Origin of the sequence: Saccharothrix sp. S26, from assembly GCF_021390395.1 — a bacterium.
Lineage (GTDB): Bacteria > Actinomycetota > Actinomycetes > Mycobacteriales > Pseudonocardiaceae > Actinosynnema.
The window spans coordinates 1-230,686 of the sequence record NZ_JAJUWT010000016.1; the positions used below are offsets into that span (position 1 = coordinate 1).

The 230,686-nt window shown below is 73.2% G+C and carries 131 protein-coding genes and 2 pseudogenes (1 of these 133 cut by a window edge); 65 read left to right on the forward strand and 68 right to left on the reverse strand.

Annotation, left to right across the window (positions count from 1 at the left end):
- From LZG04_RS25315 to LZG04_RS25330, 4 genes are all read right to left on the reverse strand, one after another.
- The coding region (locus LZG04_RS25315; protein WP_233820945.1) for a PAS domain S-box protein at positions 1–365 on the reverse strand (365 nt) is incomplete at its 3' end.
- Between the two features lie 45 nt (positions 366–410).
- Positions 411–791 carry an ATP-binding protein gene (locus tag LZG04_RS25320; protein WP_233820947.1) on the reverse strand — a complete coding sequence of 127 codons (381 nt, stop codon included), beginning with the start codon at positions 789–791 and terminating at the stop codon, positions 411–413.
- Positions 792–874: 83 nt separating this feature from the next.
- On the reverse strand, positions 875–1,525 hold the full coding sequence (locus LZG04_RS25325) for a response regulator transcription factor (protein ID WP_233820949.1): 651 nt from the start codon (positions 1,523–1,525) through the stop codon (positions 875–877).
- 86 nt (positions 1,526–1,611) lie between these two features.
- Positions 1,612–2,505, reverse strand: a complete 894-nt coding sequence (locus LZG04_RS25330; RefSeq protein WP_233820951.1) for a sigma-70 family RNA polymerase sigma factor — start codon at positions 2,503–2,505, stop codon at positions 1,612–1,614.
- A 90-nt stretch (positions 2,506–2,595) separates the two neighbouring features.
- Here LZG04_RS25330 and LZG04_RS25335 point away from each other — a divergent pair, with 90 nt between their 5' ends.
- The 3 genes from LZG04_RS25335 to LZG04_RS25345 all read left to right on the forward strand — a co-directional run bounded on the left by LZG04_RS25335 (position 2,596) and on the right by LZG04_RS25345 (position 4,023).
- Complete coding sequence (locus LZG04_RS25335) at positions 2,596–2,835, forward strand: carboxymuconolactone decarboxylase family protein (RefSeq protein WP_233820960.1); 240 nt, start codon at positions 2,596–2,598, stop codon at positions 2,833–2,835.
- Entirely contained in the window at positions 2,832–3,002 is a 171-nt protein-coding gene (locus LZG04_RS25340) for a hypothetical protein (protein ID WP_233820962.1), read from the forward strand. Before LZG04_RS25335 ends, LZG04_RS25340 begins: the two co-directional genes overlap by 4 nt.
- A 103-nt stretch (positions 3,003–3,105) precedes the next feature.
- Positions 3,106–4,023 (forward strand): hypothetical protein, encoded by a 918-nt coding sequence (locus LZG04_RS25345; protein ID WP_233820964.1) that lies wholly within the window; start codon positions 3,106–3,108, stop codon positions 4,021–4,023.
- Here LZG04_RS25345 and LZG04_RS25350 read toward each other — a convergent pair.
- From LZG04_RS25350 to LZG04_RS25360, 3 genes are all read right to left on the reverse strand, one after another.
- Positions 4,020–4,916 carry a GDSL-type esterase/lipase family protein gene (locus LZG04_RS25350; RefSeq protein ID WP_233820966.1) on the reverse strand — a complete coding sequence of 299 codons (897 nt, stop codon included), beginning with the start codon at positions 4,914–4,916 and terminating at the stop codon, positions 4,020–4,022. The two genes, LZG04_RS25345 and LZG04_RS25350, sit on opposite strands and share 4 nt — an antisense overlap.
- A 103-nt stretch (positions 4,917–5,019) precedes the next feature.
- Entirely contained in the window at positions 5,020–6,843 is a 1,824-nt protein-coding gene (locus tag LZG04_RS25355) for a S9 family peptidase (RefSeq protein ID WP_233820968.1), read from the reverse strand.
- On the reverse strand, positions 6,840–7,424 hold the full coding sequence (locus tag LZG04_RS25360) for a helix-turn-helix transcriptional regulator (RefSeq protein WP_233820970.1): 585 nt from the start codon (positions 7,422–7,424) through the stop codon (positions 6,840–6,842). The genes LZG04_RS25355 and LZG04_RS25360 overlap by 4 nt, the downstream gene beginning before the upstream one ends.
- A 138-nt stretch (positions 7,425–7,562) precedes the next feature.
- Between LZG04_RS25360 and LZG04_RS25365 the strand changes: the two genes are divergently transcribed.
- The 4 genes from LZG04_RS25365 to LZG04_RS25380 all read left to right on the forward strand — a co-directional run bounded on the left by LZG04_RS25365 (position 7,563) and on the right by LZG04_RS25380 (position 13,903).
- Positions 7,563–10,787: a GH92 family glycosyl hydrolase gene (locus tag LZG04_RS25365; RefSeq protein ID WP_233820972.1), complete on the forward strand. Its 3,225-nt coding sequence runs from the start codon at positions 7,563–7,565 to the stop codon at positions 10,785–10,787.
- Between the two features lie 107 nt (positions 10,788–10,894).
- Positions 10,895–11,269, forward strand: a complete 375-nt coding sequence (locus tag LZG04_RS25370; protein WP_233820974.1) for an STAS domain-containing protein — start codon at positions 10,895–10,897, stop codon at positions 11,267–11,269.
- 83 nt (positions 11,270–11,352) lie between these two features.
- Positions 11,353–12,216, forward strand: a complete 864-nt coding sequence (locus tag LZG04_RS25375) for a TIGR03619 family F420-dependent LLM class oxidoreductase (protein ID WP_233820976.1) — start codon at positions 11,353–11,355, stop codon at positions 12,214–12,216.
- Between the two features lie 139 nt (positions 12,217–12,355).
- A complete protein-coding gene (locus LZG04_RS25380; protein ID WP_233820978.1) occupies positions 12,356–13,903 on the forward strand; it encodes a S8 family peptidase in 1,548 nt (515 codons plus the stop codon).
- A gap of 62 nt (positions 13,904–13,965) precedes the next feature.
- Here LZG04_RS25380 and LZG04_RS25385 read toward each other — a convergent pair whose 3' ends face one another.
- The gene (locus LZG04_RS25385; RefSeq protein ID WP_233821417.1) at positions 13,966–15,783 is read right to left on the reverse strand and encodes an ABC transporter ATP-binding protein; all 1,818 of its coding nucleotides are present in this window, start codon (positions 15,781–15,783) and stop codon (positions 13,966–13,968) included.
- Between the two features lie 38 nt (positions 15,784–15,821).
- On the reverse strand, positions 15,822–17,555 hold the full coding sequence (locus tag LZG04_RS25390; protein ID WP_233820980.1) for an ABC transporter ATP-binding protein: 1,734 nt from the start codon (positions 17,553–17,555) through the stop codon (positions 15,822–15,824).
- 117 nt (positions 17,556–17,672) lie between these two features.
- Between LZG04_RS25390 and LZG04_RS25395 the strand changes: the two genes are divergently transcribed.
- Positions 17,673–18,374, forward strand: a complete 702-nt coding sequence (locus LZG04_RS25395) for a TetR/AcrR family transcriptional regulator (protein ID WP_233820982.1) — start codon at positions 17,673–17,675, stop codon at positions 18,372–18,374.
- Here LZG04_RS25395 and LZG04_RS25400 read toward each other — a convergent pair whose 3' ends face one another.
- The 11 genes from LZG04_RS25400 to LZG04_RS25450 all read right to left on the reverse strand — a co-directional run bounded on the left by LZG04_RS25400 (position 18,375) and on the right by LZG04_RS25450 (position 33,433).
- Entirely contained in the window at positions 18,375–19,310 is a 936-nt protein-coding gene (locus LZG04_RS25400) for a virginiamycin B lyase (protein WP_233820985.1), read from the reverse strand.
- Positions 19,311–19,505: 195 nt separating this feature from the next.
- Entirely contained in the window at positions 19,506–20,945 is a 1,440-nt protein-coding gene (locus tag LZG04_RS25405; protein WP_233820997.1) for a protein kinase, read from the reverse strand.
- Positions 20,946–21,404: 459 nt separating this feature from the next.
- Positions 21,405–22,409, reverse strand: a complete 1,005-nt coding sequence (locus LZG04_RS25410; protein WP_233820999.1) for a hypothetical protein — start codon at positions 22,407–22,409, stop codon at positions 21,405–21,407.
- Positions 22,410–22,485: 76 nt separating this feature from the next.
- Positions 22,486–23,823 (reverse strand): NAD(P)/FAD-dependent oxidoreductase, encoded by a 1,338-nt coding sequence (locus tag LZG04_RS25415; protein ID WP_267937831.1) that lies wholly within the window; start codon positions 23,821–23,823, stop codon positions 22,486–22,488.
- A complete protein-coding gene (locus LZG04_RS25420) occupies positions 23,820–25,151 on the reverse strand; it encodes a radical SAM/SPASM domain-containing protein (RefSeq protein WP_233821000.1) in 1,332 nt (443 codons plus the stop codon). Before LZG04_RS25420 ends, LZG04_RS25415 begins: the two co-directional genes overlap by 4 nt.
- A complete protein-coding gene (locus LZG04_RS25425; protein WP_233821002.1) occupies positions 25,148–26,014 on the reverse strand; it encodes a hypothetical protein in 867 nt (288 codons plus the stop codon). The genes LZG04_RS25420 and LZG04_RS25425 overlap by 4 nt, the downstream gene beginning before the upstream one ends.
- Positions 26,011–27,402, reverse strand: coding sequence for a hypothetical protein (locus LZG04_RS25430; RefSeq protein ID WP_233821004.1), 1,392 nt, complete (start codon positions 27,400–27,402; stop codon positions 26,011–26,013). The genes LZG04_RS25425 and LZG04_RS25430 overlap by 4 nt, the downstream gene beginning before the upstream one ends.
- Complete coding sequence (locus tag LZG04_RS25435) at positions 27,399–28,850, reverse strand: ferritin-like protein (RefSeq protein ID WP_233821005.1); 1,452 nt, start codon at positions 28,848–28,850, stop codon at positions 27,399–27,401. The genes LZG04_RS25430 and LZG04_RS25435 overlap by 4 nt, the downstream gene beginning before the upstream one ends.
- Positions 28,851–29,144: 294 nt before the next feature.
- Positions 29,145–29,990, reverse strand: coding sequence for an AAA family ATPase (locus LZG04_RS25440; RefSeq protein ID WP_233821007.1), 846 nt, complete (start codon positions 29,988–29,990; stop codon positions 29,145–29,147).
- A 339-nt stretch (positions 29,991–30,329) separates the two neighbouring features.
- Complete coding sequence (locus LZG04_RS25445; RefSeq protein WP_233821009.1) at positions 30,330–32,426, reverse strand: BTAD domain-containing putative transcriptional regulator; 2,097 nt, start codon at positions 32,424–32,426, stop codon at positions 30,330–30,332.
- Between the two features lie 131 nt (positions 32,427–32,557).
- Positions 32,558–33,433, reverse strand: coding sequence for an NAD(P)-dependent oxidoreductase (locus LZG04_RS25450; protein WP_267937833.1), 876 nt, complete (start codon positions 33,431–33,433; stop codon positions 32,558–32,560).
- A 134-nt stretch (positions 33,434–33,567) separates the two neighbouring features.
- Here LZG04_RS25450 and LZG04_RS25455 point away from each other — a divergent pair, with 134 nt between their 5' ends.
- The 7 genes from LZG04_RS25455 (at position 33,568) to LZG04_RS25485 (ending at position 43,538) form a co-directional block, all read left to right on the forward strand.
- Entirely contained in the window at positions 33,568–36,750 is a 3,183-nt protein-coding gene (locus LZG04_RS25455) for a BTAD domain-containing putative transcriptional regulator (protein ID WP_233821013.1), read from the forward strand.
- A 337-nt stretch (positions 36,751–37,087) separates the two neighbouring features.
- Positions 37,088–38,260 carry an acyl-CoA dehydrogenase family protein gene (locus LZG04_RS25460; RefSeq protein ID WP_233821015.1) on the forward strand — a complete coding sequence of 391 codons (1,173 nt, stop codon included), beginning with the start codon at positions 37,088–37,090 and terminating at the stop codon, positions 38,258–38,260.
- 140 nt (positions 38,261–38,400) lie between these two features.
- A complete protein-coding gene (locus tag LZG04_RS25465; RefSeq protein ID WP_233821017.1) occupies positions 38,401–39,825 on the forward strand; it encodes an NAD(P)/FAD-dependent oxidoreductase in 1,425 nt (474 codons plus the stop codon).
- Positions 39,826–39,949: 124 nt separating this feature from the next.
- Complete coding sequence (locus LZG04_RS25470) at positions 39,950–40,699, forward strand: SDR family oxidoreductase (protein ID WP_308199298.1); 750 nt, start codon at positions 39,950–39,952, stop codon at positions 40,697–40,699.
- Between the two features lie 257 nt (positions 40,700–40,956).
- Positions 40,957–41,373, forward strand: a complete 417-nt coding sequence (locus LZG04_RS25475; RefSeq protein ID WP_233821021.1) for a DUF4440 domain-containing protein — start codon at positions 40,957–40,959, stop codon at positions 41,371–41,373.
- Between the two features lie 63 nt (positions 41,374–41,436).
- Entirely contained in the window at positions 41,437–41,961 is a 525-nt protein-coding gene (locus LZG04_RS25480) for a flavin reductase family protein (RefSeq protein ID WP_233821023.1), read from the forward strand.
- Positions 41,958–43,538, forward strand: coding sequence for an acyl-CoA carboxylase subunit beta (locus tag LZG04_RS25485; RefSeq protein ID WP_374202878.1), 1,581 nt, complete (start codon positions 41,958–41,960; stop codon positions 43,536–43,538). Before LZG04_RS25480 ends, LZG04_RS25485 begins: the two co-directional genes overlap by 4 nt.
- A gap of 299 nt (positions 43,539–43,837) precedes the next feature.
- On the opposite strand, the gene LZG04_RS25490 is transcribed toward LZG04_RS25485, so the two are convergent.
- Positions 43,838–44,122 (reverse strand): hypothetical protein, encoded by a 285-nt coding sequence (locus LZG04_RS25490; protein ID WP_233821025.1) that lies wholly within the window; start codon positions 44,120–44,122, stop codon positions 43,838–43,840.
- A gap of 98 nt (positions 44,123–44,220) precedes the next feature.
- Here LZG04_RS25490 and LZG04_RS25495 point away from each other — a divergent pair, with 98 nt between their 5' ends.
- Together LZG04_RS25495 and LZG04_RS25500 are read left to right on the forward strand one after the other, a co-directional pair.
- A complete protein-coding gene (locus tag LZG04_RS25495) occupies positions 44,221–45,066 on the forward strand; it encodes a helix-turn-helix transcriptional regulator (RefSeq protein WP_233821027.1) in 846 nt (281 codons plus the stop codon).
- An 8-nt stretch (positions 45,067–45,074) separates the two neighbouring features.
- Entirely contained in the window at positions 45,075–45,236 is a 162-nt protein-coding gene (locus LZG04_RS25500; RefSeq protein ID WP_233821029.1) for a DUF397 domain-containing protein, read from the forward strand.
- Between the two features lie 78 nt (positions 45,237–45,314).
- Here LZG04_RS25500 and LZG04_RS25505 read toward each other — a convergent pair whose 3' ends face one another.
- Positions 45,315–45,932, reverse strand: coding sequence for an RICIN domain-containing protein (locus tag LZG04_RS25505; RefSeq protein ID WP_233821031.1), 618 nt, complete (start codon positions 45,930–45,932; stop codon positions 45,315–45,317).
- A gap of 474 nt (positions 45,933–46,406) precedes the next feature.
- Here LZG04_RS25505 and LZG04_RS25510 point away from each other — a divergent pair, with 474 nt between their 5' ends.
- A complete protein-coding gene (locus LZG04_RS25510) occupies positions 46,407–50,168 on the forward strand; it encodes a hypothetical protein (protein WP_233821033.1) in 3,762 nt (1,253 codons plus the stop codon).
- Between the two features lie 82 nt (positions 50,169–50,250).
- Here the strand turns inward: LZG04_RS25510 and LZG04_RS25515 are convergent, their stop codons facing one another.
- Both LZG04_RS25515 and LZG04_RS25520 read right to left on the reverse strand, forming a co-directional pair.
- On the reverse strand, positions 50,251–51,699 hold the full coding sequence (locus LZG04_RS25515) for an aspartate aminotransferase family protein (RefSeq protein ID WP_233821035.1): 1,449 nt from the start codon (positions 51,697–51,699) through the stop codon (positions 50,251–50,253).
- Between the two features lies 1 nt (position 51,700).
- Positions 51,701–52,075 carry a nuclear transport factor 2 family protein gene (locus LZG04_RS25520; RefSeq protein ID WP_233821037.1) on the reverse strand — a complete coding sequence of 125 codons (375 nt, stop codon included), beginning with the start codon at positions 52,073–52,075 and terminating at the stop codon, positions 51,701–51,703.
- Positions 52,076–52,255: 180 nt separating this feature from the next.
- Here LZG04_RS25520 and LZG04_RS25525 point away from each other — a divergent pair, with 180 nt between their 5' ends.
- The 3 genes and pseudogenes from LZG04_RS25525 to LZG04_RS25535 all read left to right on the forward strand — a co-directional run.
- Positions 52,256–64,900, forward strand: a complete 12,645-nt coding sequence (locus LZG04_RS25525) for a type I polyketide synthase (protein ID WP_233821039.1) — start codon at positions 52,256–52,258, stop codon at positions 64,898–64,900.
- A gap of 8 nt (positions 64,901–64,908) precedes the next feature.
- Positions 64,909–74,109 carry a type I polyketide synthase gene (locus tag LZG04_RS25530; RefSeq protein ID WP_233821041.1) on the forward strand — a complete coding sequence of 3,067 codons (9,201 nt, stop codon included), beginning with the start codon at positions 64,909–64,911 and terminating at the stop codon, positions 74,107–74,109.
- 68 nt (positions 74,110–74,177) lie between these two features.
- Positions 74,178–80,066, forward strand: a pseudogene (locus LZG04_RS25535) (thioester reductase domain-containing protein); the annotation flags it as partial.
- 22 nt (positions 80,067–80,088) lie between these two features.
- Here the strand turns inward: LZG04_RS25535 and LZG04_RS25540 are convergent.
- The 10 genes from LZG04_RS25540 to LZG04_RS25585 all read right to left on the reverse strand — a co-directional run bounded on the left by LZG04_RS25540 (position 80,089) and on the right by LZG04_RS25585 (position 89,586).
- Positions 80,089–80,613 carry an MOSC domain-containing protein gene (locus LZG04_RS25540; RefSeq protein ID WP_233821045.1) on the reverse strand — a complete coding sequence of 175 codons (525 nt, stop codon included), beginning with the start codon at positions 80,611–80,613 and terminating at the stop codon, positions 80,089–80,091.
- Positions 80,592–81,095 carry a peptide-methionine (S)-S-oxide reductase MsrA gene (msrA, locus tag LZG04_RS25545; protein ID WP_233821047.1) on the reverse strand — a complete coding sequence of 168 codons (504 nt, stop codon included), beginning with the start codon at positions 81,093–81,095 and terminating at the stop codon, positions 80,592–80,594. Before msrA ends, LZG04_RS25540 begins: the two co-directional genes overlap by 22 nt.
- A gap of 147 nt (positions 81,096–81,242) precedes the next feature.
- Positions 81,243–82,895: a cellulose binding domain-containing protein gene (locus tag LZG04_RS25550; protein ID WP_308199301.1), complete on the reverse strand. Its 1,653-nt coding sequence runs from the start codon at positions 82,893–82,895 to the stop codon at positions 81,243–81,245.
- A gap of 148 nt (positions 82,896–83,043) precedes the next feature.
- A complete protein-coding gene (locus tag LZG04_RS25555; protein WP_233821049.1) occupies positions 83,044–85,200 on the reverse strand; it encodes a hypothetical protein in 2,157 nt (718 codons plus the stop codon).
- Positions 85,163–85,948: a protein phosphatase 2C domain-containing protein gene (locus LZG04_RS25560; RefSeq protein ID WP_233821051.1), complete on the reverse strand. Its 786-nt coding sequence runs from the start codon at positions 85,946–85,948 to the stop codon at positions 85,163–85,165. The genes LZG04_RS25555 and LZG04_RS25560 overlap by 38 nt, the downstream gene beginning before the upstream one ends.
- Before the next feature lie 8 nt (positions 85,949–85,956).
- Positions 85,957–86,790 (reverse strand): vWA domain-containing protein, encoded by an 834-nt coding sequence (locus tag LZG04_RS25565; protein WP_233821053.1) that lies wholly within the window; start codon positions 86,788–86,790, stop codon positions 85,957–85,959.
- 88 nt (positions 86,791–86,878) lie between these two features.
- Entirely contained in the window at positions 86,879–87,316 is a 438-nt protein-coding gene (locus tag LZG04_RS25570) for a PPOX class F420-dependent oxidoreductase (protein WP_233821055.1), read from the reverse strand.
- Between the two features lie 12 nt (positions 87,317–87,328).
- Positions 87,329–87,790, reverse strand: coding sequence for an SRPBCC family protein (locus LZG04_RS25575; protein WP_233821057.1), 462 nt, complete (start codon positions 87,788–87,790; stop codon positions 87,329–87,331).
- Positions 87,791–87,851: 61 nt separating this feature from the next.
- Positions 87,852–88,643 (reverse strand): hypothetical protein, encoded by a 792-nt coding sequence (locus tag LZG04_RS25580; RefSeq protein WP_233821059.1) that lies wholly within the window; start codon positions 88,641–88,643, stop codon positions 87,852–87,854.
- Positions 88,644–88,647: 4 nt separating this feature from the next.
- Positions 88,648–89,586 carry a LysR substrate-binding domain-containing protein gene (locus tag LZG04_RS25585; RefSeq protein WP_233821061.1) on the reverse strand — a complete coding sequence of 313 codons (939 nt, stop codon included), beginning with the start codon at positions 89,584–89,586 and terminating at the stop codon, positions 88,648–88,650.
- Positions 89,587–89,692: 106 nt separating this feature from the next.
- On the opposite strand from LZG04_RS25585, the gene LZG04_RS25590 reads away from it, so the two are divergent.
- The gene (locus LZG04_RS25590) at positions 89,693–90,100 is read left to right on the forward strand and encodes a hypothetical protein (protein WP_233821071.1); all 408 of its coding nucleotides are present in this window, start codon (positions 89,693–89,695) and stop codon (positions 90,098–90,100) included.
- The gene (locus LZG04_RS25595; RefSeq protein WP_233821082.1) at positions 90,093–91,673 is read left to right on the forward strand and encodes a multicopper oxidase family protein; all 1,581 of its coding nucleotides are present in this window, start codon (positions 90,093–90,095) and stop codon (positions 91,671–91,673) included. Before LZG04_RS25590 ends, LZG04_RS25595 begins: the two co-directional genes overlap by 8 nt.
- A gap of 74 nt (positions 91,674–91,747) precedes the next feature.
- Here LZG04_RS25595 and LZG04_RS25600 read toward each other — a convergent pair whose 3' ends face one another.
- Positions 91,748–92,089, reverse strand: a complete 342-nt coding sequence (locus LZG04_RS25600) for a helix-turn-helix domain-containing protein (protein ID WP_233821159.1) — start codon at positions 92,087–92,089, stop codon at positions 91,748–91,750.
- 569 nt (positions 92,090–92,658) lie between these two features.
- Here LZG04_RS25600 and LZG04_RS25605 point away from each other — a divergent pair.
- From LZG04_RS25605 to LZG04_RS25640, 8 genes are all read left to right on the forward strand, one after another.
- Positions 92,659–95,046, forward strand: a complete 2,388-nt coding sequence (locus tag LZG04_RS25605; RefSeq protein WP_233821161.1) for a BTAD domain-containing putative transcriptional regulator — start codon at positions 92,659–92,661, stop codon at positions 95,044–95,046.
- A 258-nt stretch (positions 95,047–95,304) separates the two neighbouring features.
- On the forward strand, positions 95,305–96,150 hold the full coding sequence (locus LZG04_RS25610) for an NAD(P)H-binding protein (protein WP_233821178.1): 846 nt from the start codon (positions 95,305–95,307) through the stop codon (positions 96,148–96,150).
- Positions 96,151–96,299: 149 nt separating this feature from the next.
- Positions 96,300–96,743, forward strand: a complete 444-nt coding sequence (locus tag LZG04_RS25615) for a nitroreductase family deazaflavin-dependent oxidoreductase (protein ID WP_233821181.1) — start codon at positions 96,300–96,302, stop codon at positions 96,741–96,743.
- A gap of 252 nt (positions 96,744–96,995) precedes the next feature.
- Positions 96,996–97,757: an SDR family oxidoreductase gene (locus LZG04_RS25620; RefSeq protein WP_233821183.1), complete on the forward strand. Its 762-nt coding sequence runs from the start codon at positions 96,996–96,998 to the stop codon at positions 97,755–97,757.
- Between the two features lie 248 nt (positions 97,758–98,005).
- Complete coding sequence (locus LZG04_RS25625; protein WP_233821196.1) at positions 98,006–99,001, forward strand: gluconate 2-dehydrogenase subunit 3 family protein; 996 nt, start codon at positions 98,006–98,008, stop codon at positions 98,999–99,001.
- A gap of 4 nt (positions 99,002–99,005) precedes the next feature.
- Positions 99,006–100,799, forward strand: coding sequence for a GMC oxidoreductase (locus LZG04_RS25630; RefSeq protein WP_233821197.1), 1,794 nt, complete (start codon positions 99,006–99,008; stop codon positions 100,797–100,799).
- A 5-nt stretch (positions 100,800–100,804) separates the two neighbouring features.
- Positions 100,805–101,941 carry a hypothetical protein gene (locus LZG04_RS25635; protein ID WP_233821199.1) on the forward strand — a complete coding sequence of 379 codons (1,137 nt, stop codon included), beginning with the start codon at positions 100,805–100,807 and terminating at the stop codon, positions 101,939–101,941.
- Positions 101,942–101,979: 38 nt separating this feature from the next.
- Positions 101,980–103,188 carry a hypothetical protein gene (locus LZG04_RS25640; RefSeq protein ID WP_233821201.1) on the forward strand — a complete coding sequence of 403 codons (1,209 nt, stop codon included), beginning with the start codon at positions 101,980–101,982 and terminating at the stop codon, positions 103,186–103,188.
- Here the strand turns inward: LZG04_RS25640 and LZG04_RS25645 are convergent.
- The 3 genes from LZG04_RS25645 to LZG04_RS25655 all read right to left on the reverse strand — a co-directional run bounded on the left by LZG04_RS25645 (position 103,179) and on the right by LZG04_RS25655 (position 110,220).
- Positions 103,179–108,410 (reverse strand): NACHT domain-containing NTPase, encoded by a 5,232-nt coding sequence (locus LZG04_RS25645; RefSeq protein WP_233821203.1) that lies wholly within the window; start codon positions 108,408–108,410, stop codon positions 103,179–103,181. The genes LZG04_RS25640 and LZG04_RS25645 overlap by 10 nt on opposite strands.
- A gap of 78 nt (positions 108,411–108,488) precedes the next feature.
- Positions 108,489–109,550: a hypothetical protein gene (locus LZG04_RS25650; protein WP_233821205.1), complete on the reverse strand. Its 1,062-nt coding sequence runs from the start codon at positions 109,548–109,550 to the stop codon at positions 108,489–108,491.
- Positions 109,540–110,220 carry an HAD family hydrolase gene (locus LZG04_RS25655; RefSeq protein ID WP_233821207.1) on the reverse strand — a complete coding sequence of 227 codons (681 nt, stop codon included), beginning with the start codon at positions 110,218–110,220 and terminating at the stop codon, positions 109,540–109,542. Before LZG04_RS25655 ends, LZG04_RS25650 begins: the two co-directional genes overlap by 11 nt.
- A 149-nt stretch (positions 110,221–110,369) precedes the next feature.
- Here LZG04_RS25655 and LZG04_RS25660 point away from each other — a divergent pair, with 149 nt between their 5' ends.
- A complete protein-coding gene (locus tag LZG04_RS25660) occupies positions 110,370–111,080 on the forward strand; it encodes a bifunctional 2-polyprenyl-6-hydroxyphenol methylase/3-demethylubiquinol 3-O-methyltransferase UbiG (RefSeq protein WP_233821209.1) in 711 nt (236 codons plus the stop codon).
- On the opposite strand, the gene LZG04_RS42685 is transcribed toward LZG04_RS25660, so the two are convergent.
- Positions 111,077–116,821: a TIR domain-containing protein gene (locus tag LZG04_RS42685; protein WP_233821211.1), complete on the reverse strand. Its 5,745-nt coding sequence runs from the start codon at positions 116,819–116,821 to the stop codon at positions 111,077–111,079. The genes LZG04_RS25660 and LZG04_RS42685 overlap by 4 nt on opposite strands.
- A 91-nt stretch (positions 116,822–116,912) precedes the next feature.
- Positions 116,913–117,677 (reverse strand): hypothetical protein, encoded by a 765-nt coding sequence (locus LZG04_RS25670; RefSeq protein ID WP_233821213.1) that lies wholly within the window; start codon positions 117,675–117,677, stop codon positions 116,913–116,915.
- 208 nt (positions 117,678–117,885) lie between these two features.
- On the opposite strand from LZG04_RS25670, the gene LZG04_RS25675 reads away from it, so the two are divergent.
- Positions 117,886–119,160, forward strand: a complete 1,275-nt coding sequence (locus tag LZG04_RS25675) for an SLC13 family permease (RefSeq protein ID WP_233821215.1) — start codon at positions 117,886–117,888, stop codon at positions 119,158–119,160.
- Positions 119,161–119,164: 4 nt separating this feature from the next.
- Here the strand turns inward: LZG04_RS25675 and LZG04_RS25680 are convergent, their stop codons facing one another.
- Positions 119,165–119,848, reverse strand: a complete 684-nt coding sequence (locus LZG04_RS25680) for a hypothetical protein (RefSeq protein WP_233821217.1) — start codon at positions 119,846–119,848, stop codon at positions 119,165–119,167.
- A 385-nt stretch (positions 119,849–120,233) separates the two neighbouring features.
- Between LZG04_RS25680 and LZG04_RS25685 the strand changes: the two genes are divergently transcribed.
- From LZG04_RS25685 to LZG04_RS25700, 4 genes are read left to right on the forward strand one after another with little or no spacing between them, the layout of a single operon-like run.
- Positions 120,234–122,207 carry a CHAT domain-containing protein gene (locus LZG04_RS25685; protein ID WP_233821219.1) on the forward strand — a complete coding sequence of 658 codons (1,974 nt, stop codon included), beginning with the start codon at positions 120,234–120,236 and terminating at the stop codon, positions 122,205–122,207.
- Entirely contained in the window at positions 122,204–127,378 is a 5,175-nt protein-coding gene (locus LZG04_RS25690) for a peptidoglycan-binding domain-containing protein (RefSeq protein WP_233821221.1), read from the forward strand. Before LZG04_RS25685 ends, LZG04_RS25690 begins: the two co-directional genes overlap by 4 nt.
- Positions 127,365–128,672: a hypothetical protein gene (locus LZG04_RS25695; RefSeq protein WP_233821223.1), complete on the forward strand. Its 1,308-nt coding sequence runs from the start codon at positions 127,365–127,367 to the stop codon at positions 128,670–128,672. Before LZG04_RS25690 ends, LZG04_RS25695 begins: the two co-directional genes overlap by 14 nt.
- Positions 128,669–129,640, forward strand: coding sequence for a trypsin-like serine protease (locus LZG04_RS25700; protein WP_233821225.1), 972 nt, complete (start codon positions 128,669–128,671; stop codon positions 129,638–129,640). Before LZG04_RS25695 ends, LZG04_RS25700 begins: the two co-directional genes overlap by 4 nt.
- A gap of 167 nt (positions 129,641–129,807) precedes the next feature.
- On the opposite strand, the gene LZG04_RS25705 is transcribed toward LZG04_RS25700, so the two are convergent.
- The 3 genes from LZG04_RS25705 to LZG04_RS25715 form a co-directional block, all read right to left on the reverse strand.
- Positions 129,808–130,569: an SGNH/GDSL hydrolase family protein gene (locus tag LZG04_RS25705; RefSeq protein ID WP_233821227.1), complete on the reverse strand. Its 762-nt coding sequence runs from the start codon at positions 130,567–130,569 to the stop codon at positions 129,808–129,810.
- A gap of 84 nt (positions 130,570–130,653) precedes the next feature.
- Positions 130,654–131,859: a glycoside hydrolase family 3 N-terminal domain-containing protein gene (locus LZG04_RS25710; RefSeq protein ID WP_233821235.1), complete on the reverse strand. Its 1,206-nt coding sequence runs from the start codon at positions 131,857–131,859 to the stop codon at positions 130,654–130,656.
- Between the two features lie 202 nt (positions 131,860–132,061).
- Positions 132,062–133,132 (reverse strand): hypothetical protein, encoded by a 1,071-nt coding sequence (locus LZG04_RS25715; protein ID WP_233821245.1) that lies wholly within the window; start codon positions 133,130–133,132, stop codon positions 132,062–132,064.
- 122 nt (positions 133,133–133,254) lie between these two features.
- Here LZG04_RS25715 and LZG04_RS25720 point away from each other — a divergent pair, with 122 nt between their 5' ends.
- The 4 genes from LZG04_RS25720 to LZG04_RS25735 all read left to right on the forward strand — a co-directional run bounded on the left by LZG04_RS25720 (position 133,255) and on the right by LZG04_RS25735 (position 137,073).
- Positions 133,255–133,830 carry a TetR/AcrR family transcriptional regulator gene (locus LZG04_RS25720; RefSeq protein ID WP_233821247.1) on the forward strand — a complete coding sequence of 192 codons (576 nt, stop codon included), beginning with the start codon at positions 133,255–133,257 and terminating at the stop codon, positions 133,828–133,830.
- Between the two features lie 83 nt (positions 133,831–133,913).
- Positions 133,914–134,363 carry a hypothetical protein gene (locus LZG04_RS25725; protein WP_233821249.1) on the forward strand — a complete coding sequence of 150 codons (450 nt, stop codon included), beginning with the start codon at positions 133,914–133,916 and terminating at the stop codon, positions 134,361–134,363.
- Positions 134,364–134,386: 23 nt separating this feature from the next.
- A complete protein-coding gene (locus tag LZG04_RS25730) occupies positions 134,387–135,559 on the forward strand; it encodes an FAD-binding oxidoreductase (protein WP_233821275.1) in 1,173 nt (390 codons plus the stop codon).
- Between the two features lie 110 nt (positions 135,560–135,669).
- Positions 135,670–137,073, forward strand: a complete 1,404-nt coding sequence (locus tag LZG04_RS25735) for an amino acid permease (protein WP_233821303.1) — start codon at positions 135,670–135,672, stop codon at positions 137,071–137,073.
- Here the strand turns inward: LZG04_RS25735 and LZG04_RS25740 are convergent.
- From LZG04_RS25740 to LZG04_RS25750, 3 genes are all read right to left on the reverse strand, one after another.
- Positions 137,055–137,603 carry a carboxymuconolactone decarboxylase family protein gene (locus LZG04_RS25740; RefSeq protein WP_233821306.1) on the reverse strand — a complete coding sequence of 183 codons (549 nt, stop codon included), beginning with the start codon at positions 137,601–137,603 and terminating at the stop codon, positions 137,055–137,057. The two genes, LZG04_RS25735 and LZG04_RS25740, sit on opposite strands and share 19 nt — an antisense overlap.
- A 17-nt stretch (positions 137,604–137,620) precedes the next feature.
- Positions 137,621–137,902: a hypothetical protein gene (locus tag LZG04_RS25745; RefSeq protein ID WP_233821308.1), complete on the reverse strand. Its 282-nt coding sequence runs from the start codon at positions 137,900–137,902 to the stop codon at positions 137,621–137,623.
- A gap of 161 nt (positions 137,903–138,063) precedes the next feature.
- Positions 138,064–138,975 carry a hypothetical protein gene (locus tag LZG04_RS25750; RefSeq protein ID WP_233821310.1) on the reverse strand — a complete coding sequence of 304 codons (912 nt, stop codon included), beginning with the start codon at positions 138,973–138,975 and terminating at the stop codon, positions 138,064–138,066.
- A gap of 481 nt (positions 138,976–139,456) precedes the next feature.
- Between LZG04_RS25750 and LZG04_RS25755 the strand changes: the two genes are divergently transcribed.
- The 4 genes and pseudogenes from LZG04_RS25755 to LZG04_RS25775 all read left to right on the forward strand — a co-directional run bounded on the left by LZG04_RS25755 (position 139,457) and on the right by LZG04_RS25775 (position 182,141).
- Positions 139,457–161,638 (forward strand): type I polyketide synthase, encoded by a 22,182-nt coding sequence (locus tag LZG04_RS25755; protein WP_233821312.1) that lies wholly within the window; start codon positions 139,457–139,459, stop codon positions 161,636–161,638.
- Between the two features lie 5 nt (positions 161,639–161,643).
- A pseudogene (locus LZG04_RS25760) lies at positions 161,644–178,746 on the forward strand (type I polyketide synthase); the annotation flags it as partial.
- Positions 178,733–180,976, forward strand: a complete 2,244-nt coding sequence (locus tag LZG04_RS42690) for a cytochrome P450 (RefSeq protein WP_308199306.1) — start codon at positions 178,733–178,735, stop codon at positions 180,974–180,976. The pseudogene LZG04_RS25760 and the gene LZG04_RS42690, both read left to right, overlap by 14 nt.
- Position 180,977: 1 nt before the next feature.
- Complete coding sequence (locus LZG04_RS25775) at positions 180,978–182,141, forward strand: macrolide family glycosyltransferase (protein WP_233821320.1); 1,164 nt, start codon at positions 180,978–180,980, stop codon at positions 182,139–182,141.
- A 15-nt stretch (positions 182,142–182,156) separates the two neighbouring features.
- Here the strand turns inward: LZG04_RS25775 and LZG04_RS25780 are convergent, their stop codons facing one another.
- Positions 182,157–184,133, reverse strand: a complete 1,977-nt coding sequence (locus tag LZG04_RS25780) for a carbamoyltransferase C-terminal domain-containing protein (RefSeq protein WP_233821322.1) — start codon at positions 184,131–184,133, stop codon at positions 182,157–182,159.
- A gap of 201 nt (positions 184,134–184,334) precedes the next feature.
- Positions 184,335–185,351, reverse strand: coding sequence for an endo-1,4-beta-xylanase (locus tag LZG04_RS25785; protein ID WP_233821324.1), 1,017 nt, complete (start codon positions 185,349–185,351; stop codon positions 184,335–184,337).
- A 248-nt stretch (positions 185,352–185,599) separates the two neighbouring features.
- Here LZG04_RS25785 and LZG04_RS25790 point away from each other — a divergent pair, with 248 nt between their 5' ends.
- The 3 genes from LZG04_RS25790 to LZG04_RS25800 all read left to right on the forward strand — a co-directional run bounded on the left by LZG04_RS25790 (position 185,600) and on the right by LZG04_RS25800 (position 190,216).
- Positions 185,600–186,601 carry a glycosyltransferase gene (locus LZG04_RS25790; protein WP_233821326.1) on the forward strand — a complete coding sequence of 334 codons (1,002 nt, stop codon included), beginning with the start codon at positions 185,600–185,602 and terminating at the stop codon, positions 186,599–186,601.
- Between the two features lie 127 nt (positions 186,602–186,728).
- On the forward strand, positions 186,729–188,954 hold the full coding sequence (locus LZG04_RS25795) for a GH92 family glycosyl hydrolase (protein ID WP_308199315.1): 2,226 nt from the start codon (positions 186,729–186,731) through the stop codon (positions 188,952–188,954).
- Positions 188,951–190,216: a glycosyltransferase gene (locus LZG04_RS25800; RefSeq protein WP_233821328.1), complete on the forward strand. Its 1,266-nt coding sequence runs from the start codon at positions 188,951–188,953 to the stop codon at positions 190,214–190,216. The genes LZG04_RS25795 and LZG04_RS25800 overlap by 4 nt, the downstream gene beginning before the upstream one ends.
- A gap of 3 nt (positions 190,217–190,219) precedes the next feature.
- Here LZG04_RS25800 and LZG04_RS25805 read toward each other — a convergent pair whose 3' ends face one another.
- A complete protein-coding gene (locus LZG04_RS25805) occupies positions 190,220–191,077 on the reverse strand; it encodes a hypothetical protein (protein ID WP_233821330.1) in 858 nt (285 codons plus the stop codon).
- Between the two features lie 173 nt (positions 191,078–191,250).
- On the opposite strand from LZG04_RS25805, the gene LZG04_RS25810 reads away from it, so the two are divergent.
- Together LZG04_RS25810 and LZG04_RS25815 are read left to right on the forward strand one after the other, a co-directional pair.
- Positions 191,251–191,763: a DUF1360 domain-containing protein gene (locus LZG04_RS25810; protein WP_233821333.1), complete on the forward strand. Its 513-nt coding sequence runs from the start codon at positions 191,251–191,253 to the stop codon at positions 191,761–191,763.
- Positions 191,764–191,941: 178 nt separating this feature from the next.
- Positions 191,942–193,204: a helix-turn-helix transcriptional regulator gene (locus tag LZG04_RS25815; RefSeq protein WP_233821335.1), complete on the forward strand. Its 1,263-nt coding sequence runs from the start codon at positions 191,942–191,944 to the stop codon at positions 193,202–193,204.
- A 97-nt stretch (positions 193,205–193,301) separates the two neighbouring features.
- On the opposite strand, the gene LZG04_RS25820 is transcribed toward LZG04_RS25815, so the two are convergent.
- On the reverse strand, positions 193,302–193,508 hold the full coding sequence (locus tag LZG04_RS25820; protein ID WP_233821337.1) for a hypothetical protein: 207 nt from the start codon (positions 193,506–193,508) through the stop codon (positions 193,302–193,304).
- 312 nt (positions 193,509–193,820) lie between these two features.
- On the opposite strand from LZG04_RS25820, the gene LZG04_RS25825 reads away from it, so the two are divergent.
- A complete protein-coding gene (locus tag LZG04_RS25825; RefSeq protein ID WP_233821339.1) occupies positions 193,821–195,179 on the forward strand; it encodes an MFS transporter in 1,359 nt (452 codons plus the stop codon).
- 264 nt (positions 195,180–195,443) lie between these two features.
- Here the strand turns inward: LZG04_RS25825 and LZG04_RS25830 are convergent, their stop codons facing one another.
- The 3 genes from LZG04_RS25830 to LZG04_RS25840 are packed head-to-tail and all read right to left on the reverse strand — an operon-like array spanning position 195,444 to position 197,970.
- Positions 195,444–196,676, reverse strand: coding sequence for an MAB_1171c family putative transporter (locus LZG04_RS25830; RefSeq protein WP_233821341.1), 1,233 nt, complete (start codon positions 196,674–196,676; stop codon positions 195,444–195,446).
- Complete coding sequence (locus LZG04_RS25835) at positions 196,669–197,223, reverse strand: hypothetical protein (RefSeq protein ID WP_233821343.1); 555 nt, start codon at positions 197,221–197,223, stop codon at positions 196,669–196,671. The genes LZG04_RS25830 and LZG04_RS25835 overlap by 8 nt, the downstream gene beginning before the upstream one ends.
- Positions 197,224–197,244: 21 nt before the next feature.
- Positions 197,245–197,970, reverse strand: a complete 726-nt coding sequence (locus tag LZG04_RS25840) for a hypothetical protein (RefSeq protein WP_233821345.1) — start codon at positions 197,968–197,970, stop codon at positions 197,245–197,247.
- 430 nt (positions 197,971–198,400) lie between these two features.
- On the opposite strand from LZG04_RS25840, the gene LZG04_RS25845 reads away from it, so the two are divergent.
- The 3 genes from LZG04_RS25845 to LZG04_RS25855 all read left to right on the forward strand — a co-directional run bounded on the left by LZG04_RS25845 (position 198,401) and on the right by LZG04_RS25855 (position 203,698).
- Positions 198,401–199,351: a universal stress protein gene (locus LZG04_RS25845; RefSeq protein ID WP_233821347.1), complete on the forward strand. Its 951-nt coding sequence runs from the start codon at positions 198,401–198,403 to the stop codon at positions 199,349–199,351.
- Positions 199,352–199,395: 44 nt separating this feature from the next.
- Complete coding sequence (locus LZG04_RS25850; RefSeq protein ID WP_233821429.1) at positions 199,396–200,718, forward strand: M20/M25/M40 family metallo-hydrolase; 1,323 nt, start codon at positions 199,396–199,398, stop codon at positions 200,716–200,718.
- Between the two features lie 169 nt (positions 200,719–200,887).
- Entirely contained in the window at positions 200,888–203,698 is a 2,811-nt protein-coding gene (locus LZG04_RS25855; protein ID WP_233821349.1) for a hypothetical protein, read from the forward strand.
- Between the two features lie 6 nt (positions 203,699–203,704).
- Here LZG04_RS25855 and LZG04_RS25860 read toward each other — a convergent pair whose 3' ends face one another.
- Entirely contained in the window at positions 203,705–204,565 is an 861-nt protein-coding gene (locus tag LZG04_RS25860) for a LysR family transcriptional regulator (RefSeq protein ID WP_233821351.1), read from the reverse strand.
- Positions 204,566–204,640: 75 nt separating this feature from the next.
- Between LZG04_RS25860 and LZG04_RS25865 the strand changes: the two genes are divergently transcribed.
- Both LZG04_RS25865 and LZG04_RS25870 read left to right on the forward strand, forming a co-directional pair.
- A complete protein-coding gene (locus LZG04_RS25865; RefSeq protein ID WP_233821353.1) occupies positions 204,641–205,366 on the forward strand; it encodes an SDR family oxidoreductase in 726 nt (241 codons plus the stop codon).
- Positions 205,367–205,634: 268 nt separating this feature from the next.
- Positions 205,635–206,768 (forward strand): S1 family peptidase, encoded by a 1,134-nt coding sequence (locus LZG04_RS25870; RefSeq protein WP_233821431.1) that lies wholly within the window; start codon positions 205,635–205,637, stop codon positions 206,766–206,768.
- Positions 206,769–206,814: 46 nt separating this feature from the next.
- Here the strand turns inward: LZG04_RS25870 and LZG04_RS25875 are convergent, their stop codons facing one another.
- From LZG04_RS25875 to LZG04_RS25900, 6 genes are all read right to left on the reverse strand, one after another.
- Complete coding sequence (locus LZG04_RS25875) at positions 206,815–207,117, reverse strand: hypothetical protein (protein WP_233821355.1); 303 nt, start codon at positions 207,115–207,117, stop codon at positions 206,815–206,817.
- Positions 207,118–207,147: 30 nt separating this feature from the next.
- A complete protein-coding gene (locus LZG04_RS25880; protein ID WP_233821357.1) occupies positions 207,148–207,324 on the reverse strand; it encodes a hypothetical protein in 177 nt (58 codons plus the stop codon).
- Between the two features lie 43 nt (positions 207,325–207,367).
- Entirely contained in the window at positions 207,368–208,363 is a 996-nt protein-coding gene (locus LZG04_RS25885) for a TIGR03571 family LLM class oxidoreductase (RefSeq protein ID WP_233821359.1), read from the reverse strand.
- A gap of 175 nt (positions 208,364–208,538) precedes the next feature.
- Entirely contained in the window at positions 208,539–210,131 is a 1,593-nt protein-coding gene (locus LZG04_RS25890) for an FAD-dependent monooxygenase (protein ID WP_233821361.1), read from the reverse strand.
- Positions 210,132–210,146: 15 nt separating this feature from the next.
- Complete coding sequence (locus tag LZG04_RS25895; RefSeq protein ID WP_308199310.1) at positions 210,147–211,148, reverse strand: beta-ketoacyl-ACP synthase III; 1,002 nt, start codon at positions 211,146–211,148, stop codon at positions 210,147–210,149.
- 275 nt (positions 211,149–211,423) lie between these two features.
- Positions 211,424–212,827: an MFS transporter gene (locus tag LZG04_RS25900; RefSeq protein WP_233821363.1), complete on the reverse strand. Its 1,404-nt coding sequence runs from the start codon at positions 212,825–212,827 to the stop codon at positions 211,424–211,426.
- A gap of 362 nt (positions 212,828–213,189) precedes the next feature.
- On the opposite strand from LZG04_RS25900, the gene LZG04_RS25905 reads away from it, so the two are divergent.
- From LZG04_RS25905 to LZG04_RS25920, 4 genes are all read left to right on the forward strand, one after another.
- On the forward strand, positions 213,190–214,236 hold the full coding sequence (locus LZG04_RS25905) for an aldo/keto reductase (RefSeq protein WP_233821365.1): 1,047 nt from the start codon (positions 213,190–213,192) through the stop codon (positions 214,234–214,236).
- Positions 214,237–214,270: 34 nt separating this feature from the next.
- Positions 214,271–215,137: a UbiA family prenyltransferase gene (locus tag LZG04_RS25910; protein WP_233821368.1), complete on the forward strand. Its 867-nt coding sequence runs from the start codon at positions 214,271–214,273 to the stop codon at positions 215,135–215,137.
- Between the two features lie 857 nt (positions 215,138–215,994).
- Complete coding sequence (locus LZG04_RS25915; RefSeq protein WP_233821370.1) at positions 215,995–217,059, forward strand: sensor histidine kinase; 1,065 nt, start codon at positions 215,995–215,997, stop codon at positions 217,057–217,059.
- A complete protein-coding gene (locus LZG04_RS25920; protein ID WP_233821373.1) occupies positions 217,043–217,759 on the forward strand; it encodes a response regulator transcription factor in 717 nt (238 codons plus the stop codon). The genes LZG04_RS25915 and LZG04_RS25920 overlap by 17 nt, the downstream gene beginning before the upstream one ends.
- Here the strand turns inward: LZG04_RS25920 and LZG04_RS25925 are convergent.
- The 7 genes from LZG04_RS25925 to LZG04_RS25955 all read right to left on the reverse strand — a co-directional run bounded on the left by LZG04_RS25925 (position 217,704) and on the right by LZG04_RS25955 (position 223,060).
- Positions 217,704–218,396: a response regulator transcription factor gene (locus LZG04_RS25925; RefSeq protein ID WP_233821375.1), complete on the reverse strand. Its 693-nt coding sequence runs from the start codon at positions 218,394–218,396 to the stop codon at positions 217,704–217,706. The genes LZG04_RS25920 and LZG04_RS25925 overlap by 56 nt on opposite strands.
- Positions 218,393–219,418: a sensor histidine kinase gene (locus LZG04_RS25930; RefSeq protein WP_233821377.1), complete on the reverse strand. Its 1,026-nt coding sequence runs from the start codon at positions 219,416–219,418 to the stop codon at positions 218,393–218,395. Before LZG04_RS25930 ends, LZG04_RS25925 begins: the two co-directional genes overlap by 4 nt.
- Before the next feature lie 142 nt (positions 219,419–219,560).
- Positions 219,561–220,226: an HAD family phosphatase gene (locus tag LZG04_RS25935; protein ID WP_233821379.1), complete on the reverse strand. Its 666-nt coding sequence runs from the start codon at positions 220,224–220,226 to the stop codon at positions 219,561–219,563.
- Positions 220,223–220,462, reverse strand: a complete 240-nt coding sequence (locus LZG04_RS25940; RefSeq protein WP_233821381.1) for a phosphopantetheine-binding protein — start codon at positions 220,460–220,462, stop codon at positions 220,223–220,225. Before LZG04_RS25940 ends, LZG04_RS25935 begins: the two co-directional genes overlap by 4 nt.
- Positions 220,463–220,497: 35 nt before the next feature.
- Positions 220,498–221,202, reverse strand: coding sequence for an AAA family ATPase (locus LZG04_RS25945; RefSeq protein ID WP_233821384.1), 705 nt, complete (start codon positions 221,200–221,202; stop codon positions 220,498–220,500).
- Positions 221,203–221,265: 63 nt separating this feature from the next.
- Complete coding sequence (locus LZG04_RS25950) at positions 221,266–222,264, reverse strand: AvrD family protein (RefSeq protein ID WP_233821386.1); 999 nt, start codon at positions 222,262–222,264, stop codon at positions 221,266–221,268.
- 169 nt (positions 222,265–222,433) lie between these two features.
- Positions 222,434–223,060, reverse strand: coding sequence for an FMN-dependent NADH-azoreductase (locus LZG04_RS25955; protein ID WP_233821388.1), 627 nt, complete (start codon positions 223,058–223,060; stop codon positions 222,434–222,436).
- A gap of 449 nt (positions 223,061–223,509) precedes the next feature.
- On the opposite strand from LZG04_RS25955, the gene LZG04_RS25960 reads away from it, so the two are divergent.
- The 5 genes in view from LZG04_RS25960 to yicI are tightly spaced (each overlapping or abutting the next) and all read left to right on the forward strand, a layout consistent with a single transcriptional unit that may run on beyond the window.
- Entirely contained in the window at positions 223,510–226,425 is a 2,916-nt protein-coding gene (locus tag LZG04_RS25960) for a glycoside hydrolase family 3 protein (RefSeq protein WP_233821390.1), read from the forward strand.
- Positions 226,425–227,705, forward strand: a complete 1,281-nt coding sequence (locus LZG04_RS25965; RefSeq protein WP_233821392.1) for an ABC transporter substrate-binding protein — start codon at positions 226,425–226,427, stop codon at positions 227,703–227,705. Before LZG04_RS25960 ends, LZG04_RS25965 begins: the two co-directional genes overlap by 1 nt.
- A complete protein-coding gene (locus LZG04_RS25970) occupies positions 227,702–228,604 on the forward strand; it encodes a carbohydrate ABC transporter permease (protein WP_233821395.1) in 903 nt (300 codons plus the stop codon). Before LZG04_RS25965 ends, LZG04_RS25970 begins: the two co-directional genes overlap by 4 nt.
- Positions 228,604–229,416 (forward strand): carbohydrate ABC transporter permease, encoded by an 813-nt coding sequence (locus LZG04_RS25975; RefSeq protein WP_233821398.1) that lies wholly within the window; start codon positions 228,604–228,606, stop codon positions 229,414–229,416. Before LZG04_RS25970 ends, LZG04_RS25975 begins: the two co-directional genes overlap by 1 nt.
- On the forward strand, positions 229,413–230,686 hold the 5' portion of the coding sequence (gene yicI / locus LZG04_RS25980) for an alpha-xylosidase (RefSeq protein ID WP_233821400.1). The gene runs 1,024 nt beyond the window's last position; the window shows 1,274 of its 2,298 coding nt (coding positions 1–1,274); the start codon lies at positions 229,413–229,415; its stop codon lies beyond the right edge, outside the window. The genes LZG04_RS25975 and yicI overlap by 4 nt, the downstream gene beginning before the upstream one ends.

The following is a 230,686-nucleotide window of genomic DNA, read 5'->3' on the forward strand; positions in this document are numbered from 1 at the left end:
ACCTTGGCGAACCCGCGCAACTGCCCGGACTGGTCGAACAGGGCGGTGATGACGACGTTGGCCCAGAAGCGGGTGCCGTCCTTGCGCAGCCGCCAGCCCTCGTCCTCGAACCGACCCACCTCGGCGGCGACCTCCAGCTCGTACCACGGCTTGCGCGCTTCGAGGTCCTCGGGTGGGTAGAAGATCGAGAAGTGCTCGCCGATGATGTCGTCGGCGGAGTAGCCCTTGATCCGCTGCGCGCCGGCGTTCCAGCTCACGATCCGCCCGGTGGGGTCGAGCATGAAGATCGCGTAGTCCAGCACGCTGTCCACGAGCAGGCGGTACGCGTCCTCGGTGGGACGTTCGAACTCGGGTTCGGTGGGCATTGCGTCACTGTGCACCATGGTCCGGGGCGGTGCCACGAGCCGGTGTCAGGGCGTGCCGGGGACGGCCATCTCGCACCACACGACCTTGCCACCGGGTCCGGGCGTCGCGCCCCAGGCGGTGGTCAGCTGCTGCACGAGCTGCAGGCCCCACCCGCCGACGGTCGCCGACAGGCGCGGGCGCGGGAGCACCGGGCTGCTGTCCGCGACCTCGATCCGGAGCCGGCGCTCGTCGCCCGCCAGCCGGATGACCGGGATCGTGGCGGTGTGCCGCAGCGCGTTGGACACCAGTTCCGAGACGACCAGCACGACGTCGCTGTGATCGCCCGCGTAACGCAGGTCGGCGAGGGTCTTGCGGACGAAGTCGCGGGCCAGGCCCGCCGCGCCGCGGTCGATCGGCGCGCTGAACTCCGCTGCGGGTCCATACACCGAGAGTTCCACGGTTGCACTGTGCGGTGTCCGACCCATTCGTGCCCAGACGCAGGGACACCGACGTGCCTAGTGCACGTGCACTAGTCGAGCAGGCCGTCCCGCCGGGCGATCGCCACGGCCTCCAGCTTCGACCTCGCACCCAGCTTCTCCAGCACCCGTTGCACGTGGTTGCGCACGGTGTTGCGGGCCACGCCCATGCGCTCCCCGATCTCCTCCGTGCTCGCGCCGTCGGCCATGAGCAGCAGCGTCTGGCGCTCACGCACCGTCAGCGGCACGCCACCCGACTTGGCGCGCCCGGTGAGCTGGTCGAGCACGCCGCCCAGCAGGCCGCCGTCGAACACGACCTCGCCGGCCGCCACCCGCAGCACCGCCTCGGTCAGGTTCTCCAGCCGGGCCGACTTGAGCACCAGCCCCGCCGCGCCCGCCTCGGCGGCCCGTGCGGCGACGGACACCGACGCCTCACCGGTCAGCACCAGCACCCGCGCGCCCCACTCCTCGAATCCGGGGATCGCGTCCAGGCCGTCGCCGTCGGGCAGGCGGCGGTCGAGCAGGACGACGTCGGGGCGGTGGCGGCGGACCTCGACGAGGGCGGCGGCCACCGAGCCGACCGTGGACACGACCTCGACCTCGCCCGAGTCCGCCCACGCCAGCCGGATGGCCTCGGCCACCATGTGGTGGTCCTCGACCAGGACCGCGCGGACGGGTCGTGACGGGTGAGGTGAGTGAGCCATGCTGTGCAGATCCTCGTCGCTGGTCCGGGCACCCACCCTAGTCCTCTCGGACCGGCCGGTCCGATCAGCGGGCCGGCCGAGTGACGTCAGCCCCGACCGGGCAGGTCCAGCCCGGACAGGTCCAGCCGGGCCAGCCGCTCCGGGTCGGCCAGCACGTCGATCGCGACGATCCGGCCGCCGCTGACCGTGAAGCCCATCACCGACGCGGGCACGCCGCCGGGCGCGGTGAGGATGCCCGTCCCGCCGTTGACCAGCACGCGCCTGCTGACCGCCTCGGGCCGGCGGAACATCAGCGCCCGGCGGGCGACCTCCTCCGCCCCGCGCACCGTCGTCGTGAGGTCGGGGTTGAGGGCGCCGAAGTCGACGCGGAGCACCACGTCCGGGTCGAGCACCGCGAGCAGCCCCTCGAAGTCGCCGTCGCGGGCGGCCGCGGTGAACGCGTCCACCACCTCCCGCTGGCGGGGCAGGGCGTCGGGGACCGGCGTGCCGTCGCGCACCCGTCGCCGGGCGCGGCTGGCCAACTGGCGGGCGGCGGCCGGGGTGCGGCCGACGATCGGGGCGATGTCGTCGAACGGGAGGGCGAACAGGTCGTGCAGCACGAACGCCAGCCGTTCGGCGGGCGTGAGCGCCTCCAGCACCACCAGCAGCGCCAGGCCGACGGAGTCCGCCAGCACCGCCTCGTGCTCGGGGTTGCCGCCGTCGTCGGGGGCGAGCACCGGGTCGGGCACGCGCACGTCCAGCGGGTCCTCGCGCCTGGACGCGCGGGAGCGCAGCATGTCCAGGCACACCCGGCCGACGACGGTGGTCAACCAGCCGGTGAGGTTGCCGACGTCACGGGTGTCCGCGCGCTGCAACCGCAGCCACGCCTCCTGCACCGCGTCCTCGGCCTCGCTCATCGAGCCCAGCACCCGGTAGGCGACCGCCCTGAGGTGACCGCGGTCGGCCTCGAAGCGGGTGGCGAGAAGTTCCTCGTCGGTCACTGTCACATCCTCCGTGCTCGATCCGTCAGGGAGGTGACGGACCGGACGAGCACGATGTGACGGGGAGGGCGAACGAGCGTGCAGGCACGGATGAACCACCCCGCCACGGCCCTGCCCGGCACGATGCAGGCGCTGATCGCGCTGGGCCGGACCGCCACGCGGGCGGGGTTGTCGCGGACGCTGATGGAACTGGTGAACCTGCGGGCGTCGCAGATCAACGGGTGGGGCGGGTGCGTGGACATGCACGGCGAGGCGCTGCGCGAGGCGGGCGAGTCCGACGAGCGGATCTTCGCCGTGGGCGCGTGGCGCCGGCGCCGGCCGAGGCCGTGACCCGCCTGTCCGACCGACCCGACCCGGTGCCGGGCGACGTGTGGCAGGAGGCCGCGAAGCACTACGACGAGAAGCAGCTCTCGGGCCTGCCGGTCGCCGTCACCACGGTCAACGTGTGGAACCGCCTCGACGCGGCCACGAATCAGGTGGCGGGCGCCTGGGGCTGACGCGCCCCTGGCGTGGGGCTCGTGGAGCGGCGCGGTGGTTCGACGTGACGTGCGACTCGGCGCTCCGCCGGCACCGGGACGGGGTGGTGAGCGTCAAGAGGGCGTGAACGCAGAGGAGCCGCAGCCGCCGCGGTGGGCGGTGTGGGTTGCGCGGGCCGTCGCCGTGGTGGTCGTGGTGCCGGTGCGCGTGGTGTGGGAGTGGGTCAAGGTCGTCGGACGGGCCGTGCGGCGGTTCGTGCTGCGGCCGTTGGCGGCGGTGGGGAGGTGGGTCTGGGACGGGGTGCGCGCCGTCGGACGGTTCGCGTGGCGGTGGGTGTTCGCGCCGGTCGGGCGTGGGTTGCGGTGGTGCGGTCGCGCCTTGGTGCGGTACGTGCTCCGGCCGATCGGGGCCGTGTTGCGGCTGGTGGGGCGTGGGCTCGCGGCGGTCGGCGACGGGGTGCGGTGGGTGTTCGGTGCGGTGGGACGGTTCGTGCTGCGGCCCGTCGGTCATGGGCTGCGGCGGCTGTTCGCGCCGGTGTGGCCGTGGTTGCGGGCGGCGGACGTGGCCGTGGCGGACTTCGTGCGTTGGGTGGCGAAGGGGGTCGGGCGGGCGCTGCGGGTGGTGGTGTTCGTGCCGCTGGCGTGGTGCTGGCGGACGCTCGTCGTGCGGCCCCTGCGGTGGCTGTGGCGGGAAGTCGTCGTGCGGTGCGCGCGGGCGCTCTGGTGGGTGGTGCGGCTGTTCTTCGGCGCGCTGATCTGGGCGTTCCGGGTGGTGGGGCGTGGGCTGGCGTGGCTGGGCCGGGTCGTCGGGGAGGCGCTGCTGTGGGCCTGGCGGCTGCTGTCGCGGGTGGTCCGCGCGGTGGTCGTGCCCCCGGTGCGGTGGGTCCACCGGGTGGTGCTCGCGCCGGTCGGCCGGGCGATCCGGCAGGTGTGGCGTGCGGCCGTGGTGGCTCCGGCGCGGTGGGTGCGCGGGTCCGTGGTCGAGCCGGTGCGGTTGGCCGGGCGGCGGCTGCGCGAGGCGATCGGCGGGCGGCGCGACTAGCGGCCGGTGGCGGCGAGGATGGCGGACGCGATCGCCTCGTGGCCCGCGGGGGTCGGGTGGACGTCGGTGTGCGCGCAGAAGTACGTCAGGGCGCACACCTTCGCCACCGGGGTCGGGATCGGGCCGTAGGCGGGGTCCTGGGTGGTCTCGGTCAACGGGCCGTAACCGCCGGTGGCGGCCGTGACGTCGACGAACGTCGCGCCGACCTTCTCGTACTCGGACTTGAGCGCGGCGTTGAAGAAGTCGCGGAACAGCGACACCGACAGGCGGGCGAGGTCCCGGCCGTTCGGGAACGCGGGTGAGACCCACGCGCCGAGGAACACGTCCGGGTAGGTCAGGCCGACGATCGGCGCGTCGCCGGCGGCCTCGCGCAGCGCGGGCAGGGTGGCGGCCAGGTTGGCGCGGGTCGCGGCCACGGCCTGGGACGCGCAGCTCACCGGGTCGCCCGCCCGGGCGCACGGCGCGAGGTCGTTGCCGCCGATCACCACGGTCACCAGCCCGACCCGCCCTTGGTGCTCGCGCAGCGCCTGCACGGCCGCGTCGAGCTGGGTGCGGCCGGCGAGGTCGGGCGCGTCGGGACCGCGGTTGGCCGGCGGGCAGCCCGGCTCGGTCCGCAACTGGACCGACGTCGCCCCGCTGCACGCGAGGTTGACCAGCCGCAGGTCCGAGCGTTCGGCGACGAGGTAGGCGAACCCGTCCCGGCCGGCGTCCGCGGATCCGCCCGCGTCCGCCGGCCGGTAGCCCGTCGCGTAGGAGTCGCCCAACGACACGTACACGCGGTCGGCGGGCGGCTCGCTCGTCGTGGACGACGGCGTCGGGTCGGGCGTCGAGGTGCACGCCCCCAGCACCACCGCCAGCGCACCGATCAGCGCGGCTCGCCGAACTCCCGGCACGTCGACCCCTTCCCGTGACAGCCCGCATCGATTCCCCAGGCTACCCGGCGGTGCGGCGGCCAACCCTCGTCCACTGTGGACCGACCACCGCGGCGCACGGGTGCTATTCCGACCGGTCGGCGGTCGAGGTCAGGTGGGTCAGCAGGAAGTCGGCCACGTCGCCGATCGCGCGCACCTCGTTGGCGCGGTTGGTGAAGCCGTGGCCCTCGTCGTCGTAGACGTCGTAGCGCACGTCGACACCGCGATCCCTCAGCGACGCCACGATCTGGTCGCTCTCCGCCTTCACCACGCGCGGGTCGTTCGCGCCCTGGATGACGAACAGGGGCGCGGTGATCGCGTCGGCGTACGTGACCGGTGAGCGCTCCAGCAGGAAGTCGGCCTCGGTGTCCGGGTCGCCCACCCACTCGGCGATCTCCGGCCGCCACGTCTCGGGCACCGAACGCGCCATCGTCAGCAGGTTCGAGGGGCCGACCACCGACACACCCGCCGCCCACAGCGACGGCAACCGCGACAGGCACGACAGCGAGGCGAAGCCGCCGTACGACCCGCCCCACACGCCGATCCGGGCCGGGTCGACCCAGTCCAGGCCGTGCAGGTACTTGACGGCGTGCTCGAAGTCGCCCAGCTCGTCGCCGCCGAAGTCGCGCAGGATCAGCCGCTGGTAGGTCTTGCCGTACCCGGTCGAGCCGCGCACGTTCGGCGCGAGCACCGCGATCCCGCGGGACACCAGGTACTGGTAGAGACCGGCGTAGTTGTACTGCGGCCGTTCCTGCGCCTCCGGTCCACCGTGGATCGACAGCACCACGCCCCGCGGGCCGTCGCCGCGCGGCCGGTACAGCCAGGCGGGCACCTCACGGCCGTCGTGCGTCGGGTAGCGGATCAGCTCCGGCTCGACGAACGCGACCTCGACCGACGGCGCGCTGGAGGTCAGGTACCGCAGCTCGTTCGCGGCCAGGTCGAGCACGGCGACCTCGGTCGGCCGCGTGGCGGTGGCGAGGCGGAACGCCAGCACCTCGCCCGCCACGCACAGCGACTCGATCACGCCCGCCGGCAGCTCGGGCAACGTCACCAGCTCGCCGTCCCGCAGCACGAACAGCCGCGAGAGGCCGTCCTCGTTGACCGTCCACGCCCGCACCGCGCCGGACGTCGCCACCTGCTCGACGTCCCACGCCGGCGTCACGAGGTCCGTGATCGCCCCCGTGGCCAATGAGTACGAACCGAGCGACCGGAACTCGCCGCCCCGGTCGTGCAGCAGGAGGAACCCGGAGGAGTCCGCCGCCCACGGCCCGCCGACGTGCAACTGCTTGCCCTCGTGCCCCGTGACGACCCACAGCGGCGCGTCCGGCTCGTGCAGGTCGACCAGGCCGACGTCGCTGTCGGAGTTGCTGTGCATGCCGGTGGTCAGCAGCCAGCGACCGTCCGGCGACACCGGACCGGCTTGCAGCAACGTGCCGGGCACCGACTCGACCCGGCGGACCGCGCCCGTCTCCAGATCCTGGATCAGCACGTCCTGCACACCCGCGTCGCGGTCGTTGCCCGCGTACACGACGGCGCGGCCGTCCGGGGTGAACGGCGAGGGGCAGTCGAAGGTGAAGATGGACGAGCCGAGCACGTGCTGGGCCGCCGCGTCGGTGAGCCGGCGCGGCGTGCCGCCCTCGGCGTCGACCAGGTGCAGCTGGAACTGCTCGTTGCCCTGGAAGTCGGCGGTGTACAGCAGTGCCCGGCCGTCCGGCGACCACGCGACCTGGCGCACGGCGTGGTCGGTGTAGTCGGTGATCTTGCGGGCCGGGCCGCCGGCGACCGGCGCCACGTACAGGTTCTGCTGCCCGTCGGTGTTGGCCGCGTACGCCACCCGCGTGCCGTCGGGTGACAGGGCGACGTTGGAGCGGAAGCGTTGCCGCGGGGCGAAGTCGCGGTACTCGGTCATGGTTGTCCCCCTGGGAGTGGTGGTCGCAGCGGCGTCATCGACACCGCGATGTCGACGGGCGCCGTGCCGGGACGGCGCTTGGACGGCGCGCCCCGGTCGACGTAGGAGTTGACGACGGCTTGCACCGCGTCACGCAGCTCGACGAGCTCGTCGGCGGTCAGGTGCAGCACGGCGAACGACTCCGACGCCGCGCCGCGCCAGTGCTCCGGGTAGGTGTCCCTGGTGCGCCACCACTCGGACTGCCGGTGCTGGCGGCGCACCCAGCGCAGTTCGTCCAGCGCGCGCAGCGCGGACAGTCCCTCGGCGTCGAGGTCCCGCGTCGAGATGCGGGTCTCCTGCTCGACGAGCTGCCACGGCCGCTGCCTGCCGACGCCGCCTTCGGCCTCTTCGACGAAGCCGTGCCGTGCCAGCAGCCGCAGGTGGAACGAGCAGTTGGCGGGCGTGGTGCCCAGCTCGGTCGCCGCTTCGGTCGCGGTCAGCGGTCCTTCTTGGGCGAGCAGCTCCATGATCCGCACCCGCAGCGGGTGGCTCAGCGCCCGCAGGTCGTGCGCGTCGGTGAGCTGCCGCCGTTCGAAAGACATGTTTCGAAAGTACTGTTGCGACCGCGATCCGTCCAGTGGTGGGGCTGGACGAGCGGGGGAGTCGTGCGCGAGAGTCGGGGCGGTGATCGGGCACGCGGATCACTTGACAACGTTGTCACCCAGAGAGGGCCCCTGCCGATGCCGCTCAGACGAGGCAACACGCTCCTGCTGGCCGCCGCGCTCCTCCTGGTGGGGCCGCCGGCCGTCGCCGCGCCCGCCGCACCCGACGCCGCGGACCCGACCAGCCTGGTGAACCCGTTCGTCGGCACGCAGAACTTCGGCAACACGTTCCCCGGTGCGAGCCTGCCGTTCGGCATGGTGCAGCTCAGCCCGGACACCGGCGGCCAGGGCGGCTACGACTACCAGCAGCAGGAGATCCACGGCTTCAGCCAGACGCACCTGTCCGGCGTCGGCTGCGGCGTGGCGGGCGAGCTGCCGGTCATGCCGACCACCGGGCCGGTGGACAACGTTGACACCTCCGGGTACCGGTCGAAGTACTCGCACGCCGACGAGGAGGCGCGGCCGGGTTACTACCGCGTCGGGCTGTCCCGCTACGGGGTGAACGCCGAGCTGACCGCCACCGAGCGCACCGGCTGGCAACGCCACACGTTCCCGGCGGGCGCGCAGGCCAACGTGCTGTTCAACACCGGCAAGGCCAACCAGCAGGTGCTCGACTCCGAGGTCCACGTCGTCGGCGACCGCACGATCGAGGGCCGGGTCAAGGCCGGGCGGTTCTGCGCCGGCCGCGACGAGCACACGGTGTACTTCACGGCCACGTTCGACCGGCCGTTCTCCGGCTTCGGCACGTGGCGCGGCACGACCCGCGCACCCGGCGTGCGCGACGCGGCCGGCCAGGGCGGCAACGGCGCGTGGGTGAGCTTCGACGCGACCGCCGACCGGGACGTCGTGCTCAAGGTCGGCCTGTCCTACACGGGCGTGGAGGGCGCGCGGAAGAACCTGGCCGCCGAGACCGGCGACTCCTTCGACTTCGAGGCGACCCGGGCCGCCGCGCACCGGGCGTGGGCGCGGCGGCTGGACTCGATCCGCATCGACGGCGGCACCCCCGAGCGGCGCACCGCGTTCTACACCGCCCTCTACCACTCGTTGCTGCACCCGAACCTGGCCGGTGACGTGGACGGCCGCTACACCGGGTTCGACGGCGAGCCGCACGTGGCGGACGGCTTCACGCCCTACCAGAACCTGTCGCTGTGGGACACCTACCGGCCGCAGAACCAACTCTTGGAGCTGCTGGAACCGCAGGTCGCCCGGGACGTGGCGCTGTCGGTGGTGGCCAGCGGCCGCGACGGCGGGTGGCTGCCGCGCTGGGCGCTGGCCAACAGCGAGACCAACATCATGACCGGCGACCCGGTGACCCCGTTCCTGGTCGAGGCGTGGTCGAAAGGCCTGCTCGCCGGGCACGAGGAAGAGGCGTACGAGCTGCTCAAGCGCAACGCCACCACCGTGCCGCCGGCCGACTCGCCCTACAACGGGCGGGCCGGGGTGGAGTACTACCGCGACCGCGGGTACATCCCGTCCGGGCTGGAGCTCGGCGTCGACTGCGCGCACAAGGGCGGCGACAACGACTGCAAGCACCCGGCGTCGGCCACGCTGGAGTACGCGGCGGCGGACGCGTCGCTGGCCGTGATGGCCCGCGGCCTGGGCGAGGACGAGGACGCGCGGCTGTTCGCCGAGCGCGGGCAGTGGTACCGCAACCTGTGGGACGCCTCGACCGGCCACTTCCGCCCCCGCACGGTCGAGGGCACGTGGGTGACGCCGTACAACCCGGTCGACGCCGGTCACCAGTTCCACGAGGGCGGCGCGTTCCAGTACCAGTGGCTGGTGCCGCAGGATCCGAACGGCCTGGTCGAGCTGATGGGCGGGCGAAGGGCGACCGAGCAGCGGCTCGACGCGTTCTTCGCCTACGACAAGCTGCTCGCCGACCCGGCCCGCACCGTCCGCGAGGACTGGATCACGCAGCCCTACGACTACTACGGCAAGCCGACGTACAACCCGAACAACGAACCCGACCTGCTCGCCCCGTACTTCTACCTGTCCACCGGCACGCCCGCGAAGACGGCGACCGTGGTGCGCGCGGCGATGACGTTGTTCACCACCGGCCCGGACGGCATGACCGGCAACGACGACCTGGGCACGATGTCGGCGTGGTACGTGTTCTCGTCGCTGGGCCTGTACCCGACGATGAGCGGCGGCGACTTCCTGGCGCTGTCCAGCCCGCAGTTCCCCGGCGCGACCGTCCGGACCGGGGAGCGGACGCTGACGATCACCGCGCCGGGCGCGAGCGACGCCAACCGGTACGTGCAGCGGGTGTCGTTCAACGGCCGGGACGTGCGCCGGACGTGGCTGGACTGGGACACCGTCGCGGGCGGCGGCACGCTGGCGCACCAGCTCGGCACCACCCCGTCGGCCTGGGGCACCGAGCCGGGCGCGGAGCCGCCGTCGATCAACCGCGCGCGGCCCGACGGGCGGCGGCACGTCGACGCGTCGCTGCGGCCGGCCTCGGCGGTCGTGCCGGCGGCGGACGTGCCGCAGACGGTGTCGTTCACGGTGGACGTGCTCGCCCAAGGGCCGGGTGCGGTGCCGGTCGGCGTGACGGCGAGCGCGCCGGAGGGCTGGTCGGTGACGACGACCCGGCAACTGGTGATCAGGTCCGGCCGGCTGCCGACGCAGCAAAGCGTGCAGGTCGTGGTGGGGGTGCCGGCGGGCACGGCGCTCGGCCGCTACCCGGTGCGGGTCACCGCGGCGGGTCCGAACACCGTCGTGCGGGACGCCGTGGTGGAGGTGCGGCAGGCGGCGACGTGCGCGGTGGCGGGCGAGCAGTGCGCGGTCGACCTCACCGGGCAGCTCGACCACGACGGCACGGCCACGGTCACCGCGTCCGACCAGGGCGACTTCGACGGCCAGGGCTGGAGCTACGACGCCGCGCTGATGCCCGCCGCCGGCCCGGTGGTGCTGGGTGGCGTCACCTACCACGCGCCGGACGCGTCCGGGACGGCGGCGAACTTCGTGGAGGCACGGGGGCAGGCGGTGCTGCTGCCCGCCGGTGAGCACGGCGCGCTGCGGCTGGTGGCGGCCTCGCACAACGGCCCGGTGACCGTGGGTGTGACCGTCCGGTACGCCGACGGCAGCACCGCCGAGACGCCGGTCGTGGTCGGCGACTGGGCGGGCTCCGGTGGCGAGGTGGTGCTGGAGATGCCGCACCGCATCAAGGCCGGGCAGGGCGTGGACGGCCCGCCGGTGCGCCTGTTCGGCCTGTCCGTGCCGCTGGACCCGGCCAAGGCCGTGCACTCGGTGACGCTGCCGGACGACCCGCGGGTGGAGGTGTACGCGATCACGCTCACTTGATCCGTTCCCGGAGGTTTGCCCCTCGGCGAAGCAGGGAACCGGTACGGGACCGGCGACCGCCGGTGATCTTCTCTGCGGATGTGCTGCCGTGATGGGCGAGGGGCGGAATGAGTCTGCATATTGCCGGTGACGACGTGGTCGTGTCGCTCAAGCGGCTGGGGTCGGCCTCGGTGCTGGTCGTGCGGGGCTGTGTTGATGCCGGAACTGCTCAGGTGCTGCGGGAACGCGTGGACCTGGCGTCCCGGGGTCCGGGTGGTGTGGTGGTGGACCTGAGCGAGGTCTCGTTCTTCTCGTCGGCGGGCGCGGCGGCGCTGGCGTCGGCGAGCCGTCGGGTCCGGCTCCACGTGGTGGTGACCCCGGTGGTCCGGCGGGTCTTGGAGGCGGCTGGCGTGGCGGACGTCCTCGACCTGCACGACTTCCCGGCGGCGGCGGAGGAGGCGGCCACGGCTTCGCGCCCGTCCCCGCTGCTGTTGGTCGGCTGAGCGTCGCGCCCTGCCGTGCCTTCCCCCGGCACGGCAGGGCGCGCTTGCCTTGACGTCGGCGTCAACGCCTACGGTCTTCGATCATGAAGTTCGCCGTCAGCTACAGCACGCCCTACTTCGGCGTGGACCCCGACCGGGTGGTCGCCTACGCCCGGCACGCCGAGGAGTGCGGCTTCGAGGCGTTCTACCTGCCCGAGCACATCGCGGTGTACCCCGGTGCGACGGTCGGCACGCACCCGATCCCGCCCGCGCTGCCCTACGCCGACCCCGTGGACTGCCTGGCGTTCGTCGCCGCCGCGACCCGGCGCATCCTGCTCGGCACGGGTGTGTTGCTGCTGCCCTACCACCACCCGGTGGTCCTGGCGAAGCGCCTGGCGACGGTCGACGTGCTGTCGAAGGGGCGGATGCGGCTGCTGACCGTGGGCCTGGGCACGCTGCCGGGTGAGGCCAGGGCGGTCGGGGTCGACTTCGCCACGCGCGGCCGTCGTGCCGACGAGGCGATCGACGTCCTGCGGTTGTTGTGGGAGGGCGGCGAGGAGGGCGTGAGCTTCGCGGGCGAGTTCTTCGCGTTCGAGGATCTGTGCAGCTTCCCGAAGCCGCACGGGGTCACGCACCTGCCGATCCACGTCGGCGGGTCGAGCCGGGCGGCCGCACGACGAGCCGGACGCCGCGGCGACGGCTACTTCCCCGGCGGGATGCTCATGCCCGACGAACGGGCGCTCCAGTGGAACCTCGCCCGATCGACCGCGACCGAGGCCGGTCGTGACGCGGGGGCGCTGGAGTACACGCGGTGGGGCTCGATCGACATGACCCCGGACACGGTGGAGGCGTTCGCCGAGCAGGGGGTGACTCGCGTGGTGGTGAGCGCGACCAGCGCGGACCCGGACGAGCAGCGGGACCAGCTGTCGGCGTTCGCGCGACGGTTCGGGCTCGCCGACGGGCCGTGATCGGGGACCACGCACGTGGTGGCGGACCATTCGTGTCACGTGCCGCCGCCGCCCTTCGGCCTGCCGCACCGGTCTCCTCCGCACCCTCCGACCGCCATGTCACTGTCGGTGGTCGGATCTCAACCCTGCGGAGGTTTCGATGAAGCGCAAGGTCATCGCGGTGAACGGGGTGGTGGGCGTGCTGGCGCTCACCGCCGGTCTGCTGGTCGGAGCGCCACCGGCGGGCGCGGCGGAAGGCGACATCAGGCTCGCCGCCGCCGGCACGGCCGTGCCCGGGCACTACCTGGTGGTGCTGGAGGACGGCGTCGCCGCCCAGGCCGCCGACCTCACCGCCAAGCACGGCGGGACGGTGACGGCCACGTGGCGGCACGCGTTACGCGGCTTCGCGGTCAACGCGAGCGAACGGGAGGCGAGAAGACTCGCCGCGGATCCGGCGGTGCGGTCCGTCAGCCAGGACGGCCTGGTCCAGGCGGTCGACACGCAGCCGAACCCGCCGTCGTGGGGCCTCGACCGCATCGACCAGCGCGACCTGCCGCTGAACTCGTCGTACAGCTACGACACGGCCGCGGCCAACGTGCGGGCGTACATCCTCGACACCGGCATCCGGACCACGCACTCGACGTTCGGCGGCCGGGCGTCGTGGGGCTACGACGCCGTGGACGGCACCAACACCGACTGCAACGGTCACGGCACGCACGTGGCGGGCACGGTCGGCGGCAGCCAGTACGGCGTGGCCAAGGGGGTGCAACTGGTCGCGGTCCGGGTGCTCAACTGCGCGGGGTCGGGCACGTTCGCGCAGGTGATCAGCGGCGTCGACTGGGTGACCGCGAACGCCGTCAAGCCTGCGGTCGCGAACATGAGCCTGGGCGCCGCCGCCTCCGCGGCCACCGCGCCCTTGGAGACGGCCGTGCGCAACTCCATCGCCTCCGGCGTCACCTACGCCCTGGCGTCCGGCAACTCCAGCTCCGACGCGTGCGGCTTCAGCCCGGCGCTGGTGCGCGAGGCGATCACGGTCAACGCCTCGACGAACGCCGACGCGCGGGCGTCGTTCTCCAACTACGGCACGTGCACGGACGTCTTCGCGCCCGGCCAGAACATCACGTCGTCGTGGCACACCGGCGACACCGCCACCAACACCATCAGCGGTACCTCGATGGCGTCACCGCACGTCGCGGGCGCCGCGGCGCTGTACCTGGCCACGCACCCCGGTGACGCGCCGGCGACCGTGCAGGCCGCGCTGGTCAACGCCGCGACGCCGGACAAGATCACCGGTCCCGGCGCGGGCTCGCCGAACCGCCTGCTGTACACCGGCGCGACGACCGGTGGCCCGTCGACCGTCACGGCGGTCCGCTACTACGGCCGGGGCGACCACCTGACGTCGGTCACCGGCGCACCGTCGGGCTACGTGGCCGAGTCCTCCCTGGGCCGCCTGCTGACCAGCCAGGCTGCGGGCACCCACCCGCTGTACCGTTGCCTGATCGGCGCGGACAACTTCACCTCGTACGACGTGAACTGCGAGGGCCAGACGCGCGTCGGCCTGCTCGGCTACGCCCACGACGGCGCGGTCGCCGGCAGCCACCCGATCTACCGCTGCCTGGTGCGGGGCAGCGGCGACCACATGGAGTCCTACGACCCGAACTGCGAAGGCCAGATCACCGAGGGCAACATGGGTTACTTCCTCGACTGACGGGTCGAAGAAGAGCCTCGGCGGCGGTCCGGACGTCCGGACCACCGCCGAGGTCCACCAGGTCAGACGGCGGCGGCGAACTGGGCGGCGTAGAGGCGGTGGTACGCGCCCTCGGCGGCCATCAGGTCGTCGTGGCTGCCCTGCTCCACGATTTGGCCGTTCTCCATCACCAGGATCACGTCCGCGTCCCGGATGGTCGACAGCCGGTGCGCGATGACGAAGCTCGTCCGCGACGACCGCAGGGCCGCCATGGCGTGCTGCACCAACGACTCCGTGCGGGTGTCCACCGAGCTGGTCGCCTCGTCCAGGATCAGCAGCGACGGGTTGGCCAGGAACGCCCGCGCGATGGTCAGCAACTGCTTCTCACCGGCGCTGACGTTGGTCGCCTCCTCGTCGATGACGGTGTCGTAGCCGTCCGGCAGCGTGCGCACGAACCGGTCCACGTAGGTGGCGCGGGCCGCGGCGATGATCTCCTCCTCGGTGGCCGAGGAGTTGCCGTAGGCGATGTTGTCGCGGATCGTGCCGCCGAACAGCCAGGTGTCCTGGAGCACCATGCCGGTCTGCGAGCGCAGGTCCTCCCGCTTCAACGCGGTGATGTCCACCCCGTCCAGCGTGATGTGGCCCGCGTCCAGCTCGTAGAACCGCATGATCAGGTTCACCAGCGTGGTCTTGCCCGCGCCGGTCGGGCCGACGATCGCCACGGTCTGCCCCGGCTCGGCCACCAGCGACAGGTCCTCGATCAGCGGCTGCTCGGGCCGGTAGGAGAAGCTGACGTGCTCGAACTCGACCCGGCCCCGGCGTTGCGCGGGCAGCGTGGCCTGCGCCGGGTCCGGCTCCTGCTCCTCGGCGTCGAGCAGCTCGAACACCCGTTCGGCCGACGCCACACCGGACTGCATCAGGTTCGCCATCGACGCCACCTGCGTCAACGGCTGGGTGAACTGGCGCGAGTACTGGATGAACGCCTGCACCTCGCCCAGCGTCATCGCCCCGGACGTGATGCGCAGCCCGCCCACGACCGCCACGGCGACGTAGCTGACGTTCGACAGGAACATCATCATCGGCATGATCAGGCCGGACACGAACTGCGCGCCCATCGCCGAGCCGAGCAGCTCGTCGTTGCGGCGCTTGAACTCCGCCTCCGACTCACGCTGCCTGCCGAACACCTTGACGAGCTGGTGGCCGGTGAACGACTCCTCGATGTGGGCGTTCAACGCGCCGGTGTGCTTCCACTGCGCCACGAACAACGCCTGCGACCGCTTGCGGATCCGCCCGGTCGCCACGACCGAGATCGGGATCAGCAGCAACGCGATCAGCGTCAGCAGCGGCGAGATGGTCAGCATCATCACCAGCACGCCGACGACGGTCAGCAACGACGTCAGCAGTTGGCTCAGCGTCTGCTGCAACGTGGTCGACACGTTGTCGATGTCGTTGGTGACGCGGGACAGCAGCTCGCCGCGCGGCTGGCCGTCGAAGTAGCGCAGCGGCAGCCGGTGGATTTTGTCCTCGACGTCGGAGCGCAGCCGGAACACGAAGCGCTGCACCACGTTGTTGAGCACGCGGCCCTGCCACCAGCCGAACAACGACGCGATCACGTAGAGGGCCATCACCCACAGCAGGACGCGACCCAGGGCGGCGAAGTCGATGCCCGCGCCGGGTGTGCCGCGCAGCCGGCCCAGCACGCCCTCGAAGATGATGTCGGTGGCGTGGCCGAGGATCTTCGGTCCGGCCACGGAGAACGCCACGCTGATCACGCCCAGCGTGATGACGGCCAGCAGGGCGACCCGCTCGTCGCGCATGCGCCGGACCAGGCGACGGGCGGACGGGCCGAAGTTCTCCGCCTTGCCCATCGGCATGCCCATGCCGGGCATGCCGCCGCCCATGCGGGGCGGGGGAGCGGATCGGGACGGGGTGGTGGTGGTCATGCCGCCTGCTCCGAGGTCAGCTGCGACTCCACGATCTCCACGTAGGTGGGGCAGGAGTCCAGCAGTTCGTGGTGGGTGCCGATGCCGACGACCGTGCCGCCGTCGAGCACCACGATCCGGTCGGCGTCCAGGATCGTGGACACGCGCTGCGCGACGACGATCACGACCGCGTCCCGCGTGTGCGGGCGCAGCGCGGCGCGCAGCCGGGCGTCGGTGGACAGGTCGAGCGCCGAGAACGCGTCGTCGAACAGGTAGATGTCCGGTTTGCGGACCAACGCGCGGGCGATCGAGAGCCGCTGCCGCTGGCCGCCGGAGACGTTCGTGCCGCCCTGGGCGATCTCGGCGTCCAGCCCGCCGGGCATGGCCTCGACGAAGTCGCGCGCCTGAGCGATCTCCAACGCCTCCCACAGCTCGTCGTCGGTGGCCTCGGGCCTGCCGTAGCGGAGGTTGGACGCCACCGTGCCGGTGAAAAGGTACGGCCGCTGCGGCACCAGTCCGATACGCGCGCACAACGCGTCGGTGTCGATCTCGCGGACGTCCACGCCGTTGACGAACACGCCGCCGCCGGTCACGTCGATCAGCCGCGGCACGAGGTTGAGCAGGGTCGTCTTGCCGGTGCCGGTGCTGCCGATCACCGCGGTCCGGTGACCGGCCTCGGCGCGGAAGGCGATGTCGCGCAGCACGGGCTCGTCCGCGCCGGGGTAGCGGAACTCGACGCCGCGGAACTCCACCGAGGTCTGCCGCGGCAGCTCGAGCAGCGGTGCGGTCGGCGGGAGCACCGACGACTCGGTGTCGAGCACCTCGTTGATCCGCTCGGCGCTTACCGCGGCACGCGGGATCATCATCGAGATGAAGGTCGCGAACATCACCGCCATGAGGATCTGCATCAGGTAGCTCAGGAACGCCGTCAGCGCGCCGATCTGCATCTCGCCGCTGTCCACGCGGTACGCGCCGAACCACAGCACGGCCACGCTGGAGGCGTTGAGCAGCAGCATCACCACCGGGAAGATCATCGCCTGGAGCCGGCCGACGCGCAGGGCCGTGTCGGTGAGCGCGCCGTTGACCTCGGCGAAGCGCTGGGTCTCGGCGCGTTCCCGGACGAAGGCGCGGACGACGCGGATGCCGGCCAACTGCTCGCGCAGCACCCGGTTGACCGCGTCGATGCGCTCCTGCATCAGCCGGAACTGCGGGACCATGCGGATGACGATCAGACCGACGGCGATGGCCAGCGCGGGCACGCAGACCACGAGCAGCCACGACAGGCCGACGTCTTCGCGCAGCGCCATCACGATGCCGGCCACGCACATGATCGGCGCGTTGACGAGCATCGTGCAGCCCATCACGACGAGCAGTTGGACCTGCTGCACGTCGTTGGTCGTGCGGGTGATCAGGGACGACGGCCCCAGGGTGGCGACCTCGCGCGCGGAGAACTCGCCGACGCGGTGGAAGACCGCCGCGCGGACGTCGCGGCCGAAGCTCATCGCCACGCGGGCGCTGTAGTAGACCGCGCCCACGGAGGACAGGATCTGGATGACGGACACGCCGACCATCCAGCCGCCGGTGGACAGGATGTAGCCGGTGTCACCGGCGGCGATGCCGAAGTCGATGATGTCGGCGTTCAGGCTCGGCAGGTACAGCGAGGCGACGGTGCCGATCAGCTGTAGCACGAGCACGACCGCCAGTTCGCGTCTGTACGGCCGCAGGTGGGCACGCAGCAAGCGGCTGAGCAACGGTGTTCCCCCATAAGAAACGGATCGTGTCTAACATGTGCAAGGTAGACCCGTGCGATAAGAAACGCAAAGTATCTAAAGGGTCGGTAAAGGTGCACGGGTGGCGTAAGGGGCAGGGTGACGGGACCGAAGTCGCGCCGGCGGGGCGCGCCGCTGGAGCAGGCCATCCTGGACGCGGCCTGGGACGAGCTGCGCGAGGTCGGCTACGCCAGGCTCACCATAGAGGCAGTGGCCGCGCGGGCGGGAACGAGTAAACCGGTGATCTACCGGCGGTGGGGCGGACGGGCGGAGCTGGTGCTGGCGGCGTGGGCCCGCAAGCTGCCGGTGGAGCCGGAGACGCCCGACACCGGCACGTTGCGCGGCGACCTGCGCACGCTGTTCTCCCGCATCGCCCGTCGGGCCGACTCGATGATGAACGAGATGGTGGCGGGCGTGATGGGTGAGGCGTTCCGGCACCCCGAGGTGGCGGCGCTGCTGGGCGAGCGCCTGTCCAACCCGTCGCCGCTCACCGGCGCGGTGCGGTCGATCGTGGACCGGGCGGTGGCGCGGGCCGAGCTGCCGCCGGTCGAGCTGCCGCACCGGGTGCTGCGGCTGCCGCTGGACCTGGTGCGCAACGAGTCGATGACGTGCGGCGCGCCGGTGTCGGAGGAGACGGTGGGGTCGTTGGTGGATGACGTGTACGTGCCGTTGCTGCACGGGTTGGCGGCGGTGCAGGCGGCTGGTGGTGCGGCTGAGGGTCGTGGGGTGGCCGCGGGGAGTGGTGTGGGCGCGGGGAGTGGTCTGGGTGCGGGCGGCGGTGTCCGGGAGGACGTGGGGTGATCAGGGGCGGGTCACGCGGGCGAGGGCCCCGGTTTCCAGGGCGAGCCACAGCGCGCCGTCCGGGCCCGGGGTGAGGCCGTGCGGTTCGGCGTGGGGTGCGGGCAGCGGGTGTGAGTCGGTGGTGCCGTCGGTGGTGATCACGCCGACCCGGTTCGCGCCCCATTCGGTGAACCACAGGTCGCCGCGGTCGTCGGCGACGATGGCGTGAGGGCGGGCGGCGGGGTCGGCCAGCGGGAACTCGGTGATCTCGCCGCCGGTGGTGATGCGGCCGATGCGGCCCGCGGCGATCTCGGTGAACCAGAGCGACCCGTCGGGCCCTGCACAGATGCCGACCGGTCCGGCGGCGTCGGTGGGGAGCCGGTGGACGGTGACGTCGCCGGTCGCGGTGATGCGGCCGATCGCGTTGGCCTGGTTGAGCGTGAACCACAGGGCGTCGTCCGGTCCCGCGGTGATGGCGGACGGGTACGCGCCGGTCAGCGGTAGCTCGAACTCGGTGACGTGGCCGTCGGTGGTGATGCGGCCGATGCGGTCGGCGGTGATCTCGGTGAACCAGAGCGCGCCGTCGTGGCCGACCGCCAGGCCGTAGGGGCCGCAGTCGGGGGTCGGTGGCGTGAACTCGGTGACCTCGCCGGTCGTGGTGATGCGGCCGATGCGGTGGCCCTGGTACTCGGTGAACCAGAGGGCGCCGTCCGGGCCGGGGACGATCACGGTGGGGCCGCGGTCCGGGGCCAGGTCGTGAGTGGTCGGCTGGTCGCCGGGGACGAGTCGGCCGATCCCGCTGCGGTGGACCAGCGTGTACCAGAGCGCGCCGTCCGGGCCGGTGGTGATCGCGTACGGGCCGCTGTCGGGGGTGGTGACGAGGTGGATTTCGACGCTGAGGGCGGCGGCTGGGGTGGTCTGGGCGCTCGGGGTGGGCGGGGGTTCGGTGGGCGTCATGGGGAGAGGTTCGTCTCCTGGCGGATTGGGGTTGTCGCGGTGTGTGTACTTGGCGTCCGGTCGGGGTAGTTAGGGCTCGCCGTGTGCGCGCGTGGTCAACACGGTAGGCCGGCTTCGGCTGGCTGGGTCAGACTGGCGCGGAACGTTGAGACAAACAGCCTCCGCGCCGGTCTGACCTCCCTTCCCGGGTGCGAGTCAATTCGAGGTGCAGGTCAGGTCCGGGTCGGGGACGCCCTGTCCGTTGGCGGTGAAGCCGAACGTGGTGGAGCCGTCCGCCGGGAGCTTGCCGTTGTGCGCCGCGTTGGTGACGGTCATCGAGTCCTCGTGCACGGTCAGGGTGCCGTTCCACAGGTTGCTGATCGAGTGGCCCTCCGGGCGGGGCCAGGTGACGGTCCAGGTGGTGGTCGGCTGGTCGCTCGCGTTGCGCACGGTGACTTGGGCCTGGTAGCCGCCCGGCCACGAGTTGGTGATGGTGAAGCGGGCGCGGCAGGTGGATGCCTGGGCGGGGGTGCTGCTGCTGGTGGTTGTGGTTGAGGTGGGCGGGGTGGTTGTCGTTCGGGTGGTGGTGTCGGTGGTGACCGTGGTGTCGGTGGTGTCGGTGGTGGATGCGGCGGGTTGGGTGGTGGTCGCGGGGGAGTTGGTGGTCGTCGTCGTGGCGGGCGCGGGGTCGGCGGTGCTGGCCGAGTCCTTGCGGGCCAGCGAGTTGCCGATCACGATCCCGGTGGCGACCAGCACGACCGCGCCGGCGATCAGCGCGATCCGCCGCCACGGCACGCGGGGCTGCGCGGGCAGCGGGCGGGTGTCGCCGATCTGGGACGAGCCGGGCAGCGGGCGCCCTTCGACGACCGCGCCGAGCAGCGTGTGCAGCTCGGCCATCGTCGGACGTTCGGCCGGGTCGCGGCGCAGGACGCGTTCCAGCACGTCACCCAAGGGGCCGGTGAACGTCATCGGGGCCATTTCGCCGTCCGCCACGCGCCGGAGCAGCGCGTACGGGTTGTCGGTGGTGCCGAACGGCGGGTGGCCTTCGAGGGCGGCGTAGAGCGTCGCGCCCAGCGAGTAGACGTCGGAGGGGAACATGGCGTCCTGGCCGGCCGCCACTTCGGGGGCGAGGAACGCGGGCGTGCCGACGACCACCCTGGCATCGGTGACGGTGGTCTCGCCGATCGCGCGGGCGATGCCGAAGTCGGCGATCTTCGCGGTGCCGTCCTCGGTCAGCAGGATGTTGAACGTCGTGACGTCGCGGTGCACGATGCCGTTCGCGTGGGCGGCGGCGAGGGCGGAGGCGACCTGCCAGCCGACGCCCGCCACCAGCTCCTCCGGCAGCGGTCCGCCTTCGTCGACCAGTTCGGCCAGCGTCTTCGACGGCAGGTACTCCATCACCAGGCACGGCTGGCCGCCGTGTTCGACGACGTCGTGCACGGTGACGGCGTGCGGGTGCCGCAGGCGGGCGGCGACCCGCCCTTCCCGCACGATCCGCTCCACGGCGCGCGGTGAGTTGGCCGCGTTGAGGAGCTTGACCGCGACGGATCGCCCCAGGCGCTCGTCACGCGCCCGCCAGACCACCCCGGCCGCCCCGCGCCCGATCAACTCCACCAGCCGGTAACGCCCGGCGATGACCTCGTCCCGTTCCGACACAGCCAGAAGCTACTTGGCCGGATGGTTCGTCGGCCACCTCCAGTTGATCTCAGGGTGGGGTCAAGGCAGCGGTCTTGAGTCCGGCTCGATTTGACATGGGGCCCGTACGGGCACTCCAGGCAGGCCAAAGCCGGCAGGCCCGGCGGGGAAAAGCGTCCCGCCAGGCCTGCCGGCTTCGACCAGCCTAAAGCACCCGAACCCATGTCAAATCGGGCCTCGGTGGGCTGGTTCCGGGTCCGTTGTGGGTGGGTTCGGCGTGGTGGCGAGCGGAAGTAGCGGCCGTTGGCATGCCGATCGGCGACTTCCCCGGCAGCCTCGGCGCCAACTCCACCGAAACATGAGCGACACGCCGGCCGGTCCCTTTGAAGCCGTCGAGGTCTACGAGATCCAAGGCCAGAACCACTACCTCATTCGAGACGCCGTGGCGTGCGGACGAGTTCCCCTGTCATCGTGCCGTGGTCAGCTGCCGGCGATGCTCAGGCCGTTCCACGGTGCCGCGAGCGTGGTGGCCTGGTTGACGTCGCCGAACGGCAGCCAGCGGCCGTCGCTGGTGCGGATCGTGTGCAGCAGGCGGTTCTCGCTGGTGGTCAGCGCGACGTGCAGCGTGCCCAGCGAAGCGGTGATCGAGAACTGGGTGACGGTTCCGCCCGGTGCGCCGGTTTGCGACGCGACCTCGTGGAAGGAGGTCCAGCCGGTCGAGCGGAGCGCGGCGTGGTAGAGGGCGCCGTCGTTGCCGACCACGACGGCGTGCAGTTCCGTGCCGACCTGGGCGATGTCGACGGCAACGGCCGTCGTGCCGGACCGCGGGGTGAACGGCACGTCCGCGCGCTGTTCCCACGTGCCGTCGGCGTGCCGGACGAAGGACGACAACACGGTGTCCGCGGGCGGGTTCAGGGTCAGCAGCCGCAGGTCGCTGCCGGCACCGGCGATCGCGAAATCGCTGTCGAAGTCGACCTGGGCCGGGATGGCGGTCCACGGTGTCCACGTGCCGTCGGCGTGCCGGATGCGGTGAGTGAGGGCCGCGCCGTTGTCCCCGCCCCGCTGCACGCGGTGCAGTTCGCCGGCGACCGCAGTGAGGTCGACGTCGCTGGTCGGGCCGTCGGCGACGGGGTTCTCCTCGGTCCAGGAACCGTCGGCGTGCCGGATGACGTACCGGTATGCCTGGTAGTACGGCCCCACGCCGTAGTACCAGTTGTGCATCACGTGCTCTTCGTTGCCGACGATGGCCGAGGTCAGGTTGTTCGTGTAGTGCGCGCGGGGCGCGTTCGGGATGGTGTTGAACGGGTACCAGGACCCGTCGGCGCGGCGGATGGTGTGCGCGATTTCGCCGCCGCTGAGGGTCCTGACCAAGTGGACTTCCCCCGGGGCGTGCATCGTGGCCGGTTCGGCGTGGGCGGGCGCGGTCAGTGCTGCCATCGCCAGGGCCGCCACGGCCGGTATGCGCAGTGCGGTTCGCCTGTTCATCGTTGTTCCCCCTTGATGTGGCGTGAGTCACCTGCCTAGCACTGTCGGGGGGAAGTGGTGGGGTGAACGGCGGAATTCAGGCGGTGACCAGGAGACCTCGGGAGAGCAGCCACCGCGCGGTGGCCTCGGCCTGGTGCGCGGGCAGGTGGGCCGACCAGGCGTGGAGCAGGTCGGCGATCGGGCGAGGACGGTCGAGGTGGTCGAGCAGCGGGGCCAGTTCGGTGTCGGCGACGTGGGCGACGGGTGCAGGCAGCGACGGGTGGGTCAGGGCGCGGCGCAGGGTGACGAGGTCGCCGACCGGGCACGGGGTCGGCACCACGGCGGCCTCGTCGGCCAGGCGCACGGGGCGGTGCGGGTCGGCGGGGGTGAGCGGGCGGGGTGGGGCGGGTGGTGGTGCGGCCCGGCGGCGCCAGAACGGTTGGTCGCGGTAGCGCTGGTGGCGGTCGTAGTGGGCGGCGGTCCAGGTCGCGTGGCGGGACGCGGTGCGGTCGCGGCTGTCGCGGTAGAAGGCGAGGGCGGCGGCGCGGTCACCGTCGGAGAGGACGGTGTGGACCGTGACGGCGGCGGCCATGGCGCTGTGCAGCGCGCTGTCCACGCCCGACGAGGTGAGCGGGTCGAGCGTGAAGGCCGCTTCACCGACCTTGACGTGGTCCTCGGTGACGGGATCGTCGTCGCGGTAGGCGGTGGCGTCGCACACGGCCACGTCCAGGACGCGCGGGCGGTCGGCGAACAGGCCCGTGGTGTCGAGCAGGTGGTGGTAGAGCCGCGCCACGTCGAACGCGTGCCGGCGCAGGAGGTCCGGGTCGACGAACGCCATCGCGCGGAACGCGCCGTCGGGCAGGGGAGCGCCCCAGCACCACGCCTGCGGGCCCGTGCCGATCCGGGCCGGGCCGCCACCCGGCCAAGCGGTGTGCAGGGCGAGGGTCCGCGGGCCGGTGGCGGTGGCCGTGCCGCCGGAGATGCGGTGGCGCCCGCTCGCGTCCACCAGGAACCGGGCCCGCAGCACGTCGTGGCGCAGCGGCACCTCCCAGCCGGCCGGGCCGCGACGGGGCCGGCCGGCGCGGGCGGGTTGCCGGACGGAGACCCCGGCGGCGCGTGCGGCGGCGAGCAGGGCGTGGTCGAACCACCCCCGGTCGACGGTGACCGCACGGGGATCGGGCGGGACCAGGCGGGTGGCGGTGTCCTCCCACCGGACGAGGGTGCCCCGCGACGGCAGGGAGCCGCCCAGGGCGTGGGGCAGGCCGAGGACGTCGAGCAGTGGCCGGACGCCCGGTGACAACGCCTCGCCGACGTGCGGGCGGGGGAACGGGCGGCGTTCCAGCAGCACGACGCGGTGGCCGAGGCGGGCCAGGCGCAGCGCGCACGCGGAACCGGCCGGGCCGCCGCCGACCACGCAGACGTCCCAGGTCGTCATGCGGCGAAGTAGTCGGGCCTGGCCGCGAGCAGGCGGCTGTAGACCGACAGGCAGTGGTGCAGCCAGCCGCGGATGTAGGCGCAGGCGGGTCGGCCCCGGCGGATCACCTCGTGGTGGCAGCCGCCGCCGCACAGGTACCTGGCCCAGCACCCGGAGCACGGCTCCTGCCGGTGCACGTGGCGGTCGGTCAGCCAGCGGGCGCGCTTGGCGTCGTCCGGGTCGGTGGCCAGGTCGCCCATCGCGCCGTCGGCATCGCCGACGAACCGGTGGCACGCCGACAGCTCACCGTCGGCCGACACGCCCAGGTAGCCCGCGCCCGCCCCGCACGGGTAGGGCCGGTGCGTGCCGCGGTGGATCTCGCGCAGCGCGGTGACCAGGTTGGTGAACGGGTAGCGCCGACCGGCCAGGACCCGGCGGACGAACTCCTCGCCGCACGCGGTCATCTGCTCCAGCATCACCTCCAGGTCCGGCAACGCCATCTCGCCGTGCCCGGTGGGCGAGCTGAGCATGGGGGAGAAGCCGACGCCGTGGAACCCGGCGGCGGTGAACTCCTCCAGCGTGCGCGGCAGGTCGAGGTTGAGCGGGGTGACCGTGACGCGGGCCGAGACCTGCATCCGGCGCTGCATCGCCAGCAGCGGCGCGACCCGGTCCATGACGCGCTGGTAGCTGCCGCGGCCGTCGCGGTGGGGGCGCAGCAAATCGTGCCGCGCGCCGACGCCGTCGAGGCTGACCGTGACCGCGAAGCCGTGCGCCTCGAAGAACTCGCCGTCCTCGGGCGTGAGCAGGGTGCCGTTGGTGGTGATGGAGAACGTGACCGGGATCCCGGTCCGCCGCGAGACGGTGACGGCGTGGTCGGTCGCGGCGCGCACGACCGGCCGGTTGATCAGCGGCTCGCCGCCGAGGAACGCCAGGTTGACCCGTTCGCCGGGTGCGGCGTCGCGGAACAGCGCGTCCACGGCGGTGAACGCGGTCCGCTCCGGCATGTTCTTGGCCGGTCCGCCGAAGTCGCCCTGCTGGGCGTAGCAGTAGGTGCAGCCGAGGTTGCACTTCTGGGCCACGGCCAGCGACAGCGCCCGCACCGGCGGCGGGTCGGGCGCGAGGTCGTCGATCCGGCGCGGCGCGTCGAGGCCCAGGTCGGCGAGCACCGCGTCCAGCACCTCGGGGTCGGGGTCGCGGCGGGCGGCGTCGATCCGGTCGTAGAGGGCCCGGCCCACGCCGAACAGGCGGCTGCCGTCGGCCAGCAGCACGCGCGGCCCGGCGTCGGTGTCGAGCAGGTGGACGTCGGGGTGGACGGGTGCGGACGCCTCGAACAGGTCCCTCGCGGTCATCGGCCCTCCGGGTCGGCTTCGAGGTGTTCGGGCGCGTCGTCGCCGCCCACGATGAACCGCAGCTCGCCCTGCCAGTCCCGGAACAGGTCGTCGTAGCTGACCAGCCGGGAGTCGTCGCGGTTGTCCAGCACGTACTCGCGGGGCTCCCGGTCCTTGGCGAACCAGTGGTTACCGGTGGTGGTGCCCGCGCCGGTGTCCTCGACGTTGACGTAGTCCGGCCGGCTGGCGGCCCAGTAGTAGCAGGCGCACTCGCGGTAGTCGTTCTGCCAGGGCGAGCACAGGCCGCTGGTCAGCTCGCCCGGCCCGGCCACGTCCTCGGCGATCACGGCGAGCCGCTCGCCGGTCGCCGCGCTGCGCGCGAACAGCGGCCTGACCTCCAGTTCCACCACCTGGAACCGCGGGTCGGGCAGCTGCGCCGGTTTGCCGACCGGGTTCGGGGCCGCGTCCGCGGTGAACAGGCACGGCACGGTCCGCCCGACGTGGTCGGCCAGCACGTCGGCCAGGGAGTTCGACCACTCCAGCATCATCACGCCGTCGGGGTTGCCCGCCGAGGTCAACGGCGCCGAGCCGGCCCCCGGCCGGGTCGGGCCCACCACGGGGCCGATGACGTCGTGGTCGCCGACGCTGATCAGCCGGCGGCCGATGAGCCCTTGGTGCTCCGGCTGGGCGTCCACGACGTAGTTGTCGGCCTCGTGCAGCTCGATGCCGACCAGCAGCCTGCGCCAGATGGTGCGGATGTCGAACTCCAGGCCGGGGTAGGCGTTGGAGATCGCCGACTCCGGCAACGTGCTCGGCGGGTTGCCCGCGGCGGTGTGGTTCAGCTGGGCGGTGAGGTTCAGCGGGTCGATCCGGTCGTCGCTCATCGCGGTCCTCGCGTCTCGTCGCCTGCCTGCCGGAAGATCGCCTGCCGGGCGGCCAGGCGCACGAGGTCGACCTGACGCCGGGTCAGCGCCAGCGACCGGCCGTCCGCGCCGCGCATGAGCGCCGGCATCTTGCGCCTGCCCTTGGCGGTGAGGTCGCCGACCTCGTCGTGATCGCGCAGCACGTCGGCGAACCACGGCGCGGTGCCGCTGCGCAGGGCGGCGAGCACGTGCTGGTGCAGGGCCAGGACCGCGCCGGCGTCCACCAGGGACGGCGCCATGATCGGCTCGTAGAGCCTGCCCGTGTCGGCGGTGTCCTGCCGGACCATCGTGCTGGCCGCGTCGACCCGACCGTCCACCGTGTTGCCGTTCATCACCTCGGTGTTCATCAGCCGCACGGTCTCCGTGGCGCGGCGCAGCACCTCTTCGGCCACGGCGCGCGCGTGCTCCAGGCCGTCCCGGTCGGTGGCCCTCGGCCCGAACAGGGCCTGGTCGAGCTCGTCGGCGACGGTGCGGATGGGGACGGAGTCCGGCGCGTAGGCGGGCGGGCCCGCGCCGATGCGACCGAACGCGCTCAGCTCCCGGCCCAGGACTTCGAGCTTGACGTGCACCAGGCCGTCGCACTCGTCGTCCAAGTAGCCGCGGCTGACCCAGGATCCGTCCGGCCCGTCGTCGCCCGCGTAGATCTGGGCCGGGATGGTCAGCCGCGGATCACCCGGCTGGTCCGCGTGACCGCGCCACTTGCCCCTCGTGGCGTCGTAGAGGAAGTCCACGACGTTCGGGTCGGGGTCGGTGGGGCGGTCGGTGTAGGCGGAGCCGTAGACGTGGCCGCCGGCGGGCGTGAAGCGCAACCGGATGCCCGGGAACTCCGGCGTCGGCTTGACGTACCGCGCGTGGCCCAGCGGCAGGAACTTGTCGTCCAGGAAGTTGGCGCACAGGCCCATCAGCACGTGGGCGGTGTGGTCGCTGAACCACTCGGTGTCGGCGTCGATCCGGTCGTCGTCGTCGTACGTGCGGCGCTGGATCTTGTGGTTGCCGACCCGCACGCGCCACTGCACGTCGTCGGGTGTGAGGTCGTTGGCCTCCAACAGGTCCACGGTCAGCGGTCGCAGCACGTCGTCGTCGGTGAGCGCCCAGACCTCCAGGAACGGCGCGACGGGCCGGACCTTGCCGTGGCCGTCGGTGAAGCGCAGTCGTTCGGGGGTGTCCGCGCCGGTGATCGCGCCGGTGGCGGGGTCGACCCGCAACGTCGGGGCCGGGCGCAGCCGTCGTGGCGCGAGCGGCTGGTCCGGGTCGGTCTCGGCGGTGTAGTTGTCCATCGGCTCGGTGGCCGCGCCGAGCCGGCCGATCGCCAACGGTGGCAGGACGCGCAGTTCCCGGATGGTCGTCATCGCGTGCACCCCTTGCGGCCCAGGACGTGCTCGATCTGCTCCAGCGCCCGCTGGTCGGACTCGCGCAGCGCGATCAGGTAGGGGTCGCGGGCGGAGGCCGGGTCGGTGTCCACCAGCTGGTCGACCAGCAGTCGTGACGCCTGCACGAGGTCGCGTTGCAGCAGCCAGCAGTCGTGGTCGTGGTGGGGCAGTTCGAGGCTGTACGGCATCTCGAACGTCGGCCCCGCCCGCAGCCCGTCCGGCACGTCCCGCTCCAGCGGCAGCTCCACCAGCCGCCCGGCCACCGCGCGCAGGTTGTACATCTCGGCGAACGCCCGGTGCACGAGCGCACCGCGCCCGGTGAGCACACCGCCGTTGTCGAGCGGACCGGCCAGCCGGAACGCGTGGGCGATGTCGGTGAGCAGCATCCGGTAGCGGAGGTTGAACAGGTGGCCCCACAGCGCCGTGAACGGGTCGGTGATCGGGCTGGTCGTCACCTCGGCGGCGGCGCGGTCGGCAGCCTCCACCTCGTTGAGCCGGTGGGCCGTCACCGGGTTCTCCGCGACCCGGCGGGCCACCAGCGCCTGCTGCTCGGGCGGCAGCCCGGCCAGCGCCCGGTAGATGCCGAGGAACCGGTTGAAGTGCGAGGTCTCGTCCTGCTCGTCGACGTCCGGCGCTTCGCCCTGCTCGCCGATCTCGTGCAGCGCCTTGCGCGCGGAGTCCCGCGAGAACACGCCGAACACCAGCAGTTGGGGTGACGCCACGTCCGGCACGTTCCCGGCTTCCTGCCCCCGCTGACCGCGGGTGTAGCCGCGGCCCCACTCGTCCCAGGACGCCTGGTACGGCAGCGTTTCGGCGTGGAACAGCTCGTCGGGCAGGAAGTCCTTGTTCTTCAGGACGGAGTCGATGCGGCCGTAGAGCGCGCCGACCCGGTTGACGTACTGCCCGGCGGTGTCGGCGGCCACCTCCTTGATCGCCTCGGCTTCCGGGCCGGACCAGGTCTCGGGGCTCTCCGCGACCACGTACGTGGCCAGCGACCGCGCGCTCAACGGGCGCAGGCTGAACGCGAACGGGTAGAAGTCCGAGCCCCACGGGTAGTCCTCGCGGTCGAGGTTCATCGGCCCGCCCAACGCGGTCAGCAGGTTCTGCACCGTGACGAGGTGGCCCATCTCCTCCTTGGCGATGCCGAGGATGATCTCCTGCCAGCGGCGCACGTCGTCGCGCAGCTCCTCGGGCACCTGCGGGCCGCCCATGGAGTAGGCGGCGAACAGGTACTGCACCATCAACGAGTGTTCGATCTCGGCCGCGACGTGCAGCAGCATGACCGTGTAGTCGCGCCAGTTGAACTCCGGTGGCAGGACGGGTCGCTCGCCCTCCGCGTCCAGCGCCCCGGCCACCGACAGGGTCGCCATGGCGGGCGGCAGGTCCGCGAACAGCTCCGGCACCACCGACGCGAGATGCCTGTGCACCCTCGACCGCATGGCCTACCCCCGTTCCGGCGCGACTGCGTGGCGCACGGGCGAGCGTGCCGGCGTCCGCGGTGCCCGCGCCCCCGGTCACCGGCAACGCCAGTCGGTCCGGTGAACCGCGTCATCCGGCCGGGTCGACCGAGCTGACGGACAGTCGCCGTCCACCGCCACGGTCGGACGAGCCTTGCCCGGTCGTGGTCAGCCGGGATGGCGGCGTGGCGCGGGCGACATGGCCACGCCCGCGCCGCGCGATCCCGGCAACTGCTCCTCGTCCTCGCCCGCCACGGCCGCCGCTTACGCGGCGAGCCGGGTCGCGTCGTCCAGCACGTCCACCTCGGCGCGCAGCGCGGCGCGGATCGTGGGCGGCAGGAGGGCGGTGTCGGCGGCCGGGTGCGCGGTCTTGACCAACGACTCCAGGTACAACGGGTTGCCGCCGCCGGCCTCGTACACCGCCCGCCGCCACGACGGCCCGCGACCGGGCCCGATCAGGGCGACGGCGTCCGCGAAGCCCAACGGCGGCAGCTCCACCCGACGCCCGGTGCCCGCGCGGTGCGCGTCCGACAGCGACGCTTCGAGGTTGGCCGGCAGCGGCACGGCCCGGTGGGCCGGCACCAGGACGAGCTCGCCGCGCGGGGGTCGGCGGATCAGGTGCGACCAGCAGTCGAGGGAGCTGTCGTCGGCCCACTGCGCGTCGTCCAGCGTGACGACCATGGGGCGCGTGCGCGACGCCGCCTCCAACGCGTCACGCACGACCCGGTGCCTGCGGTAGCGCTCGACGGTACCGGTGTCGTCGGCGCAGTCCGCCGCGGTTCGCCCGGCGGCCTGGCGGCGCAGGTCGGACAACTCCTGCACCAGCTCGGTCAGCACGCCGTAGGGCACTTCGCGGTCGAACTCGGTGCCCCGGCTGCTCACCACGGTGAACCCGGCGGCCTGCGCGTCGGCGTGGAACACCTCCAGCAGCCGGGTCTTGCCGATGCCGGGTTCGCCGACGACGTGCAGGACCGTGGGTTGGCCGCGCCGCGCGGCGGCCAGCGCGTCCGCCATCACCTGCCGTTCGGCGTCACGTCCGGCGAACGTCGTTACAGCCCGTGATTCGACCAGGTGTGCGCGGGGGTGGTGGGTGGCGTGGACGCGGACCACTCGAAGGGGTTAACCAGCGGGCAGTGCGACGGTCCCTTTGGGTCACGGGCACGAGCCGGGCGAGCGCGACGACGGCCACGGCTGCCAGGGCTTCGCGGCACAGGACAGCGGTTCCCGCAGGTCGCGGTCCGCTCGGCACCGGTTTCGAGGGCCGCCGACGCCGGCGTGGAGGGGCGAGCGCGCCGGCATGGGACCACTGCGGCCGGTGCCGGAGCGCCGTGCGGCCGCTCCTGCGGGCGGGCGACCCGTGGACCTGCGGCCCCTCTTCCGGTGGCGGCCGGAGGGAGGGGACGGACGGATCGGTGCACGACGGCGGGCACGCGACCCCGTCCTCCGCGGTCAGGCGCTGTCCGCCCCCGCCGCCGTGCCTGCCAGTGCCATGGCGTACCTGGCACGTCCTTCGGAGCGCCGGAGCGGGACCGGCTCCCGCTCCGACCTCGGGGCCGGAGCACCGGACAGACCCTCACCCACCGCGGACAGCATGAGCCGGCGCAGCCGGTCCACCGTCCCGTCCCGCGGTGGGTCGAGGGTGATCGTGGCGGCGTGCGGCTTGCCGCCTCCCCAACTCGGCCTGCGCCCCAGCAGAGCCGGCCGTGCGAACACCACCACCAGCAGCGGCACGGGGTGATCGGAGTCCGCCAGGGACTCCACGGCGTCGAGCACCTCCTCCGCCGCCAGGTGCACCTCCCGCAGCAGCACGACCAGCGGCTGGTCGCGGGCCGCCAGTTCGAGGAAGCGCCGCCACGCGGTCAACGAGCCGGTGCTCGGCAGCGACCGGTCGAACAGCGGCAGCAGCCGGGTCGCCAGCACGTCGGCCTCGGAGCGGGTGGTGGGGCACAGGGCCGACGACAGCTTGGCCCGCACCGTGTCCACCGCGTCCTCCGCCCGCACACCGCAGTAGTCGGACAGCACGTCCGCCGCCACGCCGAGCACGTCGCCCTCGACGACCTGGCCGCCGAGCACCCTCGCGCCCTCCACCGAGCCCGCGAACCGGTCCAGGAACGCGTCCGGCTCGCCGAACACGGTCACGAGGTGGGGCGTGTCGCGGCGAACGGTGCGTTCCAGCAACCCGCGCACGACGGCCAGCTCGCTGTCGTGCTCGTCGGCCTCACCGCGGCTGCCGGTGACCTCCCACGCCTCGTCGGACACCCGCGTGCCGTGGAACGCCCCTCCGACCTGCTCCCAGGTCCGCGGACAGGTCCACACCGCGCCCTCGGGCACTGACGGGAGCAACTGCTGGCAGTGGTCGACCAGCGCGCCGATCACCGTCGGCGGCGCGTCCGGCTCGGTCAGCACCAGCGCCTCGCCGGTCGCCACCGCGACGTGCACGGCCAGGTCGTGGCGCATCCCGTCGGCGAAGCAGTCGCGCAGCGCCAACGCCGCCCGAACGGCCCGCTCGCCGTCGTCGCCCTTCGTGTACGGGCCGCCGAACACCGCCAGCGACGCGGACCCGATGGACGTGGCCACCGTGCCACCGAGCTCCTCGATGCCCGATCGCACCATCTTGGCCGCCGCCGCCAGCGCGTGGTCCACCACGGCCGGGTCGGCGGCGGGCACCCCGCCGCGCGGCCGGACCCGCACCAGCGCGACGGTCAGGTGCCGCCGCTGCGCCTCCGGCGACGACGTCCGCCCCGCCACGACCGGCCTCAGCTGCCGGACGACGGGCTGCTGCCGCTCGGGCGGCAGGGCGAGCGACGGGTCGTGGGTCAGGATGGCGTGCTGGAGCTTCTGCAGCGCCGGCCCCGGTTCCAGGCCGAGGTCGTCCACCAGCGACGCGCGCAGCCTGCTGTAGACGGCCAAGGCGTCCGCGTGCCTCCCGCACCGGTACAGCGCCAGCATGAGCTGCCCGCACGACCGCTCGCGCAGTCGTTCCGCCTCGACCATCGCCTCCAACTCGCCCAGCACCGACTGGTGCCTGCCGCACGCCAGCTCGGCGTCGAAGTAGTCCTCCATGGCGTCGAGCCGGGCGTTCTCCACGACGGTCAGCTCGGGCCAGCAGATGCCGGTCTCCACCAGGTCGGCCAAGGCCGTCCCGCGCCACGTGCCCAGTGCCTGCCGCAGCAGCTTCGCCCGGATCTCGGGCTGCCCCTCCGCCCGGCCCCGCTCGGCCAGCTCGTGGAACCGGAAGAGGTCGACCCGGGACGGGTCGACCTGCAGCACGTAGCCGGGCGCCTGGGTGGACAGCCGCGCCGCGTCGGGACCGTCGGTCGCCGACATGGCCGCCCGCAGGCTCCAGACCGCGTTCTGCAACATCTTCCGCGCGGATGCCGGTGGATCCTCTCCCGGCCACAGCGCGGACAGGAGCTGGCTGGTCGGCACCACCTGGTTCGCCCGCAGCAGCAGGAAACCGAGCGTGGCCCGTTGCTTTATGCCGCCGAGCGAGATCGGTCGCCCTTCGTGCAGCACTTCCAACGGGCCCAATAATCGGAACTCCACGTCGCCCCCAGTCTTGCTCGAACCGGAATGGGGTGACCACTCCGGCTACCACGAACTCCGAATCCGGCGGACCGGTGCGCAGCTACGAATGGATTCCGGTCACCACCGCTTCCCGTCCGGTGCGGAAGTGTTCAGTCGGCGGACGGCTTGCGCAGCACTTCGATCAGTCCCGCGAAGCCGTCACCCGCGTGACCGCGGCGGATCGCCTGCTCGACGCGCGCCAGCAGGAAGGCCGGCAGGGCGTCGTCGACCCCGGCCGCCCGGCTCGCGGCCACCAGTCGTTCCACCACCACGGCGTGGTGCACCAATGTCGTGCCGGGGTACTCGCCTTGCTCGACGCGGGCGGTCAGCCCCGGCACGGCCGGCCCGACCACCCGCTCCAGCCAGCGCGTGGCGTGCGGCAGGAAGTCGCCCGCGGCGACGTTCTCGGCCGAGACCAGCGCCAGCCCGTGCAGCAGGCCGATCCACGTGCTCCACATCACGCCGAGCAGCGCCACCTCGTACAGCGCGGGCAGGCCGACGTCGGCGCCCAGGTGCGTGCGGGTGCCGCCGATCGCGGCCAGCGTCGACTCGTGCTCCCGGTACAGCGCCTTCGGACCCCCGTAGAAGGCGAGCGCGCGGTCGGTACCCACTTCGTCGGGGGTGGCGAGGATCGAGCCGTCCAAGTAGCCGACGCCGCGGTCGGCGGCCCACGCGGCGGTGGCGCGCGCCTCCGATGCGGTGCCCGCGGTGAGGTTCACCACGACGCGGTCCGCGGGCGCCTCGCCGAGGGAGTTCACGATCTCCCTCATGGCGCGGTGGTCGAGCACGCACACGACCACCAGTCGGCTGGCCGACACCGCGTCGACCAGCGTCGCCGCGCCGACGACTCCGCCGGCGACCGGCTCACCGGGCAACCGGTGCCACACCGTCGTGGGGTGACCGGCTGCCACGAACGCACGGGTGATCGCGGCGCCCATCGGCCCGAGCCCGATGACAGTTACAGGCGAACGGGGGTCCGCCGTCATCTCCGACCTCCTTCTGGGACGACTCCACTGTCACCACACGCCCTCCCGATCGCCTCTCGAGTGCCTCTCGGTCCGAAATGTGAGCGCTTTCGCCGATGCCGCTGGATGCCGCGGAGTGCCGATATGGTGACTGTGTGCGTTTCGGGATCCTGGGTCCATTATCCGTTTGGACGGAGGACGACCACGTCGTCCACGTGCCGGGGGTGAAGGCGCGCACGCTCCTGGCGACGCTGCTGGCGCACGATGGGGAACCCGTTTCGGTCGACAAGCTGGCCGACGAGCTGTGGGGTGACTCGCCGCCGAGCAACGTCGCCGGCGCGCTGCACACGAAGGTGTGGCAGTTGCGCAAGGCGCTGGAGGACGCCGAGCCGGGTGCGGGTGAGCTGGTGGTGTCCCGCCCGCCGGGCTACCTGCTGGACGTGCCCGCCGACGCGGTGGACGCGCGCCGGTTCACCGCGCTGCTCGCGTCCGCGCACGAGACGACCGACCTGCGGGCGAAGGCGGCGCTGCTGGGTGACGCGTTGGCGCAGTGGCGCGGTGCGGTGCTCGCGGACTTCGCCGACGCCGACTTCGCCCGCCCGGTCGTGGCGCGGTTGGAGGAGCTGCGGCTCACCGCGCTGGAGGACCGGGCCGAGGTGATGCTCGGCCTGGGCGAGCACGGCTTGCTGGTGGGGGAGCTGGGCGACCTGCTCGCGCGCCACCCGTTGCGGGAACGGCTGCGCGCCGCGCACATGCGCGCGCTCTACGGCTCCGGCCGGCAGAGCGAGGCGCTGGCGAGCTTCGACGCGTTGCGGGTCACGCTGGCCGAGGAGCTGGGCCTGGAGCCGAGCGCCGAACTGGTGGCGTTGCGCCAAGCCATCCTCCAGCAGGACCTCGCGCCCACGCTCACCCCGATCACGACGGCGGCGCGCCCGCTGACCAACCTGCCGGCGCCGATGACGCCGCTGATCGGCCGCGACGCGGCGATGGCGCAGGTGCGCGCGCTGCTGGACGCGAGCAGGCTGGTCACGCTCAACGGCATCGGCGGTGTCGGCAAGACCAGGTTGGCGCTGGCCACCGCCGCCGGCGTCGCCGACGCCTACCCGGACGGCGTGTGGCTGGCGGAGCTCTCCACGCTGGAGTCCCAGGACGGCGTGCTGGAGCTGGTCGCGACCGTGCTGGGCGTGCGCGACGAGGTGATCGGCTCGGGACCGCTGATGGCGCTGGCCAACCGGCTGGCCGACGCGTTGCGCACCAAGCAGTTGCTGCTGGTGCTGGACAACTGCGAGCACGTGGTGGAACGGGTCGCCGACGTCGCCGAGATGCTGCTCATGGCGGCTCCGGGCGTGCGCATCCTCGCGACCAGCCAGGAGCCGCTCGGGATCGAGGGTGAGCGGCTGTGGACGGTGCCACCGCTGACCCTGCCGGATGCGGACGGCGTGTCCACCGCGGTGGACTTGTTCGTGGCGCGCGCGACCGCGGCGGCGCCCGACTTCGTGCTGGACGAGTCCACGGTCGACGCCGTGCACGCGATCTGCCGCCGGCTGGACGGCATCCCGTTCGCGCTCGAGCTGGCCGCGACGCGGGTGCGCGCCCTGGGCGTGCACGAGGTGGCGGCCCGGCTGCAGAACCGGTTCGCCCTGCTCACCGTGGGCAGACGGGGTGCGCCGGCGAGGCAGCAGACGCTGCGCGGCGCGATCGACTGGAGCTGGGACCTGCTGTCGGAGCGGGAGCGGGTGGTGCTGCGCAGGCTCTCGGTGTTCAGCGGCGGCAGCCCGCTCATCGCGGCTGAGGTGGTGTGCGCGGGCGACGGCATCGACCAGGACGAGGTGCTGGACCTGGTGGCGCGGCTGGTGGACCGGAGCCTGGTCAGCGCGGCCGACGTGGCCGGTGCCCGTCGATACCGGCTGCCGGAGTCGGTGGCGGCCTACTGCGCCGAGCGGCTGCGCGAGGCGGGGGAAGGCGACCGGGTGCGCGCCCGGCACGCCACCTACTACGCCGACTTCGCCGTCCGCGTGATGGCGCACCTGCACGGAACGGACCAGCGCCGGTGGCTCGACCTGGCCGACGCCGAGGCGGCGAACTTCCGCGTCGCCCTGGACACCTCCGCCCACCAGGACCGCCCGGACCTCGCGCTGCGCATGGTGAACGCGTTGGCCTGGTACTGGTTCCTGCGCGGCAGGCTCGGCGAGGCGACCCGGGCCTTCGGGGCGGCGCTGGCCGTGGACGGACCCGCCGACCCCTCGGAGCGCGCGCAGGCGTTGGCCTGGCAGGCGGGCTTCAGCCTGCGCGCCGGCGAGCCGACCTCCGAACTGGACCGCCACGACGACCTGATCGACCGGATCGCCGACCCGAGGGGGCGGGCGATGACCCGCTGGTTCCTCGGGTTCGCCCGGATCGGGTACGGCGACCACGACAGCAGCGAGAAGCGACTTGACCTGGCGCTGCGGGAGTTCCGCGCGCTGGACGACCGGTGGGGCACGGCGGCGGCGCTGGCCGCGCTCGCGACGCAGGCCCTGCTGCGCGGCGACCTGGGCGCGACCCGGCAGTACGGCGAGGAGAGCGCCGAGCTGTTCCGCGACCTCGGCGACGGCTGGGGCCAGCTCCAGGCCGGTGACGCGCTGGCGACGATGGCCGAGGTGCGCGGCGACTACCTCCAAGCGGTGCGGCTGCACCGGGAGGGCCTGCGCATCGCCGAGACGTTGGGGCTGTGGTCGGAGGTGTCGATCAAGCTGTCCGGCCTCGGTCGGATCGCCCTGCTCCAGAACGACTACACCCACGCGCGTGAGCTGCACGAACGCGCCATGCGGCTGGCCGCCGAGCAGAGCTTCACCTACGGCGAGTTCTTCGCCGAGTTGGGCCTGGGGCTGGGCGCGCGCCGGGAGGGGCGGCTGGACGCCGCCGAGGCGCACCTGCGGCGCTGGCTGGCGTGGTGCCGCGAGGTCGACGGCGACGTGGGCGAGGCGTTGATCCTGGCCGAGCTGGGGTTCGTGGCCGAGCAGCGCGGTGACGCGGTGGCCGCCCTGGCGACGCACCTGGAGGGCTACTCGATCGCGAAGGCCACCGGTGACCCCCGATCGGTGGCCCTGGCGCTGGAAGGGCTGGCGGGCGCGCTCGCGGTCGGTGGGCGGCACGCCGGCGGGGCCACCCTGCTCGGCGCCGCCGTGGCCGCGCGCGAGGCGGCCCACGCGCCGCTGCCCGCGTCGGAGCGGGGCGACGTGACGCGGATCGAACTGGCGCTGCGCGAAGCGCTCGGCGCGGACTTCGAAACGCACTTCGCGCGCGGTCGCGCGCTCGACCCCGTCGCGGCGCACGCCCTGGTCGACCCGGACTCGTAGCAGTCCACCCGCGGACGCGCGAACTGCGGGGAAGCCACCCGGGACATCGGTCCGCGCGGCCCGGAACACGGCGGCCACAGGCGCTGTCGACGAACACGCAGCGTCTGTCGCCGAACACTCTGAGTTCGATTTCCACTTTCCGGTAATCGAACGCTCATTGCCATTCCCGGCGACCCCGTGAACCGGGGATGACCACGGCGTCCTCGCTCCTGGGATATATCTGCAACCAGCGCACCGACTACCCGGGGCGCGTATTCGCGAAACCACAGCCGAGGACCTGGCGAGCCATTCTCGCGGGCTACGCGAAATAGCGGTGCTGGCCGACCAAGGAGGAGCAATGACCACGAGTGAGTTCACCGCCGTCCTCGATGCCGTGCGCGAGGTCGTGCCGACCTTGCGCGAGAACGGCCGGGCGTCGGAGGACAACCGCTGGATCGTGGACGAGAACATCCACCTGCTGGAGAAGACCGGCGTGCTCGGCATCGCGTCGCCGCGCCGCTACGGCGGGCTGGACCTGCCGATCGGCGAGGCCGCCAAGATCATCAGCGAGGTGGCGTCGGCCTGTGGCTCCACCGGGTGGATCACCATGGTGTGGGTGTCCAACGCGTGGCTCGCCACGCTCTACCCGGACAAGACGCAGGACGAAGTCTTCGCCGACGGCCCGTCCGTGCGGATCTCTGGCGGTTTCACCCCCTCCGGCACCCTCACCCCGACCGAGGGCGGCTACAAGCTCAGCGGCACCTGGCGGTTCAACTCCGGCTGCCGCGGCGCGCAGTGGAACATGGCCGCCGCCATCGTCCAGCGCCCGGACGGCACCGAGGACGAGGCGATCGCGATCGTCCCGATGCGGGAGTTCACCATCGCCGACGACTGGGACACCTTCGCTGCGGGCGGCACCGGCAGTGCCTCGACCTCGCTCAAGGACGTGTTCGTGCCCGAGCACCGCGTGGTGAGCTTCGAACACGCGCTGACCGACACCACTCCGGGTCGCGCGCACGTGGAACCCGGCCGCCGCTACGGCCTGTTCCCGGTGGTCTTCACCGAGTGCGCTGCGGCGTGCATCGGCATCGCGCGCGGCGCGATGGAGCTGTTCCTCCAGCGCGTCCCCGGCCGCCCCATCACCTACACGTCGTGGACCGACCAGCGGCAGCACCCGCTGACCCAGATCCAGGTCGCCACCGCGGCCAACAAGATCGCCGCCGCCGAGGGCCTGGCCGAGGGCTGGTGGAAGCTGCTGCAGGGCCGTGCCGACGAGGGTGGCGAGCTGACCACCGAGGAGCGGGCCCAGCTGCGCGGCCAGACCGCCTACGCCATCCAGCTGGCGAAGGAGGCCGTCGAGATCCTCTACTCCGCCAGCGGCGCGTCGGTGCTGCAGAAGTCCGTGCCGATGCAGCGGTTCTTCCGCGACATCGAGGGCTTCGCCCAGCACGGCCTGCTGCTCAACACCACCAACTACGAGGTGCAGGGCCGCACCCTCCTGGGCTTGGACCCCGACACCCCGTTCCTGTAACCCCCCGGTCGCCGCGACGCCCCCCACCGCGGTGACGACCACCTGCTGACCCATCCCGGGACGTGCACCCCCGACCACGTCCCCAGTCGAACGAACCCTTGCCGGAAGTCCGCCGCCGCGGACCGGACGAACGAGATGAGATGACCGACCAGAACCCTCCCCGACAGGGCATGATTGGACGCCGCACGCTGCTGAAGGCGCTGGGTGTCACCGGCGTGGCGGCGGCGACAGGAGCCGCCGCCCGCACCGGCACCGCCGCCGCGGCCCCCACCCTCCACGACGTGATCATCATCGGCGCCGGGTTCGCGGGCATCACCGCGGCCCGGACGCTGCGCGAGCAGGGCATCAGCTCGGTGGTGCTGGAGGCCCGCGGCCGCATCGGCGGCCGCATCTGGACCTCCACCCTGGCCGGCCAGCAGGTCGAGTTGGGCGGCCAGTGGATCGCCGAGAGCCAGGCGCTGGCCATGGCCGAGCTCAACCGCTACGGCATCCCGCTGGTCGGCGACCCCGACGCCTTCCCGACCATCTCGTACTACCCGACGACCGGTGGTCCCCAGACCTTCGACTTCCTCTCCGCCAACGAGCACTTCGGGACGCTGCTCAACAAGCTCTTCGAGGGCTCGACGAGCTACTTCCCGCGCCCCGAAGACCCGCTGTACGCGCGCGACCTCGTGGCCAGGGTGGACCAGCTCTCCCTGCGCTCGCGGATCGACCAGCTCGGCCTGTCCACTCAGGACCGGATGTGGCTGGAGGGCTACACCAACGCCTACGCCGGCGGCGACAGCAGCACCCGCGGCCTGACGTCCATGGCGCAGTGGTGGGCGCTCGGCGGCCACACCCACGCCGGCTGGGACGCGCAGACCGCGACCCGGCCGCAGGGCGGCATGACCGCGCTGCTGACCAGGATCCTCCGCGACGCCGCGCCCGACCTGCGGCTGAACAGCCCGGTGACGACGATCTCGGACACCGGCACCCAGGTCAACGTGACCCTGCGCAGCGGCAGCACGCTGTCGGCGCGCACGGTGATCGTGGCCGTTCCGGCGAACATCTGGCGCACGCTGCGGTTCACCGCGGGTCTGCCCGCCGTGCACTCCGCCGCCACCAACTACGGGCTCGGCGTGCCGAACGTGACCAAGTTCTGGTTCCGCACCAGCGGGTCGAGCGGTCGCGTCTTCGCCAGCGGGAAGCCCGGCGACCCGATCTCGCTGCTGCTGCCGCAGCGCGTGCTGTCGACCGGCGACGTGCTGTCGGTCGGCTTCAGCGAGAACGCGTCGCTGGACGTCACCAGCCGGTCCGCGGTGCAGTCGGCGCTCCAGCGCATCGCGCCGGGTGTCACCCTGCTGGAGCACGCGTACGCCCCCTGGGGTCGCGACCCGTACTCGCTGGGCGCGTGGGGCATGCGCGGGCCGAACCAGCTCCTCGCCCAGCTCCCCGCGATCCAGCAGCCGCACGGGCGGCTGGCGTTCGCGACCGGCGACATCGCGACCGGCTGGCACGGCGCGTACATCGACGGCGCGATCGAGAGCGGCATCCGGGCCGCCAGGCAGGCTCTCGCCCAGCTGTGACGGACCGGGTCGGGTGACCGGGAGCCTGCGGAGAGCCGATGGAGAGGCAGGTCCCCTAGCGTCGGTGACGATCCGACTCCGGTGCGGGTCTTGAGTGGTGCATGAGGAAGGAAGAGGGAGTCTCGTGAGCCGGTTTGCCGGTAAGAAAGCAGTCATCTCCGGGGGTACCCACGGCATGGGCTTCGCCGTGGCGAAGGCACTGGTCGAGGGTGGGGCCGAGGTCCTGATCACCGGGCGGGACGGCAAGAACCTGGAGGCGGCACGCCAGGAGCTCGGCGAGCGCGCGCACTTCGTGAGCTGCGACGTGGCGAACCTCGCCGACGTCCGCGCGGTCGGTGACGCGGTCCGGGAGAAGCTGGGCGAGGTCGACTTCGTCCACGTGAACGCGGGCTACGCCAAGCTGGAGCCGCTGGCCGTCGTCACCGAGGAGAGCTACGACCGGACGTTCGCGGTCAACACCAAGGGCGCGTACTTCACCACGCAGGTGCTCGCGCCGCTGGTGAAGGACGGCGGCTCGATCGTGTTCACCACGTCCATCGCCAACGCGAGCGGCACCGCCGGCATGAGCGTCTACTCGGGCGCGAAGGCCGCGGTCCGGTCCTTCGCGCAGGCGTTCGCGGCCGAGCTGATCGGCCGCAACATCCGGGTCAACGCGGTGAGCCCCGGGTTCATCGACACGCCGAGCATGGGTGTGGACGCCTCCGCGGAGGAACGGCAGCACTTCTCCGAGCTGGGCGACCAGCTCACGCCGATGAAGCGCCACGGTTCGGCGGAGGAGGTGGCGGCGGCGGTGCTGTTCCTGGCCTTCGACGCGACCTTCACCACCGGCCAGGAGTTGGTGGCGGACGGGGGCCTCACGGCCCTGACCGGCTGACGCCGGGATCGCCGCAGGCCCGGTCGTCCCCGTGGGGGGCGGCCGGGCCTTTCGCGTTGTCCGGGAGAGGGTCGCCCCCGGACCGATCGGGCTTTTCCCGGGCAGCGCCCAAGGTGCGTTCGGGCACTCACGGACCGCTCACCGGTTTCGACTGAATGCGCGATGAGCGATCGGTTATTCCACGATGAGTGGACGTGGCGGGCAGGCCGATAACGTCGGTGCCGGGCATTTGCCGCACTGCAGGAAAGGAATCGCCCATGACCGCGCAGATCGACTTGCAGAACCTGGACCTGACCGACGACCCCGACACCCAGAACGACGTCTTCCTGGCCGCGTTCAACTCGGGCCAGGGTGCCATCTTCGACAGCCTCTACCGGGACGACTCCATTTCCAACCTGTCCGGCGGGCCGCTGACCGGCCAGGCGCGCACGGAGGCCATCACCGCGCTGCTGGCCACCAAGCCGAAGCTCAAGTCGAAGGTCAAGTCCTACTACACGACCGGCGACACGTCGTTGATCATCGTCGACTACGACCTGGAGATCACCAAGGAGGACGGCGGCAAGCAGCGCATCCTGGGCAAGTGCACGGACGTGCTGGTGCGCGGCGAGGACGGCAAGTGGGTGATGGCGGTCGACCGGCCGGTCGCCGACCGCGTCGAGGACATCCAGGGCTGAGCCGCACGCGCGGGTCGTGCCGCCGGCGCGGCCCGCGCCCTGCTCGCGGGAAGGACGTGTGCGATGGAACTGGCACCCGAGCTGACCGGGGTGTCCCCGACCGAGATGCGCTCCACCCTGGCCCGCTTCGCCACCGGCGTCGTCGTGCTGACCGTCGGTGGTGAGCACATGCACGGGATGACCGCGAACGCGTTCAGCTCCGTGTCGTTGGACCCGCCGCTGGTGCTGTGCTGCGTGGCGCACACCGCGGTCATGCACGGCGCGATCACCGCGTCCCGGCACTTCGCCGCCTCGGTGCTGCACGCCGACCAGGAGGCCAGCGCCCGCTGGTTCGCCGCCCGCGACCGGCCGCTGGGACCGGCCCAGTTCGAGCAGGTCGACTGGCAGGCCGGACCGGCCACCGGCGCGCCGGTGATCGCCGGGTCGCTGGCGTGGCTGGAGTGCGAGCTGGTCGACGTGCACGAGGCGGGCGACCATTCCGTGTTCTTCGGCCGGGTGCTCGGCGCGGGCCGGGGCGACGGCCGGTCGGGGCTGGTGTTCTTCGACGGTGGCTTCTGGCAGGTCGACACGAGCGAAAGGCGACGATGAGCATCTCCGAGATCGAGTTCCGGCCCGCCGTGCGCCCGACGCAGCCGCCGCCGCGCACCATGCGGGCGCTGCGCGACCGGCGCGACGAGCTGGCCGGCCGCATCGCGCTGGGCGACCGGGTGGCCGTGGAGCGCCAGCACCGGCTGGGCAAGCGGACCGCGCGGGAACGGCTGGAGCTGCTGCTGGACGAGGGGTCGTTCGTCGAGGTCGACATGTACCGGCGGGGCACGACCGGCGCGCACACCGACGGCGTGGTCGCGGGCTCCGGCACGGTGGACGGGCGGCGGGTGTTCGTCTACGCGCAGGACTTCACCATCGCCGGCGGGTCGCTGGGCGCGGGGCACGCCGAGAAGATCCACAAGGTGATGGACCTGGCCCTGGCCACCGGGTCGCCGATCGTCGCGCTGAACGACAGCGGTGGCGCCCGCATCCAGGAAGGCGTGATGGCGCTCAACGGCTACGGCGGCATCTTCCGCCGCCAGGTCGAGGCGTCCGGGATCATCCCGCAGATCAGCGTGGTGCTGGGACCGTGCGCGGGCGGTGCGGCGTACTCGCCCGCGTTGGCCGACTTCACGTTCATGGTGCGCGAGACCGCGCAGATGTACCTGACCGGGCCGGACGTGGTGAAGGCGGTCAGCGGAGAGCAGGTGACGCACAATCAGCTCGGCGGCGCGGACGTGCACGGTTCGATGTCGGGCGTGGCGTCGTTCGTGCACGACGACGAGGAGAGCTGCCTGGCCGACGTGCGCTACCTGCTGTCGCTGCTGCCGTCGAACAACCTGGAGTCGCCGCCGTCGTGCGAGCCTCCCTCGGAGGACGACGACGTGCGGCCCGAGCTGGCCTCGCTTGTGCCCGTGTCGCCGAACCAGCCCTACGACATCCGGGCGGTGATCGGCGAGGTGGTGGACGACGGCGAGTTCCTGGAGGTGCACGAGGGCTGGGCGGCCAACGTGGTGTGCGCGTTCGCCCGGATCGGCGGCGAGGTCGTCGGCGTGGTCGGCAACCAGCCGCTGGTGCTGGCGGGCGTGCTGGACACGGCGGCGTCGCAGAAGGCGGCCCGGTTCGTGCGGTTCTGCGACGCGTTCAACGTGCCCCTGGTGACGTTGGTGGACGTGCCGGGGTTCCTGCCGGGCACCGACCAGGAGTACGGCGGCGCGATCCGGCACGGCGCGAAGCTGCTCTACGCCTACTGCGAGGCATCGGTGCCCCGGGTCCAGGTGATCCTGCGCAAGGCATACGGCGGCGCGTACATCGTGATGGACTCGCGGTCCATCGGCTGCGACCTGTCCCTGGCGTGGCCGACCAACGAGATCGCGGTGATGGGCGCGGAGGCGGCGGTGAACGTCATCCACCGCAAGGAACTGGCCGCCGCCGCGGACCCGGACGAGCTGCGGCAGGTGCTGGTGTCCCGTTACGCCGACGAGCTGGCGCACCCCTACTACGCGGCCGAGCGCGGCCTGGTGGACGACGTGATCGACCCGGCCCAGACGCGCGTGGCGGTGCGCCGCGGACTGGCCATGCTGCGCGACAAACGCCGCCGCAGCCCGGCGCGCAAGCACGGCAACGTGCCGCTCTAGCAGGCCGGGCGGCTGGGGTGGCCGGACCGCGCTTCCGGCTACCTCAACCGCCCGTCGTGCGGTTGGCTTTCGACCGTGCGAGCACTCTTCCCGGGTTCCTCCGACCCGATCACGCCGGGCCACGCGGACGTTTTGCGTCGCGCGGCGAGGTCGAGAGGGGATCGACGTCGTCGTCCGCGGGGTCCGCAACCTTCGCGACTACGAGCTGCCGACGGCCCGCATGAACGGTGAGCCGGCGGGGGTGGAGACCGCGTTCATCGCGGCGGACCCCGCCAAGGCCCACATCTCGTCGACCCTCGTCACGGCGACGGGTCGACACGGTGATCGACCCACACCAGCCGGGCCGCCACGGCCGGCGGGCGGCTGAGCAGGCGGGCGGCGCGTTCCGGCGACCTGAGCCGCATCCTCGTGCCGCCGCTGGTGGAGACGACTTCGGCGTGGTCGGGGAAGGCCAAACCCCAAGCGGCGATGTCGGCGTCGGTGTTGTCGTGCACCTGGACGACGGCGAACAGCCGGGGTGCGTCGTCGGCCACCATCTCGGCCACGAAGGTGTCCAGGTCCGGTACGAGCTCGGTCTCGGTCATGGCAGCGAAGCTAGTACTAGAAATTCTAGTGCGGAATGCTTGCCACTCGATCGTGTGAGTTGTTGGCGGCTGGCTCGCGGTCGCGGCAAGCTGATCGGGTGAGTTCGCCCCAATCCGATCCCGGTCCCGTCGTGCAACGCATCCTGCTCGGTGCTGATCTGCGGGAAGCCCGCGAGACCGCCGGTCTGTCCAGCGCCGAGGCGAGCAAGGCGCTCGGTTGGTACACCGGGAAGCTGTCCAAGGTCGAGCAAGGCGACATGAAGGTCACCGACAAGGATCTCGCCAAGATGGTCCGGCTCTACCGCATCCCGGAGGACAAGACCGCGGTGCTGGGGCGGCTGGCGACCGACTCCCGGCGCAAGCTCCAACCGGCGCGGGTGCCGGAGCACTCGGTGAAGTACGTGAACCTGGAGCGCGCGGCCACCGAGCTGAAGGTGTTCAGCGGCGACTTCTTCCCCGGCGTCATCCAGACCGCCGAGTACGCCAGGGCGATGCTCCAGCGGTCGGTCATCGCCTCGGCGGCGGATGTGGAGCGGATGGTCGAGGACCGGGCGCAACGCCTGGCCCGGATGAAGTCCCCGGACGCGCCCCGCCTGTGGCTCGTGGTCGGCGAGGAGGCGCTGCACCGCGAGATCGGTGGCGGCCCGGTCCTGCGCGCACAACTCCAAGAGGTCCGCGACCTGGCCAAGTCGCCGAACATCTGCGTGCAGGTCGTGCCGTTCGACGCCGGGGCGCACGCATCACACGGGGTGCTGTTCACCATCGTCACCCTGATCCCGGATCGGCCGGGTGTCGTCTACGTGGAAGGGCTGACCGCAGCGGACTACCTCGGGCGGGAGCACGTCCGGACCTACAACCTGGCTTTCGACAGCCTCCGGGCCAACGCCTTGAGCGAGCAGCGCACGGTTGAGAAGATCAACCGGCGTATTCGCGAGTTGGCCTAGGAGTCCTCATGTGGCGGAAGTCGTCTCGCAGTGGCGGCGCGCAGGGTTGTGTCGAGGTGGCGAGGTCCGCCGGACGGGCGGCCGTGCGGGATACCAAGAGTCGGGAGTCCGGGACGTTGGTGTTCCGGTCCGGGGCGTTCCAGGCGTTCCTCAACTCCCTCAAGCAGTGAGCTTGTCCAGCCCACCCGGTGAAGGGGCAGCCCTCGGAACGATCGTCCCGAGGGCTGCGCACTCATGACGCTGAACAACTAGTAGCGGTACTTGTCCCACCGCTGGCCGTTGCTGCCGGTGTTCTCCCACTGGATGGCATGTGCGCCGTTGGCCGTGCTGCTTTCGCCGATGGCGAGGTACTTGCCGCTGTTGACGTTGATGATGTGCCCGCCGTTGTCGCACCGCCAGCGCTGGCCGTTGCTGCCGGTGTAGTCCCACTGGATGGCGTGCGCGCCGTTGGCCGTGCTGCTTTCGCCGATGGCGAGGTACTTGCCGCTGTTGACGTTGATGAGGTGGTCGCCCCACAGATCCCAGAGCTGGCCGAAGCTGCCGGTGTAGTCCCACTGGATGGCGTGGGCACCGTTGGCTTCGCTGCTGCTGCCGATGGCGAGGTACTTGCCGCTGTTCCGGTTGACGATCCAGTAGTACCCGTCGTCACCGCACGTGGTGGACGAGGTCCGCACGGCGGAGCGCCGGGCGGCCAGTCTGTCGAACTTCTCGGGGTGCAGGCGTGCCAGCTCCCGCAAGGTCTCCTCCGGCACCTTCACCAGGCCGCCCGCTGGGGCGGACGGCGCGCTCGCGGCGCCGGCCGTCTGGGGTACGGCGATGAACGTCGCGATCGTCGCGACGATCAGAAAAGCTCTGATGACGGACATGCTTGGGCCCTTCGTCTTGGTTCGTCGTTCCAGCAGTTCTTCGTGCCTCAGGGGGAGTCCGGGCCTGGTCGGCGAATCCCCGTCGTGCGGCGATCGCCTGGATGGTCCGGCCGCCGATCGGTCAGGTCACGACGGCAGCGCTCCCGGCGACCGGGCCGGTCTCGTCGCCACCGCACTCGGTCATCAGCACGGTGCTATCCGCGCGACCCCGGGAGGTGTCCGGACGATCGGCGTGTCCGATACCCCAACGAGCGTCCGTGATGTGCGCTTCATGGTTTTCCTCCCCGAATAGACGACGCTTTCGCGACCGTGGGAACCGCTCCCGACCCACGAAGCCGCGGCTGCGCACGGACTCGACGCCACTCGGTGGGTGTGTAACGTTCGTACAGCTCAGGGGTTGATTGATGTCCTGGGGAGGACGTTGGACAACAACTTCTGACCAATGAGGGGAACGAGTCGTTTCGAGGGGGAATAGTGCCGCGACCGGAACGGCCATTGGGGCCGGAGGACTCTGTTCTGATCAGCTTCGCGCGAAGCCTGCGCAACCTCCGGGAGAAGGCCGGTTCACCCACTTACCGCGAGTTGGCCCGATCGGCGCACTACTCCGCGGCGTCGTTGTCGGAGGCCGCGGCCGGCCGGAAGTTGCCCAGCCTGGACGTCACCCTCGCCTTCGTGCGCGCGTGCGGAGGAGACGTCGACGAGTGGCGACAGCGCTGGAAGGAGGTCGCCGCGGAGTTGGCCGCCGATTCCCGCACCGAAGAGCCGAGCCCGGGTGGACGCACGCCCTACGCGGGGTTGGCGGCGTTCCAGCGCGACGACTCCGAGTGGTTCTTCGGCCGGGAGCGGCTGGTGCAGGACTTGTACGAGCGGGTGGCGCGAGGTCGGTTCCACGCGGTGTGCGGTCCGTCCGGCGTGGGGAAGTCCTCGGTGCTGCGCGCCGGTCTGCTGGCCAGGGTGGAAGCCGAGGGCCTGCCCGCCGGACCCGCGATCGCGGTGCTCGTCACGCCGGGGGCGCACCCGCTGGAGGAGTGCGCGGTCCAGCTCGCCGCCCGGACGGGCAAGACCTCGGGGCAGGTGCACGCCGACCTGGAGTCCGATCCGCGCAACCTGCACCGCGGCCTGCTCGAACTGTTGGCCGACCGGTCCCCCGGAACCGAGGTGCTGCTGATGGTGGACCAGTTCGAGGAGGTCTTCACGCTCTGCCGGGACCGCCGGGAGCGAGCCCTGTTCATCTCCGCCCTCGTCACCGCCGCGGAGGCGGACAACAGCCGGGTCCGCGTCGTGCTGGGCATGCGGTCCGACTTCTACACGCGGTGTTCGGACCACCCGGAGCTGGCCGCGGCGTTGACCGACTCCCAGGTCCTGGTCGGCGCGATGACGCCCGAGCAGCTGCGCCGGGCGGTGTGCGAACCGGCGGTGCGCGTCGGCTGCCGGGTGGAGGGCGCGCTGCTCGCCGAGGTCGTGGCCGCGGCCGCCGGGCAGCCCGGCGCGTTGCCCACGGTCTCGCACGCGTTGCTGGAGACCTGGAAGCGGCGCAAGGGCAACACCCTGAGCCTCGCCGGCTACCGGGCCGCCGGCGGGATCGACGGCGCGTTGGCGCACACGGCCGAGAACGTCTACGTCGGCTTCTCGGCCGCCGAACAACAACTGGCACGGGAGCTGTTCCTGCGACTGACCGCGTTGGGCGAGGGGACCGAGGACACCCGACGCCGGATCGACCGCGAGGAGCTGGACGACTCGCCGGGGCTCGAAGTCGTGCTCACCAGGCTGGCCGACGCACGGCTGATCACCCTTGAGGAGAGCACCGCGCAGCTCGCGCACGAGGCCCTGATCAGCGGCTGGCCGCGGCTGCGGCAGTGGCTGTCCGAGGACCGCGACGGGCTGCGGACCCACCGCGCGCTCACCGACGCCGCGCGGACCTGGACCGCGCTGGACGAGGACCCCGGGGCCCTCTACCGGGGAGCGAGGCTGGCCGCCGCGCGGGAATGGGCCGAGCGGGACGGCAACCAGGAGCGGCTCACCTCGACCGAGCGGGCGTTCCTGCGCGCCGGCGACCGGGCCGAGAACGCCGAGCAGCAGGCCAAGGCCCGCCGCCTGCGGCAACTGCGGCTGCTCACCGTCGGACTGGCCGTGCTGCTGGTGGCCACGACCACCCTCGGGGTCGTCGCGTTGCGCCAGGGGGAACTGGCCGTGCGCGCGGGTCGGGTCGCGGTCTCGCGGCAGTTGGCCGCGCAGGCCATGGTGCTGAGGGACTCGCGGCCGGCGACGGCGAAGCTGCTCAGCGCCGAGGCGTTCAGGACGTCGCCGACCGCCGAGGCCCGCGGCGCGCTGCTGAGCACCTCGGCCCGCGAGTCGTACCTGGCCGAGGTGACCGGCCACACCAACGCGGTCTCCGACGTCGTGTTCAGCGCCGACGGGGACACGTTCCTGACCGTCAGCAAGGACCAGGCGGTCATCGTGTGGGACACCCGGAGCCGGACGCGCCGCGCCACCCTCACCGGCCACGCCACCTGGTTGCGCGCCGTGGCCGTCAGCCCGGACGGGCGCACCGTGGCCACCGCCGGCGACGACCGCGAGGTGGTGTTGTGGGACGCCGCCGCCGGCCGGCCGGTGGCCCGGCTGACCGGTCACACCGACCCGGTCAAAGACCTGGACTTCAGCCCGGACGGGCGTGCGCTCGCCTCGACGAGCCTCGACCGGACGGTCATCATCTGGGACGTCGGGAGCCGCACCCCGATCGGCCGGCTGGCCGGTCACACCGGCGCCGTCCTCGCGGTGGCGTTCAGCCCCGACGGGCAGACCCTGGCCACCGGCAGCGCCGACCGGACGGTCGGGCTGTGGCGTCGTGACACCGCGACGAGGACGGCAACGCTCACCGGCCACACCGAGTCGGTGGACGCGGTCGCGTTCGCCCCCGACGGCCGCACCGTGGCCTCGGCGGGCCCCGACCGGACCGTCCGGCTCTGGGACACCACCGGGCAGCAGCCGCCGACGACGCTCACCGGCCACACCGGTCAGGCCCGCGCCGTGGCGTTCAGCCCCGACGGGCAGACGCTGGCCTCGGCGGGCCACGACCAGACCGTGATCCTCTGGGACGTGCCGAGCCGCACGCCGCGCGCCCGGCTGACCGGGCACCACCACAACATCTACACCCTGGCGTTCCACCCCGACCAGCCGCTGCTGGCGTCGGCGGGGGAAGACCGCAGGATCGTCCTGTGGGACACCACCCGCACCCCACTGGCGGGTCACGCCGACCTGGTCACCGCGGTGGCGTTCAGCCCGGACGGGGAGACAGTGGCCACCGGCGGCGCCGACCGCGCGGTGATCCTCTGGGACGCCCGGGAACGGGTCAGGCTGGCCACCATCCCCACCGGGGTCGGGCCGGTCAACGCGGTCGCCTTCAGCCCGGACGGCCGGACGCTGGCCGCGGGTGGCGGGGTGGCCCGCCACCTCAACGGGGACGCCGACCACGGCCTCGCCCTCTGGGACGTCACCGACCGCGCGAGGCCGACGCCGACCGCCCGGCTGGTGGGGCACACCGACCAGCTGCGCACCGTGGCGTTCAGCCCGGACGGGCGGACGCTGGCCACCGCGGGCACCGACCGGGAGCTGATCCTCTGGGACCTGGGCACGCGCGCCCCCGTGGCCCACCTCGAGCACCAGGGCACGGTCAACAGCGTCGCATTCCACCCGGACGGGCGGACCGTGGTCGGCAGCACCCAGGACGAGTCGGTGGTCTGGAACGTCGCGGACCACACCCGCGTGGCCACGTTGCCCCACGGCGGAGCGGGGCACGGCGCGGTGTTCAGCCCCGACGGCCGCACGCTCGCCACGGTGAGCGCGGAGGGCACGGTGATCGTCTGGGACACGCGTACGTGGGCACCCCTGCGCACGCTGACCCACCCCGACCCGCTCGTCGGCATCGCGTTCAGCCCGGACGGGCGGACGCTGGCGACCGGCAGCACCGACCGCACGGTGGTTCTGTGGGACGCGGCCACCGGCGCACCCCTGGCCGCCCTGACCGAGCACACCGCGCCCGTCAACGCGGTCGCGTTCAGCCCGGACGGGGAGTCGCTGGTCACGGGGAGCTCGGACAAGAGCGCGATCCTGTGGCACACCGATCCGGAGGACACGACCGAGCGGGTGTGCCGTGACCTCGCTCGTGACCTCACCGAGGAGGAGTGGCGGCAGTTCCTCCCCGAAACGCCTTACCGCAGGACGTGCGCGCCGGCCTGACCCGTCAGGGGGAAACGGCCCACCGACCGGAGGGGACGCGGTCGGTGGGCCGTAGGGGACGGCCGACCCCTGGGGGGTTGGATCAGCCGGGCAGCAGGGCGGACGGGTTGTCGCGCAGAGCCGTGCACGCGGCGCGCAGGCCCGTGGCCAGCTGGTCGATCTGCTCGTCGGTGATGAAGACCGACGGCTCGAACCGCAGGGTGTGCGTGGCGCTGGCGGTGGGGAAGACGCGCACGTGGTGGGCGTTGAGCAGGTAGCCGGCCAGCACGTAGCCGAGCAGGCCCTGGCCCGCCAGCTCGCCCACCGGGCCCTCGGCCCCGGTCTGGTCGTGGAACTCCAGCCCGAGCATCAGGCCCCGGCCGCGCACGTCGGCGACCACGGTCGGGAAATCGGCCTGCACGGCGCGCAACGCCGACTCCAGCGCCGCACCGCGTGACGCGGCGAGCCGGCACACGTCGAGCTGCTCGACCAGCTCCACCACCCGCGTGCCGAGGTGGCAGGAGAACGCGTCCTTGGCGAACGTGGAGCTGTGCACCAGCTCGAAGTCCGGCACGTACTTCGACTGCCGCATCAGCGTCACCGCCGACTTGGCGACACCACCGCCCAGCGCCTTGGCCAGCAGCACGTAGTCACCGAGCAGCCCGACGTGCGACGAGGCGAAGAACGCGCCGGTCCGGCCGACACCGGTCTGGATCTCGTCGACCACGACCGGGAAGCCGCCCGCGTCGGCCGCGGCCCGGATGTCGGCCGCCACCTCGGCGTCGAGCACGTGGATGCCGCCCTCGCCCTGGATCGGCTCCACGAAGAACGCCGCGATCACCGGCAGGTCCCGTTCGACCAGGTGGCCGTCCTGGACGTCGAGGAGCGTGACGCGGCACGCCTCGACCTCCTTGGCGACCTCGCCGCCGGACACGAACCGCGCCTGCACGGCCAGCGTCCGGAACGGCAGCCGGTAGCCCGCGTTGTGGGTGAGCTGCACGCTGCCCGCGAGCTTGCCGTGGAACGACCCCTCCAGCGTCAGGAACACCGGGGGCGCGTCGTACCGGCCCTCGTTGTGCTCGCGCACCCGTTCGGCCAGGTCGGCGGGCGCGTCGGCCAGGTGCGACTCGATCTCCTCGCGCAGCGCCGCCACCCGTGCGCCGCGGGCCATCTCCGCGTGCTTCAACGCGATCTCGACGGCCTCCGCGCCGGTGCTGGCGAAGATCGCCGAGTACGGCTCGTCGGTGCCGAACTCCCGCCAGAGCACCCGGTTGAGCGCGAGGGCCAGGTCGTTGGCGTAGGGGTGGGAGGAGAACTGCGCGTGCACGGGGACCTGCCGGGCCAGCAGGTCCCGCGCGTGCGCCACGATCGCCGGGTGGTTGTGGCCCAGCACCAGCGAGCCGTAGCCGCCGACGAAGTCCACCACCGGCACCTCGTCACCGGACGGCCGGCGCCACCACAGCGTGTCCGCTTCGCCGCGCACGTACTCGGCGTCCAGCCCCAGCTGGGACAACAGGCCGCCCAGGTGCGCCTCGGCCAGTCGCGGCTGCATCTCAGTTGTCGCCGAACGGGTTGTCGATGGCGTAGCGCCACTTGCCGTCCGGGCCCTTGCGCAGCACGTCCAGGCCGGTGCCCGACAGCGGCTCCTCGCCCTCGATGTCGAACGACCAGTCGACCACCAGCAGCGCCGTGTCGCCGGTCACGTACGACTCCTTGAGCTCGGCGCGCATCACCGGCCGCTTGGCCATGAACTCCTTCACGACCTGCGCGTGCTCCGCGCCGCTGGTGGGCTTCTCCGGGTCCCACACCGACACCGCGTCCTCGGTGTAGAGCGACAGGACGGCGTCGACGTCGCCCGAGTTCATCGCGCGGACGTACAGCGCGGTCATTTTGGTGGCGTCTTCGGGCAGCGGGAAGTTCGTGGTCATGGGGACCAGTCCTTTTCTGGGCGTTGGCCGGAATGACGGGACCGACGTTAACCAGGGCCCGGTCACGCGGTGGTAATTCGCCGACCGGAGAACGACCGACGACCGCTTCATGACTGGCTGGGTGGAATTCCTCGGTAGAACCGGAGATCGGAATCCATCCCGCTCGCGAAGGGCTTGTCGATGACGAACCTGGACGACACGGTCGCGGTGGTCGGTGTGGCCTGCCGGCTGCCCGGTGCGACCGACCCGGCCGCGTTCTGGCGGCTGCTGCGCGACGGCCGGGACGCGGTGACCGAGGTGCCGGCGGACCGCTGGGAGACCCTGTCGCCGGAGACGAAGGCGGTGCGCGGCACCCGGTACGGCGCGTTCCTGGACGCGGTCGGCGACTTCGACGCCGGGTTCTTCGGCATCTCACCGCGCGAGGCCGCCGCCACCGACCCGCAGCAGCGGCTGGTGCTGGAGCTGGCGTGGGAGGCGCTGGAGGACGCCGGGATCGTGCCGGGGTCGTTGGCGGGCACGGCGGCGTCGGTGTTCGTGGGCTCGTTGCGCGACGACTACGCCGGGCTGGCGCTCGGGCGCGGCGCGATCACGCAGCACACCAACACCGGCACGCACCGCGGCATCATCGCCAACCGCGTGTCCTACGCGCTGGACCTGCGCGGGCCGAGCGTCGTCGTGGACACCGCGCAGTCGTCGTCGCTGGTCGCGGTGCACCTCGCGGCGGAGAGCGTGCGCAGCGGCGAGTCGCCGCTGGCGTTGGCGGCCGGCGTGAACCTGAACATCCTCGCCGAGGGCGCGCTGGGTGCGGACAAGTTCGGCGGGCTGTCACCGGACGGCCGGTGCTTCACCTTCGACTCGCGCGCCAACGGGTACGTGCGCGGTGAGGGCGCGGCGGTGTTGGTGCTCAAGCCGTTGCGCGCGGCGCTGGCCGATGGCGACGACGTGTACGCGGTGATCCGGGGCAGTGCGGTCAACAACGACGGTGCGACGCCGGGCCTGACCGTGCCGAGGCCCGCGGCGCAGGCGGCGGTCGTGCGGGCGGCGCAGCGACGGGCCGGGGTGGACGCCGAGTCGGTGCAGTACGTGGAGCTGCACGGCACCGGCACGCCGGTCGGCGACCCGATCGAGGCGGCCGGGTTGGGCGAGGTGTTCGCGGGCCGGTCCGAGCCGCTGCCAGTGGGGTCGGTGAAGACGAACATCGGGCACCTGGAGGGCGCGGCGGGCATCGTCGGCCTGCTGAAGTCCGTGCTCGCCATCCGCCACCGCGAACTGCCCGCGAGCCTGAACTTCGACCGGCCCAACCCCGAGCTGCGGCTGGAGGAGCGCAACCTGACCGTCCACACCGGACACTCGGGTTGGCCGCACCCGGACCGGCCGCTGGTGGCCGGGGTGAGCTCGTTCGGCATGGGCGGCACGAACTGCCACGTCGTGGTCGCCGAGCCCCCCGCGCCGGCCGCTGCGGACGCGCCGGAGGTGACCAATGCCCGTGTGGTGGCCGGTGTTGGTTCGGCGATGGATGGCGGTGTGGCGGCCGGTGCCGGTTCGACGGTGAGCAGCGGTGTCGTGGTGGGTGCCCGGTCGGTCGGTGCCGAGCGCGGCTCCGCGGTGGATGGCCGGTCGAGTGACGGCGAGCACGGCTTCGCAGTGGTGCCGGTGTCCGGGCGCACGCCCGAGGCGTTGCGGGCGCACGCCGGCCTCCTTCGCGGCACCGAGGGCGAGCCGCGCGACCTCGCCTGGTCCCTCGCCACCACGCGCACGTCGTTCGAGCACCGGGCGGTGGTGGTCGCGGCCGACCGTGCCTCGCTCGACGCGGGGCTGGACGCCATCGCGCAGGGCGTGCCCGCGCCCCACGTCGTGAGCGGCACCGTCACCGACGGCACGTTCGGCGTCGTCTTCACGGGCCAGGGTGCGCAGCGCGCCGACATGGGAGCCCAGCTGTACCGGGCGTTCCCGGTGTTCGCGGAGGCGTTCGACGAGGTCTGCGCGCACCTCGACCCCGGGCTGCGGGACGTCATCACCTCCGGCGAGGGCCTGGACGACACCGCGTGGACCCAACCCGCCCTGTTCGCGGTCGAAGTGGCCGCCTACCGCTTGGCCGAGTCGTGGGGCCTGCGGCCCAAGGTCGTGCTGGGGCACTCCATCGGCGAGATCGCCGCCGCGCACGTCGCCGGCGTCCTGTCCCTGCCCGACGCCTGCGCCCTGGTGAGCGCGCGCGGCAGGTTGATGGGCGCGCTGCCGAGCGGTGGCGCGATGGTCGCGGTGGAGGCCGCCGAGGAGGAGTTGGACCTGCCGGACGGCGTCGCGCTCGCCGCCGTCAACGGTCCGCGCTCGGTCGTGCTGTCGGGACGTGAGGACGCCGTCCTGGCTTACGCGAAGACGCTGGGCCGGCGCACGAAGCAGCTCACCGTGAGCCACGCGTTCCACTCGCCGCTGATGGACCCGATGCTGGACGAGTTCCGCGACGTCGTGCGCGGCCTCACGTTCCACCCGCCGGTCATCCCGGTGGTCTCGACGGTGCGCCCGGACGCCGACGTCACCGACCCCGAGCACTGGGTCCGCCAGGTCCGCGAGCCGGTGCGGTTCCTCCAGGCCGTGCGGGCGGCGCAGGTCGCCACGCTGGTCGAGGCGGGGCCGGACGGCGTGTGCTCGGCGATGGCCGCCGAGGCGGGTGTGCGCGCGTTCCCGATGATGCGCAAGGGCCACGACGAGGTGACCACCGCGCTGACCGCGTTCGCCGCCGCCCACACGCGGGGCGTGGCGGTCGACTGGCCCGCCCTGCACGTCGGGCGGCGGATCAAGCTGCCCACCTACCCGTTCCAGCGCGAACGGCACTGGCTGGACGGTCAGGCCCAGCCCGTCGAGCGGGCCCAGCCCGTCGAGCAGGCCAAGCGCGTCGAACGGTCGCGGGACGTCGAACGGTCGCGGGACGTCGCCGGGCTCGTGCTCGACCACGTCGCCGCCGTGCTCGGCACGCAGCCGGGCAAGGTCAACGCCCGCCGCCCGTTCCGCGACCTGGGCTTCGACTCGCTGATGGGCGTGGAGCTGCGCGAGAACCTGGCCGCGGCGACCGGCCGGGACCTGCCCACCGGCCTGCTGTTCGAGCACCCCACCCCGCAGGCCCTGATCGCCCACCTCCAGCAGGACGACGTCACCGACGAGACCTTCGAGCGGTCGGCGCACGACGACGAGCCGATCGCGATCGTCGGCATGGCGTGCCGCTTCCCGGGCGGCGTCGAGTCGCCGGAGGACCTGTGGCGGCTGGTCGCCGAGGGCCGTGACGCGATCGGCCCGTTCCCGACCGACCGCGGCTGGTCGGGCGACCTCTACCACCCCGACCCGGACCGCTCCGGCACCACTTACGTGCGCGAGGGCGGGTTCCTGGCCGGCGCGGGCGAGTTCGACCCGGCGTTCTTCGGCATCTCGCCGCGCGAGGCCCTGGCCATGGACCCGCAGCAGCGGCTGCTGCTCCAGACCGCGTGGGAAGCCGTCGAACGGGCGGGCATCGACCCGGAGTCGTTGCGCGGCAGCCGGACCGGTGTGTTCGTCGGCGGCACGGCGGGCGACTACGGGCCCCGCATGCACGAGGCGTCCGACCAGGCCGAAGGGCACGTGCTGACCGGCGCGACGCCGAGCGTGATGTCCGGCCGCATCGCCTACCAGCTCGGGCTGATCGGGCCCGCGCTCACTGTGGACACGGCGTGCTCGTCGTCCCTGGTGGCCCTGCACCTGGCCGTGCGATCGCTGCGCAGCGGCGAGTCGAGCGCGGCCATCGCGGGCGGTGTCACGGTCATGGCCACACCCGGCATGTTCCTGGAGTTCTCGCGTCAGCACGGCCTGGCCGCCGACGCGCGCTGCAAGTCGTTCGCCGCGGGCGCGGACGGCACGGCGTGGGCCGAGGGCGTCGGCATGGTGCTGCTCGAACGCCTCTCCGACGCCCGCCGCCACGGCCACCGGGTGCTGGCCGTCATCCGGGGCAGCGCGATCAACTCCGACGGCGCGTCCAACGGCCTCACCGCGCCCAACGGCCGGTCGCAGCAGCGCGTCATCCGCCAGGCGCTGGCCGACGCGGGGCTGGAGGCCAAGGACGTCGACCTGGTGGAGGCGCACGGCACCGGCACGTCGTTGGGCGACCCGATCGAGGCCGAGGCCATCCTCGCCACCTACGGCCGCGACCGCGACGAGCCGCTGTGGCTGGGCTCGCTGAAGTCCAACATCGGCCACGCGCAGGCGGCAGCCGGCGTGGGCGGCGTGATCAAGCTGGTGGAGGCGATGCGGCACGGCGTCATGCCGCGCACCCTGCACGTCGGCGAGCCCACCCCCAAGGTCGACTGGACGGCGGGCAAGGTCGAGCTGCTCATCGACGCCCGCGAGTGGCCCGCCCCCCGGCGGGCGGGCATCTCGTCGTTCGGCATCAGCGGCACCAACGCGCACCTGGTGCTGGAACAAGGTGACGTGGCCGAGCCGACGCGCACCGAGGTGACCACGCCCGTGCCGTGGGTGGCCGGCGGTCGTGACGCCGAAGCCGCCGTCGCGATGCTGGACCGGGTGCGCGGTCGTGCCGACGTCGCCGAGGTGGCCCGCGCGCTGACCCGGCGCACCCGCTTCGACCACCGGGCCGTGCTCGTCGGCGTCACGCCCGAGGACTTCGCGAACGCCGAGCCGCTGACCGGCCACGCGGTCCCGGACGGCCGCACGGCGGTGCTGTTCACCGGCCAGGGCGCGCAACGCGCGGGCATGGGACGCGAGCTGTACGAGGCGTACCCGGTGTTCGCCCGCGCGCTGGACGAGGTCGTGGACGCGTTCGCGCCGCACCTGGACGTGCCGCTGAAGGAGCTGATGTTCGGCGACCGCCCCGAGCTGCACGAGACCCGCTACACCCAGCCCGCCCTGTTCGCGTTCGAGACCGCGCTGTACCGGCTGGCCGAGCACCACGGCCTCACCGCGGACCTGGTGGCCGGGCACTCCGTCGGCGAGCTGGTCGCCGCCCACGTGGCGGGCGTGCTCACGCTCGACGACGCGGCCGGGCTGGTCGCCGCGCGGGGCAGGCTCATGCAGTCGGCGCGGCGCGGCGGCGTGATGATCGCCGTGCAGGCCGCCGAAGCCGACCTCGGCGAGCTGCCCGACGGCGTGGCGCTCGCGGCCGTCAACAGCCCGACGTCGCTGGTCCTGGCGGGCGACGAGGACGCGGTCACGTCGTTCGCCGCCCGGTTCCCGCGGGCCCGCAAGCTCCAGGTCAGCCACGCGTTCCACTCGGCGCACATGGACGACGTGCTCGACGAGTTCCGCGCGGTCGCGGCCGCGGTCACCCACCACGAGGCGCGCATCCCGGTGATCTCCACCGCGACCGGTGAGCCGCTGGTCGCCGACGCCGACCACTGGACGCGCCAGATCCGTGGCACGGTCCGCTTCCTCGACGCCGTGCGCGGGCTGGAGCGGCACGGCGCGACGGTGTTCGTGGAGGTCGGCCCGGACGCGGTGCTCGCGCCGCTCGCGCAGGCCGCCGGCGTCACGGCGGTGTCGCTGGGGCGCGCGGGCCGGCCGGAGCCGGCGACGGCGGTGTGGGGCATGGCGCACGCGCACGCCCACGGCGCGCCGCTGGACGTCGTGTCGTTCGTGCCCGACGCCGACCCCGCGGACGACCTGCCGACCTACCCGTTCCGCCGCGACCACTACTGGCTCACCGCCCAGCCCCGCGCCACCGGCCTGGTCACCGCGGCGGTCGAGCTGGCCGAGCGCGACGAGGTCGTGCTCACCGGCGAGGTGTCGCTGACCGCCCAGCCGTGGCTGGCCGGGCACGTGGTCAACGGCTCGGTGCTGGTGCCCGGCACGGCGTTCCTGGAGCTGGCGCTGGCGGCGGGGGAGCGGGTCGGCCTGCCGCGCGTGGAGGACCTGACCCTGGAGGCGCCGCTGGTCGTGCCGGCGACCGGGTCGGTGCCGGTGCAGGTCACCGTGCGGGAGGGCCGGTTCACCGTGCACTCGCGCCAGGACACCTGGCAGCGGCACGCCTCGGGCACGCTCACCGAGCCCGCGAGCGTGGCCGAGCCGTTCCCGTGGCCACCGGAGGCCGCCGAAGAGCCCGTCGAGGACGCCTACGACCGGCTGGCAGCCCTCGGCTACGACTACGGCGAGCCGTTCCGGGGCCTGCGCGCGATGTGGCGTGACGGTGACACGGTCTACGCCGAGGTCGCGATCACCGCGCCCGCCAAGGGCTTCGCGATCCACCCGGCGCTGCTGGACGCCGTGCTGCACCCGCTGGTGCTCGAACCGGCCGGCGAAGGGCGGATCAGGTTGCCGTTCGCGTGGAGCGGCGTGGAGCTGGACGCGGCCGGCGCGACCGGGCTGCGGGTCCGCATCACGCCGAACGGCGGCGACACGTTCGCCGTCGACGTGGCCGACACGGCGGGCGTGCCGCTCGGGCGCATCGACGGCATCACGTTGCGCGCCGTCGCCAAGGACGCCCTCGCGGGCAGCTCCACGTTCGCCGTGACGTGGACCGAGGTCACCGGGCGGGAGCGGGTGGGCGACCTGGTGGTCGTGCCGCCGGCCGAGACCGACGACCCGCGCGTGGCCGTGCGCCGCGCCCTCGGGCTGGTCAAGGACTGGCTCGCCGAGGAGCACGACCCCGACGACCGGCTGGTGTTCCACACCCGGCGCGCGATCGCGGCCGAGCCCGGCGAGCCGGTGGACGACCTGGCCAACGCCGCCGTGTGGGGCCTGGTGCGGGTCGTGCAGTCCGAGCACCCGGACCGGGTGGTCGTGGTGGACGCCGAGGACGTCGACGCCGTGCACGCCGCCGCGGCGACCGGTGAGCCGCAGGTCGCGGTGCGGGACGGCCGGTTCCTCGTGCCGCGCCTGACCCGGACCGGGCTGGGCGAGGCCGTGCGGCTGCACGGCACCGTGCTCGTCACCGGCGGCACGGGCGGGCTCGGCGCGCTGGTCGCCCGGCACCTGCACGACCACCACGACGTGCGCGACCTGCTGCTGGTCAGCAGGCGCGGGCTGGACGCGCCCGGCGCGCGGGAACTGGCCGAGGAGCTGGGCGCGCGGGTGGCCGCGGTGGACGTGGCGGACCGCGACGCGTTGGCCGAGCTGCTGGCCGGCGAGCGGATCACCGCGGTCGTGCACGCGGCCGGCGTGCTGGACGACGCGACCACGACGGCGTTGACCGACGAGCAGGTGGACCGGGTCCTCGCGCCCAAGGCGCTCGCGGCGCGCCACCTGCACGAACTGGTGGGCGAGGTCGAGGCGTTCGTGCTGTTCTCCTCGATCTCCGGCGTGCTGGGCACGGCGGGCCAGGGCAACTACGCCGCCGCCAACACCTACCTGGACGCCCTGGCCGCCCACCGCCGCGCCCGGGGCCTGCCCGCCGTGTCGCTGGCGTGGGGCCTGTGGGACGCGGGCATGGGCGAGACGCTGGGGGAGGCCGACCTGGCGCGCTGGGCGCGCTCCGGCGTCGCGCCGCTCGACCCGGCGCGCGGCCTGGCCCTGTTCGACCGCGCGCTCGCCGGTGACGCGGGCCTGCTCGTCCCGGCCGCGTTGGAGCTGGCCCGGGTGGACGGCGACGTGCCCGCGCCGTTGCGCGGGTTGGTCAAGCGGCGCGTCGCCAAGGCCGTGTCGACCACGTTGACCGAGGCGAACGCGCTGGACCTGGTGCGCTCGCTGGCCGCGGCCGCGCTCGGCCACGCCGACGCCGCCGCGGTCGACCCGGAGAAGGCGTTCCGGGACCAGGGCTTCGACTCGCTGGCCGGCGTGGACCTGCGCAACCGGCTGATCGCCGCGACCGGCCGCAAGCTGCCCACGACGCTGGTCTTCGACCACCCCACGCCGACCGCGCTGGCCGCGTACCTGGTGGCGGGCAACCGCAAGGCCGGGACGACGAAGGTCGCGGCGCGGGCCGAGGAGCCGATCGCGATCGTCGGCATGGCGTGCCGCTTCCCGGGCGGGGTGCGCTCGCCGGAGGACCTGTGGCGGCTGGTCGCCGAGGGCCGGGACGCGATCTCGGAGTTCCCGACCAACCGCGGCTGGGACGTCGACGCGCTGTACGACCCGGACCCGGAGAAGCTCGGCCGCACCTACACCCGGCACGGCGGGTTCCTGCACGACGCCGACCTGTTCGACGCGGCCTTCTTCGGCATGTCGCCGCGCGAGGCCCTGGCGACCGACCCGCAGCAGCGGCTGCTGCTGGAGACGGCGTGGGAGGCGTTCGAGGACGCGGGCATCGACCCGGCGACCCTGCGCGGCAGCCGGTCGGGCGTGTTCACCGGCGTGATGTACGACGACTACGCCTCACGCCTGGCCGAGACGCCCGACGAGGTCGAGGGCTTCCTGCTCGCCGGCAACACCTCGAGCGTGATCTCCGGCCGCCTCGCCTACACCTACGGGCTGGAGGGCCCGGCCATCACGGTCGACACGGCGTGCTCCTCGTCGCTGGTCGCCCTGCACCTGGCGGCCCAGGCGCTGCGCAACGGCGAGTGCGACCTGGCGTTGGCGGGCGGCGTCACGGTGATGGCGGGCCCGAGCACGTTCATCGAGTTCTCCCGCCAGCGCGGCCTGTCGGCGGACGGGCGCTGCAAGTCGTTCTCCGCCGACGCCGACGGCACCGGCTGGTCGGAGGGCGTGGGCCTGCTGGTGGTCGAACGGCTCTCCGACGCGCGCAAGCGCGGCCACCGCGTGCTGGCCGTGGTGCGGGGCTCGGCGGTGAACTCCGACGGCGCGTCCAACGGCCTCACCGCCCCGAACGGCCCCGCGCAGGAACGGGTGATCCAGGCGGCGCTCTCGGCCGCCCGGCTGTCGCCGGCGGACGTCGACCTGGTCGAGGCGCACGGCACCGGCACGAAGCTCGGCGACCCGATCGAGGCGCAGGCGCTGCTGGCCACCTACGGCCAGGACCGCGAGGAGCCGCTGCGGCTGGGCTCGCTGAAGTCCAACATCGGCCACGCCCAGGCGGCGGCGGGCGTCGGCGGGATCATCAAGGTGGTGCAGGCGATGCGGCACGGCGTCATGCCGCGCACCCTGCACGTCGGCGAGCCGTCGCCGCACGTCGACTGGTCCGCGGGCGCGGTGGAGCTGCTGACCGAGCCCCGCGAGTGGCCGGCGGGCCGCCCGCGTCGCGCGGCGGTGTCGTCGTTCGGGATCAGCGGCACCAACGCCCACGTCGTGCTCGAACAAGGCCCGGAGCCCGCGCCGGTCGACCGCGTGACGCCGGACGTGGTGCCGTGGGTGCTGTCGGCGCGGGACGACGAGGCGTTGCGCGCCCAGGCCGCCGCCCTGCACGCCCACCTGGCCGAGCACCCCGAGCTGGACCCGGCCGACGTCGGACTCACCCTGTCCCGCCGGGCCCTGCTCGACCGCCGCGCGGTGGTCTTCGGCCGTGACGCCCTGCTGGGCGAGCTGGCCATCGGTGACGGCGAGGGCCGCGGCAAGACCGCGTTCCTGTTCACCGGGCAGGGCAGCCAGCGGGTCGGCATGGGACGGCAGCTGTACGAGTCGTCGCCGGTGTTCCGGCAGGCGTTGGACGACATCTGCGCCCACCTCGACCCGGTGCTGGACCGCCCGCTGCGGACGGTGCTGTTCGCCGAACCGGACTCCGCCGACTCCGCGCTGCTGGGGCAGACCGCGTTCACCCAGGCCGCGCTGTTCGCCGTCGAGGTCGCGCTGTACCGGTTCGTGGAGCACCACGGCGTGCGCCCGGACTACCTGTTCGGCCACTCCGTCGGCGAGGTGGCCGCCGCGCACGTGGCCGGCGTCCTCGACCTGGCCGACGCCTGCACGCTGGTCGCCGCACGGGGCCGGGCCATGCAGTCGGCGCGCGACGACGGCGCGATGGCCGCCATCGAGGCGACCGAGGAGGAGGTGCGGGCGTCGCTGCCCGACGGGTTGGCGGTGGCCGCGCTGAACGCGCCGCGCTCGACCGTGGTGTCCGGTGACGAGGACGCGGTGGCGCGGGCGATCGCGGAGTGGTCGGCCCAGGGCCGGCGTACCCGCAGGCTGCCGGTGAGCCACGCGTTCCACTCGCCGCACATGGACGAGGTGCTGGACGCGTTCCGCGCCGACCTGGCCGACGTGGTGTTCCGCGAGCCCTCGATCACCGTGGTCTCGGACGTCACCGGCGAGGTCGCGACCGCCGAGCAGCTGCGGTCGCCGGAGTACTGGGTGCGCCACATCCGGGAGGCGGTGCGCTTCCTGGACGGCGTGCGGACGCTGGAACGGCTCGGCGTCACGGAGTTCGTGGAGCTGGGCCCGGACGGTGTGCTCACCGCGTTGACCCGGCAGTGCCTGGAGCGGGAGCCGGGCTCGGCGGTGACCGTGCTGCGCGCCGGGCGGCCGGAGCTGGAGCACGCGCTGTCGGCGTTGGGCGTCCTGCACACGCGCGGGGTCGCGGTGACGTGGGACTTCGGTGACGCCCGGCCGGTGACGCTGCCGACGTACCGGTTCCAGGGCCGTCGGTTCTGGCTGGAGGCGCCGCGGGCCGCGCGGTCGGCCGGGGCGCTGGGGCTGTCCGACCCGCGGCACCCGCTGCTGGGCGCGGCGGTGGAGCTGAGCGGCGGCGACACGGTGGTGCTGACCGGGCGGGTGTCGGGCAGCGGCTGGCTCGCCGACCACCGGGTGGGCGACGACGTGCTGCTGCCGGGCACGGCGTTCGCGGAGCTGGCGCTCGCCGCCGGCGCGTACACCGGTCACCCGCACCTGGCCGAGCTGACGTTGTCGACGCCGCTGGTGCTGGGCAGCGCGCAGGTGCAGGTCGTGGTCGGCACGCCGGAGGCCGGCCGCCGTCCCGTCACGATCCACTCGCGCCCGGACGCCGAGTCGCCGTGGGAGCAGCACGCGACCGGTGTGCTGACCGGGGAGTCGCCCGCGGCCGGTGAGTTCACCTGGCCGTCCGACGGGTCGCCGGTCGACCTGGACGGCGTCTACGAGCGGTTGGCGGCGCACGGCTACCACTACGGGCCGGCGTTCCGCGGGCTCAAGGCGTTGTGGCGGGCCGGTGACGACCTGTTCGTCGAGCTGGCGCCGCAGGACGGCGGCGGGTTCCTGGTGCACCCGGCGGTCCTGGACGCCGCCCTGCACGCCCTGCTGCCCGGCGTGGCGGACGACGACGTGCCCGCCGTGCTGCCGTTCGCGTGGAGCGGGGTGGCGGTGCACTCCACCGCGCCCGCGGTCCGCGCGCGGCTGACCCGGACCGGGTCGTCGGTGTCGTTGGTGCTGGCCGACGCGGCGGGTCGGCCGGTGCTGACCGTGGACGAGCTGGCGTTGCGGCCGGTGGGCGGACGCGCGGTCCGGGCCGGGCTGCACGCGCTGACCTGGCGGAAGGTGAGCGTGCCCGGTGACCTGCCACCGCACGGCCTGGCCGTGCACCGGGTACCGGAGCTGGGCGCGCGTGAGGCGGTGCACCACACGCTCGACGTGCTGCGCCGGGCGAACGGTCCGCTCGCGATCGTGGTGCGCGACGGGCTGGAGCACGCGGCCGTGCGTGGTCTGGTGCGCAGCGCGCAGGCCGAGCAGCCGGGCCGGTTCGTGCTGGTCAGCGCGGACACCGACGACCTGGTGGACACCGCGTTGCGGCTGGGTGAGCCGGAGGTCGCGGTGCGTGGCGGCGAGGTGCTGGTGCCCCGTCTGGCCCGCACGCCGTCGGCCGACCGCGCGGTGAACTGGGGCGACGGGCCGGTGCTGATCACCGGTGCGACCGGCGCGCTGGGCACGATCCTGGCGCGGCACCTCGTCACCGCCCACGGCGTGGCGGAACTGGTGCTGTTGAGCCGGCGCGGACCGGACGCACCGGGCGCGGACCGCCTGGTCGCGGAGCTGGACGCGAAGGTGCACCTGGTGGCGTGCGACGCGGCGGACCGCGACGCGGTGGCCGAGGTGATGGCGCGCTTCCGGCCCACGGCCGTCGTGCACACCGCCGGCGTGGTGGACGACGGCACGCTCACCGGGCTCACCGCCGAGCAGGTGGACCGGGTGCTGCGGCCCAAGGTCGACGCGGCGTGGAACCTGCACGAGCTCGCCGGTGAGGTGTCGGCGTTCGTGCTGTACTCGTCGGTCGCGGGCCTGCTCGGCACGGCGGGCCAGGCCAACTACGCGGCGGGCAACAGCTACCTCGACGCGCTGGCCGAGCACCGGCACGCGGCGGGCCTGCCCGCGACCTCGCTGGCCTGGGGCCTGTGGGAGACCGAGAGCGAGCTGTCCGGCGGTCTGTCCGAAGTGGACCTGCGGCGGCTGGCGCGGTCCGGCCTGACGCCGTTGGCCGCCGACGAGGCGATGGAGCTGTTCGACGCGGCCCTGGCGCACGGCGCGCCGGTGCTCGCCGTGACGCGGTTCGACCAGGCGGCGCTGAAGGGGCGCGACGACCTGCCCGCCGTGCTGCGGGACGTGGTCCGCGTCCGCCGCAGCACCGCACCCGCACCGAAGGCCCCCGAGCCGACCGACCTGCCGGCGTTGGTGCGCTTGCAGGTGGCGGCCGTGCTGGGGCACGACGACCCGGACGCGATCGACCCCCGGCGGGCGTTCACCGAGCTGGGCTTCGACTCGCTGACCGCCGTCGAGCTGCGCAACCGGCTCGGTGCGGCGACCGGGCTGACGCTGCCCACGACGGTGGTGTTCGACCACCCGAGCCCGGACGCGCTCGCCGCGCACCTGCGGTCGTTGACGTCGGTCGACGAGGAATCGCTGGTGGACCGCCTGGAAGCGGCGGTGCGCGCGGGCGAGCTGGACGACACCGCGCTGGACCGGCTGCGCGCCCTGCTCGGCGCGGGCCCCGCACTGGACCCCGACCTCGACTCCGCTGACGACGACGCGTTGTTCGCGCTGGTCGACGAGCTGGACTAGGAGACGACGTGGCTGACGAGAACAAGCTCCGCGACTACCTCAAGCGGGCCATCGCCGACGCGCGGGACGCCCGCAGGCGGTTGAAGGAGGTCGAGGACCGCGAGCACGAGCCGATCGCGATCGTGGGCATGGCCTGCCGCTACCCCGGCGGCGTCCGCACGCCCGACGAGCTGTGGCGGCTGGTGGCCGAGGGGCGGGACGCGATCACGCCGTTCCCGGACAACCGCGGCTGGCCCGCCGACCTGCACGACCCCGACCCGGAGCGGGTGGGCCGGTCCACCACGGGCCACGGCGGGTTCCTGCACGACGCCGACCGGTTCGACGCCGAGTTCTTCGGCCTGTCACCGCGCGAAGCCCTCGCCGTCGACCCGCAGCAGCGGCTGCTGCTGGAGACCACCTGGGAGACGGTGGAGAGCGCGGGCATCGACCCGGAGTCGTTGCGCGGCAGCAAGACCGGCGTGTTCGTCGGCGTGATGTACAACGACTACGGCTCCCGCCCGAACCTGCCGCCCGACGACGTGGAGGGCTACCTGTTCAGCGGCAGCGCGGGCAGCATCGCGTCCGGCCGGTTGGCCTACACGTTCGGGCTGGAAGGCCCGACCGTGACCGTGGACACGGCGTGCTCGTCGTCGTTGGTCGCGGTGCACCTGGCGGCCGCGGCGCTGCGCCGGGGCGAGTGCTCGCTGGCGGTGGCCGGCGGCGCCACGGTGATGTCGACGCCGACCGCGTTCATCGAGTTCTCCCGGCTGCGCGGGCTCGCGGCCGACGGTCGCTGCAAGTCGTTCTCCGACCACGCCGACGGCACCGGCTGGGCCGAGGGCGTGGGCGTGCTGCTGCTCGAGCGGCTGTCCGACGCGCGCCGCAACGGCCACCAGGTGCTGGCCGTGATCCGGGGCAGCGCGGTGAACTCCGATGGCGCGTCCAACGGCCTGACCGCGCCGAACGGCCCGGCGCAGGAACGCGTGATCCGCGCGGCCCTGGCGGCGGCCGGCCTGTCGCCGTCGGACGTGGACCTGGTGGAGGCGCACGGCACCGGGACGACGTTGGGCGACCCGATCGAGGCCCGCGCGGTGCTCGCCACCTACGGGCGCGACCGCGAGCAGCCGGTGTGGCTCGGCTCGCTGAAGTCCAACATCGGGCACGCCCAGGCGGCGGCCGGTGTCGGCGGGATCATCAAGGTGGCGCAGGCGATGCGGCACGGCGTGATGCCCCGCACGCTGCACGCGGACGAGCCGTCGAGCCACGTCGACTGGACCGCGGGCAAGGTCGAACTGCTGACCGAGGAACGGGAGTGGCCGCGCGGCGACCGGCCGCGACGGGCGGGTGTGTCGTCGTTCGGGTTCGGCGGCACCAACGCGCACGTCGTGATCGAGGAAGCCACGCCGGTGGACGCCACGCCTGACGACGACGTGGTCACCGCGGAGCCCGAGGCCGCCGAGCACGACCCGGCGCTGCCGGTGCCGTTCGTGCTGTCCGGGCGCAGCCCGGAGGCGGTGGCCGAGCAGGCGAAACGGCTCGCCGAGGCCGGGGCGTCCGGGCGGGACGCGGCGTTCACGCTGGCCACCCGCACGCCCATGTCGTACCGCGCGGCCGGCACCGACCTGCGCGACTTCCCGACCGCGGTGGTCCCGCCGCGCGGCAAGGTGGCGTTCGCGTTCACCGGTCAGGGCGCTCAGCGGGTCCGCATGGGGCTGGAGCTGGCCGAGGCGTACCCGGTGTTCGCCCGCGCGTTCGCCGAGGTCTGCGCGCACCTGCCCGTGCGCGAGGTCATCGAGTCGGGCGTGGACCTCGACCTCACCGGCAACGCGCAGCCCGCCCTGTTCGCGGTCGAGGTGGCGTTGTTCCGGCTGTTGGAGTCCTGGCACGTGCGGCCGGACTTCCTGGTCGGCCACTCGATCGGCGAGCTCGCCGCCGCGCACGTGGCCGGTGTGCTGTCCCTCGCCGACGCCGCCAAGCTCGTCGCCGCGCGTGGCCGGCTCATGCAGGCGTTGCCGCCCGGCGGCGCGATGGTCGCGGTCCGGGCCGCCGAGCACGAGGTGGAGCTGTCCGACGGCGTGGCGATCGCCGCGGTCAACGGGCCGCGCTCGCTGGTGCTGTCCGGCGAGGAGGACGCCGTCCTCAGGGCCGCCGAAGGGCTGCGCGGCAAGCGGCTCGCGGTCAGCCACGCGTTCCACTCGCCGCTGATGGAACCGATGCTGGGCGAGTTCCGCGCCGTCGCCCGCACCCTGACCTACCACCCGCCGAAGCTCCCCGTGGTGTCGACGGTGGGCGAGGACGCCGACTGGACCGACCCGGAGTACTGGGTGCGCCAGGTCCGCGCCACCGTCCGCTTCCACGACGCCCTGACCACGCTGCACGACCGCGACGTGCGCACGGTGGTCGAACTGGGGCCGGACGCGGTCCTGTCCGGCCTCACCGCCGCCGCGTTCGACGACGTCAAGGCGGTGCCCCTGCTGCGCGCCAGCCACCCGGAACCGCAGACGGTCGCCGCCGCGCTGGCCGACCTGCACATGCGTGGCGTGGACCCGGACTGGGCCGCCGTGTTCCCCGGCGCGCGCAAGGTCGCGCTGCCGACCTACGCGTTCCAGCGCAAGCGGTACTGGCTCGCGCCGTCGACGAGCGGTGACGTGTCGGCGGCCGGCCTCACGTCCTCCGGGCACCCGTTGCTCGGCGCGACGGTCGAGCTGCCCGACGGCGTCACCGTGCAGACCGGCAAGCTGTCCCTGGCCACGCACCCGTGGCTGGGGGAGCACCGCGTGCACGGCACGGCCGTCGTGCCCGGCACGGCCCTGGTCGAGCTGGCGGGTGACGTCGCCGAGCTGACCGTCACCTCGCCGCTGGTCGTCCCGGACACCGGTGCGGTGACCGTCCAGGTGGTCCGCACCGCCACCACCGTCGAGATCCACTCGCGCCGCGACGACGAGCCGTGGACCCGGCACGCCACCGGCACGCTCGACCCGGCCGACGACCCGGTCGACCACCTGGCGCAGTGGCCGCCCGCCGCGCCCGAGGTGGCCGTGTCCTACGACGGCCTCGACCGGCACGGCTACGGCTACGGACCGGCGTTCCAGGGCCTGCGCAGGGTGTGGCGGGCCGACGGCGAGGTGTTCGCCGAGGTCGCTGCCGACGTCCCGAGCACCGGGTTCACCGTGCACCCGGCGTTGTTCGACGCGGCGCTGCACCCGTTGCTGCCCGGCGTGGTCGAGGACGGTCCGGCCCGGTTGCCGTTCTCCTGGTCCGGCGTCCGGTTCCACGGCACGGCGGGCACGGCGTTGCGCGTCCGGATCACCCCGACCGGCCCGGACTCGGTGGCGCTGCTGGTCGCCGACAGCACCGGCGCGCCGGTGCTGTCGGTCGCCGAACTCGTGCTGCGCCCGCTCACCGGCCCGATCACGGGCGCGGAACTGCTGTTCACGCCGACTCCGCGGACTTCCCGGACCGACGTGGACCGGGTGTTCGCCGTCGAGACCCCGCACGGCACGGTGCCCGAGCAGGTCCGCCAGGTCACGCACCGCGTGCTGGCGGAGCTGCGCGACTGGGCCGCGGGTTCCGGCGGCGTCCTGGGCGTGGCCGTCACCGACGACCTCGCGCACGCGGCGGTGGAGGGACTCGTGCGCAGCGCGGCGGCCGAACACCCCGGCCGGTTCGTGCTGCTGCGCGACGGGCAGGCCCTCGAACCCGTCCTCACGCCGGCCCCGCGTGCCGCGAACGCCGGCCCGAGCTGGGACGCGGTCCTGATCACCGGCGCGAGCGGCGCGCTCGGCGGCGCCATCGCCCGGCACCTGGTCACCCGGCACGGCGCGCGCAAGCTCGTGCTGCTCAGCCGCAGCGGTGCCGTGCCTGACCACTTGGGCGCGGACATCGAGGGCGTGGAGGTCGTGCCGGTGGCCTGCGACGCGGCCGACCGCGACGCGTTGGCCGCCGTGCTGGCCGAGCACCCGGTCACGGCGGTCGTGCACGCGGCGGGCGTGGTGGCGGACGGCACGCTCGACTCCCTGACCCCGGAGCAGGTCGACCGCGTGCTGCGGCCCAAGGTCGACGCCGCCTGGAACCTGCACGAGCTGGCCGGTGACGTCGAGGCGTTCGTGCTGTACTCGTCCATCGCGGGCGTGCTGGGCACGGCCGGGCAGGCGAACTACGCGGCGGGCAACACGTTCCTCGACGCGCTGGCCCGTCACCGCCACGCCCTCGGCCTGCCCGCGACCTCGCTGGCGTGGGGCCTGTGGGAGTCGGAGAGCGCGATGTCCGGCGGTCTGTCCGAAGTGGACCGCAAGCGGATCCGGCGGTTGGGCCTGGAGCCGATCGCGGTCGACGCGGCGCTCGCGGCGTTCGACGCGGCCCTCACCACCGGTGCACCCGTGCTCGCGGTGACCGGGCTGAACCGCGCCGCGCTGCGCGACGACCCGCACCCCGCGTTGCGCGAACTGGCCCCGAAACGCCGTGCCGCGCGCAAGCCGACGTCACTCCCCACGGACGTCCGGGCGCTCACCGACCTGGTGCGGTCGCACGTCGCGGCGGTCCTCGGGCACGCGGACCCGGCCGGCATCGACGCGCGCCGGGCGTTCAGCGAGATGGGCTTCGACTCGCTCACGGCGGTCGAGCTGCGCAACCGGCTGGCCGAGGCCACCGGGCGGCGGCTGCCCACGACGCTGGTGTTCGACCACCCGACGCCCGCCGCGCTGGCCGAGCACCTCGCGGGCACGGTCAAGCCCGCCGAGCAGAAGGTGACCGCGGCCGACGAGCCGATCGCGATCGTCGGCATGGCCTGCCGCTACCCGGGTGGCGTGCGCACGCCCGAAGACCTGTGGGAGCTGGTCGCCCAGGGCCGGGACGCGATCGGCGAGTTCCCCGTCAACCGGGGCTGGGACCTCGACCGCCTCTACCACCCCGACCCGCAGCACCCCGGCACGACCTACACCCGGCACGGCGGGTTCCTGCACGACGCCGACCTGTTCGACCCGGAGTTCTTCGGCATGTCGCCGCGCGAGGCGTTGGCGACCGACCCGCAGCAGCGGCTGTTGCTGGAGACCGCCTGGGAGGCGCTGGAGCGCGGCGGCATCGACCCGACCTCGGTGCGCGGCACGAGGACCGGCGTGTTCACCGGCCTGATGTACCACGACTACGGCACCGGCGGCGCGTTGCCGCCGGAGCTGGAGGGCTACCTGGTCGGTGGCACGTCCGGCAGCGTCGCCTCGGGCCGCGTGGCCTACGCGCTCGGGCTGGAAGGCCCGGCGATCACCGTGGACACGGCGTGCTCGTCGTCGCTGGTGGCGCTGCACCTGGCGGTCGGCGCGCTGCGGCGCGGCGAGTGCGACCTGGCGCTGGCCGGCGGCGCGACCGTGATGGCGACGCCGACGGCGTTCGTGGAGTTCTCGCGGCAGCGCGGCCTGGCCCCGGACGGCCGCTGCAAGCCGTTCGCGGCGTCGGCCGACGGCACCGGCTGGGCCGAGGGCGTCGGCGTGCTGCTGGTGGAACGGCTGTCCGACGCCCGGCGCAACGGGCACCCGGTGCTGGCCGTGGTGCGCGGGACGGCGGTCAACTCCGACGGCGCGTCCAACGGCCTGACCGCGCCGAACGGCCCGGCGCAGCAGCGCGTCATCCGCGCCGCGCTCGCCGCCGCAGGCCTGGAGCCGTCCGACGTGGACCTGGTGGAGGCGCACGGCACCGGCACGACGTTGGGCGACCCGATCGAGGCCGAGGCGTTGCTGGCGGTGTACGGCGAGCGCGAGCGGCCGTTGGCGCTGGGGTCGTTGAAGTCCAACATCGGCCACACGCAGGCCGCCGCGGGCGTCGGCGGGATCATCAAGGTGGTCGAGGCGATGCGGCACGGCGTGCTGCCGCGCACGCTGCACGTGGACGAGCCGACGCCGCACGTCGACTGGTCGGCCGGTGCGGTGGAGCTGCTGACGCGGGAGCGGGCGTGGCCCGCCGACCGTCCGCGCCGTGCCGCGGTGTCGTCGTTCGGCATCAGCGGCACCAACGCGCACGTCGTCGTGGAGCAGGCGCCGGTCGAGGCCGAGGCTGACCGCCCGGCGGAGGGTCCGGTGCCCGTGGTGGTGTCCGCCCGAACGCCGCAGGCGTTGGTCGAGCAGCTGGAACGGCTGGCCTCCGTCGACGTCCCCCTCGCCGACCTCGCCCACACGCTGGGCACCGGGCGTGCCCTGCTGGAGCACCGCGCGGTCGTCGCGGCCTCGTCGCCTGCGGACCTGCGTGACGCGGTGACGTTGCCGCGGGCGCGTGACGGTCGGACGGCGTTCGTGTTCACCGGGCAGGGCGCGCAGCGGGTCGGCATGGGGCTGGAGCTCGCGCGGGCGTTCCCGGTGTTCGCGCGGGCGTTCGAGGAGGTGTGCGAGCACCTGCCGGTGCGGGCCGCGATCGAGTCCGGCGACGGGCTGAACGAGACCGGTGCAGCGCAGCCCGCGTTGTTCGCGGTCGAGGTCGCGTTGTTCCGGCTGCTGGAGTCGTGGGGCGTGCGGCCGGACTTCGTCGCCGGGCACTCGATCGGCGAGATCGCGGCCGCGCACGTGGCCGGTGTGCTGTCCCTGGCGGACGCGGCGAAGCTGGTCGCGGCACGCGGTCGGCTGATGCAGGCGTTGCCGCGCGGTGGCGCGATGGTCGCCGTGCAGGCGGCCGAGGACGAGGTGGAGCTGCGTGAGGGCGTGGCGATCGCCGCGGTGAACGGGCCGCGTTCGGTCGTGCTGTCCGGGGTCGAGGACGCGGTCCTGGCCTGCGCCGAGGGGTTCAAGCACACCCGGCTCACGGTCAGCCACGCGTTCCACTCGCCGCTGATGGACCCGATGCTGGACGACTTCCGCGCGGTGGCGCAGGAGCTGACCTACCACCAGCCGCGGATCCCGGTGGTGTCGACCGTCGGTGAGGACGCCGACTGGACCGACCCGTCGTACTGGGTGCGGCACGTGCGCGAACCGGTGCGGTTCCACGACGCGGCGCGCACGCTGCTCGACCGTGGCGTGACGACGTTCGTCGAGCTGGGCCCGGACGCGATCCTGACCGGCCTGCTGGCCACCGTGCTGCCCGACGGGCACGCCGCTCTGCCCGTGCTCCGTCGTGACCGCTCCGAGCAGCGCACGGCGGTGGAGCTGTTCGCCCACCTGCACGCCCGGGGCGTGGCGGTGGACTGGTCGGCGTTCCCGGGACGGCGGGCCGTGCTGCCGACCTACCCGTTCCAGCGGGAGCGGTACTGGCTGACCGCCAAGCCGCGCACCGGCGGCGGGCACCCGGTGCTGGACGAGCCGGTGCACGTCGCGGACCGCGACGAGGTGCTGTTCACCGGCACGCTGACCGAGCCGTTGACCGGCGCCGGTGTGGCGGAGCTGGTGTGGCACGCGGGTCGCGAGGTCGGCTTCCCGGTGGTGGACCTGGACGTCGTGGCGCTGCCCGGGGTCGGCCGGATCCAGCTGAAGGTGGGCGAGCGGGACGGCGACAAGCGCCCGGTGAGCGTGCACGCGTGGCAGGACGGGTGGGTCGAGCAGGCCAGGGGCACGCTCGCGGCCGGCCCGCTGGTCGACGCCAAGGTCGACTTGTCGCTGCTCGCGCGGGCCGACCTGGAACCCGCCGTGTGGCGCGGCCTGCGTGCCACGGCGTCGGGAACCGCCGTGCGCCTGGACGGCTCGGTGTTCCGCGACGAGCAGGGCAACGAGGTCGCCCGCCTGGACTCGCTCGAGTTCCGCGCCCTGAACGGGGTGCCGGTGTACGAGGTGCAGTGGGTGCCGGTGGACCTGCCGGAGGCCGATGGGCCCACGCCGGACGTGATCCGGGTGGAGTCCGGACCGGACCCGCTGGCGACCGCGCACACGGCGACCCGCCAGGTGCTGGCGGAGCTGCGCGCACGTGCCACGGGCACGGGTCGGGCGGTCGTGCTGACCCCGGACCCGGCCGACCCCGGCGTGGCCGCGGTGTGGGGCCTGGTCCGGGCGGCGCAGGTGGAGGCACCGGACCGGATCGTGCTGGTCGGCGTGACGCCGACGCCGGCGGGCTCGACCGAGGTCGCCCACAACGGCACGTCGGCCGGCAACGGCACGGCCGGGAATGGCACGGCATTCCGCAATGGTTTCGCAGCCGCCAATGGCACACCGGCCGGCAACGGCGCACCGGCCGCCAATGGCGCAGCGGTCGGTTCCGGTCGAAACGGTTCGGCGAATGGCGTGGCGAGCAACGGGGCCGCCGGGGCGCACCACAGCGGCGGGTCCGGTGGCCAGTCCGGCGACCTGACAGCCCGTCTCGCGGCCGTGGTCGCGTCCGGTGAGCCGCAGGTCGTGTTCCGGGACGGGCGGGCGTTCGTGCCCCGGTTGGTGCGGGTGACCGCACAGGCGCTGCCCGTGCCGCAGGACGCGGTCGTGCACCGGACCCGGCCGTCCGCGCGGGCCACCCTCGCCGGGCTCACCGACGACGTGCTGGCCGACGCCCTGCGTGAGACCGCCGAGGCGGCTTGGCGGCTGCACCGCGAGACGCCCGGCCACCTGGTCTTCGCGTCGGCGGTGGAGGGGTTCGGCGCGGCCGGGTACGCGCACTACGCGGCCGGGGTGGCGTTCGTGGAAGCCCTGGCGCACCAGCGGGTCGCGGCGGGGATGCCCGGCACGGCGGTCATCACCGGCCAGGACGTGGTCGTCACCGACCGGCCCGCCGTGGTCGCCGCGCCGGTGTCGGAGCTGGCGCCCACCGCGCTGCTGCGCGACCTCGTCCGCGCGCCGAAGGTCCCGTTGGCCGAACGGTTGGCCTCCGCCGCCGAGGGCGAACGCGGCCCGCTCGTGGAGGAGGTCGTCCGCGCCCAGGTCGCGGCGGTCCTCGGGCACGGCGACCCGCGCCGGGTGGACCTGGACAAGCCGTTCAGCGACCTCGGCTTCGACTCGCTCACCGCCGTGGACCTGCGCAACCGGCTCACCGCGGAGACCGGCGTCGCGCTGGAGGCGACCCTGGTGTTCGACCACCCGACGCCCGCCGCGCTCGCCGGCGTGCTGCTGGACCGCCTCACGCCCGACGACACCGCACCGGCCCTGGCCGAGCTCGACCGGCTGGAGGCGGCGCTCGCGCAGGTCGGCGACGAGCAACGGCAGCAGTTGACCGTGCGCCTGCGCACGATCCTGAACCGCTGGACCGAGCCGGAGCCCGCCGCGGTCCGCACGGACTTCGACTCCGCCGCCGAGCTGTTCGACTTCATCGACAACCAGCTCGGCCGCGCCACCCGCTGACCACCCACGACATCGAGGAGAACGCAGTGTCCAACGAGGAGCGGCTGGTCGAGTACCTGAAGTGGGTGACGGCGGACCTCCAACAGGCACGGCAGCGCATCGCCGAGCTGGAGACGCCCGAGCCGGTCGCGATCGTGGCGATGGCCTGCCGCTACCCCGGCGGCGTCCACTCGCCGGACGACCTGTGGCGGCTCGTCGCCGAGGGACGTGACGGCATCACCTCCTGGCCGACCGACCGCGGCTGGGACGTCGACCGGCTCTACGACCCCGAGCCTGGCGTGCCGGGCCGGACCTACACCCGGGAAGGCGGCTTCGTCGACCACGCCACCGACTTCGACGCCGCGTTCTTCGGCATCTCGCCGCGCGAGGCGCTGGGCATGGACCCGCAGCAGCGGGTGCTGCTGGAGACCGCGTGGGAGCTGTTCGAACGCGCCGGCATCGACACGGCCGCGTTGCGCGGGAGCCGCACGGGCGTGTTCGCGGGCGTGGGGGAGCAGAGCTACCTGGGCCTGGCCGGGCCGCAGGAGCTGGAGGGCTTCCTGATGACCGGCAAGCTGGGCAGCGTGGCGTCCGGGCGGATCGCCTACGCGTTCGGCTTCGAAGGCCCGGCCGTCACCGTGGACACGGCGTGCTCGTCGTCCCTGGTGGCGCTGCACATGGCGGTGCGGTCGCTGCGGTCGGGTGAGTCGACGTTGGCGGTCGCGGGCGGCTGCACGGTGTACGGCTCGCCCACCGGGTACGTCGACTTCTCCCGCCAGCGCGGCCTCGCGGCGGACGGCCGGTGCAAGTCGTTCGCCGCGGCGGCCGACGGCACCGGCTGGTCGGAGGGCGTCGGCCTGCTGCTGCTGGAGAAGCTGTCCGACGCGCGCCGCAACGGCCACCCCGTGCTCGCGGTCATCCGGGGCAGCGCGATCAACTCCGACGGCGCGTCCAACGGCCTGACCGCGCCGAACGGCCCGGCGCAGGAACGCGTCATCCGCGCCGCGCTCGACGACGCCGGGCTGTCCACCTCGGACGTCGACGTGGTCGAGGCGCACGGCACCGGCACCCGGCTCGGTGACCCGATCGAGGCGCAGGCGCTGCTGGCCACCTACGGCCAGGGCCGGTCGACGCCGCTGCTGCTGGGGTCGCTGAAGTCCAACATCGGGCACAGCGTGGCCGCCGCCGGTGTCGGTGGCGTGATCAAGATGGTGCAGGCGATGCGGCACGGCGTCGCGCCGCGCACCCTGCACGTGGACGAGCCGACGCCGGTGGTCGACTGGTCGTCCGGCTCGGTGGAGCTGCTGCGCGAGGCCAGGCCGTGGCCGGAAGCCGACCGGCCCCGGCGGGCGGCGGTGTCGTCGTTCGGCGTCAGCGGCACCAACGCCCACGTGGTGCTGGAGCACGTCCCCGAGGAAGAACCGCAGCCTGGGGTCGAGGTCGACGGTGAGCTGCCGTTCCTGCTGTCGGCACGGTCCGCCGAGGCGTTGCGGGCCCAGGCGCGCCGCCTGCACGACCACCTCGCCGCCCGACCCGACCTCGCACCTCTCGACGTCGCCCACACCCTCGCCACCGGCCGCACCGCCCTGGACCACCGCGGCACGGTCGTGGCCCGCGACCGGGACGAGCTGCTGGCCGCCCTGAAGGCGTTCGACGGCGGCACGCCGGTCCCGCAGCGCGGCCGGACCGCGTTCCTGTTCACCGGCCAAGGCGCGCAACGCGCCCGCATGGGACGTGACCTGCACGAGCGGTTCCCGGTCTTCCGGCAGGCGTTCGACGAGGTGTGCGCGCTGCTCGACCCGCACCTGCCGACGCCGTTGAAGGACGTGGTGTTCGGCGACTCCGAGCTGCTGCACCGGACCCGGTACACGCAGCCCGCGCTGTTCGCGTTCGAGGTGGCGTTGTTCCGGCTGCTGGAGTCCTGGCGGGTCGTGCCGGACTTCGTCGCGGGCCACTCGCTGGGGGAGCTGACCGCCGCGCACGTCGCCGGGGTCTTCTCGCTGGAGGACGCCTGCGCGCTGGTCGCGGCCCGCGCGCGCCTGATCGGCGAGCTGCCCGAGGGCGGGGCGATGGTCGCGGTGGCCGCGCCCGCCGCCGAGGTCGAGCCGCTGCTGACCTCGCGGGTGGGGCTGGCGGCGGTGAACGGCCCGGCGTCGGTCGTGGTGTCCGGTGACGAGGACGCGGTGCTCGCGGTCGAGTCGGAGTTGCGCGCCCGCGGCCGCCGCACCAAGCGGCTCACGGTGAGCCACGCGTTCCACTCGCACCGGATGGACCCGGCGCTGGAGCCGTTCCGCGAGGTCGCCGCGAAGATCACCTACCACGCGCCGCGCATCCCGGTCGTGTCCAATGTGACCGGCGGGGTGGACGCCGACCTGACCTCGCCCGACTACTGGGTCCGGCACGTCCGCGAGGCGGTGCGGTTCGCCGACTGCGTCCGGGCGCTGGCCGAGCGGGGCGTGACCGCGTTCGTGGAGGTCGGCCCGGCCGCCGCGCTGACGCCGATGGTGCGCGAGACCGTCGACGCGGCCGCGGTGGCGTTGCAGCGCGACGGCCTGGTGGCCGCGTTGGGCGAGCTGCACGCCCTCGGCGTGGCGGTGGACTGGCGCGCGTTCTTCGACGGCACGGGCGCGCGGCACGTGGAGCTGCCCACCTACCCGTTCCAGCGGCAGCGGTTCTGGGTCGAGCACCAGGAGTCGGCCGACGTGACCGAGCTGGGCGTGGCGGCGGCGGAGCACCCGCTGCTGGGCGCGGCCGTGCCGGTGGCGGGCGCGGACGAGGTGGTGTTCACCGGCAAGGTGTCCCTGCGCAACCACCCGTGGCTGGAGCGGCACCGCGTGCACGGTTCGGTGGTCCTGCCGTCCTCGGCGCTGGTGGAGCTGGCGATCCGCGCCGGCGACGAGGTCGGCCTGCCGAGGCTGGCGTCGCTGGACGTCCTGGCCCCGGTCGTGGTGCCCGATCGCGACGGCGTGCAGGTGCAGGTGCGGGTCGCGAACGGGCAGTTGACCGTCCACACCCGACTGGACGGCGACTGGTCGTTGCACGCGGCCGGCACGCTCGCCCCGGCCACGCGGTCGCCCTGGCCCGACGCGGGGGAGTGGACCGGGCTCGACCCCGTGGCACCCGACGGCTTCCGGCTGCACCCGTCGTTGCTCGACGCGGCGCTGCGCCTGGTCGGCGAGGGTGACGCGGTGCGCTGGCGTGACGTGGAGCTGCACGCCACCGGCGCGTCGGACGTGCGGGCGCACGTGGACGGCGACCGGATCCTGCTCGCCGACCCGAGCGGGGGACCGGTGGCCACGGTCGGGTCGGTGCGCCTGCGCCCCACCGCGGCCGACGCCGTCGCCGACGCCCTGCTGCGCCCGCGGGACGCCCTGCTCGAAGTGGAGTGGGAGCCGGTCGAGCTGCCGCCGTCGGACCTCACCCCGCGCGTGGTGCGCTGGCGGTCCGGCGCCGACCTGCACACCCGGGTCGCGTCCGCGTTGGCCGACCTGCGGGGCGACGACCCGTTCGTCGCGGTGACCCGCGGCGCGGTGCGGGACGTGACCGACGTGGACGGCGCGGCGCTGTGGGGCCTGGCCCGGTCGGCGCAGTCCGAGCAACCGGGTCGGGTCGTGCTGGTCGACGTCGACGGCGACCCGGCGTCGGAGGCCGTGATCCCGGCCGTCGTCGCGGCGGGCGTGCCGCAAGCCTTGGTGCGGCACGGGGTCGTGCACGTGCCGAAGCTGCGCCGCGCGCAGCTCGGGCGGATGACGTGGCGGACCGACGGCACGGTCCTGATCACCGGCGGCACCGGCACGCTCGGCGCGATGGTCGCCCGGCACCTGGCCCGCCGTGGCGTGCGGCACCTGCTGCTCACCAGCCGTCGCGGTCCGGAGTCGCCGGGCGCGGCGGAACTGCGCGACGAGTTGACGTCGCTGGGCGCGTCCGTCCGGATCGTCGCCTGCGACGCCGCCGACCGCGACCAGCTCGAGGCCGCCATCGGCGACACCCGCCTGACCGGGGTCGTGCACACGGCGGGCGTCATCGACGACGCCCTGATCGGCGACCTGACCCCCGACCGGCTCACCGCCGTGCTGCGGCCCAAGGCCGACGCCGCCCGGCACCTGCACGAGCTGACCCGCGGCCACGACCTGACCGCGTTCGTGCTGTTCTCGTCCATCGCCGGGGTCATCGGCGGCGCGGGCCAGGGCAACTACGCCGCCGCGAACGCCTACCTCGACGGCCTGGCCGCCCACCGCGCCGCGCTCGGCCTGCCCGCGACGTCCGTCGCCTGGGGCCTGTGGGCCGAGGCCAGCGGCATCACCAGCGGCCTGAGCGAGCTGGACCGGGCCCGCATCGCCCGCGCCGGGTTCCGGCCCGTGGAGTCCGAGCAGGGCCTGGCGATGCTGGACGCCGCCGTGGCATCGGGCGTGCCGGTCCTCGTGGGCGCACCGCTGGACCTGACCGCCCTGCGCGCGCGTCCGGACCAGGCCCCGCCGCTGCTGCGCACGCTGCTGCCGCCGGTGCGGCCGGTCGCGCGCACCGGCGCGCCCGTGCCGAACCTCGCCGAACTGCCCGCCGAGCAACGCCGGGCGATGGTCGGGGAGCTGGTGCGGCGGGAGGTCGCGTCCGTGCTCGGCCTGTCCGGCGAGGTGGAGGACAAGCCGTTCCCGGACCTGGGCTTCGACTCCCTGCTGTCGGTGGAGCTGCGCAACCGCGTCGCCGCCGCCACCGGGCTGACCCTGCCCGCCACCGTCGTGTTCGACCACCCGACGCCGGGCGCGTTGGCGGCGTTCCTGGCGGGCGCGGCCGGTGCGGCGGACGTCGACTACGACGAGGTGCTGGCCGAGGACATCCGGCCGGCGGAACAGGTCGTGCGCACGGTCGACGCGCCGCGGCACGTGCTGCTCACCGGCGCGACCGGGTTCGTCGGCGCGTTCCTGCTGCGCGAGCTGCTCAAGGCGTCCACGGCGACCGTGCACTGCCTGGTCCGTGCCGACGACGAGGCCGAGGGGCTGCGCAAGGTCGAGGCCAACCTCCGCTGGTACCGGCTGTGGGACGAGGTGGACGCGACCCGGCTGCGGATCGTGCCCGGCGACCTGGCCCAGCCGCGGCTCGGCCTGCCCGAGCAGACCTACGAGCGGTTGGCCCGCGAGGTCGACGCCGTCTACCACGCCGGCGCGACGGTGAACTGGCTGCGGCCGTACACCGAGCTGCGCGCGCCGAACGTGCACGGCACGCAGGAAGTGCTGCGCCTGGCCGCCCGGCACCGGACCGTGCCGGTGCACCACCTGTCCACGACCGGCGTGTTCGCCGGCGCGCGGGAACCGGGCGTGCCGCTGACCGTGGACGACCCCACCGGCCCGCCGGAGGCGCTGCCCAGCGGCTACCTGCGCAGCAAGTGGGTGGCGGAGCACCTGGTCGCCCAGGCCGCCGAACGGGGCCTGCCGGTGCGGGTGTACCGGGTGGACCTGGTGTCCGGTGACCAGGTCAACGGCGCGTGCCAGACCAGGGACTTCGTGTGGCTGGCCACCAAGGGCCTGATCCAGGCGGGCGCGGTGCCCGAAGGGCTGGACGGCACGGTGCCGATGGTGCCGGTGGACTACGCGGCGGCCGCCGTGGTGGCGTTGTCCCGCGAGTCCGGCGGCACGTTCCACCTCTACAACCCGGGCCGGGTGAGCTGGCGGGAGATCGTGGCGCGGCTGCGCGCCCACGGCTACCGCCTGGAGGAGCGGGAGTGGGCGCGGTGGCGGCGTGACGTGCTGGCCGACCGCGACAACGCCTTGATCCCGCTGCTGGACGCGTTCGAGCTGATGGTGGCCGACAACGCGGGCTTCTACCCGGCGGTGGACGTGTCGAGGACCGAGCAGGCGCTGGCCGGGACGGGCATCACGTGCCCGCCCGTGACCGGCGACCTGGTCGACACCTACATCAGGTTCTTCGCCGAGACCGGCTACTACCCGGCGAGCCGGGAGCTGGCGCTGGTCGGCGGGGCGTGACGGGCACCGGCGACCCCGGCTCTCACGTGGTCAGGGTCGCCGGACCGAGTCGCAGCAGGCCGTCGTCGAGCGGGACGCATCGCTTGCCGCCCCGGCCGCGCAGCGCCTTCATCGCGCCAGGTGCGATGACGGCGTTCATCCACCCGCACGGGTTGGCGGGCCGGTGCGTTTCGAACCGCACCGGCCCGTCGCCCGAGTCGAGGGTGAACACGGCGTGGCGGGCGAGCCCGTCCACGTCGAACCCGCGCAGCACGATGTTGCGCCGCACGACCAGCGGGCTCGGCGCGGTGGCCAGGCCGAGCCCGTCGGCGACGTGCTCCAACGCCTCGACGGCGAAGACGGTGACGGCGGCCGTGCGGTGCGCCGGGTGGTTGAAGTACCGGTCGCCCACCAGGCCCAGACCGGCCCGGACCTCGACGTGGTCGCGCGCGACCGGCCCGGGGTCGGGGCGCGGCCCGTCGCCGGGCCGGCCCTCGTAGGCGTGCCCGGGTGAGACGTGCAGCGCCACGATCTCGACGGCCGAGCTCACCGCTCGCCGAGCTGCCATTCGGGCCGGACGTAGTGGCAGGTGTACCCGTTGGGGTAGCGCTCCAGGTAGTCCTGGTGCTCCGGCTCCGCCTCCCAGAAGTCACCCAGCTGGGCGACCTCGGTGACGACCTTGGCGGGCCACTTGCCCGACGCGTCGACGTCGGCGATCGTCGCCTCCGCGACCCGCTTCTGCTCGTCGTCGGCGTAGAAGATCGCCGAGCGGTAGCTGGTGCCGATGTCGTTGCCCTGGCGGTCGCGCGTCGTCGGGTCGTGGATCTGGAAGAAGAACTCCAGGATCTGCCGGTAGCTCAGCTGAGCCGGGTCGTAGACGATCTCGATCGCCTCGGCGTGGCCGTCGTGGTTGTAGTAGGTCGCGTTCGGCACGTTCCCGCCCGTGTAGCCGACGCGGGTGGAGACGACGCCGGGGTGACGGCGGAACAGATCCTGCATGCCCCAGAAACACCCGCCCGCGAGGACGGCCTTCTCGGTCACGGTAGCCATGTGGTCGCTCCGCTCCTCGGTCCGATGGATGTCACCAGGGTGAACGTTGCCACGGCCGGATGTCATCCCGGGGTGGCTGTGACGCACGGCTCGGGCCCGGCGGGCAGGTTCGCGACCTGCCCGCCGGGCCCGTCGTGACGGCGGTGACTACCGGGCCGCGCAGGTGGGCGCCATCCCGGAACCGCTGCCGGTGGCCTGGTAGCCGAACTCGGTCGACTGGCCGGCGGCGAGGGTGCCGTTGAAGCTGACGTTGGTGAAGTTGACGGTGCCGGTGTTGCCGCTGCGGTTGGTGTTCCACGCGTTGGTGACCGTCGCGCCGGACGGCAGGGTCATGGTGACGGTCCAGCCGCCGATGGGCGAGGAGCCCGCGGTGACCTTCACCGTGGCCACGAAGCCGCCCGTCCACTGGTTCAGCGACACGGTCGCCGTGCAGCCGCCGGGCTGCTGCGACGTCGTGGTCGTCGTAGTGGTGGTGGTCGTCGTCGTGTCACCGGTGGTGGTCGTGGTCGTCGTTGTGGTGGTCGTGCTCGTGGGACCGTCGGTCAGGGTGGGCGTGGTCCAGTCGCGCCACTGGGCCAGATTGCCGGTGGCCTTGCTGTGCATCTGGATGGAGCCGGTGTAGCTGCCGGTCTTGAGCAGGAACTTCTGGATGTTCTGGGTGAGGGGTGTGCGCCACTCGGCGCGGTTGGCGCAGTGGTTGCCGTCGGTGACGTTGGAGTGGTAGGTGATGTTGCCACCCGCTCCGAGTGCTTTGTAGACCTCCGCGCCACCCAGCGCCGCCACGCTCGCCGAACGAGGGCCGAGGTTGGCGATGTGCGGGTTGTCCATGATGAACAGGCCGCGCGGGGCCACCATCGCCACCAGCTCGTGGGTGTCGATCGGCGCGCCGTTGGGGTTGCCGGTGTAGGGGCTGAAGGCGTCGCCGAACCAGGGCTGTTCGCCGTAGGCGCTGGACAGGCTCTGGGCTCCCTCGCCGGCGATGCCGCGGTAGATGGGGACGCCCGCGGTGCCGGACTCGATCGGCATGGTCAGGGCGACGCGTTGGTCGAACACGCCGGCGGCGAACGCGCCCTTGCCGAACCGCGAGCAGCCGGTCACGCCGATGTCGGCGCGCAGGACGTTGCCGCCGGAGGACTCGATGACGTCGATGATCCGCGACACGCCCCAGGCCCAGGCCATGAGCAGGCCGGTGGGGCTGGTGTTGCCGTAGAGGGTGTAGAACGCGCCCTGCTTGTTGTTGCGCGCCGTGCCCTCCTTGCCCACCGCGTACGGGTCGAAGGTGATGATCGCCGCACCGGCCGCGCGGATGGTGGCGGTGTCGCCGCCGAACCCGCCGTAGACGATCACCGCCGGGAACGGGCCCGTCCCGCTGGGCAGCTGCACGCCCGCGGAGAAGCTCGCGCTGCGCCCGTTCGCCGACACGTTGACCGTGATGGTGGTGGACGACACCGTGCCGGTCACGGTGGGTTTGGCGGGCTTGTCGCCGTAGACGTGCCGCTCGGCCAGCTCCCGGATCTCGGCCCGGCGGCACCGCCAGTCGGACTTGGAGGTGATCCGCTGCCCGTTCAGCTTGGTGAACGGGTCGGGCAGGCGGGAGTTGGACGGGAACGACCCGGGCAGGCTCACCGGGCAGTCCGCGCCGTCGTCCTCCACCCCCGCCAACGCCACCACGTCACCGACGGCGGCGGTGGCGGGCGTGGACCTCGCCACCGCCAGCACCGTCCCGGCCAACGCCAACACCGCGACCACGAACACGAGCACCGCCGAGCGCGCTCGCCAACGGCCTGAACTGATGATCACCAGGGCTCTCCTTTGAGACGTGTGGTGAAGGGGGCAGGACCGAACGTCGACCGGTACCGAGTCGCCTAAAGTTTCGATGAGCGATCCGAAACGTGTCAATGAATCGGCCCCAGGTCGCGGTCTCAGTTGGCGAATGCCGCAGGGGCGGTCAGTTCTTCCCGGTCAGCAGGAAGCGCAGGTAACGGCGGTAGGTGATGGGTCGGAACGCGTCGGCCCGCGTGACGCCCTCGGCCGCGGCCCGCTCGGCGCGTTCCAACCGCACGGCGGCCTCCGTGGCGGCACGGTCGTGGTCCACGCGGGTGTGCGCGGTGGTCGTGTTGGCGTTCTTCATCTCGTCCGCCAACGCGACCTGCTCGGCGCGCAGGGTCGCGCGCAGCTCGCGGATCGCCGTCTCGGCGGCGGCGAGCACGCGGCGGTGCTCGGCGTCGAGCCTGGCCCGTTCCTCGGTGGACCGCAGCCGCAGCGCCCGCTGCTCCACCTGCGTCAACGCGGTCGGCCGCTCCGCTTCGACCCGGGCGGTCAGGCGTTCGCGCCACTGGTCGATGAGCACCGCCGACACCTCGCCGACCCCGGCGGCGCTGACGTTGCGGCCGTCCGCCAGGACGAAGATCGCCACGCGGTCCAGGCCGTCCTGCTCGTAGCGGACGCCGACGAAGTCGGCCGCGGTGCGGATGCCGACCGCCTGGAGGTTGGCGAGCTGCCTGGGCCCCACGCCCTCGACACCGGCGAGCGCGAGGCGGAACTTCGCCAGCTCCTCGCGCAGGTGCGCCTTCTGCCGCCGGACCAGCAACCGCTGCTCCTCCAGCCGCGTGCGGGCCGCCACGGACTGTCGCTCCTGGTCGATCCGGTCCAGGTGCTGCTTCACGGCCCGCTGGTGCTCGCGCAGGCGCTCGTCGTGGCGCTGCTGGAGGGCACGTCGTCGTTGTTCCTGCTCGGCCTTGACCGCCGCGGTCGCCGCGGCGATCCGCTCCGCCTCCCGGTCCAGCCGCGCGGCCTCGGCCTCGGCGGCCAGCCGGGCGGCGACCAGCCGTTTCCGCTCGGCCCGCGCGGCGCGGGCCTGGGCGCGTTCCGGTCGGCGGCGGTAGCCCGCGGCGGTGGCCGCCGCCCACGCCAGCAGCGCCGAGGCGTCGGCGAGCGCCAACGCCTCGTCCACGAGGACCGCCGCAGGCACGCCGAACGGCAGCAGCACGGCCAGCGCCCACGTCAGCGCGGTCAGGGCGCGCGGGCGGTCGCCGAACCGCGCCGACGGTGGCGGCGCGGGCCGGTGCGGTTCGAGGCGGTCGACCATCCACGACGGCAGGCCCGACTTGGCCGGGGCGGGTTCCGCGTCCCGAAATGGCTCCACGCCGGATGGCTCCACGGCGTCGAGCGGTTCGAGCGGTTCGAGCGGTGGGGGAGCGGCGCGGTGGTGGAGCAGGACGTCCAGGAAGCGCTCGGCGAGCCCGCGCAGCCGCGCGTCGGGGTGACCGGTCAGCGTGGCCAGCCGGAACGAGCCCGCCGGGTCGGCGAAGTCGGACTCGGCCAGCACCAGGTGCTCGGCGTCCTCGTCGCGCAGCTGCCGCCACAGCGCGGGCTCGGTCGCCAGCGCCACCAGCGACAGGTAGATCACCCACGACGAGAACCGGTCGACCGACGGGCCGAAGTCGGCCGCGGTGCGGTCGGGCGACTGGTAGTTGCGGTGTCCGGTCTCGGGCGCGGACAGTCCGGCCAGCGCGGGCACGTACATGCCGTCGTAGTCGACCAGCTTCAGCGAACCGTCGGCGGTGACCAGGAGGTTGCCGTGCTGGAGGTCGCCGTGCCCGACGCCCGCCGCGGCGAGCCGGTCGACCAGGTGCGCGAACCGCTCCGCGAGCCGCCGCACGGCCCGCGCGTCGTCGACGTGCCGGTCGAGCCAGCGCAGGAGGTTGACCCCCTCCACCCACTCCATCCGCAGGACCGGGTGCCAGACGCCTTCCACGAGGATGCCCCGGTCGAGGTAGTCGAAGCCGACGGTCCAGTCGTCGTCCAGCCCGGCCAAGTGCTCGCCCACGGCGCGGTAGCGGGCGGCCTGCTCGGGCGCCGCGCGGGTGAAGCACTTGATCGCGTAACGCGTGCCGCCGACTTCCAACGAGAAGACGCCGGCGAAGTTGCCCGAGATCGCCCGCGGGCGGCCCAGCGCGTCGACCCGCACCTCCGCCCCGGCGAGGTCCGTGCCGCGGAAGCACAGCGCGGTGTCCTGCAACGCCTCGACGTAGGTCGCGCCGGACGGCAACGCGCGGACGGGCTCGTCACCGGAGGTCGACGTGGACGACGGTGACGTCGTCATTGCGCATCAACCCTTCCGCCCGTGCGGCCGCCAACCACGTCGTGAACCCGTCGAGGTCGCCGGTCCGCGTGAACTCACCCAGCACGTGCCACGGTCGGTCACCACCGTCCGCCGCCCGGAGGAACCACGCGGCGAGCGCGTCCGTGCAGAGGAAGAACCCGTCGCCCCGCTCCCCGGTCCCCGACACCGCCCGCGCGTGCCGCGCCAGCAGCGCCTGGTCCCGGTTGAACGCGTTGACCAGCCCCGGCGCGTTGTCGAACGCGCCGGCCGACGAGATCGGGAACGCCTGCCGCAGCTTCTCGTCCCGGGTGTGGAACAGGCAGCTGTCACCCAACGCGGCGACATCCCACCGAGTCACGCCGGACGGGTCGGTGTCGAACCGCGCGGCGAGCACGGTGGCGTGCGCGCCCCGGTCCAGCTTGGGCTCCTCGTACCAGGCGATCGGACGGCCGGCGGCCTCGCGCTCGGCCACGTAATCGTCCAGCCACGCGCGCCACGCCTCGCCCGCGTCCACCAACGCCGACGCGAAGCGGTCCACGTCCCGCAGCACGCGGTCGTCGTCCCGTGCGGCGTCGGCCACCGTCTTCGCCAGCAGCTCGGCCCACTGACCGGCGAGCAGGCTCTCCGACGCGCCGTCGGCCACGGCCGCGAGCACGGGCCCGTCGTCGTCCGCCACGACGTGCGCGGCGTCCTCGCACTCGTCGGGTGCGTTGCCCTGCTTGGGCACGCGGAGGGAAGTGACCTTCATGCCGCTGCTCAGCGCAGGTCCGTGGCACGTGTCCCGATGTCCAGGAACTGCACCAGCGTGGTGATGTCGGCGTTGTAGCAGAACCCGCGCGCCAGGTCGCCGACCTGCAACCCCTGTTGCAGCGCGTAGAAGCGCATGTGCGGAGGCAGCAGGCTGGACATGCCGAACAGGGTGCGCGCGTAGGTGTCCGGGAGCGCGACGTCGGTGTCGGGGAACGTCACCGGCACCGTGTTCGCGGCGGAGACGTGCAGGTTGAACAACAGGGCCGCGCCGTCGGCGGTCACGTGGGTCTGCACGGCCCACGCCGCGCCGGCCGGGTCGCCGTCGGTGGACTCGCCGTCGGTCAGGTTGAGCACGATCGGCGGGAAGCTGTCGGGGTGGCGCGCCACCCAGTCCGACACCAGCGACTCGGCCGTGGCCAACGCCCGGCACATGGGCGTGGCGCCGTGCGCGACGGGGTCGACCCAGACCGGGAAGCGGGTCGTCGTCTCCACCAGCCCGCCCGCGCCGTCGGGCACCTTCTTGGTCCGCTTCTCCACCCGCGCGGGCTGGTCCGCGACCTGGCTGAGCGGGACGAGGTCGCGGCCGGCCAGCGGCCCGGTGAACGCCGAACCGACCGCGTGCCCGTAGCCGATGACGGCGACGTGGAAGTAGTCGCGGACGCCTTCCTCCTTGGCGCACTTCACGCTCAGCTCGGCCAGCAGCCGGTTGAGCGCGTCGGCGACCACGTCGGCCTTGCGCTGCCGCCCGCCGCCGATCGGGTCGTTCATCGACGCCGACTGGTCGACCAGGAACACGAAGCAGGACGGGTTGGCGCGACTGATCTCGGCTGCATAGGTCACGAAGGGTGGCTACCTCTCCCACGAGAGCGGCGGTTGATCACCCGAAAGGCTAGCGTGAGCGCGCCGGCCGTGACCGCCGGTTCGCCGTTCAGCCCTGCGGGAGGACGCCCGGCCGGAACGGCTCGACGCCGACCACGTGTCGCACGCGGGTCGGCTCGACCAGCACCATCACCCGCCGCTCGCCCGGGATCCGCCACTCGTAGCGGTCGGTGCCGACGTACTTGCGGGCCAGCCGGTCCATGCCGCGCTCGGCCTCGTCGCCCACGACGAACCGCACCGCGCGGCCACGGACCTCCACGCGGTCGTAGGGGTTGTCGGGGTCGACGGCCGACAGCGACAGCCGGGGGTCGCGGCGCAGGTTCTCCTCCTTCACCCGGCCGAGGGCGGTGTTGAAGGCGACGTGGTCACCCACGAGCTCCACCCACATCGGCGTCACCTGCGGCGAGCCGTCCGCGTTGAGCGTGGCCAGGTGCCAGAAAACGGGTGCGGCCAGCCGTGCCCGGACCTCGGCGTCCAACTCCACCACGTCGTTCCCCTTTCAGGACGCGAAGTGCGCCTTGACGTTCGCGATCTCCTGGGCGAAGAGCGCTTCGAGGTCGTCCAGGAAACCGGCGGGCGCATCGGGTACCACCCGGAACTCCCGCTCCCAGTCGACGAAGCTGCGGCCTGGCTCGTTCGTCACCGGCCGGACCCGGTACGTCGCCACGTAGTCCACGATGAACAGCACCTGCTCGACCGAGCGGTAGGTCAGCGAGCGGTCGGTCTCCGAGCGGCCCACGACCTCCTCGCGGGCCACGTCGTGGTTGGGCAGGAGGGTGAACTCGAACCGCGACGGGACCTTCTTGACCGAGCCGCCGTGCGTCCAGTGGGCGTGCTCGACGCCCGCGCCGAACACGATGTCCAGCAGCGCCATCATGTCCCGCACCTGCGCCCACACCTCGTCCGGGTCGGCGTCGACGACGGCGGAGTGGTAGACGGAGTACTTCGGCGACAGTGCCATGGGGGTCTCCTGGTGCGTGGCGGGCGCTCAGTGCACCAAGTCGTCGAACGGCCACGTGGCGTTACGCGCACTCGACCCGCTGGTCGGGCATCGGGTTCGACACCGCCGGGCAGTGGGTCCGGGTGCGGGCGGGGCCCATCGTCCACGTGGTCGTCGCGGGCCAGTACCCCATGCCGCCGCCGTCCTCGGTCGCGAAGAACACGCCGTCGCCGCCGTTCACCCCGACCATGCGGAACTCGCCGCCCTCCGCGATGCCGACCTCGACGCGGTAGGCGAACGGGCCGGTCGTGCCGGTCAGGTCGACCACGACGTCGAACGAGGCGTCGGCACCGGGCGCGACCTCGTGCCGCTGGTCGAACGTCACCGGCCGGGGGTCGCCGTTGACGCGGAAGTCCACGTCGGCGGGGTCCGGGAAGGCGGGTGCGGCGCCGGCCCGGGGCAGGCACAGCAGCCGCACGACGGGCGCGCCCCGGTCGGCGGGGTAGGGCGTCGGGTCCGGCGCGATCCGGACGTAGGTGCTCTCGATCGCGGTGCGGTGGTTCGCCGAGAACGTGATGGTGTGCGCGGCCTGGCCGACGGGGAGCGCGCCTTCCCGCAACGCCCAGGCGTGCAGGGCGCGGCAGTCCACGACGTCGTCGGGCGGGGTGCGCTGGGCGACCTCCTCCGACGCCATCAGGAACCAGCCCCGGTCGGCGTCGCGGTCGCCGACCCGCACCCCGACCTCGACGGTCGGTTCGGCGGCGACGTCGGGCGGCGGTGGCGGCTGCGACCCGGACCGCCGCCAGAGCAGCAGGCTCGCGACCAGGGCGGCGGCGAAGCAGGCGGCGAGCACGACCGTCGTCCGGGCCTTCATCCGATCACCCCTCCCGCGTCGGATTCTCCCGGACGGCGGGCGACAACGCTGCCGGGTCCTGGTCGGGCGCGGGCCAGTCCCAGCCGGTGATCGTGGCGCGCATCAGGCGCGCGGCGGCGGACAGGCGGCTGTCGGCCGCCCAGTAGAGCGTGACCGTGCGCCGGCAGTCGGGGCTGTCGACCGCGATCCAGGCGCCGGGCACGCGAGTGGCGCTGCGGCGGGCGAAGGCCGGCACCAGGCCGACGCCGAGGCCCGCGCCGATGAGGTCGGCGATGGCACCGGGCTCGTCGCTCTCGCAGACGATCTTCGGTGCGAGGCCGCGTGCGGCGAAGAGCCGGTCGAGCAGGCCGCGGATCCAGTGCCCCTCGCGGGCGGTGACGATCGGCTGGTCGGCGAGGTCGTCGAGGCTCACCGACGCGCGCTCCGCCAGCGGGTGGTCGAGCGGCACGCCCACCCCGACCGGCTCTTCGAACAGCCGTGCCGCCTCCAGGCCGTCGGCGTGGATCGGCTGCGAGGCCACGCACAGGTCGACGTCCTGGGCCCGCAGGCGGCGGGCCATGTCCTCGGCGCGCTCCCAGCGCAGCTCGACCTGGGCCGCGGGGTGGGCCCGCTTGTAGGCCGCCAGCGGGCCGGTCAGGGTGAGGAACGTCTCCGAGGCCAGCCGCACGCTGCCCGACCCGTCGGCGGTGGCTTCGGCGACGGCACGGCGTCCGGCGTCGAGCTCGCCCAGCGCGCGTTCGACGTGGTCGCGGAAGAGCTTGCCCGCGTCGTTGAGCCGCAACCGGCCCGCGCGGTCGAACAGCGGCGTGCCCAGCTCGCCCTCCAGCCGGGCGATGGTCCGGCTCAGGGACGGCTGGGCGACGTGCAGCTCGTCGGCCGCCCGGCTGAGGTGCTCCAACCGTGCCACGACCAGGAACTGCCTGAGCGAGTTCAGCTCCACCATGCCTCCACGGGCATAACGCCATAGCAATATCGATCTTGGACACGATAGCCGCACGGTCATAGGTTCGAGCGCGTTCACCGATGAGATCGGAGTGAGGAGGATCCGCATGGCCGCCAGGCTGGGATCCGTCGCGGCGCACCGGACGGAGTGGGTCTTCCGGGCCCTCGTCAGCGCGCACGTGGTGGCGATCGTCGGCCAGCCGGTGTTCGCCGGCGCGTACCTGACCGGTGACTACGACAGCCTGCGGTGGCACGCGGTCGGGGCGGACGTGGTGACCTCCGTCGGCTACCTCCAGTTGATCGCGGCGATCGTGGTCCGGTTCCGGCTGCGTCGGTCCGGACCGCTCGTGGCCACGGCGGCGGTGGTGGTGGCGGAGACCGTGCAGTACTTCGCCGGGCTCGACGGCGCGCTCTGGCTGCACGTCCCGCTGGGCGTGATGACCGTGGCGGCGCTCGTCGTGCAGTTCGTCGTCGTCTGGCGGCAGTCCCTCGTGCGGGAGGCCGTCGATGCCTGAGCGGGATCACGGGCTGACCAGGCGACGGGTGCTGGGCATCGGCGGCGCGCTGGGACTCGTGGCGACCACCGGGCTGTCCACCGCCGCCGCCCTGGCCCGGCGGCCGTCGTCCACCGGTGCGGAACTGCGCAGCGCGGTGCCGCTGCCGCCGCCGTTCCAGGTGCCGCTGCCGATCCCCGCCGTGCTGCCTCCCGTCTCGACGGACGGCGGCGTCGACCGCTACGTGATCACCCAACGTGAAGCGGAGGCCGAGATCCTGCCGGGCCTGCGCACTCCGTTGTGGACGTACGAGGGCGTCTTCCCCGGGCCGACGATCGAGTCGCGGCGCGGCCGGCCGGTCGTCGTGACGCACCGCAACGAGCTGCCCGTGCCGACCGTCGTGCACCTGCACGGTGGCCGGACCCCGGCCGCCTCCGACGGGTACCCGACCGACCTCGTCCTGCCCGCCCGCCACGCGACTTCGCACACCGGGCACGGCATGCACGACCCGCGGGCCGTGGTGACGGAGGTGACGCGGGACTACGCGTTCCCGCTCGACCAACGGCCGACCCTGCTGTGGTACCACGACCACCGGATGGACTTCACCGCTCCGGCGATCTGGCGCGGCCTGGCCGGGTTGCACGTGGTCCGCGACGACGCCGAGGACGCGCTGGGCCTGCCTTCCGGTCCCCGCGAACTGCCGCTGGTCATCGCCGACCGGGCCTTCGCGGCGGACGGCGGCCTCGCCTACCCGTCGCTGGACCCCACCCTGAGCGAGCGGCCCGGCGTGCAGGACCGCTACTTCGCCGGTGTGCTCGGGGACGTGATCCTGGTCAACGGGGCGCCGTGGCCCGTGCACGAGGTCGACGCGGCGCGCTACCGGCTGCGCTTGCTGAACGCCTCCAACGCCCGGCACTACGAGCTGGAAGCGGTCACCGACGACGGACGACGGCTCGACCTCGTGCAGGTCGGGGCCGACCAGGGGCTGCTCGCCGAACCGGTCGCGCACCGGGCGCTGCCGACCGCGCCCGCCGAGCGTTACGACGTGGTCATCGACTTCGCCGGCACGCGGGTCGGCGACCGGGTCAGGCTCGTCAACCGGCTCGGCTCCGGTCGTGCCCGCGACGTGATGGCGTTCCGCGTCGCACGCCGGGCGGTCGACGACAGCCGCGTGCCCCGCGTGCTCTCGACGGACCTGCCGACCTGGCGGCAGGCCGACGCCGTCCGCGTGCGCGACTTCTCCTTCCGCGCCGGTCGGACGCACGGCGGTCACGGGTGGCTGGTCGGCGGGCTGCCCTTCGACCCGGCCCGCACCGACGTCACCACGGGTCTGGGCGACGTCGAGGTGTGGCGGCTGGTGGCCGACGTCCACCACCCCGTCCACCTGCACCTGGTCGGCTTCCGGGTGCTCTCACGCGGCGGCCGCCCGCCGTTGCCGCACGACGCCGGCCTGAAGGACACGCTCTCCCTGCGGCCGGGTGAAGCCGCGGAGATCATCACTAGGTTCGACGGCTACCGCGGCCGTTACCTGTTCCACTGCCACAACGCCGAGCACGAGGACCTGGGCATGATGGCCAACATCGAGGTCGTCTGAGCGCTCGTCCGCTGTGCCGCGGGGCGGCCTCGAGCGCCGCCCCGCGGGTCCTGGTCGGGCAGGTCGTCGGGTGGTCAGTGGTAGCCGCAGGCGGCGGCGTCGCCGGAGGCCATGTTGCGGGCACCCCACTCGTTGAGCGGCTCCAGCGCGGCGTACAGCGAGTGCCCCAACGGCGTCAGCGAGTACTCGACCCGGGCGGGCACCTCGGCGAACTCCTCGCGGCGGACGAGCTGGTCCGCCTCCATTTCCCGGAGGTGCTGGTAGAGCATTTTCTCGCTGATTCCCGGGATGATTCTCCGCAATTGCCCGAACCGCTTACCCTCGTCTGCGATCGCCGCGATTATGAGGACCTTCCACTTGCCCGCGATGAGGTCCACCGCGGCGTCCAGCCCGCAGACGTAGCTCTTGGTCTTCACGTGCGCCCCCTGACGACTTGGTAAGTGCTTACCTTCCCGTAAGTACTTGCCCCCACCAGAACACGGGATACTGTATCGAGCCTGCGGAGCCTAGTGCGACGGTTGCCGCGGTGACGTCGAGGACGCACGACGGAGGAGTCGATGAGCGGAACCAACGCCGGGCACCGGCAGCCTTCGTCCCGGTCACGGGGGTGACCGGGATCGGGCACGTGCGGCCGCCGAGGTCGCGCGGGGTGGCGTCACCGGTAGCACTCCGTTTTCCGGCTTCGGGATCACCTTCGGGTTTCACCTGTTCGGATCAATGGGTGCGCAACGGGTGACTCGCCGGTGCCCGGCGTGAACAATTGCGACATATCGGGAAGCGCACTTCCACCGTGGTACCTTGAATTCCCACTCCGGTGACCGTCGGTATTGACGGAGTGAGTGGCGGACACAATTGCGTTGTCGGGGGACGGCGCTGCGCCGCACATCCCGGATCGGCCACACCGGTCCGGCGGGCGGGCGACCACGAGGCCGCTCGGCGGTCGGACACGACTGCCGGAAGACGAATCGCAGGCATGGGGGACACGATGCGGTTTCAGATGTTGGGCGCGCTCACGGCGTTGGACCACGACGGGCACCCGATACCGCTGGGGGGCGCTCGGCAGCGCGCCACCCTCGGCCGGTTGCTGTTGCAGGCCAACCAGGTGCTGGCCACCAGCCAGTTGTTGCGGGCGCTGTGGCCGGGCGACGACGCGCCGACCTCGGCGCGGAAGATCCTCCAGAACGCGGTCTGGGGGCTGCGGACCATCCTCGCCTCGGGCGGTGACGGGCCCAGCCTGGTGACGCAACCGCCCGGCTACGTGCTCCGGCTCGACGTCGACCAGGTGGACCTGCACCGCTTCACGCGGCAGGCCGCCGAGGGGCAGGCGCTGCTCGCGAGCGGTGAACCGGCCAGGGCGACGACGGTGTTGCGCGAGGCGCTGGCGCTGTGGCGCGGTCCGGTGCTGGCGGACCTGGTCGAGTCGGGTGTCACCTGGCCCGAGCTCACCGCGGTGCAGCACTCGCGGCTCGACGCCATGGAGAACCTGTTCGACGCCGAGCTGGCCTGTGGGCGGCACCACGCGGTGCTGGGGCCGCTGTACACCATGTTGGAGACCGAGGTGCTGCGCGAGCGCTCGTGCGGCCAGCTCATGCTCGCGCTCTACCGCTGCGGGCGGCACGCCGACGCGCTCACCGTGTTCACCAGGACGCGGGCCGCGCTGGCCGATCTCGGCCTGGAACCCGGCCACGGCCTGCGCGCGTTGCAGCAGGCCATCCTGACGCACGACCCGGCGCTCACGCCGGCCGAGCGGATCGAGGTGGCGCCGACCGGAACGGCGTCGGTGACGCCCGCCACCGAACCGGCTCCGCCCGCCGAACCGGTTCCATTCGCGCCTGCGGCCGCCGGGCCGGTTCGGTTCGCACCGGCGGCCGCGGAACCGGCTCCGCCCGCGCCTGTGGCCGCCAGGCCGGTTCGGTTCGCGCCTGCGGCCGCCCAACCCACTCCGTTCGCGCCTGCGACCGCCGAACCGGCCCGGCCCGCGCCTGCGGCCGCCGAACCCGCTCCGCCCGAGACCGAACCCGCTCCGCCCGTGCTCGGACCGGGCCGCGTCCCGATCACCGACGAGCCCGCCGAACCGGACTTCCCCGCCGGGAGGCTGGAACGGCGGACCGTCAGCGTGCTGCTGGTGCGGGCGCGCCCGGCCGTCGCGGAGGGCGTCGTGCCCGCCCAGCGCCTGGACGCCCACTTCACCACCATCGCGGGCGACGTCGCCCGGGCCGTGCGGGCCAGGGGCGGCGTCATCCTGGCGTCGATCGGCTCGGTCACCGCCGTGCTGTTCGACGCGCCGCACGGGGGCCACGCCGAACGCGCGGTCCGCGCGGTGGCCGGGTTGGCCGACGTCCTGGGCGCGCGCGCCGAACCCGGGGTCCGGCCCGAGGTCACCGCCGCGATCGTCACGGGCGAGGCCGGCGTCAGGTGCTCGCGCTCCGGCGAGGCCGTGGTGGTCGCGGGGATGCTCGTCGAGCAGGCGCAGTGCCTGCTGGCCGACGTGCCCGCGGGTGAGGTGCGGGTGTGCGGGCGGACGTTGTGGCTGACCAGGTCGCTGTTCACGTACCGGGTCGCGGGCAACGGCGAGTCGGCCACCCTGGACGACCCGGGTGCGGGCAGCGGGATGCCGTTCGCGGACCGCGAGCGGGAGGTGGACCTGCTGGCGGGCTTGTTCGGCCGGGTCCGCCACCGCGCCCGCCCGCACCTGGTGACGGTGCTGGGTGACGAGGGCGTCGGCAAGACGCACTTCCTGACGGAGTTCGTGCGCCGGTTGGAAGAGGGTGGCGACGTCACCGTCCTGGTGGGACGGATGACGACGCGGTGCGGGAACGACCCGTTGGCCCTGCCCGGCCGGATCGTCGGGGAGTACTGCGGCGTCACGCCGGGGGACTCGCCGGCCGCGGTGTCGGACAAGCTGTCCTTCGTGCTCGACCAGGTGGTGGCCGACGACGAGGAGTTCCGGTGGCTGCGGTACTGGTTGCGCCACTGCGTCGATCCGCGGCGCGACGGGACCGCCGGGCCGAACGTCGACGAGGTGCTGCGGGCGTGGCGGCTGTTCGTGGAGGACGTCGCGCTCACCAAGCCGGTGCTGGTGGCGGTGGACGACCTGCACCTGGCCCACCCCGCCGTGCTGGACGCGGTGGAAGCCCTCGCCGAGACCGCCCGCGCGGTGCCGCTGCTCGTGGTCACCACCGCGCAGCCCCGCCTGCTGGACCGCCGACCGGCGTGGGGCGGCGGGAAGCGGCACGCCACCACCATCACCCTGGACCCGCAGTTCGGCGACGGCGCGCCGCGGGCGGTCCCACCGCGCCGGCGGATGGCGGCGTCGCGCCTCGTCGCCTCGGCGGCCGTGGCCGAGCACGGGCTGGGCTACCTGGCCCGCTGACCGCGACCCGGCCGTGACGGTGCCGCCGTCGCGTCGACCGGCCCTGAACCGGTGGTGGCGGTGACCGTGCCGCCACCACCGTCCTGCGGGCAGGACCGGCACGCGCGTCCGCCCGTCGGTGCGAATGCCATTGGTGGTCCACCGGTTAACCGGCCGTTACCGATTCCCGATCCACCCTCGACCGGCATTGACCGAACCGTGGAGAATTGTTTTCCGACCGTCTCGAAAGAATATGGCCGCGCTGCTTCACTGAGGATCATGCAGACGAACAAACCCATCCTCGTGCTCGGCGGAACGGGCAAGACCGGTAAGCGGATCGTCGAACGGCTCCGGGCCCGCGGGTTCACCGCCCGCGCCGCGAGCCGCAATGGTGAGACGACATTCGACTGGCACGAGGAAAGAACGTGGGACGCGGCGCTGGCCGGCGTCGGAGCCGTGTACATGGTCGACCTGGTCGACGAGGCGGTGGAGTGGAACCCGGAGGTCTCGGTCCGCGCGTTCTGCGAGAAGGCCGTCGCCGCCGGTGTCGAGCGGCTGACCCTGCTCCAGGCCCGGACCGACGAGGAGGCGGGCGGCAAGTCGCTGACCGGCAGCGAGGACATCGTCCGCGCGTCCGGCCTGCGGTGGACCATCCTGCGGCCGACGTGGTTCACCCAGAACTTCGACGAGGGCGTGCTGCTCGACGGCATCCTGGCTGGTCACCTGCGCCTGCCCGCGGGCGACGGCCTGGAGCCGTTCGTCGACTGCGACGACATCGCCGAGGTCGCCGTGGCGTCGCTGACCGAGGACGGCCACGAGGGGCGGATCTACGAGCTGACCGGCCCGGAGGCGATCACCTTCGGCCAGGCGGTCGCGGAGATCGGCCGCGTCACCGGCCGCGAGGTCCGCTACGAGGCCGTCACGCACGAGCAGTACGTCGACGACCTGGTCTCCGTCGGCACGCCGCCCGACTACGCCGAACTGCTGGCCGACCTGATCGGCCAGATCCGCAAGGGCAAGAACGCCCACTTGTCCGACGGGGTGCAGCGCGCGCTCGGCCGTGAGCCGATCAGCTTCGCGGAGTACGCCAAGAACGCCGTGGCCAACGGAGCCTGGCAGGCGTGAGCACGCCCTTCGCACTGTCCACTGAGGACTGGAACCCCCGCGCGCACTGGGGTGATCTTCACCGGTGGGGTGTCGCTACAGTGGTCGCACGACCGGTCACCCGGCGTGCGTTCCACCTCTCCCTTCCCGATCGCCCTTGAGGAGCACAGATGATCGAGCCCGGCGTGGAGCCGGTCACCGACAGCCCGTACCCGGGGGTCGCCCGGCACGTCGCGAGGTACCTCGCCAGCGACGGGCGCGACGGCCACCTGGAAGCGGGCGTCCCGAACCTCGTCCTGACGACGAGGGGGCGCAAGAGCGGCAAGCTCCGCCGCACCGCCGTGTTCTACACCAGGGACGGCGAGCGCTACGTCCTCATCGCCTCCCACATGACCGGCGGTCCGAAGCACCCCGACTGGTACCTCAACCTGGTAGCCAACCCGGAGGTGCACGTCCAGGCCGGTTCGGAGAAGTTCACCGCGCGTGCGCGCACGGCGGACGCGGAGGAGAAGCCGCGCCTGTGGGGCCTGATGACGAAGCTGTGGCCGGATTACGACACCTACCAGGCCACCGCGACCCGGGAAATCCCGGTGGTGGTCTTAGAGCGCGTGTAACTACCCCGAGGAACGTCCCGCAGGGGGCGGGCGGCACCGTGCCGTCCGCCCCCTGCGGCATCTCGGGAAGGGCGAGGAATGGGCGGTGGACCGTTCATTACCGGCGATGAACGACCGGTGGTCGGCACCACTGACCAATTGGTAAGTACTGACCTTTTTATCAGTGGTTGATCGGCTGTCCGCCCCGTGTGATCGTTGCTCGGAAGCACGCGAACAATTCGCTCGGTGGAGCTGGACAGGAGAATTCCGCACATGTTCACTGGGAAGAAGGCCGTGATCACCGGTGGCACCCACGGCATGGGGCTGGCCATCGTCAAGGCGCTGCTCGCGGGCGGCGCGGAGGTGGTGACGACCGGTTACCGCGAGCGCAACGTCGAGGCGGCGAAGCGGGAGCTGGGGCCGAAGGCGCACGTCGTGCGCTCCGACACCACGGACCCGGCCGACATCGAGCTCCTGGGCAAGCTGGTCGAGGAGAGGTTCGGCACGGTCGACTACGTGCACATCAACGCCGGGTTCGCCGAGCTCGAACCGTTCGACGCGGTCACCGAGGCCGTGTACGACAAGACGTTCGCGGTCAACACCAAGGGCGCGTTCTTCACCGTGCAGCGACTGCTGCCGCTGATCTCGGAGGGCGGTGCCGTGGTCTTCACGACCGCGGTCGCCGACGGGACCGGCACGCCCGGCATGGCGACGTTCTCCGGCGCGAAGGCGGCGGTGCGGGCGTTCGCGCAGGTGTTGGCGGCCGAGCTGCTGCCCAGGCGCATCCGGGTCAACGTGGTCAGCCCCGGGTTCATCAAGACCCCGACCATGGGCGTGGCCACCGCGAGCCCGGAGCACCGCGAGGAGTTCGAGACGGCGGGCGCGGCGCTGACCCCGCTCGGTCGCATCGGCACGCCGGACGAGGTGGCGCGGGCGTCGCTGTTCCTCGCGTTCGGCGCGACCTTCACCACCGGCATCGAGCTGCCGGTCGACGGCGGCATCGCCCAGGGCCTGGTGCCGCTCGGCGCCGAGTAGCGGGGATCGACGAACCCGGGTCGGTGTGGCACCCGGCCCGGTGCCACACCGACGGGCCCTTCCCACGTGAAAGTTGTTCGTTACGGCCGGGCGGCCGATTTCACCCGGTGCGCTGAATCGGGCGGCCGGCGGCTAACCACCCCCTGACCTGCCGCGACTTCTCCGGTGCGCGGTGCGTTCTGCGCCGCGCCGTCCAGTCGCGACCGGGCCGGCGTCCGTGGCCCGCGCTCATCAGGTGGGTGAAGGCCATGCCCGTCGTGCAGGTTCCCCGAGACGACCAGTACGTGCTCAACCACACCACGCGCTTCCTCGCCCGGGACGTGGGCGAGGTGGCCGAGCCGTTCCACCTGCCCGTGGTCGACACGCACTGGGACGGCGCGTCGGCGGAGGTGTCCTACCGGTTCAACGACGTCACGTTCGTGCACCGCGACGACCAGGCGCGCGAGGTCGGCGTGGTGGGCACGTTCGGCGAGCTGCACACGCCCGTCCCGCTGCGCCAGGTCCGGTTCCTGGGCGAGCCGACGGGCCTGTGGGCGGTGACCGTGCGCGTCGGCAAGGGCCAGGTGCACCGCTACCGGTTCGCGGTGGACGGCCGGTCCGTGCTCGACCCCGTGAACCCGCAGCGGCAGCGGTGCGACAACGGCCGCGAGTGGTCGCGGTTCTTCACCCACGGCTGCGCCGTGCCGATCAGCTTCGACCGGTGGGAGCTGCGCCTGCTGGACCGCCTGGTGACGCAGGTGCTGCCGTTCCAGCTCGCCGAGAACCGGCGCTTCCTCGACGACTTCTACCACCGACTCAGCCGTTCCGAGCGGGACCGGCAGTTCCCGCTGGCGTTCCTCATGGACGAGTCGGTCGGCGTGGTCAACTTCATCGACAAGCTGCTGGCCCGCGAGGAACGGCACAACCTCGACGACTACAAGACGTGCCTGCGGCTGATCGACGGCGTGCTGCGCGCCCGCTTCCCCGGCCGGGAGCCGGCGGAGCTGGGCAGGCAGGCGTTCATGGACCTCTACGACGAGCTGGCCGCCAACGCGGTGCCCGGCTGGGACACCGGGCAGTACGGCGAGCCGCGCTACTTCCTCGTCCTGCTCCGCCGCCACGCCATGACCGGGGCGTTCGCCCACCCCAAGCACGGCGGCAACAACGGCGCGGCGGCGTGGGCCTACCTCGCCGAGCGCTTCGAGTTCGACTGGCGCTCGGCGCTGGAGGCGCCGCTGGGCCGCAACACCGACTACCGGGGGTGAGACCATGGCCGACGAGACGTTCGACGCGGTGATCATCGGCAGCGGCGCGGGCGGCGCGCCGATCGCCCACGCGCTGGTGCGGGCCGGCAAGCGCGTGCTGGTGCTGGAGAAGGGCCCGCTGTTCCACGCCCAGCACACCAGCCCCGACGGCCTGTCGGACTTCAAGCGCGACGAGGAGTTCGCCACCGGCGCGGAGAAGGTGCTCCGCGTGCCGGGCGTGGCCAACACCGGCGTGTCGTTCTACTCCAGCCACGTCGAGCCGGACCTGAACGACGAGCCGCACGTCTACCGCGAGAAGGACGGCCGCGACCTGGCCACCATCGAGGGGTACACGGCGCAGGTCGTCGGCGGCGGCACGCAGCTGTACGGCGGGGTGTCGCTGCGGTTCGCGCCCGACGACTTCCGGCTGTGCACGGTCAACCAGGGGCGGGCGGACCTGCGTGACGACCCGAACGGCGACGTCGCCCGCGAGGCGCGGGACTGGCCGTTCGGCTACGACGAGCTGGAGCCGTGGTACTGCGTGGCCGAGGACCTGGTGGGCATCAACGGCACCCGTGACGGCCAGCTCAAGCCCGCGAGCGCCGACCACTACCAGAAGCCGTTGGAGCCCAACAGCATCAGCTCGCACGTGGCCGTCGGGATGGACGCGCTGGGCCTGCGCCGCTACCGCACGCCGTTGGCGGTCATCACCGAGGACCACCTCCCGAGCGGGCGCACCGTGCCGCTGGACCGCGAGTCGATCAAAACCGCGTTCGTGAACCGCTACGGCGACCCGTTGGGCCTGAAGTCCAACACCTGGGTGTCGCTGCTGCACCCGATCTCCACCGAGCCGGGCTTCGAGCTGCGCGCCAACTGCGCCGTGACGCACCTGTCCGCGACCGACTCGCGGGTGACCGCCGTCCACTACCGCGACCCCCTGGGACGGTCCCGGACGGTCAGCGGCACGGTCGTGGTGGTGGCGTGCAGCGCGATCGAGTCGGTGCGGCTGCTGCACCTGTCCGCCGAGCTCGACCCGGCGTTCGGGCAGCGGATCAACGGCAACGACCTGCTGGGCCGCTACTTCCTCACCCACTGCTTCGGCGGCGCGTCGGCCCGCGTGCCCGGCCGGCACGACAAGTCCCGCACGCTCGACTCGGACTGGGCCACCGACGCGTGCGCCGCACCCGAGTTCGTGCGCGCCAACAACCTCTGGGCGGGCGGTGCGATCTACAACAACACGTCGGACTCGGCGTTGCCGATCAGCATGGCGCGCACGTGGGCCGCCAACGACATGGACACCATGTGGAAGGGCTACCTGTACGACCTGGACATGCGCGGCGACGGGTTCGACGGCTACCTGAACGAGAACTTCGGCCGCCAGTTGTCGGTGGCGTTCATGGCCAACCAGGTGCCGCTGCCCACCAACCGCATCACGCTGCACCCGTCCGTGCGCGACAAGTGGAACCGCCCGGTCGCCCACATCGACAAGGGCTGGCACAGCCACGACGTGGCGGTGATGACCGTGCTGGCCGAGCAGTGCCGCCGGATCCTGGCCGCCGGTGGCGACGGCGTGCAGGTGATCGGCCACGGCCACGTCGGCAACGACGTGCGGCGCATCGCCAACCACGTGCTCGGCGGCGCGCGGTTCGGGTCGGACCCGAGGGACTCGGTGCTCGACCCCGACTGCCGCGCGTGGCGGTTCGACAACCTCTACGTCACCGACGGGTCGTTCATGCCGACCTCGGGCGGCGCGAACCCGACCCTGACCATCCAGGCCAACGCCTTCCGCGTCGGCGACCTGCTCACCACGAGGGTGTGACGGCGATGGACCCCGCGTTCGACGACATCTTCACCCAGCCCGAGAACGAGATCTTCCGGGTGGTGTTCTTCCCCGACCGGATCTACCACTCGCGCTACCTGCACGCCTCGCGCAGCACCCGGTACCGCTACGACGTGGACGAGGTGCGCAACGGCCCGGACATCACCGCGATGAAGGGCAGCGTCTACCTCGACGGCACGCGCCTGAGCAGCGTCCTGCGCCTGGAGTACCGAGCCGGACGGCTCACCGAGCTGGTGCGGGAACGCGGCCGTCGCCTCGGTCCCTCGGTCAACGCGTGGGTGCGCCTCCTGCCCGCCGACACCGGCCTCACCGCCGACGCGACCGTGACGTTGCGCTACGACAAGGCGGTGGACGCGTACGCGGTCGAGATGTGGGACACGCTGGAGCCGCCCGAGCACACCCACCACGACTACCGGGTGCTGCCGCTGATGGGCGCGAACGCCCCGATCACGCGTCCGCCGTCGCTCGCGCCCGCGCTGGTCGACATCAAGGCCCTGCGGCGGCTGGAGGTGGCGTTCAGCGAGGTGTCGCTGACCACGCCCACCGGCCACCCGGTGCCGGACGTCCAGTGGGACAACAACTTCCTGCGGTCCCACCAGGAGCCGCGCGACCCCTCGCCGTCCTCGGGCCAGAACACCGTGCGCGACCTGAACTACCTGCTGGACTACCAGCGCGCGTGGTTCATCCCCGACTCGGCGCAGGTGCCGCCGGTGCGCTACCGCAACGCCATGATGGACCCCGGCAACCCGGACGCGGGCGACGGCAACGTGCTGGACATGCGCTGGCTCGTGCAACGCGAGCTGGGTGGTGACCTGGTGTTCTTCCACGAGGTGACGATCCCGCCGGGAGTCGTGGAGGGCACGCACCGGCACATCGGCTCCGAGGAGCTGTACTACGTGGTGTCCGGCCGAGGGCGTGCCTACCTGGGCGTGGACGACGACCCCGCCGCGGCCGGGCAGCCGATCGTGGAGCGGCAGGTGTACGGCATCGGTCCCAAGCAGTGCCGCGAGGTGGCCGTGGGGCCCGGCAGCACGCTGTTCACCAAGAGCGGCGGCATCCACGGCATCCGCGCCGACGGCGACGAGCCGTTGAAGTTCGTCGCGTTCCTGTATCAGCCCTGAAGGGGAGGTGTCCCGTGCGGATCCCACAAGGTGACGCCGTGCGTCGCGTCGAGCCGGGCGCGGTGCCGAACTACTCGTCCGACAACCCGCTGGAACGACTGCTCACCGTGGTGCAGGAGACCAGGCTCGCCGCCGAGCTGGAGTGCTACGCCACGCCGTCGTTGCAGTACCTGCTGCCGCACGACTGGCTGGAGCTCTACGGGCCGAGCAGCCCGAACACCGACGTCCTCGACCCGGTCGCGCAGGACTTCAAGACCGACTTCCAGAAGCAGAACGTCGCCGACTTCCGGTTGGGCGACACCAGGGCGGTGCGCGGGTGGGCGTTGGCCGGCGACTGGACCGGGCCGTTCCTGCACCTGTCCTACCGGGCCGGGCCGGACAGCGCGCTGGCCCGGGCGCACGGCGGCTCGCTGGGGGACCGGCTGCTGCTGGACGTGCAGGTCGAGGGCGGTGGCCGGGCCGAGGTGGAGGCACCCTACGACCCCGACAGCGGCCGTTACGTCGCCGAGTTCTGGGGTTACGCCGGCGACGACCTGGAGTCGCGGGTCGGGGCGCGGGGCAGGCAGTCGCTCAAGCTCGGGATCCTGCAACCCCGGCCGGACCTCGCGCGCGGCGCGCCGGACGCGTTCGGCCGGGCCGGGCTGGACGGCCGGGACGTCCGCGAGGTCGCGCCCGACCACCTGCTGCACCCGCTCCGCCCGCTGCGGGTCGTGCTGCGGTGGCGCAGCGCGGACGGCACCGCTTCCGTCGGGCCGGTCACGTTGGCGTTCCAGATGGTGACGCGCGGGTGGGACGCGTACCTGGAGGTGGGCCGCAGCCCCAACCCCCACGGCGGCATCGGCTTCCTGGAGTACCGCAACCTGCTTTCCAACTACTTCCGGTTCACCGGGTCCGGCGAGCTGGGGCGACGGCTGGAGCCGTACAACCTCGACGCGTTCGGCCGCAAGGGCACGGGCGGCGAGGAGCCGTTCCTCGCGGTCGAGTACATGGACCTGCACGTGCTGGAAGCTGGCTGCGGCATCGGCCTGCACCGGCACCGGGACAACTCCGAGGTGTTCCTGATGCTGGAGGGCGAGGGCTGGATGGTGGTCGGCGACTGGGCCGAGCCGGAGCGGCGCGACCGGTGCTTCGAGGTGCGCCTGCTGCGGGCCGGCCACCTCGCGCTGCTGAAGGGCGGCAACCTGCACGGCCTGGCCAACCCGACCGACCACGAGATCTCGCTGTTCATGTTCGGCGGCTACGACTGACCGTTCGCGACCCCGAGTTCGACCAACAACGCCCGCGCCTCCGCCCGGCACACCTCACTCCACCGCGCCAACGCTCGTGCGGCCTTCACCCGGATGTGTCGCGGGACCGCCACGTCGTGCGCCAACTCGCGTGCGACAACGGCGGCCGCCTCCCTGAAGTCACGGCGCAACTCGGCGGCCGCCGCTGCGGCCCGCAGCCGGGCACCGGGCCGCAGGGTGCGGTCACGTGCCATGTCCCGCAACGCGATCGCACCCTCGGCGCTCTCGAACCGGCCGATCGATTTGAGCACCTGGATGCGCGCCAAGGGGTTCTCGGTCGTGCGGAACTGCCTCAGCAGCGATACGACCTGTGCCCGCAGATCGGGCCGCGTCACGCCGAGCCTGCGAGCCGCATCGACGCGCGGGATGACCGGCAACCCCTCGTCCGTGGCGATCTCCCACAGGCACCCCGCCCCGAGTTCACGACCCCGCTCACCGAACTGCATGAGGTCGTCAGCCGCCCGCCAGCGCAGTGGAGGCCGACAGGTGGGGTCGGTGGCGACGACGTGCAGGGCGCGGACACCGGCGGCGCGGTCGTCCACGGCGTGGTCGCGGAGCCGTTTGACGGCCTGCCACCGGATCGCTGGTGGCGTTCGACCGTCGTCCCGCATGCCGCGCAACTGCCGCAGACCGCCGGACTTCCGCAGCGCGTAGAGGATTTGCATCCGGTCGGAGTCGGACAGCCGGTGATCCTCCAGCAAATCGCGGAACACCGGCACCAGCCGGTCGGGCGTGTCGTCGGTGAGGAAGTGGATCCGGATCGCGGCCGTCTTCCGGTCACGCCACGACCTCGTGTCATCGCGAGCCACGAGGTCATCCTGGACCATCAGGTCCTGGCGGATCTGCGTGATCGGCCCCATGAGGGCCTGACGGACGTGGTCGCCGAAGCCGGTGGACTTGGCGGTCTGGTCGAGCAGCCGGGCCGCCTCGGACCGCCAACGGGGCGAGAGCCCGGCGAGCGCGACGGCCGCTCTGACCCGCTCGACGGACGTGGTCTCGGCTGCGGTGACGACCCCGTGCAGCATCACGGCCGCCTCGGCTGCCAGGGCGGGCTCCCTCCACTCGGTGGTGTCACCCACCCGCTGCGCCGGCGTCGCTGTGTGGTCAGCCAGCAGATCGCGTTCGGCATTGACGCGGTCTCGGCCCTTCAGGTACGAGGTCAACCAGCGGCGTTCCTGCGCATCGACAGCGGGGTCACGGCTCAGCGCCAGGAACAGCAGGTCGAAGTCCCGCGCACGCGGGCCTGTCGTCCGGTAGGCGAGCCAGGTGGCGGCGTCTGCGTGCTCATCGGTGGTGAACTCAGGGCTGGTGCTGAATCGCCACAGCGCGGCCAACGCGGTACCTGCCGCAGCGGAGTCCAGAACCATGAGCTGCGTTGCAGCCTCGCAGCGGCTGCTCACGTCCTGCGATTCGTCGTTGAGCACTTGCGTGTGGAAGGTGATCGCCGTTGCCAAGGTGGTCGGGTCGTGTTCGGCGAGCGCCATCACCGCGTCAGTGCGCCACTGGAAGGCCAGGCCCTCGTCAGCGGCTTGTCGGCGCATCTCGGCGAGCGCCTCGCTGCGCAGCTCCGGTCCCAGTTCTGCCAGCACAGTAGCGGCGGCCAGGCGCTTGCGGCAATCGGTGTCGGCATCGGTCATGCGCTGGCAGAGCTCCGTTGCGAGGCCTGCGCCCCTCTCTGCCAACGCCCGCACCCTCGACTTCCACGCGGGAAGTCCGTCGAAGGCGGAGTCGCTCATGACGACGGCGACCGCGGAGTCGATCGCATCCGGTATCGCGGAGACCAATGCCATCGCGGCGTTACTGCGGTCCGAAACCCGCTGGAGGTCATCCGCGACGATGCGCCGCAGGGCCGCCGTCATCGCCGGGTCGGACCCCTGGTCCAACTCTTCCATCGCGTGAGCCACGTGACAGACCGTGGTGGTGGTTGCGTGGGGGTGGCTCGCCAAGCCGCGCAGAGCCCCAGCCAGTCTCGCGCGAGCGGCACGGCCGAGCTTCGCACCGCTTCTGGTCAGCGAGTGCAACTGCGGCTCGCGCACGACTCGCGCCTCGATCATGCCAACCACCTCGTCAACGACCGCACGGTGGTGGCGACGGTCCATCGTGATCAAAGTATCCGCCGCACCGATTCGAGCCAGCCCGCTCCAGCGCGGATCGCGCAGCACGGCGAACAGCGCGTCGGCGAACAGATCGGGGTCGGTGACGTCGAACTGGTTGAAGGTCGGGTAGTCGCGGTAGGCGGCCCAGCGTTCGGTCTGCGTCGGTGCGATCAGCGCCAGCACGGCGGACGAAGCTCGCTCGCGGAACCAGGTGCCGAGGCGTCGCAGCGCGCGCCATGCCATCAATCGGGCATCGGGGTCGGATTGCTGGGCGGTGATGTCCAGCAGGTGACGGGCCACCTCGTCGTGGAACTCGGGCCCGAGCCCGATGAGTCGGGAGCCGGCATGGACGCGGATGTCGGGAGCGATGGAGTGGTCCGCGAGCGTCTTGCGCAGCGACGCCACCGCCGGTGCCCGGTAAGGCTCGCCCAACTCCGCGAGGGAGGCGAGCGACAATGACGCGTCATACTGCGAGGCCGTCGGGTCGGTTCTGACTCCATGCAGCGCGGTAGCTGCCTCATCCCGGTGCTCCGGCCCCAGGTCGGCAAGTGCCTGTGCGGCCCACATGCGGCCGTTGGCGTCGGTGGTCCAGTCACCGAGGACGGCTTGCAGCAGGACCAAAGCCTGGTGCTGCGCCCCGATGTCGGCGAGTGAACGGGCGATCCGCGACCGGAGATACGCGTTGATCCCGAATGCTGTGGACAAGGCCGTCAGGTGGCCGATGGCGGCCATGCGGTGATCTGGGCCCAGTCGGGCGAGAGTTTCGACGGCGGAGATCCGGTCGCCGAGAGCGATGCGTCGATCGGATATGAGCCGGGTGACGGCGGCGACGGCTTCGCTGGAGCACTGCGAGCCCAAGGACGCGAGCCCGACCGCGGCATCACGCAGTCCGGCGGTGAAACTCGTGCGGGTGCGCAAGACGTCGCGGAAGACGTCGGCGGCGCGTTCGTGGTGTTCCACGTCGATCTCGACCAAGGCCGTCGCGGCGTGGACGCGGGCTTGGTCCGGGGCGTCCGGGTCGTCCAGCACGGCGGTCAGGGTGGTGACGGCGTGGGTGCGGGAGTCGCGGTCGAAGGTGGCCAGGACGACGGCCGCGTTGCGCAGTTGTTCGGCGGTGGCGGAAGTGGAGGCGAGGATGGCTCGCAGGCCCTGTTCGGAGGCGCGGTGGCCGTCGGGGCCGCACTCGGTCAGGGCTTCGGCGGCGGCCAGGCGGTGCTCGACGGGGATTGCCGAGTCGTCCACGACGCGGCGCAGCAGGCGGACGGCGTCGGCGGTCTCCGGGCCGCGGAGCCTGGTCGCGAGGGCGGTGGCGGATTCGACGCGGGACGGCCAGGGGGCCTCGTCGGAACCCATCAGGTCGGCCAGCCAGGCGGCGGTGCCGGGGTGGTGGGCGGCGCGGCTGGTCTGGGACAGGATCTTCAGGGCGGGGTGCTGGGTGGTCATCGCCCACGCCCGGACGGTGGTCAGGAAGGCGTCCACGGCGGCCGGGCCGGCGGGTAGGTGGCGGGCGAGCAGGCGGGCGGCCAGCAGGTGCTGGTCGGGGCCTTCCGAGTGCAGGTGGTCGAGCAGGCGTTCGGCCTCGGTCGGGTGCAGGCGGGTGTGGTGCAGCAGCACGGCCCTGGCGTGACGGCCGCGGTCCTCGGCGCGGGCGGCGTGCAGCAGGCCCGCGAAGTCGGCGTCCGCCGGGTCGAAGCGCTCGGGCAGCAGGCGGGCCTTCGCGGTGGCGGCCAGGTGCTCGGCGAAGCTGTGGTGCAGGAACCGCAGGTCGTCGCCGCGACGGCTGAGCGGACCCACGGCGGCGAGGTAGGTGATCAGTTCGTCCTGCCAGGCACCGGCGAGGTCGGGCACGTGCCGGGCGGCCCAGTCGTGGGCGGCGTCCACCAGGGACGTGTCGGCCTCCAGCCGCACGCGGCCCAGGTGCTCCAGCAGCGCGTCCCGCACCGGGTCGAACGGCCCGGGCTCGGCGGTGTGCGCGGTGCGCAGGTACTTCAGGTACGTCTCGTACAGCTCGTACTGGTTGTCCGGCAACGGGCGGTTGCCCGGCTGCTCGAAGATGATCGCGGCGATCGTCGCCAGCAGCGGCACGCGGGCCAGCTCGTCCAGGTGCGCGGCGCGGATCTGGCGCACGAACCGGTAGGCGCGGTCCCGGTCGCCGAACCAGTTGCGGGCGAACTGGCGCAGCGCGCGTTCGTCGAACGGTTGCAGCTCGTAGCGGGCGGCCCCGATGCGCTGCAACGGCGCGAGCGCCGCGCCCTCGATCGGCCTGGTGGTGACCACGACCCGGTAGGGCGACGACGGCTCGTTGGTCCACGCGGCCAGCACGGTGACCAGGCGGTCCCGCTCGGTGGTGTCGGCGACCTCGTCCAGGCCGTCGACCAGCAGCAGCCAGCGGCAGCCCGCGATCCGCCCCTCCAAGGTGCGCGGGTCCAGGGGAGAGGCCAGCAGCGCGCCGTACTCCGCGCCGGCGCTCTCCGCGACCGCCTCCGGGAACGGTCGGCCGAGCCGACCGGCCAGCTCGCGGGCCGTCAACCGCAGCGGCAGCACCCGTTCGGCCATCGGCGCGGGTGCGTCGTCACCGGCCAGCCAGCGCTCGGCGACGTCGGCGGCCAGCCGCAGCGACAACGTGGACTTGCCCTGCCCGGGACCACCGGTGATCACGACGTGGTCGTCGCGGTCCAACGCCTCCCAGACCGTCCGGGTGGGCGCGCGCACGGCCAGCCGGGTGATCGGCGGGCTCGGCGGCTCCACGACCTGCCCGCGGCCGTCCACGATCGGCACCGGTCGCGGCGGCTCGGAGACGAGGTCGTCCGAGCCGCTGCCGAGGTCCTGGCGCACGTGCACCGCCACGAGCGAGGACCGACGCGGCCCGGGCAGCCGGTAGGGCATCTCCTGCGCCGTCTCGACCTGCGCGCGCAACAGGAACCGGACCGCCGCGGGCAGTTCCGGCCCTCCCGGCGTCACGGCGACCTGCGCGGCCGCGCCCGTCACGGTGATGTGCACGTCGCCGTGGATGGCCCCGGCCAGCACGGCGGGCCCCTGCACGTCGCCGTCGACCCGGTTGGCGGCGGACCGAGCGCGCTTGTCCAACCCAGACCTCGTTTCGCCCGCGGTGAACGCATGATCCCACAAGCCGGCCGCGGGGCAGCGGACCCGCGACCGGACCGGTCAGGGCCGCCCTTGACCGCCGCGCTCGCCCCGGTCGTTGCGCAGCAGCTTGGGGCGCAACGCGGTCAGGTAGGCGCGGAAGTTCGCGCTGTCCTCCAACTGTTCCGCGCGCCACCGCGCCAGGTCGTCGGCGGTGATCGCACGGCTGGTCAGCGCCGACAGGTGCTCGATGAGGACGCCGTCACCGTCCGCCGCGTCGAACACCACCTTGGGCGAGGAGATCTCGAACTTCCGCATCAGGTCCATGCGCAGCGTCGAGTAGATGAAGGAGTCCTTGCCGAACCGGTAGGTCTCGGGCATCTCCATGTGCGCCGACTGCGCGCTGTGGTACCACGACACGTACACCGACTCGTCCAGCATCACGTACCGGTAGACCGCGGTGTCGTCGTTGTAGAGCACCTCGACCGGGCAGAGCCTGCGGCAGTCGAACAGCGAGACGAGGTTCATCAGCAGCTCGTCCTCCAGCTCCCGCTCCACCTGCTCGATCGTCATGCCCGCCGACTTCGGCCACGACATCCGGTCCGACGCCCGGCGGCTGATCGCGCGCCGGTTGCCCGGGTTGATCATCGCGATCCGGATCTGCTGCGGGTGGTGGTCGGCGACCAGCAGGCGTGCGGCCACGTACCGCGCGCTGGGGCCGTAGAAGGCGAAGAAGCCGCTCTCCTCCAGCTCCACGGTGAGGTCTTCGTTGTACTCGTCGCCGAAGCTGTCGGTCGGGTTGAGCGCGTCGTAGTGCTTGGACGGCAGGAACAACCTGTTGGTGCGGGCCATGTCCTGCGTGATCCGCTCGGCCACGCCCGCCAGGCTCTCGGCGATCGTCTCCTGCGTGTGGCGGTCCTGCACCCAGTTGGCCAGCGCGGCGAACATGAGCGCGAACACCACGCTGGCGAACAGGTTGAGCCCGATGGACGAGTAGATGCCCGCCGCGGTCAACGTGTTGTCCTGCATCATCAGGATGATGCTGATCAGCAGACCCGCGCCGCAGGCGGTGAAGAACGAGTAGCGCACCAGTACCCGGCGCAGGCGGCTCACCGGGGTGGGCCCGGTGTGGTCAGACGCCATGGTGCTCCCGGTCCGACTCGGCCAGCGCCCACCGGACGACCTCGGGCAGCCCTCGGGCCACCGGCACGCCCAGCGCCCTCACCCTGGCGTGGCTGACCAGCGGCTGCTCCGGTGGGTGGTACAGCAACGCGCGCACACCGCACGCGCGGGCGGCGTGCACGTCGTCCACGCTGTCGCCGACGACGAGCACGTGCGCCGGGTCGATGCCGAGCCGGTCGAGGTGGAGGCGCAGGTGCGGCTCCTTGCGCGGGCTCTCGTCCGCGTGCATCCCGTCCACGTGCGAGAAGAAGTGCGCGATGTCGGTGAACTGCGCGAGTGCGACCAGCCTGCCGTGCGGGAACATCGACAGCAGCGACTGGGTGCGGCCGGCGTCCTGCCACTCGGTCAGCGCCGCGGCGGCCTGCGGGTGCAGCACGGCCTGCGCCAGGAACCCGGTGTAGGCGTCGTGGAAGTGCCGGTCGAGGGCGAGCTGTTCGGCGGCGGACAGCGCCCGTCCCGCCAGCCGGTCGTAGAACTCGCTGATCGGGCGGGTGAAGTGCTCCTGGTAGGCGGCCAGCGTGACCTCGGCCAGGCCGCTGCGCGCGAACGCCTCGACGGTGGCGCGCACCAGGGCGTCGCCGTCGTCGAACAGGGTTCCGTTCCAGTCCCACACGACGTGGTCGATCCGCATGCGGCTCGGGCCCCTCCCCACCCGTGGAGCGTGTGCTTGCGCCGTCACCCAATCACGTCGGACCCGCCCGCGCCCGCCGTTCGGTGCGGTGACGGGCCAACTTCACCCGACTGGCAGCGCCGTTTCCGCAGGTCTGCGATCATGGCCTGGTGCGACGGGCTGGATCGCGGGCGCTGGCGGCCAACCGGCGGCTGTACTCCGGTGACGAGGTCGCGGGCTACCTGCGCGACCCGTACCACCGGAGGCGGCTGGAGCTGGCCGTCGGGCTGCTGGGCGAGCGGCTGCCCGCCGGGTCCGCGGTGGCCGACCTCGGCGCCGGCGGCGGGGAGGTCTGCGCGCTGCTGGCCGCGCGCGGGCTGCGGCCGGTCGCCTGCGACGCGGTGCTCGACGCGGGCCGGTCCGCGCTGGCCGCCGGTTTCCCCGCCGTGGCGCTGGACGTGGGGGAGGAGCTGCCGTTGCGCACGGGTTCGCTGGACGGCGTGTTCGCGGGCGAGATCATCGAGCACGTCTACGACCCGGCGTTGCTGCTGCGGGAGGTCCGGCGCGTGCTGCGGCCCGGCGGCGTGCTGGTGCTCACCACGCCGAACCTGGCCACCGCGCAGGACCGACTGCGCTTCCTCGCGGGTCGTGCGCCGCGCCAGGTCGACCCGTTCCACGAGTACCTGCACGTGCACATCCGCCCGTTCACGCACGGGTTGCTGACCACCGGCCTGCGCGCGGCCGGGCTGGTGCCGACCGCGTTGCGCTCCAACGAAGTCGTGTGGCGCACCCGGTTCGGCGAGGTGCGCTCTACCTGGGCGGCCCGCCGCTGGCCCGGGCTGGGCGGCACGCTCGTCGTCGCGGCCGTCCGCCCGGCCTAGAACGGCTCGTCCAGCGGCACCGAGTGCACCCCGCTCAGGAACGCGTCCAGCTCGCCGACCTCGAACCGGCACAGCCCGATCACGTGCCAGAACTCGCTGCCCAGCGTGCCCTCGAACTTGTAGCGCCCGTGCGGGGTCAACGCCGCCCACACGCCCGGCAGGCCGACCATGGTCAACCCGAGCCCCGGCCCGGCCGGGTCGGACAGGTCCCACAGCCGCGCGGTGCCGTCGTCGCCGCCGCTGGCCAGGCGCTGCCCGTCCGGGCTGAACGCGACCGACCAGATCCGGCGGGTGTGACCGGCCAGCACGTGCGCGCGCTCGCCGGTGGCCACGTCCCACAGCGTCACCACGGCGTCGTCGCCCGCCGTCGCGAACGTCCGGCCGTCGGGGCTGAACGCGCCCGTCCACCACCGACCCCGTTGCGAGCGCAGCACGTGCGTCGGCTCGCCGCGCGCCACGTCCCACAGCATCGCCGTCCCGTCGTTGCTGACGCTGGCCAGCCGCGTGCCGTCGGCGTCGAAGCACACCTCGTACACGCGGTCGGTGTGGCCGGGGAGCGTGGCCAGGCACGCGCCGCTGTCCCGGTCGAACAGGCGCACCTTCGAGTCGTCGCACCCGGTCGCGACCAGGCGGCCGTCCGGGCTGAACGCGATGGAGCGCACGCGACCCCGGTGCTCGTGCAGGGTGACGATCTCGCGTCCGGTGGCCTGCCACCACAGCCGCACCGTGTCGTCGTCGTTGGCGGTGGCGAGGACGTCGCCGTCGGGCGCGAACGCGCTGGCCCACACGTAGTCCGTCTCGATGTCCAGCTCCAGGTCGGCACGCCACGTGCCCAGGTGCCACAGGTGCACGCCGCCGTCGTTGCTCGCGGTGGCCAGCAACGGCTTGGCCGGGTTGAACGACGCCGAGATCAGCTGGTCGTCGACGCCGGTGAGCGCGCGTCGCTGCCGGCCGGTGCGCGGGTCCCAGATCCGGACCACGCCGTCGTTGCCGCTCGCCGCGAGCAGGTCGCCCGTGGGGTCGAAGGCGACCCGGGTCACGCGACGGCCGTGCCCGCGCAGCTCGTGCCGCTGCCGACCGGAGAAGGGATCCCACAGGCGCAGGGTGCCGTCCCGGCCGGTGGTCGCGAGCTGCGCCGAGTCCGGGCGGAACGCCAGCGGCCACACCGGGCCGCGGTGCGCGGCCACCTCGTGGCGGTCCTGACCGGTCCGCCCGTCCCACACCCGCACCGTGCCGTCGCTGTCGCCGCTGGCCAGCGTCGACCCGTCCGGGCTGAACGCCAGGTGGTAGACGGCCGTGGCCTGGCGGTGCTGCAACGCCGTCCCCGTCGGCCGGTCGTCGTCGGAGTCGGGCAGCCGCCACAGCCGCACGGCCCCGGTGGTGTCGCCGCTGGCGAGCAGCCTCTCGGTCGGGTGGAACGCGGCGGCGTACACGTGGCCGCCGTGCGCGTCGAGGTGGTGCACGCACTCGCCGGACACCGGATCCCAGATCCGAAGGTCCGCGGACTGCCCGCCGGCGACCAGCCGCGAGCCGTCCGGGCTGAACGAGACCGTGTAGACCGCGGTGCCACCGGGGGTGAGCAGCCGGCGGGTCTCCTCGCCCGTGGTGAGGTCCCAGATCCGCACCGCGCCGGAATCGTCCGCCGTGGCCAGCACGGGCACGTCCGGGTCGGGGTGGAAGGCCAGCGCCCACACCCGTTCCGCGTGCCCGGGCAGCCGCCACCGCACCGCGCCGTCGGGCACGTCGCGCACCCACACCACGCCGGCCGCGTCGCCGTAGGCCACCGAACGCCCGCGCGGGTCCAGCAGCAGCGGCCACACGGGCGCGGTGTGGTCGCTCACCACCACGCCCGGTTCGCCGGTCAGCGGGTCCCAGAACCGCACCGTCCCGTCGGCGGACGCGGTGACCAGGGCGCTGTCCTCCGGCCCGAGGTCCACCGCGTAGACCCGGTCGAGGTGGCCGTCGAGGGTGCGGATCGCCACCCCCTTGGCCGTGTCGCACACCAGCACCCCGCCGTCGGCGCTGCCCACCACGAGCAGCGAGCCGTCCTCGCTGTAGGCCAGCGGCCGGGGCAGGCGGCCGTCCTCGAAGCCGAACGGCACGCCCACGCCCGCGGGTGGCAGGCCGGTGAGCACGGGCTGGCCCGGTGTGATCGCGGCCCCGGCGAGCTCGGGCGCGGACCACAGCACGCGGTCGGCGGCCACGTTGATCAGCGCGGCCCGCGTCCACCTGCTCCCGGTGACCCGGGCCCCGCGCAGGTCCGCCTCGGCCAGCCGGGCGCCGCTGAGGTCGGCCCCGGTGAGGTCCGCGTCACGCAGCACGGCCTGGTCCAGCCTGGCCCGCCGCAACCGCGCGTCCCGCAGCACCGCCCGCGACAGCTTCGCCCCGATCAGCAGGGCGTCGCCGAGGTCCGCGCCGGTCAGGTCCACGCCGCTGAAGTCGCGGTGCGACAGGTCCTCGCCGCGCAGGTCCGCGCCACGCAGGTCGGACCGGACCGGTGTGCGCAGCCGCCTGCTGATCTTGAGCGCGTTGGCGTTGGCGACGTCGTCGGCCGCCCGCGCGGTCCACGCCTGCAACGCCGCCGGGTCACCGAGGTCGCACAGGAAGTCGACGGTCAGCTGGGACAGCACCGTGCGGCTGAGCAGCGGCACGGACCGCTGCCCCTCGGCGAGCCGGCGCGCGATCTCCTTGGCCACCAGCCACTCCATCACCGAGCGGTGGATGAAGCCGAACATGTCGTTCTCGGTGCGGACCAGCAGGCTGCCCGCCCCCACGGCGTGCGTGGCCTGCGGCGGCGACAACTGCGCCTCCGCCATGCCGCTGAGCGCCTCCGCGACCTCGGCGACGTCGACCAGTTGCAACAGCGCCTCGTTCGACTCGAACATGCGCAGCGCGAGCGTGGTCACCGCGTGCCACAGGTCGTCCACCGACAGGCCGGCCGGTGCTCCGGGCGGGTTCGCCCGCCGGTGCTCGTGCACCAGCCACGACGACAGGATCTCCTCGTACAGCTCGGCCGCGCTCACCGCGTCCCGCGCCGCGACGGCCGCCAGGCGGTCCGCGTCGAGGTCGGCCACGAAGCTGAGCATCCGGGGGTTGCGCGACAGGCCGCCGAGGTCGTCGATGTCGTTGATCAGCCGGGCCCGTTCGTCGGCCACGGCCCGGTCCGGCCCGAACCGGTTGCGCAGGTACGCGCGGATCTGGTCGGAGGTGAAGTCCTCCAGCACGAGCACGCGGCGCTGCGGCAGCACGCCCACCCGCTCGCCCAGCGCGGTGCGCACCTGGGCGTCGTTCTGGAAGTGCTGGGTGCGGCTGGTGACCACGATCTTGGCCTTGCCCTCGGCGGCCTCCAGCAACGTGTTGAGGTGGTCCGCGGCGCGGTCGTAGCTGACCCGGCTGGCCAGCTCGTCGAAGCCGTCGAACAGCAGCACCACCCGGCCCTGCCGCAGCAGGTACCCGAACGCCCGCAGGTCGATGCGGGACTCGCCGTGGTTGGCCAGGTGCGCGGCGACCAGCCCTTCCACGCTGTGCGACTTGTCCAGCGCGTGCAGCTCGATCAGGATCGGCACCACGCCCGGCAGCCGCGCGGGCAGCGTCATGGCCAGGGTGCGCATCGCGAACGTCTTGCCGCGCCCGAAGTCGCCCATCAGCAGGATGAACCGGCCCTCGTCCGCCGACAGCAGCTCGACCAGCTCCGCCACCACGTCGTCGCGGACCGCCGCGTCGGCGGACCCGGTCTCCCGGAAGCGCTGCGTCACGTACAGCTCCGGCGGGTACACGCGGTCCTGGCGCAGGCGCTCGGTCTGGGCCGCCACGTAGCCGCGCAGGTCCAGCAACCCCTGGAACTCGGTGAAGCTGCGCACCCGCACGCCGTCGCGCGCGGCCTCGGCCGGCAGCGTCACGCCGGGGTGCGGACCCTGGTAGACCAGCTCGGCGGCCAGCTCGTCACCGTTGCGCCGCCGCAGCAGCACGAGGTCCGCCACGTCCGCGGCGGTGGGCGCGCCCACGTGCGCGGCGATCAGGAACTGCGGCACGGCGTCGCCGTCGGGGTAGCTGACCAGCAGCGCGGCCGGCCGGCCCGGCAGCCGCCGGATCCGCGCGCCGGGGTGGCGGACCTCGCAGACCTCGGCGATGCGCCGCAGCAGTCGTTCGACCGGGCTCTGCGCCTCCGAGTCGTCCTCGACCGGCCGCAGCCGGTCCACGATCAGCGGGCCCGACCCGGCGGGCGCCGTGAACGGCCGGGCGTCCCGGGTCCACGCCCGGTGCGACCGCGTCGGGGCCGACTCGTCGTCCGGCAGGGCCCAGCTGTCCACGCCCTCGGCGGTGACGTGCACCAGGCGCGTGCTGCCAGCCGGCGGCGCCACCAGCGCCGCGCCGGAGGGCAGCGCGCCCACGTCGGTCCCCTCGCCGCCGCCCGACAGCACGACGTCGAGGTGGTCGCCCAGCACCTCGTCGAGCGCGTCCGCGTCCGACAACGCCGGACCCGCGTGGGCGACCACGCCGAGGCGCACGTGCCCGGCCCGGGTGAACGGGTCGAGGTGGCGGGCGAACCAGTCCAACTGCGCGTCGCCGAGCACTCCGGGCTCGGTCAACGTCAGGTGCGTGTGCGTGACGGTCGAGTTCAGGCCCGCGACGACCACCCGCAGGTCCGGCACCGCGAACAGCGACCACGGCTGCCCCTGGTCGAAGCCCGGCCCGTCGATGCCGGGGTGCAGTTGGCCGAACGCCCGCGCGTAGTGCCGCCACTTGCGGAAGTACGGCGGCTGCGGCTCGATGCCGTCCGCGCGGCAGTCGGCGAAGTACGCCTCGCACGCGGGCGCGGTGATGTCGCCGACGCCGGGCACGACGACCACGCGGTCGGCTTCCAGGCCCAGCAACGACCGCAGGCCGGTGACGAACCCGAGGACCTGGTCGAACTGGTCGGGCGTGCCGGACTCGGTGAGGCTGCCGCTGAGCACCACCAGCTCCGGCGCGGGCGGCCCCTCCCGCGTGACGTCGTCCAGCGCGGTCTCCAGCGCGGCGAGCCGTTCGACGGGACCGGGCCGCCCGGGGCCGAACCGCGGGGCGGCGACGTGCAGCACGGCGAGCTCGTCACGCGGACCGGCGGTCTGCGACACCGACGGCGGGTAGGCGACCGGGTCGCGGCGGGGAGCGGCGACGGTCGTCGGGGGGTGCGCGGGCGCGGTGAGCGTCGGCGTGGCGTCGGTGAGCGGCGTGGGCCTGCCGGGGTAGCGCGGCAGCAGGTCGTCGGGCTTGGCCCGCCCGGTCAACGCGTGCCCGAGCCGGTCCAGCAGCTTCTGCCTGGCCTGCGCGGGGTCGTCGATGCCGACCAGGTCCACGAACGTGATTGGCGCGAGCAGCCCTTCCGGGAACACGTTCTCGATGCGGACGGGCAGCAGCAGCTTGGTGCTCGGCTGGTCGTGCGCCGCCTGGAGCGCGGCCATCCACTCCAGCCTGCCGTAACGCGAGGCGAGGTAGTTGCGCGACAGCACGGCGATGACCGCGCCGGCCTCGCGGATGCCCCGGTCGATGAAGTCCAGGAAGTGGGTGCCCGGCACGAAGTCCCAGCTCTGGATCATCACGTCGTAGCCGGCGTCCTCCAGCTGGTGCGCGATCCACACGGCCCACTCGGCGTCCAGCAGCGAGTAGCTGATGAAGAAGTCGACCGGACCCGACCGCGGCGGGCGCGGCCCCCTGGGCGGCGGCACGCTCGCGCCCTGCACCGGACCTGGGAGTTGTCGCACCGGGCCTCCTCAGCGGTTCGGGAAAAGGAAAAAGGCGCGGGCGGTGTGCCGCTCCCAGTCCCCTTCACGGGGAATACCCGCCTTGTTCCCGCTATTCTTCGCCGGTCGCGGCCGAGTGGCTGTAGAGCGTACCGGCCACATTTCCGGTCTTCGATCCCCCGAACGGGGCGAGGCCGTACAGGGTCGTGCACGTGCCGAACGGGCTCATCCCGTAAACGGCCAAACCGGGCAGGGTGCCGCTGAAGTCCCCGGCCGCGCGCAGCCCGGTGAGGTCGACCCGGAACCCCGGGTCCTCCGGCCACGCCAGCGTCACGTGCGGGTTGAACCGGTCGTCCGCGCCGGGCGGCCAGGTCTCGGTCACCTCGTCGTAGCCGAACCGGGCGAGCTGGCGGCGGCGCGCCGGGTCGGCGGTCGGGTCGGCCAGCACGTCGGCGATGCGGTCACCCGCCGGGTCCACCTCGCGCAACCGGCCGCGGCGCAGCGGCTCCACCGCGTCCAGCACCGCCCGTTGCACCGCGATCCAGTCCGCGGTCCTGCGGAAATACAGCTCCGGCGCGCCGACCGGGTTGTGCCGGTACTCCTCGCCGACGGCCGGGAGCGGGGGCAGCCCGGCCGCCGCGGCGCGGGTCGCGTCCACCACGGCGGCGATCTCGGAGTCGTCCACGGCGAGCATGAACAACGACACGTGGGGTGCGCACGGCCCGGGTGGGCCGCCGGCGAACGGCTCGCCCAGCCGGAATCGGGACCGTCCGCCGCCCGCCCGCATGTCGCGGACGAGCCGGTCGCTGAGCTCGAGCGCGATGTCGTTCAACCGCGGTGGCAGCAAGGCCACGACGTCCAGTGTTTGCCACGCCATCGACGATTCCCTCTCGTTGCTCACGACGGGTTGAAGGAGAAGTCGTTCGCGCATTGCGCTCGACCGCCCGACAGCGTAGTGGCGGTCCCGGTGTTCCGGAATCGAATGCGACAACCCGAGGTGCGCATTCTTTCCATCGAAGGGTGATCGATCCACCCGAACGGGGTACGCGGGATAGGGCTGATCGTGACTGTGGCAGCATTGCGGCATGTCCGACGAGCGGCTCGAAGCCGGACGCGCCGGCACACCCCCGACCGACGCGGCACCGCCGACCCGCCGTCCGCGCCACCCGGCGCGGTGGCTGTCCCGGCTGCACCCGCTCGACCTCGTGGCGCTCGGGCTGCTCCTCGTGGGCCTCGTCTGCGTCCTCGCGGGCGCGCTGCCCGTCGCGCAGGCCGGCGCGACGGTCGGCAGGCTCGTGCCGCTGCTGCTGTTCCTCGGCTCGGTCATCGTGCTCGCCGAGCTGACCGCCGAGGCCGAGGTGTTCAACGTCGTGGCCACCCGGCTGTCGATCCTGGCGCGCGGCCACTACCCCCTGCTGTTCCTGCTGTGCGTGGCGCTGGCCGCGGTCACCACCATGGGACTCAACCTCGACACCACCGCCGTGCTGCTCACGCCGGTGCTGCTCGCGCTGGCGGCCACGCTGCGCATCGCGCCCCTGCCGCTGGCGATGACCACGGTGTGGCTGGCGAACACGGCGAGCCTGCTGCTGCCCGTCTCCAACCTCACCAACCTGCTGGCCGCCGACCGGGTCGCGTTGGCGCCGGCGCAGTTCGCGGCCCGGATGTGGGCACCGCAACTGGCCGCAATCGTCGCGACCGGCGTGTTCCTGTGGGTGTTCTACTGGCGGCGCGGCCGGCGCGGCGGTGACGCGTCCTACCTCCCGCCCGCGCGCCACGTGCCGGCGGACCCGGTGCTGTTCCGCGTGGCGGCGGTCGCGTGCCTGCTGTTCGTCGCCGGGATCGTGGCCGGTGTGCCGATCGGCCTGGCCTCGGCGGTGTCGGCGGGCCTGCTGGTGCTCGCGTTCGGGCTGCGGCGGCGCTCGGCGCTGCGCCCGGGCCTGATCCCGTGGCGGCTGCTGGTGTTCGTCATCGGGCTGTTCCTGGTCGTGGAGACCATCAACCGGCACGGCCTGGCGGGGATCGTGGGCGCGCTCATCGGCGTGGAGGACAGCGCGCTCGGCGCGATCCGCGCGGCGGGCACCGGTGCGGCGCTGTCGAACCTGGTGAACAACCTGCCCGCGTACGTGGCGGGCGAGTCGGTCGTGCCGACCGGCAACCACGGCCAACTGCTCGCGCTGCTCATCGGCACGAACGTCGGCCCGATCGTCACGCCGTGGGCGTCGCTGGCCACGCTGCTGTGGTACGAGCGGTGCGTCGCGAGCGGGGTCAAGGTGCCGATGGCCCGTTTCGTGTGGACCAGCGCGGGCCTGGCGGTCACGGCGCTGGCGGCCTCGATCGGCGCGCTGCTGCTGGTCGGCTGACCCGTCACTCGCCCGCGCCGGCGGACTCCGCCACGCGCGTGCCGCCGATCGCGGCCCGCGCCGCCCGCACCACCTGCGCGGCGACCTCGGGCGGGCACGACTCCCGGCGCGTGCGGTGGGCCCCGGTGTCCAGACCCCCGAGGGAGAGATCGGTGCCGCCGGGCCGGGTCAGGCCCAGCGCGACCGTGGCGACCAGCCCTTGCGGGTCGGGCACGAGCGTCTGGTGGAACACGCCCGCCCGCTGGGTGTAGCCCTCGCCGGCGCGGTGCGTGGTGACGGCCTCGACCTCGGCCCGGACCAGCCGACCGGTCGGGTGCAGCACGTCGCCGTCGGGCGAGCTGCGGACCTCGAAGACCTGGTGCGTCGGCGCGTCGGCCTCGTCCACCAGCCGCACGGTCTGGTTGCGCAGCACGCCGGCGAGTACCCAGCTGACGAGGTCCCAGCTGTGGCAGTGCGTGGGCGAGGTGGTGAGCGCGGCGCGCCGCCACTGCGGGCCCCACAGGTGCAGGCACACGCCTTCGTCGCCGGAGCGGTGCGCCGGGACGCACAGGAAACCGAGGGGGTGGCTCACCACGGTGGTCGCGAGCGCGCCGGCGGCGATCCCGTCCAACAGGCCGCGGGCCCACTCGGTGATCGCCTCGCCGTCGCGCCGCCCGATCGCCGCGGACAACTCGGAGTAGACCGTCATGGCGCGCCTCCGGGTGGGCTGGGGCACCTCAGCGTACCAACGGGCGAGCGGCACAGGAAGATCACGCCGTCAGTCCCGATTACTGCGGGCTAGCGACGGGAGTTGACAGGGCGTGTGGAATCTCCCGCCGGCCCAATGGGAATCGCAAGCGCCCAAGTCCTTTGAGGACGGTTCGACGTGCTTGTGCATCCACAGTGGAGGGTAGGTGGAGCGGGCGTTCGAGGTGGTCGCGTCACGTGGGTGAGTGACTACGCACTGCTCGTGTCGGCGGGATCCGTTAACGCGATCGGGTGATTGGTCGTAACTCCACCTGGTGGACCGGCGACCTCATGGGTAAGCGGCCCGCGGGGAGGGAGCCGTGTCCGAAACGAGTGGGTGAACCCCTGTGGACGCGTTGATCGAGATCACGCAAAGCGGTCGGGACGCCGATTACCGGGTCGACCTGTACCTCGGTGACGACGGCGTCTGGCCGCCGGAGCCGACGGCGACGCAGACGGTGCCCGTCGACCTCGACCTGGGCGCACTGCCCGCGCCGCTGGTCAGGTCGGCCACCGTGGCGGACGCGGTCGTGGGTTTCCTGCACGCGAACGAGGAGTCGCAGGCGTTCACCGAGGTCGGGCAGCACCTCGGCCGGCTGCTGCTGCCGCCCGGGGTGCGCGAGCACTGGTCGCGGCCCGGCGTCGAGCGCACGTTCCTGTGCCTGGCCCCCGGCCTGCGCCGCCTGCCGTGGGAATCGGTCCGGTGCGCCAGGGCGCTGTTCACCCAGCCCGACCACCCCGTCGTCCGGGTGCACCGGCGCGTGCCGGTGGACGACCCGGTCGCCGACTCGCTGCCGATCCGGGTGCTGGTCGTGCGCGGCGACGACGACGAGAGCATCGGCGCGCGTGACGAGATCCGGGAGATCAAGAGGGTGGTCGGCGGCGCGCCGGGGCGGATCGAGGCGGAGTTCCTGTCCCGGCCCACCGAATCCGACCTCAACGCGGCCTACGAACGGGTGAAGCCGCACGTGCTGCACTTCATCGGGCACGGCACGCGCAAGGCGAGCACCGGTCAGGTGGCGTTGCGGATCGCCCCGCGCGGCCGGGACACGTGGCTGCTCACCCCCAACTACATCGCGGACGTGCTCAGCCGTCCCGCGCCGCGCCTGGCGATCCTCAACGCCTGCCGTTCCGGGGAGACGGCGGACTCGGTCGCGCTGACGGACGTGTTCCTCGACAGCGGCGCGGCGGCCGTCATCGGCATGCAGGGCGACATCCGCGGCACGGCGGCGGCGCTGTTCGGCGGCGAGCTGTACCGGGCCCTGCTGGACAACGACCCGGTCGACCGGGCGGTGGCGAAGGCACGGGACGCCGTCTACCAGCACAGCGGGGTGTCGGATGGTGCCCGGGACTGGATCCTGCCGAGCCTCACCTCGCGGGTCCGGCCCGACGACGTGCTGCCGGACCTGTCCGCGACCGGCGCGCGTGCGGTCCGCATCGAGCAGCAGTTCGAGAACGAGGTTGGCGCGTTCGTCAACCGCGTCCACGAGCGGCACAAGCTGCTCAAGGGCGTCGACCCGGGCGCGGGCGAGCCGCTGGAACCGCTGCTGCTGGTGGTGGGCGAGTCGCAGGTGGGCAAGACGCGGCTGTTGAACTGGCTGCGGCGGCGGTGCGCGGTGCGGGGCAGGCGGGTGAAGTACGTCAGCTTCGACCGCCCCAGCCGGGTCGACCTGCTCGGCGACCGGCCGGCGCGGTTCGACTTCTTGGAGGTGCTGTACGCGATCCGGGACGTCGCCGAGGACCTGCCGAACCCGCCGGAGGGCGTGGCGTCGGCGTTCGACCGGTTCAACCACGACGTGGTCCACCTCGCCGAGGGCAGGCTGCCGCCGGACCCGCCGGTGCCGACGCCGGAGCCGGCGCGGTGGCCGCGGATGACCGGCGGCACCTCCCACCACGTGGCGGCGACGTTCGAGTCGTTCCGGGCGTGCCTGGGTCGCGCCGCGCAGCCCGAGCCGCTGCTGCTGGTGTTCGACCACGTCGGCAACGTGCTGGACTCGGCGTTCCGGCAGCAGCTGTACGACCACCTGATCCGGCACATCGCCGACGGCGAGGTGCGCAACCTGAGCCTGGTGGTCGTGATGACGAACGAGCAGATCGCCACGCACTGGCCGGAACGGGGCGGCGGCACGCGGGTCGACCTCGACCGCATCGAGGCCGAGGAGTTCCCCGCGCTGGCCGAGGACGTGGTGCTGGCGGTGGGCCGCTCGATCCGCGGCCCGCACCTGCAACTGATCGAGGCCATCGGCGCGGGCGTGGCCACCGGCAAGTGGAGCCCGGCCGTGCTCGGCGACCTGGAGAACATCGTGAGGCGGATGGGATGAAGCCGATCGACGCCGAGCTGCTGCGCCGGCTCGCCCGGGGTGACTCCCTGGACGCCGTGCTGGCGTCGCTGCGGCCGGCCGAGCAGTGGGACGTGCTGCGGCGGTGCGCCGCGGTCCGCTCGTTCGACCGCGAGCTGTACGAGAAGGTGCTCGTCGCCGGGGTGGACGGCGCGCCGCCGTTCGACGCGGTCGTCACCGCGCCGGAGGTCGAGCCGGTGCCGGGCACGCGGGAGGCGCACCGGCTGCGGCCCAGCGCCCGGTCCCGCTACTGGAACGGCTGGTGGCCCGACGGCGTGGACCCGCGGTCCGTGCCCGACGACCTGCGTGCGCTGGTCGGCCGCCTGGCCCGCCACTACCGCGCCGCGCACAAGCCCGTCGACCTGCTCGAACAGCTGGTGCTCCTGGACCACCGCGCCGCCGCCGAGCTGTTCGTCCGCCTGTACGCCAAGGCCGACCACCGGCACGACCTGGCGCTGTGCCAGGAGCTGATCGACGTGCTCAGCGCCGCGGACCGGGTGCGGCTGATCGGCCCCGAGCTGAGCGCGCTGCGCCACGACCGGGCCGCCTACCTGCGCACGCGCGGGCTGTGGTCCACGGAGTACCTGCAGTCGGCCACGTTCCTGGAGACGGCCGGGACCAAGGCGACCTACCAGCGGCTGATCCGGGGCCGCGGGCCGCGGCTGGTGATGCTGCACGGGCCGTCGGGGCGCGGCAAGACGATGGAGCTGCGCTGGCTGGTGTCGCGGGTGCTGGTGCCGAGGCGGGTGCCGTGCGCGCTGGGCGACTTCGACGTGCTGGACCCGGTCAACGTGGCGCGCTACCCGTGGCTGCTGCTGGTGGAGGCCGCGGCGCAGCTCGACCAGCAGTTGGCCGCGGCACCGTTCACCGAGTTCCTGGAGCGGTACGCGTGGACGGGCCTGTTGTCGCGCCGCGAGGTCGCCGACCCGAGCCGGGCGGCCGCGGCGAGCAGGCGCCTGCGTGACGAGCGCGACCGGCTGGGCCCCGGCGTGACGCGGGACTTCGTGCGGACGCTCAACGAGGCGACGGCGGGCCGACCCGCGGTGATGGTGCTCGACGCGTTGGACAGGGTGTACTCGAACCGGCCGCGCGAGGAGCTGGACGGCCTGCTCCGGCAGTTGTTCCGACTGCACCACGACTGCCCGGCGGTGCGGTTCGTGCTGGCCGGCCGCCACCCGCTCACCGGTCCGGTGCTGCCACCAGCGGTGGACCGGCGGCTGGCCCCGTTCCACGACCAGGACGCCCTGCGCTACCTGGCCGACCTGCGCCGCATCGCCCGACCCGACCTGCGGCAGGCGATCGTGGCCAAGGCCGGGGGAGAGCCGGTGGTGCTCGCGCGCCTGGCCGACCTGGTGCAGCAGCGGCCCGACATCACCGCGGCCGCGATCCGCGAGTACCGGGCGGACCTGACCGCGCTCGTGCTCCAGGTCCTGCGGCCCATCGACGACCCGGGGCTGCGGTGGCTGCTGCGGTACGGGATGGTGCCGCGGACGTTGAGCCTCGACTTCGTGCGCGCGGTGGTGCAACCGCTCCTGCGCACCGCCGCGGCCGGCCGGCTCGACCTCGACGACCCGGGCGTGGACGCGGTGCCGGGCGGTGAGTCGGCGTCGCTGTTCCCGGCGGTCGCCGACGTGGACGTGGAGCGGCTGTGGACGCGGTTGACGCGGTTCGCGGGGACCACGTCGTGGGTCGTGCCGGTGCCCGGCGAGCCGGACTCGCTGCGGTTCGCGCCGGCCGTCGCCGAGCCGATGCGCCGCCTGGTCCGGCCGCACCCCGTGCACGACCGGCTGCACGCCGACGCGGTGGCGTTCTTCGAGCACAAGGCGGAGACCGACCCCGACCGGTGGGACCGGTGGACGCGGGAGGCGGTCTACCACCGGTTCCGGCTGGAAGGCCCGACCGCGGTGGACTACTGGCGCGCGGCGCTGGACAGGGTCGAGCTGGGCGAGGCGCGTCGGCGGGCGGCGTTGGCCGAGGAGGTGCTGGGATCCGACTACGTCGACGCCGACGGCGACCCGCTGCCGTGGGACGGGCGCACGCCGATCGTCACCCGGGCGACCGTGGTCGAGGCCCGCTACGAGCTGGCGGCGGCGCTCACGCAGGTGGCCAGGGTCGACGGCGTCGAAGCGGCGGACCAGCTGTGGAGCCGGGCCGAGGAGAACTTCGCCGCCGTCGTGCGCGACCGCGCGGAGCCGGGCGTGGACGTCGTGCCGGACTGGCGGCTCGCGTACGTGCGCGCCGCGCTCGCGTTGAAGTCGGGCGACGCGGCCACCGCGCAGGCGGAGCTGGAGGACGCGCTGCCGGACTCGGTGGGCACCAAGGACGAGGTGCGGCTGCGGGTCCTGCTCGGCGACGTGCTGATGCTGCTCGGCGACCGGCACGCCCCCGACGAGTACCGCCGCGCGGCGGAGGCCGCCGTCCGGGTCGGCTCGCACCGGTGGGAGCCGCCGATCCGGCTGCGGGTGGTGAGGGCGCACCGCCACTTCGGGCGCGTGGACGAGGCGATCCGCGAGCTGGTGGCCACCCGGCGCGGCGGACCGCTCGACGACGAGCAGCAGCGGCGTTGCGGGCTGCTCGCGGTCGAGCTGGGTCTCGCGGTGGACCGGGTGGAGTGGGCCGCCTACCACGCGCGGCGCGTCGCCGGGCACGACGGGGACTGGGAGGGCCTGGCCGCCGGCGCGAAGGTCGAGTCGGCCGCACGCAGGCCGCTGCACGCGCTGGACCTCGCCCACCGGGCCGTGCGCGCCGCCCACGACAGCGCTGGCACCGCGCTCGGGCGCGAGCTGGCCGGCATCGCCGAGGGCATGGTCGGGCACTACGGGAACGCATTGCACGAGTTGGAGGCCGCACGGTCGCGGTGGCACCGCGAGGGCGATCGGGCCGCCGTCGCCCGCTGCCACACGCACGCCGCCGTGCTGCTCATGCGGGAGGTCGGCAACCTCACCCTGGCCGAGCACCACCTGGCCGAGGCCGCCGAGCTGACCGCGCGGGGCGGCGACGCGTGGTGCCGGGCCGAGCTGGCCCGCGTGGAGCTGCTGGGCCTGGCCGCACGGCCGCACGAGGCGCTGGACGCGGTCACCGCCGTGCTGCACGAGCTGCGCCGCCGGTCGCACCCGCCGTGCCTGGTGGCGCGCGCCGCCGTGGAAGGGCTGGCCATCGACCTGCCCGACGGGTTCGGGTGGCTGCTGGACGAGCTGATCACCCAGCTGGCGGAGATCACGCCCGAGTCGGCCCGCGTGGTCGTGCTGGAGGAGCTGCGCCGCGTGCCCGAGCCGCACGACCAGGCCGGGCGTGACGCGTGGCGCGAGGTCGAGCCGCTGGTGCGGCGGGCGGCCGACCGACCGCGGGCCGGGGACCACGCCCGGTCGGACCTGACGCTGGCCGAGGTGGACCGGCTCGTCGGCGACCGGGCGGCGGCGGCACGGAAGCTGGCCGACGCCCGTCCCGCCGGGGGCTCGTGGTTCCGGCTGCGGGAGTGGTCGCGGGCCGCGGACCGCCTGGGACACCCGGCGCGGGTCGACGTCGAGCCGTTCCTGGCCGAGTTCGCCGGGCACCCGATGCTGTGCGCGGCCTTCCTGGTCGAACGGGCCGAGGCGCTGATCGCGCGGAACGGGGTGGACGAGGCCGACGCGCTGCTTGGCCGGGCGGCCCCGCTGCTCGACGCCGCCGGCGAGCGGGAGACCCAGTGGCACGCGCGGCTGCACCGCGCCCGCGGCGTGGTCGCCGAGCGGTCCAGCCGCGAGCACGAACCGGAGCTGGTCCGCGCCGGCGCCACCTTCGCCGTGCTCGGTGACACGCGTCGGGCGGCGGTCGCGTCGCGGTTCACCCGCGGGCAGATCAGCACGACGTTGAAGACCACGCGCGGACGCGTGCGGCTGGCCGTGGCGGACCGGGAGCTGCACGTGCTGACGTCCGTCCCGCCGGACGTGGACGCCACCGCCCGCCACGACCACGCCCTGGTGGACGCGATCCTCGGCGCGGGCCGCGGCCGGGTCGGCTCCGAGCCGCTCGCCGAACGGCTGCGCGAGGACTGGCAGGCGACGTGCGCCGGGCTCGGGTCGCTGCTGCTGCCGGAACCGGCGCTGCGCGGGCTCGGTGCGACCGGCCCGTTCGACCTGCGGTGCGACGTGGAGGACCGCAGGCTCAGCCCGGTGCCGTGGGAGCTGGCGTTGCGGCCGGACACGCGGCGACTGGTCGTGCTCGACCGGGCGGTGGCCACGTTCTACCGGGCGGTGTCGCGGGAGGTCGCCTACCGCGACGAGATCAGGTTCGTCCAGGTCGGGCTCAACCGGGTGATCGACGCGGGGCTGGCGGCCGACGGCGACCTCGGCCCGCGCACGAGAGAGGCGTTGTCGCGCTACCAGCGGGCGCGCGGGCTCACCCCGGACGCCGACCTCGGCGCGGACCTGCTCGACCGGGTGCAGCGCGACCTCGCCGAGCCCGCGAAGCCGCTGGTGGTCCTGGCCCAGCCGAGCGGGTCGCTCCAGCTCAACTCCGCCCGCGGGCACCTGAACTCGGGCGTCGACCTGGAACGGGTGTACGGCAGCCACGGGTTCGACGTCGAGTCGGTCGAGAACCCCACGCTGGACCGGCTCACCGGCGCGGTGGCCCGTTCCGTCCACAGTGGACGAGCGCCGGCGGTGGTGCACCTGGCGGGCGGGCTGCGCGAGTCGGGCGGCGGCGTCGCGCTCACGTTCCTGGCGGGCGGTTGGGCGACGGAGGCGTTCAGCGCCACGCCGACGGCCGAGGAGATCCCGGTGACCGCGCTCAACCGGGTGCTCGCCGCCGTGCCGCGCGACGAGTTCCGGCCCCTCGTCGTGCTGGACGTGAACCGGCCGTGGGGCTCGGAGGACGCGATCTCCTACCTGATGCTGCGCAACGCGTTCGCGGGCGACCTGTTCGCCCTGGGCCGTTGCGCGGGCGTGCTCGGCACCGGTCTGGCCGGCGACGGCGGGTACGAGCTGTGCGACGCCATGATCTCCGCCATCGCCGCGGGCCGGTCGCTGGGCGAGGTGGCCGCCGGGCTGCGTGCGCCCGCGCGGCACGCCACCGGGCTGGACCGCGTGCTGCCGTCGGCGGGGGTGGCCCTGCACACGCACCTGCCGTGGCTGCGGCTCGTGCCCACCCGGGAGGACGGCCGTGACCACCGTTGACCGCAAGGTCGCCGAGCTCAGGCACAAGCTCGCGGGCATCGACGCGGACTTCGCCCGGTGGCGCGCCGAGACCGAACCCGGCCGGCCGCTGCGCAAGCACCACACCCAGGTGGTGCGGCTCACCGACCGGCTCGGCGGCGTGGTGGCGCGGATCGCCGCGGAACTCGACGCGGTCGCCGGCGACGACGTGCTGCGGGAGTGCCGGCGGCTCCAGCTGCGGATGCTCGAGGTCCACCGGCTGTGGGACTTCTACCGCTCCAAGCTGAACCTGCGGTACGTCGAGTGGTACCGGCCGTTCCTCACCGCCGTGGACGAGTTCGCCTGGCTCTGCTACGCGCCCGCGGCGGCGGCCAGCGACCGGGAAGCGCCGCTGGTGCACCTCAGCGGCGAGTTCAGCCCGTTCACGCACCTGCGCGAGACGCCGTTCGCGGTCGAGGAGGTCCCGGACGCGTTGAACACCGTGGACTTCCTGAACGTGGTGACGAAGCTGCCGATCCCGGTCATCGGCCTGCCCTGGTACCAGCTCGTGCACCTGCCCGACGTGGCGGTGGTCGCGCACGAGGTCGGCCACGCGGTGGAACGCGACTTCGGCCTGCTCGGCACGGTCCGCGCGTTGACCCGGCCGGTGTTCCGCACCATGCCCGAGGTCCGGCGTGACGCCTGGGACACGTGGCTGCCCGAGGTCTTCGCCGACCTGTACGGGGTGCTCGCCGCAGGGCCTGCGTTCGCCGCGGCGCTGGCGGACCTGCTCGTCGTGGACCAGGCCCGGATGGAGGCCGAGCTGGACGGGCCGGTGCTCGTGCACCCGCCGGCGGCCGTGCGGCTCGCGGTGACCGCGAAGGCGTTGGCGGAGACCGGTTTCCCGGCGGCGCGGCCGGCCTGCGGACCGTACGAGGACGACATCGACCCCATGACGACCGCGCTGCTCGACGGGCGGTACCCGGGGCTCGGCGACCGGCCGTTGCGCGAGGTGATCACGTTCACCGCCGCGCAGCAGGCCAACGCCGTCACCGCCGCCGACGGGCTGCTGGACCACCAGCGGCCGGAGACCAGCGACGTGCGCTGCCTGATCGCGGCGGCGCGGCTGGCGTTCGACCGGCGGCCCGCCGTGTTCGCCCCGCCGCCGCCCGGCGAGGTCAACGCCGGGGACCTGGTCCTCGACAAGGTCGTGAAGGCGGTCGGGGACAGCTCACGCGCCGACGACGGCGAGGCGGGACCGGTGGTGGACGACCGGGCCGCCGGCGCGGCGCTCTACGACCTGATGGACGAGATGATTGCGGGAGACCCACGATGACCACCACGACCGAACGACCGCAGGACCCCATGGCCGCCGTCGAACACCTCGCCCGCGTGGTCGCGGGCGACGACGAACAGCGGTTCGCGCTGGTGTACCACGCCTTCGCCAACCAGGTCGACGGCTTCCTCACCGGCGACGGCGCGGACGGCTACCGGCTCGCCCGCACCCTGCTGCGCCGGGGCGTGTCACCCCTGACCAGGTCCGCCGTCGGCACCGAACCCCCGACCGACAGCATCTACACCGACCCGGTGTACCTGGCCAACATGCGTGCCCTGGTCGGCGACCGAGCCCGCATCATCGGCGGCGTGCCCACGGCCGACTTCCCCGAGTGCGTCGCCGTGGGCAGCCCCAACGTGTGGTGCTGCTCGGGCACGTTGGTCTCGCCGAACGTCGTCGTCACCGCCGGGCACTGCGTGGAGGGCGGGTGCGCGGCCCGCGTGTTCCTCGGCAAGGACGTCGAGTTCCCCGAGGACGGCGAGGTGATCCGCGTCCGGACCGCGCTCGCCCACCCCGACTACCGCCCGCCCAAGCCGACCTGCGACCTCGCCGTGCTGGTGCTCGAACGCCCCGCCTCGACCGCGCCCCGCCCGATCGCCACCCGCGACCAGGTCGCCGCCGCCGCGTTCGTGCGGCTCGCGGGCTACGGCAACACCGACGTGCACAGCAGCGGCGGCTACGGGCGCCGGCGCATGGTGGACGTGCCGATCGCCGGCGACCACCCCCGTTACGGCGCGGACGCGGCCACGGAGTTCGTCGCGGGCGCCCCCTTCCTGGACCGCGACAGCTGCAACGGCGACAGCGGCGGTCCCGCGTACGTCCAGTCGGACGGCCAGTGGCTGCTCGCCGGCGCGACCTCCCGTGCCACGGCGTCATCCCTGCGCCCGTGCGGCGACGGCGGCATCTACACCCGCGTGGCGTCGTACCAGGAGTGGGTCTGGAGCGTGCCCGGCGCGTCCCGTCCCTAGCGTTGCGGTCGCTGCTACGGTCGATCGACATGGCAGGTCGGCGACTGGTTCCTGCAATCTCAGGGTCTGGGGTCAGGCTGCCGTTCAGCAGTTGGTGCGCCGTCGACTCGGCCAGGCCGGCCCAGCGGCTGACTGTCCTCGGTAACCGGCTCCTGCGCGACTGGAGGTCAGACGCGCGGCCGGGCTTCGACGGGGATCCAGGTCGGGTGCTTGCCGGTCGCGTCGTCGCCCGAGGAGATGCCCCGGATCCGGCGGTTCACCCAGGGCAGGACGTGCTCGCGGTAGTAGCGGGTTTCGGCGAGCAGGCTGCGGCGGGCGGCCGGCGACGGGTCGACGGCGTGTGCCTCGGTGGTGTGCCCGAGGGCCTTGAGGACCAGGGACGCGACCCGTTGGTGGCCGGCGGCGTTGAGGTGCAGCCGGTCCGGTGACCAGTACTCGGCGCGGCGGACTTCGACGTCGTTGAACGCGTCCACGAACAGGACGTCGTGCCGGGCGGCCAGTTCCGCGATCGCCGCGGTCAAGATCTCGCCGCGGCGGTGGATGGTGCGGCCGAACGGCAGCCGCTGGGACGGGTCGGCGCCGCTGAGCAGCACCAACCGCACCCCGGACGCCACGCAACGCCGGACGGCACGCTCGGTCAGCTCCACCAGCCGACCCAGGTCGATCCCGGGCCGCATCATGTCGTTGCCGCCGCCGTTGAGGGTCAGCATCGTCGGCGACGGCGAGAGGGCGAGCGCGGCGTCGAGCTGGCCCGTGGCGATGGGCTCCAGCAGGCGACCCCGGACGGCCAGGTTGGCGTAGTGGACGGTCTCGCCGAGCGCGACGGCGAGCCCCTGCGCCACCAGGTCGGCCCACCCCCTGGGCGTGCCGTCGGGGCGCTCGTCGCCCACCCCTTCGGTGAAGCTGTCGCCGATGGCCACGTATCGCACTGCCGGTGCCTCCCTGCTGGAACGTCACAGCCAGCATATGAGGCGCTCCCACCGACCTCGCGGGCGGTGACCGAGCACACCGGCTCAGCACACCTGCTTGGCGGTCAGCACCCGGTGGATCGCCTCGTCCACCCGGGCCGTCGGCAGCACGCCCGAGGCCACCGCGCCCTCCAGGTGCGTCAGCACCTCCGACACCCGGCCGCCCGACGACCACAGCGCGATGTCCGCGCCGGCCGCGAGCGCCTGCGTGACGGCGTCCGGCAGGCCGACCCGGTCCGTCACGGCGCGCATCGCGCCCAGGTCGTCGGTCATCGCGGGGCCGGTGAAGCCGAACTCGCCGCGCAGCAGCGCGTAGGCCGCCGGGCTGAGGGTGGCGGGCACACCGTCGGTCAGGCCGGGCACGTCGATGTGCCCCAACATCACGACGACCTGGCCGAACCGGGGCAGCTGCCGGTACGGGAGCAGGTCCGCGCCGAGCAGCGCGTCCAGCGGCGGGGAGGTGACCGCGCCCAGGTGCGAGTCGCCGGTCGTGTTGCCGTGACCGGGGAAGTGCTTGACCACCGGGGTGACGCCCGCGTCGTGCAGGCCCTGGGCGAACGCCAGCGCGTACCCGAGGGCGGTGTTCGGGTCGGGGCTGAACGAGCGGTCGCCGATGACGGTGCGGTCGGGTTGGCCGCTGGTGTCCAGCACCGGCGCGAGGTCGGTGGTGACGCCACGTTCACGCAGCACCTGCCCCCGGTCCCGCGCCACGACCCGCACCTGGTCGGGGGACAGGTCAGCCGCCATCCGCCGGGCGCTGGGCATCGAGCCGGCGAGCGCGTCCAGCCGCTGCACCCGGCCACCCTCGTCGTCCACGGCGACCGTCAGCGGCAGGGCGGCGGCGGCGTGCACGGGCGCGAGCGCGCCGGCGCTGAGCAGGCCGACGTCGTCACCGCCGATGAAGATCCCGCCCACCTGCTCGGCGCGCACGACGGACAGCGCGTCGGCGGGTCCGCGCGGGTCGACGCCGACGACCAGCAACTGCGCGAGCCGCGCCCGCAACGGCAGCGCGGCGATCTTCTCCGCGCACGGGTCCACCGGGGGCGGCGGCGGTTCGGACGTGGTGGACGACGGTGATGGCGGCGGTGACGGTGAGGACACCGTCGACGTGGGTTGCAAGGCCGCGGTCTGGCTCGTCCGGTCGCTGCGCGCCGACGTCACGATGACCGACGACGCCGCGATCAGCGCGCCGAGCGCCACGAACAGCAGGAGCGTCGACGTGCCGGCCCTCCGCATCCGGGCAGGCGTCATCGGCGATCACTCCCGGCGCGCACCGGGTGCAACCGAGGCCACATTTCACATTCCGCGTCACGGGGCATCACGGCCATGATATCCGCCGCGCCCGCCGGCCGCGTTTTGCCGGGTGCCGGAGATCGCATTTCGCGCTGATCGGGAAATGCGAAACCCCGGCCGAACCGAACGTGCCCGCGATCTTTATCACGCCGCGCCGCGATCAGCCCCGCCACCAGCGCCGTCGCCGTCCGGTGGCCACCCGGTCGCCCAGCGCGAGGCTCGACGCCAACGCGTCCGCGCTGATCGCAGGCGGGTCGACCAGGGCCCTGCGGCCGATCAGGTCGCACGCCCGCGCGACCCGGCGGTCCGGGAAGCCGTCGGCGAGCTGTGCGTCGGCCAGGGCGCGCGCCGACTGCCAGTCGCCGTCCCTGGCGGCCTGCGCCCAGCCGGACGCGTCACCGTGCTCCATGAGGTCGACCACGCCCTGGCCGTCCGGCCCGCGGCTGAGGTAGCCCGCGCGGAACGCGAGCCACCGCGCGCGGTTCATGGTCGGCAGGAGCGGCGCGATGTCGGCCGCGCACTGGGCTGCGGTCGGCGGCACGACCAGGGCGATCCCCGGCTCGTCGGCCGACGGCGCGTCGCCGACCAGGGCCGATCCCCGGTGGGCCGACCCGAACGCCTTCCCGACCTCGCACGCCTCGACGAGGGTGTTCCACTCGTCGCGGTCGCGGAGGAGGTTCTCGACGGTGAAGTGCTCCTCCGGCCCCGGGCCGCGCCACAGGTGGTCGAACGAGGCGTAGTCGACGTGGGTGTCACGGGCCCGGTGCACCTCGGGCGGCACGGGCGCGGCGGAGGCGACCGCGGCGACGGCGTCGGGCGCGCCGATCAGCAGCGGGAAGTCCTCCGGGAACCGGATGACCAGCGGTCGTTGACGCGGCGACCGCTGGGCACGCCGGTCGGGGGAGACCGGCAGGCCGTGCTCGTCCACGGTGACGAAGTCCTCGTGCTCGCCGCGGAACAGGTCGTGGAGGCGCACGCACGAGAACCGCGGGCCGAGCGAGTGGGCGAGGTCGGCCGGTCGCGACCCCAGCGCCGCGCCGGGGCGTTCACGCCACCGCACCGGGCCCGACAAGAGCACCATTCCACCTCGGCCCACCACGAGTCCCACCACCAGTCGGAACAACTCGAAGGGGTGGGTATGCGCCGTGCGCGGGCTGATCTCGGTGAGCGGGGTGGAACCGCCCGGCAACGCCAAGTCCAGCGGGCGTGCGGCGAAACCGGAATCGCTCATTCACGCATGCTAGCGGGTGTGATTCCGGCCACGCCGTGCGAGCGAATTGCCCGAGGGTTTTTCACGGCCGTGGCGAAACCGCGGAAACGGGCGGTTCGGGTCCGGACACTACTGTTCGGGCCATGGCGAGAGGACGCGTCACACGCGAGGACTGGACGATGGCGGCGCTGCGCGCCCTGGCCCGGGGCGGGGTGGCCGCGGTGTCCGTCGACGGCCTCGCGGGCGAGCTGGGCATCACGCGCGGCAGCTTCTACTGGCACTTCAAGGACCGCGACGCGCTGCTGGTGGCGGCCGTGGAGCTGTGGGAGCAGCGGACCACCGCGGACCTCATCACGCGGCTGGCGTCCCTGGACGACCCGGAGGAGAAGCTCCGCGAGGGCTTCCGCACCGCGCTGGGCGTGCAGCTCGTCCCGGGCCTGGAACCCGCGCTGGTGGCGCACGCCGACCACCCCGTGATCGCTCCCGTCCTGACCAGGGTGATCGAGCGGCGCATCGCGTACCTGGCCGAGCTGTACGCCGAGCTCGGGCTGACCCCGGCGGTCGCGCGTCGGCAGGCGGTCGTCGCCTACGCCGCCTACCTCGGGTGGGCCGAACTGCGGCGCGTCGCCACCGACGTGGTCCCGGAGGTCTCGGTGCGGGGGCAGCGCGGGCGTGCCGGGTTGAAGCACCTGATCGACCAGCTGACCGCCGTCCGCTGAGGTGCGTGCCCGTCGAGCCCTTTGACATGCACGGCTGTATGGACGAACCATACAGTCGTGCATGGTCAACGGGGAGGGTCACCATGGCGCAGCGGGCGTTGAGCGTGTTCCGGATCGGCGCGGGGGCGTGGGTCGTGACCGGTGTGGGTCACCTGGCCCTCACGGTGGCGGTGGCGTTGCAGCCCCGACAGCCGACGGCGGCGCGTGCCGTCGCGGCGATGCGGGCGCACACCACCGAGATCGCCGGGCTCCGGCGCAGCCTCTACGAACTCGACCGGGGCATGTCGCTGGTCATGGCCGTGGCGCTGGTGTTCGGCGGGCTGGTGTGCCTGCTCGTCGCGCGGTCCGCGCCCGACCTGGTCACGCGGTCGCGGTCGGTGAGCGGCCTGGGCCTGGCCTGCTCCCTCGTCGCGCTCGGCTTGTCGCTGTGGTCGTTGCCCGTGCCGCCGATCGTGCTGTTCGCCGTCGCGTCCGCGGCGTTCGGCACCGCCCTCGTCAAGGCCGGACCGGAAGTTTCCGCCCAGCTCGCCTGACCACCCGAACGTGCCGCGACCGCGTGTTATACCTGAAGCGCCCCAAGGAGAACTGCTGGCGGGAGGCGGGTCGCATGGTCACGCACGTGGTCGTCATCGGCGCGGGGGTCTACGGCGCGGCGGTGGCCGCATCGTTGTCCAGCCGGGGAGCCCGGGTCACCGTCGTGGACGCGGGCGCGCCCGGCGGCGGCACGTCCGGCGCGACGTTCTCCTGGACCAACTCGTGCGGCAAGCAACCCCGGCACTACCACGACCTCAACGTCGCGGGCATGCAAGCCCACCGGCGGCTGGCGGCCGAGGTGCCGCACGGCGACTGGTACCACGAGACCGGCAACCTGGAGTGGGCCGCCACCGACACCGACCGCGCGGCGCTGGAGCGCAAGGTCGCCGCCGTCCTCGACTACGGCTACGAGGCGCGGTGGCTCAGCCGAGCCGAGGCGTTGGACCTCGAACCCGACCTCGACCCGGCCGCGCTGCCCGCCGACGGCATCGCCTTCTTCCCGCGCGAGGGCTGGGTCGAGCCGACCCCGCTCATCGCCCACCTGGTGTCGCGGGCGGTCGCGGCCGGTGCGGAGGTCGTGCGCGACGACGCGGTGACCGGTCTGGACGTCGACGCGGGCGCGGTGCGCGCGGTCCGGCTCGCCTCGGGCCGGCGGTTGGCGACCGACGCGGTGGTCGACTGCGCCGGGCCGCGGGCCGCGCGGATCGCCGAACTGGCCGGGTTGACGCTGCCGATGCGCAACACCCGCGGCGCGCTCGTCCACACCTCGCCGGTCGCCGTCTCGGTGGCACGCGTGGTCCACGCGCCGCACGTCCACCTGCGCCCGGACGGCGGGGGACGGGTGCTGCTGCACAACCCGGAGGTCGACGGCGCGGTCCACGTGTCCGACACCGGTGAGACCCGCGTCGACCCCTCGGCCGTCGACGCGGTGGTCGAGGCCGGCCGTGCGCTCTACCCGGGCCTGCGCGCGGCGACCGCGGAGAGCGTCCGGGTGGGCGAGCGGCCCATCCCCGACGACGGCCTGCCGGTGCTGGGCCGGGTGGTCGAGCTGCCGAACTTCCACTTCGCCGTCTCGCACAGCGGCGCCACGCTGTGCCTGCACGCGGGCGACCTGGTCGCGGCCGAGGTGCTCGGCGAGGACCGGGACGAGGCCCTGGCCCCGTTCCGGTTCGAGCGGACCGCGCCGGTCCACTGAGGACCGGCCGCTTCGGTCGGCCGTATCGGCGGCGCGCGCGGTGATGGCGCGGCGCGGGCACGCCTGGCACTGTCGCGCTGCCCGTGGACCGCGCGACCTCGGAGGGTGCCTTGCCCGACCACGCGAACGGCGGGTTGCGCCGGCAGCTGACCAGCCGCCAGATCGGCATGATCTCGCTCGGCGGGGCCATCGGCACCGGCCTGTTCCTCGGCTCCGGCCTGGCGATCTCCCTGGCCGGGCCCGCGGTCGTGCTGGTCTACGTGGTCGGGGCGCTGGCCGCCGCCGCGGTGGCGTACGCGGTGGCCGAGATGGTCGTGGTGCACCCGGAGGCTGGCGGGTTCGGCGCGGTCGGGGCGCGGTACGCCGGTCCGCTGGTCGGGTACGTGCAGCGGTGGTGCTACTGGGCGACGCAGGTGATCACGGTCGGCGGCGAGGTGGTCGCGGCCGGGCTCTACGTGCGGTACTGGTGGCCGCAGGTGCCGTTGTGGGCGTCGGTGTGCCTGTTCGCGGTGGCCATCCTGGGCGTCAACTTCGCGGCCGTGCGGCTGTTCGGCGAGGTCGAGTACTGGTTCGCGATGATCAAGGTGACGGCGCTGGTCGTCTTCCTGGTCCTGGGCGGGCTGTACGTGGTGTTCGGGCTGCCGGGGCAGGACCCGGCCGGGCTGTCGGCGTGGACCGACCACGGCGGGTTCATGCCCAACGGCCTGGTGGGCGTGCTGCTGGCGGTCAGCGTGGCCACGTTCGGCTACGGCGGTGTGGAGGCGGTGGCGATGACGGCCGCCGAGTCGCGCGAACCCGGCCGTGACATCCCGCGCGCGGCTCGCCGGGTGGTGGTGCGGCTGGCGTTGTTCTACGTGCTGGCGACCGGGATCGTCGTGGCGATCGTGCCGTGGACGCGGGCAGCGGCGGTCGACGGCGTGGCGGAGAGCCCGTTCGTGACGCTGTTCGCGTCGGTCGGCGTGCCGGCGGCGGCGGGCCTGATGAACCTGGTCGTGCTCACGGCCGCGCTGTCGGCCGCGAACACCACGCTCTACCTCGCCTCCCGCGCGGTGCACTCGCTGGCGCTGGACCGCTGGGCGCCGAAGCGCCTCGCCACCGTGACCGACCGGGGCAGCCCGGTCAACGCGGTGCTCGCCTCGACCGGCGGCCTGGCCGTCGCGGCGGTGGCTGCCGCGCTGTCGCCCGACGCGGCCTTCCCCGTGCTGCTCGGCATCGCGCTGATCAGCGGCATGGTCGCGTGGATGCTGATCTTCGTGAGCCACCTGGCGTTCCGGCGCGCCCGCCGCGGCCTGCCGCCGTCGCCGGTCCGGCTGCCGGGCGCGCCGGTCACGGCGGTGCTGAGCCTGCTGTACGTGGTGCTCGTGGTGGTGGCGACGGCGTTCACCGAGGCGTTCGGCCCGGCGTGGCAGGTGGGCGTGCCGTTCGTGGCGCTGGTGTTGCTGTCCTACCCGGTGGTGCGGCTGCGCCGGTCGGCCCGCGACCGGCGGGCCGAGGACTACACCGAGCCGGTGTAGCCGTGCGCCACGATCCGCCGCGCGGACTCGGCATAGCCGTCGGTCTCGGCGGGCGCGAACGTGCCCAGGCCGTCGACGTACCGGTTGAACATGCAGAACGCGGCCGCGATCAGCACCGTGTCGTGGATCTCGACATCGGTGGCACCCTGTGCGCGGGCCCCGTCCACCAGCTCGGTGGTGACGTTGCGCCCGGACTCCTGGACGGCGGCGGCGATCCGCAGCAGCGCCCGCAGCTTCTCCGGGACCGGCGCGGTGTCGAGGTCCGCCCGCACCTGCTGGACCAGGGTCACGCCCTCGTCGAGCTGCGCGGCGGCGAACGCCGAGTGCGAGTCGCAGCAGAACCGGCACTCGTTCAACCCGGACACGTACGCCGCGATCAGTTCACGCTCGCCCGCAGGCAGCGAGTTCGGCGCGCGCAGCAGGGCTTCCGCCAGCGCGTTGAGCGGCTTGGCCGTCTCGGGCCGGAACTTCATCAGCCCGGTGATGCCGGGGAGCAGGGTCTCGTCCAAGCCGAGGTCGATGTGCGCCATGGGAGCACGCTAGCTGTTCACCGACCACTCGGGGGGTGATCGGTGAACGGCCGCACTGCGTGAACCCGCAGTGGACGGCCCGGCCCCGTCACGGGGGTGCGACGTGCACGGGGCGCTGTGGCTTGCTTGGCGTGCCCGCGCAGCATGAGCAGCACGGCGCCCGTCGTCAGCCCGAAGCCGACCACGTGGCCGAACAGGCTGACCCACTGCGCGCCGCCGACCACGAACACCATCTCGCTCATCATGGGGTCGGCCGTCACGCTCAGCCGCAGCGGCATGATGATCAGCGCACCGAGCACCCACAGCACCGCGCCGTAGAGCGGGCTACGCCGCGTAGACCGGCGGCACGGCGCCGAGCTTGCCGGTCAGCACGCCGAACCCCGCGCCGGCGATGGCCGGGATGACCATGTGGACGATGAAGCCGACCACGGCGTTGTCGACGCCGATCAGCTCCTTCTCGTCAGTTGTAGGGCATGGTCCGGAACCAACCGATCCCGAAGATCGACGGGACGCGCACGTCCCAGTACACGAGCAGGAACACGCCGAGCGCGATGAGCAGCGCCGCGCTGACCACGGCGGAGCGGCGGCCGTTGGCGCGGAACCAGCGCGGGAACCGGCCCTTGGTGCCCAGCGCCACGGCGGCGAACACGACCGCGACCAGCAGGACGTTGCCGAGGGACTGGAGCACGAACGTGCCCGCGCCGAACAGGGGGTTGCCGGAGTCCACGGCGGAGCGGAACAGCTTGGTGAACATCGGGTACGGCCGGCCGATCAGGAACGCGCCGACCAGCGCGCCGAGCACCACGACCCGGGCCACGGGTCGATCCCGGAACGGGTCCGGCAGCACGCCCAGGGCGGCGAGCCCGAGGTAGGCCATCGCCAGGCCGACCACGCCGAACACGACCGCCGACTGCACCAGCCGCACCGGCATCGTGCCGAGCATCGCGCTTGACAGCTGCGGCAGCCCCGGCCCGACGAGCACGCCGACCGCGCCGTAGGCGGCCGACACCCCGACCATGCCCGCGGTGAAGAAGCCCAAGGGGCGCAGCAGGGACCTCATCGTGCCGTGTGACGCGCCGCCGGCTTCGCTCATCGGCCCGATCGACGCGGCCATCGCGATGCTGCACGCGGTGAACATGCCGGCGAGCCCGGACACGAACGCGAACACCAGGCCCGCGGCGGTGCCCGCGATCGAGCCGGTCGCGGCGTCCTGGCCGAGCAGGGCGTTGGCCACGTTGGCCCCGATCACGTGGTCGACGAACTCGTAGGACCACAGCACGGACAGCAGCACGCCGGCGATCACGCTGCCGACGACCAGCCGTCCCGGTCTGGTGATGCGGTCGGTCCCGATGGCGGGCCGGACGTGGACCATGGGCGTTCACCTCGCTGCGGATCGGAGCGCGATCGGGAGTCGACCCAATGTCCTGGGCGGCGCGCCGGTCCGACGACTTCCACGCTGCTGTTCTCGGACCCGGCGCCGTGCCGCCGACCCGGGCACCGCGGCGGGGCCGTTCGGCGCGTCGGAAACGCACCCGGCGGCACCAGCGCGCTATCGCGAATGCCACTGCGGGGCATACGGGATCGGCACCGGTGGACCCGTTCTCGGTGCCCGCGTCGGCATTGAAGCCGAATCACCTCGCCCGTGCCAGTGGCACGATCGGAAACCCGATGCGTGGCCGGTGCGAATGGGCCGAGCAGTAGCCGGGCCGGGCAGAACCGAGGTACGTTCGAGTCGTCTTTCCCCGCCGGGTGGACAACTGCTCGACGGGCGGTGGTGACGGGCCGCATTGCTTTCGTCCGGGAACCGACTCGAATTCTCGCGAGCGGAAGAGGGTGACCCGATGGGTGGGGAAATGTCTCGCGCCGACGACGGGATCGCGATCGTCGGAATGTCCTGCCGGCTGCCCCAGGCACCCGATCCCGCGGCGTTCTGGCGGCTGCTGCGCGACGGCCGCGACGCGATCACCACCCCGCCACCCGGACGCGCGGGCGACCTGCCCGCCGGCTTCCTCGACCAGGTCGACGCCTTCGACGCGGCGTTCTTCGGCGTCTCACCCCGCGAGGCCGCCGCGATGGACCCGCAGCAGCGGCTGGTGCTGGAGCTGGCGTGGGAGGCCCTGGAGGACGCGCGGATCGTGCCGGGCACGCTCGCCGGCGGCCGCACCGGCGTGTTCATCGGCGCGACCTGGGACGACTACGCCACCCTGAGCCATCCCGGGCACGTCACCCCGCACACCATGACCGGCACGAACCGGGGCGTGATCGCCAACCGCGCCTCGCACTTCCTCGGCCTGCGCGGACCGAGCCTCACCGTGGACGCGGCGCAGTCGTCCGCGCTGGTCGCGGTGCACCTGGCGGTGCAGAGCCTGCGCCGGGGCGAGACCGCGCTCGCGCTGGCGGGCGGGGTGAACCTCAACCTCGCCGGGAGCCGCGAGACCAGCGGCGTCGAGTTCGGCGGGCTGTCCCCGGACGGTCGCAGCCGCACCTTCGACGCCCGCGCCAACGGGTTCGCCCGCGGCGAGGGCGGCGGCCTGGTCGTGCTCAAACCGCTGTCCCGGGCGCTGGCCGACGGCGACCCGGTGCACGCGGTGATCCTCGGCAGCGCGGTCAACAACGACGGGCCGACGCGCGGCCTCACCGTGCCGAGCCCGCGCGCGCAGGCCGAGGTCATCCGGGACGCCCTGGCCGGCGCGGGCGTCCGCCCCGACGACGTGCAGTACGTCGAGCTGCACGGCACCGGCACCCCGGTCGGCGACCCGGTGGAAGCCGCGGGCCTCGGCGCGGCGCACGCCGGGCGGACCACCGAGCTGCGGGTCGGCTCGGCCAAGACCAACGTCGGTCACCTGGAGGGCGCGGCGGGTGTCGTCGGCCTGCTCAAGGCCGTGCTCAGCATCCGCCACCGCGCCCTGCCGGCCACCCTCCACCACCTCACGCCCCACCCCGACATCCCGTGGGACGAGCTGAAGCTGCGGGTCCAGACCGAGCTGACCCCGTGGCCGCGCGCCGACCGACCGTTGATCGCGGGTGTGTCGGCCTTCGGCATGGGCGGCACGAACGCGCACGTCGTCGTCGCCCAACCGCCGCCGCGCGAACCGGTCGAGCCCGTGACCGAGTCCCGGACGACACCGTGGGTCCTGTCGGGCAAGACCGAGCAGGCGTTGCGCGCGCAGGCCAGGCGGCTGCACGACCACCTGGACGCACACCCCGACGTGACGCCGGCCGAGATCGGCCACGCGCTGGCCACCACGCGCACCCACTTCGCCCACCGCGCCGTGCTCCTCGGCCGACCGGCCTTCACCGCGCTCGCCGCCGGTCGCCCAGCACCCGACCTGGTCACCGGCCGTGCCGCCGACCCGGGGCGGACGGTGTTCGTGTTCCCTGGCCAGGGCGCGCAGTGGGTCGGCATGGGCCGCGAGCTGTACGCGGGCGAACCGGTGTTCCGCGACTCCGTCGACGCCTGCGCCGCCGCGCTCGCCCCCCACACCGACTGGTCGCTGGTCGACGCGCTGCACGGCGACGCGCTGGACCGGGTCGACGTGGTCCAGCCCGCGCTGTTCGCGGTGATGGTGTCGCTGGCCGCGCTGTGGCGCGCGCACGGCGTCGAACCGGACGCGGTGGTCGGCCATTCCCAAGGCGAAATCGCCGCCGCGCACGTGGCGGGCGCATTGTCGTTGGCCGACGCGGCCCGCGTGGTGGCATTGCGCAGCCGCGCCCTCGTCGCGTTGGCGGGCCAGGGCGGAATGATGTCCGTCACACTTCCGGTCGACGCGGCCGAGCAATTCATCTCACGGTGGGACGGCGTATTGACAGTTGCCGTTGTCAATGCGCCAGAAGCGGTGGTGGTGTCCGGTCCGCCGGACGCGCTGGCCGAGTTGTCGACGGCTTGCACGGCGGCCGGCATCCGGGCGCGCGCCATTCCGGTGGATTACGCCGCCCATTCGGCGCAGGTGTCCACGCTGCGCGCACGGCTGTTGGCCGACCTCGCCGAGGTGCACCCCCGGTCGGGTGAGGTGCCGTTCTACTCGGCGGTGACCGGCGGCCTGCTCGACACCGCCGTGCTCGACGCCGACTACTGGTACCGCAACCTGCGCGAGCCGGTCCGGTTCGACCTGGCCGCCGCCGCGCTGGCCGAGGCGGGTCACGACGTATTCGTCGAGGTCAGCCCACACCCGGTGCTGGTGCCGACGCTGGACGTCCCGCTCGCCACCGGCACCCTGCGCCGCGACCACGGTGGCCGGGAGGAGTTCCTGGGCGCGTTGGGTCGGGTGTTCGTGGCGGGCGGGCACGTCGACTTCACGCCCGCGTTCCCCGCCGGCGTGCGGCCGGTCGACCTGCCCACCTACGCGTTCCAGCGCCGTCCCTACTGGCTGGGCGACGTCACACCCGAGACCCCGACCCCGCTGACCGCCGACCCCGCCGAGCAGGTCACCGCCGCCATCGCGGCCGTGCTCGGGCACGCCGACGCCACCGACTTCGACGCCACGTCGACGTTCAAGGACCTGGGCTTCGACTCGGTCATGGGTGTCGCGCTGCGCGACCGCATCAACAACGCCCTCGGGCTGCGGCTGTCGTCCGGCCTGATCTACGACCACCCGACCCCGGCGGACCTGGTGGCGCACCTGCGTGACGGCGCGGTGGACGTGCCGGCGGTCGCGGCGGTGGTGGACGACGACCCGATCGTGATCGTCGGCATGGGTTGCCGGTTCCCCGGCGGTGTCACGTCGCCGGACGACCTGTGGCGGCTGGTCACCGCCGAGGTCGACGCGATCGGCGACTTCCCGGCCGACCGGGGCTGGGACCTGGGCCGGCTCCACGACCCGGAGCTGCGCAGCGGTGGCACGAGCGCCGTGGCCCGCGGCGGGTTCCTGGCGGACGCCGGCGGGTTCGACGCGGCCTTCTTCGGGATCTCGCCGCGTGAGGCGGTGGCGATGGACCCGCAGCAGCGGTTGGTGCTGGAGACGGCGTGGGAGACGTTCGAGCACGCGGGAGTCGACCCGACCTCGTTGCACGGCAGCCGCACCGGGGTGTTCACCGGCATCTGGTCGTCCGGGTACGCGGTCGGCACACCGGTGCCCGAGGACGTGGAGGGCTACCTGGTCACCGGCACGGCGACCAGCGTGACGTCCGGCCGCGTCGCCTACCACCTGGGGCTGCGCGGACCGGCGCTGTCGGTCGACACGGCGTGCTCGTCGTCGTTGGTGGCGATCCACTTGGCGGCGCAGGCGTTGCGTTCGGGGGAGTGCGACCTGGCGTTGGCGGGTGGCGTCACGGTCATGGCCACGCCGGTCATCTTCACCGAGTTCTCCCGCCAACGTGGGCTCGCCCCGGACGGCCGGTGCAAGCCGTTCTCCGCTGCCGCCGATGGCACGAGTTGGGGTGAGGGCGCGGGTTTGGTGTTGTTGGAGCGGCTGTCGGATGCGCGGCGCAATGGTCATCGGGTGTTGGCGGTGGTGGCTGGTTCGGCGGTGAACCAGGACGGCGCGTCGAACGGTCTCACTGCGCCGAATGGTCCGTCGCAGGAGCGGGTGATCTGGCAGGCTCTGGCGAACGCGGGTCTGTCGCCGTCCGATGTGGACGTGGTGGAGGCACATGGCACGGGTACGACGTTGGGCGATCCCATTGAGGCGCAGGCGTTGCTGGCGACTTATGGTCAGGGCCGGTCGGAGCCGTTGTGGTTGGGGTCGGTGAAGTCGAACATCGGGCACACGCAGGCGGCGGCGGGTGTCGCTGGTGTGATCAAGATGGTGATGGCGTTGCGGCACGGTGTGCTGCCGAAGACGCTGCACGTGGACGAGCCCACCCCGCACGTGGACTGGACGGCCGGCCACATCCGGCTGCTCACCGCGCCCGTTGCCTGGCCCGACACCGAACGGCCCCGACGCGCGGCCGTCTCGTCATTCGGGATCAGCGGCACGAACGCCCACCTCGTGCTCCAACAGTCCCCGGACGACGCCGTGACGGTCGACGGCGACGACCGGGCGGTGCCGTGGCTCGTGACCGCCAAGACCGAAGCGGCGCTGAACGCCCAGCTCGAACGGCTGCGCGGCTACGCGCTCACCCATCCGGACGTGTCGGCCGCCGCCATCGCCGGCGAACTGGCCACCCGCGCCCGGTTCCGCCACCGCACGGTGCTGGTCGGCGTGAACCGGTCCGACCTGCTCACCGCGCCACCGGCAGCCCCGCCGGCCACGACCGGCAAGTCGGTGTTCGTGTTCCCGGGTCAGGGTGCGCAGTGGGTGGGTATGGGTCGGGACTTGTACGTGTCGGAGCCGGTGTTCCGGGTTGCGGTGGATGAGTGTGAGCGGGCGTTGGCTCCGCATGTGGACTGGTCGTTGGTCGAGCTCTTAAACGGTGGTGGGTTGGACCGTGTGGATGTGGTTCAGCCTGCGTTGTTCGCGGTGATGGTGTCGTTGGCTGCGTTGTGGCGTTCGTACGGTGTCGAGCCGGATGCCGTGGTGGGGCATTCGCAGGGGGAGATCGCCGCTGCCTATGTTGCCGGGGCGCTATCGCTGGACGATGCGGCACGCGTGGTCGCTTTACGCAGCAGGGCGTTGGTGGCGATCAGTGGTCTGGGTGGGATGGTGTCGGTGTCGTTGCCGCCTGGGTCGGAGCTGTTGACGCGGTGGGGCGATCGGCTGACGGTCGCGGTGGTGAACTCGGCGTCGTCGGTGGTGGTGTCGGGTGAGCCGGGCGCGTTGGCCGAGTTGGTGGAGCTGTGCGAGCGGGAAGGTGTGCACGCTCGTCGGATCCCGGTGGACTACGCGGCGCACTCGGCCCAGGTCGAAGCGGTCCGCGAACGGCTGTTGACCGACCTGGCGGACATCACGCCGATGCCCGCTCAGGTGCCGTTCTACTCGACGGTGGACGAAGGTTTGGTCGAGACCGTCGATGCTGCTTACTGGTATCGGAACCTGCGTGAGCCGGTGCGGTTCGACCGGGCGACCGAAGCGTTGACGGCCGCCGGGCACGAGGTGTTCATCGAGGTCAGCCCGCACCCGGTGTTGGTGCCGACGCTGGACGTCCCGCTCGCCACCGGCACCCTGCGTCGTGACTACGGTGGTCGCGAAGAGTTCCTCACCGCGGCCGGGCGGGCGTTCGCCGCCGGGGTGGACGTCGACTGGACCTCCGCCCTGCCACCGGCCGGAGGCGCGGACCTGCCCACCTATGCCTTCCAGCACGAGCACTTCTGGCTGACACCGGTCGCGCCCGCCGCGGACCCGTGGCGGTACGAGGTCGCGTGGTCGCCCGTGACGCCCGGTTCGACGCCCACCGGCCGGTGGCTCGTGCTGCGGCCCGACGGCGAGCACCCGTGGGTCGACGTGGCCGTGCGGGCGTTGCGGGACGTCGGCGTGGAGGTGGTCGACGCGGTGGACGGGGTCGACGGCGTGCTGTCGTTCCTGGCGTTGGACGAGTCGCCGCACCCCGACCACCCGGCCGTGCCCGTCGGCCTGGCGCGGACGTTGGCGCTCTTGGCCGGTCTCGACGCGCCGCTGTGGTGCGTGACCAGCGGCGCGTTCGGCGAACGGCCGCGGCAGGCGTTGGTGTGGGGGATGGGCACGTCCGCCGCGCTGGAGTTCCCCGACCGGTGGGGCGGGCTCGTGGACGTCCCGACCACGCCGGACGCGGTGAGCGTGCGTCGGCTGCTCGCCGCCCTGGGCGGCCCGGAAGACCAGGTGTCGATCCGCACGGAAGGCGTGTTCGCCCGGAGGCTGCGCCGGGCCAAGGCGACCCCGCCCGTCCGGACGTGGCGGCCGGAAGGCACCACCTTGATCACGGGCGGTACGGGTGCGCTCGGTGCTCAGGTGGCCCGCTGGCTCGCCGGGCAGGGTGTCGAGCACCTGGTCCTGGTCAGCCGCAGCGGGCCGGACGCACCCGGCGCGTCCGAGCTGCACGCCGAACTGGCCGCCTCCGGCGCGCGGGTCACGGTGGCCGCGTGCGATGTGGCGGACCGGGCCGCGCTGGCGGCGTTGCTGGACGAGGTCGGCGAGGTCAGGTCGGTCTTCCACACGGCGGGTGTGATCGGGTCCGGCCGGTTGGCCGACGACGACCTGACCGGGTTCGCCGACGTGATCACGGCCAAGGTCGCCGGCGCGGCACACCTCGCCGAGCTGCTGCCCGACCTCGACGCGCTGGTGCTGTTCTCCTCCACGGCCGGTGTCTGGGGCGACGGGCACGGCGCGGCCTACGCGGCCGGCAACGCGTTCCTCGACGCCTTCGCCGCAGGGCACCGCGCCCAAGGCCGGGCGACCACGTCGGTGGCGTGGGGCATCTGGGCCGAGGGCGGCATCGCCGCGTTGGACTCGGTGCAGCGGCAACGCCGGTTGCTCGGCCTGGGTGAGCTGCCGTCCGAACGGGCGCTGGCCGCGTTGCGCGACGTGCTCGACCAGGACGTGCCCCATGCGGTGGTGACGCCGGTCGACTGGTCGCGGTTCGCGCCCGCCTACACGCGGCAGCGGCCCAGTCGACTGCTCGCTGACCTACCCGAAGCGCGGGTGCGCGAGGAACCGGTCGAGCATGCCGCCGTGCCCGGTGTCGACGTGCTCGAGGTGATCACGACCCACACGGCGGCCGTGCTGGGGCACGCCTCGCCGGAGGCGATCGACACCGGTCGGACGTTCAAGGACCTGGGCTTCGACTCGCTGACCGCCGTCGACCTGCGCGACCGCCTCACCACCGCGTTGGGCCGACGGCTGCCGTCCACGATCGTCTTCGACCACCCCACGCCGGAACGGCTCGCCGCCCACCTGCGCGGCGAGGGCACGCCGGCGACGACCACGGCGGCGGTCGCGGTCGACGACCCGATCGCCATCGTCGGCATGGGCTGCCGGTTCCCCGGCGGCGTCGAGTCGCCGGACGACCTGTGGCGGCTGGTGTCGGAGGGCGTGGACGCCATCGGCGTGTTCCCCGATGACCGGGGGTGGGAGCTGGACGGGCTGTTCGACCCCACGGCATCCAGGCCGCGCACGTCGTCCACCCGGCACGGCGGGTTCCTCGCCGATCCCGCCGGGTTCGACGCGGCGTTCTTCGGGATCTCGCCGCGTGAGGCGTTGGCGATGGACCCCCAGCAGCGGGTGCTGTTGGAGACGGCGTGGGAGGCGTTCGAGCACGCGGGCATCGATCCGACCTCGCTGCAAGGCAGTCAGACGGGCGTGTTCACCGGGATCTGGTCGACCGGATACGCCTCCGGGTCCGTGCCCGACGACCTGGAGGGCTACCAGGTCACCGGCACGGCGACCAGCATCGGCTCCGGCCGGCTGTCGTACCTGCTGGGGCTGGTCGGGCCCGCGTTGTCGCTGGACACCGGGTGCTCGTCGGCGCTGGTCGCCTTGCACCTGGCCGCGCAGGCGCTGCGGTCCGGGGAGTGCGACCTGGCGCTGGCCGGCGGCGTCACGGTCAACGCCACGCCGTCGTTGTTCACCGAGATGTCCCGGCAGGGCGCGAGCGCGCCGGACGGCCGCAGCAAGCCCTTCGCCGCTGCCGCCGACGGTGCCGGGTGGGCCGAGGGCGCGGGCCTGCTGCTGCTGGAACGCCTCTCCGACGCCCGCCGCAAGGGCCACCACGTGCTGGCCGTGGTGCGGGGGACCGCCGTCAACCAGGACGGCGCGTCGAACGGGTTGACCGCGCCGAACGGTCCGTCGCAGGAGCGGGTGATCCGGCAGGCTCTGGCGAACGCGGGGCTGTCGCCGTCCGATGTAGACGTGGTGGAGGCGCACGGCACGGGCACCACCTTGGGTGATCCGATCGAAGCGCAGGCGTTGTTGGCAACTTATGGTCAGGGCCGGTCGGAGCCGTTGTGGTTGGGTTCGGTGAAGTCGAACATCGGGCACACGCAGGCGGCGGCGGGTGTCGCTGGTGTGATCAAGATGGTGATGGCGTTGCGGCACGGTGTGCTGCCGAAGACGCTGCACGTGGACGAGCCTTCGCCGCACGTGGACTGGACGGCGGGGAACGTCCGACTGCTGACCGAGGCGATCACGTGGCCGGCCACCGATCGTCTGCGGCGAGCGGCCGTGTCGGCGTTCGGCATCAGCGGCACGAACGCGCACACGATCATCGAGCAGGCTCCGGAGGACGTGCGGCCGGCGGAGGGTGAGCAGCTGTGGCTGCTGTCGACCAAGACGCCGGAGGCGTTGCGGGACCAGGCGCGGAGGCTGCGGGACTTCGTGGCCGAACACCCCGCGGAGCACGCCGAGATCGGACGCGTGCTGGCCGGTCGGGCGCGTTTCGATCATCGTGCGGTGGTGTTGGAGCCGGCGGCTTTGGGTGCGTTGGTGGAGGGTCGTGAGCATCCGGGTTTGGTGACGGGCACGGCTTTGCCGTTGGGGCGGTCGGTGTTCGTGTTCCCGGGTCAGGGTGCGCAGTGGGTGGGTATGGGTCGGGACTTGTACGTCTCGGAGCCGGTGTTCCGGGAGGCGGTGGATGAGTGTGAGCGGGCGTTGGCTCCGTATGTGGACTGGTCGTTGGTCGAGGTTTTGAGTGGTGGTGGGTTGGACCGTGTGGATGTGGTTCAGCCTGCGTTGTTCGCGGTGATGGTGTCGTTGGCTGCGTTGTGGCGTTCGTACGGTGTCGAGCCGGATGCCGTGGTGGGGCATTCGCAGGGTGAGATCGCCGCTGCCTATGTTGCCGGGGCGCTATCGCTGGACGATGCGGCACGAGTGGTCGCCTTACGCAGCAAGGCGTTGATGGCGATCAGTGGTCTGGGTGGCATGGTGTCGGTGTCGTTGCCGCCCGGGTCGGAGCTGTTGACGCGGTGGGGTGATCGGCTGACGGTCGCGGTGGTGAACTCGGCGTCGTCGGTGGTGGTGTCGGGTGAGCCGGGCGCGTTGGCCGAGTTGGTGGAGCTGTGCGAGCGGGAAGGTGTGCACGCTCGTCGGATCCCGGTGGACTACGCGGCGCACTCGGCGCAGGTGGAGGCGGTCCGGGAGCGGTTGTTGGCCGACTTGGCGGACATCGCTCCGATGCCCGCGCGGGTGCCGTTCTACTCGACCGTGACCGAAGGTTTGGTCGAGACCGTCGATGCTGCTTACTGGTATCGGAACCTGCGTGAGCCGGTGCGGTTCGACCGGGCGACCGAAGCGTTGACGGCCGCCGGGCACGAGGTGTTCATCGAGGTCAGCCCACACCCCGTGTTGGTGCCGACGCTGGACGTCCCGCTCGCCACCGGCACCCTGCGCCGCGACCGGAGTGACTTCCGCGTCGCGCTGGCCACCCTCGTCGTCCACGGCTTCCCGTTGCCGAGACCGACCCCGGGTCGGATCGCCCTGCCCACCTACCCGTTCCAGCGCACGCGCTACTGGCTCACGCCGGGCGCGGCGGGCTCCACGTCGGGGCATCCGCTGGTGGACGGGTCCGTGATGCTGCCGGACGACCAGGGCGTCGTGCTGACCGGACGGCTGTCGACCCGCACGCACCCGTGGCTCGCCGACCACGCCGTCGGCGGCACGGTGCTGCTGCCCGGCACGGCGTTCCTGGAGCTGGCCGCCGAGGCCGGACGTGCCGTGGACCGCCCGGTGGTGGCGGATTTGGTGCTGCACGTGCCGCTGAACGTGACCGAACGGCCCGTGCACGTGCAGGTGTCCGTCGGCGCGCCGGACCACGAGGACCGCCGACCCGTCACCGTGCACTCGCGGGTCGACGGCGAGTGGGTCCGCCACGCCACCGGCGCGCTCGACCACGCCCAAGCCCCGGCCGGGGGCGCGTGGCAGCCGCAGGGCGAGCGGGTCGACCCGGACGGCTTCTACGACCACCTGACCGACCTCGGCTACGAGTACGGCCCCGCGTTCCGCGGCACGCGGGCGTTGTGGCGCGGCGAGGAGGACGTGTTCGCCGAGGTCCACGTGCCGGACGGCACGAGGTTCGGCCTGCACCCGGCCTTGCTGGACGCCGCTCTGCAACCGGTGATGCTGCTGCACCCGGACGACCGGCTCCGCCTGCCGTTCTCCTTCACGGGCGTCGCCGTGCACGCCACGGGCGTCTCGGCGGCCCGCGTCCACCTGGCGCGCAAGGGCCCGGACGCCTACACGGTCACCCTCACCGATCCGACCGGCGCACCGGTGGCGACGATCGACACGCTGACCGTGCGGACCGCCGCCGAACCCGCGCTGCTGCGCACCGCATGGGAACCACTGGCCGAGTCGACGCCGACGCCGGTCAGGCCGGCACCCCTCCTGACCGGGGCGGTGGACGCCGAGTCCGTGCACGCGCTCACCCGGCAGGCGCTCGCCGTCGTGCAGCGGTTCCTGGAGTCCGACGACCCGGCGCGCCTGGTGGTGCCGACCGGTGACGACCCGGCGGGCGCGGCGGTCCGCGCGCTGGTCCGCAGCGCCGCCGCCGAGCACCCCGGCCGGTTCGTGGCCGTGGAACTGGACCGGGACGCCACGGTGGAGCAGGCGCTCGACGCGGCGGCCGTGGCCGGCGACGAGGTCGAGCTGGCGGTCCGCGGTGGCGCGGTGCTGGTACCGCGGCAGGTGGCGTTCACGCCTCGGCCGTCGTCGGTCGACGGGTCCTGGCGGCTGGTCGAGTCGGGCACCGGCAGCCTGGACGACCTGGCGTTCGCCGAGGTGGCCGAGCGGCCGCTGGAGCCGGGCCAGGTGCGGCTCGGGGTGCGTGCGGCGGGGGTGAACTTCCGGGACGTGCTCATCGCGTTGGGGATGTACCCGGACGAAGCGGTGCTGGGCGGTGAAGCGGCCGGGACGGTCATCGAGGTCGGTCCTGGCGTCACGCGGTGGCAGGTCGGCGATCGGGTGCTCGGGTTGGCGTCCGGCACGTTCGGACCACGGGCCGTCGCCGACGCGCGGCTGCTCGCCCCGGTGCCGGACGGCTGGTCGTTCGCCCAGGCCGCAGCCGTGCCGGTGGCGTTCCTGACCGCGTGGCACGGTCTGGTGGACCTGGGTCGCGTGGAGCCGGGTGACCGGGTGTTGATCCACGCCGGTGCGGGCGGGGTGGGCACGGCCGGGATCCAGCTGGCCCGGCATCTGGGCGCGGAGGTGTTCGCCACGGCGAGCCCCGGCAAGTGGGACGTGCTGCGTGACCTGGGCTTGGCCGAGGACCACATCGCGTCGTCGCGGACGCTGGAGTTCGAGCAGCGGTTCCCGCGCGTGGACGTGGTGCTGAACTCGTTGGCCGGCGAGTTCACCGACGCGTCGCTGCGCTCGCTCGCGCCGGGCGGCCGGTTCGTGGAGATGGGCAAGACCGACGTCCGCCGCCCGCAAGGCGTCGACTACCGGGCGTTCGACCTCAACGACGTCGACCTCGCGCACCTGGGTGACGTGCTGGCCGAGGTGCTGCGGCTGTTCGCGGACGGCGTGCTCCGGCTGCCACCCGTCGCCACGCACGACGTGCGACGGGCCGCGGACGCGTTCCGGCTGATGAGCCGGGCGGGCCACGTCGGCAAGCTGGTGCTCACCGTGCCGCGCCTCGGCGACGGCACGGTGTTGATCACCGGCGGCACGGGGACGCTCGGCCGGGCGTTGGCCGCGCACCTGGTCTCGCGGCACGGCGTGCGGCGGCTGGTGCTGGCGAGCCGCGGTGGTGGCGAGGTGCCCGAGCTGGACGCGGACGTGCGCGTGGTCGCGTGCGACGTGGCCGATCGGGGGCAGGTCGCCGAGCTGGTCGCGTCGATCCCGGACCTGGCGGTCGTCGTGCACGCGGCCGGTGTGCTGGACGACGCGGTGGTGCAGGGCCTCACCCCCGACCAGTTGGACCGCGTGCTGCGGCCCAAGGTCGACGGGGCCTGGCACCTGCACGAGCTCACCACCGACCTCGACGCGTTCGTGCTGTTCTCCGCCGCCGCGGGCGTCCTGGGCACCGCCGGACAGGCCAACTACGCCGCCGCCAACTCCTACCTCGACGCCCTGGCCCGGCACCGGCACGCGCTCGGCCTGCCCGCGGCGTCCCTGGCCTGGGGCTACTGGGCCGAGTCGTCCGGCATGACCGCGCACCTCACCGCGACCGACAAGGAGCGCTTCACCCGCGCCGGCATCGCGCCGATGACCACCGAGCACGCGTTGGCGCTGTTCGACGCCGCCCTCGCCAGCGGGCACCCCGCCGTGACCACCGCGCACCTCACCACCCGCACACCCCGCGCACTGCCACCGCCCACCTCGCCCGACACCGATCTGCTGTCCCTGATCACCACTCACACGACGGCCGTGCTCGGGCACACCGACGGGTCGGCGATCAGGCCCCGGCTCGCGTTCCGCGACCTCGGGTTCGACTCGCTGACCGCCGTGGAGCTGCGCAACCGGCTCGCCACGGCCACCGGCCTGCGCCTGCCCGCGACCGTCGTCTTCGACCACCCGACACCAGAGGACTTGGCCGAACACCTGCGCCTCGAACTGGCGGGCACGCGTGCCGAGGTGGCCGCGCCGGTCGTGCGGGCGGTGGACGACGACCCGATCGTGATCGTGGGCATGGGGTGTCGGCTGCCGGGTGGCGTCGGGTCGCCGGACGACCTGTGGCGCCTGGTGACGGACGGCGTGGACGCCATCACGGACTTCCCGACCGACCGCGGCTGGGACTTGGACCGGCTCTACCACCCGGACCCCGACCACCCCGGCACCACCTACACCCGTCGCGGCGGGTTCCTGTCCGACGTGGCCGGGTTCGACGCCGACTTCTTCGGGATCTCGCCGCGCGAAGCGTTGGCGATGGACCCCCAGCAACGGGTGCTGCTGGAGACCGCCTGGGAGACCATCGAGCACGCGGGGATCGACCCGACGTCGTTGCGGGGCAGCCAGACGGGCGTGTTCACCGGGCTGTGGTCCTCCGGGTACGGGGGCGTGGTCGAGCAGGCTCCGCGTGACGCCGAGGGGTACCTGGCGACCGGCATCTCACCCAGCGTCACGTCCGGTCGCGTGGCCTACCTGCTCGGGTTGCGCGGTCAGGCGCTGTCGGTGGACTCCGCGTGCTCGTCGTCGTTGGTGGCGGTGCACCTGGCGGCGCAGGCGTTGCGGTCGGGGGAGTGCGACCTGGCGTTGGCCGGCGGTGTGACGGTGATCGTGAACCCGTTGGGTTTCACCGAGTTCTCCCGTCAACGCGGGCTGGCGGCTGACGGTCGGTGCAAGCCGTTCTCCGCTGCCGCCGATGGCACGAGTTGGGGTGAGGGCGCGGGTTTGGTGTTGTTGGAGCGGCTGTCGGATGCGCGGCGCAATGGTCATCGGGTGTTGGCGGTGGTGGCTGGTTCGGCGGTGAACCAGGATGGTGCGTCGAACGGGCTCACTGCGCCGAACGGTCCGTCGCAGGAGCGGGTGATCCGGCAGGCTCTGGCGAACGCGGGGCTGTCGCCGTCCGATGTGGACGTGGTGGAGGCGCACGGCACGGGTACGACGTTGGGTGACCCCATTGAGGCACAGGCGTTGCTGGCGACTTATGGTCAGGGCCGGTCGGGGCCGTTGTGGTTGGGGTCGGTGAAGTCGAACATCGGGCACACGCAGGCGGCGGCGGGTGTCGCTGGTGTGATCAAGATGGTGCTGGCCCTCCAGCACGGCCGGCTGCCCAAGACGCTGCACGTGGACGAGCCCACCCCGCACGTGGACTGGGAGGCCGGTGCCGTGCGGCTGCTGACGGACACCGTGCCGTGGCCGGAGACGGGACGTCCGCGCCGGGCCGGTGTGTCGTCGTTCGGCGTCAGCGGCACGAATGCGCACGTGATCATCGAACAGGCTCCGCGGACCGCGTCGGGATCGGGTCAGGACGTCGGTACCGCGCCGTGGGTGGTCACGGCCAAGTCCGAGCGGGCGTTGCGCGACCAGGCACGCAGGCTGAGCCGGGTGACCGGTGACGCTGCCGCGGTGGCTGGTGTGCTGGCCGGTCGGGCGCGTTTCGATCATCGTGCGGTGGTGTTGGAGCCGGCGGCTTTGGGTGCGTTGGTGGAGGGTCGTGAGCATCCGGGTTTGGTGACGGGCACGGCGTCGGCGTTGGGGCGGTCGGTGTTCGTGTTCCCGGGTCAGGGTGCGCAGTGGGTGGGTATGGGTCGGGATCTGTACGTCTCGGAGCCGGTGTTCCGGGAGGCGGTGGATGAGTGTGAGCGGGCGTTGGCTCCGTATGTGGACTGGTCGTTGGTCGAGGTTTTGAGTGGTGGTGGGTTGGGCCGTGTGGATGTGGTTCAGCCTGCGTTGTTCGCGGTGATGGTGTCGTTGGCTGCGTTGTGGCGTTCGTATGGTGTCGAGCCGGATGCCGTGGTGGGGCATTCGCAGGGGGAGATCGCTGCTGCCCATGTTGCCGGGGCGCTATCGCTGGACGATGCGGCACGAGTGGTCGCCTTACGCAGCAAGGCGTTGATGGCGATCAGTGGTCTGGGTGGCATGGTGTCGGTGTCGTTGCCGCAGGACGCGGAGTTGCTGTCGCGGTGGGGTGACCGGCTGACGGTCGCGGTGGTCAACTCGGCGTCCTCGGTGGTGGTGTCCGGCGAACCGGCGGCGCTGGCCGAACTCGTGGCCGCCTGCGAGGCCGACGGTGTCCGCGCACGGGTCCTCCCGGTCGATTATGCGGCCCACTCGGCGCAGGTGGAGGCGGTCCGGGAGCGGTTGTTGGCCGAGCTGGCGGACATCGCTCCGATGCCCGCGCGGGTGCCGTTCTACTCGACGGTGGACGAAGGTTTGGTCGAGACCGTTGATGCTGCTTACTGGTATCGGAACCTGCGTGAGCCGGTGCGGTTCGACCGGGCCGTGGAGGCGTTGACGGTCGCCGGGCACGAGGTGTTCATCGAGGTCAGCCCGCACCCCGTGTTGGTGCCGACGCTGGACGTCCCGCTCGCCACCGGCACCTTGCGCCGTGACGGAGCCGACTTCGCCGCCGCTGCGGCACGGGTGTTCGTCGCGGGTGTGGACGTCGACTGGCCGCGGCCCGCCGCCGGTCACGTCGACGTGCCGACCTACCCGTTCCAGCACGAGCGCTACTGGCTGGAGCCCGTGCCGGGGCCCGCCGACGTGACGGCGGCCGGTCTCGACGCGACCGACCACCCGCTGCTCGGCGCGGCCGTGGAGTTGGCCGCGGGTGACGGCGTGGTGCTCACCGGGAGGCTGTCGGTCGCCACCCACCCGTGGCTGGCCGACCACGCGATCCACGGTTCGGTGCTGCTGCCCGGCACCGGGTTCGTGGAACTGGCCCTGCGGGCGGGAGCCCAGGTCGGCCGGCACGTGCTGGACGAGCTGTTGCTGGAAGCGCCGATGGTGCTGCCAGCGCGGGACGCCGTGCTGGTCCAAGTGGTGGTCTACGGTACCGCGGTCACGATCCACTCCCGGCTCGACGGCGGCTGGGTGCGGCACGCCACCGGCACGTTCGGCGTCGACATGCCGGCGACACGTGCGCTGGACTGGCCGTCGGCGGCGGAACCGGTCGACCTCACCGGCTTCTACGACGACCTCGCGGCGCGCGGCTACGAGTACGGTCCGGCGTTCGAAGGCGTCCGGTCGGTGCGGCGGCACGGTGACGATCTGTACGCCGAGGTCACCTCGGGCGACCCGGCCGGGTTCGGGGTGCACCCCGCGTTGCTCGACGCCGCGTTGCAGCCGCTCACGCTGGTCGCGGCGGGGCGGGTGCCGTTCTCGTTCGCCGGGGTCGCCGTGCTGAGGACGGGCGTGTCGGCGGCACGGGTCCGCCTCACCCCGACCGGGCCCGACACCTACCGGGTGCTGCTCGCCACCGAGGCCGGCGAGCCCGTGGCGGTCGTGGACGCGCTGACCGTGCGACCGATGACGGCGGACTTCCAGACCCGCGACAACCGGGTGTTCCGGCTCGACTGGATCCCGGCCACCCCGGTGTGGGAAGACGCCGTCGTGCACCACGTGCGCAGCGCGCCCGGCGCGGACCCGGTCGAGGCCGCGCACGCCGTGGTGGCGGAGACCCTGACCGTCGTCCAGGACTTCCTGCGCACCTCCGACGACGGCAAGCTGGCGGTCGTCACGCGTGGGGCGGCCGGCCCGGGTGAGGTGACCGATCTCCCGGCGGCCGCGGTGTGGGGGCTGGTGCGGGCCGCCGAGGCCGAGCACCCCGGCCGGTTCGCGCTGGTCGACGTCGACCACGACGGCGAGGTCCGGATCCCGGCCGACGAGTTCCAGGTGGCGGTCCGCGGCGACCGGGTGTTCGCGCCCCGCCTCGACCGGGTGCCCGGGACGCCCCGAGCGCTCGACCTCGACGGCACCGTGCTGATCACCGGCGGCACGGGCACGCTGGGCCTGCTGGTGGCCCGGCACCTGGTCGCCCGGCACGGCGTGCGGCGGCTCGTGCTGCTCAGCCGTCGTGGCGGCGAGGTGGAGATCGAGGGCGCGGACGTGCGCGTGGTCGCGTGCGACGTGACCGACCGGGCGGCGCTGGCGGACGTGCTCGCCACGATCGACGACCTGTGCGCCGTCGTGCACGCGGCCGGTGTGCTGGACGACGCCGTGGTGACGTCCTTGACGCCGGAACGCCTGCACGACGTGCTGCGGCCCAAGGTGGACGCCGCGTGGCACCTGCACGAGCTGACGCGCGACCTGAAGGCGTTCGTGCTGTTCTCTTCCGCGGCCGGGGTGCTCGGCGGCGCGGGCCAGGGCAACTACGCCGCCGCCAACGCCTTCCTCGACGCCCTGGCCACCCACCGGCACGCGTCGGGGCTCGCGGCCGTGTCGCTGGCGTGGGGTCAGTGGGCGCGGGCCAGCGGGTTGACCGGCCACCTCACCGAGGCCGACCAGGGCCGGCTGGCGCGGTCGGGGATCGTGCCGATGTCGACCGAGCAGGCGCTGGCGCTGTTCGACGCGGCCCTGTCCGACGGTGCGCCGGCGCTGGTGCCCGCACGGCTCGACCTCGCCGCGCCGTCGTTGCGCGGGCTGACGCACCGGCCGCGCCGGATCGCCGACACCGACCTGGCCCGACGGCTCGCGTCCCTGCCCGAGGCAGACCAGCACGCCGTCGTGCTCGACCTCGTCCGCACGCACACCGCCGTGGTGCTGGGGCGCACGGACGGCGTGGCCGCGGGCCGGGCGTTCAAAGACCTCGGGTTCGACTCGCTGACCGCCGTGGAGCTGCGCAACCGGCTGGCCGCGGCGCTGGGCGTGAAGCTGCCGGCCACGGTGACGTTCGACCACCCGACACCGTCCGCGCTCGCGACGCACCTGCGGGAACTCCTGCTCGGCCGGGAACGCCCGGTTGACGAGCCGGTCGCCGTCACCGGCACCGACGACCCGGTCGTGGTCGTCGGGACGGGGTGCCGGTTCCCCGGCGGGGTCGGTTCGGCGGCGGAGCTGTGGCGGCTGGTCGCCGACGGTGTCGATGCCATCGGTGACTTCCCGTCCGATCGCGGGTGGGACCTGGACCGGCTCGGTGACCCGGCGGGTGGGCCCGGCACGACTTACACGCGGTCGGGCGGGTTCCTGGCGGACGTGGGTGGGTTCGACGCGGCGTTCTTCGGGATCTCGCCGCGTGAGGCGCTGGCCATGGACCCGCAGCAGCGAGTGCTGTTGGAGACGGCGTGGGAGACGTTCGAGCACGCCGGCATCGATCCCACGTCGTTGCACGGCAGTCGCACCGGGGTCTTCACCGGCATCTGGTCGTCCGGGTACGGCGGCGGCGCGCAGCCGGCCGACCTGGAGGGCTACCTCGCCACCGGTACGGCGACCAGCGTGACGTCCGGGCGGGTGTCGTACCTGTTGGGGTTGGAGGGTCCGGCGGTGTCGGTGGACACGGCGTGTTCGTCGTCGTTGGTGGCGATCCACTTGGCGGCGCAGGCGTTGCGTTCGGGGGAGTGCGACCTGGCGTTGGCCGGTGGTGTCACGGTGATGGTCACCCCGTCCGGGTTCGTGGAGTTCTCGCGGCAGCGCGGCTTGGCGGCGGACGGGCGGATCAAGTCGTTCGCCGACGCGGCCGATGGCACGAGCTGGTCGGAAGGTGCCGGGCTGGTGTTGCTGGAACGGCTGTCGGACGCGCGTCGGCACGGTCATCAGGTGTTGGCGGTGGTGCGGGGGTCGGCGGTGAACCAGGACGGTGCGTCGAACGGGTTGACCGCGCCGAACGGTCCGTCGCAGGAGCGGGTGATCCGGCAGGCTCTCGCGAACGCGGGTCTGTCGCCGTCCGATGTGGACGCGGTGGAAGCGCATGGCACGGGTACGACGTTGGGTGATCCGATCGAGGCGCAGGCGTTGTTGGCGACTTATGGTCAGGGCCGGTCGGGGCCGTTGTGGTTGGGGTCGGTGAAGTCGAACATCGGGCACGCGCAGGCGGCGGCGGGCATCGCGGGCGTGCTCAAGATGATCATGGCGATGCGGCACGGCTCCTTACCGCGCACGCTGCACGTCGACCGGCCGACCACGCACGTCGACTGGGAGTCGGGCGATGTCCGGCTGCTCACCGAGACCACGCCCTGGCCCGCCGTCGACCGACCGCGCCGGGCCGGTGTGTCGTCGTTCGGGATCAGCGGCACCAACGCCCACGTGATCCTCGAACACGTGCCCGCCGAGCCGGTGACCGTCACCGATCACGTGCCGTGGCTGTTGTCCGGGAAGTCGCCGGAGGCGGTGCGGGCGCAGGCACGGCGGCTGCGGCCGTTCGCGGACGACCCGGCGGCGGGCTCGGTGCTGGCGACGAGGGCCCGGTTCGCGTATCGCGTCGCGTTGACCGACCCGGCCAGTCTGGCGGCCGATCTCGACGCCGTGGCACGCGGGGACGCGCCCATCGGTGAGGCGAGGGCCGGCAAGACGGCGTTCGTGTTCTCCGGGCAGGGGTCGCAGTGGCGGGGGATGGGTGAGCGGTTGGCGGCGGCGTACCCGGTGTTCGCCTCGACGTTGGAGGAGGTGTGCGGGCGGCTCGGGTTGGCGTTGTGGGAGGTCGACCTCGACCAGACGCGGCATACGCAGGCGGCGTTGTTCGCGGTCGAGGTCGCGCTGTACCGATTGGTGGAGTCGTTGGGCGTGCGGCCCGATTATCTGGTGGGTCATTCGGTGGGAGAGATCGCCGCCGCGCACGTGTCGGGTGTGTTGTGCCTTGAGGACGCTTGCACGTTGGTGTCGGCGCGGGGCCGGTTGATGCAGGAGCTGCCGCCGGGCGGGGCGATGGTGTCGATCCGGGCCTCGTCGGCGGAGGTGGCGGAGACGTTGCCCGAGGGGGTGTCGATCGCGGCCGTCAACGGGCCCGAGGCGGTGGTGGTGTCCGGTGACGTGGACGCGGTGCTGGAGGTGGCGGACCTGTGGGAGGCGTTGGGTCACGAGACGCGGCGGCTTCCGGTGAGTCATGCGTTCCACTCCGCGCACATGGATCCGATGTTGGCCGAGTTCTCGCGGGTCGTGGAAGGGCTGTCGTTCGGTTGTCCACAGATCCCGATTGTGTCGACGGTTTTGTCGGACGTTTCGAGTAGCGTTGACAACAGGGATCCCCTGGGCGGGTACCCCTCCGCAGGCACAGCGTTCGACGCCGGGTATTGGGTGCGGCAGGTGCGGGAGCCGGTGCGGTTCGCGGAGGCCGTGGACTGGTTGCGCGCCAACGGTGTGACGACGTTCCTGGAGGTCGGGCCGCATCCCACGTTGGTGCCGAACGGGGTGATGCGCCGGGACGACGACTCGCCGCAACGGCTGCTCGCCGCGCTCGGCAAGCTGTGGGTGGAAGGCGCGGAGTGGAGCTTGCCCACCGCGCACGGCGAGTTGCCGCCGTACGCGTTCCAGCGCGAGCGGTTCTGGTTGGTGCCCGGTGCGGCGGCCGACGTCACCGGTGCCGGGCTGGACGCGGTCGACCACCCGTTGCTGGGTGCGGTGGTGGAGTTGCCCGACGGCCAGGGCGTGGTGCTGACCGGGCAGTTGTCCCCGGCCGCCCAGCCGTGGCTCGCCGAGCACACCGTGCTCGGGCAGGTGATGCTGCCGGGGGCGGCGTTCGTGGAGCTGGCGTTGCGGGCGGGCAGGCACGTGGACCGCCCGGTGGTCGAGGAGTTGACGCTGGAGACGCCGTTGGTGCTCACCGGACCGGTCGACGTGCGGGTGACGGTCGGTGGCACGGACGGGACCGTCGCGATCCACTCCCGGTCGGGTGGCGACTGGGTGCGCCACGCCACGGGCGTGCTCGACGCGGCCGCCGCACCTCCCACGCCGTGGCGCGAGCCGCGCACCGAACCCGTCGACCTCGACGGCTTCTACGACTCGCTGGCCGATGCCGGGTTCGAGTACGGGCCGACGTTCCAAGGGCTGCGGGCCGTCCGGCGGCACGGCGACGACCTCTACGCCGACGTCCACCTGCCCGCCGACGGCGACCGGTTCGCCCTGCACCCGGCCCTGCTCGACGCCGTGCTCCAGGCCGTCACGGTCGCCGACGACCGGCCCAAGGTGCCGTTCACGTTCACCGGCGTCGCGGTCTGGGCGACCGGCCGCACCACGGTCCGGGCAAAGCTGACCGCCACCGGACCCGAGACCTACCGCGTCAGCCTGACCGGTCCGGCCGGCGAGCCGATCGCCGCCGTCGAGCGGTTGACCCTGCGCGTGCCGCCCGCCGCGCCCCGGCCGCACCACCTCTACCGCCTCGCCTGGCACCCGACCGCCGTCGAACCGGCACAGCGCGACGACCGGATCCACCACGCCACCGACCCGCTGGAGACGCTGGACGTGGTGCGGGAGTTCCTGTCCACCGAGGAGACCTCTCGGCTGGTGGTGGTGACCCGGGGCGCGGTGTCCGTGCGGGGCGAGGACGTGACCGACCTGCGCGCCGCCGCCGTGTGGGGCCTGGTGCGGTCCGCCTCCCTCGAACACCCCGGGCGGTTCGCCCTGGTCGACACCGACGGGCCACTGCCCGCCCTCGGTGACGAGCCGCAGGTGGCCGTCCGGGACGGCGAACCGCACGTGCCCCGCCTCGACCGCGCCGACGTCACGCCGCTGCCGTCCACGCTCAGCCCGGACGGCACGGTGCTCATCACCGGCGGCACGGGCGTGCTCGGCGCGGCGATCGCCCGCCACCTGGTCGCCCACCACGGCGTCACGCGGTTGGTCCTGGCCAGTCGGCGCGGGCCGGCCGCGCCCGGTGCCGCGGACCTGGTGGCGGAGCTGGCCGGGGCCGAAGTCGCCGTGGTCGCGTGCGACGTGGGCGACCGCGAGGCCGTGGCCCGCCTCCTGGCCGAGCATCCCGTCACCTCCGTCGTGCACGCGGCCGGCGTGCTGGACGACGCCGTGGTCCAGTCGCTGGACGCCGAGCGGTTCGCCGAGGTCTGGCGGCCCAAGGCGGACGCCGCGCTGCACCTGCACGAGCTGACGCGAGACCTGGAGGCGTTCGTGCTGTTCTCCTCGGTGGCGGGCGTGCTCGGGGGACCGGGGCAGGCCAACTACGCCGCCGCGAACGCGTTCCTCGACGCCCTCGCCACCCACCGGCACGCCCACGGCCTGCCCGCTGTGTCGCTCGCCTGGGGTCAGTGGGCGCAGGACAGCGGCATGACGGGCAAGCTCACCGACGTCGACCGGCGCAGGATGGCCAAGGCGGGCGTGCTGCCGCTGGCGACAGACGAGGCGCTGGCCCTGTTCGACGCCGCCCTCACCGCGGGCGAACCCGTGCTGGCCCCGGTCCGGTTCACCGCCGAGCCCGCCGGCCGCCGTCCACGACCGGAACCGGCGCACGACGTGCTCGACCTGGTCCGGCGAGCGGTCGCCCAGGTCCTCGGCCACGCGTCCACCGACGCGGTCGGGCCCGAGCGGGCGTTCGCCGACCTCGGCTTCGACTCGCTGACCGCCGTGGAGCTGCGCAACCACCTCGACGCGGCCACCGGGCTGCGCCTGCCCGCCACGCTCACGTTCGACCACCCGACCCCGGCCCGGCTGGCCGAGCACCTGCGCGAACGGCTGGCGGTCACCGCGCCCGACCCGCTGCTGGCCGAGCTCGACCAGCTCAAGTCCACCTTGGACCGGGTCGAGCACGCCGACCACGACGCCGTGGCCGCACGGCTGGAAGCGCTGCTGGCCTCGTGGACCGCCAAACGCGCCCAGCCCGAGGACGACCTGGACGACGCCACCGACAGCGAGCTGTTCAGCATCCTCGACGACGAGCACCGCCGCACCCAGGTCATCCGATCGGGCGAGTACCGGACCGCGGGGGAGTAGCCGCCATGGCCGACGAAGACAAGCTCCGCAGTTACCTCAAGCGCGCCACGGCCGACCTGCGGGTGATGGGCAAGCGCCTGGCCGAGGTGGAGGAGGCCGCCCGCGAGCCGATCGCCGTCATCGGCCTGGGCTGCCGCTACCCGGGCGGCGTCGGGTCGCCGGACGAGCTGTGGCGGCTGGTCGCCGACGGCGTGGACGCGATCGGCGACTTCCCGACCGACCGCGGCTGGGACGTCACCCACGACCCGGACCCCGACCGGCCGGGCGCGACCTACGCGCGTTCCGGCGGGTTCCTCACCGATCCCGGTGGCTTCGACGCGGCGTTCTTCGGCATCTCGCCGCGTGAGGCGTTGGCGATGGACCCGCAGCAACGCGTGCTGCTCGAAACGGCCTGGGAGACGTTCGAGCACGCGGGCATCGACCCGACGTCGTTGCGCGGCACCCGTACCGCCGTGTTCACCGGCGTGTGGTCCTCGGGTTACGCCGCCCAACCGCCGCCGGACCTGGAAGGCTTCCTCGCCACCGGCATCGCCACCAGCACCACGTCCGGCCGGGTGTCCTACCTGCTCGGCCTGGAAGGCGCGGCGGTGTCGGTGGACACGGCCTGCTCGTCGTCCCTGGTGGCGATCCACCTGGCCGCGCAGGCGCTGCGGGCCGGGGAGTGCACGATGGCGTTGGCGGGCGGCGTCACGGTCATGGCGACCTCGGCGGGGTTCGTGGAGTTCGCCCGGCAGCGCGGCCTGGCCCCGGACGGGCGGGTCAAGGCGTTCGCCGACGCCGCCGACGGCACGAGCTGGTCCGAGGGCGCGGGCCTGGTGCTGCTGGAACGCCTGTCCGACGCGCTCCGCAACGGCCACCGTGTGCTGGCCGTCGTGCGCGGCAGCGCGGTGAACCAGGACGGCGCGTCCAACGGCCTCGCCGCGCCCAACGGCCCCTCGCAGGAACGCGTGATCCGCCAAGCCCTGGCGAACGCCCGCCTGGAGCCGTCCGACGTGGACGCGGTCGAGGCGCACGGCACCGGCACCACGCTCGGCGACCCGATCGAGGCGCAGGCCCTGCTGGCCACCTACGGCCAGGACCGCGCCGAGCCGTTGCGCCTGGGCTCGATCAAGTCGAACCTCGGCCACACGCAGGCCGCCGCCGGGGTCGCGGGCGTGATCAAGATGATCCTGGCGATGCGGCACGGCACCCTCCCGCGCACCCTGCACGTCGACCGGCCCACCCACCACGTCGACTGGACCGCCGGTGACGTCACGCTGCTCACCGAGCCGGTCGCGTGGCCGCGAACCGGACGTCCCCGGCGGGCCGCCGTGTCGTCGTTCGGCATCAGTGGCACCAACGCCCACGTGATCCTCGAACACGTGCCTGCCGAACCTTCGTCCACAGTGGACGCGGACTTGCCGTGGCTGCTGTCCGCGCGCACCCCGCAAGCCCTGATCGCCCAAGCTCAACGCCTCGCAGCGGTCGACGCCCCCGCCCCGAACATCGCCCGGGCCCTCGCCGACCGCACCACCTTCGAGCACCGCGCCGTCCTCCTCGCCGACCACCGCTCCGGGCTCGACGCGCTGGCGGACGGCCGGGGCGCACCCGGCCTGGTCACCGGTGAGGTCGGCGTCCCCGGCAAGACCGTGTTCGTGTTCCCCGGCCAGGGCGCGCAGTGGCCGGGCATGGGCCGCGAGCTGTACGACACGTCCGAGGTGTTCCGCGCCCACGTCGACGCCTGCGCCGAAGCCCTGGCCCCGCACGTGGACTGGTCCCTGGTCGACGTGCTGCGCGGCGGCCCGCTCGACCGGGTGGACGTGGTGCAGCCGGCGCTGTTCGCCGTGATGGTGTCGTTGGCCGGGCTCTGGCGCTCGCACGGCGTCGTCCCGGACGCGGTCGTCGGCCACTCCCAGGGCGAGATCGCCGCCGCGCACGTGGCCGGCATCCTGTCCCTCGCCGACGCCGCCAAGATCGTCGCGCGGCGCGCCAAGGCGCTGGTGTCGCTGGCCGGCCGAGGCGGCATGGTGTCCGTGGCGTTGTCACCCGACCGTGCCGCGGACTACCTCGAACGGTGGGCCGGCAGGCTCACCGTCGCCGTGGTCAACGCGCCCGGCGCGGTCGTCGTCTCCGGCAACGCCCGCGACCTGGACGACCTGCTCGCCGCCTGCGCCGCCGACGACATCCGGGCCCGCGCGCTACCGGTCGACTACGCCGCCCACTCCGCCGAGGTCGAGGCGCTGCGCGAGCAGCTCCAGCACGACCTGTCCGGCATCACCGCGCGGCCCGCCGTCGTCCCGCTGTACTCGACCGTGACGGGCGCGCCCGCCGACGACCTCGACGTCGACTACTGGTACCGCAACCTGCGCGAGCCGGTGCGGTTCGACCACGCCACGCGCGCCGTGCTCGACCACGGCCACGGCGTGTTCGTGGAGGTCAGCCCGCACCCGGTGGTCACCTCGGCGATCGAGGAGACGGCCGAGGGCACCGACGTCCTGGTCACCGGCACGCTGCGCCGCGACCAGCCGGAGGAGTTCCGCACGGCCCTCGCCCGGCTGCACGTCCGGGGCGTGGCCGTCGACTGGCGCCTCCCGACCGGCATCACGCCCGCCGACCTGCCCACCTACCCGTTCCAGCGGCAGCGGTTCTGGCTGAGCCCGGTGGCCGGGAGCGTCGGCGACCACCCGGTGCTGACCACGGTGGTGGACCTGCCCGACGGGGGCGCGGCGCTCACCGGCACGGTGTCGCTGCCCACCCACCCGTGGCTGGCCGACCACGCCGTGCGCGGCTCCGTGCTGCTGCCCGGCACGGCGTTCCTCGAACTCGCCGCCCACGCCGCCGCGAAGGTCGGCGCACCCGGCGTGCGCGAACTCGTGCTGGAGACCCCGCTGGTGCTCGACCAGGACGTGGTGCGGCTCCAAGTGGTCGTGGGTCCGCCCGACGAGACCGGTCTGCGTTCCGTCACCGTGCACTCCCACACCGACGAGTGGGTCCGGCACGCCACCGGCACGCTCGGTGACGTGCCCGCGCCCGCGTGGTCCACGCCCTGGCCGCCACCGGACGCCGAACCGCTCGACGTCACCGACCTCTACGACGCGTTCGCCGCCCTCGGCTACGACTACGGCCCCGCGTTCCAAGGCGTCACGGCGGCGTGGCGGGTCGGCGACGAGGTGCTCGCCGAGGTGGAGACGGCCGCCGAGGGCCGGTTCGCCCCGCACCCCGCGCTGCTCGACGCGGCCCTGCACCCGATGGCACTGCTGATCCCGGACGGCCCGGCCAAGCTGCCGTTCGCGTTCACCGACGCGGTGCTGCGCCCCACCGACGCACGGGTGCTGCGCGTGCGGCTGGCCGGCGGCCCCGACACCTGGTCCGTGGCGCTCGCCGACCTCGACGGCACCCCGGTCGCGTCGGTGCGGTCGGTGGCCGTGCGGGCCTTCGCCGACGCCCCCGACGACCTGTTCCAGCTCAAGTGGACCCCGGTCACCGGTGACACCACCGCCGAAGCCCGCCACCACGTGTCGACCCACCCCGGCGACACCCCCGACCAGGCGCTGGCGGCGGTGCGGGAAGCGCTGGCCGCCATCCAGGACGGCCCGGACCGGTTGGTCGTCGTCACCCGCGACGCGGTGGCCGCCGTCCCCGGTGACGTGCTCGACCTGGCCCACAGCGCGGTGTGGGGCCTGGTGCGCGCGGCGCAGGCCGAGCACCCCGGCCGGTTCGTGCTGGTCGACGCGGACGACTCGTGGGACGGCAGCCTGGCCGACGAGTCGGAGCTGGCGGTGCGCCGGGGAACCCTGCTCGCGCCTCGGCTCGTGCGGGTGGACCGCGCGCTCACCCCGCCGGACGGGCCGTGGCGGCTGGAGGACGTGGGCACGGGCAGCCTGGACGACCTCGCGCTCGTGCCGCGGCCGGAGCTGACCGGGCCGTTGGCGCCGGGACAGGTGCGGATCGCGCTGCGCGCGGCGGGCCTGAACTTCCGTGACGTGCTCATCGCGCTCGACGTCTACCCCGGCGAGGCGTTGATGGGCGGCGAGGGCGCGGGGATCGTGCTGGACGTCGGTCCCGGCGTCGACCGGTTCCGGCCGGGCGACCGGGTGTTCGGCCTGGTGCCGGGGGCGTTCGGGCCGGTGGCCGTCGCCGATCACCGGGTGCTCGCGCCGATGCCGGACCACTGGCCGTTCGCGCGGGCGGCCTCGGTCCCGGTGGTGTTCCTGACCGCCTGGTACGGGCTGGTCGACCTGGGGCGCGTCCGACCGGGGGACCGGGTGCTCGTCCACGCCGGCACCGGTGGCGTCGGCATGGCCGCGATCCAGCTCGCCCGGCACCTGGGCGCGGAGGTGTTCGCCACGGCGAGCCCCGCCAAGTGGGACGTGCTGCGCGGTCTGGGCGTGCCCGAGGACCACATCGCGTCCTCCCGAACGGTGGAGTTCGAGCAGCGCTTCCCGCCCGTGGACGTGGTGCTGAACTCGTTGGCCGACGAGTTCACCGACGCGTCCCTGCGGCTGCTCGCGCCCGGTGGCCGGTTCGTGGAGATGGGCAAGACCGACATCCGCACCGACACCGGCGTGGACTACACGGCGTTCGACATCGCCGACGCGGGCCCGGAGCGGCTCGGCGAGATCCTGGCCGAGGTCGTGCGCGCCATCGCCGACGGCGTCCTGGCCCCGCTGCCGATCGACGTCCGGGGCGTGCGCGACGCGGTGGACGTGTTCCGGCACATGAGCCAGGCGCAGCACATCGGCAAGATCGTGCTGACCCTGCCCGCGGCCCTCGACGGCACGGTGCTGATCACCGGCGGCACGGGCACGCTCGGCCGCGCGGTCGCCGCGCACCTGGTCGCCGCGCACGGCGTGCGGCGGTTGGTGCTGGTCGGCCGTCGCGGTGGCGAGGTGCGGATCGAGGGCGCGGACGTGCGCGTGGTCGCCTGCGACGTCACCGACCGCGACCAGCTCGCGGACCTGCTCGCCTCGATCCCCGACCTCACGGCGGTCGTGCACGCGGCCGGGGTGCTGGACGACGCCGTGGTCACCGCGTTGACCGCTCAGCAGGTGGCCGACGTGTTCGCGCCCAAGGTACGGGCGGCCTGGCACCTGCACGAGCTGACCCGGCACCTCGACCTGAGCGCGTTCGTGCTGTTCTCGTCCGCCGCCGGGGTGCTGGGCAGTCCCGGCCAGGCCAACTACGCCGCCGCCAACGCGTTCCTCGACGCCCTGGCCGTGCACCGGCGCGCCCTCGGCCTGCCCGCCGTGTCGCTGGCCTGGGGGTACTGGGCCGAGACCAGCGGCATGACCGGCCACCTCTCCGACGCCGACCGCCACCGCCTGACCCGCGCCGGCGTCGTGCCGCTGACCACCGGGCACGCGCTGGACCTGTTCGACGCGGCCCTGGCCGCCGACCGGGCCGCCGTCGCACCCGTCACGCTGAACGTGCCCGCCCTGGCCCGCACGCCCGCGCCGCCCTCAGCCCTGCGTGGGCTGGTGAGCCGCAGGCGGGCCAAACGGCCGGTCCACCGGGGAGCGCTGGCCGACCGGCTGCGGTCGCTGCCCGAAGCCGAACAGGTGGCGGCGGTGCTCGACGTCGTCACGGCGCACACCGCCACCGTCCTCGGGCACGCCTCGCCGGACGCCGTCGACACCCGGCAGCCGTTCGCCGACCTCGGGTTCGACTCGCTGACCGCCGTGGAGCTGCGCAACCGCCTGGGCACGGCCACCGGTCTGCGGCTGCCCGCCACCGTGACGTTCGACCACCCCACCCCGGCCCGCCTGGCGGACTTCCTGCGCGGCGAGATCGTCGGCACGCGGGCGGAAGCCGCCGCACCGGTCGTGCGGACCGTGGACGACGACCCGATCGTCATCGTGGGCATGGGCTGTCGGCTGCCCGGTGGAGTCGCGTCACCGGACGACCTGTGGCGGCTCGTGTCCGACGGGGTGGACGCCACCACGGACTTCCCGACCGACCGCGGCTGGGACCTCGACCGCCTCTACCACCCCGATCCCGACCACCCCGGCACCACCTACACCCGTCGCGGCGGGTTCCTGTCCGACGTGGCCGGGTTCGACGCCGACTTCTTCGGGATCTCGCCGCGCGAGGCGTTGGCGATGGACCCCCAGCAACGGGTGCTGCTGGAGACCGCCTGGGAGACCCTCGAGCACGGCGGGATCGACCCGCGGTCGTTGCGGGGCAGCCGCACGGGCGTGTTCACCGGCATCTGGGCCTCCGGCTACGGCACGCCCACCGCCGTGGAGGGTCACTTCGGCACGGGCGCGGCGACCAGCGTGGTGTCGGGCCGGATCGCCTACCTGCTCGGGCTGGAAGGCGTCGCGGTCTCGCTCGACACGGCCTGCTCGTCGTCGCTGGTCGCGCTGCACCTGGCCGCGCAGGCGCTGCGCACGGGCGAGTGCGACCTGGCGCTGGCCGGCGGCGTCACGGTCATCGCGACCCCGGTCGGGTTCACCGAGTTCTCCCGGCAGCGCGGCCTGGCGGCCGACGGTCGCTGCAAGCCGTTCTCCGCCGCCGCCGACGGCACCAGCTGGGGCGAGGGCGCGGGCCTCGTGCTGCTGGAACGCCTGTCCGACGCCCGCCGCAACGGCCACCGGGTGCTCGCGGTGCTGGCCGGCACGGCGGTCAACTCCGACGGCGCCTCCAACGGGCTCACCGCGCCCAACGGTCCGTCGCAGGAACGGGTGATCCGGCAGGCCCTGGCGAACGCGGGCCTGTCACCGTCCGAAGTGGACGCGGTGGAAGCGCACGGCACCGGCACGTCGCTCGGTGACCCGATCGAGGCGCAAGCCCTCCTGGCCACCTACGGCCAGGACCGGTCCGAGCCGTTGTGGCTGGGATCGGTGAAGTCGAACATCGGCCACACCCAGGCGGCGGCGGGCGTCACGGGCGTGATCAAGATGGTGCTGGCCCTCCAGCACGGCCGGTTGCCCAAGACGCTGCACGTGGACGAGCCGACCCCGCACGTGGACTGGGAGGCGGGCCACCTCCGGCTGCTCACCGAACCGGTCGCGTGGCCGCGGACCGGACGACCCCGGCGGGCCGCCGTGTCGTCGTTCGGGATCAGCGGCACCAACGCGCACGTCGTGCTGGAGCAGTCGCCCGACCCGGCCGTGACGACCGCGGGCGGTGACCTGCCGTGGCTGGTGTCGGCGAAGACCGGAACCGCGCTGCGGGACCAGGTCCGGCGGCTGCGGGAGTTCGCCGCGAGCCACCCCGACGCGGACGTCGGCCGGGCGCTCGCGGCCCGGACCCGTTTTCCGCACCGGGCGGCCGTCCTGGGCTCCGAAGTGGTGTCCGGGACGGGCACGCGGGACCGGACGGTGTTCGTGTTCCCCGGTCAGGGCGCGCAGTGGGTCGGCATGGGGCGCGACCTGTACGCGTCGGAACCGGTGTTCCGCGACGCGGTCGACGCGTGCGCGCGGGCGTTGGCGCCGCACGTCGACTGGTCGTTGGTCGAGGTGCTGCACGGCGGCGAGCTGGACCGGGTCGACGTGGTGCAGCCCGCGCTGTTCGCGATGATGGTGGCGCTGGCCCGGCTGTGGCAGTCGGTCGGGGTCGAACCGGACCTGGTCGTCGGCCACTCGCAGGGCGAGATCGCCGCCGCGCACGTCGCGGGCGCGCTGTCGCTGGAGGACGCCGCCCGGGTGGTCGCCCTGCGGAGCAAGGCCCTGGTCGAGATCTCCGGCCGGGGCGGGATGGTGTCGCTCGGCCTGTCCGCCGACCGGGCCGCGGCCCACCTGGCGCGGTGGGGCGGGCGGCTGACCGTCGCGGTGGTCAACGCGCCCGGCTCGGTGGTCGTGTCCGGTGACACCGACGCGCTGGACGAGCTGCTGGCCGGAGCGGGCGACCTCCGCGCCCGCCGCCTGCCGGTGGACTACGCCGCCCACTCCGCGCACGTCGAGGCCATCCGCGACCGGCTGCTGACCGACCTCGCCGACCTCACGCCGTCGTCCGGCCGGATCCCGTTCCACTCCGCGGTGACCGGCGAGGTGATCGACACCGCCGGGCTCGACGCCGCCTACTGGTACCGCAACCTGCGCGAACCGGTGCTGTTCGAGCAGGTGGCCCGTGCGGTGTCGGCCGCGGGGTCGCCGGTGTTCGTGGAGGTCAGCCCGCACCCGGTGCTCCTGCCCGCGTTGGCCGAGCTGGACACCGCGGCCGGTGGGACGTTGCGCCGCGACCAGGGCGGGCGCGGTGACTTCCTGGCCGCCGCCGCACGGCTGTTCGTGCTGGGCGTGGACGTCGACTGGGGCGTCACGCCGACGGCGTCGGCCGGGCTGCCCACCTACCCGTTCCAGCGGGAGCGCTTCTGGCTGACGCCCGGCGGCCCGGGTGACGTGTCCGGCGCGGGTCTGGACCCGGTCGACCACCCGCTGCTCGGCGCGTCCGTGGCACTGCCCGGCGAGCGGGCCGTGGTGCTGACCGGCACGGTCGGCACGGCCACGCACCCGTGGCTGGCCGACCACGCCGTGCTCGGGACCGTGCTGCTTCCCGCGACGGCGTTCGTGGAACTCGTCGCGCACGCGGCCGGCGTGGTCGGCCGCGCGACGGTCGAGGAACTGGTCCTCGAAGCGCCGCTGGCCCTCGACGGCGCGGTGCGGGTGCAGGTCGTGGTCGGCGCGGCGGACGACACGGGCCGCCATCCGGTGGAGGTCCGCTCGCAGGGGCGGGACGGCTGGGTGCGGCACGCCACCGGCACGCTCGCCGCCGAACCGGTCCCCGCGCCCGCGTTCCCGCCGAGCTGGCCGCCTGCCGGGGCACGGCCGGTCGACGTGCGCGAGCTCTACGACGCGCTGGCCGCCGCGGGCTACGAGCACGGTCCCGCGTTCCAAGGCGTGCGGGCGGTGTGGCGGACCGACCGCGAGGTGTTCGCCGAGGTCGCGGTGGACGACGGTGTCGGCTACGGCACGCACCCCGCGTTGCTCGACGCCGCCCTGCAACCGCTGGCGCTGCTCGCGGGCACGACCGGTGACGTGCGGCTGCCGTTCTCCCTCGCCGGCATCACGGTCCACCGCACGGGCGCGACCACCGCGCGGGTGAGGCTGTCGGGCACGGCCGCCGACGGGTACGCGGTCGCGCTCGCCGACGACTCCGGCGCGCCGGTCGTCACCATCGGCTCGGTCACCACCCGCCCGTTGGCGCGGCCGGCCGACGACGCGTTGTTCAGGCTGGACTGGATCCGCCGTGACGGCACCACGGCCGCCCCGGAGCGGGTGGTGTCACCGCGATCGACCGAGGAAGCGCTGGAACTGCTCCAGGCGTTCCTGGCCGAGGACGGGGACACGCGCCTGGTCGTGCACACCCGTGACGCGGTGGCCGCCGTGCCCGGTGACCGGGTGGACGACCTCGACGGCGCGGCCGTGTGGGGCCTGGTCCGGGCCGCGCAGGCCGAGCACCCCGGCCGGTTCGTGCTCGTCGACACCGACGGCTCACCGCTGGTGGTGCCGGACGACGAAGACCAGGTCGCGGTCCGCCGCGGCGTGGCGCACGTGCCCCGGCTCGTCCGGACCACCGCCCGTCCGGTCCCCACCGGCTCGCTCGTGCCACCCGACACCGGCGACCTGGACGACCTGGCGTTCGCCGAGACGGCCGAAGAGCCGTTGCGGCCGCACGAGGTGCGCGTCCGGGTGCGGGCGGCCGGGGTGAACTTCCGGGACGTCCTGATCGCCCTCGGCGTCTACCCGGTGCCGGCGGTGCTCGGCAGCGAAGGCGCGGGCGTGGTCACCGAGGTCGGCTCGGCCGTCACCGGCCTGCGCCCCGGCGACCGGGTGCTCGGCCTGCTGCCAGGGGCGTTCGGGCCCGCCGCCGTCGCCGACCACCGGGTGCTCGTCCCGATGCCCGCCGAGTGGTCGTTCAGCCGGGCCGCCGCGGTGCCGGTGGCGTTCCTGACCGCCTGGTACGGCCTGGCCGACCTCGGAGGGCTCGGCGCGGGCGACCGGGTGCTGATCCACTCCGGCGCGGGTGGCGTCGGCATGGCCGCCATCCAACTGGCCCAGCGGCTGGGTGCGGAGGTGTTCGCCACCGCGAGCCCCGGCAAGTGGGACGTGCTGCGCGGTCTGGGACTGCCCGAGGACCACATCGCGTCGTCGCGGACGCTGGAGTTCGAACAGCGCTTCCCGCGCGTGGACGTGGTGCTGAACTCGTTGACCGGCGAGTTCACCGACGCGTCCCTGCGGCTGCTGGCCGACGGCGGCCGGTTCGTGGACATGGGCAAGGCCGACATCCGTGACGCGCCCGGCTACCGGGCGTTCGACCTGGCCGAGGCCGGGCCCGAGCGGCTCGGCGAAGTGCTGGCCGAGGTCGTGCGGCTGCTCGTGGCCGGTGAGCTGGCCGTGCCGCCGATCACCGCGTGGGACGTGCGGCGGGCGTCGGAGGCGTTGCGGCACATGAGCCAGGCCGGGCACGTCGGCAAGGTCGTGCTGACCGTCCCCGCACCCCTCGACCCGGACGGCACGGTGCTCGTCACGGGCGGCGGCGGCACGCTCGGCGGTCACGTCGCCCGGCACCTCGTCACCGCGCACGGCGTGCGCAAGCTCGTGCTGGTCAGCCGGTCCGGCGCGACGGTCGACCTCCCCGGCGCGGACGTCACCGCGGTCGCGTGCGACGTCGGCGACCGGGAGGCGTTGGCCGCGGTCCTGGCGGGCATCCCCGACCTCACCGCCGTGGTGCACGCGGCCGGCACGCTGGACGACGGCCTGATCGAGTCGCTGACCCCCGAACGGCTCGCCGCCGTGCGCACCGCGAAGTCCGAGGCCGCCCGCCACCTGCACGAGCTGACCCGCCACCTCGACCTGAGCGCGTTCGTGCTGTTCTCGTCGGCCGCCGGCGTGCTCGGCAGCGCGGGCCAGGGCAACTACGCCGCCGCCAACGCCTCCCTCGACGCCTTGGCCGAACACCGCCGCCGGCAGGGCCTGCCCGCGGTGTCGGTCGCCTGGGGGCAGTGGGCGCAGGCCAGCGGCCTGACCGGGAACCTCGCCGAAGCCGACCGGCGTCGGCTGGCGCGGTCCGGGGTCGTGCCGCTGTCCACCGAGCACGGCCTGGCCCTGTTCGACGCCGCCCTCACCGCGCCCGAACCGACCCTCGTGGCCGCCGGGCTGCGCGTGGCGGCGCTGGGTGACCAGCCGGTGCTGCGTGCGCTGACCCGTCGCCGACCGGTCCGGACATCGGCCGTGGGGCGGAACCTCGGCGCGCTGCCCGAAGCCGAGCAGCGCGTGGCCCTGCTGGAGTTGGTCACGACGCACAGCGCGGCCGTGCTCGGTCGCACGGACGGGGTCGACGCCGACCGGGCGTTCAAAGACCTCGGGTTCGACTCGCTGACCGCCGTGGAGCTGCGCAACCGGCTGTCGGCGGCGGTCGGGGTCCGGCTGTCCGCGACCATGACGTTCGACCACCCGACCCCGGCGAAGCTGGTCGACCACCTGCGGGAAGTCCTGCTCGGTGCGGCCCGGCCCACCGTCGCGCCGGTCGCCGCGGCGCGGACCGACGACCCGGTCGTGGTCGTCGGCACGGGCTGCCGGTTCCCGGGCGGCGTCACGTCGGCGGCGGACCTGTGGCGGCTCGTGGCCGAGGGCGTGGACGCGATCGGCGACTTCCCCGCGGACCGGGGCTGGGACGTCGCCCGGCTCTACGACCCGGACGGCGGGCCGGGCACGAGTTACACGCGGTCCGGCGGGTTCCTGGCGGACGTGGGTGGGTTCGACGCGGCGTTCTTCGGGATCTCGCCGCGTGAGGCGTTGGCGATGGACCCGCAGCAGCGGTTGGTGCTGGAGACGGCGTGGGAGACGTTCGAGCACGCGGGGATCGACCCGACGTCGTTGCGGGGCAGCCGGACCGGGGTGTTCACCGGGAGTTGGGCGTCGGGGTACGCGGGCGGCGTCGACCAGGTGTCCCGGGACGTCGAGGGTTACCTCGCCACCGGTACGGCGACCAGCGTGACGTCCGGGCGGGTGTCGTACCTGTTGGGGTTGGAGGGTCCGGCGGTGTCGGTGGACACGGCGTGTTCGTCGTCGTTGGTGGCGATCCATCTGGCGGCGCAGGCGTTGAGGTCGGGGGAGTGCGACCTGGCGTTGGCCGGTGGCGTCACGGTCATGGCCACACCGGCGAGCTTCGTGGAGTTCTCCCGGCAGCACGGCCTGTCCGCGGACGGCCGCTCGAAGTCCTTCGCCGCCGCGGCCGACGGCACGAGTTGGGGTGAGGGCGCGGGCCTCGTGCTGCTGGAACGGCTGTCGGACGCCCGTCGCCACGGCCACCGGGTGCTGGCGGTGGTGGCTGGTTCGGCGGTGAACCAGGACGGCTCGTCCAACGGGCTCACCGCGCCCAACGGTCCGTCGCAGGAGCGGGTGATCCGGCAGGCGTTGGCCAACGCGGGGCTCTCACCGTCCGATGTGGACGTGGTGGAGGCGCACGGCACGGGTACGACGTTGGGCGATCCCATCGAGGCCCAGGCGTTGTTGGCCACTTATGGTCAGGACCGGTCGGAGCCGTTGTGGTTGGGGTCGGTGAAGTCGAACATCGGCCACACCCAGGCGGCGGCGGGTGTCGCCGGTGTGATCAAGGTGGTCGAGGCCCTGCGGCACGGTCACCTGCCGAAGACGCTGCACGTGGACGAGCCGACACCGCACGTGGAGTGGGAGCGGGGCGAGATCCGGCTGCTCACCGAGACCCGGCCGTGGCCGGGGACCGATCGGCCGCGCCGGGCCGGGGTGTCGGCGTTCGGGATCAGCGGCACCAACGCCCACGTGATCCTCGAGCAAGCACCCGCGGGTGAACCGGTCGCGGTGGTCGAGCCGATGCCGTGGCTGCTGTCGGCCAAGACCCCGCAGGCCCTGCGCGCCCAGGCCCGCCGGCTGCGCGACTTCGCCGACGACCCGGCCGTCGGCTCGGCCCTGGCGGCGCGCACCGTGTTCGGATACCGTGCCGCCCTCACCGACCCGGCCACGCTCCTGGCCGACCTGGACGCGTTGGCCGACGCGCCGATCGAGAAGGCCCGCCCCGGCAAGACGGCGTTCGTGTTCTCCGGGCAGGGGTCGCAGTGGCGGGGGATGGGTGAGCGGTTGGCGGCGGCGTACCCGGTGTTCGCCTCGACGTTGGAGGAGGTGTGCGGGCGGCTCGGGTTGGCGTTGTGGGAGGTCGACCTCGACCAGACGCGGCATACGCAGGCGGCGTTGTTCGCGGTCGAGGTCGCGCTGTACCGATTGGTGGAGTCGTTGGGCGTGCGGCCCGATTATCTGGTGGGTCATTCGGTGGGTGAGATCGCCGCCGCGCACGTGTCCGGGGTGCTCAGCCTTGAGGACGCTTGCACGTTGGTGTCGGCGCGGGGCCGGTTGATGCAGGAGCTGCCGACCGGTGGCGCGATGGTCGCGATCCGGGCGACCGAGGCGGAGATCACCTTGGCTGACGGTGTCGAGCTCGCCGCCGTCAACGGCCCTGACGCGGTGGTGATCTCCGGTGACGAGGACGCGGTGCTGCGGATGGCCGAGCTGTGGCGGGAACGGGGACGCGAGACGCGCTGGCTCCCGGTGAGTCATGCCTTCCACTCCGCGCACATGGATCCGATGTTGGCCGAGTTCTCGCGGGTTGTGGAAGGGCTGTCGTTCGGTTGTCCACAGATCCCGATTGTGTCGACGGTTTTGTCGGACGTTTCGAGTAGCGTTGACAACAGGGATCCCCTGGGCGGGTACCCCTCCGCAGGCACGGCGTTCGACGCCGGGTATTGGGTGCGGCAGGTGCGGGAGCCCGTGCGGTTCGCGGACGCTCTGGAGTGGTTGCACGCCAATGGTGTGACGACGTTCCTGGAGATCGGGCCGCATCCGACGCTCGTGCCGAACGGCGTGATGCGGCGCGACCACGACGAGCCCGAACGCCTCCTCGCCGCCCTCGGCCGCCTCTGGGAGCAGGGCGCGGACTGGCGGCCGCCCGCCTCGCGCGTCCACCTCGACCTGCCCACCTACCCGTTCCAGCACGAACCGTTCTGGTTGGTGCCGAGCACGCCGGCGGACGTGGCGGGCGCGGGGTTGGACGCGCTGGACCACCCGTTGCTGCGGGCCGCGGTGAGGTTGCCGGACGGGCAGGGCGTGGTGCTGACCGGTGTGCTCGCGCCGGCGGCGCAACCGTGGTTGGCCGAGCACACCGTCCTGGGCACGGCCCTGCTGCCCGCCACCGGGTTCGTGGAGCTGGCCCTGCACGCCGGCGGGCAGGTCGGCTGCCCGGTGCTGGCCGAACTCGTGCTCGAAGCGCCCCTGCCGCTGCACGGCGTCACGCACGTCCAAGTCACCGTCGGCGCGCCGGACGACACCGGCCGACGCGCCGTCACCCTCCACTCGCGCACCACCGACAACCCGGACGACTGGACCCGCCACGCCACCGGCGCCCTGCGCCCCGAACCGGCCACCCCGCCGACCGGACCCGCCACCTGGCCACCGGCCGGCGCGACCCCCGTCGACATCACCACCCTCTACGACGCGCTCGCCGACGCGGGCTACGACTACGGCCCGACCTTCCAGGGCCTGCGCGCGATCTGGCGGCACGGCGACGACCTGCACGCCGAGGTCGCGTTCCCCGCCGAGCACGACCGCCTCACCGGCTACGGCCTGCACCCGGCCCTGCTGGACGCGGCGATCCAGCCGCTCACCCTGCTCACCGGCATCACCGCCGAGGTCGACGGCCACGGCCTGGCCAGGCTGCCGTTCTCGTTCGCGGGCACGTCGATCACCGGCACGGCCGCCACCCTGCGGGTCGTGCTGTCACCCACCGCGCCGGACACCTATTCGGTGCACGTCACCGACACCGCGGGCACACCGGTCGCCACCATCGACTCGCTGGTGCTGCGCCCCGTCGAGCTGGGCGGCCTCGCCCTCACCCGGCACCCCGACTCGCTGCACGTCCTCGACTGGACGCCGGTGCCGATCACCGACGCGCCGGACGTGCCGGCCCGGTACCGCGAACTCGTGACCCCTGACGGAGACCCGGTCGCGCAGACCCACGCCCTCACCCGGCAAGTGCTCCAAGACGTGCAGCGCGCGTTGGCCGACGACACCCGCCTGGTGATCGTCACCGCACACGACGACCTGGCGCTGGAAGCGGCCCGGGGCCTGGTGCGCAGCGCGCAGGCCGAGCACCCCGGTCGGTTCCTGCTGGTCGACCACGACGGCACGGAGGCGTCCCGGCAGGCGCTCCCGGCCGCCGTGCGGACCGCGTTCGCCCGAGCCGAACCGCACCTGCGACTGCGCGACGGCTCGCCGTCCGCGCCCCGGCTGGTCAAGTCCGCCGAGGACGGCACACCGCGCCCACTGCGCGGGACCGCGCTGATCACCGGAGGGTTCGGCGTCCTCGGCGGCCTGACCGCGCGCCACCTCGTCACCGCGCACGGGGTGCGGCACGTGGTTCTGGTCGGACGGCACGGCATCGCCGCCCCCGGCGCGGCACAGCTGCGGGCCGAGCTGGCCGACCTCGGCGCGCGCGTCACCGCCGCCGCGTGCGACGTCGCCGACCGGGACGCCCTGGCCGCGCTCCTCGCCACGATCGACGACCTGCGCGTGGTCGTGCACACCGCCGGGATCGTGGACGACGCCGTGGTCACCTCCCTCACCCCCGACCGGCTCGACGCCGTGCTGCGGCCCAAGGTCGACGCCGCCTGGCACCTGCACGAGTTGACCCACGACCTGGACGCGTTCGTGCTGTTCTCGTCCGTGGCGGGCGTGCTGGGCAGCCCCGGTCAGGCCAACTACGCGGCGGCCAACGCGTTCCTCGACGCCCTGGCCCGCCACCGGCACGCGCTCGGCCTGCCCGCCGTGTCGCTGGCGTGGGGGCACTGGGCGCAGGACAGCGGCATCACCGGCCACCTCGGCGAGGCCGACCGGCACCGGCTGGCCCGCGCCGGCCTGCACCCGCTGCCGACCGAGCGGGCGTTGGCGCTGCTCGACACCGGCCTGGCGACCGACCTGCCCGTGCTCGTGCCCGCGCACCTCGACCGGGCGGCCGCGCGGACGCCGTTGCTGCGCGACCGGGCACGGCACCCGAAGCCGCCCGCCGCCACGCCGGCCGACCTGATCGGACGGCTCGCCGCGCTGGCCGAACCCGAGCAGCGGGCACTGCTGCTGGACGTCATCACCACCCACAGCGCAGCCGTCCTCGGCCACACCACGCCGCTCGCCGCCGACCCGCAGCAGGCGTTCCGCGACCACGGCGTCGACTCGCTCACCGCGATCGAGCTGCGCAACCGGCTCAACGCCGCCACCGGCCTGGAGCTGGCCGCGACCGCCGTGTTCGACTTCCCGACACCCGCGCAACTGGCCAACCACCTCTTCGGGCAGTTGCGCGGCACGGCCAAGCGGGACGCCGGGCCGGTGGAGACCCTGCTGCGCAAGGCGATCGACGTGGACCGCGCGCGTGACGGGCTCGACCTGCTCGCCACCGCGGCACGGCTCGGCCCGCTCGCCGACCGGCTCGACGTGACGCCGGCGAAGCTCACCACCGGCTTCGTGCCGCCCGCGTTGGTCTGCCTGCCGTCCGCGCTGGCGTTCACCGGCGTGGAGGAGTACGCGCGGTTCGCCGCCGCGTTGGAGGCGATGCGGGACGTGACCGCCCTGCCGCTGCCCGGTTTCACCGGCGGCCCGCTGCCCGCCACCGCCGAAGCCCTGGTGGACGCGCTCACCTCGGCCGTCGCGGACACGGCCACGGGCGAGTTCGCGCTGGTCGGCCGGTCGGTCGGGGCGTGGCTCGCCCGTGCCGTCGCGGCTCGCCTCGAAGCCGGTGGCGTGGCACCGGCCGCGCTCGTGCTGATCACGCCCGCCGACGACCCGCGCGCGGTGCTCGACGGCGTGCTCGACCCCGAGCACCAGGTCCACCCGGTGGACGACGACCGGCTGGTCGCGATGGGCCGCTACCTCGACCTGGCCGGGCAGTGGCGCCCGGCCCCGACCGGCGCGCCGGTGCTGCACGTCGGCACCGCGGGCGAACGACCGCCGTCCGGGCAGGAGTCGGTGGTGGTCCCCGGCGACCACTTCTCGGTGCTGGAACAGCACTCCGCCGCCACCGCCCTGGCGATCAGCAGCTGGCTCACGGACTTCCAGGGGTACGGCGCCGGGTTGTCCGAACTCAGGGAGAGGAACGTCCATGATCTGGGATGACGTGTACATCGGGGGCACCGGCCGACACCTGCCGCCGCGCACGCCGGCGACCGACGCCGTGCCCGACACCGACACCATGCGGCGGCTGCTCGCGCTGTCGGACTTCACGTCGTTCACCCGGTCCGACGACCTCACCGAGCACGCCATGGCGGTGCGCGCGGCGATCGGCGCGCTGCGCCAGTCCGGGCTGACCGGCGCGGACATCGCCATGGCCGCCTACGCCCAGATGGACCACCAGGACCACATGGCGTCCTCGTGCCACCTCCAACGCGTCCTCGGCCTCGGCCACGCCCTGGTCTACGAGGTGGAGGCGACCAGCAACGGCGGCTCGGCCGCGCTCCAGGCCGCCGCCGCACACCTCGTGGCCGACCGGTCCGCCACCGCCACCCTGGTCACCGCCACCGCCCGGTTCCGGCCGCCCCGCTGGGAGCGCTGGCAGCCCACCGTCGGCATCTTCCTCGCCGACGGCGCGGCGGCGGCCGTGCTCACCCGCGACGGCGGCCGAGCGCGCCTGGTCGCGACCGCCAACAGCTCCGCCACCCAGATGGAGGTCCTCGCCACCCCGTCCATCCCCGACCCGCTGGGCCACCGCGACCGCACGCCCATCGAGGTCACCGGCCTCGCGCCCTACCTGACCCTGATGAGCGAGGCGCTGGTCGGCGCGGTCGAGCAGGCCGCGAAGGAAGGTGGCGTCGCGATCGCCGACATCACCCGGTTCGTCATCACCGGCCTGGGCCTGGCGCAACTGCAAGTGGTGGTGCTGGAACCGCTCGGCATCGACCTCGGCCGCACGACCTGGCCGTTCCTGCGCGAGCTCGGGCACGTCGGGCCGTGCGACCAACTTCTCGGCGTGGACCACCTGCTCAACGACGCGGACCTGAAGCCCGGCGACACGATCATGGTCATCGGCCTGGGCATGGGCTCCCGGTTCACCGCCGCCCTGCTGGAGGTCACCGAGCCGCCCGCGCGCGGCACGGCGTTCGTGGCGCAGTCGGTCGAGATCCCGGCCGTCGAGCGGTACACCATCGACCCGACCGGCGCCGACATCTTCGGCGAGGCCGCCCGGCTGCGCGAACGCGGCCACACCACGCCCGTGGAGCTGCCCGGCGGTGTCGGCGCGTGGGCGGTGGTCGGCCACGACGCCGTCAAGGAGGTGCTGCTGGACCCGAACGTCTCCAAGGACGCCAACCGGCACTGGCCCGCGTGGCGCAACGGCGAGATCCCGCCCGACTGGCCGCTGATCATGTGGGTGGCGATGAAGAACATGTTCACCGCCTACGGCGAGGACCACGCCCGGCTGCGCAAGCTGGTGGCCAAGGCGTTCACCGCGCGGCGCGTCGACGCCCTGCGCCCGCGGATCGAGTCGATCACCGCCGAGCTGGTCGACCGGCTGGCCGCCGTGCCGCGCGGCGAAGTGGTCGACCTGCGCGCGGAGTTCGCGTTCCAGCTGCCGATCCGGGTGATCAGCGGCCTGTTCGGGCTGTCCGAGCGGACCGGCGCGGACCTGCGCCGCCTGGTCGAGGCGGTGTTCAGCCTCGACGCCGACCCCGACGGCGTGCAGGGCGCGTCCGCCGAGCTGTACATGCTGCTGAAAGGCCTGGTCGCGGAGAAGCGCGCGAACCCCGGCGACGACCTGACCACCGACCTGATCGCGGCCCGCGAGGAGGACGGCAGCCGGCTCGGCGAGCAGGAGCTGCTGGACACGTTGCTGCTGACCATCAGCGCGGGCTTCGAGACCACCGTGAACCTGCTCGACAGCGCCGTGCACGCCCTGGCCACCCACCCGGCCCAGCTCGACCGCGTCACCACGGGCGCGAGCACCTGGGACGACGTGGTGGACGAGACGCTGCGCTGGCAGGCGCCCGTGCCGAACCTGCCGCTGCGGTACGCGGTGCGGGACGTGCGGGTCGGCGGTGTCGAGATCGCCCGAGGCGACGCGATCCTGGTGTCGTTCGGCGCGGCCGGCCGCGACCCGGCCCGGCACGGCGCGAACGCCGAGGAGTTCGACCTCACCCGACCGTCGCGGCGCGACCACCTGGCGTTCGGCCACGGCGTGCACCACTGCCTGGGCTCGCCGCTGGCGCGGCTGGAGGCCACGGTGGCGTTGCGGGCGCTGTTCGAACGGTTCCCGAACCTTCGGCTCGCCGTGCCGCCGGCCGAGCTGCGACCGTTGGGGTCGTTCTTCACCAACGGGCACAAGACGCTGCCCGTGGTGCTGGAGGAGGACTGAGATGGCCCACTTCGCGTTCGTCAGCGCGCCCGCCTCCGGGCACGTCAACCCGACCCTGCCGCTGGTGGAGGAGCTGGTCCGGCGCGGTCACCGGGTCAGCTACGCCACCGGGCCCGCCACCGCCGACGGCGCGGCGCGGGCGGGCGCGACCCCCGTCGTGCTGCCGTCGGAGCTGCCGCCGGACCTCGACGCGCGGGGCGAGTTCACCGCCGACCAGCTGGCCGTGACGCTGAACCACTTCCTCGACGACGCCGCGGTGTCGTTCCCGGTGCTGGCCGCGCACTTCGAGCAGGACCGGCCGGACGCGGTGTGCTACGACTCCGTGACCTTCACCGGGCGGATGCTGGCCAACCTGCTCGACGTGCCCGAGGTGGCGCTGGTGCCCACGTTCGCCGAGAACGAGCGGTTCTCCGCCACGCAGGTCTACCTGCCGCCGGACTTCGACCACCAGCACCCGGAGCTGGTCGCCGCGATCGGCCGGATGGCGGAGTTCGCCTCCGGCTTCACCTTCCTCGACGACCCGAACCTGATGTTCGGCCACGTCGCGCCGACGAACGTGGTGTTCGTGCCGAAGTCGTTCCAGCCGGCCGCCGACACGTTCGACGACCGGTTCCACTTCGTGGGGCCGTCGCTGGGCACCTGGCAGCAGGCCGAGCGGTGGTCACCGGCGTCCGACTCGCCGGTGCTGCTGGTCTCGCTGGGCACGGTGTTCAACTCGCGCCCCGACTTCTACCGGACCTGCGTGGCGGCGTTCGGCGACGGGCCGTGGGAGGTCGTGATGTCGATCGGCGACCTCGACCCCGCCCTGCTCGGGCCGCTGCCCGCGAACGTCTCGGCGCACGCCCGCGTGCCGCAGGTCGCCGTGCTGCGGCACGCGTCGGTGTTCGTCAGCCACGCGGGCATGAACTCGGTGATGGAGTCGCTGCACCACGGCGTGCCGCTGGTGACCGTGCCGCAGATCCCCGAACAGCGGGCCATCGCGGCACGGGCCGCCGAGCTGGGCGTGGGCGTGGCGCTGGAGGACGAGACGCCGGACGGGCTGCGCGCGGCGGTGTCGGCGGCCTCGGCGAACCGGGCGGCCGTCGAGGAGCTGGGCGAGGTGGTCCGGGCCTGCGGCGGTGCGCGGGCGGCGGCCGACGTGCTGGACGAGCTGGTGGGCCCCTGACCGGGGCCCGCCGTCTCAGCTCTTGGGGGACAAAGCGAAGAACCGCCGCTGCCACAGCGACACCAGCTCCTCGCGCACCTCGTCGGTCAGCGTCCCGGCCAACGCGGCCACGGTGCTCTCGCCGTCCGCCGCCGCCAGGAGCCCGAACACCGCGGGGGAGACCTTCGCCGACGGGCCGAACGAGTAGTCCAGGTACACCTCGCCGTCGGGCTCCTCGCCGGGTCGCCAGTCCTGCCGCAGCCGGGTGGTCGGGCGTGGGACCAGGACCAGGTCGTCCAGCGCCCGCGCCACCGGGCCCCGGCGCCGGACCAGGAAGTCCTCGACCACCAGCACGTCGATCTCGGTGGTCAGGTAGGTGGTGATCGCGTCGTGGACGGACTGGACGATCGGTTCGGCGTTGTTGTTGAACGAGGTGTTGAGCAGGACCGGGGTGCCGGTGAGGTCGCCGAACCGGGTGATCAGCTCGTGGAACCGGGCGTTGGCCTCGGCCGTGACGACCTGGACGCGTGCCGTGCCGTCCACGTGCGTGACCGCGCCCAGCTCGGCTCGCCGGTCCTCGTGGACGTGCACCACGAACGACATGAACCCGTGGTCGGCGGCGGTGTCGGTGAGGTCGAAGTAGCCGGCCGCGGCCTCCGGCGTGACGGCGGGCGCGAACGGCCGGAAACCCTCCCGCTTCTTCACCATGGCGTTGATCCGGTCCCGGTTGTGCGCCGGGCGGGCGTCGGCCAGGATGCTGCGGTTGCCCAACGCCCGCGGCCCGAACTCCGACCGCCCGTGCGCCCACCCCACCACCGCGCCGTCGGCGAGCAGCCGTGCCGTCACGCCCACGACGTCATCGGCCCGCTCGATTTCCACGACCCCGCTCCACGCGCGCAGCTCCCGTTCGACCTCGTCGGGTGTGCCGAGGTCCGGGCCGAGGCTCGCGCTCACCAGCCGCTCGACGCGGGTGTGCGGGGCGCCGAAGCTCGCCGCCGCGACGATGGCCGCCCCCTCCGCCGCGCCCGCGTCGTGCGACGACGGGTGCACGAAGACCTCCTCGAACAGGCCGGACCGCAGGATCACGCCGTTGAGGCTGCTGTTGTGCGCGACACCGCCGGTGAAGCACAGCCTGGTCGCGCCCGTTTCCCGCGCCCAGTGCGTGATCACGTGCATGGCCAGGAGTTCCAGCGTCTCCTGGAGCCCGGCGGCGAAGTCCTTGTGCGCCTGCGTGACCGGTTCACCGGCGCGCCGGTCGTGGAACCCCGCCTCGTAGAACGGGGCCACGGTCGGGTTGATGTCCGGTATCGGCGGCGTCATCGCGTAGTCGCCGTCGGGCAGCAGGGTGTAGAGGCTGCGGAACTGCTCGCGGTAGGTCGCCGGGTCGCCGTACGGGGCCAGCCCCATGACCTTGTACTCGTCGCCGAACCCGTAGCCGACGTGCCCGATCGCGTCCTGGTAGAGCAAGCCCAGCGACTGCGGCACCGAGTACGACCGCAGCTCGCGCAGCTCACCCGACCCGGCCAGGTAGATCGTGGTCGACGTGGTCTCACCGCGCCCGTCCATGACGACCACCAGCGCGTCCCGCATGCCCGACCGCGCGAACGACGACCAGGCGTGCGCGAGGTGGTGCCGGGCGAACACCACCCGGTCGGCGGGGACCTCCCAGTCGAAGTGCTCGCGCAGCCGGTCTTGGAGCAGGTCCAGGCCCCAGCGCACCGGCTGGACCGGCGTGGCCACGTGGAAGTTGCCCAGGCCGAGGTCGACCAGGTCACGACCGAAGTAGAAACCGATCGCGTCGACGTCCCGCGGCTCGACGCCGGCCAGCTCCAGGCACGCCCGGATCGCGCCGGCCGGGAACCTGTTCGTCTTCTTGATCCGGTTGAACCGCTCCTCCTCGACCGCCGCGACGAGTTCGCCGTCGGCCACCAGGCACGCGGCGGCGTCGTGCATGTAGGTCCGGTACAACGCCGGCAGCAAATCGAAATGACCGCTGATGCCCAACGCCAGCATGCCGCCCCACTTCCCCGGTCGGTGGTCCGTATTCTCACCGAACCACGGAGGTGGGAGACGACATACCGCTGATCGGTCGGATCGCCGGAAATGGCGGTCCGGGCACTTCGGAATTGGTGTCTGTCAATCGTCATCGCCGATCCGCGAATGGTTTCACCGCCGGATCGGTGCTAGCCGCGCACGACGAATTCCGGGATTTGCTCAGCGGCACGGGCCGCGGTTGAGGGTGTCGAGGACCGCGGTGTACGCGGGCTTCTTGACGCCGTTGGCGTCGAACAGCAGCGGTGTGGCCGAGGAGCGCCACGAGTCGCTGTCGCGCACACCCCACACCGTGATGCCGGTGCACCGGTCGACCGCCAGGCACGCCCGCACCACGCGCCGGTAGTCCTCGGCCTGGGTCGCGCCGGAGCCCTCGACGTCCAGCTCGGTCAACTGGACTTCCACGCCCAGGTCGGCGAAGTCGCGCAGCGTCGCCTCGAAGTCGGCCGGCACCGGGTGGGTGGCGGTGAAATGCGATTGCAGGCCGACGCAGTCGATCGGCACGCCCCGCTGCCGGAAGTCCCGCACCATCCGGTGCACCGCCTGGGTCTTGGCGTGTGCCCGGTTCTCGATGTTGTAGTCGTTGTAGCAGAGCTTCGCGTCGGGGTCGGCGGCCCGTGCCGCGCGGAACGCCGCCTCGATCCAGTCGTCACCGGTGCGCTGGAAGTTGGAGTCGCGCCGTGCGCCGGACGTGCCGTCGGCGAACGCCTCGTTCACCACGTCCCACGCCTGGACCCTGCCCCGGAAGTGGGCCGCCACCTGCGTGACGTGGTTGAGCATCGCGTCGCGCAACGCCGTGCCCTGGAGGGCGGCCAGCCACGACGGCTGCGCCGAGTGCCAGAGCAGCGTGTGGCCGCGCACCCGCATGCCCCGCTGCTCGGCGTGAGCGACGATCCGGTCGGCCGGACCGAAGGAGAACCGGCCCCGCACCGGCTCGGTCGCGTCGAGCTTCATCTCGTTCTCGGGCGTGACCACGGCGAACTCGCGGTCGAGGATGGCCGTGTACGCGGGGTCGGCCAGCTTGTACGACTGCACCCCCGCGCCGAAGTACCGGCCGCCGCGCTCGGCGGCCGCGGCGAGCGTGGCACCGGGTGGCGCGGCGACCGCGGGGCTGACGGGCAGCACGCCCGCCGCGACCAAGGACGCGGTGACCAAGGAGATCGACCAGGATTTCCGCACTTCGACGGCCCCTTCCGACGTGGTGGGCGCTCCACGATGGGTGCGCGCCACCGCGTCGGGCAATGGTTGTCGAAGCTTTTCGAAACCACTGCGGCCGTAGGCCGGGCGGCACCGCATCCGTTCGGCCGGACCGAAGCCGCCAGCGTGCCCAATGCGGGCCGATCACCGAGGCCGCGCCGATCGCCCGCGGGCGACTTCGTGACCGCACCGGCTCCGCGCCCGGCGGGGGGAGGCGTAGGTTCGCGACCATGCGCGTTCTGTTCGCCGGCCTCGCGTCCGTGGGCCACACCTATCCGCTGATCCCGCTCGCGATCGCCGCCCGTGACGCCGGGCACGAAGTGCACTTCGCCGTCGGCGAGGAGGTGCACGCGCCGTTGGCCGCGAACGGCCTGCGACCGTTCCGACCCGCGGACACCTTCTACGAGATCTACGCCGAGGACCTGGAGCCGGAACTGGAGCGGCTGCGACCGGACCTCGTCGTGCACGGGTGGGGTGTGCCGGGCGCCGCGATCGCCGCCCAGCGGGCCGGGATCCCGGGCCTGTGGCACGGCTTCGGCCGCCTGTTCCCCGACGGGATCGGCCTCGAACTGCCCACCAAGAGCGTCCCCGGCCTGCCGCACGTCGACATCTGCCCGCCGTCGTTGCAGGACGCGGACTTCCTGGCCGAGGCGGACCGGATCGCGCTGCGCCCCGTCCCGTTCTCCGCACCGGCCGCGCTGCCCACCTGGGACGGTGGCCGCACGTCACGGCCCTTGGTGTACCTGACGCTCGGCACCGCGTTCGGCACGCCCGAGTTGCTGTCCACCGCCGTCAACGGACTGTCCGCAGTGGACGCGCAGGTCGTCGTCGCCACCGGCCGGGTGCGCCCGGACCAGCTCGGCGCCGTGCCGGACAACGTCACCGTCCACTCCTGGGTGCCGCAAGCCGACCTGCTGCCGCACGTGGACCTCGTCGTGCACCACGGCGGCAGCGGCACCACCCTGGGCGCGCTCGCCGTCGGCGTGCCGCAGTTGCTCCTGCCCCAGGGCGCCGACCAGTTCGCCAACGCCGACGCCGTCACCGCGGCCGGCGCCGGTGCCCGACTGCTCCCGGACGAGGTCCACGCGGAGGCGATCGCCGCGCACGCCCGAGCCCTGACGCGGCCCGGCGGGCACGTCGACGCGGCCCGCGCGATCGCCGAGGAGATCGCCCGGATGCCCGCGCCGGACGAGGTCGCCCGCCGCCTCCCGGACTACGCCCGGCCGAGCTAGCCGGCGCGCCCGTGCCACGAACCGGTGAAGGGCGTCGTCACGTTCCCACCGAGTTCACGTCCTGGAAACCACCGGCTGCCCCGCGCTGACCTACAGTCGCGCCATCTTCGACGAGATTGATCCCTTCATCGGAACGGCGGCGACCTCCCTGCCCGCGGCGCAGGGTCTCGCCGCCACCTGGTGGTGGCCGAAAGCGCAGGTCGGCAACACCCACCCGGGCGCGACCTCCCCGCTCGGGATGGTGTCCGCCTGCGCCTACTCCGGGGCCTACCCGACCGGGTACGGCCGGTACACGAAGAACACCGAGGGCCTGCCGGAGGAGATGTTCGACCGGTCGCAGGCCTCCGGGTTCACCCACTTCCAGCAGTCGGGCACCGGCGCGATCCGCAAGTACTACAACTACGTCCGGGTGACCCCGATCGTGCAGCCCCTCGACACCCTGGGCCAGTCGTGGCCGCTGCACGACGAGGTCGCCGAGGCCGGCTACTACGCGGCCACGCTCGACACCGGCGTGCGGTGCGAGATCACCGTCGGCGAGAAGGTCGCGGTCCACCGGTACACGTTCCCCGAGCACCGCGGCGCGCGCATCGTGGTGGACCTGTCGTGCGGCGGCCTGGCCATCGACCACGGCCGCACGGTGCCGCTGCGCGCCCACGTGGAGAGCCTCGGGCACGGCCGCGCGCAGGGCACGGTCGTGGTGGAGGGCGTGCCGCTGTCGGTGCACGTCGAGGTCGACCAGCCGGGCTGGCGGCAGATGCTCTGGCACGACCGCCGGTTGATCGAGGGCGGCACCCGGCTCGACTTCGACCGCATCCGGCAGACCACCCTGCGCCCGTTCGGCCTGCTGTTCCTCGGGCCGACCTCCGCCGGGCAGACCGTCGAGGTGCGGATCGGGTTCTCCCTGCGCGGCTGCGAGCAGGCCAGGGACAACCTGCACCGCGAGTGCGGCGGGCACGCGCCCGCGTTCGACCTCGTCCGGGATCGCACGGCGCAGCGGTGGCGCGACCACGTGGGTCGGGTCGAGGTCGAGGGCGGGTCGCCCGCCCGGCGGCAGGTGTTCGCCACCGCCCTGTACCACTCGCTGATCAAGCCGTGCTTCGCCGACGACGAGAGCCCGTTCTGGCCGCAGTCCGGGCCGTTCGCGTTCGACGTCTGCACGATGTGGGACATCTACAAGACGCAGGTGCCGCTGCTGTCGGCGATCGTGCCGGACCGGGCCGTGGACCTGCTGGAATCGCTGGTCCGGGTGTGCGAGGAGGAGGGCAACTTCCCGATCGGCTACCGGATGGCGCGCGGCGCGGACCGGTTCTTCCGGCAGGCCAGCGCCCTGGTGCACACCGCGTTGGCCGACGCGCACGCCCTGGGCCTGGGCGACCTGGACTGGAACTGGGCGCTGGTGCACATGGAAGCCGACCTGCGCCGGCTGTACGGCGAGGACTTCTACGAGCAGGGCGTGGTGCACCCGATCTCGCACACGCTCGACCTGGCCTACGCCTACCACTGCACGGCAGGCGTCGCGCGGGCGCTGAACGACGGTCGCCTCGCCGACGACCTCGCCGCGCGCAGCCTGCTGTGGACCAACGCGTTCGACCCGGCCACGGGCCTGCTGCACGACTCGTCGTTCTACGAGGGCGGCAAGTGGAACTACTCGTTCCGGCTGCTGCACGACATGGCCGGGCGGATCGCGTTGGCCGGCGGCGACGACGCGTTCGTGGCGATGCTGGACGCGTTCTTCGGCTTCGGCGCGCCGCCGGTGGTCCAGCCCGGCAGGCGGCCCGACCCGGTCGAGATGGCGGTCGGCTACTCGCTGAACCGGTTCGAGGGCCTCAACAACGAGCCGGACATGGAAGCGCCCTGGTCCTACCACTACGCGGGACGGCCCGATCGCACCGCCGAGGTCGTGCACGCGGCGTTGACCTGGCAGTTCGGCACGGGCGCGGGCGGGCTGCCGGGCAACGACGACTCCGGCGGGCTCAGCTCCTGGTACGTGTGGGCCTCGCTGGGGCTGTTCCCGATCGCCGGGCAGAACCTGTTCCTGGTCAACGCGCCCGCGTTCGCCCGCGCCACCCTGCACATCGGCGACCGGGACTTCGTCGTGGAGACCCGGGGCCACCGCGAGACGCCGATCAGCTCCGACGGGCTGGAACGGCTGCCGCCACCGCAGTACGTGCAGTCCGCCCGCCTCAACGGCAGACCGCTGGACGTGGCGCACCTGCGCGCCACCGACGTCCACGCGGGCGGGCGGCTGCAACTCGAGCTCGGGCCCGAGCCGTCGGCGTGGGGCCGGCGCGTCCGGCCCCCGTCGCTGTCCGACCCCTCCGCACCACGATTCCCCCCGGGAGCCCGCACATGAGCAGGCCGAACCGCCGCCTCGTCATCGTGGTCCGGGCCGACCCCGTGATCTGCGGCCACTCCGGCGAAGCGCGCAACCTCGCCGAGGTCGCCCTGACCCGCGGCTTCGACGACGTGCGCCTGCTGACCTGGCCGGTGCCCGCCCTCCAGGCGGCGGGCCTGCCGCTCAAGCCGCTGGACCGGATCACGCCCTACAGCGCCGGCATCACGGTGGAGCGGCCCGAGCCGGTCGGCGACTACCGGGTGCCCGACGGCCGGTACCTGGCCGGGCTCACCGGCCGGTTGGTCGAGCTGCTCGCCGAACCGGTGCCGACCACGTGCCTGTCGATGTACCTCATGCCGCACACGGCGGTCGTGGGCGACGCCGTGGCGGCGGCGCGTGCGGCGGGGTTCGCCCCGGAGGTGCGCACCATCGCCAAGGCGGTCGGCTCGGACGTCACCAACGTGATCCGCTCGTGCCTGCGCGAGGGCCGGTTCGGCGCGGCCGTGGCGCTGTTCACCACGTACCTGGCGAACGACCAGGTGATCGCCGTGTCGGAGTACACCCGGCAGGAGATCGTCGCCGCCGCCGAGGCCGTCGACGCGCACTGCGGCACGCGCCTGGCCGACGAGTGCCGCGCGCGGGTCACGGTCAGCTACCCGCCGATCGACACCTCCGCCTACCTCGACCTCGACCCCGCGGCGGTGGACGCCGCCCTCGCCCGGCGCGGCCTCGTCCGTGACGGCTACGTGCTGTTCCTGTCCCGCGTGGCACGGGCCAAGGGCGTGCACGACCTGGTGGCGGCGTTCGCCCGGTCGCGGGCGCGGTCGGCGGTCAAGCTCGTGATCGCGGGCAACGGCCCGGCGTTGGAGGACGTGCGGGCGCTCACGCGGGACGACGACCGGGTCGTGCTGCTGTCCGACGTGGACGACGACGAGAAACCGTTGCTGATGCGCGGCTGCGCGGCCTACGCGTTGCCGACCAAGCCGGAGCCGGACTTCGTGGAGACGTTCGGCATCGCGTTGACCGAGAAGATGCTCGCGGGCGGCGGGCCGGTGATCACGACCACGACCGGCGGCACGGGTGAGGCGGTGGGCGGCACGGCGATCATCGTGGCGGCAGGCGACGTCACGGGCCTGGCCGCCGCGATCGACCGCGCCGTGCTGGAGCTGTCGGCCGACGAACGGCTGTTCATGGCGGACCGGGCGCGGGCCCACGCCCTGTCGTTCGACCGGGTGCGGGTGTTCGACGAGCTGTTCGCGACCGCGCCCCTGCAGGGCTGACGGTCACGGGAGCTTCGCGCGCACCCAGGTCGGCAGCGCCTCGGCCGTGCCGCCGGACAGGCGCAGCTCCTCCCGGTACGCCTCGGCCGGCGGGGGTGCGGTCCACGTCGGCTCGTCGTCGCGGTTCAGCTCGATCCGCTGCTCGCCGGTGGCCGCCCGGAGCTCGAACTCGGCGCTGTACCAGGCGCTGTCACCCCTGGTCGCGGCCCGCAGTTCGCGGAACCGTTCGGTGACGGCCCGCGGCGGCTCCCAGCGTGCGTGCGCGCCACCCACGGTGTGCACGACGGCGTCGGTCTCGGCGTGGTCGCCGACCTCGCGGAAGCGCACCCGGGCGTGCTCCCACCCCGGCGGGAGGGTCTGGTGCAGTTGGTCGCCGATCCGGCGCGCGTGGTCCTCGGGGTCGGCGCTCAGCGGTGCGGTTTCACCCGTCAGGGTGTGGTGCAGCCACGGCGGGAGCTCGTCGCGCGGGTAGTCCTCCAGGTCCTTGGCCAGCAGCTCGGGCCCGACCGGCGGGTCCCACACCGGGTCCACGTCGAAGTTGAACGTCACCCGGACGGTGTCCGGTGGGTCGATCACCAGCCGGACCGACAACCACGTGCCGCGGCCCGGTTCGTAGAGCAGGTCGCGCAGGTCCGCGAACGCCGGGTGGACGTCCTGCGGCAGCTCGTGCGTCCGCGCCGAGCCGTCGGCCGCCACCGTGGTGCAGGTGAAGTCCTCCACGGTGGACGCCATGGTGACCTTCAGGTCGAGCCGCACGGCGTCCGGGGGAGCGAGGTCGAGCAGCCTGCCGCAGACCCACCGCAGGACCCGGTCGACCTCGGCGTCGCGTTCCGCCGGGGTCGGCGGGTGCTGCTCGGACATGCGCTGAACCCCTCCAGCGGCGGCCCGGTGGCCGGGCCCGGACGTCACCGCCACCATAACCGCCGATCCGCTGACCGGCCCGCCCGACGACCCCGATCGGGTCATCGGCGACTACTCCGCGTCGCGGCCGTGATCACGCGTTTGAACCACCGGCCGACGGCTACACCTGAGCCATGCCGATCACCGACGTCTTCCGGCGGGTCAGCGCCGCCTACTCCGCCGGCGAACAGCGGCCCCTGCGGGGCTACCTGGCGACCCTCTGCTCGTTCAGCGCGCTCGTGGCCGGTGCCACCGTGATCGGCCGGCGCACCGGCGTGCGACTGCCCGACGGCCTCGCCACCCGTGACGTCGTCCTGCTGTCCGTGGCCACCCACAAAGCCAGCCGCCTGCTGACGAAGGGCGCGGTGACCAGCGTGCTGCGCGCGCCGTTCACCCGGTTCGACGGCCCGGCCGGCGCGGCGGAGGTCAACGAGCAGGTGCGCGGCGACGGTGTCCGGCACGCGGCCGGCGAACTGGTCACCTGCCCGTTCTGCTCGGGTGTGTGGATCGCCAGCGCCCTGACCGCGGGCCTGGTGTTCGCCCCTCGCGCCACCCGCCTGGTCGCCTCCACCCTGTCCGCCGTCGCCCTCTCCGACTGGCTGCACCTGGTGGACGGCAAGCTGAAAGCCACCCCCGACGAGAACTGACCCCACCCCGCGATTCGCGAGTCGAAACCCCAGGACCACACGACGGCCCAAACCCGTCCCGGGTCGCGATGACCCTCGCACGAAAATCGGTTCGACGCCCAGGTCGGGCGTACCGTGGCGGGTGCCAGGACTGCACGGCGACGCGACCTGACTACCCTCGGGTCGCGGGGAGGTGCGGATGGACGAGTCCCGCGGTCGATGGTCAGAGCCTGCTCCCGCCGAGATCGGCGCACGAGTTCGGGTGATCCGGCGGCGGCGCGGCCTTTCGCTCAACGTTGTCGCCGGCCTCGTCGGGATCAGCAAGAGCTACTTGTCGATGTTGGAAAGCGGACAGCGTCAGTTCGAGCGGCGCGGACTGCTGGAGAACATCGCCCAAGCGCTGAGCTGCTCCGTCGCGGACCTCACCGGGCAGCCCTACCTGCCCGGCGATCGTGCGAGCGCTGAAGCCCTGGCCACGCTGCCTCCCATCTCCGTGGCTCTGTACGACACCACCTTGGACGACGTGGCGGACCTCCCGGCACGTCCGCTGCACGAGCTCGTCGCCTGGGCCGGGCAGGCCAACGAGCACACCGCGCACAGCCGATACGCCGCTGCCGGACGCGGGCTCGGAGCGTTGCTCACCGACCTGCACGTGCACGCCGTCACGGCCAACGACGCGGATCGGCGAACGGCACAGGCAGCGCTCGTGGAAGCGTGTCTGGTGGCGTGCGGCGTTGCGCGCAGCCTCGGCAACATGGATCTGGCGGTCGCGGCAGCCGGACGTGCCGAGGAGGTGGCCCGGCGGCTCGGCTCACCGGCACTGACGGGGTTCGCCGCGATGACCAGCACCGGTGCCCTCAGTCGGCTGGGTGCCAGGAACCGTGCGCAGCGGGTCGCCGGGGGAGTGTTGGATGACCTGGTCGACCTGGCGGACCCGACCGCACCGGACACCGCAACCGCCGAAGCCACCGGGATGCTTCACCTGTCCGTGGCACAGCTGGCGGCGAAGTCGGGTCGGTTCGACGATGCGTCCGCGCACTTGGCGGAGGCCACCGCGTTGGCCGAGCGGACCGGCGAGCGCAACACCCTGTGGTTCAGCTTCGGCCCGGCGAACGTCCAAGCGTGGAAGCTCGCGGTCGCGGTCGAGTCGGGTGAAGGTCCGGCCGAAGCTGAACGGATCGAGACGACTCCGGGCTACGCCGATGACCTGATCGCCGCCGACCGGCGCGCGGCTCTCCACTTCGACTTGGCCCGCGCTTACGCCCAAGCGGGGGGCGCGCGGGACGCGGCCGCGCTGCGGCACCTCGACACCGCCGACCGCATCGCGCCCCAACGCATCCGGCACGACCCAGTGGCCCGCGAGCTGCTGCTGACGTTGCAGCACCGGGCCCACCGGCAGTCGTGGGAACTGAGGTCGTTGGGGAACAGGCTCCGGGTCCGTTCACAGATTGTGAACGACTGACCTCTGGGGCGGAATAGCGTCTCGGTGTGGTTCTCGTTCAACTGAGCGTGGAGTGTCGACCCGGGAGTCACCGGACGTCTGTGACGCGACTTGCGCGTCATTGCCGGGTTGCGTGTTGCACGCCGATATCCGGGCAGCGCTGCTCCTGGACCACGCCGCCGCCCACAACCTCGAGCGCCAGTCCGCCCGACCGCGCTGACTCAACAGAAAGGTGCGCCACCACAATGCAGGACGACAACGTGCAGATTTCCATCGGAACCAAGATCGTGACGAAGGCACTCATCTCATCCTTCGGCTCCGTCACCTGCGAGCTCGTCGGAGACCAAGCGGTCTTGACCTTCGCTGATGGCGCGTTGCAGCTCAGCTTGGCCGAGCCCGCGTTGGAGGAGCTGGTGGATGGGGCCGCGGAAGTGCTCGAGGCGATGGTCGCGCGGCACCGGTCGTAGGGAGGCGTCGAGCATTCGCTTGGCGAGGCCCTGGCGATCTTCGAGCGGATCGGGGCGGTGGCGGTTGCCGTGATCGGTGAAGGCGTGGGAGGGGCCGGGTCGTCGTCGTTAGTCTGATCATCTGCGACGACGGCGGGGGTGGCGGGATTCAAGGCGACGGTGTCGGTGTGGTGGCCGAGGGGGACGGGTCGGGTGGGAGGTCGACCACGCGCCGGGTTCGGGAGGTGTTGGGCATCGGGCCGTTCCGGCGGCTGTGGGGTGTCACGTTCCTGTGCAGCGTGGGGGACTGGCTGTCGCTGTTGGCGTTGACCGGGCTGGTCACGAAGTTGGCCGCCGGGTACGGCTGGGAGGGGTTCGCGCTCAGCGCGGTGGTGCTGACCCAGTTGTTGCCCGGTGTGCTGTTCGCGCCGCTGGGCGGGGTGCTGGCCGACCGGTTCGACCGGCGCAGGGTGATGGTGGCCTGCGACCTGGCGCGCGGCGGGTTGTTCCTGTCGATCGCGTTCGTCGGCACGGCGTGGTGGCTGTTCGTGGCGAACTTCCTGGTCGGCTGTTGCGCGATGCTGTGGATCCCGGCCAAGGACTCGGCGGTGCCGAACCTGCTGCGCCGACCCGACCAGGTCGACACGGCCAACCAGCTCGGCCTGGTGATGACCTACGGCATCGCGACCGTCAGCGGGTTCGGCCTGTACTCGCTGATCGCGGGCGTCCCCGGCTACCTCGGCGTGCGCGACGGAGACCTGGAGTTCCGGATCGCGATCATCGCGGTCGTGGTCAACGGCCTGCTCTACGTCTCCTCGGCGGTCCTGATCGCGCTGCGGGTGCCCGAGCTGTCGGGTCGGGTCGCGCCCCGGGCCGAACGCGGCGGTCCCGGTTTCCTGGTGATGGTGCGCGACGGCCTGCGGCACGCCTGGCGGACGCCGCTGCTGCGCGGGCTGGTCGTCGGCATGACCGGCGCGTTCGCCGCGGCGGGTGGCGTGATCGGCAGCGCCCGGCTCTACGCGACGAGCCTGGGCGGCGGCGAGAGCGCCTACGGCACGCTGTTCATCGCGGTCTTCGTGGGCCTGGCGGCGGGCATGGCGACCGCGCCGAGGCTGTCCCGGCGGCTGACCTACCACCGGCTGTTCGGCGTCACGATCGTCGGCGCGGGCCTGGGCCTGGCCGTGGTGTCCGTCGCGCCGCACCTGTGGTTCGCGCTGGTCGCGGTGGCGGCGGTCGGCGGGTGCGCGGGCGTCGCGTTCCTCACCGGGCTCACGATCATCGGCACGCGGGTCGAGGACGCCCTGCGCGGGCGGATGGTCGCGCTGGTCCAGTCGCTGATGAAGCTCGTGCTCGGCCTGTCGACGGTGCTCGGCCCGCTGCTGGTGACGCTGGTGGGCCCGACGGTCGTGACCGCCTTCGGCCGCGCGTTCGACGTCGACGCCACGCGGCCCGTGCTGCTGGGTGCGGGCGTGCTCGCGGCCGCGGCCGGGCTGGTGTCGTTCCGGCTGATGGACGACCGCGTACTTCAGTCCTCTTCGGACGGTCGCTGACGTGGCGACGGCGGCGGTTGGCCGTGCCGTGGAACCCGAACGGCCGGGTGAGCGGTCGCGCGGCGTCGATGAAGTCGGCGATGGCGGGTTGGCGCAGGCCCCGCGCGAGCGCGTGGAACCCCTCCGGGCTGATCCCCGGTTCGCCGCCGCGTACAGGCAGGTCGCGTAGACCACGCCGGAGTCGAGGCGTTCCTCGCGCACGGGCGGCAGGCCGAGGTCGGTGAGTCAGCGCGTGCGTGCCCGGTATGTCAGGCCCCTGCCGGTTCAGCGGCGGGTCGAGGCCGCCCGGTCCGCGTCGGACACCGCCGCGGCGACCAGCGGCCCGGTGAACGCCTCGGCGACCACCACGAGCCGGGTGCGCTCGCCGGCGAACGCGTGCTTGGCCGGCAGGGGTCCGTCCGGGTCGGACGGTCCGCCGCCGACCGCCGCCGCGCCACGCGCACGGGCCCGCAGCGCGGCCTTGATCTGCGCGGCCTCCGCCACGGCCCAGACCTCGTCCCGCGCCAGCCCGGCCTGCGCGGCACGGCGGGCCACCGCGTCGGCCACCGCCGGGTCACGCCCCACCCGCAGCCGGTGCAGCCAGTCGTTGATCTCGATGACCCGCCAGAACAGCCGGTGCTCCGGGTCGAACCGCTCGCGCAGCGTCACGGGCGCGTGCCGCATGGCCGGGTCGACGGCGCGCAGCTCCCGCCACAGCGGCCGCAGCCGCACGTGGTCGCGGACCGCGTCCCGCAGCCGGCCCGTCCGCTCCTTGGCGTGCGTCAGGCGCGGGCCCCACGCGGCGATGCTCGCACCGACCACGACCACCGGCACGGCGAGCGTGAGCGCTCCGGGCGCGGCGACGCTCCACGCGCCCAGCTCCGCGCCGAACCACGTGCCGACGACGGCCACGAGCACGATGGCGGCGTAGGTCGACCCGATCAGCACGCCGACCGCGTTGAGCCGCAGCCCGCGCCGCAGCCACGGCCGGTCCGGCGGCGTCTCGTCGGCCCACCGCCGGCACAGGCGGACCACGTTGAGCATCCCGACCAGGTACGTGACGTGGTAGAGCACCAGCAGCTCGGCCAGGTACGGGGTCTCGGCGAACGCGGCCGGGAAGTCGCCGTGGTGCTCCTCGTCGGGCGAGCCGAGCGCGAACAGCACCACCAACGCCGCCAGCACGAGCGCGGAGGCGGCGAGCACCGGCCGGGTCGCCCGCCACGCCCGCGCCGGCGGGTGCCGCCAGTGCAGCAGCATGGCCTGGTTCGCGGCCACGAACGCGACACCGCAGCCGTAGACCAGCAGCACGGACAGGTTCGGCACGCCCGTGAGCCGGTCGACGGCCACCCCGACCGTCGGCGCGAGGAGCAGGAACGCGGGCACCGCCGTCACGCACGCCAGGCAGATCGGCAGCAGCGCGGGCCGCCGGTCGGGCGGCGCCTCCCGCAACGCCCGGTACTTGTGCACCAGCAGCACCAGCACGCCCAGGGCGCTGAGCAGGTACTGGACGTCAGCCACGGGAACCCCGTTCGGGCGAGTACCCGAACGTGTACCAGGCCCGCGTCGCCAGGTCGTCGCCGTCGGGCCGCGACGGTTCGTGCGGCTGCCGTCCCGCCCACTCCAGCAACGCCCGCGCCAGCACGCCCGCGACCCGGTCGGCTTCCCGTTCCTCCTTGCGCGACAACGTGGTGCGGCCGGCCAGGATCTGCAGCATCGACGGCGACAGGTCCGGGTAGAGCAGCCGGCGGCCCTCCTCGGCGTCCAGCCGCGGCGGCTGGTGGCCGCACAGCATGTGCGCGATCTCGTGCAGCAGGATGAGCAGCCGGTGCACCCAGCTGCGGGTCGTGGTCACGATGATGACGTGGACGTCGTCCTCCGTGACGGCCCACAGCCCGCTCGTGCCGCCCGCGCCGAGGTCGTCGAACCGCAGGATGACCTCGCGTCGCAGCCGCCGGGCCATCACCTCGCACAGCCGCACGCACACCGCCTCGGTGGTCGCGGACTCGTCCAGGTCGAGCTCGCGGATCAACCCGTCGCGCAGCTCCCGCAGCTGCTTCGCCTTCACCCGATCACCACCCGGGTGCCGTCAGCGGGTCTCGTCATCGGTCACCACGTCCGGTTCGAGCGCTCGGCGGATGGCGTCCTCGGCCGCGACGCCGGGGTGCAGCGCGCGTACCAGCGCCAGGAGGATCTTGTTGCGGACACCGGGCGGCGGGGGTTGTTCGGCGGTGCGCAGCAGGACGGTGGTGACGCCGAGCTTGTCCATGGCCAGCCGGGTCTCCAACTGCTCGTCCACCCTGGCCGCCAGCTCGTCGTCGAAGAAGTACGCGGGCGCGGCGCCGAACGCCTCGGCCAGCCCGAGGATGTGCTTGAGCCTGGGGTTGTCGCTGGTGCCCGCGAGCAGCTCGCGGATGTAGTTGGCCGAGATCGAGCCGTGCGGCCCGCCGCTGATCCGCGCCGCGACCTCCTCGGGCGAGAACGGGCCGCGGTCGGGCGGGTACACCGTGGCGAACAGGTGCTTGAGCGCGCCGCGCCGCCACGCCGGCCGCTCGCCCTCGTGCAGCCGCGTGCGACCGCCGACGAAGCACGCCGGGTGCACGCGCAGCGCGTGGGCCAGGCCCTCGATCGTGCGGCACGTGGGGTTGTCCTTGTCGCCCCGGCGCAGCTGCGAGATGTAGGTGTGGGTGATCTCGCCGCCGTCGAGGCGGATGCGCTCGGCCAGCTCCACGTTCGTGTACCGCGGCCGGTCGCCGGGGCGCAGGCACAGCTCGTCCAGGACGTCGGCGAAGAGCCGCTGCCCACCCGCGGTCATGGTCACCCCTCGTACGCACGACTGCTTGATCCCGCAAGCACTTCCACTGCGGAGTGGCACGGCAAAGCTACTCCGCGACCGCGGTTGATTCCACGGTGGGCCGGCAGTAGCCTGACCGCGGCGGTTCCACTGATGTTGGGGACGGACGGCTCCGGCAACGCGTGAGTGGAACGGAAGAGGGCCGGCTGCGCGGTGCGGCGAGATCCCGGTGACCACGCCGGTCGTCACCAGGCCCTGCGGTTGTGCCGCCGCTTCCGCCACGGCGGTACGCACTGAGGGGTGCGCAGGGCCGAGGGATCTCGTGGCGCGCCGACCCGCGTCGAGCACTCCGTCCCCACCCGCGCGTCGACCGGTGTGAATTCGCGTGTCGGACCCGGTCGTCCCGGCTACCCCGGTCGCAACGGATCACGCCGAGACCCGGAGGTGGGCGATGACCAGCCCGGACATCCTGAGGAGCCCGGAGAGCGCCGTCGGCCGGGGTGCGGTGGTCGTCGGGTTCGACGGCTCGCAGCGGTCGCGGCGGGCCGCGCGCTGGGCGGCGCGCGAGGCCGCGAGCCGGGGAGCGCGGCTGGTCGTGGTGAACGTGATCCGCGGACCGTTCCCCGAGGTGGTGGTGACGCCCGTGTCGATGCCGCTGCCGCAGCTCGTCGGCGAGCGGGCGGTGCGCGCGTACACCAAGGACCACCTCGCCGAGCTGGCCGCCGAGTGCGCGGAGGTCGCGCCGGGGGTGGACGTGGACACCCGCGCGTTCGACGGCCACCCGGCCGCCGTGCTGGCCGAGGTGGGGCGGGAGGCGCAGCTGCTGGTCGTGGGCTCGTCCGGTGCGACGGGCCTGGCCAGGGTGTTCGCCGGCTCCGTGACCGCCGAACTGGCACACCACTTCGCCCGGCCGCTCGTGGTCGTGCGCGACTCCGACACCGACGACGGCCGGGTCGTGGTGGGCGTTGACGGCTCGGAGCCGAGCGACCGCGCCGTCGAGTTCGCGGCCGACCACGTCGCACGGCACGGTGGCACGCTCGTCGGGGTGCACGCCACGACCGGCCTGCCGGTGGACGCGATGGCCCCGGGCGGCGCCTGGGGGCAGGGGCTGGGGTTGGGCCTGGACGTCGAGCAGCTCAAGACCTCCGCGGACGCCCTGGTCGCCACGTCGTTGTCCGGCCCGCTGGCCCGCCACCCCGAGGTGCGGGCGGAACGGGTGGTGTCGCTGGCACGGCCCGCCCAGGCTTTGGCCGAGCACGCCGAGGGCGCCGCGCTGCTGGTCGTCGGCAGCCACGGGCACGGTGCGGTGCGGCGGGCGCTGCTCGGCTCGGTCAGCCACGCCATGCTCCACCACGCGCCCTGCCCGCTGGCCCTCGTGCGCGACGACGGGCCGGAGCACTGACGCCCGCGTCGCGCCCCGGATGGTAGGAAGGCCGGGTGAGTAACTTGGATGACGGGGCCGGGCTGCGGCTCGCGCAGGACGAGGTCGTGTCGCTGGCCAGCGAGTTGATCAGGATCGACACGACCAACACGGGGGACCCGGCCACGGTCGTCGGTGAGCGCGCGGCGGCGGAGTGGGTCGCGGAGAAGCTGGGCGAGGTCGGCTACGAGACCACCTACGTCGAGTCCGGCGCCAAGGGGCGCGGCAACGTGGTCGCCCGCCTGGCCGGCGCGGACCCGTCCCGGGGCGCGCTGCTGGTGCACGGCCACCTGGACGTGGTGCCGGCCGACGCCTCCGAGTGGTCGGTGCACCCGTTCTCCGGCGCGGTGCAGGACGGGTACGTGTGGGGCCGCGGCGCGGTCGACATGAAGGACATGGTCGCGATGACGCTCGCCGTCGCGCGCCGGTTCAAGCGCGACGGCGTGGTGCCGCCCCGCGACCTCGTGTTCGCGTTCCTGGCCGACGAGGAGGCGGGCGGCCTGTTCGGCGCGAAGTGGCTGGTGGACAACCGGCCCGAGCTGTTCGAGGGCGTCACGGAGGCGATCAGCGAGGTCGGCGGCTTCTCCATCACGCTCAAGGACGACGTCCGGGCGTACCTGGTCGAGACCGCCGAGAAGGGCATCCGGTGGCTCAAGCTGCGCGTGCGCGGCACCGCGGGCCACGGCTCGATGATCCACAACGACAACGCGGTGGCCAAGCTCGCCGCGGCCGTGACCAAGCTGGGTCAGCACCGGTTCCCGGTGGTGCTCTCGCCGTCCGTGCGGGAATTCCTGGCCGGGGTGTCGGAGATCACCGGCCTGGAATTCCCCGAGGACGACCTGGAAGGCTCGATCGGCAAACTCGGCGCGTTGTCGCGGATGATCGGCGCCACGCTGCGCGACACGGCCAACCCCACCATGCTGTCGGCCGGGTACAAGGCGAACGTGATCCCGTCGGTCGCCGAGGCCACCGTGGACTGCCGCATCCTGCCCGGCCGCGAGGAGGCGTTCGAGCGCGAGCTGGCCGAGCTGCTCGGCCCGGACGTGGAGCGGGAGTGGCTGGGGCTGCCGCCGGTCGAGACGACGTTCGACGGCGCGCTCGTCGACGCGATGACGGCCTCCATCACCGCCGAGGACCCGGGCGCGAAGGTGCTGCCGTACATGCTGTCCGGCGGCACGGACGCCAAGTCGTTCCAGCAGCTGGGCATCCGCAACTTCGGCTTCGCCCCGCTGAAGCTGCCCGCCGACCTGGACTTCTCCGGCCTGTTCCACGGCGTCGACGAGCGCGTGCCGGTCGACGCGCTGCAGTTCGGCGTCCGGGTGCTGGACCGCTTCCTGCGCAACTCGTGACGCGACGGGCGCCACCCGCCCGGTGCGGGTGGCGCTCTTTTGCCCGCATTATTCGTGGGAATTCCGCCGCGGGATTCCTCCGATCGAATGCAGGTTCCGGACATTCGTGATCGGCCCGCGACCACCGCCTCGATACTGCCCGGACCGTTCCCGACGGGAAGAGGCGAAGGTGAACGATCCACTCTTTCGCGGTGTCCACACGCTGCTCTCGGTCGTCCGGGACCTCGTGGACCGACCCCGCTGGGGCCTGCGCCGCGGCCGGGACGGGCTGCGCGGCGACCGCCCGCTCCCGCTGCTGTGCCTGATCCGCGAGCCCGGCTCGACCGAGGTGCCCAAGGCGCTGGCCGCCCGCCTCGACCGGACCGACGCCCGGCGCAAGCGGAAGGTGCCGCACGCCTACGTGGACGCCGGGCAGGCCGCGGCCGCCTCGGCGGAGCGCTGGTCGGGCGTCGACCGCGAACCGCCCCTGCTGCCGCTGCTGGACGTGCTGCACGCCAAGCTGCTCGCCGACCGGTTCGCCCGGGACAAGCTCAGCTCGTTCCGCCACTACCGGCTGGTCGACCGGCTCACCGGCCGCCGCCTGCCGCCCGAGGACGACCGCCGGGCCCGCGCGATCGTGCGCGAGCTGCGCCACTGGCACGCGGCCGCGGACCGCGCGGTCGACGCCGAGCAGCACGCGGCGGTGCAGCAGGCAGTCGGGCAGTCGCTGCCGATGCGGTTGCTGCTGGCGGCGCTGACGGCATGGCACCGCCCGCTGCGCTTCTGGCTGTGGGTGCACGGCGTGCCGCTGGTCGGCCGGGAGCCGCGCTGGCTGATGCGCCAGCCGTTCATGGTGCCCCGGCACTCCACCACGTTCACCGGGTTCGCCGAACGGCTCACCGTCGGCCGTCGGGACGAGGAGAACCCCGACCAGCTCAAGATGCTGCTCGTGCACGCCTTCCTGCAGGACCTGCGCCTGGCCTACCGCCCGCGCCGCCTGCGGCTGCGCCGGTGGCAGCGCACCGCGTACACGGTCGTCCTGCTGTCCGGCCTCACCGAGGACAACGGCGGGTGGGAGCTGCTGCGACTGATCAACGACGTGCGCAACTCCTCGACCGAGCACGACCCGCTGCTGGTGATCGCCACCGCCGCCGAGAAGCCCGCGGACCTGCAACCCGCGCGGCCGGTCGCACCGGTCAGCCGGATCAAGGCCGAACTCGACGCCTGGGCGGCCGACCTGCCCGTGCACCGGCAGTCGTTGCGCCCGGACGCGCGGTTCGTCTTCGTCCGCACGCCCGTGCCTGAGGCGGGCGGTGTCACCGACACCACGCTCAGCCAGGCCGACGAGTCGGCGTGGCAGGACCTGGGCGACATCCAGCCCCGCAAACCGCCCCTGCCGGCACGCAAGCCGGTCGTCATCGCCGTGGTGATCGCGATGCTGCTGGCGGTGACGCTCACCGGCGGACCGTGGGGCCTGGTGCGCGCGCAGAACGACTGCCTGCCCGATCCGCGTCCCGGGGTGGCGGTCCGGTGGGTCGGTGCGATCCAGTCCTGCGTCGGCTACAGCGACGAGGAGGCGCAGGTGTTCGGCCAGGACCGGCGGCTGCGGGCGGCCCAGCTCGCCGTGTTCGAGTCCAACGCCGAGGCCGACCGGCTGCACCGCGAGAACCACGACCGGACGCTGGTCAGCGTGGTCTACTTCGCCGACCTCACCCACCCGGTGTCGGACCCGGGCGCGGACGCGTCCACCTCCGAGGAGCTGGAAGGGCTGCTGATCAGGCAGGAAGCCCAGAACCGGCCCAGCACCACCGAACCGCTGCTGCGGGTGTACGTGGCCAACGGCGGCGACCGCATGGCCGCCGCGCGCACGGTCGTGGACGACCTGCTGGAACCGCTGCTCGCCGACGACCCCACGGTCGTCGGCGTCATCGGCATGGGGTTGACCGTGGACGCCACGGAGAGCGCCATCGGCGCGCTCGGCGACCTCGGCACGCCGGTGGTGGCCACCACGCTGACCGGCGAGGCGCTGGGCAACCGGTCGCCGCTGTACTTCCAGCTCGTGCCGGGCAACGCGGTGCAGGCCGAACTGGTCGCCGAGCACGCCCGCGCGGTCGGCAAGCGGGTCACCGTCTACCACCCGCCGCTGTCGGACAACTACCTCGACAGCCTGGTCGCGAAGCTGCTGGCGGCGCTGGGCGCGGACGAGGGGGCGACGCGGCCGTGGCGCCACCAGGTCGGCGAGGTCGACATCGCCTGCGGCCAGGGGGAGATCGCGTTCTACGCGGGACGTGAAGGGGAGTTCGCCGGTTTCCTCGACGAGGTCGTGGCCCAGTGCCGCAACGACCGGCCCGAGGTCATCGGCGACGACACCGTGTCCCGGTTCATCGCGCAGAGCGACCTGCGGCTGCAGAACGAGTTCAAGGGCGTCGCGGTGTCGTTCGTGTCGATGGGTTCCCGCGTCGTCCTGGCCGGCCCCGACTGCCGGACCAAGGGCCAGCCCGCCGCGCCCGACGCGTCCAGCCCCGGCGCGCCGCCGCTGGTGGCGTTCTGCACCGGCCACCGCCGCGTGCGCGACCGCGTCACCGGTCCCGGCCGCGTCGCCGACTTCGCCAGGCTGCTGGCCGAGTCCGACGACCGGATGCCGTGGCCGGGCGAGCGGATCGGGCTCGCCTACGACGCGGCCGGGCTGTTCGTGCTGGCGGTGCGGGAGAACCAGACCCGGGCCAGGGTGCCCAACCCGGACCCGGAGGCGGCGACCACCCGGACGCGCCACCCCGTGCACCGGGCGGCGGTCGCGCAGGAACTGCGTGAGCCCAACGACTTCGAGGGCGCGACCGGTGCGCTCGACTTCGGCGAGTCCCGCACCGGCCTCACCCGGCCGTTGGCGATCCTGACCATCTCCGACGTCCACGACCTCGCCGAAGCGCCCAGTTGCGTGTACGAGATCAGCATGCCGACCGACCCGGCGACACCCCGGCCGTGGGGCACGTCGGACTGCTGAACGGGGTCAGCCGGGGGAGCGGAGCGCGGCGGCGGCGCGGACCAGCGCGGCGATCGCCGGCGAGTGGCCGTTGGGCGGCCAGGCGAGCACGGTGGTGACCTCCGGCGCGTCGACGACCGGGACCGCGACGTGGTCGGGCCACTGCCAGGCGCGGCTGGAAGCGGGGATGACGAGCAGCGTCTTGCCCAGTGCGACGAGTTGGGCCAGTTGGGACTGCGTGCGCACCTCCGGTCCGGGACCGTCCGGGTAGGACCCGTCCAGCCGCGGCCACCGGGCGATCGGCAGGTCCGGCACGCCCTGGACCTCCGCCAACGTGAGTTGTTCGCGTGCGGCGAGCGGGTGCCCGGCAGGTAGCAGCGCGATCTGACCCTCGACGTGCAGGTCCTCGGTGTCGAAGCCCGCGAGGTCGTCGAACGGGCGGTGCATGAGCGCCACGTCGGCGTGCCCGTCGCGCAGCAGCTTCGCCTGCTCGCCGACCTCGCACAGGAGGACGTCGACGGGGGTCGCGCCGGGTTCGGCGGCCTGTGCGTCGAGGAGGCGTTGCAGCAGTTCGTGGGACGCGCCGGCCTTGGTGACGAGGACCAGCGGCCGGTTCGGGTCACCGGCGCGTCGCGTGCGTCGTGCGACGGCCTCGACGGCGTCGAGGGCCGCGCGGGACTCGCGGAGCATCACCCGGCCCGCGTCGGTGAGCACCGCGCCACGACGGTCGCGTTCGAAGAGCTGGACGCCGAGCCGGTGTTCGAGCAGTCGGATGGCGCGCGAGAGGGGCGGCTGGGCGATGCCCAGCCGGTCGGCGGCGCGGCCGAAGTGCAGCTCCTCGGCCACGGCGACGAAGTAGCGCAGTTCGCGGGTCTCGAGGTCGGGCACGGTCGCAGCCTAATACCCGGTGGGTATCAGGCCGTACCGGATCGATCTTGGACAGCGGGTGGGGACGCGCCGAGCATGGGTCGCGTGAACAACACGAAGATCGCGCTGGTGACCGGCGCGAACAAGGGGATCGGTCACGCCATCGCGGCGGGACTGGGCGGCATCGGCTTCACCGTCGCGGTGGGCGCGCGTGATGACTTGAGGCGGAAGGAGGCCGTCGAGCGACTGCGTGCGGCGGGGGTCGACGCGTTCGGGGTCGCGCTCGACGTCACGTCGGACGACAGCGTCGCCGAGGCGGCGTCGACCGTCGAGCGGGTGGCCGGGCGGCTCGACGTGCTGGTCAACAACGCCGGCATCGCGGGCCCGATGGACGGTGGCACGCAGGACCCCACGACGCTCGACCTGGACGTGGTCCGGACCGTGCTCGACACCAACGTGTTCGGGGTCGTCCGGGTGACCAACGCGATGCTGCCGTTGCTGCGCCGAGCGCCCTCGCCGCGCATCGTCAACATGTCGAGCAACATGGGCTCGCTGGCCCTGCGGACCGGCCCGGTGATGGCCGCGTACGCGCCGTCGAAGTCGATGCTCAACAGCGTCACCGTCCAGTACGCCCGCCAACTCGCCGACACGCCGGTGATCGTGAACGCCGCCTGTCCCGGTTACGTCGCGACCGACTTCACCGGCCACCTCGGGCCGCGCACGCCCGAGCAGGGTGCCGCGATCGCGATCCGGCTCGCCACCCTGCCGGACGACGGTCCGCGCGGGGGGTTCTTCGACGACGAGGGCGTCGTGCCGTGGTGATGGGACGGAACTGGGCGCTGAGTGTTGAACTCGGGGGTCCTGAACGTAGGACACGGCGGTCCTGAAGGTACGACACACGCGTTCCGAACGTAGGACACGCGCGTTCTGGAGGTAGGACACGCTTGGGGGAGGGGATTGACGGGGAGAGCGGGGGTTGGCATGGTCTGAACCAGCACTGTGAGAGCGCTCTCTTGGTGATGTGTTCCGGGTGCGCGGTCGACCTGCATCGGCCGTGCGCCTCCCTGCCGACAAGGAGAACCGCGTGCGAATGACAACGTTGACGAAGATCGGTCTGGCCGCCGCGCTGGCGGTGAGCGGGCTGGTGGCGCCGGTCGCCCAGGCCGCGCCCGCCGCGCCGGAGCTGTCGCCGGGGCTGGTGTCCGCGATGCGGACCGCGTTCGGGCTGACCGAGCAGCAGGCGCTGGTCAGGATCGACCAGGAGGCCAAGGCCACCAGGCGTGCGCCCTCCGCGCGCACGGCGGCCGGGTCGTCGTTCGGCGGCAGTTGGTTCGACCAGGACAAGGGCGTGCTGGTGGTCGGCGTCACGGACACCGCGGCGGCCGAGCGGGTCCGGGCCACGGGGGCCGAGGCGCGGCTGGTCGCGCGGACCGCGGCCGAGCTGGACCGGGTCAAGGACCGGGTCGACGCGCTGTCCGCGGCGGGCTCCGTGCCCGCGGCCGTGACCAGTTGGCACCCGGACCCGCGCAGCGGCGCGGTGGTGGTCGACGTCCAGCCCGGCGTGCAGACCGCGGAGGTGGCGCGGTTCCTGGCTCAGGCGCGCGCGTTCGGTCCCATCGAGGTCAACACCGAGGGCGTCACCGCGCCCGTGCCGTTCGCGGCCGGGACGGTCGGCGGCGACCCGTACTACACCGGCAACGTCCGCTGCTCCATCGGTTTCTCGGTGCACGGCGGCTACGTCACGGCCGGCCACTGCGGCGGCACGGGTGCGCAGGTGTACGGGTGGGACCGCTCGTGGCAGGGCCAGTTCGCCGGTTCCTCGTTCCCCGGCAACGACTACGCGTGGGTCCGCACCGGCGGCGGCTGGTGGAACGTGCCCGTCGTGCTCGGCTGGGGCACGGTCCCCGACGCGCTGGTGCGCGGCTCGTGGGAAGCGCCGGTCGGCACCTCGGTCTGCCGCTCCGGCTCCACCACCCGCTGGCACTGCGGCGTGATCCAGACCCGCAACGAGACCATCCACTACGCGCAGGGCGACGTGCACCAGATGGCGGGCACCAGCGTGTGCGCGGAGGGCGGCGACTCGGGCGGCTCGTTCATCACCGGTGACCAGGCGCAGGGCGTCACGTCCGGCGGGTACGGCAACTGCTCGTCCGGCGGCCGGACGTGGTTCCAGCCGATCAACGAGATCCTGTCGGTCTACGGCCTGCGGCTGCTGACCGCCTGACGTGGACCGCGGGGCCCGGCCGTCACACCGCGGCCGGGCCCCGCGCTCACCGCGGTGCCCGGCCGGCGCCCCGCCACGACGTCGGCGCGGTGCGACGCGCGGGCCGCGTCCACGGCGACCGCACCCGGTCCACCTGCGACAGTCCGGTCGACGCCCGCAGGGGCGCCGGCGCGATGAGCAGCGCGGCGATCTCCACCTCGTCCGGGCGGCCGCCCCGGATCGCGCCCTCACCCGTCTCGACGGCGGGTTGCCGTGCCTGCGGTAGGGCTGCCCGGCCTGCTCGGCCCGCAGCACCGCCGGCGACTCGGCCGGCACGGCGCGGCCGACCGCGCAGCACTTCCAGCTCCACGAACGAACCGGGGCCCAGCGGGACGTCCAGTCATTCCCACACGATCGGCTTGCCCTTGGCGTGCTGCCGGGCGGTGGTGTTCGCGCCCGGTCCGGAGTGGACGCCGGCCCGCCGCCCGTGCAACGCCGACACGTGGTGGCGCAGTGTTTCCGGCGCGCTCGGCTCGGGCCGGGCCACCGCGGGCGCCGTCTGGCCGAACGTCGTCACGTCTTCGAGCGCAGGAACGGCGGGTTGTGCGATTCCATCCTCCTCAGGAGGCAGCGGACGCGCCCACCGGCAGCCGCGGGAACTGCGGCAACACCGTCTCCGCGAGTTCGTGCAGCACTTCGTCGATGGGCCGGGTGCTGCTGCGCAGGCTCAACGACAGGTGGCTCACGCCGAGCTCGTCGAGCCGGCCGAGGTGCTCCAGGAACGCCTCGCCGCCCAGCCGCAGGCCGTGGAAGATCGGTGACGGGCCGGTGGTGCGGTCCTCGGCCAGGTCCAGCATCATCGGCATCAGGTACGGCTTGCGGGTGCCCACCTCGTCGGTGGACGCGTGCCACTGCGCGATCTGCCCGGCCAGGGCCGTGGCGTCACGCGGGTAGTTGAACCAGCCGTCGGCGTGCCGGGCGATCCAGTCCAGCGACTGCCGGGCGCGTCCGGCCACGACCAGCGGCACCGTGCCGGCGACGGGTTTGGGCAGCACGTCCAGCGCGAGGTCCGGGTGCACGCCCAGCTCGGGCGCGTCGATCCCGGCGCCGGGCGCGGGCGTGGCCCAGGCGGCGCGCAGGGTGTCCACGGCGCTGCGGAAGATCTGGTCCCGGCGGTCGAAGTCCACGCCGAACAGCGGGTACTCCACCGGCCGGTCCCCGCTGGCCAGGCCCAGCACGAACCGGCCGCCGCTGAGCACGTCGACCGTCGCGGCGGCCTTGGCCACCAGCAAGGGGTTGCGCAGCGGCAGCGCCACGGCGGCCGTGCCGAGCACCGCGCCGCTGGTGGTCGCGGCCAGGTGGCCGAGGTGGGTGAAGGTCTCGAAGACGGTGCCGGCGTCACCGAAGCGGACCGGGTCGTGCACGGGCACGTCGCGCACCCACAGGGCGGCGAAGCCGAGCCGGTCGGCGAGCGCCGCCAGCTCCGCGTGCCGGGTCAGGTCCGGCACGCCGCGCCGCCGGACCGAGGTGAAGTCGTTGTCCAGGGGCAGGTCGATGCCCAGGGTCAGTTGGCCGGACGGCCGGTCGAGCCGCCGCAGTGGGTTCGACGGGGTCATGCAAAGTCCTTATGTGCCGTGATTCACCAATACGACGAACGTTACTGGCGCGGAAGGCGCGGACACGGCGACTACATCGGAAGTATGAGCGCCGGGCATCGAAAGGTGCACCTCGTGGCCGCCCGCGCCGGTGCGGCGGACCGCGCGTGGCGGACCGCCGCACCGCGCCGCGCGGTCAGCCGGCCGACAGGGTGGCCGGGTCGGACGTCCGGCCCGAGGCGGTCGTGGTGGCGAGGAACGACAAGACCGCGTGCGGCCGGGAGACGGGCGCCAGCTCGGCCAAGTGCCCGTCGGGGCGCACGAGCGCGACGACGGGTCGCCGACCGAGCACCGGCACCAGCGCGGTGCGTTCACGGGGTGCCAGCTCCGCCAGGTCGCGCACGGCGGCCGCGTCGAGCAGGGCGGCCACCCGGGTCCGGTCGTCGGCCCAGGTGCCCGGCGTCTCGGCGCCCGGCCACAGCAGCGCGGTGAACCGCTCGGGGTCGAGCAGCCCCCGTGCGGTCCGCGGCCCGGCGGTCGAGTGGAACGGCACCCGCTGGCCGGGGCGGACCCGGCGGGGTTGCGGGCGCAGCAACGACCTCCGCTGGGGCTTGCCGTACGCGAGGCCGACCCCGCCGATCAGCGGCGCGACCACCCGGTCCAGCATCCCGGTCACCCGCATGGCGTCCACCACGACGTCGCGCACCAGGCTCGGCAGCGGTTTCACCTGCTTGGCCGCCAGGATCTGCTTGTCCACCACCGCGGTCACCTGCTGGGCCGCCCGGCGGCGCTCCGACTCGTAGGTGTCCAGGATCGGCTCGGGCAGCCGGCCCCGGATCACCCCGCCGAGCTTCCACCCCAGGTTGAACGCGTCCTGGATGCCCAGGTTCAGCCCTTGCCCGCCCAGCGGCACCACGCAGTGCGCGGAGTCGCCGACCAGGAAGGTGCGGCCGATCCGGAACCGCTCGGCGATGCCCGGCCGCGGCTGGAAGGTCCGGATCCACTTGGGCTCGCCGATCCGGTAGGGCAGGCTCGCCCGCTTGTTCACGATCTCCTGGAGCTGCTCGCGGGTGAACGACTCCCAGCCGTCGCCCACCGGCGGCACGATCGACGCCATCCGGCCGACGCCGTCGGTCATCGGGATCATCGGCAGCAACCCGTGGCGCGAGTAGTGGTACTCCACCTCGGTGCCCAGCGGCCCGGTGACCGGGAAGTCGCCGATCGAGATGCCCAGCTCGAACGGCTTGCCGGGGTAGGGCACCCGGAGCAGCCGCCGGGTGGTGCTGCCCACGCCGTCCGAACCGATCACCCACTTCGGCCGTGCGGTGCTCAGCACGCCGTCCGGACCGCGCAGCTCGACCTCGGGGCCGTGCGGGTCGATGGCCTCCAGCGTGGTGCCCAGCTCGTACTCGCCGCCCAGTTCGGCGAAGCGGGCCCGCAGCACGCGCTCGATGTCGCGCTGCGGCAGGGAAAGCGTGAACGGCAAGGCCGTGCCCAGCCGGTCCATCGGCACGGTGCCGAGCCGCCGCCCGCCCGAGAAGTATCCGACCCCGGTGATCCGGAAACCCAAGGACACCAGGTCGTCCACCACGCCGATGCGGTGCAGCAGCTCCAACATGCGCGGCCAGATCAGCACCGCGCGCGAGTGCGGGTCGCCGTTGTCCACCACCTCCTTGCGGTCGACCACGCGCACGGACACGCCTTGCTGCAACAGGTCGCAGGCCAGCATGGTGCCCACCGCGCCGCCGCCGACCACCAGTACGTCGGGCTCGCCCGCCCGCTCAGCCATCCGCATGACTCCTTCCTAGAAAACCGCGATGTCGGGCCACACCAAGGCGCACGCGCCCCAGGTGACGCCACCGCCGAACGCCGCGAGCACCACCCGGTCGCCGCTGCGCAGCCCGTCGTTCTGCGCCGCGTCGGCCAGGGCGAGGGGGATCGAGGCGGCGGAGGTGTTGCCGACCTTGTCGAGGTTGACCACGAGCCGGTCGGGCGGCAGCCCCAGCTCCTCGGCGACCGCGCGCAGGATGCGCACGTTGGCCTGGTGGCCGACGAACCGGTCGACCTCGTCCACCCGCCACCCGGCGCGCTCCAGCACGACGCCCGCCGAACCGGCCATGCGCTGGACCGCGGCGCGGAACACGCGCTTGCCGTCCATCCGGAAGTAGGCGTCGGCCGGGTCGGCGGGGGCGCCGCCGGAGCGCTGGCGCGACCCGCCGCCGGGGATCATGATCACGTCGGCCAGGTTCCCGTCGCTGCCCAGGTCGAATTCCAGCAGCGCGCCGGGCTCGTCGGGCTCGCCCGCGCCGAGCACCACCGCGCCCGCGCCGTCACCGAAGATCACCGACGTGGTGCGGTCGGTGGGGTCGAGGATCGAGCTGTAGGTCTCCGCGCCGATCACCAGCACCGACCGCGCCTGGCCGGAGGCCACCGCGCCCGCGCCGGCGGCCAGTGCGTAGACGAAGCCCGTGCACACCGCGGCCAGGTCGTAGGCGGGCACGTGGCCCAGCCCCAGCCGGGCCGCCACCGACGGCGCGGTGGCCGGGCAGGGGTGGTCCGGGGTGGTGGTGGCCACCACGACGAGGTCCACCCGGTCGACGTCGGCGGCCTTGAGGGCGCGCGAGCCCGCGTCGACGGCCAGATCGCTGGTCGCCACACCGGGTGCGACGACGTGGCGCTGACCGATGCCCGTGCGGGTGCGGATCCACTCGTCGGACGTGTCCAGCCGCTCGGCCAGCATCGCGTTGGTGACCGCGTCGGGCGGCACCACGGCGCCCAGGCCGCGGACGACGGCCGCGCGGCTCACCGGTCGCCCCTCGCGCGGTCGGTGACGGGTCCGTCGGCCGTCGGGGTGTTCGCTGACGACAACATCTCCACCTCGCTTCGATCCACGTGGTCGGCCCAACGCGCGAACCGCGTTGCCGAAATCGACATTAAGCGCAGGTCAGAGGGTTGAACCGGGTTGTGTCTCCAAAGAACGCACCGCGATCGAAAGTGGTATTCGCGCCGTTGGGCGAACGCGCGAAAGGGCCCCGGCCGGGGCCCTTTCGGCGTGCGTTGCCCGGGTGTCCGGGCGGTCGGTCAGGACGCGGACGGCTCGGCCACCGGCATCGCCGCCGGCGCCGACACCAGGCGCGACTTGCGCAGGAACAGCGCCACCAGCAGCGCGCCGGCCACCACGATCGCGGCGTCGACCAGCACGGCCGTCGTCACACCGCCCAGCACCGCGTCCTGGCGGCTCGACGAGCCCTCCAGCAGGTGGATGCGGCTGGACGCGATGGCGCTCAGGATCGGGATGCCGATGGTGATGCCGACCTGCTGCGTCATCGACGTCAGCCCGGTGGCCAGGCCCTGCTCGTCGTCGGGCAGGCCCGAGGTGGCGGTCACCATGTAGGCCACGATCGCGAGCATGTGGCCGAAACCGGCGACCGAGGTGGCCACGATGACCAGCACCACGCTGCCCGGGTCGCGGTCGACCAGGAACAGCGCCGCGGTCAGGATGCCCTGGATGAGCAGACCCGTCACCAGGGCGGCCGGGCTGCCGATCTTGGCGATGATGCGCGGCGCCAGGATGCCGCCGAGGAACGCCGCCGCGCCCAGCACCGCGAACACCAGGCCCGCGGCCAGCGCCGAGTACCCCAGCACCTCCTGCAGGTACAGCGTCATCAGGAAGATCGCCGAGGTCTCCATGGTGAAGCTGATCAGGCCGCCGAAGTTGCCCCAGCTGACCGTCGGCCGCACCAGGATCCGCATCGACGCCAGCGGCGACGCCACCCGCAGCTCGATGAACACGAACGCCACCAGCAGCACCGCGGCCACCGCCAGCGAGAGCAGGCCGACCGGGTCGCCCCAGCCGTCCTCGCCCTGCTTGGAGATGCCGTAGACCAGCGCGACCAGGCCGAGGCTGACGGTGACCGCGCCCGGCACGTCGAGCTTGGCGCGCTGCGTCGGCTTGCTCTCCGTCAGCACGACCGGGGCCAGGGCGACCACGATCAGGCCGACCGGCACGTTGATCAGGAACGCCCAGCGCCAGCTCGCGACGCCGGTGAGCACGCCGCCCAGGACCGCGCCCGCGGTGAAGCCCGCGGACAGCAGCGCGCCGTTGAGGCCCAACGCGCGGTCGCGCAACGGGCCCTCCGGGAACGACGTCGTCAACAGGGACATGGCCGACGGGATCACGATGCCCGTGGCCAGGCCCTGCGCCACCCGCGCCACGATCAGCAGCGTGGGCGTGGTGGCCAGGCCGCCCAGCAACGAGGCCGCCACCAGCAGCACCATGCCCACGATCAGCATGCGCCGGCGGCCGGCCAGGTCGGCGATCCGGCCGAACACCAGGGTGAACCCGGCGGACGCCAGCGCGAACGACGTGGCGATCCACTGGAAGTTCTCCAGCTCGAAACCGAGGCCGTTGCCGATCACCGGAATGGCCACGTTGAGGATGGAGAAGTCGGCGGACACCATGAACTGGGCGCCGAGCAACAGCACGAGAATAACTTTTTGGCGGCTCGTCATCACCGGGGGCGATGTGGTCGCCGGCGCTCCGTCAACAGTCGACATCTCACGGCCTTTCATCACGTTGCCCGTCGTGCAGTCGGCTGTGCCGCTCGAATCGGCTTTGTCCTGCATTTCCGAGGCATTTTCGTGCACGAGGCTAGTGCCGGGCGGGCCGTGTGGGATGCTGACTGCACCCGAAGTTCGGGCCGACTACAACCAAAGTAGTAGTGACTGCACCAAAGGTGTAGGGACCGGTGGTCGACCGCCGCCGGGCACCCGTGGAACAGTGGTCTGGGCCGGCCCCAATGCGCCTCTAATGCACCTCGACACCTGTGCGGTCAAGGAGAGACGATATGACAGTCACCACCCCGCTGGGCACCACCGGGATGGAGATCAGCAGGATCGGCTTCGGCGCCTGGGCGGCAGGCGGCAGCGACTGGAAGTTCGGGTGGGGACCGCAGGACGACGCCGATTCCGTCGCCACCATCCTCGCGCTGGTCGAGCGCGGCGTGAACTGGATCGACACCGCGCCCGCCTACGGCATCGGGCACTCCGAGGAAGTGGTCGGCAAGGCGCTCTCGCAGCTGCCGGAGGCCGACCGGCCGCTGGTGTTCACCAAGGTCGGCCTGGTGTGGACCGACACCGAGGACCTCGCCGGCTCGCCGCGCAAGGTGATGCGCGCCGAGTACGTCCGCCGCGACGTCGAGGCGTCGCTGCGCAGGCTCGGGGTCGACCGGATCGACCTGCTCCAGGTCCACTGGCCCGGTGACGGCGCGCTGGCCGTGCCGGGGGACGGGCCGGACCCGCTGGTCGAGCGGTGGGCGACCCCGTTGGCCGAGTACTGGCAGACCATGGCGGACCTGAAGCGGGAAGGTCTGGTGCGGGCCATCGGCCTGTCCAACCACGACGTCGCCCAGCTCGCCGAAGCCGAGGCCATCGCGCACGTGGAGACCCTCCAGCCGCCGTTCTCGCTGTTGCAGCGCGACGCCGTGCCCGAGCTGGCGTGGTGCGCGGACCACGGCACGGGCACGATCGTCTACCAGCCGCTGCACTCGGGCCTGCTGACCGGTGCGTTCTCCCGGGAACGCGCCGAGTCGCTGCCCGCCGGCGACTGGCGGCGCGGCTCGCCGGACTTCACCACGAACCTGGACCGCAACCTGGCCCTGGTCGACGCCCTGCGGCCCATCGCCGCCGGTCGCGGCACCACGGTGGCCAGCGTCGCCATCGCCTGGGCGCTGTCCGTGCGCGGTGTCACCGGCGCCATCGTCGGCGCGCGTCGCCCGGAGCAGCTGCACGACTGGATCGACGCGGCGTCGCTGGAGCTCTCGCCGCAGGAGCTGGACGCCATCGCGGCGGCGATCGAGGCGACCGGCGCGGGCAGCGGTCCGGCGCGCCCTTGACCCGGCGCCCGTCCCGGCGCCCGCCCGGGAGCCCATGAGCGCATGGGGCGCGGCGCGCGGCGCGGTGACCGTGCTGCGGATGTGCTGGGTCCAGGCGCGGCCCGAGGTGCAGGCCGTGTTCGCGCTGCGGTTCGCCGTGGGCGGGCTCATGGCGGGTGTGGTCGACCCGCGACGCCTGCTGCTGGGCGCGTCGGCGTGGGCGGGCGCGGTGCTGGCGGTCTACCTGGTCAACGGGGTCAGCGACGCGGTCGAGGACTCGATCAACAAACCGACCAGGCCCATCCCGGCGGGCACGCTGGCCGCGGCGGCGGCGATCCGGGTCGCCGCCGCCGCGGCGCTGGCGGCCGTGGTGGGCGCGCTCCTGGTCGGCCCCCGGTTCCTACTGCTGACCGCGACGTTCCTGGTGCTCGGGTGCGCCTACTCGGTGCCGCCGGTCGCGGTGAAGCGGTCGGTGCTCGGCACCGTGGCGGTCGTGCTGGTCGGCGGGGTCGTGACGTACCTGGCGGGCTTCTGCGCCGGTGGCGGCGGCGAGGTCGGCCCGATGCTGGTGCCCGCGGTGGCGCTGTCGTGCTGGATGGCGGGCGTCGGCGCGCTGGCCAAGGACCTGGCCGACACCCGCGGCGACCGGGCCGCCGGGCGTCGCACGTTGGCCGTGCGCTGGGGGCCGTGCCGGGCGCGGCTCGTGGTCGTCGGCAACGCCCTGCTGGTCGGGGTCGGGTTCTTCCTGGTGGTGCTGTGGCGGCTGCCCGTGCTGGTCCTCCCGGCGGGAGTCGTGCTGGCGGGCGCGCTGTGCCTCGCGGCCCGGGTCGGCGGCAGCCCGTACCGGGTCTTCATGCGCACGCAACACGCCGCGCACATCGTCGCCGTGGCCGTGCTCGCCGTCCGGTTGATCGACCGCTGAGCGCGGTCCCTCCCGGCGGCGGTGGCCCCGCGCGACGGGACGGGAGGTGACGTGATCCGGGCGGTGCGGGCCGTGGGTCGACGAGGTCCGCACCGCCGCCGTCCGTCACCTCGCGCGGTGTCGGCGAAACGACGTCTTAACAATACCCGCCGAATTCGGACATCTCGCCCAACGACGGCCCGCGCGTGGTTCACGGGCCCCTTTCGCGCAACCGCGTCCGCCTTCTGGTCGCATCTAGCGGCAATTCATTCCCACCCCTAAAAGGCCCACGTTGCGAGATGGCTTCGGGGTCTTGCCCGGAGACGTTGACTCGTGCTTGAGCCGTGCTAATGTCAACGCCAGGCCGGGTACCTGGCGCGATCCGGGTCGATCTCGTCGGGACCGCTTCTGGGGGAAGACAGGGGGCCACATTGCTGCTCCGCTGCAGGCGGTTAGCGATTCGGCGGCCATCGTGCGCACCGGCACCGGGCGACGCGGCCCGCAATAGTCCGGTTTCCGTCGGGGCCCGTCGGGTCCCGCACCGGGCGTCGCCCGCACGGGGACGTCGATGTCCTGGTCGCCCGAGGTGGCGCGGCCCAGGCGACAACGGCCCGCGCGATGTGCGCTGATTCACTGCGACGTGGCATATCCGTCCATTCCTCCGGAGTCGCCGAACCGTCCTGACGGAATGACGCCCATTCCCCGCCGATGAGCAGTGGGCAGCCATTCCGGTCCCGCACCCGCGAGTGCGGTCGAGTGGTCCTGGGAACTGTCGACCGAGACGTGACGGAGAAAGCATGACAAGCAAGGTGACGGGGAGCGCCTCGGACCGAGGGTGGTTACCCGAGCGGTGTGACGTCGGAGACGGCGCGGAGGCGATGCCGGCCTGGGCACGGTTCGTCGGCCGTCGCGACGCGCTGTTGGAGGAGTACGGCGCGAGGCTGCGGGCGATGCACTCCGCCCTGGCCGAGGACGAGGAGACGTTGCGCAGCTGCGTCGAGCACGCCAGGTCGATCCTGGACGAGTGCGCCGCCGGTATGCGCGAGGGCCGGGTGGTGAGCTGCGAGGACGCCTGGGCGATGGCCTCGGAGATCGGCGCCCGGCGGGCGGCGGGCAACGTGCACCCGGTCGAGTCGCTGCGGGCCGCGGCCGTGCTGATCGAGCTGACCGTGCGGACGCTGCAAGAGATCTGCGCCGACGACCCGGCCGCCGTGCCCCTGCTCTGCACGGCGGTGCTCACCCTCAACCAGTCGATCTCGCTGCGGATGCACGTGGCGTCCATCGCCTACGACCGGTTCCTGTTCGATCGGTTCCAGCGCGCCCAGGCCGACGGCGTGCACACCCTCGCCCGCGAGATCCACGACCACGTGGGCAACGGCGTGAGCCTGGCGCACCGGCAACTGGAGCTGTACGAGGTCCTGCACTCGGAGGGCTGCGGCATCGCGCGGGACCGCGTCGCGCGAGCCCGCCTGGTGCTCACCGAGACGCTGGACACCACCCGCAGGCTGATCGCCGGCTTGCGGGCACGGGTGCCGGTCACCGGGCTGCGGGAAGCGCTGGAGGCGTTCGTCGCCTCGGCCGACTCGCCCTCCACCGAAGTGGACGTCGTCGTGGAGGGCGACGAGAACCGGCTGTCGCACGACGTGGCGGGCGAGCTCTACACGGTCGTCCGCGAAGCGCTGCGCAACGCGCTCCAGCACGCGGGCGCCTCGCGGATCTCCGCGCTCGTCACGATCACGCCGTGGCGGGTGGTCGCCGTGGTCGAGGACAACGGCGCCGGGTTCGACCGCCGCCGCCGCGCCGCCGGGCACGGGCTCGCCTCGATGACCGAGCGCACCACGCTGCTCGGCGGCGAGCTGACCATCACCAGCGCCCGCGGCGCGGGCACCCGCCTGGAGGTCACGATCCCCTTGATGGAGGCGGGACATGCCATCGGTGCATGACCGCACGCCGATCCGGATCGTCGTCGCCGACGACCACACGCTGCTGCGCGAGGCGGTCTGCGACATGCTCCGGATGGAGTCCGGGTTCCTGATCGTCGGCGAGGCCGACGACGGCGCCAGCGCGGTGGTGATGGCCGAGCGGACGCAGCCCGACGTGGTGCTGCTCGACGTGGGGATGCCGGGCAACCACCCGGCGTTCACCGTTCGCAGGATCGCCGAGGTCGCCCCGGACGCCCAGGTCCTCATCGTGAGCATGTACGCCGAGCAGCGGCTGGTGCAGGAGCTGTTGTCGCTGGGCGTGCGCGGCTACCTGCACAAGAGCGTGAGCAGGCAGGAACTGGCCGCGGCCATCCGCACGGTGTGCGCCGACACCCGGCGGGTCGTCGTCTCGGTGGCGTGGACGCCCAGCACCGAGACCGACGACGAGGGCGGGCTGCTGTCCACCCGGGAGCGCGAGGTGCTGGCGCTGGTCGCCCAGGCGATGAGCAACCGGCAGATCGCGACCCGGCTGGACATCACCGAGGGGACGGTGAAGCGGCACCTGCGCAACGTCTTCGGCAAGCTGGCCGCGGTGTCCCGGATCGACGCGGTCAACAAGGCGGTGGCCGCGGGCCTGATCCCGGCGCCGGAGGACCGGCGGGCGCTCAGTCCACGAGCGGTGGGCGGAGCGGGGCGGGGCGGTGCGCCTGGGGCGGGCTGATGAGCCCGGCGTCGACGGCCTTGTTCACCGCGTCGATGCGCGACACCGCACCGATCTTGGCGAAGATGTTGTGCAGGTGGCGCTTGACGGTGGCCTCGGTGATGCCCAGGCGCGCGGCGATCTGGCGGTTGCTCAACGCCTGCGCGACCAGTTCGAGCAGACCCCGCTCACGGCGCGAGAGCGGGGTCTCGCGGTCGTCGTTCCGGTCGATGCCCGCCGCGGCCGGCGACACCGAGATCTGCACCGACCGGTCGTCGCGGACCGTGCTGCGGATGACCGAGACCAGGTGCTGCCTGCTGACGCCCTTGCTCAGGTAGCCGCGCACGCCCTGGGCGAGCATGTCCTGCACGAACGCGGGCGTGTCGTACATGCTCAGGATCACCACGCGGGTGCGCGGCGCCACCTCCCGCAACCGCTGCACGGTCAGCGCCGCCGGGATGCCGGGCATGTCGATGTCCAGCAGCACCACGTCGGGGCACAGCCGGGCGGCCGCCGACACCACCGCCATGCCGTCGCCCACGTCGCCGACGACGGTGAAGTCCGGTTCGGCGTCGAGCGACTCGCGCAGCATCTCCCGCAGGATCACGTGGTCGTCGGCGAGCAGGATGGTGATCCCGCCGGGGTGCGCCGAGGTCACGGCAGCGGCAGCTCGACGTCGACGCGCGACCCCGTGGCCGTCGCGGTCACCACGCAGCTGCCGCCCAGCGAACCGGCGCGCTCGCGCATGGACACCAGGCCGAAACCCTGGCGTGCCGCCGCGCGCGCCGGGTCGAAGCCGATGCCGTCGTCCTCCACCGACGCGGTGATCCGCTCACTGGTGATGTCCACCAGCACCACGGCCTTCTCCGCCGCCGCGTGGGCGAACACGTTGAGCAGGGCCTCGCGCAGGATCAGGAACAGCTCCTTGCGGTGCCGGTCGGGCACGAGCCGCTGGTTGCCGGTGACCTTGACGTGCACCACGGTCCGCCACGCGCCCGCCGTGTCAGCGAACGCGACGATCTCCTGCTCCAGGTCCAACGCCGCCGGACCGTCGGAGAACTCGGTGATGAGCTGGCGCACGATGGACAACGCCGCGGACAGGTGCTCCCGCGCGCCGCTGATCCGCTTCGCGGCGGCGGCGCGGTCGTCGGCCGCCTGGTACAGCTCGCCCAGCTCCAACTGGTGCATGGCGATGCTCAGCTCGTGGCCCAGCTGGTCGTGCACCTCGCGGGCGAGCTGGCGGCGCTCGCGGCGGCGCGCCTCGTCGGCGGTGCGCAGGATGGAGTTGTCGTAGGAGTCGCCGATGGCGTGCACCTGGGACGCGAGGTTGCGGTGCAGCACGGTCAGCACCGCGGCCAGGTCCGGCACGAGCTGCGGCTGCTCGGCCGCGACCCGCAGCAGCTCGGCCAGCACCACGTCCATCAGGACGCCGGTGCCGCCGGGCGGCGCGGACTGCTCCTGCGGCTGCGGCTGGACCGGCGGCGCCGAGCGGGCCAGGTCGGTGACCGTGGCGGTGAGGATGGCGTCCGCCCGCGACAGGCACTCGGGCAGCACGGCCGGGTCCTTGCCGAGCAGGCTCCCGCTCTCGCGCAGCTTGATCTCCAACCGCGCCAGGATCTCGGCGCGGCGGTCGGCGAGCAGGCCACCGGCGGTGACGTCCTCGGCACGTGCCTTCGGCATCTCGATCCCCCCAAGTTCCCGCATCCCGCACGTCGAGGGCACGGCACTGTGCGTGATGCCGATGATACCGCTCGCGGCCGGCGTTTCCGGTGAGGTCCACCGCGACGCTGCGGTGAACCGCGATGGACCCCACCGGGCGGCCTCACCCCGCGACACCGGCGAGGGCCGGCCAGCCGCGGTCCGCGGCGTGCGCGACGAGCGCCGGGTCGGCGCCCACGACCACCGGGCGTCCCACCAGGTCCAACAGCGGCAGGTCGCTGACGTGGTCGCCGTAGGCCGAGCACGCCGCCAGGTCCACGCCGAGGGCCTCGGCGCAGTCGCGCACCGCCGCCGCCTTCGCCGCGCCGATCATCGGCGTGGCGATCGACCCGGTGTAGCGGCCGTCGCGCACCTCCGGCCGTGAGCACAGCACCACGTCGGCGCCCACGTGCTCGGCGATCGGGTCCAGGCACGGCGGGAAGGAGCCGGACACCAGCACGACCGCCTCGCCCGCCGCGGCGTGCGCGCGCAGCCGGTCGAGCACCGGCTCGTGGAACAGCCGTCCGCCGCGCAGCTCCGCGTCGAACCACGCCCGCCCGTGCCCGGCCAGCTCCGCCTCGCCCGTGCCCGCGAAGGTCCGGAAGTACTCGGCCAGGGCGGCGGTGCGGGTCCCGGTCTCGCCGGCCCGCCGCACGCGCTCGCGCACGTCCGCGTACTCGGTCCCCGGGCGCCCGCGCAGCCGCAGGTGGAAGGCCAGGAAGCGGAAGATGCTCTTGACCGCGATCAGGGTGTCGTCGACGTCGAAGAACGCGGCGGCCGGCCCGCTCACACCGCGACCCGCTTGGCCTCGACCAGCGACGCGGCCTCGGCCAGGCTCAGCTCCGGTGTCAGCTCGCCGTCGGGCAGCTTCACGCCGAAGCGGCGCTCCAGCACCACGGACAGCTCGACCAGCACCAGCGAGTCGACGTCCAGGTCGTCGAAGGTGACGTCGGCGGCCATGTCGTCGCCGAACACCCCGTACTTCTCCACGAGCGCGGTGCGGATCACGTCAACCACGGTTTCCACGGTCTTGTCCCCTTTCGACGGGTGTTCTCGGCAGGTCAGACGGAGGCGGTGGCGCGCTCGGTCTCGACGCGCACGTCCATCGCCGCGTACTCGGCCTCGGCCAGCGCGATCGCGCTGTCGACGTCACGGGCCACCGGCAGGTCGAAGATCTCGGTGATGCGGCGCAGCCGCTCGGGCAGCGTGCCGCCGACGACGTGGTAGGGGATGCCCAGCTCGGTCAGCGTGGCCCGCAGGTGCTCGTCGGACAGCGACCGGAACCGCTCGTTGACCGGGCGGTGGCCGTCCTCGGCCAGCGGCAGCTCGTTGGGCAGGTGCACGAACGCGTCGAAGGTGGCCTTCACGTGCCGCTTGAACGCGTGCCCGAGCTGGGCCATGACCTCCTCGAAGAACGCCAGCTCCGGCGTCTTCTCGACCGACTCCAGGTCGGACAGGTGCACCGAGTCGTTGGGGTTGATGCCGACGGTCACGCGCACCGCGCCGTAGATCCACTCCTGCAACGACGAGCCGTCGGAGATGAAGCCGTCCCACAGCCTGCTCTCGTGCACCGCGCGGTCGACGTGCCGCACGACGATCATCTGGAGCAGCTCCGCGGCGGTGCACTCCTCCAGTGCCTTGCCGGGCGCGGCTTCGGGCAGGATCTCGCGCATGGTCTTGGCCCGGGTCCGCGGGATGCCGGTGTAGTGCGACAGCGCCATCCCGGTGATGGTCTTGCCGGAGGAGTACGTTCCGGAGATTCCCAACCGCATTGTGTTGTCCGCCTTCGCTTCTCGGTGAGCCGGGATCGGTGGAGCGGGTTCTGGGGGTCAGGTGGAGGTGGGGAGCCGGTGCGCGACGGAGCACCGGGTGAGCACGCCGAGGCTGTCGCCGACGATCGTGGCGGTGCGCCAGACGCCGTTCGGCGTCTCCAGCAGGGCCGGGTCGACCAGCTCGGCGGTCGCCGGGAACCAGTCACCCGCGCGGCGGCCGGCGGGCGGGCAGGCGGTGATCGTGGTGTGCCGCATCCACAGCGTGTCGCTGGACGCGCGGTCCATGCGGTCGATGGCGTACAGCAGCACCTGGCCCAGCTGGAGGGCCACCACGAACGAGTCGATCATCGACACGACGGGTCCCGCGGCCGAGTCGACCCCGGCGATGGTGAACGCGTCGTCCGGCGGCTCCACCAGGACGTTCGCGGTGGCGTGCGCGGTGGGCACGTCGACGACCACGTCCGCGACCGCCTGCCGCCACGCGCGGAAACCACCGCCGTACAGGCCGGGGTAGTCCGCGCCGAACAGGGCGTCGAGGTCGGCCGCGCGCCGGTCGGGCTCGCCCGCGTCGTGCTCCAGCAGCACCCGGACCCGCATGGCGGCGACCTTGACGTCCACCGCGGACAGCCGTCGCCCGTCGCCCGCGGCCTCGGCCGAGACGTGCTTGGCGGCGACCGGCAGCGAGAGGAGGTTGCCCTCGACGGGCTTGGCGGGCGCCTTGATGTCCACCCGGCGCAGCCACGTCCGGCCGCGGGCGGCCGGGTCGAGGTCGTTGCGCCGCGCGGTCAGCAGCTCGGCCGCCCGCACCGCGAGGATCAGCACGTCGATGGTGGACAGGTGGGGCCGCAGCTCGGCGTCCTCGGTCTTGCGCGACCAGTCCGCCGGGTAGCGGATCTCGACCGTCGAGACCAGCCCGTCGGCCACGCCGCTCAGGCGGGTGCCGCCGACCGCGTAGTCCACCCGGCGGTAACCCGAGCCGAAGAACCGGGTGGCGCCGGGGCCCAGGTGGTCGTCCACGGACTTGAGCAGCAGCACCGGGCTGTCGGTCGAAGTCATGTCGGTCCCCTTTCGCTCATTCCGGGGACGACGTTAGAGCGCGGTGCGCGTTTCCGGCGGGGTCCGTACCACCTATTGCCCCGGCGATTCTCCTAAAGTGGTAGTCGGCACCGGGGCGAAACCGGGAAAGGCCGGCACCCGCGGGTGCCGGCCTTTTCGTCGAGACGGGTCAGAACGTCGAAGCGAGGTCTTCCGCCTTGGCCACCGCCGCAGCCAGGGCGCTTTCGGGGTCGGCGAGCATCCCGTTGCCGTCGAAGTGCAGCTCGGTCACGTCGGTGATGCCGACGAACCGCAGCCAGTCGTTGAAGAACGTGCTGCGGAAGTCCACGCCGAACTCCTGCGGCACGCCCGCGGTGTAGACCCCGCTGGAGTAGACGACGAACGCCTTGCGCCCGGTCATCAGGCCGCTGTACCCGGCGGCGGGGTCGAAGCCGAAGACCCAGCCGGGCTGCGTCACCACGTCGATCCAGTGCTTGAGGGCGTACGGCACGCCCGCGTTCCACATCGGGATGTTGAAGACGTACTCGTCGGCCGCGGCGAACCGGTCGAACACCGCCCGCGCCTGGCTCCAGACGTCGATTTGCTCGGGGGTCTGCTCCTGCCCCGAGAACGCGGCCATCTTGGCCGCGGCGGCCGTGGTGCCGAAATCGGGCAGGCCGTCGTCGAACACCGACAGCACGTCGACCTTCGTCTCCGGCTTGCGGTCCTTGTAAGCGGACAGGAACGCCCCGGCGATGGCGAGCGACTGGCTCGCCGCGCCTCGCGGCGAGGCGTTCACGTGCAGCAGTTGGCTCATGTGGCAGTGCCTTCCAGGTTCGGGAGCCGGCCTGTGCCATCAAAGGGACGTCCCGGCCCGGATTCAATGCCACTGCCACTTTGGTCGTGCGCCCGTGCATCGAAAGTTGTAGCGCGCGGCGCGGGCGCGACCGAGGACCCGTCCGTCGTGCTCCGGGCGGGTCCTCGTGCGCCGGGCCAGGGGTAGGAGGTGGCCCTCGGCCTCATCGGGCACCGGGCGTCGTTAGCGCTAACATTCGATGTTCGGCGAAACTCGCGCGCAACGTGACCGGGTCGTAGTCGTATCCCGCGTGACGCGCACGTGTCAAGAGGCGCCTGTCAAGTGAATTAGCGTTAACAACGTCCGTTCCGGCAGGTTGTTGCGTCCGTCACGACCGCCCTCTACGGTGGCCAGTCGAAGCGCTTCGATGACGAGGGAGCTCCGGGTTCCCCGAGACGAAGGGTCGATCCGTGTCGAGAGTCCGCCGCTCCCTGCTGTTCCCGCTGGTCGCGTTGTTGCTGTCGGCGCCGTTGCCCGCGCACGCCCAGCAACTCCCGTTCCGCGACCCCGACCTGCCGCGCGCGTCCAGGATCGCCGACCTGCTCGGCCGGTTGACCGTCGACGAGAAGGTCTCCCTGCTGCACCAGTACCAACCGGCGATCCCGAGGCTGGGCATCGGCGCGTTCAAGACCGGCACGGAGGCGCTGCACGGCGTCGCGTGGCTGGGCGAGGCGACGGTGTTCCCGCAGGCCATCGGCCTGGCCACCACGTGGGATCCCGAACTGGTCGAACAGGTCGGCGCGGTGACCGGGCGGGAGGCCCGCGGCTTCCACGCGCGCAACCCGGCGTTCAACGGGCTCAACCTGTGGGCCCCGGTGGTGAACCTGCTGCGCGACCCGCGCTGGGGCCGCAACGAGGAGGGCTACTCGGAGGACCCGCACCTGACCGGCGCCATCTCGACCGCGTTCGGGCACGGCGTGCAGGGCGACCACCCCGAGTACCTCCAGGCGGCGCCCACCCTGAAGCACTACGCGGCCTACAACGTCGAGGACGACCGGATCGTGGTCGACTCCATCGTGCCGCCGCGGATCCTCAAGGACTACGACGAGGCCGCCTTCAAGCCGGCCATCCAGGCCGACGCGGCGACCGGCGTGATGGCCTCGTACAACCTGCTCAACGGCAGGCCCACCCACGTCAACCACGACCTCGACGACGTGGTGCGGTCCTGGACCGACGAGGACCTGATGATCGTCGGCGACGCGAGCGGCGCGTCGAACATCGCGGGCGCCCAGCGCTACTACCCGAACGAGGTCGAGGGCAACGCCGCGGCCATCCGCGCGGGCCTGGACAACTTCACCGAGGACAACGACAACTCCGCACCGACCACGGGCTCGATCAAGGCCGCGCTCGACCGGGGCCTGATCACGATGGCCGACGTGGACGACGCCGCCCGGCACGTGCTGTCGATCCGCTTCCGGCTCGGCGAGTTCGACCCGGCGGGCCGCAACCCGTACGCGGGCATCACCCCGGACGTGATCGACGCGCCCGCGCACCGGCAGTTGGCGCGCAAGGCCGCGGCCGAGCAGGTCGTGCTGCTGCGCAACGACGACAAGACGTTGCCGCTGTCCACGGAGGACACCAAGAAGGTCGCCGTCGTCGGCCAGCTCGCCGACACCCTCTACGAGGACTGGTACTCGGGCACGATGCCCTACCGGGTCACCCCGGTGAAGGCCCTGGCCGAACGCGCCGCGGTCACCTCCAGCGAGGGCGTGGACCGGATCAGGCTCAAGGACCTGGCCACCGGCAAGTACGTCACCGCCTCCGCGGCGGACGCGGGCGCGCCGCTGACCGCGACCGCCGCGACCCCGAGCGACGAGGGCGGCCTGGACGTCTTCGACTGGGGCGAGGGCACCGTCACGCTGCGGTCCGTCGCCAACGGCAAGACCGTGTCGCTGGGCGACGGCCGCGCCCTGGTCAACAACGCGGTGCAGCCCAACGGCTGGTTCGTCCAGCAGCAGTTCAAGGTCGTGGCCCAGGCCGACGGCTCGGTCGTGCTGGAGTACGCGGGCAACGAGGTCACCCAGTCCTGGTTCGGCCCGAACAAGTACGTGGTGGTCGGCGCGGACGGCAGGCTGACCCTCGGCGCGGCCACCCCGCGGGACGCCGCGAAGTTCGGCCGCGAAATCGTGCGCAGCGGTGTGGACAGCGCCGTCGAGGCGGCCAAGGGCGCGGACGCCGCCGTCGTGGTGGTCGGCAGCATGCCGTTCATCAACGGCCGCGAGGACGACGACCGCAAGACCACCGAGCTGCCCGCCGGTCAGCGCGCCGTGATCGACGCGGTGCGCGCGGCGAACCCGAACACGATCGTCGTGCTGGAGAGCAGCTACCCGTACTCCGGCGACTGGGACACCGCCGACCTGCCCGCGATCCTGTGGACCTCGCACGCGGGCCAGGAGACCGGGCACGGCATCGCCGACGTGCTGTTCGGCGACCACAACCCGAGCGCCAGGCTGACCCAGACGTGGTACCGCTCCGACGCCGACCTGCCGGACAAGCTCCAGTACGACATCTCCAAGTCCGGCCACACCTACCAGTACTTCCGGGGCAAGCCGCTGTACCCGTTCGGCCACGGCCTGAGCTACACGTCGTTCCGGTACTCCAAGCTCGCCGTGGACCGGTCCCTGGTGCACGCCTCCGGCGAGGTGAAGGTCCGGGTCGACGTGACCAACACGGGCGACCGGGCCGGCGCCGAGGTGGTCCAGCTGTACTCGCACCAGAAGAAGTCGCGGGTCCAGCAGCCGGTCAAGCAGCTGCGCGCGTTCGACCGGGTGGAGCTGCGACCGGGTGAGACGAAGACGGTCCGGTTCACCGTGCCCGTGTCGGAGCTGTCCTTCTGGGACGTGACCCGGGACAAGCGGGTGGTCGAGACCGCGCCGCACGACTTCACGGTCGGCTCGCTGACCCGCACGGTGCACGTGCTCGGCGAGCAGATCCCGCCGCGCGACCTGCGCAAGGTCACCCCAGCGCAGAACTTCGACGACTACTCCGGCGTGACTTTGGTGGACACCACCAGGGAACGCGGCACCGCCGTCGCCTCGACGGCTCCCGGCCAGTGGATCGCGTTCAAGGACGTGAACCTCGGCCCGTCGTCCCGGTCGGTGAAGGCCCGGGTGGCGAACCCGGGTGCGCCGACGACCGTCGAGGTGCGCCTCGGCGGGCCCACCGGCCGCCTGGTGGGCACGCTCGCCGTGCCGACCACGGCCGACAAGTACTCCTGGACCGAGGTCTCGTCGCCGTTGCGCGGCGCGTCCGGTCGGCAGGACGTGTACCTGGTCTTCACGGGGAAGGCCCGGATCGACAACCTCACCGTGGAGGGATCATCCTGATGTCCAAGCGACTCCTGGCGGCCGCGGTCGCGGCCGTGCTGGCCGTGGCGGGCTGCGGAGGGTCGGAGGGGTCCTCCTCCGACCCCAACACCCTCAAGCTCTGGCACTACGAGGGCCCGGACAGCGCCATGGGCGTGGCGTGGGCCGAGGCGATCAAGCAGTTCGAGGCCACGCACCCCGGCGTGAAGGTGCAGTTCGAGGAGAAGGGCTTCGAGCAGATCCAGAAGACCGCCTCGATGGTGCTCAACTCCAAGGACGCGCCGGACATCCTGGAGTACAACAAGGGCAACGCGACCGCCGGCCTGCTGTCCAAGCAGGGCTTGCTGACCGACATCAGCGAGGAGGTCACCAAACGCGGGTGGGACAAGAAGCTCGGGCCCGGCATCGACACCACGGCCAAGTACGACGAGCGCGGCGTGATGGGGTCCGGCAAGTGGTACGGCATCCCCAACTACGCCGAGTACGTGATGGTCTACTACAACAAGACGATGTTCGACCAGCAGGGCTTGGCCGCGCCGAAGACGCTGGACGAGCTGAGCGCCGCGATGGACAAGTTCGCCAAGGCGGGCGTCACGCCGCTCGCGCTGGGCGGCGCGGAGTACCCGGCCGCGCAACTGCTCTACCAACTGGCGCTGACCAAGGCCGACCGGGACTGGGTCGACCGGTTCCAGCGCTACACCGGTGACGTGGACTTCCACGACAACACGTGGGTCTTCGGCGCGGAGACGTTCGCCAAGTGGCTGCGCGAGGGCTACATCTCCAAGGACTCCGCCGGTGTGAAGGCCGAGGACATGGGCCTGGCGTTCATGCAGGGCAAGAGCCCGATCATGATCAGCGGCAGTTGGTGGTACGGCCGGGTGCAGGCCCAGGTGAAGGACTTCGAGTGGGCCACGGTGCCGTGGCCGGGCATGACGGCGGGCTCCAGCGGCAACCTGTGGGTGGTGCCGAAGGGCTCGAAGAACAAGCAGTTGGCCTACGACTTCATCGAGATCACCATGTCGCCCGCGATCCAGGACAAGCTGCGCGACGCGGGCGGCATCGCGGTCGCGCCGAGCGGCACCCCCGCGACCGACCCGAAGACCAAGCAGCTCAACGACGACTTCAAGGCGCTCGTCGACAACGACCGGCTCGCGTTCTACCCGGACTGGCCCGCGCCCGGCTTCTACGACGCGCAGGTGTCGTCGGTGCAGAAGGTGATCACCGGCCAGATCGGCGCGCACGAGGCGTTGACCGAGCTGGCGGACTACTACAAGGAAAACACGGCGAGCGTCGGCAAATGAGCCTGGTCCCCACCTCGATCCGCGACCGCGGGTCGTACCTGCTCTTCCTGATCCCCGGCGGGTTGCTGCTGCTCGCGGTGATCCTGGTGCCGTTCGGGATGAACGTCGGCATCAGCTTCACCGAGTGGTCGGGCGCCGGCACGCCCGAGTGGGTCGGGCTGGACAACTACACCCGGCTGATGTCGGACGGCACCTTCTGGGCGTCGTTCCGGCACAACGTCGGGCTCGTGGTGGCGATGGCGATCCTGCCGACCCTGGCCGGGCTCGTCATCGCCGCCGCCCTGTTCGACTTCGTCGGCAAGCACTTCGGGCCGCGGCACGCCGCCGTGCTGCGGGCGTGCGTCTACCTGCCGCAGGTGCTGCCGATCGCGGTCGCCGGCATCGTGTGGAGCTGGATCCTGGCGCCGCAGGACGGCGCGCTCAACGAGGTGCTGCGCGCCGTCGGGCTGGACTCGCTGGCGCAGAACTGGCTCGGCGACCCGGACCTGGCCCTGTGGACCGTGATGGGCGTGATGCTGTGGATCCAGGTCGGCTACCCGGTGGTGATCTTCATGGCCGGGATGCAGCGGGTGGACCCGTCGCTGCACGAGGCCGCCGAGCTCGACGGCGCGTCGTGGTGGGGCCGGTTCTTCCACGTCACCGTGCCGCAGATCCGGCCGGAGATCTTCGTCGTGCTGCTGACCTGCACCATCGCGGCGCTCAAGGTGTTCGCGCCGATCTACGTGCTGACCAGGGGCGGGCCGGGCGGTTCGACGAACGTGCCGAGCTACTACTCGTTCCAGAACTTCTTCGAGAAGACCCAGGTCGGCTACGGCGCGGCGATCGCCACCGTGCTCACGGTGCTGATCCTGCTGCTCACCACCGCGTTCCTGCGCGTGCAGAACCGGGGTGAGCGGTGATGCGGCGGCACGCGGTCCTGTGGTCGATGATCGTGCTCGCCGCGGTGATGCTGGTGCCGTTCGTCATCGTCGCGCTCAACGCGGTGAAGACGCCGGCGCAGTACTCCACCGGCGGTCCGCTGGACCTGCCGGACGGGGTGTCGCTGGACGGCATCATCGCGTTCTGGGAACGGGTCGACTTCGGCGAGAAGCTGTGGAACAGCGTCGTGATCAGCGGCTCGGTAGCCGTGCTCGCGGTGGTCGTGTCGGTGTTCAACGCCTACGCGCTGGGCATCGGCCGGGTCCGGGGCAGGCTGTGGATCCTGGTGGTGTTCCTCATCGCGAACACCCTGCCGCAGGAGGCGCTGGTCTACCCGCTGTACTTCCTGGCCAACGAGGTCGGGCTGTACGACACGAAGCTGGCCGTGATCATCATCTTCACGGTGATCCAGGCGGCGTTCGGCACCTACCTGCTCACCTCGACGCTCGGCGGCTTCCCCCGCGAACTGCTGGAGGCCGCCCGCATCGACGGTGCGAACAAGTGGCAGACCCTGGTGCGGATCGTGGTGCCGATCAGCAGGCCCACCCTGGGCGTGCTGTTCGTGTTCTTCTTCATCTGGACCTGGAACGAGTTCTTCCTGCCGCTGGTGCTGCTGATCTCCAACGAGAACCAGACGGTGCCGGTGGCGCTCGGTGTGCTCCAGGGCCAGCGGATGATGGACGCCACGATGACCAGCGCCTCGGCGTTGCTCGGGGTCATCCCGGCCATCGTCTTCTTCCTGATCTTTCAGCGCGCGTTGACCCGCGGCATCACGGCAGGAGCGGTCAAGTGAAGTTCAGCGACGGGTACTGGCTGCTTCGACCTGGGGTCGAGGCCGCATATCCGGTTGAGGTGCGTGACGTCACCACCGGCAACGGGGAGGTCGTCGTGCACGCGGCGACCCACCCCATCCGGCACCGGGGCGACACGCTCAAGGGCCCCGTGGTCACGCTCGGGCTCACCTCGCCGATGGCCGACGTGATCGGCGTGAAGATCACGCACTTCGCCGGCGAGGCGCCGAAGGAACCGGCGTTCGCGCTGGCCTCCGACGGCGCGCACGAGGCCAAGGTGGTCGAGGACGACGCCGGCGTGGTGATGAGCGCGGGCGCGCTGTCGGTGCGAGTGCACCGGGGCGAGCAGTGGCGGGTCGACTTCACCGCCGACGGCCGCTCGCTCACCAGCAGCGGCGCCAAGGGCATGGGCTTCATGACCGTGGACGGCACGCACCACGTCCGCGAGCAGCTCACCATGGGCGTCGGTGACGCGGTCTACGGGTTGGGCGAGCGGTTCGGGCCGCTGGTCAAGAACGGCCAGACGGTCGACATCTGGAACGCCGACGGCGGCACGAGCAGCGAGCAGGCCTACAAGAACGTCCCGTTCTACCTGACCAACGCGGGCTACGGGATCTTCGTCAACCACCCCGGGCACGTGTCGTTCGAGGTGGGCTCGGAGGCGGTGTCGAAGGTCCAGTTCAGCGTCGAGGGGCAGTCGCTGGAGTACTTCGTCATCTACGGCCCCACCCCGCGCGAGATCCTGCGCAAGTACACCGCGATGACCGGCCGGCCCGCGCTGCCGCCCGCGTGGTCGTTCGGGCTGTGGCTGTCGACGTCGTTCACCACGTCCTACGACGAGGAGACGGTGTCGGGGTTCATCGACGGGATGCTGACGCGCGACCTGCCGCTGAGCGTGTTCCACTTCGACTGCTTCTGGATGCGCGAGTTCCACTGGTGCGACTTCGAGTGGGACCCGCGCACGTTCCCCGACCCGGTCGGCATGCTGGAGCGGCTGCGCGCCCGCGGCCTGCGCATCTCGGTGTGGATCAACCCCTACATCGCGCAGCGGTCGCCGCTGTTCGCGGAGGGCAAGGCGAACGGCTACCTGCTGCGCAAGCCGAACGGCGACGTGTGGCAGTGGGACCTGTGGCAGCCGGGCATGGCGCTGGTGGACTTCACCAACCCGGCCGCCCGTGCCTGGTACTCGGCCAAGCTGGACGCGCTGCTGGCCCAGGGCGTGGACTGCTTCAAGACCGACTTCGGCGAGCGCGTCCCGACCGACGTGGTCTA

Excerpts from the sequence above, each read along its gene's own strand:
- LZG04_RS25325 (WP_233820949.1), bottom strand. The coding sequence starts at position 1,525 with ATGGCTCACTCACCTCACCCGTCACGACCCGTCCGCGCGGTCCTGGTC.
- LZG04_RS25335 (WP_233820960.1), top strand. The coding sequence starts at position 2,596 with ATGAACCACCCCGCCACGGCCCTGCCCGGCACGATGCAGGCGCTGATC.
- LZG04_RS25355 (WP_233820968.1), bottom strand. The coding sequence starts at position 6,843 with ATGACCGAGTACCGCGACTTCGCCCCGCGGCAACGCTTCCGCTCCAAC.
- LZG04_RS25360 (WP_233820970.1), bottom strand. The coding sequence starts at position 7,424 with ATGTCTTTCGAACGGCGGCAGCTCACCGACGCGCACGACCTGCGGGCG.
- LZG04_RS25365 (WP_233820972.1), top strand. The coding sequence starts at position 7,563 with ATGCCGCTCAGACGAGGCAACACGCTCCTGCTGGCCGCCGCGCTCCTC.
- LZG04_RS25370 (WP_233820974.1), top strand. The coding sequence starts at position 10,895 with ATGAGTCTGCATATTGCCGGTGACGACGTGGTCGTGTCGCTCAAGCGG.
- LZG04_RS25375 (WP_233820976.1), top strand. The coding sequence starts at position 11,353 with ATGAAGTTCGCCGTCAGCTACAGCACGCCCTACTTCGGCGTGGACCCC.
- LZG04_RS25380 (WP_233820978.1), top strand. The coding sequence starts at position 12,356 with ATGAAGCGCAAGGTCATCGCGGTGAACGGGGTGGTGGGCGTGCTGGCG.
- LZG04_RS25385 (WP_233821417.1), bottom strand. The coding sequence starts at position 15,783 with ATGGGCGGCGGCATGCCCGGCATGGGCATGCCGATGGGCAAGGCGGAG.
- LZG04_RS25400 (WP_233820985.1), bottom strand. The coding sequence starts at position 19,310 with ATGACGCCCACCGAACCCCCGCCCACCCCGAGCGCCCAGACCACCCCA.
- LZG04_RS25410 (WP_233820999.1), bottom strand. The coding sequence starts at position 22,409 with ATGAACAGGCGAACCGCACTGCGCATACCGGCCGTGGCGGCCCTGGCG.
- LZG04_RS25415 (WP_267937831.1), bottom strand. The coding sequence starts at position 23,823 with ATGACGACCTGGGACGTCTGCGTGGTCGGCGGCGGCCCGGCCGGTTCC.
- LZG04_RS25420 (WP_233821000.1), bottom strand. The coding sequence starts at position 25,151 with ATGACCGCGAGGGACCTGTTCGAGGCGTCCGCACCCGTCCACCCCGAC.
- LZG04_RS25425 (WP_233821002.1), bottom strand. The coding sequence starts at position 26,014 with ATGAGCGACGACCGGATCGACCCGCTGAACCTCACCGCCCAGCTGAAC.
- LZG04_RS25430 (WP_233821004.1), bottom strand. The coding sequence starts at position 27,402 with ATGACGACCATCCGGGAACTGCGCGTCCTGCCACCGTTGGCGATCGGC.
- LZG04_RS25450 (WP_267937833.1), bottom strand. The coding sequence starts at position 33,433 with ATGACGGCGGACCCCCGTTCGCCTGTAACTGTCATCGGGCTCGGGCCG.
- LZG04_RS25460 (WP_233821015.1), top strand. The coding sequence starts at position 37,088 with ATGACCACGAGTGAGTTCACCGCCGTCCTCGATGCCGTGCGCGAGGTC.
- LZG04_RS25465 (WP_233821017.1), top strand. The coding sequence starts at position 38,401 with ATGACCGACCAGAACCCTCCCCGACAGGGCATGATTGGACGCCGCACG.
- LZG04_RS25475 (WP_233821021.1), top strand. The coding sequence starts at position 40,957 with ATGACCGCGCAGATCGACTTGCAGAACCTGGACCTGACCGACGACCCC.
- LZG04_RS25480 (WP_233821023.1), top strand. The coding sequence starts at position 41,437 with ATGGAACTGGCACCCGAGCTGACCGGGGTGTCCCCGACCGAGATGCGC.
- LZG04_RS25485 (WP_374202878.1), top strand. The coding sequence starts at position 41,958 with ATGAGCATCTCCGAGATCGAGTTCCGGCCCGCCGTGCGCCCGACGCAG.
- LZG04_RS25490 (WP_233821025.1), bottom strand. The coding sequence starts at position 44,122 with ATGACCGAGACCGAGCTCGTACCGGACCTGGACACCTTCGTGGCCGAG.
- LZG04_RS25500 (WP_233821029.1), top strand. The coding sequence starts at position 45,075 with ATGTGGCGGAAGTCGTCTCGCAGTGGCGGCGCGCAGGGTTGTGTCGAG.
- LZG04_RS25505 (WP_233821031.1), bottom strand. The coding sequence starts at position 45,932 with ATGTCCGTCATCAGAGCTTTTCTGATCGTCGCGACGATCGCGACGTTC.
- LZG04_RS25515 (WP_233821035.1), bottom strand. The coding sequence starts at position 51,699 with ATGCAGCCGCGACTGGCCGAGGCGCACCTGGGCGGCCTGTTGTCCCAG.
- LZG04_RS25520 (WP_233821037.1), bottom strand. The coding sequence starts at position 52,075 with ATGACCACGAACTTCCCGCTGCCCGAAGACGCCACCAAAATGACCGCG.
- LZG04_RS25525 (WP_233821039.1), top strand. The coding sequence starts at position 52,256 with ATGACGAACCTGGACGACACGGTCGCGGTGGTCGGTGTGGCCTGCCGG.
- LZG04_RS25540 (WP_233821045.1), bottom strand. The coding sequence starts at position 80,613 with ATGGCAGCTCGGCGAGCGGTGAGCTCGGCCGTCGAGATCGTGGCGCTG.
- msrA (WP_233821047.1), bottom strand. The coding sequence starts at position 81,095 with ATGGCTACCGTGACCGAGAAGGCCGTCCTCGCGGGCGGGTGTTTCTGG.
- LZG04_RS25555 (WP_233821049.1), bottom strand. The coding sequence starts at position 85,200 with ATGACGACGTCACCGTCGTCCACGTCGACCTCCGGTGACGAGCCCGTC.
- LZG04_RS25560 (WP_233821051.1), bottom strand. The coding sequence starts at position 85,948 with ATGAAGGTCACTTCCCTCCGCGTGCCCAAGCAGGGCAACGCACCCGAC.
- LZG04_RS25575 (WP_233821057.1), bottom strand. The coding sequence starts at position 87,790 with ATGGCACTGTCGCCGAAGTACTCCGTCTACCACTCCGCCGTCGTCGAC.
- LZG04_RS25580 (WP_233821059.1), bottom strand. The coding sequence starts at position 88,643 with ATGAAGGCCCGGACGACGGTCGTGCTCGCCGCCTGCTTCGCCGCCGCC.
- LZG04_RS25585 (WP_233821061.1), bottom strand. The coding sequence starts at position 89,586 with ATGGTGGAGCTGAACTCGCTCAGGCAGTTCCTGGTCGTGGCACGGTTG.
- LZG04_RS25590 (WP_233821071.1), top strand. The coding sequence starts at position 89,693 with ATGGCCGCCAGGCTGGGATCCGTCGCGGCGCACCGGACGGAGTGGGTC.
- LZG04_RS25595 (WP_233821082.1), top strand. The coding sequence starts at position 90,093 with ATGCCTGAGCGGGATCACGGGCTGACCAGGCGACGGGTGCTGGGCATC.
- LZG04_RS25605 (WP_233821161.1), top strand. The coding sequence starts at position 92,659 with ATGCGGTTTCAGATGTTGGGCGCGCTCACGGCGTTGGACCACGACGGG.
- LZG04_RS25610 (WP_233821178.1), top strand. The coding sequence starts at position 95,305 with ATGCAGACGAACAAACCCATCCTCGTGCTCGGCGGAACGGGCAAGACC.
- LZG04_RS25615 (WP_233821181.1), top strand. The coding sequence starts at position 96,300 with ATGATCGAGCCCGGCGTGGAGCCGGTCACCGACAGCCCGTACCCGGGG.
- LZG04_RS25620 (WP_233821183.1), top strand. The coding sequence starts at position 96,996 with ATGTTCACTGGGAAGAAGGCCGTGATCACCGGTGGCACCCACGGCATG.
- LZG04_RS25625 (WP_233821196.1), top strand. The coding sequence starts at position 98,006 with ATGCCCGTCGTGCAGGTTCCCCGAGACGACCAGTACGTGCTCAACCAC.
- LZG04_RS25630 (WP_233821197.1), top strand. The coding sequence starts at position 99,006 with ATGGCCGACGAGACGTTCGACGCGGTGATCATCGGCAGCGGCGCGGGC.
- LZG04_RS25635 (WP_233821199.1), top strand. The coding sequence starts at position 100,805 with ATGGACCCCGCGTTCGACGACATCTTCACCCAGCCCGAGAACGAGATC.
- LZG04_RS25650 (WP_233821205.1), bottom strand. The coding sequence starts at position 109,550 with ATGGCGTCTGACCACACCGGGCCCACCCCGGTGAGCCGCCTGCGCCGG.
- LZG04_RS25655 (WP_233821207.1), bottom strand. The coding sequence starts at position 110,220 with ATGCGGATCGACCACGTCGTGTGGGACTGGAACGGAACCCTGTTCGAC.
- LZG04_RS25670 (WP_233821213.1), bottom strand. The coding sequence starts at position 117,677 with ATGGCGTGGCAAACACTGGACGTCGTGGCCTTGCTGCCACCGCGGTTG.
- LZG04_RS25675 (WP_233821215.1), top strand. The coding sequence starts at position 117,886 with ATGTCCGACGAGCGGCTCGAAGCCGGACGCGCCGGCACACCCCCGACC.
- LZG04_RS25680 (WP_233821217.1), bottom strand. The coding sequence starts at position 119,848 with ATGACGGTCTACTCCGAGTTGTCCGCGGCGATCGGGCGGCGCGACGGC.
- LZG04_RS25690 (WP_233821221.1), top strand. The coding sequence starts at position 122,204 with ATGAAGCCGATCGACGCCGAGCTGCTGCGCCGGCTCGCCCGGGGTGAC.
- LZG04_RS25700 (WP_233821225.1), top strand. The coding sequence starts at position 128,669 with ATGACCACCACGACCGAACGACCGCAGGACCCCATGGCCGCCGTCGAA.
- LZG04_RS25710 (WP_233821235.1), bottom strand. The coding sequence starts at position 131,859 with ATGACGCCTGCCCGGATGCGGAGGGCCGGCACGTCGACGCTCCTGCTG.
- LZG04_RS25715 (WP_233821245.1), bottom strand. The coding sequence starts at position 133,132 with ATGAGCGATTCCGGTTTCGCCGCACGCCCGCTGGACTTGGCGTTGCCG.
- LZG04_RS25720 (WP_233821247.1), top strand. The coding sequence starts at position 133,255 with ATGGCGAGAGGACGCGTCACACGCGAGGACTGGACGATGGCGGCGCTG.
- LZG04_RS25725 (WP_233821249.1), top strand. The coding sequence starts at position 133,914 with ATGGCGCAGCGGGCGTTGAGCGTGTTCCGGATCGGCGCGGGGGCGTGG.
- LZG04_RS25740 (WP_233821306.1), bottom strand. The coding sequence starts at position 137,603 with ATGGCGCACATCGACCTCGGCTTGGACGAGACCCTGCTCCCCGGCATC.
- LZG04_RS25750 (WP_233821310.1), bottom strand. The coding sequence starts at position 138,975 with ATGGTCCACGTCCGGCCCGCCATCGGGACCGACCGCATCACCAGACCG.
- LZG04_RS25755 (WP_233821312.1), top strand. The coding sequence starts at position 139,457 with ATGTCTCGCGCCGACGACGGGATCGCGATCGTCGGAATGTCCTGCCGG.
- LZG04_RS42690 (WP_308199306.1), top strand. The coding sequence starts at position 178,733 with ATGATCTGGGATGACGTGTACATCGGGGGCACCGGCCGACACCTGCCG.
- LZG04_RS25775 (WP_233821320.1), top strand. The coding sequence starts at position 180,978 with ATGGCCCACTTCGCGTTCGTCAGCGCGCCCGCCTCCGGGCACGTCAAC.
- LZG04_RS25780 (WP_233821322.1), bottom strand. The coding sequence starts at position 184,133 with ATGCTGGCGTTGGGCATCAGCGGTCATTTCGATTTGCTGCCGGCGTTG.
- LZG04_RS25790 (WP_233821326.1), top strand. The coding sequence starts at position 185,600 with ATGCGCGTTCTGTTCGCCGGCCTCGCGTCCGTGGGCCACACCTATCCG.
- LZG04_RS25800 (WP_233821328.1), top strand. The coding sequence starts at position 188,951 with ATGAGCAGGCCGAACCGCCGCCTCGTCATCGTGGTCCGGGCCGACCCC.
- LZG04_RS25805 (WP_233821330.1), bottom strand. The coding sequence starts at position 191,077 with ATGTCCGAGCAGCACCCGCCGACCCCGGCGGAACGCGACGCCGAGGTC.
- LZG04_RS25810 (WP_233821333.1), top strand. The coding sequence starts at position 191,251 with ATGCCGATCACCGACGTCTTCCGGCGGGTCAGCGCCGCCTACTCCGCC.
- LZG04_RS25815 (WP_233821335.1), top strand. The coding sequence starts at position 191,942 with ATGGACGAGTCCCGCGGTCGATGGTCAGAGCCTGCTCCCGCCGAGATC.
- LZG04_RS25840 (WP_233821345.1), bottom strand. The coding sequence starts at position 197,970 with ATGACCGCGGGTGGGCAGCGGCTCTTCGCCGACGTCCTGGACGAGCTG.
- LZG04_RS25845 (WP_233821347.1), top strand. The coding sequence starts at position 198,401 with ATGACCAGCCCGGACATCCTGAGGAGCCCGGAGAGCGCCGTCGGCCGG.
- LZG04_RS25865 (WP_233821353.1), top strand. The coding sequence starts at position 204,641 with ATGGGTCGCGTGAACAACACGAAGATCGCGCTGGTGACCGGCGCGAAC.
- LZG04_RS25870 (WP_233821431.1), top strand. The coding sequence starts at position 205,635 with ATGACAACGTTGACGAAGATCGGTCTGGCCGCCGCGCTGGCGGTGAGC.
- LZG04_RS25885 (WP_233821359.1), bottom strand. The coding sequence starts at position 208,363 with ATGACCCCGTCGAACCCACTGCGGCGGCTCGACCGGCCGTCCGGCCAA.
- LZG04_RS25890 (WP_233821361.1), bottom strand. The coding sequence starts at position 210,131 with ATGGCTGAGCGGGCGGGCGAGCCCGACGTACTGGTGGTCGGCGGCGGC.
- LZG04_RS25905 (WP_233821365.1), top strand. The coding sequence starts at position 213,190 with ATGACAGTCACCACCCCGCTGGGCACCACCGGGATGGAGATCAGCAGG.
- LZG04_RS25910 (WP_233821368.1), top strand. The coding sequence starts at position 214,271 with ATGAGCGCATGGGGCGCGGCGCGCGGCGCGGTGACCGTGCTGCGGATG.
- LZG04_RS25915 (WP_233821370.1), top strand. The coding sequence starts at position 215,995 with ATGCCGGCCTGGGCACGGTTCGTCGGCCGTCGCGACGCGCTGTTGGAG.
- LZG04_RS25920 (WP_233821373.1), top strand. The coding sequence starts at position 217,043 with ATGCCATCGGTGCATGACCGCACGCCGATCCGGATCGTCGTCGCCGAC.
- LZG04_RS25930 (WP_233821377.1), bottom strand. The coding sequence starts at position 219,418 with ATGCCGAAGGCACGTGCCGAGGACGTCACCGCCGGTGGCCTGCTCGCC.
- LZG04_RS25950 (WP_233821386.1), bottom strand. The coding sequence starts at position 222,264 with ATGACTTCGACCGACAGCCCGGTGCTGCTGCTCAAGTCCGTGGACGAC.
- LZG04_RS25955 (WP_233821388.1), bottom strand. The coding sequence starts at position 223,060 with ATGAGCCAACTGCTGCACGTGAACGCCTCGCCGCGAGGCGCGGCGAGC.
- LZG04_RS25965 (WP_233821392.1), top strand. The coding sequence starts at position 226,425 with ATGTCCAAGCGACTCCTGGCGGCCGCGGTCGCGGCCGTGCTGGCCGTG.
- LZG04_RS25970 (WP_233821395.1), top strand. The coding sequence starts at position 227,702 with ATGAGCCTGGTCCCCACCTCGATCCGCGACCGCGGGTCGTACCTGCTC.
- LZG04_RS25975 (WP_233821398.1), top strand. The coding sequence starts at position 228,604 with ATGCGGCGGCACGCGGTCCTGTGGTCGATGATCGTGCTCGCCGCGGTG.